We start from the raw sequence: 225308 nt of genomic DNA on the forward strand, positions 1-225308 counted from the left end.
AGTGTTCGCGCCGAGTTGACGGCACCAGGGGCGGGTGGTTCGCTGGCGGTGCTGTCGCAGTTGGGTGTGATGACCGACCGCAACACCGGTAACCTGACATTTAATACCGATACGTTCAACAAGACCATGGCCCAGCCAGGCATGACCGGTCAGGTTCAGCAGTTGTTCACGGGTACCGACGACAAAAATGGTCTGTTGACGCGTATGAGCAAAGCGGTTGATCCGTATCTCAACCCGCCGGCGGACAATAAGTCCGGGACCAGTTTGCTTGATCAGCGCATGGCCATTCTGACCAAAAACACGCGCAGCCTTACCGATCAACAACTGGCGCTGGACTTGCGTGTTGCCAACCTCACCAAGACGCTGACCGCAAAATACAACGCCATGGACTTGCTGGTAGGGCAGATGAAGGCCACCGCGAGCAACATCACGTCGTTCTTCGCCTCGCTGAACGCTCAGCAATCTGCGAAGTAACAGGCAGGAACGACAAAAACCCGGCTACGCTTCATCGGCGTGCGCCGGGTTTTTGTCTTTTGATCTAAAGTTCTGTGACTCGTTGGCGATACACTGGTTATACGAGTCAATGTGGCAAATGAGGTAGAACATGAACCCAATGTTAGCCCTTCGGCAGTACCAGAAAGTCGGCGCGCACGCCCAGACATCCGAGGCGAGTCCGCACCGCCTGGTGCAAATGTTGATGGAAGGTGGCCTGGAGCGGATCGCTCAGGCCAAAGGCGCTATCGAGCGCAAGGATATTGCTGCCAAGTGCACGGCTATCAGTAAGGCCGTTGGCATCATCGGTGGATTGTGTGAAGGCCTGGATCTGGAAAACAGCGCGGATTCGGTGGGTGATCTCAACCAGCTTTACATTTACATGATGAAGCGACTCGCCGAAGCCAACGCCAAGAGTGATCCACGGATACTCGACGAGGTGGCCGACCTGCTGCGCACCGTAAAGGAAGGCTGGGACGGCATTGCTCCGCCAGGCCCCCAGTTTTAAGGAGAGCACCATGAGTCTTGTATTGCAGCGAATCGCCGATACCCGTGAAGCGTTGGTCGGCGCCTTGGCCGAGCGCAACTGGGAAGCCATTGGCGAGCTGGATCTGGCTTGCCGTTCCTGCATGGAAGACGTCATGGCCGAGGCCTCGCTCGATGAAGAGGCTTTGCGCAATAATCTGGAAGAGTTGCTGCATGTCTACAAGCAGCTTCTGGAAGTGGCGATGGGTGAGCGTCAGGCGATAGTCGACGAGATGTCGCAGATCACCCAAGCGCAAAATGCGGCAAAGGTTTACCATCTGTTTGGTTAATTAACCCTCAGTTAATCCAGACATGTGCGCCATAAATTTGACTGTGCACGGTTTTTTGACTTAACTAGTGGCTGTTTTCAGATTTCAGGCGTCTACAGGCACAAGGTGTCCTGCAAGCGTCTCGCTTGCCCCTCATTTTGGGCATTGAGTTGACTAGGGAAGTTGCTATTGCATGTGGCGTGAAACCAAAATTCTGCTGATCGATGACGATAGCGTCCGCCGCCGCGACCTGGCGGTGATCTTGAATTTTCTTGGCGAAGAAAATTTACCCTGCGGAAGCCATGACTGGCAGCAGGCAGTCGGCTCTTTGTCGTCTAGTCGTGAGGTCATTTGCGTACTGATCGGGACGGTCAATGCTCCTGGTGCGCTTTTGGGCTTGCTAAAGACACTCTCAACCTGGGATGAGTTCCTTCCGGTTTTGCTGATGGGCGATAATTCTTCGGTGGACCTGCCCGAAGACCAACGCCGCCGGGTACTTTCGACCCTCGAAATGCCGCCGAGCTACAGCAAGCTGCTGGATTCCCTGCACCGTGCCCAGGTCTATCGCGAAATGTACGATCAGGCCCGCGAGCGCGGCCGCCATCGCGAGCCCAACCTGTTCCGCAGCCTCGTCGGTACCAGCCGTGCGATCCAGCACGTGCGTCAGATGATGCAGCAAGTGGCCGACACCGACGCCAGCGTACTGATCCTCGGCGAGTCCGGGACCGGCAAGGAAGTGGTTGCGCGCAACCTGCATTACCATTCCAAGCGTCGCGACGCGCCATTCGTCCCGGTCAACTGCGGGGCGATCCCGGCCGAGTTGCTGGAAAGCGAACTGTTCGGCCACGAGAAGGGCGCCTTCACCGGCGCGATCACCAGCCGTGCCGGCCGCTTCGAGCTGGCTAACGGCGGTACGCTGTTTCTCGACGAAATCGGCGACATGCCGCTGCCGATGCAGGTCAAGCTGCTGCGCGTGCTGCAGGAGCGCACCTTCGAGCGCGTGGGCAGCAACAAGACCCAGAGCGTCGACGTACGCATCATTGCCGCGACCCACAAGAATCTCGAAAGCATGATCGAGATCGGCACCTTCCGCGAAGACCTCTACTATCGCCTGAACGTGTTCCCGATCGAGATGGCGCCGCTGCGTGAGCGCGTCGAAGACATTCCGCTGCTGATGAATGAACTGATCTCGCGCATGGAGCACGAGAAGCGCGGTTCGATCCGCTTCAACTCCGCCGCGATCATGTCCCTGTGCCGCCACGGCTGGCCGGGCAACGTCCGCGAGTTGGCCAACCTGGTGGAGCGCATGGCGATCATGCATCCGTACGGGGTGATTGGCGTGGTCGAACTGCCGAAAAAATTCCGCTACGTCGACGATGAAGACGAGCAAATGGTCGACAGCCTGCGCAGCGATCTGGAAGAGCGGGTGGCGATCAACGGTCACACGCCGGACTTCACCGCCAACGCCCTGTTGCCGCCGGAAGGTCTCGACCTGAAGGACTACCTCGGTGGTCTGGAGCAGGGTCTGATCCAGCAGGCGTTGGACGACGCCAACGGCATCGTGGCCCGCGCCGCCGAACGCCTGCGCATCCGCCGCACCACGCTGGTGGAGAAGATGCGCAAGTACGGCATGAGCCGTCGTGAAGGTGATGAACAGGCGGATGATTGACGCCTGTTTTTCAACTGCTTCATTTATAAGCGGTTTTTTTTAGGCACGGGTATTGCTACGTCCCTCGCAACGTTCCGTTTAACTGACGGTCAGCCAAGCGAGAGAGCACAATGCCCCAAGCCTCCCAGATGTCTTCTGTTCCCGAGTCCTCGGGGCAACTGCCGTCCGTAGAGCAGGCGAGCCGCCAGGGGCTTGAGCAGGCATTCGCCCTGTTCAACCAGATGTCCAGCCAGTTGACCGACTCCTACAGCATGCTCGAAGCACGGGTCACCGAGCTCAAGGGCGAGCTGGCCGTGGTCAGCGCCCAGCGCATGCAGGAACTGGCGGAAAAAGAACGCCTGGCCAACCGTTTGCAAAACCTCCTCGATCTGTTGCCCGGTGGCGTCATCGTCATCGACGGTCACGGCATTGTGTGCGAGGCCAATCCTGCCGCCATCGAATTGCTCGGCCTGCCGCTGGAAGGCGAACTGTGGCGCCATGTCATTGCCCGCTGCTTCGCGCCCCGTGAAGACGACGGCCACGAAATTTCCTTGAAAAACGGTCGACGCCTGTCGATTGCCACTCGCTCGCTGGATGCCGAGCCGGGGCAGTTGGTGCTGCTCAACGACCTGACTGAAACCCGTCACTTGCAGGATCAGCTGGCGCGCCACGAGCGGCTTTCGTCCCTGGGCCGGATGGTCGCGTCGCTTGCCCATCAGATCCGTACACCGTTGTCCGCTGCCTTGCTGTACGCCAGTCATTTGACCGAGCAGGAGCTGCCGGTCGCGACCCAGCAGCGTTTTGCCGGGCGCCTCAAGGAGCGCCTGCACGAGCTCGAGCATCAGGTACGCGACATGCTGGTGTTCGCCCGCGGCGAGTTGCCACTGACCGATCGCGTCACGCCGAATGCCTTGATGCAGTCGTTGCAGGCCGCGGCGCTGACCCATGTGCAGGATCTGCCAATCCGCTGGCAGTGCGATAGCCATGCCGGCGAGTTGCTGTGCAATCGCGACACGCTGGTCGGGGCGCTGCTCAATCTGATTGAAAACGCTATTCAGGCGAGTGCCGGTGAGGTGCGTCTGAAGGTGCATTGCTATACCCGCGACAACACCCTGCGTCTGTGTGTCAGTGACAGCGGCAGCGGTATTGATGCGGCGGTGCTGGCGCGGCTGGGCGAGCCGTTTTTCACCACCAAGGTTACCGGGACCGGCCTGGGCCTGACCGTGGTCAAGGCCGTGGCCCGTGCGCATCAGGGAGAATTGCGGCTGCGTTCGCGGGTCGGGCGCGGTACGTGCGCGCAGGTCATCCTGCCGTTGTTTTCCGCTGTACAGGGAGCTGAGTGAAGGTCATGGGCATCAAGGTTCTGCTGGTCGAGGATGACCGCTCGTTGCGCGAAGCGCTGGCCGATACGCTGTTGCTGGCCGGTCACGACTATCATGCGGTGGGTTCGGCCGAAGAGGCGCTGAACGCCGTCGAGCGCGAAGCGTTCAGTCTGGTGGTCAGCGACGTCAACATGCCGGGCATGGACGGTCATCAATTGCTCGGTCTGCTGCGTGCGCGGCAACCGCAATTACCGGTGCTGCTGATGACCGCCCATGGCGCGGTCGAGCGCGCGGTCGATGCTATGCGCCAGGGCGCGGCGGATTATCTGGTCAAACCGTTCGAACCCAAGGCTTTGCTGGACCTGGTGGCACGTCACGCGTTGGGCAGCCTTGGCACCAGTGACGCCGAAGGGCCGGTCGCGGTCGAGCCGGCCAGCGCTCAGTTGCTGGATCTGGCGGCGCGGGTCGCTCGCAGCGACTCCACCGTGCTGATTTCCGGCGAGTCCGGCACCGGCAAGGAAGTGCTGGCGCGCTACATCCACCAGCAATCCCATCGCGCCAGTCAGCCGTTCATTGCGATCAACTGTGCGGCGATCCCCGACAACATGCTCGAAGCCACCCTGTTCGGTCACGAAAAAGGCTCGTTCACTGGCGCCATCGCGGCCCAGGCCGGCAAGTTCGAACAGGCGGACGGCGGCACCATTCTGCTCGATGAAATTTCCGAAATGCCTCTGGGCCTGCAAGCCAAGCTGCTGCGGGTGTTGCAGGAGCGGGAAGTGGAGCGGGTCGGCGCACGCAAGCCGATCACCCTCGATATCCGCGTGGTCGCGACCACCAACCGTGATCTGGCCGGTGAAGTGGCGGCGGGGCGGTTCCGAGAAGACCTCTATTATCGTCTGTCGGTATTTCCCCTGGCCTGGCGTCCGTTGCGCGAGCGCACCGCCGATATCCTGCCGCTGGCCGAGCGTCTGTTGGCCAAACACGTCAATAAAATGAAGCATGCGATGGCGAAGTTTTCGCCCGAGGCGCAGGCGTGCCTGATCGGTTATCCGTGGCCGGGTAATGTGCGCGAGCTGGATAACGCGGTCCAGCGGGCCTTGATTCTCCAGCAGGGCGGGTTGATCCAGCCGCAGGATTTCTGTCTTTCCGGGCCTGCGTTGTTCGCCCCATTGCCGGCGGCAGTGCCGGTTGCGCCGGTCATTCGTGAAGTGGAAATCGAGGCGGATTCGGCCGGGGCGCTGGGTGATGACCTGCGTCGCCGCGAGTTCCAGATGATCATCGACACCCTGCGTACCGAGCGCGGTCGGCGCAAGGAGGCGGCCGAAAAACTCGGCATCAGCCCGCGCACCCTGCGTTACAAACTGGCGCAGATGCGCGATGCGGGTATGGATGTCGAAGGCTACCTGTTCGCGACCTGACGGGTGGCGCAAACGTTTGAAACGGCTTTTCTGAAAGCGGTGCCCATGAGCTGGCACCGTTGTTGCTAACACCTGAGTACCCGCCGAGTGAGTGTCAAAAAATTGCGGGCCGCCCAAGAGAGTAGACCATGAGCCAAGGTATTGAATTTAATCGGTTGATGATGGACATGAAGGCCATGCAAATGGACGCCATGTCGAAGCCGAAATCGACTTCCGCTGTCCCGGAAGTGGCAGGCAGCAGCTTTTCCGACATGCTCGGTCAGGCCATCAACAAAGTCAGTGATACCCAGCAGGCGTCGACTCAGTTGGCCAACGCATTTGAAATCGGCAAGAGCGGCGTCGATCTGACGGACGTGATGATTGCCTCGCAGAAAGCCAGCGTGTCGTTCCAGGCCCTGACCCAGGTGCGTAACAAGCTGGTTCAGGCTTATCAAGACATCATGCAGATGCCGGTTTAAGGACGAGATTGAGTCATGGCAGAAGCAGTCGCCGATAACGTTCCGGCCAAGGCCACCCCGATAGACGGCAAACCGCCGCTGTTCGGCCTGTCCTTCCTGGAAAACCTCTCCGAGATGACCGTGCTGCGTCAGGTGGGCCTGTTGGTCGGCCTGGCCGCGAGCGTGGCGATTGGCTTTGCCGTGGTGCTGTGGTCGCAGCAACCGGACTACCGGCCTCTGTACGGCAGCCTTGCCGGCATGGACGCCAAGCAGGTCATGGACACCCTGGCCGCCGCCGACATTCCCTACACCGTCGAACCGAATTCCGGCGCCTTGCTGGTCAAGGCCGATGACCTGTCCCGTGCGCGTCTCAAGCTCGCGGCCGCTGGTGTCACTCCCAGCGACGGCAACATCGGTTTTGAAATCCTCGACAAGGAACAGGGTCTGGGCACCAGCCAGTTCATGGAAGCGACCCGTTATCGTCGCGGCCTCGAAGGCGAGCTGGCCCGCACCATTTCGAGCCTGAACAACGTCAAGGGCGCGCGCGTTCACCTGGCGATTCCGAAAAGCTCGGTGTTCGTGCGTGACGAACGCAAGCCAAGCGCTTCGGTACTGGTCGAACTGTACTCCGGTCGTTCGCTGGAGCCAGGCCAGGTCGTTGCCATCATCAACCTGGTGGCGACCTCCGTTCCCGAGCTGAGCAAATCGCAGATCACCGTCGTCGACCAGAAGGGCAACCTGCTGTCGGATCAGGCGGAAAACTCCGAAATGACCATGGCCGGCAAGCAGTTCGACTACAGCCGCCGCATGGAAAGCATGCTCACCCAGCGCGTGCACAACATTCTGCAACCGGTACTGGGCAACGATCGCTACAAGGCTGAAGTGTCGGCCGACGTTGATTTCAGTGCCGTCGAATCGACCGCCGAGCAGTTCAACCCGGATCAACCGGCCCTGCGCAGCGAACAGTCGGTCAACGAACAACGCACCGCCAGCAATGGCCCGCAAGGTGTGCCGGGTGCCCTGAGCAACCAGCCACCGTCGCCGGCTTCGGCGCCGCAAACCACCGGTGGCGCAGCCGCGCCGGCGAGCATGGTGCAACCTGGCCAGCCACTGGTTGATGCCAACGGTCAGCAGATCATGGACCCGGCCACCGGCCAGCCGATGCTCGCGCCGTACCCGGCGGACAAGCGTCAACAATCCACCAAAAACTTCGAACTCGACCGTTCCATCAGCCACACCAAGCAGCAGCAGGGTCGCCTGAATCGTCTGTCGGTGTCGGTGGTGGTGGACGATCAGGTCAAGATCAACCCGGCCAACGGCGAAACCACCCGTGCACCGTGGAGCGCCGACGAATTGGCGCGCTTCACCCGTCTGGTACAGGACGCCGTCGGTTTCGACGCCAGCCGTGGCGACAGCGTCAGCGTGATCAACATGCCGTTCTCCGCCGAGCGCGGCGAAGTGATCGCCGACATTCCGTTCTACTCCCAGCCATGGTTCTGGGACATCGTCAAACAAGTGCTGGGTGTGTTGTTCATCCTGGTGCTGGTGTTCGGCGTGCTGCGTCCGGTGCTCAACAACATCACCGGTGGCGGCAAAAGCAAGGAGCTGGCCGGTCTGGGCGGCGACATGGAACTCGGTGGCATGGGCGGTCTGGACGGTGAACTGTCCAACGATCGCGTCAGCCTCGGCGGCCCGACCAGCATCCTGCTGCCGAGCCCGAGCGAGGGTTATGACGCTCAGTTGAACGCAATCAAGAGTCTGGTGGCAGAAGACCCGGGTCGTGTGGCCCAGGTCGTGAAAGAGTGGATTAACGCAGATGAGTGATAACCGAGCCGCCGTCGCCAAACTGTCCCGGGTCGATAAAGCCGCGATTCTGCTGCTGTCCCTGGGTTCGACCGATGCCGCACAAGTGCTGCGCCACATGGGCCCCAAAGAGGTTCAGCGAGTCGGTGTGGCCATGGCCCAGATGGGCAACGTTCACCGTGAGCAGGTCGAGCAGGTCATGAGCGAGTTCGTCGACATCGTCGGCGACCAGACCAGCCTGGGTGTCGGCTCCGACGACTACGTGCGCAAAATGCTTACCCAGGCCCTGGGTGAAGACAAGGCCAACGGCCTGATCGACCGCATTCTGCTGGGCGGCAACACCAGTGGCCTCGACAGCCTTAAATGGATGGAGCCGCGCGCTGTTGCCGACGTGATCCGTTACGAGCACCCGCAGATCCAGGCGATCGTGGTCGCGTACCTCGATCCGGATCAGGCCGGTGAAGTGCTGGGCAACTTCGACCACAAGGTGCGTCTGGACATCATCCTGCGCGTCTCGTCGTTGAACACCGTGCAGCCGGCCGCGCTGAAAGAATTGAACCAGATCCTCGAGAAGCAGTTCTCCGGCAACTCGAACGCCTCGCGCACCACCTTGGGTGGCATCAAGCGGGCGGCGGACATCATGAACTTCCTCGACAGCTCGATCGAAGGCCAGCTCATGGATTCGATCCGCGAAGTCGACGAAGACCTGTCCGGTCAGATCGAAGACCTCATGTTCGTGTTCAACAACCTGGCCGATGTCGACGACCGCGGTATCCAGGCGCTGTTGCGCGAAGTCTCTTCCGACGTGCTGGTGCTGGCCCTCAAGGGTTCGGACGAAGGCGTCAAGGAGAAGATTTTCAAGAACATGTCCAAGCGTGCCGCCGAACTGCTGCGCGACGACCTCGAGGCCAAGGGCCCGGTGCGCGTCAGCGACGTGGAGACCGCGCAGAAGGAAATCCTCACCATCGCCCGCCGTATGGCCGAAGCCGGAGAAATCGTGCTCGGTGGCAAGGGCGGCGAGGAAATGATCTAAGCCCATGGACAAGCATGACGACGATGTGACGGACCTGATCCGTGCCCGGGACGTCCGCGGTTTCGATACCTGGGCCTTGCCCAGCTTCGACCCGCCGAAACCCGAGCCCGAGCCGGAACCGGAGCCCGAACCGCCGGAAATGGAAGAAGTGCCGCTGGAAGAAGTCCAGCCACTGACTCTGGAAGAACTCGAAAGCATCCGTCAGGAGGCCTACAACGAGGGCTTCGCCATCGGCGAAAAGGAAGGCTTTCACAGCGCCACCCTCAAGGTGCGCCAGGAAGCCGAAGTGGTCCTGACGGCCAAGGTCGAGAGCCTTGAGCAACTGATGGGCCACCTGTTCGAGCCCATCGCCGAGCAAGACACACAAATCGAAAAGTCGCTGGTCGACCTCGTGCAACACATCGCCCGTCAGGTGATCCAGCGCGAACTGGCCATCGACTCGACGCAGATCGAACACGTCATGCGCGACGCGCTCAAGCTGTTGCCGCTGGGCGTGGGCAACGTGCGGCTGTACGTCAATCCGCAGGATTTCGAACAGGTCAAGGCCCTGCGCGAACGTCATGAGGAAACCTGGCGCATCGTCGAGGACGAAACCCTGCTGCCGGGCGGTTGCAGGGTCGAGACCGACCACAGCCGGATCGACGCCAGCATCGAAACCCGCGTCAGCCAGGTCATGGCCAAGCTGTTCGACCAGTTGCACGAGCAGGCCCTGCACCCGTCCGAACCGGACTTGAGCCTCGACTTGCCGGAAGCGCCAAAACCGGCACCGGTCGCAGAAGAGCCGCTCGCGGACGCCCCCGATGCGCCTTGAACGCACCAGCTTCGCCAAGCGCCTGAGCACCTACGCCGAGGCCACCGAAATTGCCGGTGCGCCGATCCTCGAAGGGCGCCTGCTGCGCATGGTCGGCCTGACGCTCGAAGCCGAAGGCCTGCGCGCTGCCATGGGCACTCGCTGCATGGTGATCAACGACGACACCTATCATCCGTCCCAGGTTGAAGCCGAAGTCATGGGCTTCTCCGGCAGCAAGGTGTTCCTGATGCCGGTCGGCAGCGTGGCCGGTATTGCCCCGGGCGCCCGCGTGGTGCCGCTGGCCGATACCGGTCGCCTGCCGATGGGCATGAGCATGCTCGGTCGCGTGCTGGACGGCGCCGGACGGGCGCTGGACGGCAAGGGCGGCATGAAAGCCGAAGACTGGGTGCCGATGGACGGCCCGACCATCAACCCGCTCAACCGTGACCCGATCAGCGAGCCGCTGGACGTCGGCATCCGTTGCATCAACGGTTTGCTGACGGTCGGTCGCGGTCAGCGTCTGGGCCTGTTCGCCGGTACCGGTGTCGGTAAATCGGTGCTGCTGGGCATGATGACCCGCTTCACCGAGGCCGACATCATCGTCGTCGGCCTGATCGGTGAGCGGGGTCGAGAAGTTAAAGAGTTCATCGAGCACATCCTCGGTGAAGAAGGCCTCAAGCGTTCTGTGGTAGTGGCGTCGCCTGCGGACGATGCGCCCCTGATGCGTCTGCGCGCGGCGATGTACTGCACGCGAATCGCCGAGTATTTCCGCGACAAGGGCAAGAACGTCCTGTTGCTGATGGATTCCCTGACCCGTTTCGCCCAGGCCCAGCGGGAAATCGCCCTGGCCATCGGCGAGCCGCCGGCGACCAAGGGTTATCCGCCGTCGGTATTCGCCAAACTGCCGAAACTGGTGGAGCGCGCCGGTAACGCGGAGAAGGGCGGTGGTTCGATCACTGCCTTTTACACCGTATTGTCCGAGGGCGATGACCAGCAGGACCCGATTGCCGACTCGGCGCGAGGCGTGCTCGACGGGCACATCGTGCTGTCCCGGCGCTTGGCCGAGGAAGGGCACTACCCGGCCATTGATATCGAAGCGTCGATCAGCCGGGTGATGCCGGCAGTCGTGGCGCCGGAACACATGCAGCGCGCGCAATACTTCAAGCAACTGTGGTCGCGCTATCAACAGAGTCGGGACCTGATCAGCGTCGGCGCCTATGTCGCTGGCGGCGATCGTGAGACCGACCTTGCCATCAATCTGCAACCGCAACTGGTCAGATACCTGCGTCAGGGTCTCAACGACAAAATCAGCCTGGGTGAAAGCGAGGCGTACCTCGAAACGATTTTCGCCCCGGCGGCCGGCGGGTAACCGCTCATGGCCCTGAGTCGAGCCGCGCGTCTGGCGCCGGTGGTGGACATGGCCGAGAAGGCCGAAAAAACCGCCGTGCAACGCCTGGGTTACTTTCAGGGTCAGGTGAAAGTGGCCGAGAGCAAACTCGCCGACCTCAACGCCTTTCGTCTGGATTACTCGCAGCAGTGGATCGTGCGCGGCAGCACCGGCGTGACCGGTCAATGGCTGCTGGGCTTTCAGGGCTTTCTGGCGCAACTCGACACCGCCGTCGATCAGCAACGTCAAAGCCTGCAGTGGCACCAGAACAACCTGGACAAGGCTCGCGATGCCTGGCAACAGGCATTCGCCCGGGTCGAAGGTCTGCGCAAACTTGTGCAACGCTACCGCGACGAAGCCCAGCGTGCCGAAGACAAGCGCGAACAGAAGCTGCTGGACGAGTTGTCCCAGCGGTTGCCGCGTCACGAGGCGTTTTGACGGGCAGATCTCGCACAGATCCCGGCGTCATCGCGCCTTGCCCATGTCCCCACCAAGTGCTAAACCTTGTACACGTTCGTCAATGACAAGGAAGCCAGTACATGTCAGTCGTTACAGAAGTCTCTCCCGACAAGAAAAAACTGACGATTTCGGTCAAGGGGCGATTCGATTTCGCCAAGCATCAGGAATTTCGCCAATCCTACGAAAAAGAGCAGCCCGAATCGGTGATTGTCGACCTCAAGGAGGCGACCTATCTCGACAGTTCGGCGCTCGGCATGCTGCTTCTGCTGCGTGATCATGTCGGCGGTGACGATTCGGAAATCCGCGTGGTCAACAGCAGTTCCGACGTGAAGAAAATCCTCGCCATCTCCAACTTCGACAAACTGTTCGACATCAGTTGACGGCCATGCAGCCGCAAGAGCCGCTGACGATCCTGATCGCCGAAGACAGCGCCGCCGACCGGCTGCTGTTGTCGACCATCGTCCGTCGTCAGGGGCATGAAGTGCTGACGGCCACCCATGGCGCAGAGGCGGTCGAGGCGTTTATCCGGCAAAAACCGCATCTGGTGTTGATGGACGCCATGATGCCGGTGATGGACGGATTCGAAGCGGCACGGCAGATCAAGAAGCTGGCGGGTGAAAACCTGGTGCCGATCATCTTCCTCACGTCGCTGACGGAGAGCGAGGCACTGGCTCGTTGCCTTGAAGCTGGCGGTGACGACTTTCTGGCGAAGCCGTACAACCAGGTGATCCTTGCCGCCAAAATCAAGGCGATGGATCGCTTGCGGCGTTTGCAGGCCACGGTTCTTCAGCAGCGCGACCTGATCGCCAGGCACCACGAGTATCTGCTCAACGAGCAGCGGGTCGCCAAGGCCGTGTTCGACAAGGTCGCGCATTCCGGTTGCCTGAGCGCCCCGAACATCCGTTACCTGCAATCGCCCTACGCGCTGTTCAATGGCGATTTGCTGTTGGCGGCCTACACCCCGGCCGGCGACATGCATGTGTTGCTCGGTGACTTCACCGGCCATGGCTTGCCGGCGGCCGTCGGCGCCATGCCGCTGGCCGAGGTGTTCTATGGCATGACCGCCAAGGGTTACGGTCTGGCCGAGACCCTGCGGGAAATGAACGCCAAGCTCAAGCGCATCCTGCCGGTGGATATGTTCTGTTGTGCGACATTGTTGTGCCTGAGTTTTCAGCGGCGCTCGGTGGAAGTCTGGAACGGCGGCATGCCCGACGGTTATCTGCATTGCCTCGCCACGGGGGAGCGCACGCCGCTGGCGGCTCGCCACCTGCCGCTGGGGGTACTCAGCCCGCAGGCCTTCGACGATCGCACCGAAGTTCACTCGATGGCGGCGGGCGATCGCGTGTTCCTGCTTTCGGACGGTGTCATCGATACCTGCGATGCCAACGATCAGTTGTTCGGTGTCGAGCGCTTGCACAAGGTATTCGCCGCCAATCGCCAGCCGGATCGTCTGTTCGGGGAAATCGAGCAGGCGTTACAGGACTTTCGCGGTGAAGCCCGGGACGATGTGAGCATGGTCGAGGTAAGTCTGCTGGAGGCCGAGCAGGTCAATCCATCGGCGCCGGTGTATTCCGACAGTGGCCAGTCCTGCCCGCTTGACTGGTCGGTGAGCTTCGAATTTCGCGGTGCCACACTCAAACGCTTCAATCCGCTGCCTTTTCTGTTGCAGTTGCTGCTGGAAGTGCATGGATTGCGGGCGCAGAGTGGCGCACTGTACAGCGTACTGGCCGAGCTTTATTCCAACGCGCTTGAGCATGGCGTGTTGGGTCTGGATTCGAGCCTCAAGCGCGATGCGTCGGGTTTCGCCCGTTATTATGAGCAGCGCAATGCGCGTCTTGAGGCCTTGCAGGACGGTTACGTGCGCGTGCATTTGCAGGTGCGGCCGCAAGGCGAGGGCGGTTGTCTGGTGGTGCGTGTCGAGGACAGCGGCCGGGGATTCGATGTCGCGCGCGTTATGGAGCGGCCGCTCGACGGTGTCCGTCTGTCGGGACGCGGTGTCAGTCTGATCCGGCAGTTGGCCCGAAATGCGAGCTGGTCAGACGATGGTCGCAGTGCCCGCGTGGAGTTTTTCTGGGAGGCTCTGGCATAATCCGCGCATTCTTGATCAAGGAGTGAACAAGTGGCTGATACACATGTGGACCACGAGGCGCTAAGCGCGCTGCGGGAAGTGATGGAAGACAGCTATCCGGAACTGCTGGATACCTTTCTCGCCGATTCCGAAAATCGCCTGCGGGAGTTGCAGCAGACTGCCGATGCCGATGCATTGTCCTCCGTTGCGCACAGCTTCAAGGGCAGCAGCAGCAACATGGGCGCGACCCGTCTTGCGGTGCTGTGCCAGGAGCTGGAACAGCATGCCAAAGACAAGAGCCCTTCCGAAATCATCAAACTGGTCGCCGACATCCATAGCGAGTTCGCCGATGTGCGGCCCGTTTATGTCGCCGAGCGGCAGCGCTCGCTAACGCACTGATTCTGCCGCCGGGCGGTTTTGCCGGAATTCTGACGAAACTGGCCCGGCACTTGCAGACATCTATCCCAACTGTACCTACGATCCCAGTGCAGCGGAGACCGAGCCATGCCTGCAAGCCCCAATATTCTTCTTCAGACCGCCGCCCAGGCCAAGGCACTAGCTGCCTCGGCCAAATCATCGGCAGTGGCCGCAGAGCCCGGGGACAAGGCCTCAAGTTTCGCTCAGGTGTTCGCCGATCAAGGCCCGAACAAGCCCTCCGTGACCGTCGACAATTCGGCAAAACCTGCTCGTGACAAGGATGCCGACAACAGCGGCAAGAAAGACCTCGGCGAGGATCAGTCTGCCGCCCCGGAACCCGCGGTTGCCGATAGCGGCAAAGCCTTGCCCGCCGACAAACCGGCGACGGCGGCAACGGACGACAAGACCACTACCGATGACGAAGCGACTGAAACCGTGCCGGCCCCCGTGGCTGATACGGCGCCGGTGGACCCGGCGCTGGTAGCGGCGATAGAGCCGGTCGTCACGGCACCGGTGGTGGCCACGCCGGTCGTCGATACCGCCGCAAAACCGCAAGCCGATCAACCTGCCGTGGCGGTATTGCCGGGTATGGTCAAGGATCCGGCGCCGGCCACTGACCCGGCTTTCGATCCCGAGGCGGATCCGCTGGATGCGCTTCCTGCCGTGCGCATGGCCATGGAGCAGAGTGGTCACATTTCTGCCTCCAGCCAGTCTCAGCCCAAAGCCGCCCCGGCCCAGGCGCAGACTGACGGTGAATTGACCTCGGCGCAGAACTTCGCTGCCGGCATGGCCAGCATGCTCGATGTGCAGGCTGACAAGGACAGTACCAGCCAGGGTGGTGAAAAAGCGTTCAGCGGCCTGATCGATGACGGCCTGAAAGATTTGAAGACGGCCACCAGCGATACCCGTGTGGATGATTTCGCCAACCGTCTGGCGGCGCTGACCCAGGCGGCTACGCCGAAGACCGCCAACGCAGTGCCGGTGAACCAGCCGATTGCGATGCATCAGAACGGCTGGACCGAACAGGTAGTCAACCGGGTCATGTACCTGTCGAGCAACAACCTGAAGGCGGCTGACATCCAGTTGCAGCCAGCGGAGCTGGGACGTCTGGATATCCGGGTGAACATGGTGCCGGACCAGCAGACCCAGGTGACCTTCATGAGTGCTCATCCGAGTGTGCGTGAAGCCCTCGACAGCCAGATGCATCGCCTGCGCGACATGTTCAACCAGCAAGGCATGGGGCAGGTCGACGTCAATGTTTCCGACCAGAACCGTGGCTGGCAGGGCCAGGGTCAGGAGCAGGCACAGCAGGGGCAGGGCGGTCGCACCAGTGCTGCCGGCGGTCGCCTGGATTCGTCTGAAGAAGAGCTGACGCCGGCGGCCGTGGCTGAAGCGGCGGCCACCGCCACTCACGTGATCGGCTCCAGCGCCGTCGACTACTACGCCTGATATACGAGGCAAATTACCTGTGGGAGCGAGCTTGCTCGCGAAGGCTTTTTGACGAACAACACCTGTGTTGAATGTTAAACCGCTTTCGCGAGCAAGCTCGCTCCCACAGTTGTTTGCGCTGCCCCTCTCTACCCCTCCGACACTTCTGGCATAACACTTGCTCTTGCCTTGCCGTGCGACTGTGAAAACCCGATTAGTGACGGATTATTGGCATGGCGAAGAGCGAAGCTGCAGCAGTAAAAGACCCCGCAACCAAAGGCAAACTCAAGCTGATCATCATGATCGTGCTGGGGCTGTTGCTGGCGATCGGCACGTCCGTGGGGGCGACCTGGTTCTTCATGCACAGTGCCCAGAGCAAGCCTGAGGCGGCCGCCGAAGCGGCCCCGGTCGGCAAGCAAGCGGCGATTTTCGAGCCGATGGCGCCGGCCTTCGTGGCCAACTACAACCAGAACGGCCGTCAGCGCTACATGCAGGTGAGCATCACCATGCTGGCGCGCAATCAGGCTGATCTGGAAGCGCTCAAAGTGCACATGCCAGTGATCCGCAATAACCTGGTGATGCTCTTCTCCGGTCAGGATTTCGCCACGCTGGCGACCCCGGTCGGTCAAGAGATGTTGCGCCAGAAGGCCACAGCCAGCGTCCAGGAAGTGGCGCAGAAAGAGCTGGGCAAAGTGGTGATCGAACAGTTGCTTTTCACTAATTTCGTACTGCAGTAGGAACACGACATGGCCGTGCAGGATCTGCTGTCCCAGGATGAAATCGACGCGCTGTTGCATGGCGTCGACGATGGTCTGGTACAGACCGATAACGCTGCCGAACCCGGCAGTGTCAAAAGCTACGACCTGACCAGCCAGGATCGCATCGTCCGTGGACGCATGCCGACTCTGGAAATGATCAACGAGCGTTTTGCCCGCTACACCCGCATCAGCATGTTCAACATGCTGCGCCGCTCGGCGGACGTTGCCGTCGGTGGCGTGCAGGTGATGAAGTTCGGCGAATACGTGCACTCGCTGTACGTGCCGACCAGCCTCAACCTGGTCAAGATCAAACCCCTGCGCGGCACCGCGCTGTTCATCCTCGACGCCAAACTGGTGTTCAAACTGGTGGACAACTTCTTCGGCGGCGATGGCCGTCACGCCAAGATCGAAGGGCGTGAATTCACCCCGACCGAATTGCGTGTAGTACGCATGGTGCTGGAGCAGGCGTTCGTCGATTTGAAAGAAGCCTGGCAGGCGATCATGGAAGTCAACTTCGAGTACATCAACTCGGAAGTGAACCCGGCCATGGCCAACATCGTCGGCCCGAGCGAAGCGATCGTGGTCTCCACGTTCCACATCGAACTCGACGGCGGTGGCGGTGATCTGCACGTGACCATGCCGTACTCGATGATCGAGCCGGTGCGCGAAATGCTCGACGCCGGTTTCCAGTCGGACCTCGACGACCAGGACGAGCGCTGGGTCAACGCCCTGCGCCAGGACGTGCTGGATGTCGACGTACCGATCGGTGCCACCGTGGCCCGTCGTCAGCTGAAACTGCGCGACATCCTGCACATGCAGCCGGGTGACGTGATCCCGGTCGAGATGCCGGAAGACATGATCATGCGCGCCAACGGCGTGCCGGCCTTCAAGGTCAAGATGGGCTCGCACAAAGGCAACCTCGCGTTGCAGGTGATCGAGCCGATCGAGCGCCGCTGAAGCGGCGCAACATCCCTTACGCATTTAACTGAATTGTTGCCCGCCGAGGACAAATGATGAACGACGATATGAACGCCCAGGACGACCAGGCACTGGCCGATGAATGGGCTGCCGCCCTGGAGGAAACCGGTGAAGCCGGGCAGGCCGACATCGACGCGCTGCTGGCTGCCGACGCTGGTGTTTCGGGCTCCAACCGCCTGCCGATGGAAGAGTTTGGCAGCGTGCCGAAGAACAACGACCCGGTGACCCTCGATGGTCCGAACCTGGACGTGATCCTCGACATCCCGGTGTCGATCTCGATGGAAGTGGGCAGCACCGACATCAACATCCGCAACCTGCTGCAACTCAACCAGGGTTCGGTGATCGAGCTTGATCGTCTGGCCGGCGAGCCGCTGGACGTACTGGTCAACGGTACCCTGATCGCTCACGGTGAAGTGGTCGTGGTCAACGAAAAGTTCGGCATCCGTCTGACTGACGTGATCAGCCCGAGCGAACGCATCAAGAAGCTGCGCTGAGTGAAAAAGGTTCTGGGTGCTTTGTTCGGTCTGGCACTGGCGTTGCCGTTCAGCGTGCTGGCGGCCGAGCCGGTGGCGACTACGGCAGCGGTTGCTGCGCCGGCCGTCAACAGTGGCGTGGCGGGTCAGCTGACGCAACTGGTGCTGGGGCTGTTGCTGGTGCTGGGGCTGATCTTCTTCCTCGCCTGGCTGTTGCGCCGGGTGCAGCAGGCCGGTCCCGCCGGCAAGGGCCAGGTGATCGAGTTGATCGGTTCCCGTGCGCTCGGGCCGCGTGATCGTCTGATGCTGGTGCAAGTCGGCAACGAGCAGATCCTGCTCGGTCTCAGCCCCGGAACCATCACTGCGTTGCACGTGCTCAAAGAGCCGGTCGAGGTGCCGAGCACCGCCGACAAAGCGACTCCGGAATTTGCCCAGCATCTGTTGAAGATCCTCGGCAAGGATCAGAAGGATAAGAAGTAATGGGTGCGTTGCGCATCGTCTTGACCCTGGCCTTGATGTTGGCCGCGCCGCTGGCATTGGCCGCCGATCCGTTGTCGATCCCGGCGATCACTCTGGGCACCAACGCCGAGGGCGCGCAGGAGTATTCGGTCAGCCTGCAGATCCTGCTGATCATGACGGCGCTGAGCTTTATTCCGGCCGCCGTCATCCTGATGACCAGTTTCACCCGGATCATCATCGTCTTCTCGATCCTGCGTCAGGCCCTTGGCCTGCAGCAGACCCCGTCGAACCAGATTCTCACCGGCATGGCGCTGTTCCTGACGCTGTTCATCATGGCGCCGGTATTCGATCGCGTGAACAACGATGCCTTGCAGCCGTACCTCGCGGAAAAGCTCACGGCCCAGCAAGCGGTGGAAAAGGCTCAGGTGCCGATCAAGGACTTCATGCTCGCCCAGACCCGCTCCAGCGATCTTGAGCTGTTCATGCGCCTGTCCAAGCGCACCGACATCGCGACGCCGGATCAGGCGCCGCTGACGATTCTGGTGCCGGCGTTCGTGACGTCCGAGCTGAAGACCGCATTCCAGATCGGCTTCATGATCTTCATCCCGTTCCTGATCATTGACCTTGTGGTCGCGAGCGTGCTGATGGCGATGGGTATGATGATGCTGTCGCCGCTGATCATTTCCCTGCCGTTCAAAATCATGCTGTTCGTGCTGGTGGATGGCTGGGCGCTGATCATTGGCACCCTGGCCAGCAGTTTCGGAGGTGTATCGCCATGACGCCAGAAGTAGCGGTCGACATCTTTCGCGAGGCCCTGTGGCTGACCACCATGATGGTGGCGATCCTGGTGGTCCCGAGCCTGTTGGTGGGTCTGGTGGTGTCGATGTTCCAGGCCGCCACTCAGATCAACGAACAGACCCTGAGCTTCCTGCCGCGTCTGCTGGTGATGCTGGTGACGCTGATCGTCGCCGGCCCGTGGCTGGTGCAGACGTTCATGGAATACATCACTCAGTTGTACAAAAACATTCCGATGGTCATCGGCTAAGCCATGCAATCGCTGCTTCAGCTGACCGACACCCAGATCAGTACCTGGGTGGCGACGTTCATGCTGCCGCTGTTTCGCGTCGCCTCGATGTTGATGGTGATGCCGGTCTTCGGTACTACGCTGGTGCCCCGGCGTATCCGCCTGTACTTCGCCTTCGCGATCACCGTGGTGATCACGCCCAACCTGCCGCCGATGCCGGCCGTCAGCCCTCTGGACCTCAGCGGTCTGCTGCTGATCGCCGAGCAGATTCTGGTCGGAGCGGTGCTGGGCTTCTCTCTGCAATTGTTCTTTCAGGCTTTCGTGGTGGCGGGGCAGATCGTCGCGATCCAGATGGGCATGGGCTTCGCGTCGATGATCGACCCTACCAACGGCGTGTCGGTGGCGGTGATCGGGCAGTTCTTCACGATGCTGGTGACCTTGCTGTTCCTGTCGATGAACGGGCACCTGGTGGTCTTCGAAGTGCTCACCGAAAGCTTCACCACGCTGCCGGTCGGCGGTGGGTTGATGACCACGCATTATTGGGAACTGGCCGGCAAACTCGGCTGGGTATTGGGCGCCGCGTTGTTGCTGGTGCTGCCGGCGATCACCGCGCTGCTGGTGGTCAACATCGCCTTGGGCGTGATGACCCGCGCCGCACCACAGCTCAACATTTTCTCCATCGGTTTTCCGCTGACTCTGGTGCTCGGCCTGTTCTTCGTCTGGGTCGGTCTGGCGGACATTCTCAATCAGTATCAACCGCTGGCCTCCGAGGCTTTGCAGTTTTTACGCGAACTGGCAAAGGCGCGCTGAGTCATGGCTGAGAGCGAGAGCGGTCAGGACAAAACAGAAGACCCCACGGAGAAACGCAAGAAGGACTCCCGGGAAAAGGGTGAGATTGCGCGCTCCAAGGAGCTCAACACGCTGGCGATCATGCTCGCCGGCTCTGCCGCGCTGCTGATTTTCGGCGGGATGCTGGCGCAGGAATTGATGGAGTTGATGCGCCAGAACTTCACGTTGTCGCGGGAAGTGATCATGGACGAGCGCTCCATGGCGACGTTCCTGATGAGCTCTGGATTGCAGGCGCTGCTGGCGATCCAGCCAATCATGATCACCCTGTTGCTGGCCGCTTTCCTCGGGCCGATCGCGCTGGGTGGCTGGCTGTTCGCCGCCGGTTCGCTGGCGCCCAAGTTCAGCCGGATGAACCCGGCGGCGGGTCTCAAGCGGATGTTTTCGATGAAGTCTGTGATCGAGCTGCTCAAGGCGCTGGCCAAGTTTCTGATCACCTTGGGTGTGGCGCTGGTGGTGCTCAATTCGGATATCGACGACCTGCTGCGCATCGCCCACGAGCCGCTGGACCGGGCGATCATTCACAGCTTGCAGCTGGTGGGCTGGAGTTCTCTGTGGCTGGCGTGCGGGTTGATCATCATCGCGGCCGTCGACGTGCCCGTGCAGATCTGGGAGAGCATCAAGAAGCTCAAGATGACCAAGCAGGAGGTGCGCGACGAGCACAAGGATCAGGAAGGGCGGCCGGAGGTCAAGCAGCGCATTCGTCAGGTCCAGCGCGAGATGTCGCAGCGCCGGATGATGGCGGCGATTCCGGATGCCGACGTGGTCATCACCAACCCGACCCACTACGCCGTGGCGCTCAAGTACGACGCCGAGAAGGGCGGCGCGCCGATGCTGCTGGCCAAGGGCAGCGACTTCCTGGCGCTGAAGATCCGCGAAATCGCGGTGGCCAACAACGTCATGCTGCTCGAATCGCCGGCCCTGGCGCGTTCGATCTATTACTCCACGGAGCTGGAAGAAGAAATCCCCGGCGGCCTGTACCTGGCGGTCGCTCAGGTCCTGGCCTACGTCTACCAGATCCGCCAGCACCGCGCGGGCAAGGGCAAGTTCCCGGAACCGCTCAAGGACGATCTGCCGATCCCGCCGGATCTGCGGCGCGATTCCTGATTCTGATGAAACAAAAAAACCGCCATCCGGTTGAACCTGATGGCGGTTTTTTCATACCCGATGACCTGTGTTGCTTGAGAGGCCGCCTTCGCGGGCAAGTCGAATCGTCGCACCGCCGCTCCCACAGGTTTGGCGTCGCTCGGGAGATACGAGCACGCCACAAATCACTGTGGGAGCGAGCTTGCTCGCGAAGGCGTCAGCCGCCACGGCGCATCACTCAAGCCTTTACGCGCAAGTCTGCGACTGCGGTATTTCCAGATTATCCAGCACCCGATTCACTGCCAGCTCACCGAGCATGATCAGTTGCGCAATTCCCACCAGCGTCCTGCGCTGCGAGGCGGGCATGAGATGGGTGAAGTCATTGACGATGGTTCTGGCTGAAGCCAGGGTTTCGCAGGCATCGGCCAGCAGCTCTTCGTTTTTGAAGTCCGCGGTGACGGCGTACATTCTGCGGTTTTTGCGCGGTGGTGGCGTGGAGCCGGGCGGACAGAGATAGTGATCGAGGGCGCGGTCGGCGGCTTCGTGAAGCTTTCTGGAATCGGGGGATTCGTAGGGCGAGGCGGGGTCGGTTTCGGGTGGATTGGGTGTGGGTTTGATCATGGTGAAGCTCCTGAGTTATGGAGCCACTCTCGCCTGTCGCTAAACAAGTGAAGGTGGCAGCTGTACGCAGGTTAGCGAACCGGTCTCAGGCACCCCGGTAGACCCGAAGGTCTCCCGCATACAGCCGCCATAACGTAATTGCGGACGAAGAGTCCCGCAACGAAGTCATGAACGCTGATGCACTGAGATAGTCCGAGTCGCTAAACCCGATCGCTGATTCGTCAGCGACCGACCCACAATAGAACCCGACCCCACAGCGCACAAGCCGGCGGATTCTGGCGTGGCTGTAGGCAATCACGCAAGGATTCGTAGCCTTCAAGGCGTGTCTGGAGGTGTCTTTTAAACACCAGAGTTTAAAAGGCACTTTTAACGGGTAAAGGGATACGTACCCTTTTTCCCTGTGCCTTTTATCTGAAAAAAATCATTACCTGTCAGATCTGACAGTAGACAACCATTGCCCTCTGGCGCCCTATAAACCCGGCACTCTTGCTGTCATGAACTCGCGTCCCGTGAGTGTGGCGGCTGACGATTCTTTCATTGGAAGTCGGGGATTTATCATGGCGACGCGTATTTACCGAAAGCTGCCGGGCATGGAGCTGGAGTTCGTTTCAGGGAGGCTGGAGAGGGATGTGGCGCAGGGAGCCATCTACTATGAGGTGGTGTTCGATCTGCGGCTGGACTTTGTTAATTTCGTGGTCATGGCCAATCAGTACATCCCGAATTATCTGGACAACCCGATTAATGCGATCCGGCCTGAATTTGGCGGATTGGCCTATCACTACGCCTACAATTATTTCTTTGATGCGGCAGGCAAAATCCGCGATAACCCATCGTTGTTTGCCCTGTTTACCCACTCCAGTTTTTACATGGATCAATGGTCGAGTGGGAGTGGGCCGCTGGAGCGTCGGTATGAAAAACCCGTGTTCGTTGTCACCGACAATCAGTTGCGGGTGACGGCGAGGCAGTACTTTCGCCTGAGTGCCGGTTCGCCCCCGATCGAGATCAGCGATCTGCCGCGCATATTCTTCGAATGGGCCCTGAATCTGATGGAGGGCGATGACCTGTCCTCTGGCACTGCGCCCGAAACCAAAGTGGTGCTCATGCAGGCTGATGAGGACGTGGTCGATGTCGGTGGTGAAAGTGTGTTCAAGGGAACGCACTACCTCGATAACGCAACGCTGTCTTTTGGTCCTATCACTCAGGCCCAAGTTTTGGTTGCCGGCTGACCGGCGAGGTTTCAATCCATCGAATTGCTCTGTCACTGGGGGCAGGCTTGTGCCGGGCTCGGTGCACTTGCCTCCATTCAGGTTCGTCGCCCCTCTATTTCAATCCCCCGCAAAAGTTGGAAGGCTTCTTGCAGTAGCCGCCGTGCGCCTGCTTCGGGCGTCAAAAGTTTGCTTTAAAGGAACGGGGAAAACCGGTGGATCGCTCTCAGTTAATCAACAGTGCTCGCTCGAACATTGCCGACCTCAGTCGGGGCAATCTGGGTGTGCCGCTGTTGCTGCTGGTCATGCTGGCGATGATGATGTTGCCGGTGCCGCCGTTCCTGCTCGACGTGTTCTTCACCTTCAACATTGCCCTGTCGATCGTCGTGCTGCTGGTCTGCGTGTACGCCTTGCGGCCGCTGGATTTCGCGGTGTTCCCGACGATCCTGCTGGTGGCGACGCTGTTGCGGCTGGCGCTGAACGTGGCGTCGACGCGGGTGGTGATGCTCCACGGTCAGGACGGCCACGCCGCCGCCGGTAAGGTGATCCAGGCCTTCGGTGAGGTGGTGATCGGCGGTAACTACGTGGTTGGTATCGTGGTTTTCGCGATCTTGATGATCATCAACTTCGTCGTGGTGACCAAAGGTGCCGGGCGGATTTCCGAGGTGAGCGCGCGTTTCACCCTCGATGCGATGCCCGGCAAGCAAATGGCAATCGACGCCGACCTCAACGCCGGTCTGATCGACCAGGCCCAGGCCAAGGCCCGCCGTCAGGAAGTGGCCCAGGAGGCTGAGTTCTACGGATCGATGGACGGTGCCAGCAAGTTCGTGCGCGGTGACGCCATCGCCGGTTTGCTGATTTTGTTCATCAACCTGATCGGCGGCATGGCCGTCGGTATCTTCCAGCACAACATGACGTTCGCCGACGCCGGCAAGGTTTACGCCTTGCTGACCATCGGTGACGGTTTAGTGGCGCAATTGCCATCACTGTTGTTATCTACAGCTGCAGCGATCATGGTGACCCGTGCTTCCGGTTCGGAAGACATGGGCAAGCAGATCAATCGCCAGATGTTCGCCTCACCGAAAGCGCTGGCGGTGGCGGCCGGTCTGATGGCGGTCATGGGCCTGGTGCCGGGCATGCCGCACTTCTCGTTCCTGAGCATGGCCGCCCTGGCTGCCGGTGGCGCTTACCTGTTCTGGAAGAAACAGAACGTGGCCAAGGTCGTTGCGCTGGAAGAGGTCAAGCGCCAGCAGGAACTGCTGCCGTCGCCGGCCCGCGCCATGGAAACCAAGGAGCTGGGCTGGGACGACGTGACCCCGATCGACATGATCGGCCTGGAAGTCGGCTACCGCCTGATTCCGCTGGTGGACCGCAACCAGGGCGGGCAATTGCTGGCGCGGATCAAGGGCGTGCGCAAAAAGCTCTCGCAGGATCTGGGCTTCCTGATGCCGACCGTGCACATCCGCGACAACCTCGACCTGGCGCCGAGCGCCTATCGCCTGACCCTGATGGGTGTGATCCTGGCCGAGGCCGAGATCTATCCGGATCGCGAACTGGCAATCAACCCGGGGCAGGTCTACGGCTCGCTCAACGGCATTACCGCCAAAGATCCGGCTTTCGGCCTGGAGGCGGTGTGGATCGAAGTCAGCCAGCGTGCCCAGGCGCAATCGCTTGGTTACACCGTGGTCGATGCCAGCACCGTGGTTGCGACCCACTTGAACCAGATTCTGTACAAGCACTCCAGCGAGCTGATCGGCCACGAAGAAGTGCAGCAATTGATGCAATTGCTGGCCAAGAGCTCGCCGAAACTGGCTGAAGAGCTGGTGCCGGGTGTGGTCACGCTGTCGCAACTGCTCAAAGTGTTGCAGGCATTGCTGGCCGAACACGTGCCGGTGCGCGATATTCGCAGCATTGCCGAAGCCATCGCCAACAATGCCGCCAAGAGTCAAGATACCGCCGCTTTGGTGGCCGCTGTGCGGGTCGGCGTATCCCGCGCCATCGTCCAAAGCATTGTAGGGACTGAGTCGGAGCTGCCAGTTATCACGCTGGAGCCAAGGTTGGAACAAATATTGCTCAATAGTCTGCAGAAGGCAGGACAAGGCTCGGAAGAGGGCGTTCTGCTGGAGCCAAGCATGGCCGAGAAGCTGCAGCGTTCGCTGATCGAAGCGGCGCAGCGTCAGGAAATGCAAGGTCAGCCGGTGATCCTGTTGGTAGCAGGCCCGGTTCGCGCGATGCTCTCGCGCTTTGGTCGCCTGGCAGTTCCCGGACTGCATGTGCTGGCCTACCAGGAAATTCCGGACAACAAGCAAGTGACCATCGTTGCGACAGTAGGGCCCAACGGCTGAGGTAGTGGTTTATGCAAGTTAAGCGTTTTTTCGCCGCCGATATGCGTCAGGCCATGAAGCTGGTTCGTGATGAGCTGGGCGCTGATGCCGCCATCATTGGCAACCGCCGCATTGCCGGCGGTGTCGAGCTGACGGCGGCGCTCGATTACAAACTGTCGGCGCTGGCCCCGCGTGTTCCGAACATGGAACTCGAGGACGAGCTGCGCAAGACCCAGTCGCGCATCGTCACCGCCCAGGCCGAACTGAGCCTGCGTGGCGAAGCCGACGGCAACACCAATCGCCAGCTGTTCGCCGGGCTGCCGTTGACGGCCGGGCTGCCGCTGACTGCTGCCGAGCCACTGACCGAACCGACCTACGAAGCGCCGGCCCGTCCGGTACCGGCGCCCGCAGCGGTTTCCGCTGGCGTTGACCCGCGTGCACTGGACTCGATGCGTTTCGAACTCAACAGCCTGCGCGAACTGATGGAAGTGCAACTCGGCACCCTGGCCTGGAACCAGCTGCAAGGCAGCCGTCCGGCCCAGGCCAATCTGTACCGTCGTCTGCAGCGCATTGGTTTGTCTGGCCCGTTGTCCCGCGATCTGCTGTCGATGATCACCGAGATCGACGAGCCTCGTCAGGCCTGGCGCATGCTGCTGGCGCACCTGGCGCGGATGATTGCCGTGCCGGAAGTCGAGCCGCTGGAAGAGGGCGGTGTGATTGCCATGGTCGGTCCTGCCGGCATGGGCAAGACCACCACCCTCGCCAAACTGGCCGCCCGTTATGTGCTCAAGTACGGCGCGCAGAACATCGCGCTGGTGAGCATGGACAGTTTCCGTATCGGCGCGCAGGAGCAGCTCAAGACTCTGGGTCGCATCCTCAACGTGTCGGTGACCCATGTCGATCCGGGCCAGTCCCTGGTGCAGGCGCTGGATCCACTGCTGCGCAAACGCGTGGTGCTGATCGATACCGCCGGCCTGCAAGCCAGCGATCCGGCCCTGCGCATGCAGCTGGAAAGTCTGGCCGGTCGTGGCATTCGGTCGAAAAATTATCTGGTGCTGGCAACCACCAGCCAGAAACAGGTTCTAACCGCCGCTTATCACAGTTACAAGCGTTGCGGGCTTGCCGGGTGCATCCTGACTAAACTGGATGAGACGGCCAGCCTCGGCGAAGTGCTGAGCCTGGCGATCAGTCACGAACTGCCGGTCGCCTACCTGACCGATGGGCCGCGTATTCCGGATGATCTGCATCTGCCGCGCCGTCATCAACTGGTCAGCCGCGCCGTCAGTGTGCAAATGCAGGAAGAACCCAGCGAAGAAGCCATGGCTGACATGTTCGCTGATATCTACCACAGTCCGACCAAGCAGGTTGGCTGAGGTAATGAACCGTTTTTGTACCTACATCGATGGTCTGCCATGCATTGTTCCGGTTGTGAACGCGCAGCCAGTAATGTGGCCTCCGTCTATGCAAGACAAGGTAAAGAAATAACATGGGCAGCATGCATCCCGTACAGGTGATCGCGGTGACCGGCGGCAAAGGTGGCGTCGGCAAGACTAATGTGTCAGTGAACTTGTCCCTGGCCCTGGCAGAGCTTGGCCGTCGGGTCATGCTGCTGGACGCCGACCTGGGGCTGGCGAACGTCGACGTTCTGCTGGGCCTCACACCCAAACGCACCCTGGCCGACGTGATCGAAGGCCGCTGCGAGCTGCGCGACGTGCTGTTGCAAGGCCCCGGCGGGATCCGCATCGTGCCGGCCGCTTCCGGCACCCAGAGCATGGTTCACCTGAGCCCGGCCCAGCATGCCGGCCTGATTCAGGCCTTCAGTGACATCGGCGACAATCTCGACGTACTGGTGATCGACACCGCTGCGGGTATTGGTGACTCGGTAGTCAGTTTTGTTCGCGCAGCCCAGGAAGTTTTGCTGGTGGTCTGCGACGAGCCGACCTCGATCACCGACGCCTACGCGCTGATCAAGCTGCTCAACCGCGATTACGGCATGAACCGCTTCCGCGTCCTGGCCAACATGGCGCAGAGCCCGCAGGAAGGTCGCAATCTGTTCGCCAAGTTGACCAAGGTCACGGATCGCTTCCTCGACGTCGCCCTACAATACGTCGGCGCGGTGCCCTACGACGAAAGCGTGCGCAAGGCGGTGCAGAAGCAGCGTGCGGTCTATGAAGCCTTCCCGCGTTCCAAGTGCGCACTGGCGTTCAAGGCGATCGCACAGAAGGTCGACACCTGGCCGCTGCCCGCCAACCCGCGTGGCCACCTCGAATTTTTCGTCGAGCGCCTCGTGCAGCAAACGGCAGGACCTGTGCTATGACCGCCAGCGGTATGAACCTTTACAAAAAGTCGGCGCGTGACGCGCAGTACGAGCTGATCGAGCGTTACGCGCCACTGGTCAAACGCATCGCCTACCACTTGCTGGCGCGATTGCCGGCCAGTGTGCAGGTCGAAGACCTGATCCAGGCCGGGATGATCGGTCTGCTCGAAGTCTCGACCAAATACGACGCCAGCAAGGGCGCCAGTTTTGAAACGTACGCGGGTATCCGGATCCGTGGTGCGATGCTCGACGAAGTCCGTAAAGGGGACTGGGCTCCGCGCTCGGTTCACCGCAACACCCGTATGGTCAGCGACGCGATTCGCTCGATTGAAGCTAAAACCGGCCGTGACGCTAAAGATCACGAAGTTGCGGCCGAACTCCAATTGAGTCTCGACGATTACTACGGGATTTTGAACGACACCCTGGGCAGCCGGCTGTTCAGTTTCGACGACCTGTTGCAGGACGGCGAACACGAAGGGCTGCACGAGGATGGCGCCAGTGCTCATCTGGAGCCGTCGCGCGATCTGGAAGACGAGCGTTTCCAGGCTGCGCTGGCGGACGCGATTGCCAATTTGCCGGAGCGTGAGCGACTGGTGTTGGCGCTGTACTACGACGAAGAGCTGAACCTCAAGGAGATCGGTGAAGTCCTTGGCGTCAGTGAATCGCGGGTCAGCCAGTTACACAGCCAGTGCGCGGCCCGCTTGCGGGGGCGTTTGGGGGAGTGGCGAGCGCGCTGAAGGCAGTGTGGGGACACTGCGAACGAGGCTGGTGCGGTGGTGAACGGCACCGGTCTTGCTCTGTTGTGCTCCAGACAGTCATCGAGTGTTTTGCCGGATTGATTGAAATGGCGCGTCCAGGTGCTGGACGCGTTTAAGACTGCTTGGAGGTCGAATTGAACAAAGACATGAAAATCCTCATCGTTGATGACTTCTCAACGATGCGGCGGATCATCAAGAACCTGTTGCGTGACCTTGGGTTCACCAACACCGTTGAAGCCGACGATGGCACCACCGCCATTCCGGTGCTCAACAGCGGCAGCATCGACTTTCTGGTGACCGACTGGAACATGCCCGGCATGACCGGTATCGACCTGCTGCGCCACGTGCGCGCCGATGAAAAGCTCAAGCACCTGCCGGTGCTGATGGTGACCGCTGAAGCCAAGCGCGAGCAGATCATCGAAGCGGCCCAGGCCGGCGTGAACGGCTATGTGGTCAAACCTTTCACGGCTCAGGCGTTGAAAGAAAAAATCGAGAAGATTTTCGAACGCATCGGCTGATGAACGCGCGGGGGAGCTATGGAGCATAAAGAATCTTCACAGGGCGACTTCGAGTCGACCCTGAAAAAACACGCGGTCGAACTGGTCGAAAGCCTTGAAAAGGGCAGGTTCGGCGACGCTGTGCAACTGATCCATGAGCTCAATCAGACCCGTGACCGTGGCCTGTACCAGGAAGTGGGCAAGCTCACGCGTGAACTGCACAGTGCGATCGTCAATTTCCAGATCGATCCGCACATGCCGCAGGCCGAGGAAGTGTCGCAAATCACCGACGCCACCGAACGCCTGGGCTACGTGGTCAAACTGACCGAAGCTGCTGCCAACCGCACCATGGATCTGGTGGAAAGCGCGACCCCTGTGGTCAATGGCCTGGCTGACGAGGCCCAGGCCTTGAGCGCCGATTGGGGCCGCTTCATGCGCCGTGAGGTCGGGGCTGAAGAGTTCCGTGAGCTGGCGCGCCGGGTCGACGGTTTTCTGGCACGCAGCAGCGCGGACAACCGCGCGGTGTCGAGCAATCTGAACGACATTCTGCTCGCCCAGGATTACCAGGACCTCACCGGTCAGGTGATCAAGCGCGTGACCCAATTGGTCACCGAAGTCGAAAGCAACCTGCTCAAGCTCGTGCTCATGGCCAGCCAGGTGGACCGCTTTGCGGGCATCGAACATGACCGTGCGGCAATGCTCGCTGAAAAAGATCCACAAAAACATCTCTCGCAGGGTGAAGGTCCGCAGATTCATGCCGATAAACGAGAAGACGTTGTGTCCGGTCAGGACGATGTGGACGATTTGTTATCCAGCCTTGGATTCTAGAGTTTTGGAATTTTAGGTTTTTTGGGTTTTTAGACCTGTAGGAGCACCCCATTAATGAGCTTCGGCGCCGATGAAGAGATCCTTCAGGATTTCCTGGTTGAGGCCGGCGAGATTCTTGAGCAACTGTCCGAACAACTGGTCGAGCTGGAAAGCCGCCCGGATGACGCAGATCTGCTCAACGCAATTTTTCGCGGTTTCCACACTGTAAAAGGGGGCGCCGGCTTCCTTCAGCTCAACGAGCTGGTGGAGTGCTGTCACATCGCCGAAAACGTGTTCGACATCCTGCGCAAGGGTGAGCGTCGCGTAGATGCAGAACTGATGGACGTGGTGCTCGAAGCGCTGGACGCGGTGAACAGCATGTTCAGCGAAGTCCGCGATCGCAGCCCGATTACCGCCGCCACCCCGGAACTGCTGGCTGCCCTGGCGCGTCTGGCCGAACCGCAATCGGCGGATGAAGCCCCGGCTTCGCCTGTGGCCGAGATGATCGAAGAACTGGTCGTCGAAGGCGAATCGGGGGATATCACCGATAACGAATTTGAACAGTTGCTGGACTCGCTGAACGCCGTCAAGGCCGAAGCCGAGGCCCCGGCGGCTGCCGCTGCGCCGGCTTCCGACGAAGCGGCCAGCGATGAAATCACCGACGCCGAGTTCGAGTCGCTGCTCGACCAGTTGCACGGCAAGGGCCAGTTCGCGGCCGACGCCGTGGCACCGGCAGCCGCTGCGCCAGCTGCTCCAGCGGCGGGCGACAGCTCGGACATCACCGACGACGAATTCGAAGCCTTGCTCGATCAGCTGCACGGCAAGGGCAACTTTGCCGTCGATGCGCTGGAATCGGCGATTGCTTCGGTGCCTGCATCGGCTGCTCCGGCAGCGGCGGCGGCCGGTAGCGATCTGATCACCGATCACGAGTTCGAATCGCTGCTCGACGATCTGCATGGCAAAGGCAAGTTCACTGACGTCGCCACCGGTGCCGTCGTGACGGCCGGCAATGCTTCTGCTGTTGCAGCGCCTGCCGCCAAGGCCCCGGCCGCTGCGGCAAAACCTGCTGCAAAAGCGCCTGAACCGAAAGCCGAACCGGCCAAACCGGCTGCCGCCGCAGCACCGGCTCCGGCCCGTGCTCCAGCGACGCCGCCACCGGAAAAACCGGCGAGCGAAGCCGAGACCACCGTCCGTGTGGACACCGCGCGTCTCGACGAAATCATGAACATGGTCGGCGAGCTGGTGCTGGTGCGTAACCGTCTGGTGCGCCTGGGCCTGAACAGCGGCGACGAGTCGATGCAGAAGGCCGTGTCGAACCTCGACGTGGTCACCGCCGACTTGCAGACCGCGGTGATGAAGACCCGGATGCAGCCGATCAAGAAAGTCTTCGGCCGCTTCCCGCGCCTGGTTCGCGACCTGGCACGTCAGCTGAAGAAAGAGATCAACCTGGAACTGGTGGGCGAAGAGACCGACCTCGACAAGAACCTCGTCGAGGCACTGGCCGACCCGCTGGTCCACTTGGTGCGCAACGCGGTCGACCACGGCATCGAGTCGCCGGAAGAACGCGAAGCTTCGGGCAAGGCCCGTGGCGGCAAGGTGATCCTGGCCGCCGAGCAGGAAGGCGACCACATCCTGCTGTCGATCTCCGACGACGGCAAAGGCATGGACCCGAACGTCCTGCGCGCCATCGCCGTGAAACGCGGTGTGATGGACAAGGATGCTGCCGATCGCTTGAGCGACACCGAGTGCTACAACCTGATTTTCGCCCCGGGTTTCTCGACCAAGACCGAGATCTCCGACGTGTCCGGCCGTGGTGTCGGCATGGACGTGGTGAAGACCAAGATTTCCCAGCTCAACGGTTCGATCAACATCTACTCGACCAAGGGCGCCGGCTCGAAAATCGTCATCAAGGTGCCGCTGACCCTGGCGATCATGCCGACCCTGATGGTGATGCTCGGCAACCAGGCGTTCGCGTTCCCGCTGGTGAACGTCAACGAAATCTTCCACCTCGACCTGTCGACCACCAACGTGGTGGATGGCCAGGAAGTGGTGATCGTGCGGGACAAGGCGCTGCCATTGTTCTACCTCAAGCGCTGGCTGGTCAGCTCCGCCGCTCACGAAGAGCAGCGCGAAGGCCATGTGGTGATCCTTTCGGTGGGCACCCAGCGGATCGGCTTCGTCGTCGATCAACTGGTCGGCCAGGAAGAAGTGGTCATCAAGCCATTGGGCAAGATGCTCCAGGGAACTCCGGGCATGTCCGGCGCCACCATCACCGGTGACGGCCGCATTGCACTGATTCTCGATGTTCCGAGCATGCTCAAGCGTTACGCCGCACGGCGTATTTGAATCCGGGGCGGCGGGGCGACAGCGTCCCGCCGCACCTAATGGAGTGTTTATGGCAGTCAAAGTCCTGGTGGTGGACGATTCGGGTTTTTTCCGCCGCCGCGTCTCGGAAATTCTTTCAGCGGATCCGAGCATCCAGGTTGTCGGCACGGCAACCAACGGTAAAGAGGCGATCGATCAGGCCCTGGCCCTCAAGCCGGACGTGATCACCATGGACTACGAGATGCCGATGATGGATGGCATCACGGCCGTGCGGCACATCATGCAGCGCTGCCCGACGCCGGTGTTGATGTTCTCCTCGCTGACGCACGAAGGCGCCCGGGTCACCCTGGATGCGCTGGATGCCGGTGCGGTGGATTTCCTGCCGAAGAATTTCGAAGACATCTCCCGCAATCCGGAGAAGGTCAAGCAACTGCTGTGCGAGAAGGTTCACAGCATCTCGCGCAGCAACCGTCGTTTCAGTGCCTACAGTGCGCCGGCGCCTGCCGCTGCACCTGCACCTGCGCCGACTCCGGCAGCGGCGCCGTCGAGCTTTGGCAGCCACAGTGCACCGGCCCGTCCGGCCCCTGCGCCTGCACCGACTCGCGCGCCAGCGGCCAGCGCTTCGTCGCCGGCCCCGAAACGCAAAAACTACAAGCTCGTGGCGATTGGTACGTCGACCGGCGGCCCGGTCGCGCTGCAACGGGTTCTGACCCAGTTGCCGGCCAGCTTCCCGGCGCCGATCGTGCTGATCCAGCACATGCCGGCGGCCTTCACCAAGGCCTTTGCCGAGCGTCTGGACAAGCTGTGCCGCATCAGCGTCAAGGAAGCCGAGGATGGCGACATCCTGCGTCCGGGCCTGGCGCTGCTGGCACCGGGTGGCAAGCAGATGATGATCGATGGCCGTGGCGCGGTGAAAATCCTGCCGGGCGACGAGCGTCTGAACTACAAGCCGTGCGTGGACATCACCTTCGGTTCTGCAGCCAAATCCTACAGCGACAAAGTTCTGGCGGTCGTACTGACCGGCATGGGCGCCGACGGCCGTGAAGGCGCACGCCTGCTCAAGCAGGGCGGCAGCACGGTCTGGGCTCAGGACGAAGCCAGTTGCGTGATCTACGGCATGCCGATGGCCATCGTCAAAGCTGACCTCGCCGACGCGGTGTACAGCCTGGACGATATCGGCAAGCACATTGTCGAGGCATGCGTCTGATGGATGTTCTAAGCCTTATCGGGATCATCATGGCGTTCGTCGCCATCATCGGCGGCAACTACCTTGAAGGTGGTCACCTCGGCGCGCTGGCCAACGGCCCGGCGGCGCTGATCGTGCTCGGCGGCACCATCGGTGCCGCGCTGCTGCAATCACCGATGAGCGCGTTCAAGCGCGCCATGCAGATTCTGGCCTGGATCTTTTTCCCGCCGCGTGTGGATCTGGCCGGCGGCATCGACCGCGTGGTCAACTGGAGCCTCACCGCCCGCAAGGAAGGTCTGCTGGGTCTGGAAGGCGTGGCGGATGCCGAACCTGACGCCTACTCGCGCAAGGGCCTGCAACTGCTGGTCGACGGCGCCGAGCCGGAAGCGATCCGCAGCATCCTCGAAGTGGATTTCTACACCCAGGAAGCCCGCGACATCGAGGCCGCCAAAGTGTTTGAAAGCATGGGCGGCTACGCGCCGACCATCGGCATCATCGGTGCGGTGATGGGCCTGATCCACGTGATGGGCAACCTGGCCGATCCGTCGCAACTGGGTAACGGGATTGCGGTCGCGTTCGTCGCCACCATCTACGGTGTGGCCAGTGCCAACCTGGTGTTGCTGCCGGTGGCCGCCAAGCTCAAGTCAATTGCGTTGCGGCAGTCGCGTTATCGCGAAATGTTGTTGGAAGGGATCTTGTCGATCGCTGAAGGTGAAAACCCACGCTCCATCGAGTTGAAGCTCCAGGGCTTCATGGATTAAGGGACTGACCTCATGGCACGTCGTCGCCAGCATGAAGAGCACGTAAACCATGAACGCTGGCTGGTTTCCTATGCCGACTTCATCACCTTGCTCTTTGCCTTTTTCGTGGTGATGTACTCCATCTCGTCGATCAACGAAGGCAAGTACAAGATCATCTCCGAAGCGCTGATCGGGGTCTTCACCGACTCCGACCGCGCGCTCAAGCCGATCCCGATCGGTGAAGAACGACCGAAGACCGTGACCCCGGCCAAGCCGCTGGTCAAGGACGCCGAACAGGTCGACGCCGGCATCGCCGGGGCCAGTGATCCGCTGAAAAGCATTGCCGATGACATCAGCGCCGCGTTCGGCGATCTGATCTCCTCGAACCAGATGACCGTGCGCGGCAACGAGCTGTGGGTCGAGATCGAACTCAACTCCAGCCTGTTGTTCGGCAGCGGTGATGCGATGCCGAGCGACATCGCGTTCAACATCATCGACAAGGTCGCAGCGATCCTCAAACCGTTCGACAACCCGATCCACGTCGAAGGCTTCACCGACGATCAACCGATCCGCACCGCGCAGTACCCGACCAACTGGGAACTGTCCTCGGCGCGTTCGGCGAGCATCGTGCGCATGCTGGCGATGCAGGGCGTCAACCCTGGCCGCCTGGCTTCGGTGGGTTACGGCGAATTCCAGCCGGTGGCCAACAATGCCACCGCCGAAGGCCGGGCGAAAAACCGTCGTGTGGTGCTGGTGGTGTCGCGCAATCTTGATGTGCGCCGCAGCCTGACCGGCACCGGAACCGCCCACGCGCAACCGGATGCCGCGTTGAAGCGTGCTGGCACACAAACTGCACCGACCCCGGTCAAGACGCCGGGACGCGAGAGTGCCGTCAATTCTCCGTCGCCCGCATTAATACGCTGAACCATGTCTCGGCCGAGTATCCCGGCCGGGAGGAACGATCTGAATGAGAGTCTGGGCAGTCGCCAATCAAAAGGGTGGTGTTGGTAAAACCACTTCTTCCATCGCTTTAGCCGGTTTGCTGGCAGAGGCGGGCAAGCGCGTGGTCGTGGTCGATCTCGACCCGCACGGCTCGATGACCAGCTATTTCGGTTACGACCCCGACAGCCTGGAACACAGCAATTACGACCTGTTTCTGCACAAGGGCAGTGTGCCGCAAGGCCTGCCGGGCCAGTTGCTGCTGTCGACCAGCGATGAACGCATTTCCCTGTTGCCGTCGAGCACTGCGCTGGCCACCCTCGAGCGCCAGTCGCCGGGGCAGAGTGGCCTGGGTCTGGTGATCGCCAAGAGTCTGGCGCAACTGTGGCAGGACTTCGATTACGCGATCATCGACAGCCCGCCGTTGCTCGGCGTGCTGATGGTCAACGCCCTGGCCGCGAGCCAGCAACTGGTGATCCCGGTGCAGACCGAGCACCTGGCCGTCAAAGGCCTGGAGCGCATGGTCAACACCCTGGCGATGATCAACCGCTCGCGCAAACAGGCACTGCCGTTCAGCATCGTGCCGACCCTGTTCGACCGCCGCACCCAGGCGTCGATGGGCACCTTGCGCGTGCTGCGCGACAAATTCCCCGACGAGATCTGGCAGGGATACATCCCGGTCGATACCCGTCTGCGCGACGCCAGTCGTGCCGGTGTCACTCCTTCGCAGTTCGACGGCAAGAGTCGTGGCGTGCTGGCTTACCGCGCGCTGCTCAAGCATCTGCTGGCGCAGCAACTCGTTCCGCAGGTGGCTTGAGCATGAATCGGCCGATCAAGCTGACGTCGAAGCCGCAACTGGCGCTGCAGTCCTATCTGGACGGCTTGCTGCAGGAAGTGTCGGACGAGGTCGAGCAGGAAATCGCAGCGCCGGTCGAGGTGGTCGAGAACGCTGCGGCGCTCGATGAGTTCCAGGCCGCCGTGCTTGAAGAACAGGCCCGGGATGCGCAAAAAGCCGCCCGGCCGGTCGCCCCGGTTGCAGCGCCTGCCGCTGTGGTGGCGAAGGCGCCTGCGACGTTGATCAAAGAGCCTGAGCCGGTGCGCGTGGTCTCGACGCTGGCACCGCTGCTGCAAACCCGACTTCTGCAAACGCCTCCGGTTCCGGCGGCACCAGAGCCAGAACCTGAAGCGCCTGCGCCAGCTCCGGTCGAACCGACCCTGGTTGCGCCGCTGGTGGAAGTGCATCTGCCTCCAAGCAATACGCCGCCACCGGTGGAAACCGACGGTCGTCCGGCCTGGGCTTCGGAAGCGTTCGAATGCCTGTTGTTCGACGTGGCCGGGCTGACGCTGGCGGTGCCGCTGGTGTGCCTGGGCTCGATCTATTCGCTGGCCGGCCATGAGCTGACGCCGCTGTTCGGTCAGCCGGAATGGTTCCTCGGCATCCTGCCAAGTCAGGCCGGGAATCTGAAGGTGCTGGACACCGCACGCTGGGTCATGCCGGATCGCTACCGCGATGATTTCCGTCAGGGCCTGCAATACGTGATTTCGGTGCAGGGTTACGAGTGGGGCCTGGCAGTGCATCAGGTCAGTCGCTCGTTGCGCCTGGACCCGAATGAAATCAAATGGAGAAGTCACCGGGGTCAGCGGCCATGGCTCGCCGGCACGGTGATTGAACACATGTGCGCCTTGCTCGATGTCTCCGCACTGGCCGAGTTGATCGCCAGCGGTGGGGCAAAGCACATGTCCGGCAGTAAGCCGAACCACAAACCGACATAACGCTTACATAACAGACAGGCGCTGGCCCTTGAAGCCGGCGCACAGAACACACACCGCCAGGCGCGGTTTTTCGAGGGGCTAGGGTATGAACGACAAGGCTACGGCGGCAAAGGGTTCCGAAGATCCGATCCTGCAATGGGTGACCTTCAAGCTGGACAACGAAACCTACGGCATCAACGTGATGCGCGTTCAGGAAGTCCTGCGCTACACCGAGATCGCTCCGGTTCCGGGTGCGCCAAGCTACGTGCTGGGCATCATCAACCTGCGCGGCAACGTGGTGACCGTGATCGATACCCGTCAGCGCTTCGGCCTGATGAGCGGTGAGATCAGCGACAACACCCGTATCGTCATCATCGAGGCCGACAAGCAAGTGGTTGGCATCATGGTCGACAGCGTGGCTGAAGTGGTTTACCTGCGTCAGTCGGAAATCGAGACCGCTCCGAACGTCGGTAACGAAGAGTCGGCCAAGTTCATCCAGGGCGTGTGCAACAAGAACAACGAGTTGCTGATCCTGGTCGAGCTGGACAAGATGATGAGCGAAGAAGAATGGTCGGAACTGGAGAACATCTGATTGATTCTCGAGGTAGCGGTCATTGTCCTGTTCCTGTTCTGGGCAGGCACGCTGGCAATGTTTCTGGCGTACATCAAGGCGCAGCGCGTGATCGCTGCGCAACAGGCCCAGGGCGATGCGCTGCGTGACCAGCGCATCAAGGACCTGGCCAAGCGTGTCGACGATTACCAGAACGGCAACGTGCGCATGGGCGAAGCCCTGCACGAGCTGCGCTCGGTCGTGGGCCCGATCCCGGACAAGCTCGCCCAGCTCGAACAGCGCGATCCTTCCAGCCTGTCATTCGCCCAGGCGGCGAAACTGGTGGGGATGGGCGCGAGCGTCGATGAGCTGACCCAGTCCTGCGGGTTGACCCAGGCTGAGGCGGAGTTGATGCGCAAGCTGCACAAGAACTGATTTTTGCGCTCAAGCTGATGGCCTATTCGCGAGCAAGCTCGCTCCCACATTAGATCGGTGTACGCCGAACCAATGTGGGAGCGAGCTTGCTCGCGAAGGCGTCTTTGAAGTCTCAGTAATCGTCGCCGCGCCCGGTAATGTCTTTCTCGACCATCGGTGCATCCGGGTTGTGTCCCGCCGGGAACTTGCCCTTGAGGTTCCAGGCGAACGCGATGATCTCGGCGATCGTGCGGTACAGCTCTTCAGGGATGCTGTCACCCAGTTCCATCCGCGCCAGCAACTTCACCAGCTCGGCGTTTTCGTAGATCGGCACTTCACAGTCGCGGGCGATCCGCAGGATTTCTTCGGCCAGTGCTTCGTCGCCCTTGGCGGTGAGGGTCGGGGCGTGGTTGCCGTCGTATTTGAGGGCGATGGCCTGGCGTGGAGCGGTGGTGTCATTCATGCGGTTTCGTCGACCCAGCGGTGTTCGAGGCGGGTTTGGATGCCTTGCGGCGGGGTGCCGAGGTGGCAGTCGAGGTCGCCGACGTTCAGCCCGGAATCCAGCAGGCGCTGACGCAGTGCGGTCAGGTTGCTTTCGATCAGGCTCGCGGTGTACGGCCGCTCGGCCCACAACTGGCTGGACAGGCTGCCGCTGATCAACTGTGCCTGAATCTGCATCGGCCCCAGCGGTTCCATGTCGAACGCCAGATCGACGCGCCACAGTTGCTGCTTCGGTTCGCGCTCATCTCGGCGCTGCTCGTTCGCTTCCTGTTTTTCCGGCGCTTCTTCGCGCTGGAACTTGACCTGCAACGGCACGATGTCCTGCATATTGCGCATCGGGATTTCCAGTTGCCAGGTGCTGAGCAGACGGCCGTCGTCGGTGACGCCGGTCTGTTCCAGACTCGACAGTTGATGACTTTGCAGGCGCGACACGGCGGCTGCGGCGAGGCGCAGCAAATGTTCCAGATCGCCTTCGCCTTCCAGACTTTGCAACAACCGGTCGGGCAGCGGGAAACTGCTCGGCACCGGTTTCGCGCTGACCTGACCGAGCATGCCGAGGGCGTTGCGCACGAAGCTAGGCAGCGCCTGGGCCAGGGTGTTGGCGGCGATGATCGCATTCAGATTGGTGTTGCCGGGCAGGCCGGGGGTGAGCTGGGCGATCAGCTTGAGCAGATCGGCTTTCATGTCCGGGGCCAGCGTCGGGTTTTGCCCGGTCAGCAGTTTGGTCTCAAGGAACACGCCGCTGTTGGCCAGCGCCTGGGCCAGACCTTTTGGGGTGCTCAACTGCTGCACGTCCGGCAGGTTGGCGAGCAGTTTGTCCACGGCGGCGCGCAAGTCCTGGGACGTCTGATCGGTGGCGGGGGGCAGGCTCTGGAGCATTTTCAGCAAGCCGTCGAGCGAGCCCTGACGGCTTTGCTGACTGACCAACTGCTGGCTGACCGCCAATTGTTCCTGGCGATTGCTCAGCGGCAGGAACTTCAAGGTCTGCGAGTCCTGCACCAGCGCCGACAGCAAGGTGCCGATGCGCAGCGGTTGCGGGCTGTCGATGCTCAGGGTGCTGCCGCTCAACGCGGTGTTGAGCAGGCTGACCATCGAGCGGAACACCGTCGGTTGCCCCGGCACCTGCGGCAAGGCCTGAGCCGTCAGCACCTTGCCTTGCAGCAGCGTGCCGACCGGCAGTTGCGCGGTGTCGATGCGGGTGAGGGTGGCGACGCTGCTGGCGATGGCCTGTTGCACGGTGATCGCCAGATTGCCCGCCGACGGCTGGGTGATCGCCAGGCTGGTGCCCTGAGGCAGCGGCAGATTGCTGGTCGCTTGCACGGTGGTCTGACGGCCGCTGTCCAGCGTCACCTTGAGCAGCAACTCAAAGGTCTGATCCGCCTGCTTGAGCGACAACACCTCGGCCTTGGCGCTCTGGCCGGCGGCAATCAGCCCGTCGACCGGCGTCAGCAACTTCAGCAGCTCACCCACCTGCGGGCGAATGGTCGCCGGGGTGGTGGGCGGGAGCGGGAGGATGTTCATTTCGCCTGTCATACGCGGACACAACCTGAGGAAAATGCACTCGGGAGAGCAGGGGACGCCATGTATAATGCCGCCCGTCCTTCCGTTCGTTCAAAAAAAACATAGCAATTGTTTGACCCAGCTCTCTGGATTGAGTCGTCATTGCATTTATGCTGCAACTCTTTAACGGCCGCCCCAGAGCCGACTTGAACCGTATAAGGCCCGTGAACCCTTGACCAGCCCTGTCCTGCAAACCGTCGGCCTCGCCTGTGAGCGCGATCTCAGACTGCTCTTCGACAATCTCGAATTGAGACTGGCCAGTGGCGATATGGTGCAGATCAGCGGTCCCAACGGCAGCGGCAAGACCAGCCTGCTGCGTTTGCTGGCCGGCCTGATGCAGCCGACCGACGGTCAGGTGCTGCTCAACGGCAAACCGCTGGGCGAGCAGCGCAGCGAACTGGCGCGCAACCTGCTGTGGATCGGCCATGCCGCCGGGATCAAGGATTTGCTCACGCCGGAAGAAAACCTCGCCTGGCTCTGCGCCCTGCATCAACCCGCCGAACGCGACGCGATCTGGCAGGCGCTGGCGGCGGTTGGATTGCGCGGTTTCGAGGATGTTCCTTGCCACAGTCTGTCCGCCGGCCAGCAGCGCCGCGTGGCGCTGGCGCGGTTGTATCTGGACAGCCCGCCGTTGTGGATTCTCGACGAACCGTTCACCGCGCTGGACAAGCAGGGCGTGGCACAGCTTGAAGAACACCTGGCCCGTCACTGCGAGAATGGCGGCCTGGTGGTGCTCACCACGCACCACACGCTGAGCCGTATGCCGGCCGGTTATCGCGACATCGATCTGGGGAATTGGGCGGTATGAGTGTGTTCGGCCTGCTGGTTGCCCGTGAATCCCGACTGCTGTTCCGCCGCCCGGCGGAGCTGGCCAATCCGCTGATTTTCTTCGCCATCGTCATCGCGCTGTTCCCGCTGGCCGTCGGACCGGAAACTCAAGTATTGCAAAACTTGTCCCCGGGGTTAGTCTGGGTGGCGGCTCTGTTGTCGGTCCTGCTCTCGCTGGACGGGCTTTTCCGCAGTGATTTCGAAGACGGATCCCTTGAACAGTGGGTCCTTTCGCCGCACCCCCTGCCACTTCTGGTATTGGCCAAGGTGCTGGCACACTGGCTTTTTTCCGGGCTGGCACTGGTTTTGCTCTCGCCGTTACTGGCGTTGATGCTCGGGTTGCCGGCTGCGTGTCTGCCGGTATTGCTGCTTTCGTTGCTGCTGGGAACACCGGTGCTGAGCTTGCTCGGCGCGGTGGGCGCGGCGCTGACGGTCGGTCTGAAACGCGGTGGCCTGTTGCTGGCGCTGCTGATTCTGCCGTTGTACATCCCGGTGTTGATCCTGGGCAGTGGCGCCTTGCAGGCGGCGTTGCAGGGCATGCCGGCGATTGGTTATCTGTTGTGGCTTGGTAGCCTGACCGCCCTGGCAATAACCCTGACACCCTTTGCAATAGCTGCTGGCCTGAAGATCAGTGTCGGCGAATAATGAGGTCTGGTTAAAATTTAACCAGCAAAGACCCTGAGACTGCTCACACCGATGAGCGGCACCCGTGATGGAAACAGTATGAACTGGACCTGGTTTCACAAGCTCGGCTCGCCCAAGTGGTTCTACGGCATCAGCAGCAAGTTTCTGCCGTGGTTGAGCATCGCAGCGTTGTTGCTGATCTCCGTTGGCGTCATCTGGGGCCTGGCCTTCGCGCCGCCGGACTATCAGCAAGGCAACAGCTTTCGCATCATCTATATCCACGTACCCGCCGCGATGCTCGCTCAGTCGATCTACGTGATGCTGGCGGTGTGCGGTGTGGTCGGGCTGGTGTGGAAGATGAAACTGGCCGACGTCGCCCTGCAATGTGCCGCACCGATCGGCGCGTGGATGACCGCCGTGGCGCTGGTCACCGGGGCGATCTGGGGCAAGCCGACCTGGGGTTCGTGGTGGGTCTGGGACGCGCGGCTGACGTCGATGCTGATTCTGCTGTTCCTGTACTTCGGCGTGATCGCCCTGGGCAACGCCATCAGCAACCGCGACAGCGCCGCCAAGGCCTGCGCGGTGCTGGCCATCGTCGGCGTGATCAACATTCCGATCATCAAATACTCGGTGGAGTGGTGGAACACCCTGCACCAGGGCGCGACCTTCACCCTCACCGAAAAACCGGCGATGCCCGTCGAGATGTGGCTGCCGTTGCTGCTGACGGTGCTGGGTTTCTACTGTTTCTTCGGCGCCGTGCTGTTGCTGCGCATGCGCCTTGAAGTGCTCAAGCGCGAAGCCCGCGCCAGTTGGGTCAAAGAAGAAGTGCAAAACAGCCTGGAGGCCGCTCGATGAGTTTCGCGTCATTCGGCGACTTCCTCGCCATGGGCCATCACGGCCTGTATGTCTGGTCGGCCTACGGCATCTGTCTGGCGGTACTGATCCTCAACGTGGCGGCGCCGATTGCGGCCCGCAAGCGTTATCTGCAACAAGAGGCGCGTCGTCTGCGCCGGGAGAACGGCAAGTGAATCCGCTGCGTAAAAAGCGTCTGATCATCATCCTGGCAATTCTGGTCGGGGTCGGCGCTGCCGTCGGCCTGGCCCTGAGCGCCCTGCAGCAGAACATCAACCTGTTTTACACCCCGACCCAGATCGCCAACGGCGAGGCGCCGCAGGACACCCGCATCCGCGCCGGCGGCATGGTCGAGAAGGGCTCGCTGCAACGCTCCACGGATTCGCTGGACGTCAAATTCGTGGTCACCGACTTCAACAAGTCCGTGACCATCACCTATCGCGGGATCCTGCCGGACCTGTTCCGTGAAGGGCAGGGCATCGTCGCGCTCGGCAAGCTCAACGCCGATGGCGTGGTGGTCGCCGATGAAGTGCTGGCCAAGCACGACGAAAAATACATGCCGCCGGAAGTGACCAAAGCCCTGAAGGACAGCGGCCAATCCGCGCCAACCCCTGCGAAGGAGGGTTGATCGATGACATCCAGCATTTTCATTCCTGAGTTGGGCCATCTGGCCATGATCCTGGCGCTGTGTTTTGCGCTGGTGCAGGCCGTGGTGCCGTTGCTCGGTGCCTGGCGCGGCGACCGTCTGTGGATGGGCCTCGCCCAGCCGGCGGCGTGGGGGCAGTTTGCATTTTTGCTGTTCGCCTTCGGTTGCCTGACCTACGCCTTCATGACCGACGATTTCTCCGTGGCCTACGTCGCGATGAACTCCAACAGCGCGCTGCCGTGGTACTACAAGTTCAGCGCGGTGTGGGGCGCCCACGAAGGGTCGCTGCTGCTATGGGCGTTGATCCTCGGCGGCTGGACCTTTGCGGTGTCGGTGTTCTCCCGGCAACTGCCGCAAGTCATGCTCGCTCGCGTACTGGCTGTGATGGGCATGATCAGCACCGGTTTCCTGCTGTTCCTGATCCTCACCTCGAACCCGTTTTCGCGGATCCTGCCGCAGATCCCGGCCGACGGTCGTGACCTCAATCCGCTGCTGCAAGACATCGGCCTGATCGTGCATCCGCCGATGCTGTACATGGGTTATGTCGGTTTCTCGGTGGCCTTCGCCTTCGCCATCGCCGCATTGCTCGGCGGTCGTCTCGATGCGGCGTGGGCACGCTGGTCGCGTCCGTGGACGATTGTTGCCTGGGCCTTCCTCGGCATCGGCATCACCCTCGGTTCGTGGTGGGCCTACTACGAACTCGGCTGGGGCGGCTGGTGGTTCTGGGACCCGGTGGAAAACGCCTCGTTCATGCCATGGCTGGTGGGCACGGCGCTGATTCACTCGCTGGCGGTCACGGAAAAACGTGGCGTGTTCAAGAGCTGGACGGTGTTGCTGGCGATTGCCGCGTTCTCCCTCAGCCTGCTCGGTACTTTCCTCGTGCGTTCCGGCGTGTTGACCTCGGTACACGCGTTTGCCTCCGATCCCGAGCGCGGCGTGTTCATCCTGATCTTCCTGCTGTTTGTGGTGGGTGGTTCGCTGACCCTGTTTGCCCTGCGTGCGCCAGTGGTCAAGAGCCAGGTCGGCTTCAACCTGTGGTCGCGGGAAACCCTGCTGCTGGGCAACAACCTGGTGCTGGTGGTGGCCGCGTCGATGATCCTGCTCGGCACGCTGTATCCGCTGATTCTCGATGCGATCAGCGGCGCCAAGCTGTCGGTCGGCCCGCCGTACTTCAACGCGCTGTTCATTCCGTTGATGGCGCTGTTGATGCTGGTAATGGCGGTCGGTGTGATCGTGCGCTGGAAAGACACCCCGGTGAAATGGCTGGTGAGCATGCTGACCCCGGTGCTGCTGGGCAGCGTTGCGCTGGCGGTGGTGGCCGGTGTCGCTTACGGTGATTTCAACTGGGCGGTGATCGCGACGTTCCTGCTCGCGGCCTGGGTGTTGCTGGCCGGTGTGCGCGACATCTTCGACAAGACCCGCCACAAAGGCCTGATCAAAGGCCTGCCGACCCTGACCCGCAGTTACTGGGGCATGCAGATCGCGCACCTCGGCATCGCCGTCTGCGCGCTGGGCGTGGTGTTGTCGAGCCAGAACAGTGCCGAGCGCGACCTGCGTCTGGCACCGGGCGAGTCAATGGACCTGGCCGGTTATCAGTTCGTGTTCGAGGGCGCCAAGCACTTTGAAGGCCCGAACTTCACCTCCGACAAGGGCACCGTCCGGGTGATCCGCAACGGTCAGGAAGTCAGCGTGCTGCACCCGGAAAAACGCTTGTACACCGTGCAGAACTCGGTGATGACCGAGGCCGGGATCGACGCCGGTTTCACCCGCGACCTCTACGTCGCACTGGGCGAACCGCTGGGCGATGGCGCCTGGGCGGTGCGGGTGCATGTGAAGCCGTTCGTACGCTGGATCTGGTTCGGCGGTCTGTTGACCGGTTTCGGTGGGTTGCTGGCGGCGCTGGATCGGCGTTACCGGGTCAAGGTCAAAGCCAAAGTGCGTGAAGCGCTGGGCATGGAAGGAGCCGCTGCATGAGACGTTGGTTGATGCTGGTGCCATTGGCGATTTTCCTGCTGGTGGCCGTATTCCTTTATCGCGGTCTGTACCTGGATCCGGCGGAGTTGCCGTCGGCGATGATCAACAAGCCGTTCCCGGAGTTTTCCCTGCCGGCGGTGCAGGGCGACAGGACCCTGACCCGCGCTGACATTCTCGGCAAACCGGCACTGGTCAACGTCTGGGGTACCTGGTGCATTTCCTGTCGGGTCGAGCACCCGGTGCTGAACAAACTCGCCGAGCGCGGCGTGGTGATCTACGGCATCAACTACAAGGACACCAACGCCGATGCGCTGAAGTGGCTGGCCGAGTTCCACAACCCGTATCAACTCGACATCCGCGACGACGAAGGCTCCCTGGGCCTGAACCTCGGGGTGTACGGCGCGCCGGAAACCTTCTTCATCGACGCCAAGGGCATCATCCGCGACAAGTACGTCGGGGTGATCGACGAGCAGGTCTGGCGGGAAAAACTGGCGGCCAAGTATCAGGCGCTGGTCGATGAGGCCAAGCCATGAAGCGCTTTTTAGCCGCCATGGTGCTGGGCTTGAGCCTGGCAGGCGTGGCCCACGCCGCCATCGACACCTACGAGTTTGCCAAGGAAGGCGATCGCGAGCGTTTCCGCGAGCTGACCAAGGAACTGCGCTGCCCCAAGTGCCAGAACCAGGACATTGCCGACTCCAATGCACCGATTGCTGCCGACCTGCGCAAAGAGATTTTCCGCATGCTCGGCGAGGGCAAGGACAATCAGCAGATCATCGACTTCATGGTCGATCGCTACGGTGATTTCGTCCGCTACAAACCGGCGCTCAATGCCAAGACCGCGCTGCTGTGGTTTGGCCCTGCGGGACTGCTGCTGGGCGGTTTCGTGGTGATTGCCGTGATCGTCCGCCGCCGTCGCGGGCAACGCGCCGAGACGCCGCAATCGCTGTCCCCTGAAGAGCGTCAGCGCCTCGACCAACTGTTGGATAAAAACCAAGAATGATTGATTTCTGGCTTGCCGCAGGGCTGTTGCTTCTGGTCGCCCTGAGTTTTCTGCTGATCCCCGTCCTGCGCGAACGTCGCGCCCAGCGTGAAGAGGATCGAACCGCTCTCAACGTCGCCCTGTATCAGGAACGCGTCGCCGAGCTGCAATCGCAGCAGGCCGAAGGCGTGCTCGATGCTGCGCAAATGGACAGTGGCCGTGCCGAAGCGGCGCGGGAGCTGTTGGCCGATACCGAAGGTGTGGCGCCGGCGCGGGTTTCGCGTTTGGGCAAGCCGTTGCCGCTGCTGGCAGCCGTACTGGTGCCGGTGCTGGGCCTCGGTCTGTACCTGCACTTTGGCGCGAGCGACAAGGTCGAACTGACCCGCGAGTTCGCCCAGGCGCCGCAGTCGATGGAAGAGATGACTCAGCGTCTGGAGCGTGCAGTCGCGGCGCAACCGGATTCGGCTGAAGGCGTGTATTTCCTCGGTCGCACCTACATGGCCCAGGATCGCCCGGCGGACGCGGCGAAGATGTTCGAACGTGCCGTCAATCTCGCCGGTCGCCAGCCGGAACTGCTCGGCCAGTGGGCGCAGGCCCAATACTTTGCCGACAACAAAAAATGGTCGGACAAGGTTCAGGCCCTGACCGACGAAGCTCTGAAAGCCGATCCGAAGGAAGTCACCAGCCTCGGCCTGTTGGGCATCGCCGCGTTCGAAGGCGAGCGCTATCAGGAAGCCATCGACTACTGGAACCGTCTGCTGGCGCAACTGCCGCCGCAGGACAAATCCCGCGAGGCCCTGCAGGGCGGCATCACCCGCGCTACAGAAAAACTGCAGGCCAGCGGCGGCAAGGTTGCCCAGGCGCCAGCGGCGAAAGCGGCGGCGTTGTTGAAAGTGCGTGTGGATCTGGCCAGCGAGCTCAAAGCCAAGGTGCAACCGGGCGACAGCGTGTTCATTTTTGCCCGCGCCACTTCGGGCCCACCGGCACCGCTGGCCGCCAAGCGCCTGACCGTCGCCGATCTGCCGGTGACCGTCGAGCTGGGCGATGCCGACGCGATGATGCCGCAGTTGAAACTGTCGAACTTCCCCGAAGTCCAACTGGTTGCGCGCATCTCCCGTGCCGGTCAGCCGACCGCCGGTGAGTGGGTCGGTCGCAGCGGGCCTCTGGCCAGCAGCACCACCGCGCCGCAGACACTGACCATCGACAGCCCGGACAAATAGCCGGACACAACAGGAACGCACCGCCATGAACGCCATCGCCCGAATCACAGTCCTCACACTGGCCCTGGGCTTGAGCGCATGTGCGGTGCAACGACCGGAGCCGACTACACGGCTGCCGCCGATCCCGCCGTCACAACCCAGCCCGACCCCGTCGACCACCCCGACGCCAAGCAAACCGGGCATCCCGGCCAAACCCGCCAAACCGGTCCCGCGCACCTCCGCCAGCTTCGCCCCGCCACCGGGCGGCAACAGCCACTGGGACCAGAAACTGGGCGTGTACGTGCTGGATGACCAGACCAACACCTTCTACCGACAGCGCACCTACTACCGCTGGAACAACGGCTGGAGCCGCTCGATCAGCCCCAACGGCCCGTGGGAAGAAACCAACATCCACGGCGTACCGGCGGGACTGGGCAAGCAGTTCGGGGAGTAAAGAAAAACGGCGATCTCTGGATCGCCGTTTTGCTGTGTAGGGTCATGAGCTTTCAAAGAATCGCGTGATAGCCGCTCAGTGCCTGGGCCGATTTAATCAGGCCTTGTCGTTGCAGTAGATCAAGAAAGGGTTCGACGTCCATGGCAGGCATTTTCAGCTGCCGACGCTGCTTTTGGGCCGCTGCAACCACTGCTGCCGGATCAAGCCCCAAGAGGTTGTCGACGAACTCGTCCGGATGTTGCGCTTCGATGCCGAAAGGCTCCAGCGCTTTGCAGGGAAAGTCTTTCTGGTTGAACGTCACTATCACGCTTGCGCCGCAGCGGATGGCCGCTGCCAGAACATGACGATCATCGCAGTCGGGCAAGGTGAGTCCGGCGATCAGATCTTCATAGTCATGGACACAGGCGTCGGGTATCGCTTGATCCATCAGGCCGGACGTACGATCCAGCTGTTCCATCGTCAGGTCAGGGCGGTTCTTCAGCAGATTGCGTTTCCATTCGCAGTGAATCTCCTGGGTCCATCGCGCGCGAAATCGTCCTGAGAGGGCAAGCCACATGAGGAAGTCTCTCAAGGGGGCGGGGTACAAGACGCATGCATCGGCTTTTCATTGGCGAGGCAGCGGTAAAAGAGGAATGCCTCACTCGTATCCTGTCCTTAACGCCTGAGCTTGCTCTGCGAGAAGCGCCATTGCCTGCTCGCTGGCGGTGGTGCGCCGGGTCTTATAGTCCATCAGATCGGCAAAACGCACACGTCGGTGCTTGCCTGTTTTGTGGTAGGACAACTCGCCGCTTTCCAGCAGTTTTATGAGGTGTGGACGTGAGACGTTGAGCAGGTCCGCGGCTTCCTGGGTCGTCAATTCGGCATGCACCGGGACGACCTGAACCGCGTTGCCGGCTGCCTGCTCAGCCAGAATGTCGATCAGCAAGCGCAGGGCCGAGGTGGGCAGTTCGACGCGATGAGCCTCGTTCTGTTCGTCGAAAATCTGGATGTGCTGAGTCTCGAAATGGGTCGCGAGGTAAGCCGCCAGGGCACGCTGCCCTTCAATGGCGGCTTTTACTTCGCGTTCTACGGGGAGGCTGATGGAGGGATGAATAACGGTCGACATGGCGAGTCCGGCGTTGGAAATGAGGAATGCCGGAACGTTATTCGAAATAAGCGAAAATCGCAATAAACGAAACGAGTTTGGGTTTTATGGTTTTTTCGTCAACAACCCCTGCACATATTCAACAAACGCCCGCGCCTTGACACTGGCCAGCCTACCCGTCGGAAACACCGCCGACAGGTAGTCAAAACATCCTGCAAAACAACCAACGTTGTGTCACAGGCTTGCGCAGGCTACTAAAGGTATCTCTAGAGTTACTTTAATGGTCGAGGCTATTGCCGACCTCGGCGGCGACCCATCGCAACAACCCGGAGTTTACCGACATGGGTTGGGGCATGCTCGAGCTGGACATCTCGCCGTACATGGGCAAGACCGAAAAGGTCAATGTGACGTTGCCCGGCTATGTCATCCAGCGGATCGACCGCTACGTGCGGGAGCACAACGTCAAAAGCCGCTCCTCGTTCCTGGCGGATGCCGCCATGGAAAAACTGGTCCGGCATTGAGCCTCGAGCACTGTCGGATCAGCGATCCGGCAGTGCTCTTCAGATTCTAGGCCGTTGCCAGAACAGGCTTCTGCGAAGCACTCAAAAACCGCACCAGCGCCAGCAGCGGGAATGCACTGCCAACAATCACGATCCACAACCAGCCGCCATGCTCGTACACCGCACTGGCCACCGACGAGCCGAAGGCGCCGCCGACGAAGATGCTGGTCATGTACAGCGCGTTGAGGCGGCCGCGGCTTTTGGCGTCGAGGGAGTAGACCGCGCGCTGGCCGAGCACCATGTTCATCTGTACGCAGAAGTCGAGCACCACGCCGGTCACGGCCAGGCCGATCACGCTGTAGGCCGGGTGGATGAAGGCGGGCAGGAAGCTCAGGCTGGCGAACAGCATGGCCAGCAGCGAGGCGACGCGGGTGTGGACGGCGTCGGCCAGGCGTCCGCTGATCGGGGCGGCGATGGCACCGATGGCACCGACCAGGGCGAAGATCGCGATCTCACTCTGGGACAGGCCATGGTTGCGCGCCAGTTCCAGCGGCACAGCGGTCCAGAACAGGCTGAAGGTGGCGAACATGCAGGCCTGGTAAAACGCGCGCTGACGCAGCACCGGTTGTTTGCGCAGCAGTGTCCACAATGAACCCAGCAACTGGCCGTAGGAGGCGCTGTGATCCGGCTGACGTTTGGGTACGGTCAGCGCCAGCACCACGCTGATCGCCGCCATCAAGGCAGCTGCGATCATGAACATCGCCCGCCAGCCGAGATGGTCGGCGACCACGCTCGACACTGGGCGCGCCAGCAAAATCCCCAGCAGCAGACCGCCCATGATCCCGCCGACCACCCGGCCCCGGGACTCTTCCGGCGCCAGATGCGCCGCCAATGGAATCAGCACCTGCACCGACACCGAGCTGAACCCCACCAGCAACGAAATCAGCAGGAACACATTCGGTTGATCGGTAAACGCCGCGCCGAGCAGGCTGGCAATCGCCACCACGGTGGTGATGATCATCAGGCGACGGTTTTCCAGCAGGTCCGCCAGCGGCACCAGGAAGAACAGGCCCAGCGCATAGCCGATCTGGGTCAGCGACACGATGAAACTGGCCATGGTGTCGGTCAGGCCGATGTCCGGGGCGATCAGACCGATGATCGGCTGGGCGTAGTAGATGTTGGCAACGATGGCGCCGCAGCAGAAAGCGAACAGCAGCACCATGCCTCGGGTCATTGCGTGAGTTGTGGCGGTCATAGGGTTTCTCGATCCAGCGAAAAGGAATGCGGTGAGGCTAAGGGACGGGCCGAGCCGGCAGTAGAGGCTTCTGATCGATATCAGTTATTCCGTTGCGGAATAGGTGGCGCCGAACAATCCATTGTTCATCGGCGAACCTTGCGTCCGACCGTTGAGTGGCGATGATACATTCACTTACATCTTGTTCGATAGCGTGCTTATGTTGTGACCGGTTTTCAGCGTTCATCAACGGAGGATTGCGATGTTTCGTCAGTTGCTTCGCCACACCACAACGATTGCCCTGATCAGTCTGCTCGGCGCCACTGCCGCGCAGGCCGCCGAAGCGCCCGGCATGCGCATGGGCGTGCGCGGCGAGATCACCGGGGTCAGCCCCGACTCGCTCAAAGTTCACGTCAGCACGGGTGAAAACGTGGTGGTCCAGTTGACCCCGGACACCAAGGTCCGCGCGGTTACCCTGGCCAATATCGAAGACATCAAGCCCGGCAGCTACATCGGCTCGGCGGCCATTCCCCAGGAGGATGGCACGCTCAAGGCGCTGGAGGTTCACGTGTTTCCGCCGGAGCTGGCCGGCAGCGGCGATGGCCATCGGCCGTTCGACCTGGCCAAGGGCAGCAGCATGACCAATGGCAGCGTCGGCGATCTGGTGGTCAGCAACGGCCGGGTGCTGACCGTCAACTACAAGGGCGGCCAGCAGAAGATCCTGGTGCCCGAGGACGTGCCGATCGTCAACCTGACGCCGGGGGATCGCAGCCTGCTCAAGGTCGGGGTGAAGATTGTCACCTTCGTGACCCAGAGCGCGGATGGCACGTTGACCGCGCAATCGATCTCGGCCGGCAAGGATGGCGTGAAGCCGCCCATGTAGCCGGCCACAAAAAAGGCGACCTCTTCAGGTCGCCTTTTTCATGTCAGTTCAAGCCTTACTGGCCCGAGTAGATCTGGTCGAAGATCCCGCCATCGTTGAAGTGGGTCTTCTGCACGGTGCGCCAGTCGCCGAAGGTCTTTTCGACCGACAGGAAGTCGACTTTCGGGAAACGGTCGGTGTACTTGGCCAGTACCGCCGGGTCACGTGGACGCAGGTAGTTGGCGGCGGCGATTTCCTGACCTTCCGGCGACCACAGGAACTTCAGGTATTCCTCGGCAGCAGCGCGGGAGCCTTTCTTCTCGACCACTTTGTCGACCACCGACACCGGTGGCTCGGCTTCGGCGGAGACGCTTGGGTAGATGACTTCGAACTGGTCGCGGCCGAACTCGCGGGCGATCATTTCGGCTTCGTTTTCGAAGGTCACCAGCACGTCGCCGATCTGGTTGGTCATGAATGTGGTGGTCGCGGCGCGGCCACCGGTATCCAGCACTGGCGCCTGTTTGAACAGCTTGCCGACGAAGTCTTTGGCCTTGTTCTCGTCACCGCCGTTTTTCAGCACGTAGCCCCAGGCCGACAGGTAGGTGTAGCGGCCGTTGCCCGAGGTTTTCGGGTTTGGCACGATCACCTGCACGCCGTCCTTGAGCAGGTCCGGCCAGTCTTTCAGGGCTTTCGGGTTGCCCTTGCGCACGATGAACACGGTGGCCGAGGTGAACGGCGCGCTGTTGTTCGGCAGGCGGGTGACCCAGTCCTTCGGCACCAGTTGGCCGTTGTCGGCCAGGGCGTTGATGTCGGTGGCCATGTTCATGGTGATGACGTCAGCCGGCAGGCCATCGATCACCGAACGGGCTTGCTTGCTCGAACCGCCGAAAGACATCTGCACGGTGATGTCTTCCTTGTGCTCGGCTTGCCAGTGTTTCTGGAACGCAGCGTTGTAGTCCTTGTAGAAATCGCGCATCACGTCGTAGGAAACGTTGAGCAGGGTCGGTGCGGCCTGAGCCACGCTGCCGAAGGCAAGACCCGCGGCGAGAAGTGAGGCGCCAAAGAGTTTTTTCACTGCGCATTCCTTGTTCTGTAGGGGTGTTTTTTTACAAAGATGAGGCCATTTGCCAGCGACTATAGCGGGGCGCGCATAGACGCTTAAAGATTAAAAAGTACTTTGCTTATTCCATTTTCTTGAACAGCGCGTTGCCGCAACGAGAGCAGAACGACGCTTCCTGTTCATGGCTGTTTTTCTTGCAAACGGGGCAGTCGTGCTGCTGTTGTCCGCCGCGCATGGCGGTGGCCAGTTCAGCGGTGAAAATCCCCGTCGGCACGGCAATGATCGAGTAACCGGTGATCATCACCAGTGACGAAATCACCTGACCCAGAACGGTCCTCGGCACGATGTCGCCGTAACCCACGGTGGTCAGCGTCACGATAGCCCAATAGATGCCTTTGGGAATGCTGGTGAAGCCGTGCTCCGGGCCTTCGACCACGTACATCAAAGTGCCGAACACGGTGACCAGGGTGCAGACGCTGAGCAGGAACACGAGGATCTTCTGCTTGCTGCCGCGCAGGGCATCGAGCAGGTAATGTGCCTGTTTCAGGTAGGGCCCGAGCTTGAGCACACGGAAGATCCGCAGCATCCGGATCACCCGGATGATCAGCAGGTACTGGGCATCGCTGTAGTACAGCGCGAGGATGCCGGGCACGATCGCCAGCAAGTCCACCAGCCCATAGAAACTGAAGGCGTAGCGCAACGGCTTGGGCGAGCAGTAGAGGCGTAGCAGATACTCGCCGAGGAAGATCACCGTGAAGCCCCATTCGATGTACGCCAGCACATTGGCGTAGTTCTGGTGGACCTCATCGATGCTGTCGAGGATCACGATCACCAGACTGGCGAAGATGATCAGCAGCAGGGTCTTGTCGAAACGGCGGCCGGCCACCGTATCGGTCTGGAAAATGATCACGTACAGGCGATCACGCCACGTGTTGTTGCTGTTCATGCAAATCGCCTTGGCCATCAATCAGCGCAGCCTAGGTTGATTCTCCCCGTTAGCGCAAGGCGTGACATTGATCTCCGGTTGGTGCATCAGGCGAATGCCGGTGCGCAGCAGCCAGCAGGCAAGAATGAACGGCGCCGTGAGGGTCGCCAGACCCAAGGCACTGAACAGCGGCGTCAGCAGCAGCGCCAGGCCGATGCCGAACAACGGCAGCCACGGTTGCTGGCGCTGAGCGCTGAAGGCGAGGGCGGCGAGGACGGCGTTGTAGCCGCCCAGACCCAACAGCGCGACCTGGCTGTCGTGATGCAACAGGCTGGAACCCAGACCTATCGCCGAAGCCAGCAGCGCCCAGGCAAAGGCTCGGCGATCGGCAATCAGCAGACCGGCAGCGATCAAACCACCGGCCAACGGATGGTCGAGGAACATCACCTGACCGAAGCCTTTCAAGGTGGCGCCGAGCAGGTTCACGGTGTTCGGTTCAAGCGCCGGTGCGGCGGACAAGGGCTCGGCGAAACACAGGAACACCCAGCTCAGCAGCACGAACGGCGCAGTGTAGGCGGGCAGGTACTCGGTGAGGCGTGCACGTTTGAGCCACTGCTGCGTGATCATCGCGCTCAGACCACCGGCCGCCAGAATCAGCGGTGGCAGCATCGGCGACCAAGGGAAATACAGGCTCAGCAACAGGCCGACCAGTACGCCGTTGTAGCTGAACAGTCCGGCCTGACGATCCGCCTTGGCGTAGTTGCGCCGTTGCGCGGTGAGCAATCCGGCGACCGCGCCGAGCAGCGCGCCGGCAAACAGAACCGGCGCGGTGAATAAAATGGCCAAAAGGCACAGCAGGCCACACAGCGGATGGCGCTGGAGGAAGATTTGACTGAAGCCGTTGAGCAACGCTTCGGCCCAGTCGGGGCAGTGGGTGTTGAAATGATTGGCAGGCATGGCAGTTCTAAAAAGTCAGTACTGATCGTTCCCACGTCGAGGCGTCGAACCGTCTGCGTGGGAATGCCTCAAAGGACGCTTTGCGTCTGCTCTTGGGACGCTGAGCGTCCCGGGCCGCATTCCCACACGGAGCGTGGGAACGATCTTGGTCAGTGGTTAAATCAATGTTTCGATCCGCAGCGAATTAGTCGACCCCGGCTGCCCGAACGGCACACCCGCGGTGATCAGCAACGTATCGCCACGCTCGGCCATTCCTTGAGCCTGAGCGATTTCCAGCGCCGTCGAGCACACCTCGTCGACCTGACGCAGACGATCATTGACCACCGAGTGAATGCCCCACGCCACGCTCAGCCGGCGGGCGGTCTGCAGGTTCGGCGTCAGGTTGAGAATCGGTGCTTTCGGCCGCTCCCGCGCGGCACGCAGACTCGATGCGCCGGACTCGCTGTAGTTGACCAGCACCGCCACCGGCAGCACGTTACTGATCCGGCGAATCGCGCAGCTGATCGCATCGGACACGGTCGCTTCGGCTTTCGGCCGGCTGACGTCGAGTTGGGTCTGGTAGTCCGGACCGTTCTCGACCTGGCGGATGATCTTGCTCATCATCTGCACGGCTTCCAGCGGGTACTCGCCGGACGCGGTTTCTGCCGACAGCATCACCGCATCGGCGCCTTCGGCCACGGCGTTGGCCACGTCGGTGACTTCGGCGCGGGTCGGGGCCGGAGAGAAGCGCATCGACTCGAGCATCTGCGTCGCCACCACCACCGGTTTGCCGAGCTGGCGGCAGGTGGTGATGATGTTTTTCTGGATCTGCGGCACGCTTTCGGCCGGCACTTCCACGCCCAGGTCGCCGCGGGCAACCATGATCGCGTCGCTCAGCTCGGCGATCTCGCGCAGTTGCTCGACGGCCGACGGCTTCTCGATTTTCGCCATCAGGAATGCCTTGTCGCCGATCAGTTCGCGGGCTTCGATGATGTCTTGCGGACGCTGCACGAACGACAGCGCGACCCAGTCCACACCCAGTTCGAGACCGAAGCTAAGGTCACGGCGATCCTTGGTGGTCAGCGGGCTCAGATCGAGCACCGCTTGCGGCACGTTCACGCCTTTGCGATCCGACAGCTCGCCGCCATTGAGCACGGTGGTGTCGATCGCATCGCTGTATTTGGTCACGACGCGCAGACGCAGTTTGCCGTCGTCGAGCAGCAGATCCATCCCGGCTTCCAGCGCCGCGATGATCTCCGGATGCGGCAGGTTCACCCGGCGTTCGTCGCCCGGTGTTGCGTCCAGATCGAGGCGGAAGGCCTGACCGCGATGCAACTGAACCTTGCCGTCAGCGAACTTGCCGACCCGCAGTTTCGGCCCTTGCAGGTCCATCAGGATGCCGAGCGGGTAGTTGAGCTGGCGCTCGACTTCGCGGATCCACTGATAGCGCTTGGCGTGGTCGGCGTGATCGCCGTGGCTGAAGTTGAGGCGGAAGATGTTGACCCCGGCCTCGACCAGCTCGCGGATGTCTTCGATGCCGTCCACGGCAGGCCCGAGGGTGGCGAGGATTTTGACCTTTTTATCAGGCGTCATGATTTAGAGCTCTCGAGGATCAGGATGGCGCGGAAGTCGTTGACGTTGGTGCGGGTCGGCTCGGTGACGATCAGCGCATCGAGCGCCTCGAAGTAGCCGTAACCGTTGTTGTTATCCAGCTCGTCGCTGGCGCTCAGGCCCAGGGTGGCGGCGCGGGCGTAGCTGTCCGGGGTCATGATCGCGCCGGCGTTGTCTTCCGAACCGTCGATGCCATCGGTGTCACCGGCCAGCGCATAGACGCCGGGCTGGCCCTTGAGGCTGTCGGTGAGGCTGAGGAGGAATTCGGCGTTGCGTCCGCCACGGCCATTGCCGCGCACGGTCACGGTGGTTTCGCCGCCGGAGAGGATCACGCATGGCGCTGCCAGTGGCTGGCCGTGATGAATGATCTGGCGGGCGATGCCGGCGTGGACTTTCGCCACTTCACGGGATTCGCCTTCCAGGTCGCCGAGGATCAGCGTGCTGAAACCGGCCTGACGGCATTTCACTGCTGCGGCATCCAGCGATTGCTGAGGGCGGGCGATCAGCTGGAAGTGACTGCGGGCCAGGCTCGGATCGCCGGGTTTGACGGTTTCCGATTCCGGGCTTTGCAGCCAGGTGCGCACGGAGGCCGGGATCTCGATGCCGTAGCGCTTGATGATCGCCAGCGCTTCTGCACTGGTGCTCGGGTCGGCCACGGTCGGGCCGGAGGCGATGACCGTGGCGAGGTCGCCCGGTACATCGGAAATCGCGTAGGTATAAACAGTTGCCGGCCAGCAAGCCTTGCCCAGGCGTCCGCCCTTGATCGCCGAGAGGTGCTTGCGCACGCAGTTCATCTCGCCGATGGTCGCGCCGGATTTGAGCAGTGCTTTGTTTATCGATTGTTTGTCGGCCAGGGTGATGCCTTCGGCCGGCAGCGCCAGCAGGGCAGAGCCACCACCGGACAACAGGAAAATCACGCGGTCGTCTTCGGTCAGGTTGCTGACCAGTTCCAGCACGCGCTTGGCCACGGCCAGACCGGCAGCGTCCGGCACCGGGTGCGCGGCTTCGACCACTTCGATTTTTTCGCACGGGGCGCCGTGACCGTAGCGGGTCACCACAAGGCCCGAGACTTCACCTTCCCAGCAGCGTTCGACCACTTGCGCCATGGCGGCGGCGGCTTTGCCGGCGCCGATGACGATCACGCGACCTGTGCGATCGGCCGGCAGATGCGCTTCGAGGACCTGGTTCGGATGGGCCGCGTCGATGGCTGTGGCAAACAGCTCGCGCAGCAGTTGTTGCGGATCGACCGACATGGCGGGCTCCCGGAATTCTTGTTATTCGAAAGGGCGATACAGGTCCTGTGGGAGCGAGCTTGCTCGCGAAAGCGGTGGGTCAGTCAATGTCCATGTCGACTGACAGACCCTCTTCGCGAGCAAGCTCGCTCCCACAGGTTTCAAGCGGTGCAGCAGGGGCTTACTTCTTGTCGCGAATCGAGAAGTTGGCCATGTGTTCCAGGCCCTTGATCAGCGCCGAGTGGTCCCAGTTGCTGCCACCGATGGCCGCGCAGGTGCTGAACACTTGCTGGGCGTTGGCGGTGTTCGGCAGGTTGATGTTCAGCTCCTTGGCGCCTTGCAGGGCCAGGTTCAGGTCCTTCTGGTGCAGGCTGATGCGGAAGCCCGGATCGAAGGTGCCTTTGATCATGCGCTCGCCGTGTACTTCGAGGATCTTCGAGGAAGCGAAACCGCCCATCAGCGCTTCACGCACCTTGGCTGGATCGGCACCGTTTTTCGAAGCGAACAGCAGGGCTTCGGCCACGGCCTGAATGTTCAGGGCGACGATGATCTGGTTCGCGACCTTGGCGGTCTGACCGTCGCCATTGCCGCCGACCAGGGTGATGTTCTTGCCCATGGCCTGGAACAGCGGCAGTGCGCGTTCGAAGGCATCGGCGTCGCCACCGACCATGATGCTCAAGGTCGCAGCCTTGGCACCGACTTCACCACCGGACACCGGAGCGTCGAGGTATTGCGCGCCTTTCTCGTTGATCTTCGCAGCGAAAGCCTTGGTGGCGGTCGGCGAAATCGAGCTCATGTCGATCACGACCTTGCCTTTGCCGATGCCGGCAGCGACGCCGTCGGCGCGGAACAGCACGTCATCGACCTGCGGGGTATCCGGCACCATGACGATGATGAATTCGGCTTCCTGGGCCACTTCGCGTGGGTTGGCCAAGGCAACGGCGCCAGCGGCGACCAGGTCGGCAGGGGCGGCGTCGTGGTGCGCCGACAGGAACAGGCTGTGACCGGCTTTCTGCAGGTTCGCCGCCATTGGGTGGCCCATGATGCCGGTGCCGATGAATCCGATTTTAGCCATGAGAAAATCCTCTTTTTATTCTGATGCTGCAATGCAGTCTTAGCGACGCAGCAGATTCAATGTGGGAGCTGGTTTGCCAGCGATGGCGGTGGGTCGGGCAACATTTTTCTTGTGTGTGCCGTCGCCATCGCGGGCAAGCCCGCTCCCACAGGGGTTTGTATTTTTCGTTCAGATTGCGTTATGGGTTTTCAGCCAGCCCAGGCCCGCTTCAGTGTTGGTCAGCGGTTTGTACTCGCAGCCGACCCAGCCCTGATAACCGATGCGATCGAGGTGTTCGAACAGGAAGCGGTAGTTGATCTCGCCGGTGCCCGGCTCGTTGCGGCCCGGGTTGTCGGCCAACTGCACATGGTTGATCTCGGCCAGATGCGATTGCAGGGTGCGGGCCAGATCGCCTTCCATGATTTGCATGTGATAGATGTCGTATTGCAGGAACAGGTTGGCGCTGCCGACCTGCTCGCGAATCGACAGGGCCTGCGCCGTGTTGTTCAGGTAGAAGCCCGGGATGTCGCGGGTGTTGATCGCTTCCATCACCAGTTTGATGCCGACGGCTTGCAGCTTGTCGGCGGCGTACTTGAGGTTGGCGACGAAGGTCTTTTCAACGGTGGCATCGTCCACGCCCTGCGGACGGATACCGGCCAGGCAGTTGACCTGGGTGTTGCCCAGAACCTGTGCGTAAGCGATGGCCAGATCGACCCCGGCGCGGAACTCTTCGACCCGGTCCGGCAGGCACGCGATACCGCGCTCGCCCTTGGCCCAGTCGCCGGCCGGCAGGTTGAACAGCACTTGGGTCAGACCGTTGGCGTCGAGTTTGGCCTTGATTTCGGCGGAGCTGAAATCGTAGGGGAACAGGTACTCGACACCGCTGAAGCCAGCCTTGGCGGCGGCGTCGAAACGGGCAAGGAAATCCTGTTCGGTGAACAGCATGGACAGGTTGGCTGCGAAACGCGGCATGGTGGTCTCCCGTGTAAATAGCAGGTCGTTCGATCCCTGTGGGAGCGAGCTTGCTCGCGAAAGCGGTTTGTCAGTCAACAACTCTGTTGAATGTGAAGCCGCCTTCGCGGGCAAGCCCGCTCCCACAGTGGGAGCGTTCAGCAGTTAATCGAGCAACGAAATCGCAGTAGGCGCATCGTTGCCGACCAGCGCCAGGTCTTCGAATTCGTTGACGGCGTTGATCTCGGTCCCCATGGAGATGTTGGTCACACGCTCCAGAATGATCTCGACGATCACCGGCACCTTGAACTCCTCGATCAGCTCTTCGGCCTTGCGCAGGGCAGGGGCGATGTCAGCCGGTTCGAACACACGCAGTGCCTTGCAGCCCAGGCCTTCGGCGACTGCGACGTGGTCGACACCATAACCGTTGAGTTCCGGCGCGTTCAGGTTATCGAAGGACAGCTGCACGCAGTAGTCCATATCGAACCCGCGCTGGGCCTGACGGATCAACCCCAGGTACGAGTTGTTCACCACGACGTGGATGTACGGCAGTTTGAACTGAGCGCCGACCGCCAGTTCTTCGATCATGAACTGGAAGTCATAGTCCCCCGACAGGGCCACGACTTTCCGGTTCGGATCGGCTTTCACCACGCCCAGCGCTGCCGGAATGGTCCAGCCCAACGGGCCGGCCTGGCCGCAGTTGATCCAGTGACGCGGCTTGTAGACGTGCAGGAACTGCGCGCCGGCAATCTGCGACAGACCAATGGTGCTGACGTAGCAGGTGTCCTTGCCGAACACCTGGTTCATTTCTTCGTAAACGCGCTGCGGCTTGACCGGCACGTTGTCGAAGTGGGTCTTGCGATGCAGGCTGGCTTTGCGCTGCTGGCAGTCTTGCAGCCAGGCACTGCGGTTTTTTCAGCTTGCCGGCGGCTTGCCATTCACGGGCGACTTCGATGAACACGGTCAGCGCGGCAGCGGCGTCGGAAACGATGCCCAGGTCCGGGGTGAACACGCGGCCGATCTGGGTCGGTTCGATGTCGACGTGAATGAACTTGCGGCCTTCGGTGTAAACGTCGACCGAGCCGGTGTGACGGTTGGCCCAGCGGTTGCCGACGCCCAGTACCACGTCGGATTTCAGCATCGTGGCGTTGCCGTAGCGGTGCGAAGTCTGCAGACCGACCATGCCGACCATCAGCGGGTGATCGTCCGGGATGGTGCCCCAGCCCATCAGGGTCGGGATGACCGGAATGCCGGTCAGCTCGGCGAACTCGACCAGCAGTTCGCTGGCGTCGGCGTTGATGATGCCACCACCGGCCACCAGCAATGGACGCTCGGCCTGGTCCAGCATCGCCAGGGCTTTTTCGACCTGCACGCGGGTGGCGCTCGGCTTGGCCAGCGGCAGTGGCTGGTAGGCGTCGATGTCGAATTCGATTTCAGCCATCTGCACGTCGAACGGCAGGTCGATCAGCACCGGGCCCGGACGGCCGGAGCGCATTTCGTAGAAGGCTTTCTGGAAGGCGTAAGGCACCTGGCCCGGCTCCAGAACGGTGGTCGCCCACTTGGTCACCGGCTTGACGATGCTGGTGATGTCGACGGCCTGGAAGTCTTCCTTGTGCATACGGGCGCGGGGTGCTTGCCCGGTGATGCAGAGGATCGGGATCGAGTCCGCGGAGGCGCTGTACAGACCGGTGACCATGTCGGTACCGGCCGGGCCGGAAGTACCGATGCACACGCCGATGTTGCCGGCCTTGGTGCGGGTGTAGCCCTCGGCCATGTGCGAGGCGCCTTCAACGTGGCGAGCGAGGACGTGATCGATGCCACCGACTTTCTGCAGGGCGGAGTACAGCGGGTTGATTGCAGCGCCCGGAATGCCAAAAGCGGTATCAACCCCTTCACGGCGCATCACCAGAACGGCGGCTTCGATTGCTCTCATTTTGCTCATGGTTTTGTGCCTCTTTACGTTTTGTAATTGTATACAAGTGGCTTTGCGCAGAGTGTATTCACGGCGGACGGCGCAGGTCAATCCATTTTCTCAAGCGCCTGTTTCATTCGTCGGAAGCCAGTTCTGCTGTGGCTTTTCGTCGCATGAGGCGCTTTTCGAGAATTATTGTATACAAAAAAATAATTCATTGTGTTCTATTTGTTGCATCGGGCTGCGGCACTGCAAGCGACAAAAGCGCGCAGCCCAACGACTTTCCCAATAACAAAATGAGGACGGCACCATGAGCGCTTTAACCTTGAAAGTCGCAGTCAAGCTGGTCAACGAAGCCATCAGCGCAGGGCGGGCCATCTCCGCTGCGCCGCTGACCATCGCGGTACTGGATACCGGCGGCCATCTGGTCACCCTGCAACGCGAAGACGGCGCCAGCCTGCTGCGCCCGAACATCGCCATCGGCAAAGCCTGGGGCGCCATCGCCCTGGGCAAGGGCTCACGCCTCCTGGCGCTGGACGCGCAACAACGCCCGGCGTTCATCGCCGCGCTCAACAGCATGGGGCAGGGCAGCGTCGTGCCGGCACCGGGTGGTGTGCTGATTCGTGATCAGGCGGGCAACGTGCTGGGTGCGATCGGCATCAGCGGCGATCTGTCGGATATCGATGAGCAGGTGGCAATCAAAGCCGTGGAGGCCCTGGACCTGCGGGCGGATGCGGGGGTGGCTGCTTGATATTTGGCGTTTGATCCAAAGTCATCGCTGGCCAGCTTGCTCCCACACCTTGTGCGTTGAATTCAAATTCTGCGAACGGCACAAAACCCTGTGGGAGCTGGCTTGCCAGCGATGGCAATCTTGCTGACACATCAAGATAAAAGACTGGCCCGGTCAAACGGGTAATGGAGGTCTAGCCTTCTGATGAAATCATCAGCAAGGGGCAATGGATTGCCTGATCTTCCTGCGTCACATCGTCTGCGAACCGGCCGCTATGCCGAGCCGAATCAAATCTATTTACTGACTTCAAACACTCTTGATCGAGAACCGATCTTTGCCGATTTCGCCTTGGGCCGACTGGTTGTTCATCAACTTCGTCGCGCACAGGACAAGGGCATGGCTAAATCGTTGGCGTGGGTTGTCATGCCCGATCATTTTCACTGGCTCGTCGAGCTGGAAAATTGCTCACTCCGCAAACTGATGCGCGAGACCAAATCCCTGATTACGCGAGAGGTTAATCTGCGCAGTGGCAGAAAGGGGCCGCTATGGCAGCAGGGCTACCATGACCGGGCATTGAGGCGGGAAGATGACTTGGTGAAAATGGCGCGGTATATCGTGGCCAACCCCTTGCGGGCTGGACTTGTGGGCAAGATCGGCGACTACCCACTGTGGGACGCTGTTTGGCTTTGACAACTTTGAACCGAGTTGCCTTCATCGCTGGCAAGCCAGCTCCCACAGGTTTTCGTGTTGAATACAAGATTATTGATCGACACAGCTCCCTGTGGGAGCGGGCTTGCTCGCGAAGCAGTCAACACGGTCTATCAGTCCGGCTCGCAGCCCTTGAGTACCAACCGGATGATGGTTTGCGCCGCCGCTTCATAGTCCGCTTCGTCGAGCTTGTCCTTACCGGTGATGGCCGAGATCTGCCAGTCGAAGTCGGCGTAGGTCTGGGTCGCGGCCCAGATGCTGAACATCAGGTGGTTGGGGTCGATCGGGGCGATCTGGCCGCGGTCGATCCAGGTCTGGATGCAGTCGATGTTGTGCTTGGCCTGGCCGTTGAGCTGCTCGACCAGGTCGGCGCTCAGGTGCGGGGCGCCGTGCATGATTTCGCTGGCGAACACCTTGGAGGCGAAGGGCAGGTCGCGGGAGATGCGGATCTTCGAGCGGATGTAGCCGCTGAGCACTTCGCTCGGTACGCCGTCCGGGTTGAACGGGGTCGAAGCCTGCAGGATCGGCACGATGATACTTTCCAGCACCTCGCGATAGAGGTTTTCCTTGGACTTGAAGTAGTAATAGACGTTGGGCTTGGGCAGTCCTGCCTTGGCGGCGATGTCGCTGGTTTTGGTCGCAGCGAAGCCCTTGTCGGCAAACTCTTCACTGGCTGCACGCAGGATCAGTTCTTTGTTGCGCTCGCGGATTGTGCTCATAAACCCGGTGGTTCCTTGCCTGTTCTGGCGGTTGCGCATGGTAGCACCGGCCTCGCGCAGCGCTCAACAATGCCCCGTGTGGCCTGCAGTCGCGGTATGCTGCGCGGCATTATTCACATAAGGAAACAAGATTCATGGCAGGAAGCAGTTTGCTGGTGCTGATCGACGACATCGCCACCGTTCTGGACGACGTTGCGTTGATGACCAAAATGGCTGCCAAGAAGACCGCCGGCGTGCTCGGCGATGACTTGGCGCTCAATGCCCAGCAGGTCTCCGGCGTACGCGCGGAACGGGAAATACCCGTCGTTTGGGCGGTGGCCAAGGGTTCTTTCGTCAACAAACTGATTCTGGTGCCGTCGGCGCTGGCAATCAGTGCGTTCGTGCCGTGGCTGGTGACGCCGCTGTTGATGGTCGGTGGCGCCTACCTGTGTTTCGAAGGTTTCGAAAAACTCGCGCACAAGTTCCTGCACAGCAAGGCCGAAGACGAGGCCGGGCACGCACAGTTGGTTGAGGCCGTGGCTGATCCGGCAACCGATCTGGTGGCGTACGAGAAGGACAAGATCAAGGGCGCGATCCGCACCGACTTCATTCTTTCTGCGGAAATCATCGCCATCACCCTCGGCACCGTGGCCGATGCTTCGCTGACCCAGCAAGTGATCGTGATGTCTGGCATCGCCATCGTCATGACCGTGGGTGTTTACGGTCTGGTGGCCGGTATCGTCAAACTCGATGATCTCGGCCTGTGGCTGACCCAGAAGCCTGGGCAGATGGCCAAAAGTATCGGCAACAGCATCCTGCGTGCGGCGCCGTACATGATGAAAAGCCTGTCGGTGATCGGCACCGCAGCGATGTTCCTGGTCGGTGGCGGCATCCTGACCCACGGCGTACCGGTGGTGCATCACTGGATCGAAAGCGTCGGCGCAGCGGCTGGTGGCGCCGGGTTTGTGGTGCCGATGCTGTTGAACGGCGTGGCGGGGATCATCGCGGGTGCGGTGGTGCTGGCGGGGGTGTCCGTGATCGGAAAAATCTGGAAAGCGCTGAAAAACTAATCAGCAACACATAACAACTGTGGGAGCGAGCTTGCTCGCGAAGGCGGAGGTTCAGTCAAGACCTTGATCGACTGACACTACGCTTTCGCGAGCAAGCTCGCTCCCACAGTGTTTTGTGTGTACCGAAATTACTCGGCGATCTGCAACTTGCGCGACTCGGTGTAGACGTAGCGCACCTTCTCGTACTCGAACGGTGAGTTCAGCTGACCATAGCGGAAGCTGGTCTGGTAGCGCTTGTCGACGGCGCGCAATGCCCAGACTTCCGGATGGTTGGAGCTGACTTCCGAGACATTGAGAAAGTTGATCGCGGACTCGGCGGAGAAGTCCACGGCCAGGCCGGCGGTGTCGCGCAGGTTCGACGGGCCGAGAATCGGCAGCACGAAGTAAGCGCCGCCCGGCACGCCATAGAAGCCCAGGGTCTGGCCGAAGTCTTCGTTCTGGCGCGGCAGGCCCATGGCGGTGGCCGGGTCCCAGAGCCCGGCGATGCCGATGGTGGTGTTGAGCAGCAGGCGCGCGGTGGTTTCCATCGAGCGCTTGCCCTTGAACTGCAACAGGCTGTTGACCAGGTTCGGTACGTCGCCAATGTTGTTGAAGAAGTTGCTCACACCGGTGCGCACGAAGCTCGGGGTGATGTAGCGATAGCCATCGACCACCGGCAGGAACACCCATTGGTCGAAGCGGTAGTTGAAGTGGTAGACGCGGCGGTTCCACTCTTCCAGCGGGTCATAGACGTTCAGCGCACTGAGGGTCGAGCGCTCGAACTCGCGCTGATCCAGCCCCGGATTGAACTTGAGTTTGGACAGCGGCTCCTTGAAGCCGTCGCTGTCGATGACCACCGGTGCATTGGCTTTGCTGTTGTCGGCCTGGGCCATACCTGCACTGAGGAGTGCTGCAATCAGCAGGAGATATTTAGCCACGGAAGAACTCCAGCATGGCGTCGCTGTTGACGCGGTAGTTAAGGTTGCCGCAATGGCCGCCCAGCGGGTAAACGGTCAGGCGATCGCCGAAGGTCCGGCGCAGGAAACCGAGGTCGCCCGGGCCGAGGATCACGTCGTCGGCGTTGTGCATGACGGCGATTTTCGGACTGTCATGCAGGTAATCCTTCAATGCGTACAGGCTCACCTGATCGATCAGTTGCAGCAGGCTGCCGCCGTCGGTGCGGGCGCGCCACATCGGGATCACCTGTTCGGTGAGGTAGCAGTCGAAGTCGCATTGCAGCGCACGCTTGAGGAACGGCGTGAGGCTGGTGCCCTCGGTGATCGGGAATTTTGGCGGAGTGATCAGGCCGCGGCGGTTGATCAGGTCCGAAGTGAACGCGATATCCGCTGCCGAGAAGCGGAACGAAGTGCCGATCAGCATCGCCATCTGCTCGTTGCTCAGGTGCTGCTTGGACTGCTGGAAGTCGTAGAGCAGCGCATCGTTGAGGTCGATGTAGCCTTTTTGCTGGAAGTAGCGGGTCAGTTTGTTCAGCACCAGTTCATAGAAGGTGGTGCTGTTGTTGATGCCCTTGACCTCGGTCTGCACCAGCTTGTCGAGGTTGGTGATCGAGGTGTAGAGGTTGACCGGTGGATTGAGCAGCAGGACTTTCTTGAAGTTGAAGCTGCGACGGGTTTCATCCAGATGGGCGACGAACGCTGCGTCCAGCGCGCCGAGGCTGTAGCCGCTGAGGTAATAGTCGGTGACCGGCAGTTTCGGGTTCTGTGCCCGCACGGCCTGCATCACCCGGTACATGTCTTCGGCGTCTTCCTTGGTCACGCCGGGGGTGGCGAAACGCGAGGCGGCGCTCATGAAGTCGAAGCTGGTTGGCGATGACAGCTGCACCACGTGGTAGCCGGCCTTGTAATAAAGCTTCTTCAGGTATTCGTTGAGTGTGCTGTCATAGCGCGCGCCGGTGCCGGCGATCAGGAAGATCAGCGGTGCGGCCTTGTCCTGGGTGGCGATGCGATAGGTGAGTTTTTTCACCGGCCAGAAATTGTCCGGCAGGATGAATTCGCGCTCGGGGCGCAGGGTGACGCTGCGATCGGTCTGATCGATGTCGTCGTCCAGTGGCAGTTCAGGGCGCAAGTCCGGCGGCGTGGTGGCGATGGTCGCCTCGAACGGATTGGTCAGGGGATAGCCATAGCTGGCGGCGTCGATATCCACCGCCAGCGCGGACGCACTCAGAATAAGGCCGCCAAACAGGGCGGCGAAGCGCAAGGAACGGAGCATGACTAGATCCCTTAGAGGAAGGTGCCGAATGAGGTTCGCAGGCTATGACCACCGGGTTTGCGCCAAAGTGCCATGTCACGGCACCAAACTGACGGAATTCGGAGTAATAGTAGCCGGACGATACACTTTGCAAGGAAGGAATGACCAGTTAAGAGTTGTTAGCCCTTGCGTATGCGCGGAGGCAGATTAAGCTGGCCGCCGATTTCGTCGATTGGAGTGCTCCATGTCCCGCCGCTTGCCCGTGATTCTGCTGCTCGTTCTGTTGCCGTTGTGGCTGGCCGCCAGTTATGGCGCGCGTTATGGCTTCATGGAGGACGCGCAGTGGGTGGGCATCTGCGTGGATGAGGCGAGCCGCTGGGAATGCTCGGTGCGATCGAACCTGGGCCTGATGATTCATTTCCAGATGCTGGGCTGGGCGGCGGTCGCGGCCGCCGTGATCGGTTTTGTCGTGCCGGGACGGGCGGGGTGGTGGCTGGCGGTGCTGGCGCTGGTGTTCGGGTTGCCGGCGCTGGCGCTGTACAACACGACCCTGGCGGTGTTTGCGGTGGTGATTGCCGGGTTGCGACTGGTCCGGGAATCCCGCGACGTCTGACAGTCAGCCATCGCTGGCAAACCAGCTCCCACACATAGATCTATGTAGACACAGAACCTGGGCAGCCAGGAATTCTGTGGGAGCTGGCTTGCCAGCGAAGAGGCCGGTTCAGCCTCTGAAATCAGCCCTTGCGAACCCGCAGGCAGCGCCACAACGCAGCCACCATCATCACACTGACCAGCGCCCAGCCCCACGCCTGCTGATTCTGCAATCCTTCACGGAACAGCTGCGGCGCAATGCCGGCGCCGATGATGAAGGTCAGCAGGGCGATCTCCCGCCGGGCCACGGGCACCGGGCGGCACAGGTAAACCAGCGCCGGCAGGATGAACGCCACGCTCGAAAAGCTGCGGTAGCGCGGATCGAACACCAGTTCCAGCATCATCACGGCGGCGGCGAAACCGGCTGCTGCAACCAGCCAGCCGGCCCGGCGCTCGAAAGCGTTGAACGCCCGTCCACGCCAGCCATTGCGGGCGCTCAAGGTCAGTGCGGCATGGGCCAGCACCAACAGATTCAGAGCCGTCAGCAACCCGACCCACAACCATTCGCTGGCAAATCGCGTGGTCACCCGCGCCAGATCACCCCAGGCACCAATCGAGCAGGCGGCGAGGGCGCCGAGCAGCGGCAGGATCAGCGCCGAACGCGTCGTGTGAACCCGGCCGCCCAGCAGCAATGTGCCGAGGAAAATCAGCCCGCCGACAGCCAGCCACTGCGACCAGTACGGCACGTTCGACACCGGGCCGGCCAGCACGCCTTTGTCCTGACGATCCGCATCGAACAGTCCCCAGTAACCGCCGACCGCGCCTTCGCTGCCGCGCTTCCACGGCTGGTCGAACGCTTCGATCAGGTTGTAACGCCAGCCTTCCTGTTCGGCGAGGGTGACGAAACCACGAATGAACTTGGCCTCGTTGACCCGGCTCGGCAACGCGGTCTCACGCTGGCGACCTTCGCTCGGCCAGCCGGTTTCGCCGATCATCACGTCTTTTGGGGCGAACTTGTTGCCGAACACCTGGCGTACCTCGGCCACATGATGCAGCGCGGCGTCAATGTTCGACGGATCGTCTTCCCAGTACGGCAGCAAGTGAATGGTCAGGAAATCCACCGCCGGCGCGACTTCCGGGTGCTTGAGCCAGAATTCCCAGACATCCGCATAGGTGACTGGCTGCTTGATGTGGCTCTTGACCTTGTTGATCAGCTTCACCAGCTGGGTGGCGGTCACTTCCTTGCGCAGCAGGGCTTCGTTGCCGACGATCACGGCGCTGACCACATCCGGGTTGGCATTGGCCGAAGCGATCAGCAGATCGACTTCTTTCTCGGTGTCCACCGGATTGCTGTTGACCCACGCGCCGATCATCAACTTCAAACCATGTTTGCGCGCCAGATCCGGCAGGGCTTCGAGGCCGGTCATCGAGTAGGTGCGAATGCATTCGAAGCGGGTGGCGAGCAGGGCGAGGTCGGCGTCCATGCGCTCCGGGCGCAGTTTGAACGGCACGTCGAACGGCGACTGGTCTTTATCGAACGGGGTGTAGGAGGCGCATTGCAGCTTGTGGGTCGGGGTGGCGACGTCCGGCAGGATCACCGGTTTGCCGAGGCCGTACCAGAAGCCGCACAGGGCAAACAGCCCGAGCAGGCAGGCAAACAGATAAGGAAGAAAGGGGAAGCGGGAAGTCGCGGACATGGTCAGGCCGAGTGGCTGCAAAGCGACGCATGTTACCTGCATTTATAGAGGGGTAGGTGGGCCGCATGATTTTGACATGCAAAGTTCGGGCGGATTGTCTGGCGCCAAATATCCGGAGGCAGTTAATGGCTTTCTGATGTCGTTTCTCGTTGCCTTGAGGTCGCTGACAGAGCAGGTCTTAACGAGCGTCAGGTTGATGATCGAACTCGTCAGTACCCTTATTGATAATCCGGCTGATGTACTAACGAGTTTGCGGTCAGGCGTGATGGGGGCGCTGTGCACCATAACAATACGTTGACGATGCCCGGCATCCGTCGGGCGCAGCATTTCGGGGAAGTAACGATGAAGATGCGACGACTTTTAGGCGCAGGTGCCGCTCTGGTGCTTGCGATGGGCTCCACACTCGCCAGTGCTGAAACCAAGACCCTGAACATCGGTTACGTTGACGGCTGGTCCGACAGCGTCGCGACCACCCACGTGGCGGCCGAAGTGATCAAGCAGAAACTCGGCTACGACGTGAAACTGCAGGCCGTCGCCACCGGCATCATGTGGCAGGGCGTTGCCACCGGCAAACTCGACGCCATGCTCTCGGCCTGGCTGCCGGTGACCCACGGCGAATACTGGACCAAGAACAAGGATCAGGTCGTCGATTACGGCCCGAACTTCAAGGACGCGAAAATCGGTCTGATCGTGCCGGAGTACGTCAAGGCCAAGACCATCGAAGACCTGAAAACCGACGACTCCTTCAAGAAACGCATCGTCGGCATCGACGCCGGTTCAGGCGTGATGCTCAAGACCGATCAGGCGATCAAGGATTACGACCTGACCGGCTATCAACTCAAGGCCAGTTCCGGCGCCGGCATGATTGCCGAACTGACCCGTGCTGAGAAGAAAAACGAATCCATCGCTGTCACCGGCTGGGTGCCGCACTGGATGTTCGCCAAGTGGAAACTGCGCTTCCTAGACGACCCGAAAGGCGTGTACGGCGCGGCTGAAACCGTGAACAGCATCGGCAGCAAGGAACTGGCGACCAAGGCGCCGGAAGTGGCCAAGTTCCTGAAGAACTTCCAGTGGGCTTCGAAAGACGAAATCGGCGAAGTCATGCTGGCGATTCAGGATGGTGCAAAACCTGACGCAGCGGCCAAGGATTGGGTTGCCAAGCACCCGGAGCGTGTCGCCGACTGGACTAAATAACCCTAAATCACTTTTGTTCACCGCACACCCTGTGGGAGCGGACTTGCCCGCGATAGCGGTCTGTCAGTCGACTAATACATTGGCTGATACGACGCCATCGCTGGCAAGCCAGCTCCCACAGTTTTTTGTGTGTGCTCAAGAATGGCGAAAACGTCATGGCGTTCTACTACTAAGGTCGTCTGGAACCCGGCTCGCAGCCGCATACAGTGGATATGTTCCAAAAATAAAAATCTGTGCTGCGAGGATAAAAACAATGAACGACAGCATTTACCTCTCGATTCAGAACAGCCCGCGCTTCAAGGAGCTGGTCAAGAAAAGAGAAAGGTTCGCCTGGATACTCTCGGCGATCATGCTCGGGCTCTATTCCGGCTTCATCCTTCTGATCGCGTACGGGCCGCAAGTGCTCGGGACGAAAATCAGCCCCGAATCATCCATCACCTGGGGTATCCCGATCGGTGTCGGACTGATTGTCTCGGCCTTCATCCTGACCGGCATTTACGTGCGCCGCGCCAATGGCGAGTTCGACGACCTGAACAACGCGATTCTCAAGGAGGCTCAGCAATGATCCGGCGTCTACTGGCTCTTTTGAGCATCGCAGCGTTCGCTCCAGCCGTCTGGGCCGCTGACGCCCTGACCGGCGAAGTCCACAAACAACCGCTCAACGTTTCCGCGATCGTCATGTTCGTGGCGTTCGTTGGCGCGACCCTGTGCATCACCTACTGGGCGTCCAAGCGCAACAACTCGGCGGCCGACTACTACGCGGCGGGCGGCAAGATCACCGGTTTCCAGAACGGTCTGGCGATTGCCGGTGACTACATGTCGGCGGCATCCTTCCTGGGGATTTCCGCGCTGGTGTTCACCTCCGGTTACGACGGCCTGATCTACTCGATCGGCTTCCTGGTGGGCTGGCCGATCATTCTGTTCCTGATCGCCGAGCGTCTGCGTAACCTGGGTAAATACACCTTTGCCGACGTGGCGTCCTACCGGCTCGGGCAAACCCAGATCCGCACCCTGTCTGCCTGCGGTTCGCTGGTGGTGGTGGCGTTCTACCTGATCGCGCAAATGGTCGGTGCCGGCAAGCTGATCCAGCTGCTGTTCGGTCTCGACTACCACGTTGCGGTGATTCTGGTCGGTATCCTGATGTGCCTCTACGTGCTCTTCGGCGGCATGCTGGCGACCACCTGGGTACAGATCATCAAGGCTGTACTGCTTCTGTCCGGTGCCTCGTTCATGGCGCTGATGGTGATGAAGCACGTCAATTTCGACTTCAACACCCTGTTCTCCGAAGCCATCAAGGTTCACGCCAAGGGCGAGGCGATCATGAGCCCGGGCGGTCTGGTGAAAGATCCGATTTCGGCGTTCTCCCTCGGTCTGGCGCTGATGTTCGGTACCGCCGGCCTGCCGCACATCCTGATGCGCTTCTTCACTGTCAGCGACGCGAAAGAAGCTCGCAAGAGCGTGCTGTACGCGACCGGTTTCATTGGCTACTTCTACATCCTGACCTTCATCATCGGCTTCGGCGCGATCCTGCTGGTCAGCACCAATCCGGCCTTCAAAGATGCAGCGGGCGCTCTGCTCGGCGGCAACAACATGGCGGCGGTGCACCTGGCCAACGCCGTGGGCGGCAGCGTGTTCCTCGGCTTCATCTCGGCGGTGGCGTTCGCGACCATTCTGGCAGTAGTGGCCGGCCTGACCCTGGCGGGTGCTTCGGCGGTGTCTCACGACCTGTACGCCAGCGTGATCAAGAAAGGCAAAGCCAACGAGAAGGATGAGATCCGCGTTTCGAAGATCACCACTATCGCACTGGGCGTTCTGGCCATCGGCCTGGGCATCCTGTTCGAAAGCCAGAACATTGCGTTCATGGTCGGTCTGGCGTTCTCCATCGCGGCGAGCTGCAACTTCCCGGTGCTGCTGCTTTCGATGTACTGGAAGAAGCTGACCACCCGTGGCGCGATGATTGGCGGCTGGCTGGGTCTGGTGAGTGCGGTGGGTCTGATGATTCTTGGCCCGACCATCTGGGTGCAGATTCTGCATCATGAGAAGGCGATCTTCCCTTACGAGTATCCTGCGTTGTTCTCGATGATCATTGCGTTTATCGGCATCTGGTTCTTCTCGGTTACCGATAAGTCAGCGGCGGCAGAGAAAGAGCGTGCGGCATTCTTCCCGCAGTTTGTGCGTTCGCAGACGGGGTTGGGGGCTAGTGGGGCGGTTTCGCACTGAGGCTTTTTGTGTAGGTTGAGTTGGACGGAAACGCCCTGGTTGAGAGATTGGGGCGTTTTTTTGTGGGCTTTTTGATTGAGTACATATCCGTTGCTGCGGTAACGGCTTCTTATGGTTCCGCTCTTACAGCGGGTCACTTTTGGCAAACGCCCCAAAAGTAACCAAAAAGTCTAGGCCCCGGCGTTCGGCACCTCGCTTTGGCTCGGTGTTCCTTCGTTCCGGGATCGATCCGGGGACATCGCCTACGGTTTGCTTCGCTGCACCTCCTCTCGATGTGTTTGGCTTCGCCAAACGGTCGCTGCGCTCCCACCCCGGATCAATCCCTCCACTCAGCCTGCCGATGGGGCCAAAAGATCAAAAGCTTTTCTCGAGCTAGCGCTCATCGTGGTGAGTGGCTCTTGATCTGGTTTTTGCTCTGGCTCTGGTTTTGGCTTTTTTGCCCCTTCGGCAGGCCGAGCGGAGGTGTCCATCAGGGGGTAGGCGCGGAGCGCCGTGCGGCGAAGCCGCATACATCGAGAGGAGGTGCAGCGAAGCAAACCGTAGGCGATGCCCCCTGATGGACACCGTAGCGAGGGAACACTGAGCCTAAGCGAAGTGCCGTACGCCGGGGCAAAAGCCTTTTGGTTCCTTTTTGGCGTTTGAAAAAGGGACTCGCTGTAAGAGCGAAACCGCCAGCGGCAGCACCCGAAGAAGCGGATATGTACGCAATCAACTAAGAACCTAGTCGGCCCGAAGGCCGCTGAGATACCCCAAACAAAAACGGCCCCCATTCTCATGGAGGCCGTTCCCGGTACAACGCTAAGACGCTATCGCAAGAAAGCTCTTATTTGCGGTCTTCCAGCTTGGTGATATCCCGCGACTCATAACCCGTGTAAAGCTGGCGCGGACGGCCAATCTTGTACGGGCTGGAGAGCATTTCCTTCCAGTGCGAGATCCAGCCGACAGTACGTGCCAGGGCGAAGATCACGGTGAACATGCTGGTAGGAATGCCGATCGCCTTGAGGATGATCCCCGAGTAGAAGTCGACGTTCGGGTACAGCGAGCGCTCGATGAAGTACGGATCGGTCAGGGCGATCTCTTCCAGGCGCATGGCCAGTTCGAGTTGCGGATCGTTCTGGATGCCCAGTTCCTTCAACACTTCGTCGCAAGTCTGCTTCATTACAGTCGCGCGAGGGTCGCGGTTCTTGTAGACGCGGTGACCGAAGCCCATCAACTTGAACGGATCGTTCTTGTCCTTGGCCTTGGCGATGAACTTGTCGATGTTCGAAACATCGCCGATTTCATCGAGCATGGTCAGCACGGCTTCGTTCGCACCGCCGTGGGCAGGGCCCCACAGTGCGGCGATGCCGGCGGCGATACAGGCGAACGGGTTGGCACCCGAGGAGCCCGCCAGACGCACGGTGGAGGTCGAAGCGTTCTGCTCGTGGTCGGCGTGGAGGATGAAGATCCGGTCCATGGCCTTGGCGAGTACCGGGCTGATCGGTTTGATCTCGCACGGGGTGTTGAACATCATGTGCAGGAAGTTTTCCGCGTACGACAGGTCGTTGCGCGGGTACATCATGGGTTGGCCCATGGAGTACTTGTAAACCATCGCGGCCAGGGTCGGCATCTTGGCAACCAGGCGGATCGCGGAGATTTCGCGATGCTGCGGGTTATTGATGTCGAGGGAGTCGTGGTAGAAGGCCGAGAGGGCGCCGACTACGCCACACATGACGGCCATCGGGTGGGCGTCACGGCGGAAGCCGTTGAAGAAGGTTTTCAGCTGCTCGTGAACCATGGTGTGATTCTTCACGGTGCCGACGAACTGGGCCTTTTGCTCTGCAGTCGGCAGTTCGCCGTTCAGCAGCAGGTAGCAGGTTTCCAGGTAGTCCGACTTTTCAGCCAGCTGTTCGATCGGGTAGCCGCGGTGCAGCAGGATGCCGTTGTCGCCGTCGATATAGGTGATCTTCGATTCGCAGGAAGCGGTCGACATGAAACCGGGGTCGAAAGTGAAGCGGCCCGTGGCCGTCAGGCCCCGAACATCGATAACATCGGGACCAACGGTGCCGGTTAAAATGGGCAGCTCGACGGGGGCTGCGCCCTCGATGATCAACTGCGCTTTTTTGTCAGCCATGTGGCCTCCTATTTATGCTTGAAATCATCAGACAGACCCCCCACGCAGGGCCCGCACCACTATAGTGAGATAAATTCGAATGTCAATTTGCCTAAAGTCTTGCTCCAGAAGGCTTTAACCGTACTTTTTCCTCGAAATTGCCTGCCATTTACGCCTTTTATACGACTTGTGCAATCCGCTATTGGGGGTAGGCGATTGCGTTGTCATTAGTAGCCTAACTGTCTATACTCGGCGACCGACCGCCAAGGGCTTTTGGGCTTGCTTTCATTGGGGGTCGCATCCCTGGGTGGTGGTTACCTGACCAGTGCACTCCCCAACAACTTTGCCCTGATTGTTAGGGGCTCTTCAGTGTGAAAAAAAAGCCGTGAAAAGCCAACGACCTGTAAACCTAGACCTAAGGACCATCAAACTCCCCATCACCGGCGTTACGTCGTTTCTTCACCGTGTTTCCGGCATCATCCTCTTCCTGGGCCTTGGCATCATGCTTTATGCATTGGGCAAATCCCTGGGTTCCGAGGAAGGTTATGTCGAGGTGAAGGCATGCTTGACCAGCCCGCTGGCCAAGTTCGTAGCATGGGGCCTCCTGTCCGCTCTTCTGTATCACCTGGTTGCCGGTGTGCGCCACTTGATCATGGACATGGGCATCGGTGAGACGCTGGAAGGCGGCCGCCTGGGCTCGAAACTGATCATCGCCGTTTCCGTGGTGCTGATCGTTCTGGCAGGAGTTTGGATATGGTAACCAGCGTTACAAACCTTTCGCGTTCGGGCCTCTATGACTGGATGGCACAACGTGTGTCTGCGGTCGTTCTCGCGGCTTATTTCATCTTCCTGATCGGCTACCTCGTCGCGAACCCGGGCATTGGCTACGACCAATGGCACGGCCTGTTCGCCCACAACGGAATGCGTATCTTCAGTCTGCTGGCACTGGTTGCCCTGGGCGCTCACGCCTGGGTCGGCATGTGGACCATCGCGACCGACTACCTGACGCCAATGGCGCTGGGCAAGTCCGCGACTGCAGTACGTTTCCTTTTCCAGGCAGTATGCGGCGTCGCGATGTTCGCTTACTTCGTCTGGGGTGTGCAGATTCTCTGGGGTATCTGATTCATGGCTAACATTCCAACGATTTCTTTCGACGCCATCATTATTGGTGGCGGCGGTGCCGGCATGCGCGCAGCGCTGCAACTGGCACAGGGCGGTCACAAGACTGCCGTGATCACCAAGGTTTTCCCGACCCGTTCGCACACTGTGTCCGCACAGGGCGGCATCACCTGCGCCATCGCTTCGGCCGACCCGAACGATGACTGGCGCTGGCACATGTACGATACCGTCAAGGGTTCCGATTACATCGGTGACCAGGACGCTATCGAATACATGTGTCAGGAAGGCCCGGCTGCCGTTTTCGAGCTGGACCACATGGGTCTGCCGTTCTCGCGTACCGAGCAAGGCCGTATCTACCAGCGTCCGTTCGGCGGTCAGTCGAAGGATTACGGTAAAGGCGGGCAGGCTGCCCGTACCTGCGCCGCTTCCGACCGTACCGGTCACGCGCTGCTGCACACCCTTTATCAGGGCAACCTGAAAGCCGGTACCACGTTCCTGAACGAGTACTACGCTGTCGACCTGGTGAAAAACCAGGAGGGCGAATTCGTCGGTGTGATCGCAATCTGCATCGAAACCGGCGAAACCACCTACATCCGCGCCAAGGCCACCGTACTGGCTACCGGCGGTGCAGGTCGTATCTACGCGTCCACCACCAACGCCCTGATCAACACCGGTGACGGCGTCGGCATGGCTCTGCGTGCTGGCGTGCCGGTACAAGACATCGAAATGTGGCAGTTCCACCCGACCGGCATCGCCGGCGCCGGTGTACTGGTTACCGAAGGTTGCCGTGGTGAAGGTGGTTACCTGATCAACAAGCACGGCGAGCGTTTCATGGAGCGTTATGCTCCGAACGCCAAAGACCTTGCCGGTCGTGACGTTGTTGCCCGTTCGATGGTTAAGGAAATCATCGCCGGCAACGGTTGCGGTCCGAATGGCGACCACGTAATGCTCAAACTCGACCACCTGGGCGAGGAAGTGCTGCACAGCCGTCTGCCAGGCATCTGCGAACTGTCGAAGACGTTCGCACACGTTGACCCGGTGGTTGCTCCGGTTCCGGTTGTTCCGACTTGCCACTACATGATGGGCGGCGTTGCCACCAACATTCACGGCCAGGCGATCACCCAGGACGCCGAGGGCGTGGATCAGATCATTCCTGGTCTGTTCGCGGTAGGTGAAGTGGCTTGCGTATCGGTTCACGGTGCCAACCGTCTGGGCGGCAACTCGCTGCTCGACCTGGTGGTATTCGGCCGCGCTGCCGGCCTGCACCTGGAAAAGGCGCTGACCGACGGCATCGAATACGACGACGCTACCGAAGCCGACATCGAAGCTGCCCTGGCACGTCTGAATGCCCTGAACAACCGTACCGACGGCGAAGACGTCGCTACCCTGCGTCGCGAGCTGCAAAGCTGCATGCAGAACTACTTCGGTGTATTCCGTACCGGCGAATACATGCAGAAAGGTATTGCCCAGCTGGCTGATCTGCGCAAGCGCATCGCGAATGTGAAGATCAACGACAAGTCGCAGGCGTTCAACACTGCACGTATCGAAGCGCTGGAACTGCAAAACCTGCTGGAAGTGGCTGAAGCTACCGCCATCGCTGCCGAAGTACGTAAAGAGTCCCGCGGCGCTCACGCCCGTGAAGACTTTGAAGATCGTGACGACGAAAACTGGCTGTGCCACACCCTGTACTTCCCGGGTGACAAGCGCGTCACCAAGCGTGCCGTGAACTTCTCGCCGAAGACTGTTCCGACTTTCGAACCTAAAGTCCGGACTTATTAAGGGTGACCGCCATGTTGCAAGTCAGTGTTTATCGTTACAACCCTGATCAGGACGCTGCGCCGTTCATGCAGGAATTCCAGGTTGATACCGGTGGTAAAGACCTGATGGTGCTGGACGTGCTGGCCCTGATCAAAGAGCAGGACGAGGGTTTCTCCTATCGTCGCTCCTGCCGTGAAGGCGTCTGCGGCTCCGACGGCATGAACATTAACGGCAAGAACGGCCTGGCGTGCATCACGCCGCTGTCCGCTGTCGTCAAAGGTAACAAGCTGATCGTTCGTCCGCTGCCAGGTTTGCCGGTTATCCGTGACCTGGTTGTCGATATGAGCATCTTCTACAAGCAATACGAGAAGGTTAAGCCATTCCTGCAGAACGACACGCCGGCTCCGGCCATCGAGCGTCTGCAGTCCCCTGAAGAGCGTGAAAAGCTCGACGGTCTGTACGAGTGCATCCTGTGCGCCTGCTGCTCGACCTCTTGCCCGTCCTTCTGGTGGAACCCGGACAAGTTCCTGGGTCCAGCTGCACTGCTGCAAGCGTACCGCTTCCTGGCAGACAGCCGTGACACCAAGACGTCCGAGCGTCTGGCGTCCCTCGATGACCCGTTCAGCGTCTTCCGCTGCCGGGGCATCATGAACTGCGTCAACGTATGTCCGAAAGGCCTGAACCCGACTAAGGCCATCGGTCACATCCGTAACATGCTGCTTTCGAGCGGCGTGTGATTCAGCTGCTGTAACCGCTGTACCCGTAGAGGGCTTAGGCGCGGGCTTCAACCCGCGCCATGGCTATAACCAGAGCAGCAGCCATAAGCTGCGGCTCTTATTTTGAAGAAATGAGACAAGCAGGGGCATCCGGGCTGGTACCCGGACTATCAGTGTGATCCTAAGTGGCTTGTTTTGGTCGCTGCATTCGGACTTCTGCAAGCTTGCTCGGTGTCGACACCGATGGTGTTCCCCTAACCGAGGGTGACCAAGCATGCAAGAAAGCGTGATGCAGCGCATGTGGAACAGCGCCTACCTTTCAGGTGGAAACGCTGCCTATGTGGAAGAGCTCTACGAGCTCTACCTGCACGACCCTAACGCTGTGCCAGAAGAGTGGCGCACCTACTTTCAGAAGCTGCCTGCCGACGGCAGCTCTGCCACAGATGTTTCGCACTCCACAATTCGCGATCATTTCGTGCTGCTGGCAAAGAACCAGCGCCGCGCCCAACCGGTTTCCGCCGGCAGCGTGAGCAGTGAGCACGAGAAGAAGCAAGTTGAAGTGCTGCGATTGATCCAGGCCTACCGTATGCGTGGCCACCAGGCAGCCCAGCTTGACCCGCTGGGGCTGTGGCAGCGTCCTGCACCTGCAGACCTGTCGATCAATCACTACGGCTTGACCAATGCCGATCTTGATACGACCTTCCGTGCCGGCGACCTGTTCATCGGCAAAGAGGAAGCGAGCCTACGCGAAATTCACGAAGCGTTGCAGCAGACATATTGCCGCACCATCGGCGCTGAATTTACGCACATCACCGATTCCGAGCAGCGCCAGTGGTTCCAGCAGCGTCTGGAAAGCGTGCGTGGCCGTCCGGAATATTCCGCGGACATCAAGAGCCACCTGCTCGAGCGCGTAACTGCCGGTGAAGGCCTGGAAAAATACCTGGGTACCAAATACCCGGGCACCAAGCGTTTCGGTCTGGAAGGCGGCGAAAGCCTGATTCCGATGCTCGACGAACTGATCCAGCGTTCCGGTTCCTACGGCACCAAGGAAGTCGTCATCGGCATGGCTCACCGTGGCCGTCTGAACGTACTGGTCAACACCTTCGGCAAGAACCCGCGCGAGCTGTTCGACGAGTTCGAAGGCAAGAAGAAGGTCGAGCTGGGCTCCGGTGACGTCAAATACCACCAGGGCTTCTCGTCCAACGTAATGACCACCGGCGGTGAAGTTCACCTGGCCATGGCGTTCAACCCGTCCCACCTGGAAATCGTTTCCCCGGTGGTCGAGGGTTCGGTTCGCGCCCGTCAGGACCGTCGCAACGATTCGACCGGTGAGAAGGTTCTGCCGATCTCCATCCACGGTGACGCTGCATTCGCAGGTCAAGGCGTGGTAATGGAAACCTTCCAGATGTCGCAGACCCGCGGTTTCAAAACCGGCGGTACCGTGCACATCGTGATCAACAACCAGGTCGGTTTCACCATCAGCAACCCGCTGGACTCGCGTTCCACCGAGTACGCGACCGACGTTGCGAAAATGATCCAGGCGCCGATCCTCCATGTGAATGGTGATGATCCGGAAGCCGTGTTGTTCGTGACCCAGCTGGCCATCGACTACCGCATGCAGTTCAAGCGTGACGTGGTGATCGACCTGGTCTGCTACCGTCGTCGCGGCCACAACGAGGCCGACGAGCCAAGCGGCACCCAGCCTCTGATGTATCAGCAGATCACCAAGCAGCGCACCACCCGTGAGCTGTACGCTGATCGTCTGACCCAGGGCGGTGTGCTGGACGCCGAGCGTGTTCAGGCGAAAGTCGACGAATACCGCAACGCGCTGGACAACGGTCTGCACGTAGTGAAATCGCTGGTCAAAGAGCCGAACAAAGAGCTGTTCGTGGACTGGCGTCCGTATCTGGGCCACGCCTGGACTGCGCGTCACGACACTCGCTTCGACCTCAAGACCCTGCAGGAACTGTCCGCCAAGCTGCTGGAAATCCCGGAAGGCTTCGTGGTTCAGCGTCAGGTCGCGAAGATCTACGAAGACCGTCAGAAGATGCAAGCCGGCGGCCTGCCGATCAACTGGGGTTACGCCGAAACCATGGCGTACGCGACCCTGGCGTTCGAAGGTCACCCGATCCGCATGACCGGTCAGGACATCGGCCGCGGTACGTTCTCGCACCGTCACGCTGTGCTGCACAACCAGAAAGATGCCGGTACCTACATTCCGCTCAAGCATCTTTATGAAGGTCAGCCACGCTTCGACCTGTACGACTCGTTCCTGTCGGAAGAAGCCGTACTGGCGTTCGAATACGGTTACTCGACCACCACGCCAAACGCGCTGGTGATCTGGGAAGCCCAGTTCGGCGACTTCGCCAACGGTGCGCAGGTTGTTATCGACCAGTTCATCACCAGCGGCGAGCACAAGTGGGGCCGTCTCTGCGGTCTGACCATGCTTTTGCCACACGGCTACGAGGGTCAGGGCCCTGAGCACAGCTCGGCACGTCTTGAGCGTTACCTGCAGTTGTGCGCCGAGCACAACATTCAGGTGTGCATGCCGACCACCCCGGCCCAGATCTACCACTTGCTGCGCCGTCAGGTGATTCGCCCGCTGCGCAAGCCATTGGTCGTTCTGACTCCAAAGTCGCTGCTGCGCCACAAACTGGCCATCTCGACCCTGGAAGATCTGGCCGAAGGTTCGTTCCAGACCGTTATCCCGGAAATCGATGCACTGGACCCGAAAAAGGTCGAGCGCGTTGTTCTGTGCAGCGGCAAGGTCTACTACGACCTGCTGGAAAAACGTCGTGCCGAAGGCCGCGAAGATATCGCCATCGTGCGTATCGAGCAGCTGTACCCGTTCCCTGAGGACGACTTGAAAGAAGTCCTGGCTCCTTACACCAACGTCAAAGCGGCGGTCTGGTGTCAGGAAGAGCCGATGAACCAGGGCGCCTGGTACTGCAGCCAGCACCACCTGCGTCGCAGCATCAGCAACCTCAACAAATCTCTCGTACTCGAGTACGCGGGCCGTGAGGCTTCTGCTGCACCTGCATGTGGTTACGCATCGATGCACGCCGAGCAGCAGGAACAACTGCTGCAAGCCGCGTTTACCGTTTAACGCCTTCGCGCACCTGAAACCGAATTTAAGGAACCACAGATAATGGCTATCGAGATCAAAGCCCCCACTTTCCCGGAATCGGTTGCCGATGGCACCGTTGCCACCTGGCACAAACAACCGGGCGACGCCGTCAAGCGTGACGAACTGATCGTCGACATCGAAACCGACAAAGTCGTACTGGAAGTGCTGGCTACCGCCGACGGCGTGCTGGGCGCAATCGTCAAGGGCGAGGGCGAAACCGTCCTGTCCGACGAAGTCCTGGGCTCCATCGTTGAAGGCGGCGCTGCTGCTGCCGCCCCGGCTGCCGCTGCTGCTCCGGCCGCTGCTGCCGCTGCTCCAGCCGCCGATGGCGAAGACGACCCGATCGCAGCTCCTGCCGCGCGCAAGCTGGCTGAAGAGAACGGCATCAACATCGCTTCCGTTGCCGGCACCGGCAAAGGCGGTCGCGTGACCAAGGAAGACGTGGTTGCAGCCGTCGCTGCCAAGAAAGCCGCTCCGGCTGCCGCGCCTGCCAAGGCTGCTGCTCCGGCCGCCGCCGCTCCTGTGTTCGCCGCTGGCGACCGCATCGAGAAGCGCGTTCCGATGACCCGCGTTCGTGCCACCGTTGCCAAGCGTCTGGTTGAAGCTCAATCGAACATGGCGATGCTGACCACTTTCAACGAAGTCGACATGACCGAAGTCATGGCCCTGCGTTCGAAGTACAAGGACCTGTTCGAGAAGTCCCACAACGGCGTACGCCTGGGCTTCATGTCGTTCTTCGTGAAGGCTGCCACCGAAGCGCTGAAACGCTTCCCGGCGGTCAACGCTTCGATCGACGGCAACGACATCGTTTACCACGGTTATGCCGACATCGGCGTCGCTGTTTCCAGCGACCGTGGCCTGGTGGTTCCGGTTCTGCGTAACGCCGAACACATGAGCCTGGCTGAAATCGAAGGCGGCATCGCCACCTTCGGCAAGAAAGCCCGTGACGGCAAACTGTCGATGGACGAAATGACCGGCGGTACCTTCACCATCACCAACGGTGGTACCTTCGGTTCGATGATGTCGACCCCGATCGTCAACCCGCCGCAGGCAGCGATTCTGGGCATGCACAACATCATCCAGCGCCCGATGGCCATCAACGGTCAGGTCGTGATCCGTCCGATGATGTACCTGGCACTGTCCTACGATCACCGTCTGATCGATGGCAAAGAAGCTGTAACCTTCCTGGTGACCATCAAGAACCTGCTGGAAGATCCGGCTCGTCTGTTGCTGGATATCTGATAGAAGCAGTCACGCGCTGCAAGCTTCAAGCTGCGGGAAAACGCAGCCTGGCTTGCAGCGCGCGGCTTGAAGCTTTTCGCTAAAGAGGATTTTTTGAATGTCGCAGAAATTTGACGTAGTAGTGATCGGTGCGGGCCCTGGCGGCTACGTGGCAGCTATCAAGGCCGCGCAACTCGGCCTGAGCACTGCCTGCATCGAGAAGTACACCGATGCTGAAGGCAAGCAAGCCCTGGGCGGCACCTGCCTGAACGTAGGCTGCATTCCTTCCAAGGCGCTGCTCGACAGCTCCTGGAAATACAAGGAAGCGAAAGAAAGCTTCAACGTCCACGGTATCTCGACCGGCGAAGTCAAAATGGACGTCGCTGCGATGGTTGGCCGCAAGGCTGGCATCGTCAAGAACCTGACCGGCGGTGTTGCCACCCTGTTCAAGGCCAACGGCGTTACTTCGATCCAGGGCCACGGCAAACTGCTGGCCGGCAAGAAAGTCGAAGTCACCAAGCCGGACGGCTCGGTTGAAGTCATCGAAGCCGAAAACGTCATCCTGGCTCCAGGCTCGCGTCCGATCGACATTCCACCGGCTCCGGTCGATCAGAAAGTCATCGTCGATTCGACTGGCGCACTGGAATTCCAGACCGTACCTAAGCGTCTGGGCGTGATCGGCGCTGGCGTGATCGGTCTGGAACTGGGTTCGGTCTGGTCGCGTCTGGGCTCCGAAGTGGTTGTTCTGGAAGCACTGGACACCTTCCTGATGGCAGCGGACACCGCTGTTTCCAAGGAAGCGCTGAAAACCCTGACCAAACAGGGTCTGGACATCAAGCTGGGCGCTCGCGTAACCGGCTCGAAAGTGAACGGCGACGAAGTCGTTGTGAACTACACCGACGCCAACGGCGAGCAGACCATCACTTTCGACAAGCTGATCGTAGCCGTTGGTCGCCGTCCGGTGACCACTGATCTGCTGGCTGCCGACAGTGGCGTGACCCTGGACGAGCGTGGTTTCGTACACGTCGACGATCACTGCGCCACCACCGTACCGGGCGTTTACGCCATCGGTGACGTGGTTCGCGGCATGATGCTGGCTCACAAAGCCTCGGAAGAGGGCATCATGGTTGTCGAGCGCATCAAGGGCCACAAGGCTCAGATGAACTATGACCTGATCCCTTCGGTTATTTATACTCACCCGGAAATCGCATGGGTCGGTAAAACCGAGCAGGCCTTGAAAGCTGAAGGCGTTGAAGTTAACGTCGGCACCTTCCCGTTCGCAGCATCCGGCCGTGCCATGGCCGCCAACGATACCGGTGGTTTCGTCAAGGTCATCGCCGATGCCAAGACTGACCGCGTATTGGGCGTGCACGTGATTGGCCCGAGCGCTGCAGAACTGGTTCAGCAGGGCGCGATCGGTATGGAATTCGGCACCAGCGCTGAAGACCTGGGCATGATGGTTTTCTCCCATCCGACCCTGTCTGAAGCCTTGCACGAAGCAGCTTTGGCAGTGAATGGCGGCGCCATCCACATTGCCAACCGCAAGAAGCGTTGAGGGCTTTGTGAAAGCGTAGCGAGCGACGGAAAGACAAGGCAAAAACAGGCGAGAAAGCGGAGTTGACGTCAGTCAATGAGCATTTCGAGCCTGTTTTTAACGCAGTATTTCCTAGCGCAGCAGCTTTCACATGTCCGAAAGAGACAATAAGAAACCACGGCGGTGTCGGCCCGTCGTGAGCCTTGCGTGCAAGACTCACCGCGGAATGTCCGCTGGACGCAGCCTTGCGTAGCTGCACCGGGTATCCGGAAAGGCTACGCAAGCAGCAGTCACAGGTGGCGCGGCACTCATAAAGAGCGCAGCGCCGAATGCGCAGTACCTAACGAAGACGGTAAAAAGCATGAATCTTCACGAGTATCAGGGTAAGCAGCTGTTCGCTGAATACGGCCTGCCAGTTTCGACTGGTTTCGCAGTAGACACCCCGGAAGCAGCAGCAGAAGCTTGCGACAAAATCGGCGGCAACGAGTGGGTAGTCAAAGCCCAGGTTCACGCCGGTGGTCGCGGTAAAGCGGGCGGCGTCAAGCTGGTTCGCAGCAAAGAAGACGCCAAAGCCTTCGCACAGCAGTGGCTGGGCAAGCGTCTGGTGACTTACCAGACTGACGCCAACGGCCAGCCAGTCACCAAGATCCTGGTTGAATCGTGCACTGATATCGCTAAAGAGCTGTACCTGGGCGCTGTCGTTGACCGTTCGAGCCGTCGCATCGTGTTCATGGCTTCCACCGAAGGTGGCGTGGACATCGAGAAAATCGCTCACGACACTCCAGAAAAAATTCTGAAAGCCACTATCGATCCACTGGTTGGCGCTCAGCCATTCCAGGGTCGCGAGCTGGCATTCCAGCTGGGTCTGGAAGGCAAGCAGGTTGCTCAGTTCGCCAAGATCTTCGTAGGTCTGGCCAAGCTGTTCAAGGATCACGACCTGGCTCTGCTGGAAGTGAACCCGCTGGTGATCAAGGCTGACGGCGATCTGCACTGCCTGGACGCCAAGATCAACATCGACGCCAACGCAATGTACCGTCAGCCTAAGCTGAAGACTTTCCACGATCCGTCGCAGGACGATCCGCGCGAAGCGCACGCTGCCAAGTTCGAACTGAACTACGTAGCGCTGGAAGGCAACATCGGCTGCATGGTGAACGGTGCCGGCCTGGCCATGGGTACCATGGACATCGTCAACCTGCACGGCGGCAAGCCAGCCAACTTCCTCGACGTAGGTGGTGGTGCTACCAAAGAACGCGTAACCGAAGCTTTCAAAATCATTCTGTCCGACAGCAATGTCGCTGCAGTACTGGTTAACATCTTCGGCGGCATCGTTCGTTGCGACATGATTGCCGAAGGCATCATCGGTGCAGTGAAAGAAGTCGGCGTGAAAATCCCGGTTGTTGTTCGTCTTGAAGGCAACAACGCTGAACTGGGCGCTAAAGTACTGGCAGAAAGCGGTTTGAACATCATCGCTGCTACCAGCCTGACCGACGCTGCTCAACAAGTCGTTAAAGCTGCGGAGGGCAAGTAATGAGCGTCCTGATCAATAAAGACACCAAAGTAATCTGCCAGGGCTTCACCGGTGCGCAGGGTACTTTCCACTCCGAACAAGCCATTGCCTACGGCACCAAAATGGTTGGCGGCGTGACTCCAGGCAAAGGTGGCACCACTCACCTGAACCTGCCTGTGTTCAACACCGTGAAAGAAGCTGTAGAAGCCACTGGCGCCACCGCCAGCGTGATCTACGTTCCGGCTCCTTTCTGCAAGGACTCGATCCTGGAAGCAGCATTCGGCGGCATCAAGCTGATCGTCTGCATCACCGAAGGCATTCCTACCCTGGACATGCTGGACGCCAAAGTTAAGTGCGACGAGCTGGGTGTTACCCTGATCGGCCCTAACTGCCCAGGCGTGATCACCCCAGGCGAATGCAAGATCGGCATCATGCCAGGTCACATTCACTTGCCAGGCAAGGTCGGTATCGTTTCCCGTTCCGGCACCCTGACCTACGAAGCTGTGAAGCAGACTACTGACGCCGGTTTCGGTCAGTCGACTTGCGTCGGCATCGGTGGTGACCCGATCCCGGGTTCGAACTTCATCGACATCCTGAAGCTGTTCCAGGAAGACCCGAAGACCGAAGCGATCGTAATGATCGGCGAGATCGGCGGTTCGGCTGAAGAAGAAGCGGCTGCCTACATCAAGGCCAACGTGACCAAGCCGGTTGTTTCCTACATCGCTGGTGTGACTGCTCCTCCGGGCAAGCGCATGGGCCATGCTGGCGCAATCATCTCCGGCGGCAAAGGCACTGCAGACGAGAAATTCGCTGCTCTGCAAGACGCGGGCGTGAAAACCGTGCGTTCGCTGGCAGACATCGGCAAGGCCCTGGCCGAGCTGACTGGCTGGGAAGTGAAGAAGTAAGCTTCGGCTGACTTTTTAGCTACAGCAACAAAGGCCACCTTCGGGTGGCCTTTGTCGTTTCTGGCGTTCGGGTTGACGATGGCAATTTATAAGCACTCACCCAATAACATGCAAAAACGCGACACAGAAACGTCGCGTATCGGATAGTTCGCCCTCTAACAGTGCGTTTGTCAGACAAATTCGTTAGGCTAGCAGCCATTTTTGCGTCTGCCGCCCACAAGGCATGCAACGCGCTAAACGGGTCAGTCTTATACGGATTGACAGCATTTCCCTAACCCCACAGGGAAATCCCCCTCTAAATTCCGATTCAGTAGTGTGGTATTTCCTTAATGAAAGTTTTGAAAGGTCAGGACATCCTGGCACTTGGCTTTATGACATTTGCCCTTTTCGTCGGGGCTGGCAACATCATTTTCCCGCCTATCGTGGGTCTGCAGTCCGGGCCCAACGTCTGGATGGCGGCGCTGGGCTTCCTGATCACGGCGGTCGGTCTGCCGGTGGTTACCGTGGTCGCACTGGCCAAGGTCGGTGGCGCGATGGACGCCCTGAGCAGCCCGATCGGCAAGATCGCTGGCGGCGTGCTGGCAGCGGCTTGCTACCTGGCAGTCGGTCCGTTGTTCGCCACCCCGCGTACCGCGACCGTTTCCTTTGAAGTGGGTCTGGCGCCGCTGACCGGTGAGAGCCCGCTGGCACTGTTCCTCTACAGTTCGGTGTACTTCCTGCTGGTGTTCTTCATTTCGCTCTACCCAGGGCGTCTGCTGGACACCGTCGGTCGCTTCCTCGCGCCGCTGAAGATCATCGCACTGGCCGTGCTCGGCATCGCTGCGTTCGCACTGCCGGCCGGTGACATCGGCGTGGCGACTCCGGAATACGTTGCGGCACCGTTCTCTCAAGGCTTCATCAATGGTTACCTGACCATGGATACCCTGGGCGCACTGGTGTTCGGCATCGTCATCGTCAACGCGATCCGCTCCCGTGGCGTAGAGTCGCCGGCGCTGATTACCCGTTACGCGATCATCGCCGGGCTGATTGCCGGTGTCGGTCTGGCGCTGGTGTATGTCAGCCTGTTCCGTCTGGGTTCCGGCAGCCATGAAGTGGCTGCGGGCGCAACCAACGGCGCCGCGGTGCTGCACGCTTACGTGCAACACACCTTCGGTTCGCTGGGCAGTGGCTTCCTCGCCGTGCTGATTTCCCTGGCGTGCCTGGTGACCGCAGTTGGCCTGACCTGCGCCTGTGCCGAATACTTCAGCCGCGTACTGCCGCTGTCGTACAAGACGCTGGTGATCATCCTGGCGGCGTTCTCGCTGCTGGTGTCCAACCTGGGCCTGACCAAGCTGATCGCGTTCTCGATCCCGGTGCTGACCGCGATCTACCCGCCGTGCATCGTGCTGGTGGCCCTGAGCTTCTGCGCTGCGTTCTGGCATGAGCAGAGCCGCATCATGGGCCCGGTGATGCTGGTTTCGTTCGTGTTCGGCACCATCGATGCGCTGAAAGGCGCCGGTCTGGCGGACTGGATGCCATCGCAACTGGCCCACCTGCCGCTGAGCGAGCAAGGTCTGGCGTGGCTGGTGCCGTGCGTGATGACTCTGGTGGTTGCCGTGGTTTGCGACCGCCTGCTGGGCAAGCGCGCCGAAGCACTCGCCTAAGATTGCCGGGCCGCCACAAGCGGCTCCCGAGCGATTAAACAGAAATGCCCCGTATCAATCGATACGGGGCATTTTTTATGGGCTTCAGGCAGTGTCTTTTTCCGTGAGCCAGCGTCGAAGCAAGCAAAGCTTTTATGTGGGAGCGAGCTTGCTCGTGATGGCTGTGCAACTGTCACATCTATTCAGAATGTGCCGACGCCATCGCGAGCAAGCTCGCTCCCACAAGGTGCCGCGCTCATACTCCACAGGGAATTGCATGTCGTTCATCCAAGCCAACCTGATCCACCTGCTGGCCGCGCTCTGGTTTGTCATCTGCTGGGGCGGTTACACCCGTTATGCCACCTGGAAGGCCCGTGACACAGCGTGCCTGGCCAGTGTGTTGCACCTGTACCGCGAAGACTGGATGCGCCGCATGCTGCTGCGTGACAACCGCATCGCCGACGCCAGTGTGATCGGCAATCTCGAGCGCAACGCCTCGTTCTTCGCTTCCAGCACACTGATTATTCTGGCGGGCATCCTGACCGTGCTCGGCGCTTCCGAGCGCGCGGTGTCGCTGCTGGCGGACATTCCGATGGTGCAACAGGCTTCCCAGGGCATGTCGGAGATCAAGTTGCTGTGTCTGGCGCTGGTGTTTGTGTATGCCTTCTTCACCTTCAGTTGGTGCATGCGCCAGTACAACTTTGCCGCCATTCTCGTTGGCTCGGCCCCGATGATCGGTGAGCGGCAAGTCTCGGAGCAGGAGCGCAAGGCATTTGCATCACGGGCAGCGCGGGTGATTTCGATGGCGGCCAACCAGTTCAACTTCGGCCTGCGTTCCTACTACTTCGGGATGAGCATGTTGGCGTGGTTCGTCAGCCCGTGGCTGTTCATGTTGATGAGCGCCGGCGTGGTGCTGGTGTTGTATCGCCGGGAGTTTCATTCCGACGTGCTCGATGTAATGGTCTATACCCCTACAGAGGCGCCATTGCCCGAAGCGAACAAAGAGGCTGCTTGATGAGTATTCCGTTCTGGTGTGTGTTTATCAGTGCATTGTTGATTTACGTGGCGCGTATGCCGGTCGGCAAGGCCATGAAAGAGCAGGGCGGTTACAACAACCACCTGCCGCGCCAGCAGCAGGCGCAACTCACCGGTTACGGGGCCCGGGCGCTGGCGGCCCATCAGAACAGCATCGAAGCTTTCATCCTGTTTGCCGTTGGTGTGCTGATGGCGCATACCACGCAGACGGCAGGATGGCTGATCGATACATTGGCGATCATCTTCGTGGTCTCGCGGATTCTCTATTTGTGGTTTTACCTAGCGGATATTCCCACGCTGCGCAGTCTGGTCTGGCTGGTCGGCTTAGTGTGTTCATTGTTGCTGATGATTAGTCCGACTTTTAGAACTGTCTTGCTCTAAGACCGCATTGACAAAAAATGACAGGCAAAAGAAAACCCGCACTTGGCGGGTTTTCTTTTTTGCCATCGAGAAGCGTCTTATTGCTTCTTGGCAGCTTCTTCTTGCGCTGCAGCGTTCGATTCGGCCTGAGCTTTGGCAGCTTCGGCGTTTTCTTTCGCTGCGTCGTTCACTTTATCCTGAGCTTTGTTCATGTCTTGCTGAGCTTGTTCAGCATGTTGGTTGGCATCTTGAGCTTTGTCCTCGGATTTTTTATCGCAGGCAGCGAGACCGAGGGAAGCGGTCAACATCAAGGCAATAGCTAAAGTCTTACGCATGGGGTGTTTCTCCTTATGGAAAATAACTACTGGCCTTAAGAGCTCAGGCCCGAGGCTTAAGTTCCTCATTTCTTTCAGATATATAAGTTTGTTTTGCAATGGAACTTTTGCTGTTCTTTCCACTACTGGGAATAGCGACTAACAAGAGTAATTATCAAATGGCCGAAAACCCCGTTTTTGAGCGTGCGACACGGTTTCTCTCGGCCTTGCGCCACTGTCAGGTGCTGGGATTGAAGGTGCACAGCGCAAGTAGCGAAGGCCTGACGGTGGTGCTGCCGTACAGTGCGCAAATTGTCGGTAATCCGCTGACCGGCGTGGTCCACGGCGGGGCGATCACGTCGCTGATGGACACCGCGTGCGGCATGTCGACCCTGTGCGTCCTGCCGGAATTCGAAGTCTGCCCGACCCTCGATCTGCGCATCGACTACATGCACGCCGCCCAGCCGCATAAAGACGTCTATGGCTTTGCCCAATGTTATCGAGTCACCACCGATGTGATCTTTGCTCGAGGCTTCGCCTATCAGGATGATCCCGAGCAACCGATTGCCCATGTCGTTGGCACCTTCATGCGTATGGGCAAGGGGCTTAAAGGCACCAAAGGCTTTGGTGGCGCGATCAAGGGAGAAAGCCATGAGCGATGATTTCAAGCAGCAACTGCAAGAGGCGCACGAGAAGGGTGACTACGCGCCGCTGCTGAAACTGATCCCGTACGCCGGACTCATCGGCGTCGAGTGTTCGCGAGTCGGTGATGACTTGCTGTTCAGGCTGCCGGCCAACAAGGACAACATTGGTAACCCTTTATTGCCGGCGATCCACGGCGGGGTGATTGCCGGTTTCATGGAGTTGTCCGCGGCCCTGCACCTGCTGATTTTCACCGGCGCGCCCGCTGTGCCAAAGATCATCGATTTCTCCCTCGATTACCTGCGGGCCGGGCAGTTTCGCGATACCTGGGCCCGGTGTCAGGTCTGCCGTCAGGGACGGCGGGTGGCCAACGTCGCGGTCACGGCCTGGCAAAGCACCGAGAGCGAGCCGATTGCCACTGCCCGCGCGCACTTCAAAATCGATGAGCCCTTGAAATCCTGAAGCACGCCCCCAACTCACAGAACAACCCGCCGCCGACCAGCAAGGTCGCGGCCAATGCCATCTGATTGGAGTTTGATGACCATGAGTGTGGAAACTCAAAAGGAAACCCTGGGCTTCCAGACCGAGGTGAAGCAACTGCTGCACCTCATGATCCATTCGCTGTATTCCAACAAGGAAATCTTCCTTCGCGAATTGATCTCGAACGCCTCCGACGCCGTCGACAAATTGCGCTTCGAAGCCCTGGCCAAGCCAGAGTTGCTCGAAGGCGGTGCTGAACTGAAAATCCGTGTGAGCTTCGACAAGGACGCCAAGACCGTCACCCTCGAAGACAACGGCATCGGCATGAACCGCGACGATGTGATCACCCACCTGGGGACCATCGCCAAATCCGGCACCGCCGATTTCATGAAAAACCTGTCCGGCGATCAGAAGAAGGATTCGCACCTGATCGGTCAGTTCGGTGTGGGTTTCTACTCCGCATTCATCGTTGCCGATCAGGTTGACGTGTACAGCCGCCGCGCCGGCACCGCCGCCAGCGACGGCGTGCACTGGTCGTCGAAAGGCGAGGGCGAATTCGAAGTCGCCACCATCGACAAACCAGAACGCGGCACCCGCATCGTCCTGCACCTGAAATCCGGTGAAGACGAGTTCGCCGATGGCTGGCGTCTGCGCAACATCATCAAGAAGTACTCCGACCACATCGCGCTGCCGATCGAGCTGCCGAAAGAAGTGGCCGCTGCCGAAGGCGAAGAGAAGCCTGCGCAAGAATGGGAAACCGTCAACCGCGCCAGCGCCCTGTGGACCCGTCCTCGCACTGAAGTGAAGGATGAGGAATACCAGGAGTTCTACAAACACATCGCCCACGACTTCGAAAATCCGCTGTCGTGGAGCCACAACAAGGTCGAAGGCAAACTCGAGTACAGCTCGCTGCTGTACGTGCCGGCCCGCGCACCGTTCGATCTGTACCAGCGTGAAGCGCCAAAAGGCCTGAAACTGTACGTACAGCGCGTGTTCGTGATGGATCAGGCCGAGTCGTTCCTGCCGCTGTACCTGCGCTTCATCAAAGGCGTGGTCGACTCCAACGACCTGTCGCTGAACGTGTCGCGGGAAATCCTGCAGAAAGACCCGATCATCGACTCGATGAAGTCGGCGCTGACCAAGCGCGTGCTGGACATGCTGGAAAAACTGGCGAAGAACGAGCCGGAGCAATACAAGGGCTTCTGGAAAAACTTCGGTCAGGTCATGAAAGAAGGCCCGGCCGAAGATTTCGCCAACAAGGAAAAAATTGCCGGTCTACTGCGTTTTGCATCGACCAATGGCGACGACGGCGAGCAGATCGTCGGTCTGGCCGACTACCTGGCCCGTGCCAAGGAAGGTCAGGACAAGATCTACTACCTCACCGGCGAAACCTACGCGCAGGTCAAGAACAGCCCGCACCTGGAAGTCTTCCGCAAGAAAGGCATCGAAGTGCTGCTGCTGACCGACCGCATCGACGAGTGGCTGATGAGCTACCTGAGCGAGTTCGACGGCAAGAGCTTTGTCGACGTCGCGCGCGGTGACCTGGACCTGGGCAACCTGGACTCGGAAGAGGACAAGAAGGCCGCAGAAGAAGTCGCCAAGTCGAAAGAAGGTCTGGTCGAGCGTCTGAAAACTGCACTGGGCGATTCCGTCGCCGAAGTCCGGGTTTCCCATCGTCTGACCGATTCGCCGGCCATTCTGGCCATCGGCGAGCAGGACCTGGGTCTGCAAATGCGTCAAATCCTCGAGGCCAGCGGGCAGAAGGTGCCGGATTCGAAGCCGATCTTCGAATTCAACCCGAGCCACCCGCTGATCGCGAAGCTTGACAACGAAACCAGCGAAGAGCGTTTTGGCGACCTGTCGCACATCCTCTTCGACCAGGCCGCGCTGGCGGCTGGTGACAGCTTGAAAGACCCGGCCGCTTACGTGAGCCGCCTGAACAAGCTGCTGGTCGAGCTGTCCGCTTGATCAAGCTGTAGAAAAACCCGCTTCGGCGGGTTTTTTCATTCTGGTGTTCAACCAATCAGGAGTCAGAAATGAGCCAAGTCACTGTACGTTCCGTGGTCTATCAGATCGACCGCCAGCCTTATGAAGGTCGCCTGGCGTTCGACGCCGAGCACAAAGGCGCGCGTCCGGGCCTGCTGATGGCGCCGAACTGGATGGGTGTCAGCGCTGGCGCTGAAGAGATCGCCAAATCGGTGGCGGCCAAGGGTTATGTGGTGCTGATCGCTGACGTGTACGGCCAGGCCGTGCGTCCGCAGAATGCCGATCAGGCCGGTGCGGCGATGATGCCGCTGAAGAATGACCGCGCGCAGTTGCGCAAGCGTATGCAGGCCGCGTTCGAACAATTGCAGAAGCAGGGCGAGGCGGCGGTCGATACCTCGAAACTGGCGGTATTCGGTTTCTGCTTCGGCGGCTGCTGTGCGCTGGATCTGGCCCGCACTGGTGCGGCGGTGAAAGCGGCGGTGTCGTTCCACGGCACGCTGGATTCGCCGAACCCGGCAGACGCGAAGAACATCAAAGGCTCGGTCCTGGTGCTGCACGGTGCTTCCGACCCGCTGGTGCCGAAAGAGCAGTTGCCGGCATTCGAAGACGAGATGAACGCGGCCGGCGTGGACTGGCAGTTGCTGAGCTACGGCGGCGCAGTGCACTCGTTCACCGATCCGCATGCCAATGTTCCGGGCAAGATGATGTACGACGCGAAGACCGCAGCGCGGGCGTTCAAGTCCATGCATGACTTGCTGGAAGAAGTGTTCAAGGGCTGACTTGCTTGCCAGGCTCTGACTTTTTCAGTGCCTGGTCTGGCCTCTTCGTCGGATCGTCGCCGGGGGCAAGCCCGCTCCCACAGTGACTGTGATTTGCCAAAGTTTTTCGGCTGGCACATCACCTTGTGGGAGCTGGCTTGCCAGCGAAGACTGCTTCGCAGGCGATACGTGACCTAGGGCAGTTCGATCCGCTCGACTTCCCCCGGCACCGTCGGCCAATCACCAGCCGACCACTTGCGCCGCGCTTCATCGATCGCTGCCGGATCGCTCGCGACAAAATTCCAGTTGATCCTCCGCGGCCCGTCCAGTGGCGCACCGCCGAACAACACTGCGTGACTGTCGCTCTCGGCAAACAGGCTCATCTCTTCCCCGACTGGCAACACCACCAGCGCATGGGGTTCGACCGCTTCGCCATTCAATTGCACATCACCGCTCAACACATAAATTGCCCGCTCCTCATGCTCGGTCGGGATCAGCAGCGTGGTCGCGGTTTGCATATTCAGTTCCGCATACAGCGTAGGAGAAAGCACCGGCACCGGTGATTCCAGGCAAAAGCCTGACCCGGCGATCATGCGGATCTGCACGCCGAGGTTATCGCTGACCGGCAAGGTCGCGGCCGGGTGATGGCTGTAATGCCCGGGACCTTGCTCGTGCTCCTTGGGTGAGGCGAGCCAGATCTGCAGGCCGTGCATCTTGAAGCTCTGTGCCCATAGCGGTTCGGGCGTGCGCTCGACGTGAGCGATCGCCGTGCCGGCCGTCATCCAGCTGACATCGCCGGCGCTGACCACCTGATCCGAGCCCAGGCTGTCCTTGTGCTGGATCTGTCCTTCGAACAAATACGTGAGGGTCGACAGACCGATGTGCGGGTGCTGTCGGATATTCATCCCTTTGCCCGCCGGATAAACCGTCTCGAGCATGTGGTCGAAAAACACGAAAGGCCCGACGCTGCGGCATTTGGCTGACGGCAGCGGGCGCAGAATCGGCTGCCCTTCGACGTCTTCGGCGCGCGGGCGGATGATCAGGGGTTGGGTGTCCATGGTCCATTCCAGGCTTGGCGGGTGATGCGTGGAGCATAACCCGCCGGTGTCATCGGGGTGATTACTGGCTGTCGAAGCCGACTGGCGCGTGGGTTTCGATGGTGACTTCGCTGGTGGTCATCAGCTTGTGGATCGGGCAGCGATCGGCAACGCGCAGCAGTTCTTCGCGCTGGGCATCGGTGAGCACGCCCTTGAGGGTGAGGGTCACGTGCAGGGCGTATTTGCCTTTCTGTTCCTGGCTGTTGTCGCGTTTGACCTCAACGCCGACGCCGGTCAGCGGGATGTCCTTTTTCTTCGCGTACAGCTTCAGGGTCAGAGCCTTGCAGGCGCCGAGGGCGGCGTCGAAGTAATCGTGCGGCTCCGGAGCCGAGCCTTCGCCGCCGGCAGTCGTCGGGACATCGGCGAACAGTTCATGCTCATCGATCTGTACGGTGTGGCGAAAACCTTCGGCGGACACGGTATTGACGGTAACGGTCATGTGAACCTCGCAAGCTGTAGGAAAAGGGATTCGATCAAAAAAGACCTTGCAGGTATAGAGCATTCCCACACAGGCGCGTTCCACTTTCTTGCCGGGTGAACCCTCGTCGCCCGGCGAGGGTCTAGGCTATGCCTGTCTGCCGGAGAATGCTTGTGTCCGTGTTTCGTTTGAGTCTTGCCTGCCTGATGGTTTTTACCGGCGTCGCCAGTGCCCGGGATTACACCTACAGTGATGCGCACCTGCATTACGTGGATTTTTTCCAGGAAACCGCCGGCATGCCGAAATTGCTGACGGCCATGAAGGAAAACTCCATCGAGCACGTGATGATTTCCGGCATTCCCGTGGCGAAGAAATGGCACGAAGACGAGCCCAAGCGCCCGCGTTATTACGCCGGCGATGACGCCGATGCCTATTGGTACAGCGCGACTGACGTGATCGTCGCCGATGCGGTGCAGAAGCTCACGCCGGAGCAGCGCCAGTACTTTCACCCGTTTCTTTCAGGCTTCAACCCCAACGACAAGAACTCTGCCGCGCACATCCAGCGCATGCTCGATCTGTATCCCGGCTTGTGGCAGGGCATCGGCGAAGTCTTCACTCGTCACGATGACCTTACGGCCCTGACCTCCGGCGACACGCCACGTGCCAACAACGAAGCCATGACCCGCATCTATCATCTGGCCGCCGAAAATGATCTGCCGGTGATGCTGCATTCCAACATCACCTCCAAGCGTGAGAAGAATCCGCTGTACCTGAAGGAAATCGAAGAGCCGCTGCGTAATCATCCGCACACGCGGTTCATCTGGGCCCATGCCGGCACCAGTGCTGAAATCCATCGTCATCAGACGCAGCTGGATTTTCTGCTGCCGACCCTGACGCGAATGCTGGAGGCGTACCCGAACCTGTTCATCGATCTGTCGTGGAGCCTGCTGACGCCTTATCTGCTGGACGAAAAGGGTCAGCCGCGAGCTGAGTGGGTGCACTTGGTGGAGCGCTATCCGGATCGCTTCATGCTCGGTTCGGACGTGGTCGGGCGATTCAACAACCTCGGTGAGGAAATCCACGGCTTCAAGCCGTTTCTCGACGCGTTGCCAGAGGCCATCGCGAAAAAAGTCGCGCGGGACAACTTCCTGGCGATCTTGCCGCGAACAGCGCTCAAGTCCGGCAAACCCGCGCTGAATCGTTAATGCGCCAGGTTCGAAGTATTGAGGCCTTTTGATATCACGTTTTGGTCTTACGCAATTTTCCAAAGGGCCGATACCTTCTAGAGCAACCAGCTGCAGGGTTGATGCAGCGCTTTTGGAAGGAACCAGAGCAATGAGTATCCGTAGTCTCAATATTGCGCCCCGGGCCGGGCTGGGTTTTGGCGTGTTGGCGCTGATGGTGTTTGCCCTTGGGGCGTTCGCCCTGCTGCAAATGTCGAACATGCGCGCGCAATCCGACCAGGTCGACAATAACTGGCTGCCCAGCGTGATGGCGGTGGGCGAGATGAGCCAGGACATGCTGCGCCTGCGCGCGCTGACCATGCGCCTGTTGCTCAATCGCGATCCGCAGGCGCTTGAGCAGAATGTGGCCAAGCTCAATGATTTGCGCGGTGTATTGAGTGAAGCCCAGCAGCGTTACGACATCCTGATCGCGCTGCCCGAAGAGCGCGCGCTGTTCGACCGCTTCAAGGTTGCCGAGCATAAATACCTGGAGCTTCAGGCGCAGGTGATGGCGTTATCTGCTCAGGGACGAGTGGAGGAGGCGGCCGTCATTCTCAACGGGCAGATGAGCCCGCTGGCGGATGAAATTGCAGTGACCCTGCGTGAACTCGTCGAGCTGAACAAGCACAACGCCAACCTCGCCACTGAGGCCGCACGGCTGGTGTTCACCAATTCGCGGGTCTGGGTCGGTGTGATGATCGGCATCACCGCGCTGATTACCATCGCCCTGGCGTTGTTGCTGACCCGCAGCATCGTGCTGCCGCTGTCGCAATCGCTCAATGTGGCGCAAGTGGTGGCCGGCGGCGATCTGACAGGCGATATCAGCATTTCCGGCAAGGACGAACCGGCGAGGTTGCTGCACGCGCTCAAGAGCATGCAGCACAACTTGCGTGACACCATCCGCCGGATCTCGGAGTCCTCCAGTCAACTGGCTTCGGCCTCGGAGGAGTTGAGTTGCGTTACCGAAGATGCGACGCGAGGGCTGCACCAGCAGAGTCTGGAAATCGAACAGGCGGCCACGGCGGTCAATCAGATGACTGCTGCCGTGGAAGAGGTGGCGAGCAATGCCGTCGCGACCTCCGAAGCTTCCCGTGAGTCTGATCGCATTGCCCAGCATGGCCGCGAGCAGGTGCAGCAGACCGTGTCGTCCATCGAGCTGCTGGCGGAGGATGTCACCGCCAATGCCACGCAGGTGGAGGATCTGGCGCAGAAGGTCTACAGCATCAGCAAGGTGCTGGATGTGATCCGCTCGATTGCCGAACAGACCAATCTACTGGCGTTGAACGCGGCGATTGAGGCGGCGCGGGCGGGGGATGCCGGGCGGGGTTTTGCGGTGGTGGCGGACGAAGTGCGGGCGTTGGCCCATCGCACTCAGCAGTCGACGCAGGAGATCGAACAGATGATCGGCGGCATCCAGCAAGGTACCGATTCGGCGGTCAGCTCGATGCAACAGAGCAACGTCCGGGCGCGTTCGACCCTGGAGCTGGCGAAAGCCGCTGGCGTGGCACTGGAGGAAATCGCCTCGGCGTTTACCTTGATCAACGAGCGCAACCTGGTGATCGCCAGTGCGTCGGAAGAGCAGGCGGCCGTGGCGCGGGAGGTCGATCGCAATCTGATGAATATCCGTGACCTGGCGATGCAGACGTCTGCCGGGGCCAATCAGACCAGTGCCGCGAGTCAGGAGCTGTCGCGGCTGGCGGTGGACCTGAACAGTATGGTGGCCAAATTCTCGGTCTGATCAGCGTTCGGCAGGCGAAAAAAAGCCCCGCATTTGCGGGGCTTTTTGATGTTGCGTCGGATCAGCTGCCTTTGACCGTCTTGCCGTTGACCGTGCCGTCGAGGAGCATGATGTTGTACTCCTTGCCGTCGGTTTCGACCTGTTGCAGGCGAACCAGCAGGTAATCCCAGTCCTTGGCGAACCACAGGACGGTGATGCGCTTGCTTTGTGTCGGATCGCGGACGCGCTCGACCTTGATCGCATCGATCTGGCCGGCCTTGGTTTCGACTTTTTCCGAACCCAGCACGCGGAAGTCGTAGGTATCGACTTCGCCATCATCGACCACCTGATAGCTCATGCTTTTCTTGCCGGCGGCCACGTCGTGCTGCAGCGCCAGTTGATAGGTGGATTTGTCGACCATGCCGCGATTGAGCGGGATTTTCACCGCGTCGCCGCGGTCGGTGCCGGTCACCAGCTTGTTGGCCCAGTCGAAGTCCAGGTCTGCCTTTTTCGCCTTGCCCAGACCACCGCGTTCGAAGTGGTAGGACTGCGGCAGCAGGGTGTCCTTGTCCAGGGTCAGGGTACTTTCCTCGGACAGGCTGGCAATCATCATGGATGCCTTGAAGCTGAGCTTCCACACGCCGTTGGCTTCCTTGGTCAGGCTGCGCGAGGCGGTGCCGCTCATGGGCAGCTGTTTCCAGTCGGCGGTGTAGCTGGCGGAGAACGGTTGAAGGTCTGCCGCCTGGGCGAAAGGCAGGGCGAGCAGAGCGCAAGCGAAGAGCAGGGCGCGACGCATAAAATCTCCTAGTTTCGAATCAAGTGACCGCTGGCCCCGAGTAACTGGCCATCCAGTAAAGCACCTTGCTCGCCGAGGCTCAGCCGTCCTTCGGCGAACCAGCGTACGGCCATCGGGTAGATCAGGTGTTCCTGAACGTGAACCCGTTGCGCCAGACTTTGCGGCGAATCGTGCAACTCTACCGGTATTACTGCCTGTACGACCAGTGGCCCGCCATCGAGTTCCTCGGTGACGAAGTGCACGGAGCAGCCGTGTTCGGCGTCGCCGGCTTCCAGCGCGCGCTGATGAGTGTGTAACCCTTTGTATTTGGGTAGCAGCGACGGGTGGATGTTGAGCAGGCGACCCTGGTAATGACGGACGAAGTCAGCGCTGAGAATGCGCATGAAGCCGGCCAGTACCACGAGTTTGGGGTTGAATTCGTCGATCAGTTCGATCAGAGCGGTATCGAAGGCCTCGCGGCCCTCGAATCCCTTGTGATCCAGCGAGCGGGTGGCGATACCCGCGTCACTGGCGCGTTGCAGGCCGTAGGCGTCGGCGCGGTTGGAAATCACCGCAGCGATGCGGACCGGGCTGTCGTCGGTCCGCGTGCTGTCGATCAGGGCCTGCAAGTTACTGCCGGTGCCGGACAGCAGCACCACGACATCACAGGTCTGGGACATCAGTGAGCCTTGAGGTTCTTCAGTTCGACCTGGGCCGCGCCTTCGGCAGCGACAGCGATCTGACCGATGACCCAAGGCTGCTCGCCGGCGTCACGCAGGGTGTTCAGAGCGGTTTCGACGTGCTCCTGAGCCACGCAGATCACCATGCCCACGCCGCAGTTCAGCACGCGGTGCATTTCGGTTTCGTCGACGTTGCCTTTCTCTTGCAGCCAGTCGAAGACGGCCGGGCGGTTCCAGCTGGCCACGTCAACCACGGCCTGAGCGCCTTTTGGCAGAACGCGCGGGATGTTGTCCAGCAGACCGCCACCGGTGATGTGGGCCATGGCTTTGACCGCGCCGGTGTCCTTGATCAGCTTGAGCAGCGGCTTCACGTAGATGCGGGTCGGGGCCATCAGCAGTTCGGTCAGCGGCTTGCCGTCGAGCTGAACGGTTTCGATGTCGGCACCGGATACTTCGATGATCTTGCGGATCAGCGAGTAGCCGTTGGAGTGCGGGCCGGACGATGGCAGGGCGATCAGGGCGTCACCGGTGGCGACTTTCGAGCCGTCGATGATTTCGGCTTTTTCCACGACGCCGACGCAGAAACCGGCCAGGTCGTAGTCTTCGCCTTCGTACATGCCAGGCATTTCAGCGGTTTCGCCGCCGACCAGCGAGCAGCCAGCCAGTTCGCAGCCTGCACCGATGCCGGTGACCACGGTCGCGGCTACGTCGACATTCAGTTTGCCGGTGGCGTAGTAGTCGAGGAAGAACAGCGGCTCTGCGCCGCACACCACCAGATCGTTGACGCACATGGCGACCAGATCCTGGCCGATGCTGTCGTGCTTGTTCAGGTTCAGCGCCAGGCGCAGTTTGGTGCCGACGCCGTCAGTACCGGAAACCAGCACCGGCTGTTTGTAACCGGCCGGGATCTCGCAGAGGGCGCCGAAACCGCCCAGGCCGCCCATGACTTCCGGGCGCGCAGTGCGCTTGGCGACGCTCTTGATGCGTTCGACCAATGCTTCACCGGCGTCGATGTCTACACCGGCGTCCTTGTAGCTCAGGGAGGGTTGCTTGCTCATGATCCAGGCCTTTAGGGGAGGGGATTCAGGGGTAACGACCGAGTTCAGCGGGAACGCCGAATCCGACAGGGGCGATAGCCTCACGCGAAGTTCGGGGTGCCCGGCTGTTGCCGGTCTGCGAAGGCGCGCGATTTTATCAGGCTTGAGGGGCAGCGGCCATCCTCACGCCGACGGGCAGGGGCATATCGGCCGAAATTTTTTGCAATTCACGCTGTGGGCGACATCACGGGTGCCTGTATAAGGAACCGTCTATCGTTAGGACTGTGCAAAAACTTACCGCCCGCGTGTGAATGTTTTGCAACGGCCTGTGGTCACAGGCTTGCAGAACGGTACACGCGGCCTGTTCCAGCCGCTCTTGTCGACGGGAATTCTCCATGCGTTTTTGTAAATTGCTGTTAGTGGGTGGCTTGTCTCTGATCAGCCTGGCGAGTCAGGCCGAAAATCTCAAAGGTCTTTATCAGGTGCGCGAACCGGTCACTGGCCAGTCGCCAGAGGAGCGCGATCGCGCGACCCAGGCTGCGCTGGACACTTTGGTGCTGCGCCTGACCGGCGACCCGAAAGCCCCGCAAAACCCGGGGCTGGCGCCGGTTCGCAAGGATCCGCAGCAGATCATCAGTCAGTTCGGTTTCGATGCCGGGCCGCCGGAAGTGCTGAAAGTCGATTTCGATCCGGGAACCACCGAGCAGGCGTTGCGCCGCGCGGGTCTGGCGCTGTGGGGCGCCAATCGGCCCTCGATCCTGAGCTGGTGGCTGAATGATTCGACCGAGGGCTCGAGCCTGGTGGGCGACGGTCAGGCCAGCGCCGCACCATTGCGCCGCGCCGCCCAGCACCGTGGGTTACCGTTGCGCCTGCCGTTGGCGGACTTGAGCGAGCAATTGGTCGCCACGGCGCCGGCGCTCGAAGGTGCTGACCCGGCGCCGCTGCGTAACGCTTCCGAGCGCTACAACGCTGACGCCTTGCTCGCCGTGCATGCCCGTGAAGAAGGCGGGCAATGGCAGGCCAAATGGCAATTGTGGCTGGGCGATAAAAAAGAGGCGGGCAGCGTGCAGGGCGCGGATCAGGCTGCGGTGGCGGATGCGGTGATGCTGGCGGTCACTGAACGTCTGGCGCCACGCTTTGTGGCCAAACCGGGCGCGTCCGGCCAGCAGACCCTGGAAGTGCAGGGCATGAATCTGGAGCACTACGCGGCACTGCTGCGGTTACTCGAACCGTTTGGCGTGCGTCTGCAGAGTGTCGATGCCGATCGTATCCTTTATCGGGTCAATGGCAGTGCTGATCAACTGCGAGCGCAGTTGTCGCTGGCGAAGTTGCAGGAGCTGCCGGCCGAGGCACCGGCTCCGGTGGCTGCGCCGCAACCTGCGGTCGCCGGTGCGGCGCCTGTCGTTGCACCTGCACCAGCACCGGCAGCGCCGTCCTTGCGGTTCCGCTGGTAGGTTTTCTTTCTTATATATAAGCAATGGAGTGTTACATGGGCGATACGCGGCGTTGGTTCTGGCTCGGTGGGGTGCTCCTGCTTTGCGCGTTTGTCTGGTTGCTGCATCCGATCCTCACGCCGTTTCTGGTGGCGCTGTTGCTCGCCTATCTGTTCGATCCGCTCGTCGATCGTCTGGAGCGTCTGGGGCTGTCCCGCACCTGGGGTGTGATCACGGTGTTCGCCTTGTTCACCCTGATCGTCACTGCGCTGTTGCTGGTACTGGTGCCGATGCTCGCCAAGCAATTGCTGCGGCTCTACGAATTGGCGCCGCAAATGCTCGACTGGTTGCAGCACACCGCCGTGCCATGGGCGCAATCGAAGCTGGGGCTGTCGGACGGCTTCTGGAAGTTCGACAAGGTCAAGGCCGCTATCAGCGAGCACATGGGCCAGACCACCGACATCGTCGGTGTGGTACTGAGTCAGGCGACAGCTTCGAGCCTGGCGCTGATCGGCTGGCTGGCGAATCTGGTGCTGATCCCGGTGGTGAGCTTTTACCTGCTGCGCGACTGGGACGTGATGATGGCCAAGATCCGTGGCCTGTTGCCCCGTGATCGCGAAGAGCGCGTGGTGGCACTGGCGGGCGAATGCCATGAAGTGCTGGGCGCGTTTGTGCGCGGGCAGTTGCTGGTGATGCTGGCGCTGGGCGTGATCTATGCGGCCGGCCTGATGATTGTCGGGCTGGAACTTGGCCTGTTGATCGGTCTGATCGCAGGGCTGGCGGCGATTGTGCCGTACATGGGGTTCGTGATCGGCATCGGTGCGGCGTTGATTGCCGGGTTGTTCCAGTTCGGTGGCGATCTGTATCCGATGATCGGGATCGTGGCGGTGTTCATGGTCGGCCAGGCCCTGGAAGGCATGGTGCTGACGCCTTTGCTGGTGGGGGACCGGATCGGTCTGCACCCGGTGGCGGTGATCTTCGCGATTCTGGCCGGTGGCGAGCTGTTCGGCTTCACCGGTGTGCTGCTGGCATTGCCGGTGGCGGCGGTGATCATGGTGCTGGTGCGGCATGTCCACGATCTGTACAAGGATTCCGACATTTATAGCGGGGTGGATGAGCCGGAATTGTAATTGTGAAGCGCGGGCCGCCCGGTGGATCACCGGGTTGGCCCGTCTCATGCAGGTCATGGCGCCAAAGAAACTGTCATAAAACCAGCACGTTAACGCAAACCTTTGATTTTGCTTGGGGTCTGTCGCATTGTGCGCTCCGCTTCACGGGTATAAACTTCGCTCACTTTACACAGAGGCCACTAACGGTTCCTTGGGAACTGTTCAGTCAGCATGAAACCGATTCAGCTGCCCCTAGGTGTGCGTCTGCGTGACGACGCCACCTTCATCAACTACTACCCAGGCGCCAATGCCGCTGCACTCGGCTATGTCGAGCGTCTATGCGAAGCCGACGCCGGCTGGACCGAAAGCCTGATCTATCTGTGGGGCAAGCACGGGGTAGGGCGTACGCATCTGTTGCAGGCCGCGTGCCTGCGCTTCGAACAGATGGGTGAACCGGCGGTGTACCTGCCGCTGGCCGAGTTGATGGATCGCGGCATCGAAATCCTCGACAACCTCGAACAGTACGAACTGGTTTGCCTGGATGACTTGCAGGTGATTGCCGGCAAGGCGGATTGGGAAGAGGCGATGTTTCATCTGTTCAACCGTCTGCGTGACAGCGGTCGCCGCTTGCTGATCGCGGCGTCCACTTCGCCGCGTGAACTGCCGATCAAACTCGCCGACCTGAAATCGCGCCTGACCCTGGCGCTGATCTTTCAGATGCGTCCGCTCTCCGACGAAGACAAATTGCGTGCTTTGCAGTTACGCGCATCCCGTCGCGGTCTGCACCTGACCGATGAAGTCGGGCATTTTATTTTGACTCGCGGTACTCGCAGCATGAGCGCGCTTTTCGATCTGCTGGAGCAGCTCGATCAGGCCTCTTTGCAGGCCCAACGCAAGCTGACCATTCCTTTCCTGAAAGAAACCCTGGGCTGGTAAAACCGGGGCTTTCAGCCGGTTTCGGCATATTTCAGGCGCCAGAAAACCCGCTTTCCTGTGGGTTGCACAGGCTGCGTCTCGATTCAAATAGGCTTAAGCGCTTAGATGTTAACGAGAAACCGAGAAGTCACAAAAAGATCGATTGAATTTGCAAATGAGGCTGATAGCGGGCATAGTCTCGGCTTCTTTACAACTATCAGCCACGGTCGTGCCCATGCTAAAGCGCTTCGCACCCCTCGTGCCTCTCGCACTCGTCACCCTGTTGTTCGGTTGCGCTGCTCATTCACCTGTTAATCAAGAGCAGCAACAACAGGCTAAAAACTCTGCCACCGCCCAGTCTTCCGTTATTTACCAGGAAGAGCTGGACACCGAAAAAGAACTCGCCGACTTCAACGGCAAGAAGCCATACCAGCTTCCGGTTCTGGCCGACAGCATCCTCGAACGCGGTATGTCCCTGATCGGTACCCGTTACCGTTTCGGTGGTACCTCTGAAGCCGGTTTCGATTGCAGCGGTTTCATCGGCTACCTGTTCCGCGAAGAAGCCGGCATGAACCTGCCGCGCTCTACCCGCGAAATGATCAACGTTGATGCGCCGCTGGTTTCGCGCAGCAACCTCGAGCCGGGCGACCTGCTGTTCTTCGCCACCAATGGTCGTCGCGGTCGTGTAAGCCACGCCGGGATCTACCTGGGCGACAACCAGTTCATCCATTCCAGCTCTCGTCGCAGCGGCGGTGTTCGCATCGACAGCCTGGGCGACAGCTACTGGAGCAAGACCTTCATCGAAGCCAAGCGCGCTTTGGCGAACGCTCCGACCGTGGTTACCGCTCGCAAGTAATCGCTCGATTGTCGCCACGCTCGTGGCGACAACGCGGCCCTTCGGAGGCAATAGACCTAAACTTTACAAGGTGAAGTTAAAGTCTTACTTGAAGTTTGCCGCGTAGCCGCTAGAATCCTGATCTATATTGATGGCAAACCGCCTGCGTCCAAACGCAGGCGGTTTTGTTTTCTGTCGAATCGGCAGTCAAAGCCTCAGCCAGATCAGGATGTTCTGCATATGACGATGTCGGCCCGCTTTGCCTTGATGTTCTTCGCAGCGCTGCTCAGCGGCTGCGCCAGCCGCACTCCACCGCCTGCGCCGGTGGTGCGCGCTCCGATCGTGTTCGGATCCTCCCAGACCTTTTCACCCGCTGCCGAAGACGTGCTGTTCCGCGCGCTCGGGCTGGTGGGCACGCCTTATCGTTGGGGTGGCAATACGCCGGATTCGGGCTTCGATTGCAGCGGCCTGATTGGTTTCGTCTACCGCGATGCCGCCGGTATCAGCCTGCCGCGCTCGACCCGCGAGATGATCGTGATGCAGGCGCCGAACGTCGGCAAGGAAGGGTTGCAGACCGGCGACCTGATCTTCTTCGCCACCAATGGCGGCTCACAGGTCAGCCATGCGGGGATCTACGTCGGGGAAGGGCGCTTCGTTCATGCGCCGGCCACCGGTGGTACGGTGAAGCTGGACAGCCTGTCGAAGGCGTATTGGCAGAAAGCCTATCTGAGCGCCAAGCGTGTTCTGCAGCCAGAGCATCTGGCGCACAACCCGTAGCCCGGATACATAAAAACCCGTGGAAGCTGAATGGCTCCCACGGGTTTTTTAATGCCTGCAATACGCTAGCGGGTCGCTGATACTCGCCACACTTTGTTACCCACGTCATCCGCCACCAGCAATCCACCTTGCTGGTCGATCACCACGCCGACCGGGCGACCCAGAGCGTTTTCATCCTTGTCGAGGAATCCGGTCAGCACGTCCACCGGTGTTCCGCTCGGCTTGCCAGCGGCAAACGGTACGAAGATCACCTTGTAGCCGCTATGCGGCTTGCGGTTCCACGAGCCGTGCTGGCCGATGAATGCGCCTTCCTTGAATTGCGCCGGCAGGCGATTCCCTTCAGCGAAGGTCAGGCCCAGTGACGCGGTGTGCGGGCCGACGGCGTAGTCGGGAGCGATGGCCTTGGCCACCATGTCCGGGCGCTGTGGTTCGACGCGCACGTCGATGTGCTGGCCGTAATAGCTGAACGGCCAGCCATAGAAACCACCGTCCTTGACCGAGGTGATGTAGTCCGGCACCAGATCGCTGCCGATTTCGTCGCGCTCGTTCACGGCGGTCCACAGTGCGCCGGTTTGTGGCTCCCAGGCCAGGCCGTTCGGGTTGCGGATGCCCGAGGCGAAGATCCGGTGGTTGCCGGTGGCGCGATCCACTTCCCAGATCGCCGCACGGCCTTCTTCCTGATCCAGGCCGTTTTCGCCGACGTTGCTGTTTGAACCGACGGTGACGTACAGCTTGCTGCCGTCCTTGCTGGCGATGACGTTCTTGGTCCAGTGGTGGTTGAGCGTGCCGCCCGGCAGGTCGACGACCTTGATTGGCTGGCTCTTGATTTCGGTTGCGCCGGGCTCGTAGTTAAAACGCAGCAGGCGATCGGTATCGGCGACGTACAGATCGTTGCCGACCAGGGTCATGCCGAACGGCGAGTTGAGGTTTTGCAGGAAAACCGTGCGGGTTTCGGCCACGCCGTCATGATCGGCATCGCGCAGCAGGGTGATGCGGTTCGGGCTGGGGACGCCAGCACCTGCGCGGCCCATGACTTTCTTCATTACCCAGCCGCGAATGCCCTTGCCGTCGTCGGGTTTGGGCGGGGCGTTGGTTTCCGCTACCAGCACATCGCCGTTGGGCAGCACATACAGCCAGCGAGGGTGATCGAGATTCTCGGCAAACGCTGCTACCTGTGTGCCTGTCGCTGCCGTCGGTTTCGCGCCGGCCGGCCAGCCGATGGCCGGGGCGATGTTCACCGTCGGGATCAGGGTCTTGTTCGGTTCGGGCAATTTGGGTGACGGGCCGGTGCCGTCGGAGACTTGCAGGCTGGAGGATTCACCACAGGCGGCGAGCCCTCCGGCGAGCACGATGACGAAAACGAGCTGGGGCTTGCGCATTGCTGATCTTCCCTATAAATGCATTCTTAATCATAGAGGAGTGCACAAGCCCGATGGTTCAACCCTCAGCCGCGGGCTTCCTTGAACAGCATGGCAATGCCGGGGTGATAGTTGCCGGCTTCGCTGCGCAATTTGCGGTAGGCGTAGGGAAAGTACCAGGCGACGGCGCAGGTGTGTTCCTTTTGCAGGTCATCGACCATGTCCTGCAGCTCTTCCGGACTGGCGCTGTGCTGGGCCTTTTGCGGGGCGACGAACAGGCAGCCGAGTTTCAGGTCGCTGGCGTAGCTGATGCGCTTGGCGTCGCTGGTGATATCCGCCAGGGCCTGCGTCAGATTCAGGCTGGTGACGCGTGGCCAGCGCTGGGTGGCCTGGATGAAGGCGCGATCGTCGGCGCCGGCAATAAACAGGTCGGCGCGGGCGTTGCGCTCGCCTTCTTCGTTCTGCTTGCGGGTGGCAGTGTCGCGCAGGGTGACCAGTTCGGCCATCCATGCGGCGGCGGACAGCAGGCCAAGGTTGGCTTTCTCGTCGTGCCAGTAGGGGGTGTCGCTGTCGCCGCGTACGGCGTTGTAACGGTCGATACAGTCAAACCAGCGTTCCAGCACCGGGCGCAGGAATTCCAGCCGCGGGTTGCTGATGATCATGCCTTGCATGGTGCTCTCCCTTGTTATTGTGATGTGCTCTCTGCAGTCAAAAAGCATGGCTCTTTGATATCACTGCTGACAGTGTGGCACAAGATTGGCGTCAGTTAATTGATCGGCGGCAGTTATTCGCCGTACAAGCCCCTCTTCAATTGACGCTCCACCCCCAACCCTCTAACCTTCGCGGCTTGTTTCAGGTGCTCTGTGGCGCATGTCGACAGAGTGAAACAGGGAAGCCGGTGAGGCGGGTCTTGAAGCGAAGAACCCTCACGATCCCGGCGCTGCCCCCGCAACGGTAAATGAGTAAAAGCTGCGTCTGATGCCACTGCGTAAATGCGGGAAGGCGCGCAGCCAGGCACCAGCCGCTCATGAGCCCGGAGACCGGCCTGATCCATCCAGCGGCATCACGGTGGGCGATGCCAGGCTTGTTGCCGTCTATTCTTGTGCCTGCCCGCCGTTATCCAGCCTCAACGGAGAGCTCCCCCATGACTGATTCCCCCGAGCGCGACGAGCGCCACCTGGCGCGCATGCAGCGCAAAAAAGCCGTGATCGACGAACGCATCGCCAATTCGCCAGACGAATGCGGCCTGGTGCTGGTGCTGACCGGCAACGGCAAAGGCAAGAGCAGCTCGGCATTCGGCATGCTCGCCCGCGCCATGGGTCACGGCATGCAGTGCGGTGTGGTGCAGTTCATCAAGGGCCGCAACAGCACCGGCGAAGAGCTGTTCTTCCGCCGCTTCCCCGAGCAAGTGCGTTTTCATGTGATGGGCGAGGGCTTCACCTGGGAAACCCAGGATCGCCAGCGCGACATAGCCGCCGCCGAAGCGGCCTGGGAAGTCTCCCGCGAGCTGCTGCGCGATCCGTCGATCGGTCTGGTGGTGCTCGATGAACTGAACATCGCCCTCAAGCACGGTTACCTCGATCTGGATCAGGTGCTCAGCGATCTGCAGGCCCGTCCGCCGATGCAGCACGTGATCGTCACCGGTCGCGCCGCCAAGCCGGAAATGATCGAGATGGGCGACACCGTCACCGAGATGGGCATGATCAAGCACGCCTTCCAGGCCGGCATCAAAGCGCAGAAAGGCGTCGAACTTTGAATCAACCACGTCACTGCCCGGCGGTACTGATCGCCGCGCCGGCTTCCGGTCAGGGCAAGACCACCGTCACCGCTGCGCTGGCCCGTTTGCATCGCAATCAGGGGCGCAAGGTTCGCGTGTTCAAGTGCGGCCCGGACTTTCTCGACCCGATGATCCTCGAGCGCGCCAGCGGTGCGCCGGTCTATCAACTGGACATGTGGATGGTCGGCGAGCAGGAAAGTCGACGCCTGTTGTGGGAAGCCGCCGCCGAAGCCGATCTGATCCTGATCGAGGGTGTGATGGGCCTGTTCGACGGCACGCCGTCGAGCGCCGATCTGGCGCGGCATTTCGGCGTACCGGTGCTCGGTGTGATCGACGGCACAGCCATGGCCCAGACCTTCGGCGCACTGGCCCTGGGCCTGGCGCGCTATCAGCCGGACTTGCCGTTTGCCGGCGTGCTGGCCAACCGCGTCGGCACCGTGCGCCATGCGCAATTGCTGGAAGGCAGCCTCACCGAAGGTTTGCGCTGGTATGGCGCGTTGTCCCGGGAAACCGGGATCGAACTGCCAAGCCGCCATCTCGGTCTGGTGCAGGCCAGCGAACTCAATGACCTCGACGTACGCCTCGACGCCGCCGCCGAAGCGCTGGCCGGCACTTGCGAGGTAGCGCTGCCACCGGCCGTGGAATTCGCTGCGCCTGAAATCGTTGAGACCGAAAAACTGCTCGAAGGCGTACGAATTGCCGTCGCCCGGGACGAAGCTTTCGCTTTCACCTACGGCGCCAGTCTCGATCTGCTGCGGGCGATGGGTGCGCAATTGAGTTTCTTCTCGCCGATCCGCGATACGCAATTGCCTGAGGCTGACAGCTTGTACTTGCCCGGCGGCTATCCGGAATTGCACCACGTTGCCCTGTCGCAGAACGCCGACATGCTCAACGCAATTCGAGCGCACCATGCGGCCGGCAAACCGTTGCTCGCCGAATGCGGCGGCATGCTTTATCTGCTCGACTCGCTGACCGATGTCGAAGGCACCCGCGCTGATTTGGTCGGCCTGTTGAGTGGCGACGCCGTGATGCAAAAGCGCCTCGCCGCACTGGCGCTGCAAGAGGTCGACCTGCCGGAAGGCCTGTTGCGCGGCCACACCTATCACCATTCCCTGACCACCACCGAACTGACGCCGATTGCCCGTGGCCACAGCCCCAACGGCGGGCGCGGCGCGGAAGCGGTTTACCGGGAAGGGCGGATGACCGCCTCCTATGTGCACTTCTATTTCCCGTCAAATCCAGAGGCTATCGCAACATTGTTTGCGCCGAACCATGAGGGCCCCATCGCTGGCAAGCCAGCTCCCACAGTGGGCGGGTGTAATGTCTGAAGAAACGCAATCTCCTGTGGGAGCTGGCTTGCCAGCGATGGGGCCATGACCGACAACGCCTTCACTGACGCCGAGCGCGAAGCGGTCTACCGCGCCATCGCCGAACGCCGCGACATGCGTCACTTCAGCGGCGGCACGGTCGAGCCTGAACTGTTACGCCGACTGCTCGAAGCTGCACATCAGGCACCGAGCGTCGGCCTGATGCAGCCTTGGCGCTTCATCCGTATCAGCGACCGCGCCTTGCGTGGCCAGATCCAGAACCTTGTTGAAGAAGAGCGCGTGCGCACCGCCGAAGCCCTCGGCGAGCGCAGCGACGAGTTCATGAAGCTCAAGGTCGAAGGCATCAACGATTGCGCTGAAGTGCTGGTGGCGGCGTTGATGGACGATCGCGAGCGGCATATTTTCGGCCGTCGCACGCTGCCGGAAATGGACATGGCGTCGCTGTCCTGCGCGATCCAGAACCTGTGGCTCGCCGCGCGTGCCGAAGGCCTGGGCATGGGCTGGGTGTCGCTGTTCGAACCGCAGGCGCTGGCCGATCTGCTGAAACTGCCGACCGGGGCCAAGCCGCTGGCGGTTCTTTGTCTGGGGCCGGTCAAGGAATTCTATCCGGCGCCGATGCTGGTACTCGAAGGGTGGGCACAGGCGCGTCCGCTCAATGAGCTGCTGTATGAAAATTATTGGGGAGTGAGTCAATGAGTGTGGCGTTATTGAGTGTCGCCGCGGTTGCGCTGGATGCGCTGCTGGGTGAACCGAAACGCTGGCATCCGCTGGTGGCGTTCGGCAATTTCGCCGGGCGCATCGAGCAACGTTTCAATAGCGCTGGTCGTGGCTGGCGCAGCCATGGCGTCACCGCGTGGGTGATTGCGGTATTGCCGCTGACCCTGCTGGCCACGGCGTTTTCCTGGGCGCCGTATGTGGGCTGGATCGTCGAGATTCTTGCGCTGTATTGCGCCCTCGGCATGCGCAGTCTCGGCGAGCACGTCGAGCCGGTGGCCAAGGCCTTGCGCGCCGATGACCTGGAAGAGGCGCGCAAGCGTGTAGGTTATCTAGTCAGCCGTCAGACCGATGAGCTGGACAGCACCGCCGTCGCCCGCGCCGCCACCGAATCGGTACTGGAAAACGGCAGCGATGCGGTGTTCGCCGCGATTTTCTGGTTTGTCGTGGCCGGTGCGCCGGGGGTGGTGCTCTATCGCCTGAGCAACACGCTCGACGCGATGTGGGGTTACCGCAACGAGCGCTTCGAGCGTTTCGGCTGGGCAGCGGCAAAAATCGACGATGTGCTCAACTACATTCCTGCACGGCTGGTGGCGTTGACCTACGCGCTGCTGGGCAAAACCCGACTCGCGTTGAAATGCTGGCGCACCCAGGCGCCGAAATGGGACAGCCCGAACGCCGGCCCGGTGATGGCTGCTGGCGCGGGTGCCTTGGGCGTAGAGCTGGGCGGCCCGGCGATTTACCACGGTGAGCTGCACGAGCGCCCGCAACTGGGCGAGGGCGTGCCGGCGGATGCCGATTCCATTGATCGCGGCTGGCAATTGGTCCAGCGCGGGGTATGGTTATGGCTGCTGATTCTCTGCGTGGGGGCTGAATTCTATGCTTGAACACGGTGGCCGGTTGCGAAGGGCGGCGCTCGAATACGGCATCGCGGAAGAAGACTGGCTCGACCTGTCCACGGGCCTGGCGCCGTGGCCGTTTCCGGTCCCGGAGATTCCGTTGCGGGCCTGGGCGCGCCTGCCGGAAAACGATGACGGTCTGGAGCAGGCCGCCTGCGATTATTACGGTGCCAGCCAGGTGCTGCCGGTGGCCGGTTCGCAGATGGCCATTCAGTTGCTGCCGCGATTGCGCCGCGCCGGCAAGGTAGGCGTTTTGTCGCCGTGTTACGCCGAACATGCTGAAGCCTGGCGGCGCAGCGGCTATATCGTGCGCGAGGTGCTGGAGCAGGAAGTCGATTTCTTTCTCGACAGTCTCGACGTGCTGGTGGTGGTCAATCCGAACAACCCTACAGGCCTGAACCTGACCCCGGCACGTCTGCTCGACTGGCACGCACGACTGGCCCAGCGTGGCGGCTGGCTGGTGGTCGACGAAGCATTCATGGACAACAAGCCGCAACTGAGTCTCGCCCCGCATGCGCATCAAGTGGGGCTGATCGTGTTGCGTTCGTTCGGCAAGTTTTTCGGTCTGGCCGGTGTGCGGCTGGGGTTCGTGCTGGCCGAGCGCAAGTTGCTCCGGTTGCTCGCCGAACAGGTCGGGCCCTGGGCAGTCAGCGGGCCGACCCGAGTACTCGGCCAGGCTTGCCTGCGAGACACCGAAGGCCACACGCGTCAGCGCATCCGCAGCGACGAGGCCAGCGAACGGCTGGCTGCGCTGCTCGAACGTTCCGGTTTCAAACCGCAGGGCGGCTGCGCACTGTTTCAGTGGCTGATCACCGAACAGGCCGCCGCGTTGCACGAATTCATGGCCCGGCGCGGCATTCTCCTGCGCCTGTTCGCGCACAACAGCAGCCTGCGTTTCGGGCTGCCCGCCGATGCCGCCGACGAAGCGCGCCTTGAGCAAGCCCTGCAAGCATTCGCCAAGCATTGCTCCATGGAAAAACCAGCATGACCACATTAATGGTGCAGGGCACCACTTCCGACGCCGGCAAAAGCACGCTGGTGACGGCGCTGTGCCGCTGGGCGACCCGTCAGGGCGTTGCCGTGGTGCCGTTCAAACCGCAGAACATGGCGCTCAACAGCGCGGTGACTGCTGATGGCGGCGAGATCGGTCGCGCGCAAGCGGTGCAGGCCCAGGCAGCATTTCTTGAACCGCACACCGACATGAATCCGGTGCTGCTCAAACCCAACAGCGACACCGGTGCCCAGGTCATCGTTCATGGCCGTGCGGTCACCAGCATGAACGCCGTCGCCTATCACGACTACAAAGCCATCGCCATGCAGGCCGTGCTCGCCTCCCACGAGCGCTTGAGCGCCGCGTATCCGCTGGTGATGGTCGAAGGCGCGGGGTCGCCGGCCGAGATCAATCTGCGTGCCGGCGACATCGCCAACATGGGCTTCGCCGAAGCGGTGGATTGCCCGGTGCTGCTGATCGCCGACATCAATCGTGGCGGTGTGTTTGCCCATCTGGTGGGCACGCTGGAACTGCTGTCGCCGAGCGAACAGGCACGGGTTAAGGGCTTCATCATCAACCGTTTTCGCGGTGACATCGCCTTGCTGCAACCGGGCCTCGACTGGCTGGAGCAGCGCACCGGCAAACCGGTGGTGGGCGTGCTGCCGTATGTGATGGACCTGCATCTGGAGGCCGAGGACGGCATTGACCAGCGCCAGACCGACAAGGCCGAGCAAGTCCTGAAAGTGGTGGTGCCGGTGCTGCCGCGCATCAGCAACCACACCGATTTCGATCCGCTGCGTCTGCATCCTCAGGTGGATCTGCAATTTATCGGCCCGGGGCAAGCGATTCCACCGGCCGATCTGATCATTCTCCCAGGCTCGAAAAGCGTGCGCAGCGACCTGGCGTATCTGCGCGCCAATGGCTGGGAGACCGCCATCCGCCGTCACCTGCGCTACGGCGGCAAATTGCTGGGGATCTGCGGCGGTCTGCAAATGCTCGGCGAGCAGGTGCACGATCCGCTGGGCCTTGAAGGCGCGCCGGGTTCCAGCGCAGGCCTCGGCCTGCTGGCGTTTGAAACGCAGCTCGAAGCCGAGAAGCAGTTGCGCAATGTGCGCGGGCGTCTGGCGCTGGAAGAGGCCGAAGTCAGCGGCTATGAAATTCATGCCGGCGTGACCACGGGAGCGGCGCTGGAAAATCCTGCCGTGCATCTGGACGACGGTCGTTGCGACGGCGCGCAAAGTCTCGACGGGCAGATTTTCGGCACCTACCTGCACGGCCTGTTCGAATCGCCGGCGGCCAGTACCGCGCTGCTGCACTGGGCCGGTCTGAACGATGTGCAGGAGGTGGATTACCACGGCCTGCGTGAGCGCGATATCGAGCGCTTGGCGGATCTGGTGGAGAAGCACCTGGATACCGATTTGTTGCGTCAACTCTGTGGAATGTGATTTGCCCATGCCGGCCCCATCGCGAGCAAGCTCGCTCCCACATTGAAATGCGTTCCATTGTGGGAGCGAGCTTGCTCGCGAAGACGGTAGCTGTAGCACTGATATTTATAGGATGTATCCATGCTCCAACTGATCCTCGGCGGCGCCCGCTCCGGCAAAAGTCGCCTGGCCGAAAAGCTCGCCACTGACAGCGCGCTGGCGGTGACGTATATCGCTACCAGCCAGCCGCTGGATGGCGAGATGAATGACCGCGTCGCCCATCATCGCGCCCGCCGTCCTGCCGAATGGGCGTTGATCGAAGAGCCGCTGGAACTGGCCCGAGTACTGCGCGAAAACGCCGGCCCCGAGCGTTGCCTGCTGGTGGATTGCCTGACGCTGTGGCTGACCAATCTGCTGATGCTCGACGACGCCGAACGCCTCGCCGCCGAACGCGAAGCCCTGCTCGAATGCCTGGCGTCGCTGCCGGGTGAAATCATTTTTGTCAGCAACGAGACCGGAATGGGTGTCGTGCCGCTGGGCGAATTGACTCGCCGCTACGTCGATGAAGCCGGTTGGCTGCATCAAGCTCTGGCCGAGCGTTGTCAGCGAGTCGTCCTGACGGTCGCCGGCCTGCCCCTGACTCTGAAAGGACCTGCGTTATGACTCAAGCCTGGTGGCTGAACCCGTGCAAACCAGTGGATACGGACGCCGTTGAAAACGCCGCGGCGCGTCAGCAGCAATTGACCAAACCCGCCGGCTCTCTTGGGCAGCTCGAATCGGTGGCGGTGCAACTGGCGGGATTGCAGGGCCAGATCAAGCCGAAGCTGGATCAGGTCTGGATCGCGATTTTTGCCGGCGACCATGGCGTTGTCGCCGAAGGGGTTTCCGCGTTCCCGCAGGAAGTCACCGGGCAGATGCTGCTGAACTTCGTCAGCGGCGGCGCGGCGATCAGCGTGCTGGCGCGGCAACTCGGCGCGCAGCTGGAAGTGGTGGATCTGGGCACTGTGACCCCGTCCTTGAACCTGCCGGGCGTGCGTCACCTGAACATCGGCCCGGGCACGGCGAATTTCGCCAAGGGCGCGGCGATGACTCGGGCTCAGGGCGAACTCGCCTTGCAGGGCGGCCGCGACAGCGTGCTGCGCGCGAAAGCGGCGGGCGCGCAATTGTTCATCGGTGGTGAAATGGGCATTGGCAACACCACGGCCGCCAGTGCGCTGGCGTGTGCCTTGCTGGATTGCCCGGTGGCGCATCTGACCGGTCCCGGTACCGGGCTGAATGCCGAAGGTGTCAGCCACAAGGCGCAGGTGATCGAGCGGGCGCTGGCGCTGCATGCGGCACAACGCGGTGATGCGTTGCAGACCCTGTTCAATCTCGGCGGCTTCGAGATCGCGGCTCTGGTCGGCGCGTATCTGGCCTGTGCTCAGGAAGGTGTGGCGCTGCTGGTGGACGGTTTCATCTGCACGGTCGCGGCGCTGGTGGCGGTACGCCTGAATCCGGCCTGTCGTGAATGGCTGCTGTTCGGTCATCGCGGTGCCGAGCCAGGTCATCGACATGTGCTGGAAACCCTTGGCGCGGAGCCGCTGCTCGAACTGGGCCTGCGTCTGGGCGAGGGCAGTGGCGCGGCGCTGGCGGTGCCGTTGTTGCGTCTGGCCTGCGATCTGCACGGGCAGATGGCGACTTTCGCCGAAGCCGCGGTGGCGGATCGCCCGGCATGACCTTGCGTCTGGACCTGCTGCGCCACGGAGAAACCGAACTCGGCGGCGGCCTGCGCGGCAGCCTCGACGATGCGCTGACCGAAAAAGGCTGGGCGCAGATGCGCGAGGCGGTGAGCGGGCAGGGGCCGTGGGATCGGCTGGTCAGTTCGCCGTTGCAGCGTTGCGCGCGGTTTGCTGAAGAGTTGAGCGCGCAGCGGGATCTGCCGGTATCTCTGGACAAGAATCTGCAGGAACTGCATTTCGGTGCCTGGGAAGGGCAGAGCGCAGCGGCGTTGATGGAAACCGATTCCGAGGCGCTGGGTTTGTTCTGGGCGGATCCTTACGGGTTTACACCGCCGCAGGGTGAGCCGGTCAGTGACTTTTCTGCGCGGGTGCTGACGGCGGTCGCACGCTTGCAGGCGGCGCACGCGGGCGAGCGGGTGTTGCTGGTCAGTCATGGCGGCGTCATGCGGCTGTTGCTGGCACGGGCCCGTGGTTTGCCCCGTGAGCAGTTGCTCAATGTCGAAGTCGGCCACGGCGCGCTGTTTTCGCTGATCGTCGAGGCCGACGGCTCCCTCAAGGAAGTGGGCTGACATGCTGCCTCTGTGGATCGCCCTGCAATTTCTCAGCAGCCTGCCGATTCGTCTGCCAGGCATGCCGGCGCCTGAACAGCTCGGGCGCTCGCTGCTGTTTTATCCGCCGGTGGGCTTGCTGTTCGGCGTGATTCTCTGGGCGCTGAACATTGCGCTGGCCGGCGCGCCATTGCTGTTGCACGCGGCGCTGCTGTTGACGGTGTGGGTGCTGCTCAGCGGCGCGTTGCACCTTGATGGCCTGGCGGACAGCGCCGATGCGTGGCTCGGCGGCTTCGGTGATCGCGAGCGTACGCTGACGATCATGAAGGATCCGCGCAGCGGGCCGATCGCGGTGGTGACGCTGGTACTGGTGCTGTTGCTCAAGTTCGCCGCGTTGCTGGCCTTGATCGAAAAACAGCAGGGCATGGCGTTGATCATCGTGCCGCTGATCGGGCGAGCGGCGCTGCTCGGACTGTTCCTGACCACGACCTATGTGCGGGCCGGCGGGTTAGGGCAGGCGCTGGCCGATCATCTGCCGCGCAAAACGGGTTGGCAGGTGCTGGCGGTGAGTACTGCGGCGTGCGTGGTGATCGCCGGGTTCAACGCTGTCGTGGCGTTGCTGGTGTCGGTCGTCGTGTTCATCTGGCTACGGCATCTGATGGTGCGGCGACTGGGCGGAACCACCGGTGATACGGCCGGTGCATTGCTGGAATTGCTGGAGATGTCAGTGCTGGTCGGGCTGGCCTTGTTTTGATAAGTAACTTTGATCTGTAACTTGATTTAACACAGTCGCGGGTATATACACGCATCATGCTTCCTTCTCAGTGTTTGTGCACCAACCTGCGTCGCGCCGCGCGTGGCGTCAGCAGGCATTACGACGGCGCTCTCGACGGCTTCGGGATCAACGTTGCCCAGTATTCTTTGCTGTGCAACCTGCAGCGGCTGGATCAGCCGAGCATTTCCGAACTGGCCGAGGCCATGGGCCTGGATCGCAGCACCCTCGGGCGCAATCTGCGGGTGCTGGAAGGCGAGGGCCTGGTGGCGCTGGCCGAGGGCGAAGACATGCGCAACCGCATCGTCCGGCTCACCGAGACCGGCGCACAGCGCCTGGCAGCAGCCTTGCCGGCCTGGGAAGCGGCGCAACAGCGGTTGATCGACCGACTGGGTGCCGAGAAGCGTGAAACCTTGCTGCGGCTATTGGATGAACTGGCCTGAGGGTCGGTTTTTTCCGAATCTAAGCGGGTATATACCCGCGACTGGAGAATAACAATGAGTTCGATGTGGCGTACGTGCGGTTGGGTGTTGCTGGGGAGTGCGCTGATTCTGGCGTTGTCATTGGGCGTGCGGCACGGTTTCGGGTTGTTTCTGTCGCCGATGAGCGCCCAGTTCGGCTGGGGGCGTGAAGTGTTCGCCTTTGCCATCGCCCTTCAGAACCTGATCTGGGGCCTGGCGCAGCCGTTTACCGGCGCACTGGCCGACCGCTTCGGCGCGGCAAAAGTGGTGTTGATCGGCGGTGTGCTCTACGCCTTGGGTCTGGTGTTCATGGGGCTGTCGGAGACGGCACTCGGACTGTCCCTGAGCGCCGGTCTGCTGATCGGCATCGGTCTGTCCGGCACCTCGTTCTCGGTCATCCTTGGTGTGGTCGGCCGCGCCGTGCCACCGGAAAAACGCAGCATGGGCATGGGTATTGCCAGCGCTGCCGGTTCTTTCGGCCAGTTCGCCATGCTGCCAGGCACCCTCGGGCTGATCGGCTGGCTCGGCTGGTCGGCGGCATTGTTGGTGCTGGGCCTGCTGGTGGCGCTGATCGTGCCGCTGGTGAGCATGCTCAAGGACAAACCGCTGCCGGTGCTCGGCCATGAACAAACCCTGTCCGAAGCCCTGCGCGAGGCCTGCTCGCATTCCGGGTTCTGGCTGCTGGCGTTTGGTTTTTTCGTCTGCGGATTTCAGGTGGTGTTCATCGGTGTCCACCTGCCGGCGTATCTGGTCGATCAGCACCTGCCGGCCAGCGTCGGCACCACCGTGCTGGCGTTGATTGGTTTGTTCAACATCTTCGGCACTTACACCGCCGGTTGGCTCGGTGGACGCATGTCCAAGCCGCGTCTGCTGACCGGACTCTATCTGCTGCGCGCGGTGGTGATCGTGCTGTTCCTGTGGCTGCCGGTGACGACGACTTCGGCCTATCTGTTCGGCATGGCCATGGGCTTCCTGTGGCTGTCGACGGTGCCGTTGACCAACGGTACGGTGGCGACCTTGTTTGGCGTGCGAAACCTGTCCATGCTCGGCGGTATCGTGTTCCTGTTCCATCAGCTTGGCTCGTTCCTCGGTGGCTGGCTGGGCGGAGTGGTGTATGACCGGACCGGGAGTTATGACTTGATCTGGCAAGTGGCGGTTCTCTTGAGTCTGCTGGCTGCCGCGCTGAACTGGCCGGTGCGCGAGCGTCCGGTCGAGCGCCTGCAACCGCGTGCGAGCGCTGCATGAACCGTTTCTGGCCGCAGATCGTCATCACCGCACTCGGCGCCGCGTTGCTGGCGCTGGTGTGGTGGGGCTGGCATCAGGGCGGGCTGGCGCTGATGCAGTTGGGCATGGGCGCTTGCTAGACCGGCGGGAGGGCGAGTAACGTCGAGGTCTGACGATTGCTCAAGGATGCCCGACATGCTCAAGCGCTGGTGTGCTGTTCCCGCGTTGCTGATGGCGTTGACCGGACTGGCCCAGGCCGCGGACTGTCCGGATCTGTTGCAAGGTTCGTTGCCCAAGTTGCGGGCCAAGGAATCCATCGACCTGTGTCAGCGCTACGCCGACAAACCGCTGGTGGTGATCAACACGGCCAGCTTCTGTGGTTTCGCGCCGCAGTTCGAAGGGCTCGAAGCCCTCAATAAGCGCTACAAGGCCCAAGGCCTGGAAATGCTCGGCGTGCCTTCCAATGACTTCAAGCAGGAGTCCAAGGACAGCGCCGAGACCGCCAAGGTCTGCTACGCCAACTACGGCGTGACGTTCACCATGACCGAGCCGCAGAAAGTGCGGGGTGACGATGCGACTCACTTGTTCCAGGTGCTGGCCAAACAGAGCAGTGCGCCAAAGTGGAATTTCTACAAATACGTCATCGACCGCCAAGGCAAGGTGATCGCCAATTTCTCCAGCCTGACCAAACCGGATGATCCGGAATTTCTGGCAGCCATCGAGAAAGCCATTGCCTCCCAGCCGCTGAAACCCTGATCGACGGCCATCAAAAAGCCCCGCCTCTGTGAAGAGCGCGGGGCTTTTTAATGGGCGAGGCCTCAAATGGTAAAGAGCTCAGCCTCGCCGTACAGCATCAGAAGCGGTAGGTTGCGCCGACACCGAAGCCGTTTGCCGAGTTTTCATACTGCGAGTTGTAGCTCTGGCCACGATCGTTTTCGTTGCGGATGTTGACCTTCTCTTCCTTCAGGTACGAGTAGGCAACGTCGATGGTCAGGTCTTCGGTCGGGCTCCAGCCGGCACCGATGCTGAAGATGGTCCGGTCGCCGGTCGGGATGCGTGGCGAACGGTCGACGTTGTTGGTCGGCGACTGGTCGAAGGTCAGGCCGGTACGCAGTACCCATTCCTTGTTCAGCTGGTAGGACGTACCGATGGCGTAGGCCCAGGTGTCATGCCAGTTCTGTTCTTCGGTGATCTCGCCGAACTGGCCAGCCAGCAGCGGCTGTACACCGGAGTTCTTGACGGTGATTTTTTCCAGCTGGCTCCAGCGGGTCCAGGTGGTACCGGCGTAGACGTTCCAGCGGTCGTTGATCGCCTGAGTGACCGAAAGGTCCACGGATTCAGGCGTGGTGATCTTCAGCGAAGCGTCGTATTTCTGGTTCGCACCCAGGCCGATTGCGCCCAGCACACCGTAGTTGACCTTGGTGTTGCCTTCGAGCTTGTAGTCGACTTTCGAGTGATAGGTCAGACCCAGGCGAGTGGTGTCGGTAGCCTGTACCAGAACGCCGATGTTGTAGCCCAGCGCGGTGTCGTCACCCTTGATCTTGACCTTGCCATCCGGCGCAGCCTGAGTGATCGACAGGTTGGATTCCAGCGCACCGTCGATGCGGTTGATGGTCGGGCCGAAACCGATCGAGACGACGTCGTTGAACTTGTAGCTGACAGTCGGCTGGAAGGTGATGACCTGAACTTCGGATTTGCTGCCGAAGTAACGGCCGGCGAAGCCGTTTTCATAGTCGGTGATCAGGCCGAAGGGTACGTACACACCCAGGCCGAATGCCCAATGCTCATCGATCGGCTTGACGTAATAGCCCATAGGTACGGAGGTGAAGGGCACCATATCGCCTTTGTTGCTGCCGCCGTTCGGGCTGGAGCTGCCATCGCTGATATCGGTTTTTGCGTCGAGGAATGCAACACCGCCAGTGACTTGTTCACGCGTGATGCGCGACATGCCGGCAGGGTTGCCGTAAACAGTGCTTGCGTCGTCGGCAGAAGAAGATCGCCCGGCGTACCCAGTCCCCATCCCGCTGATGCTGTGTTCGTTGATGGCAAAGCCAGCTGCGAAGATCTGGGTGGATGCCACGGTTACGGCAAGGCTAAGGGTGGTTTTGAGCATGACTTTTTTCATTATTAGAACTCCTGGTGATCACCGGGGCGAAAATTACCAACATTTTCGTCCCGGCGCTATAGTCCGTATGCCTTGAGTTAGAGCGGTTTTGTAGGACAATCCGACCAAAATCACCGCCTGTTGGGCGATATTGCGAAACCATTGGGTCAGCAAGCGACCTGATTCAGCGGTGAAACACAGGTTTGCCAGGCGCAAGTGAAATCGCGCAGACGGCCTTGAGGCTGGAAGGTCTGACGCCAGATGCGCGCCATGCCCAACAGGTCGTCCGGCTCGGGGAGGGTGGGGTTCTGTTCTTCGACGAGCAGCCAGGCGATGGCCGTGGCGTAACGCAGGTTGACGGTCAGTTCGAGATGCGGACCGCTGAGAAAAGCATGCTGGCTGGCGAGGCCGCGCACCAGGCTGGCGCGTTCCGGATCCAGCGCCAGGTAATGATCCCAGAGGGCCTGGTGACGCTGCTCGGCAATCCGGTACAGGCCGTGGCCACGGCGGTCATGCAGGGCGGAACCGAGGGCGGACTGGCTGGCGGCAATGCCCAGCAACAGGGATTCGGCAGTTGCGCAGTGGCGTCCCAGGTAGATCAGCGTAGGACGGATCACATAGCGGCACAGTTCGCTGGCAGCGATACCCATAAAACCCTCGGATCTTGTTATCGGGCGGCGAGGCCTGAAGGGGAGCTTGGCAGCTGTGGATCGACTCAGGCTCGCCGGAAGCGGATCACGCCGCTTGAGTTGAAGTGTAGTGTCATATTCAGGACGTAAAGGCCTGTTTTTAAAATATTTCCGGCGAGGGGTTGTAACCGTTATATCGGTTGGTGCTTACGCGAAAAGTGGCAAAAGGGAAACATCGGGCAATAAAAAGCCCCGCATTTTAAGCGGGGCTTTTGCTTTTGCAGCCATTTCGGCCTCTCAGGCAATCAATGCCTGACGGGTGCGATCAATCACGGCCTGCAGCGGTTCGGCGCTGGAGTATTGATCGGGGTACAGACGCTCGCTGTGGCGGGCGATCCCGTGTTCATTGACCACGGTGAAGCTGAAGCAGCCTTTGCGAGCGGCCATGATCAGGCAGTTCATTGGAGCAAAAGCGTTGGTTAGGGTGCGAATGGCATCCTGAGTCTGGATTTGAGTCGACATAGTTATTAGGTGTTCCTACAAATGACACGGATAAGAACCGTGCAACGTTAAAACGTTCCAGTAACGTCAACCACCATTGGTCGAACGAAGAACCCGACTGGAACAAGGCAGCCAGTTCGAGCGCTATAAAAGTTGGCGCGCTTGGGCTGGCAGGTAGGTACTTAGGAGGACAGGCAACACATCGAGGGCAGAGGTTCTGGGCCCGGGGTGAAGATCCTGATCAATTTGCAGGTTGGTTCGGTCAGAGTAAGTGGTCTTCGCGACACCCTTTGCATTCGATTCAAAGGCTGTGCCGTCGCAAGATTTACCTGGAAACCATCGAGGGGTCGGTCCCGCTTTTGTCGGTGGAGGCTTCTGTGAGAGAAGGCTGACCGTGGGGTGTGTTCGACCGGAATTGACTTTCAGCTTGGTACTAACGCCGCGGATACTAACGGAACGATCCGCAGAAGGCAAACCCGTTAATCAAAAAAACTCAGGGGACATTACCCAGATCCAGCTTCTGCCCCGATCTGGCTCACATCATGACCGTCGGTCGCCATAACCTCGCGCTCGCTGAAGCTCGGCGCAGGGGCTTATCCCCAGCCCGAATGCCGAAATGACCCGAAAAGGCGCATCGATATAACTGCGTAACAGGTACTTGTGCACATTAGTTGCGCAGACTGTAACGGCGCTGTCACAACGATCCTGACCCCGATGGCTGCCTGCATCGAAAGTTTAAGTCAATGAAAAACATCGCTTTTTTTAACTGGTGAAAAAATCGTCAGTTTGACTGCGAGCCCCATTCCACAAGGCTTTGCGGCGGTTGGAGGACGGTTGTCCACTGAGTTATCCACAGCTTCTGTGGATTGTCCCGAGCGCTTGCTCTAGCACGGGCGTGCCGGGTTTTTTTCGACTTTACCTGTGCGAAAAAAAGAGTAGAGTGGCGCGCCTTCCGATCTGCCCCACAGTGCTTTATGAAGTTTCGCTCAGCTCCAGAATCTGTTACCTCCCAACCCCCTCGTGTTACCGCTCCCAAGCGATTTTCCGTGCGCGTGGCCGAATGGCTGCTGGACAGCCCGCGTCTGGGCGACAGCCAGAATGCCAAGCACCTCGCCGGCCGCCTGCTCAAGCAACCGGCCCGGGAAGGGGTGGTCGCGGCGCAGAGTCGCCTCGGCCAGTTGATGTGCCGCGAGTGCGGCAATGCCCGGGATCGCCGGATCGGCCAGGACCTGCTGCGTCAGGCCGCCCGCGCCGGTGACCGACGCGCGCAACAGGAACTCGGTCTGATCGAAGACTGAGCTGTCCAAGACCAGACACCTTGGTTAACCTTCAGGCTTTATCGGATCGGCGGGAATCACTATGGCGATGGACTTGACCAGCATTCTGCTGGGGCTGGCTGGCGCGGCCGTGCCGCTGCTGGCACTGGCCTGGCAACTGCAACGTCGGGCCAGTCAGAACCAGTCTGAAGTCGCGTTGCTCGAAGAGCGGCTGGCCATGGCGCAACTGGCCCAGGACGGCCTCACTGCACAGCTCGAAGCCTGCCGCGATGAAATCGCCGACCTCGGCCAGGCCAACGCCTCCAAACAAGCGGATCTTGCGGCCGTGCGCCGCGAAGTCGAGCTGCTGCAGATCGAGCGCGATGACGCCCGTGACGCTGCCCACGCCTGGAACCTGGAGCGCGCCAACAAGGAAGCCGAATTGCGGCGCCTGGATGCCCAAGCGGCTTCGCTGAATGCCGAATTGCGTGAGCAACAGGAAAGCCATCAACAACGCCTGGATGACCTGCAAGGCTCCCGCGACGAGCTGCGCGCCCAGTTCGCCGAACTGGCCGGCAAGATCTTCGATGAGCGCGAACAACGCTTCGCCGAAACCAGCCAGCAGCGCCTCGGCCAGTTGCTTGATCCTTTGAAAGAACGCATCCAGTCGTTCGAAAAACGCGTCGAGGAAAGCTATCAGGCCGAAGCTCGCGAGCGCTTCTCGCTGGCCAAGGAGCTGGAGCGCTTGCAGCAACTGAACCTGCGCCTCAGCGACGAAGCGACCAACCTGACCCGCGCCCTGAAGGGCCAGAAAACCCAGGGCAACTGGGGCGAGCTGATTCTCGAGCGCGTGCTTGAGCATGCCGGGCTGGAGAAGGGGCGCGAGTACCAGACCCAGGTCAATCTCAAGGGCCCGGACGGCGAGCGTTTCCAGCCGGACGTGATCATTTACCTGCCGGGCGACAAGCAGGTGGTGGTCGACTCCAAGGTCAGCCTCACCGCGTATCAGCAATATGTCGCGGCGGACGACGAGGCCATCGGCCAGATCGCCATGAAGCAGCACGTGCTGTCCCTGCGCAGTCACGTCAAAGGCCTGGCCGGCAAGGATTACAAACGTCTGGAAGGCTTGCACAGCCTCGATTTCGTCTTGCTGTTCGTGCCCATCGAAGCGGCGTTTTCCGCTGCATTGCAAGCCGAGCCGACGTTGTTCCAGGAAGCCTTCGACCGCAACATCGTGATCGTCAGCCCGACCACGCTGCTGGCCACTTTGCGAGTCATCGACAGCCTGTGGAAGCAGGAGCGCCAGAGCCAGAACGCCCGGGAAATCGCCGAGCGCGCCGGCTGGCTGTACGACAAGTTCGTGTTGTTCATTCAGGATCTGGACGAAGTCGGCAATCGCTTGCAGCAACTGGACAAGGCCTACAGCGCGGCGCGCAACAAGCTGACGGAAGGGCGCGGAAACCTGGTCAGCCGCAGCGAACAGCTCAAGCTGCTCGGCGCGCGAGCCAGCAAAAGCCTGCCGGCGGATCTGCTGGAACGCGCGATGACCGACGCCGACGGCCTGGTCGAACTGCCTGAATAAGCCGCTCTGCTAGAGCGGTAAATAGCGACTCAACAACGCCCGCAACGCCGCCGGTTTCACCGGTTTGGCCAGGTAATCCAGTCCCGCCGCGTGCACCTGCGCCACCGTTTCCGGATGCCCATCGGCGCTGATCACTACGCCCGGTACCGGCTCGCCCAGCCTTGTGCGCAACCAGGCCATCAGATCGGTGCCGGTTTCGCCGTGATCGAGGTGATAGTCGACCAAGGCCAATTGTGGCCGCACGCCGTCATCGAGCAGCGCCGCACATTCTTCGCGGTTGCGCGCCGTCCACACTTGGCAGCCCCAGCGCGTGAGCAGGCTGTTCATGCCGATCAGAATGCTGTCTTCGTTGTCGATGCACAGTACCTGCGCGCCACTGTGCAATTTGCCATTGATTTCCAGCGCCGCTGGCGGCTGCACGGTCTGCGCTTTGGCCAGCGGCACGCGAACACTGAACACGCTGCCGCGCCCCGGCCATGAGCGCACGCGCAAGGTATGGCCGAGTACGCGGCACAGGCCATCGGCGATCGCCAGGCCCAGGCCCAGACCTTTTTCAGCGCGGGTCTGGTGACTGTCGAGGCGTTTGAATTCCTCGAAGATCACTTGTTGTTTGTCCTCCGGAATTCCCGGCCCGCGATCCCACACTTCCAGACAGATTTCACCTTTTCGCCGACGCACGCCCAGCAGCACCGGGCCTTTTGCGTAGCGGAAAGCGTTGGTCAGGAAATTCTGCAGAATGCGCCGCAGCAGCTTGATGTCGCTGTCGATGCGCAACTGACTTCCGCGTAACCGGAAACTCAAGCCCTGTTCCTGAGCCAGCGCCTTGAATTCCGCGCCGAGAATATCGAACAGCTCATTGACCACGAACGGCTTGCGATCCGGGTTGATCTTGCCGTTTTCCAGGCGCGAGATGTCCAGCAGGTCGCTGATCAGGTCTTCGGCCGAACGCAGCGAACTGTCCAGATGCTGCACCAGTTTCTGCGCTTCGCCGCTCAAGCCGTCGTCTTGATGGGAGAGGGCGGCGGAGAATAGTCGCGCGGCGTTCAACGGTTGCATCAGGTCGTGACTCACCGCTGCGAGGAAGCGGGTTTTCGACTGGTTGGCCGCCTCGGCATTGCCCTTGGCTTCCGTCAGCGCGACGTTGAGTTGCGACAGTTCCTGAGTCCGTTCGCTGACCCGTTGCTCCAGCCCTTCGTTGGCTTCAGTCAGGGCCTGCTCGGCTTCGCGGAACGCGGTGATGTCGGTGAAACTCATGACGAAACCGCCGCCGGGCATCGGATTGCCGATCAGCTCGATCACCCGGCCGTTGGGGAACAGTCGCTCGGAAGTGTGAGCGCGGCCCTGACGCATCCAGTGCAGGCGCCGGGCAACGTGAACTTCCGCTTCACCGGGACCGCACAAACCGCGCTCGGCGTTGTGGCGGATGATGTCGGCAATCGGCCGGCCGACGCTGATCAAGCCGTCCGGATAGTTGAACAGCTCCAGATAGCGCCGGTTCCAGGCCACCAGTTTCAGTGACTGGTCGACCACGCTGATGCCCTGGGTAATGTTTTCGATGGCGCCTTGCAGCAGCGCACGGTTGAACTGCAACACTTCCGACGCTTCGTCGGCGATCCGGACGACGTCCTCCAGCTGCATTTCCCGACCTTCGATCGCGGCTTTTACGACAGCTCGGGTCGAAGAGGCGCCAAGGACACCCGCCAGCAATCGCTCGGTGTGGGCGATCCATTCGCCGTCGGCGTTCTGGTTCGGGTTGAAGCCTTTGCCTTGGCGGTAGGCGAAGCGGATGAAGCTCTGTCGGGCGCGTTCTTCACCGACAAATCGCGCCGCCAGTTGCAGCAAATCGTCGATCTGCACCGCCAGCATCGAGCGTGCACTCGGTCGAGCGCTGATTTCCTGACCGATGAAACGCCCGGCCTGCCAGTGTTCCGACACCCGTGTACGCGACAACACCGAGACCCAGGCGAACAGGGTGAAGTTACCGGCCAGCGACAGCACCACGCCTTGGGTCAGCGGAGTGATCGGCAGGTTCAGCGGGTTGCTGTGAAGCCATGCGAGGCCCGGGAAAGTCTCCAGCGGCACGCCGAGGCTACGGGCGGCAATCGGCAGGATCAAGGTGTAGAACCACAGGAACGTGCCGGCGGCGAGACCGGCGAACACGCCGCGGCGGTTGGCCTGTTTCCAGTACAGCGCACCGAGCATCGCCGGGGCCAGTTGAGTGACCGCGGCGAAAGCGATCTGGCCGATGGTCGCCAGGCTCGCGGTGGAACCGAGCAAGCGGTAGCTGACGTAAGCCAGCAACAGAATCACCACAATGCTGACCCGACGCACCGAGAGCATCCACTGGCGGAACACTTCGAACGGGCGCTCGGCATTGTTGCGGCGCAGCAGCCACGGCAACAGCATGTCGTTGGAGACCATGGTCGACAGCGCCACGCTCGCCACGATCACCATGCCGGTGGCCGCCGACGCACCGCCGATGAACGCCAGCATCGCCAGCGCCGGGTGGGCCTGGGCCAAGGGAAGGCTGATAACGAAAGAGTCGGGGATGACCGAACTGGGCAGCAGCATCTGACCGGCCAGGGCGATCGGGACTACAAACAGCGCGGCCAGTGCGAGGTAGGCCGGAAACACCCATTTCGCCAGACGCAGATCCTGCGGGTCGATGTTTTCGACCACCGTCACGTGGAACTGCCGGGGCAAGCAGATGATCGCCATCATCGCCACGCCGGTCTGCACGACCATCGACGGCCAGTTGATGGTTTCTTTCCAGTATTCCTCAAGTCGCGGGGCGAGCATTGCCTGATTGAACAGGTCGTCGAAACCGTCATACAGGCCGTAGGTGACGAAGGCGCCGACGGCGAGGAAGGCGAACAGCTTGACCAGCGATTCAAAGGCAATCGCCAGCACCATGCCGCGGTGGTGCTCGGTGGCGTCGAGGTTGCGCGTACCGAAGACGATCGTGAACAGCGCCAGCACCAGTGACACGATCAGCGCCGTGTCCTGGGCGCGGGTGCCCATGGCGTCGGCGCCGGCACCGATCAGCAGGTTCACGCCGAGGACGATGCCTTTGAGTTGCAAGGCGATATAAGGCAGAACGCCGACCAGACAGATCAGCGCGACGACCACCGCCAGCGATTGGGATTTACCGTAACGGGCGGCGATGAAGTCGGCGATGGAAGTGATGTTCTCCTGTTTGCTGATCATCACCATTTTCTGCAGTACCCACGGCGCACCGAGAAGCAGCAGGATCGGCCCGAGGTAGATCGGCAGAAATGACCACAGTTGTTCGGCGGCCTGGCCGACCGCGCCGAAGAACGTCCAGCTGGTGCAATAGACCGCCAGCGACAGGCTGTACACCCAGGCACGCACCCGTGGCGGCAGCGGTGTGCTGCGACGGTCGCCGTAGAAGGCGATGGCGAACATGATGGCCATATAGGCCAGGGCGACGGCGGCGATCAGCCCGGTGGACAACGACATGGAACACTCCCGACAGAAAACGACCGGACTCACGTCCGGTCAGACAGTCTCGCACGGGCGCGGCGGTTAGTCAGTGTCGACCAAGGTCGTGGCGCGGCGGGGTGTCGCAGGAACAGAACCGGGCAGTTCCGGGGTCAGTCCGGTTTGAGCGCGATGTCGATCAGACGGTGCAGTTCTTCGACTTCCAGCGGCGCCGCCGAAAACAGAATGCGGAACACCACCGGGGACACCACCAGATTGATCAGCCGGTCCACGCTCGGCGCCGTTTCCTCTGGGTGACGCTTGATGATGGTCTGCAATTGCGCGCCGATGATCGTTACGCAAAAGCCTGGCGTCGCGCTCGCCTGTACGTCGCGCATCATGTTGCGCCCAGGTTCAGAACTCATTTCGTCGAGATATTGTTCGGCCCATGCGCGGATATCGCTGCGCAGGCTGCCGGTTTGCGCCGGCTCGCTGTCGGGGCGCATGCGGGCGAGGGCGACATCGGCCAGCAAGGCGGCCAGATCTCCCCAGCGCCGATAAATCGTCGACGGCGTCACGCCGGCACGCGCCGCAATTTGCGGGACGGTCACCGTCGAGCGCTCCTGTTCTTGCAGAAGCGCGCGGACTGCCGAATGAATCGACTCCTGCACCCGGGCACTGCGACCGCCGGGGCGTAAACCTTCTTTAATAGCCATGCGGCAGACCTTAACACAAAGAATTTGCTTTAAGCGCAAGCCGAGAGCACACTCCGCAAAAGCAAAAAATTAGCTTTTGCGGAGTGTGCCCATGACCAGCCTTGCTTCCCACCGTTCCAGCCTGTGGTTTCTGGCGATTACCTTACTGAGTTTTCTCGCCGCTTCCACTGCGCCGACGCCGTTGTATCACCTGTATCAGGATCAGCTGCATTTTTCGGCGGCGGTACTGACCCTGATTTTCGGCGTCTACGCCCTCAGTCTGCTGGCCGCGTTGTTGACGGTCGGTTCGCTGTCGGATCACCTGGGACGCAAACCGGTGATCTTCACCGCCGTGACGCTCAACGCGCTGGCGATGCTGCTGTTTATCTACGCCGACAGCGTGGGCTGGCTGATCGGCGCGCGAGTGCTGCAAGGTTTCGCCACCGGCATGGCCACCGCCGTGTTGAGCGCGACGCTGCTGGACACCGACCGTCAGCAGGGTCCGCTGATCAACAGCGTTGCGCCGTTGCTGGGCATGGCTTTGGGCGGGATGGGCTGCGGCTTGCTGGCCGAGTTCGCCCCGGCGCCTTTGCAGTTGACCTATTGGTTGTTGCTCGCGCTGTTTGTGTTGCAGGGCATTTATGTCTGGCGCCTGCCGGAAAGCGTTTCGCCGCAGGCCGGGGCATGGGCCTCGTTGCGGCCGACCCTGCATGTGCCGGTGCAGGCGCGTTCGACGCTTTGGCGAGTCTTGCCGCTGAACACCGCGACCTGGGCGCTCGGCGGTTTTTATGCCTCGCTGGCCCCATCGCTGGTGCGCACGGCCACCGGTTCCACCTCCAACCTGATCGGCGGCGCGACCGTTGCTGCGCTGACCGTGACCGGTGCGTTGATGATCTTCACGTTGCGCAATCGTCCGGCCTCCCGGGCGCTTCAACTCGGGGCGAGCCTGCTGCCGGCCGGTATCGTGCTGATTTTGCTGGGCGTACACAGCGCCAGTCTGTCGCTGTTCTTCTTTGGCACGCTGGTGGCCGGTTGTGGCTTTGGCTCTGGTTTTCTCGGTGCAGTGCGCAGTCTGGTGCCGCTGGCATTGCCTCATGAACGTGCCGGACTGATGTCGGCGTTTTATGTGCTGAGTTACCTGGCGTTCTGCCTGCCGGCGTTGCTGGCCGGGCACTTCACCCATAGCGTGGGCCTGCTGGCCACCACCGATGTATATGGTGCGGTGCTGATTGTGCTGGCGGTCGGTGCGCTGCTGATGAGTTTCCGGGCGCAAGCGGCCAAGACCTGCAGCACTCCATAACACCTCTGGATTCGGTTAGCCTTGGCCAGCCCCTTCTTTTCACGGATCGACGCATGAAGATTATCCGCAGCAAGACCTTCACCGCCGAGCGCGCCTGGGGCGCGCTCGACATCGCCAACATGAACGGCATCACCACGCGTCTGCACTGGACCGACCAGCCGTACAAATGGCACGTCAATGACGGTGAAGAGGTGTTTGTGGTACTCGACGGCAAAGTGCTCATGCACTATCGCGAAGAAGGTGAGGAGAAGCAGGCCTTGCTCGACGTTGGCGACATCTTCTACGCGTCCATCGGTACCGAACACGTCGCTCATCCTCAAGGCGCGGCGCGGATTCTGGTGATCGAAACCGAAGGCAGTGTCTGACCTCATATCTACAAAACAGATAACAGTTAGAGATATTACCCGTTATATAGATATTCGATTCGGTTCTACCATGAACTCAACCTCACCTGAGGACAGGAGTTCATGATGATTTGCCCTAACAGCGCCAAACCTGGCATCAAGCCATTCAGCCAGCTTCAACACCCGCGTGAAGTGATCCGCCAATTCACCCCGAACTGGTTCGCCGCGACCATGGGCACCGGCGTGCTGGCGTTGGCGCTGGCGCAATTGCCGGTGTCCATTCCCGGCCTGCACGCCGTGGCCGAAGGTCTGTGGCTGTTCAACATTCTGTTGTTCGTGCTGTTTACCGCTGCCTACGCGGCACGCTGGATTCTGTTCTTCGACGAGGCGCGGCGGATCTTCGGCCATTCCACGGTTTCGATGTTCTTCGGCACCATCCCGATGGGACTGGCGACCATCATCAACGGCGTTCTGCTGTTCGGTCTGCCGCGCTGGGGCGAGGGCGTCATTCATCTCGCCGAAGTGCTGTGGTGGCTGGACGTGGCGATGTCGCTGGCCTGCGGCGTGCTGATTCCCTACATGATGTTCACCCGTCAGGAACACAGCATTGATCAGATGACCGCTGTCTGGCTGCTGCCGGTAGTGGCGGCGGAAGTGGCGGCGGCCAGCGGTGGACTGCTGGCACCGCATCTCGCCGATGCGCACTCGCAACTGGTGGTGTTGGTGACCAGCTACGTACTCTGGGCATTTTCTCTGCCGGTGGCGTTCAGCATTCTGACCATCCTGTTGTTGCGAATGGCCTTGCACAAGCTGCCCCACGAAAACATGGCGGCCTCGAGTTGGCTCGCCCTTGGGCCGATCGGCACCGGCGCCTTGGGCATGTTGCTGCTGGGCGGCGATGCCCCGGCGATCTTTGCGGCCAATGGTCTGCCGGGCGTCGGTGAAATCGCTTCGGGCCTGGGGGTGGTCGCCGGGATCACCTTGTGGGGCTTCGGTTTGTGGTGGATGTTGATGGCGCTGCTGATCACCGTGCGATACCTGCGTGACGGCATCCCGTTCAACCTTGGCTGGTGGGGATTTACCTTCCCGCTGGGCGTTTATTCGCTGGCGACTCTGAAACTGGGCAGCACGTTGCACCTGACGTTCTTCAGTGTGGCCGGTTGTGTACTGGTGACGTTGCTGGCGGTGATGTGGCTGATCGTCGGTAAACGCACGCTGCAAGGTGCGTGGCGCGGCGAGCTGTTTGTTTCACCGTGCATTGCAGGTTTGAAGAAATAACCTGCGAAGATTAGGTAATGTGTGGCCCGGATCGCGGTTCGAGATTCTTATAAGCGTAGCCAGGCCACTCGCTACCTTCTCTTTCCAAAAACAACAGGGTCACACGGAAGATGAGTCACCCCTCACAGTTCAACCTGCTGCGCACCCGGCGCTTCCTGCCGTTCTTCATCACCCAGTCGCTGGGCGCGTTCAACGACAACGTGTTCAAGCAGTCGCTGATCCTCGCCATTCTCTACCGGCTGACCATCGAAGGTGACCGCTCGATCTGGGTCAACCTGTGTGCGCTGCTGTTTATCCTGCCGTTCTTTCTGTTTTCGGCGCTTGCCGGACAGTTCGGGGAAAAATTCGCCAAGGACGCGTTGATCCGTCTGATAAAACTGGCAGAAATCGCCATCATGGCCGTGGGATCCGTCGGCTTCCTGTTCGATCACTTGTCATTGATGCTGGTGGCGCTGTTCGCCATGGGCACGCACTCGGCACTGTTCGGGCCGGTGAAATATTCGATCCTGCCCCAGGCATTGCGCGACGACGAACTGGTCGGCGGCAACGGGCTGGTGGAAATGGGCACGTTCCTGGCGATCCTGGCCGGGACTATCGGCGCCGGGGTGATGATGTCGTCGGCCAATTACGCGCCGGTGGTGTCCGCCGCAATTGTCGGCATCGCCGTGCTGGGTTATCTGGCCAGTCGCAGCATTCCTCGCGCTGCGGCGGCGACCCCGGAAATGCGCTTGAACTGGAACATCTTCAGTCAATCCTGGGCGACCTTGAAACTGGGCCTCGGGCAGACGCCAGCAGTGTCGCGCTCGATTGTCGGCAACTCGTGGTTCTGGTTCGTCGGGGCGATTTATCTGACGCAGATTCCGGCCTATGCCAAGGAGTGGATGCACGGTGACGAAACCGTGGTCACCCTGATCCTTACCGTGTTTTCGGTCGGTATCGCACTGGGTTCGATGCTGTGCGAGAAGCTATCCGGGCGCAAAGTCGAGATCGGTCTGGTGCCGTTCGGTTCGTTTGGCCTGACGGTTTTCGGGCTGTTGCTGTGGTGGCACTCCGGCGGAATTCCGGAGAGCGCCGTTGGCCACAGCTGGACTGAAGTGCTCGGCTTCGGTCACGCCTGGGCCGTATTGGTCGATATTCTCGGCCTCGGCATCTTTGGCGGTTTCTACATCGTGCCGCTGTACGCGCTGATTCAGTCGCGTACCGCCGAGAACGAGCGGGCGCGGGTGATTGCCGCCAACAACATTCTCAACGCGCTGTTCATGGTGATTTCGGCCATCGTATCCATCGTGTTGCTGAGCGTGGTCAAGCTGTCGATTCCGCAGCTGTTCCTGGTGGTGTCGCTGCTGAACATCGGCGTCAACGCCTACATCTTCAAGATCGTCCCCGAGTTCAGTATGCGTTTCATGATCTGGCTGCTCAGCCATTCCATGTACCGCGTCGAGCATCGCAACCTTGAAGCGATTCCCGATGAAGGCGCGGCCTTGCTCGTGTGCAATCACGTTTCGTTTGTCGATGCGTTGCTGATTGGCGGCGCGGTGCGTCGGCCGATTCGCTTTGTCATGTACTACAAGATCTACAACCTGCCAGTGCTGAACTTTATCTTCCGCACGGCGGGGACCATTCCTATCGCCGGACGTCAGGAAGACATTCAGATTTACGAAAAGGCCTTCACCCGGATTGCCCAGTATCTGAAGGACGGTGAGCTTGTCTGCATCTTCCCGGAAGGCAGGTTGACCGCCGATGGCGAGATCAACGAGTTCAAGGGCGGGCTGACGCGGATTCTCGAAGAGACACCGGTGCCAGTGATTCCGCTGGCGTTGCAGGGGTTGTGGGGGAGTTTCTTCAGTCGCGATCCGAACAAGGGACTGTTCCGGCGCTTGTGGTCACGGGTGACGCTGGTGGCGGGTTCGCCGGTTGCCGTTGAAGCAGCGCAACCGGTTGAATTGCAGGCGTTGGTCGGGGAGTTGCGCGGGTCAGTCAGATAATCATTGGCTGTGCTGGCCTCATCGCGGGCAAGCCCGGCTCCCACAGGATCTTCAGAGAGCACAGATTTTGTGCACACCCGAAAACCTGTGGGAGCGAGCTTGCTCGCGATGGCAGTAGTGGCTCAAGCGCTGACCTTGAGCCCGATCAACCCGGTGACGATCAACGCCACGCTGGCCAGCCGAATCAACGCCATCGACTCGCCAAACAGAATGATCCCGGCAATCACCGTGCCCACGGCACCGACGCCAGTCCAGATCGCATAAGCCGTGCCCAGCGGCAATTCCTTCATCGCCAGACCCAGCAAGCCCAAGCTGACTGCCATGGCGGCAACGGTGAGAACGGTCGGAAGCGGACGGGTGAAGCCATCGGTGTATTTGAGGCCGACGGCCCAGCCGACTTCGAACAGGCCGGCGAAAAACAGAATGATCCAGGACATGAAAGACCTCCATCGATTGACGGGGCCGTCCCCAGATTGAAAACTCGATTGAGCCGCAGGGTCGTCCCCGCGTGGCGCACATACTACCTAAAATTGTGCGCCGCGCCTTGATCCGGGATCAGTCGGCCGCTTTTTGCGCCAGCGCCTCACGGTCTTCTTTTTCGCTCATCCGTCGGAAGTACGTCGAAAGCAGCGCCCCGGAAATGTTGTGCCACACACTGAACAGAGCGCTCGGCACTGCCGCCAGCGGTGAGAAGTGCGCACTGGCCAGCGCAGCACCCAATCCCGAGTTCTGCATGCCGACTTCCAGCGCCAGGGATTTGCGCTGAGGCAGTGGCAGACCAAACAGGCGTCCGGTGAAATAACCCAGCAAATAGCCGAAGCTGTTGTGCAGCATCACCACAGCCATGATCAGCAGGCCGGATTCGGCGATTTTCGCCTGGCTGGCGGCGACCACGGCGGCGACGATGATCACGATGCTGACCACCGACACCAGCGGCAACACTTCCACCGCGTGGCGCACCTTGTCACCAAGCACCCGTTGCGCGACCACGCCGAGGATGATCGGCAGCAGGACCACTTGCAGGATCGACCAGAACAATTCCATGAACGAAACCGGCAACCACGCCGAAGCCAACAGCCAGATCAGCGCCGGGGTCAGCAGTGGGGCGAGGAGGGTGGTAACGGCGGCGATGGCCACCGACAGCGCCAGGTCGCCACGGGCCAGCCAGGTCATGACGTTCGATGAGGTGCCGCTCGGGCAGCAACCGACCAGAATCACCCCGACGGCGATTTCCGGCGGCAGGTGAAAAACCTGGCAAAGCAACCATGCCATCCCCGGCATGATCACGAAATGCGCAACTACGCCCAGCGCCACACGCCACGGATGGCGGGCGACGGCGGCGAAGTCGTCGAGTTTCAGAGTCAGGCCCATGCCGAACATCACCAGCCCGAGCAGCGGCACGATCGCGCCTTTGAGGCCGAGGAACCAGGCCGGTTGCAGGAACGCGATCACCGCGAAAATCAGGACCCAGTAAGCGAAGGTGTTGCCGACAAAACGACTCAGTGCAGCCAGTGCGCGCATGGCCTGTTCCTTATTATTAATGACAACACAAAACATTGTGGGAGCTGGCTTGCCAGCGATGACGGCATGTCAGACGCGATTTGAGCTATCTGTAACACCGCTATCGCTGGCAAGCCAGCTCCCACACTTGACTCGGTTTCTTCAGTTGAAACCGCTTTATGCTTAGATCCCTTGCGGAGTCTCTTCGCCGCCCAGTGCTTCAACCAGCGCCGGGAGGAAGTCGCCGAACGTCAGCATCATCAGGGTGAAGCTGGCGTCCAGTTGACCGAGGGCTTCGTCGCCACCGTCCTGTTCCGCCTGATCCTGCAACAGGTCTTCGAATTTCAGACGTTTGACGGTCATCTTGTCGTCGAGCATGAACGACAGTTTGTCCTGCCAGGCCAGCGACAGTTGAGTCACCACTTTGCCGGTGCTCAGGTGCAGCTGGATTTCTTCGCTGGTCAGGTCCTGACGCTTGCAACGCACGATGCCGCCGTCTTCGTGGGTGTCGCGCAATTCGCACTCGTCCAGAACGAAGAAGTCCGGAGCGGCTTGCTGGGTGGTGACCCATTCGGTCATCACGGCGGTCGGCGCGGTTTTCACGGTCAGCGGGCGAACCGGCAGGGTACCGATCACTTCACGCAGGGTGGAGAGGAGGTCTTCGGCGCGTTTCGGGCTGGCCGAGTTGACCAGGATCAGACCCTGTTTCGGCGCGATAGCGGCGAAGGTTGACGAGCGGCGGATAAAGGCGCGCGGCAGGAACGCCTGGATGATTTCATCCTTGATCTGATCGCGTTCCTTCTTATAGACCTTGCGCATCTGCTCGGCTTCGATCTCTTCGACCTTTTCCTTGACTGCATCGCGCACGACGCTGCCCGGCAGGATGCGTTCTTCTTTACGGGCGGAGATCAGCAGGAAGTCACCGCTGACGTGCACCAGTGGAGCATCTTCGCCCTTGCCGAACGGCGCGACGAAACCGTAGGTGGTCAACTCCTGGCTTGCACATGGACGCGCCAGTTTGGTGGCCAGTGCAGTTTCCAGCGCCTCGGCATCGACAGGCAGGTCTTGGGTCAGGCGATAGATAAGCAGGTTTTTGAACCACATGGGGTGAGTCTCTCCTTTATACAAAGGGGGGCATTATTGTCTTCGCCGGGTCATAGGCCAACCCTTCTCTAAGCCTTTGGAAGGGCTAAGAAAATTAATTAAAAAAGTGCTTGCCAGAGGTTGGGTCGCTCCGTAGAATGCGCGCCACACCGAAGCGAAGGGTGATTAGCTCAGCTGGGAGAGCGTCTGCCTTACAAGCAGAATGTCGGCGGTTCGATCCCGTCATCACCCACCATTCGTTTCAAGTGTTTAGCGCAGCGGTAGTTCAGTCGGTTAGAATACCGGCCTGTCACGCCGGGGGTCGCGGGTTCGAGTCCCGTCCGCTGCGCCATATTCGGTAACCTGGAACACTGAACGCCAGGTCACCACGGAAAAACCCGCCAAGGCGGGTTTTTTTCTGCCTCGAGTTGTACCTGCGGGATGTGTCGTTTCACCGGTTTTCGGATTTATTTGAAAAAAACTTCAATTAAATCAACACATTACGAAAATCTGTGGCATAATGCGCCCCGTAACGAAGCGAAGGGTGATTAGCTCAGCTGGGAGAGCGTCTGCCTTACAAGCAGAATGTCGGCGGTTCGATCCCGTCATCACCCACCATTCGTTTCAAGCGTTTCGCGCAGCGGTAGTTCAGTCGGTTAGAATACCGGCCTGTCACGCCGGGGGTCGCGGGTTCGAGTCCCGTCCGCTGCGCCATATTCGGTAATCTGGAACACTGAACGCCAGATCACCACAGAAAGCCCGCCTTGTGCGGGCTTTTTGCTGTCCGGGATTTGGCTTTTGCCGGGCCAGAACATGCGAAAGCGACCTTTGACGGTCGCTTTTTTCGTTTCTGGCGCTGCTATTGCGCCGAGTTGCGGCTGTGGCGGTAATCGCTGACCGCTTCATACACCGCTTTGCGCAACCGGTTGATCCCGCCAATCGGGCGATGGGCATCGATGCCGAACCAGGGATTGAACGACAGGTTGTCGCATTGCAGGTTCAGCGCCGGGGTGTCGAAGTCCTGCGGGAGCAGGGTGATCCTGGCCACTGTCTGGAATGGGCTGTCCTGTTCGCGCCATTCGATGCTGGTGTCTTCGATCGGCATGTACTTGTTCGCGTCCTGCCGCTGGATCTGCAACACGAAACACGCCGGTATCCGGTCTGTCGACAGTTGTTGATTCAATGCATTGCGCAGGAAGTTCGGCAGATCCTGGTTCTGTTTCGGCAAGGTATAAGCAGGGCAGCGCTCCGGATCCGGCATCACCCGGAACTTGGCATTGGCCTCGCCGAACTTGTAGGGCGATACCGAGAAATATGTCGTGCGGGTCGGGCTTTCCGGCGGTGGCGAAAGGGTTGCCAGCGCAATGAACAGATGCCGGATCTGCCAACTGCGCGGATCCCACCCCGGAAAAAACGCCATGATCTTCTTGCCGTCAGCCTGCGCCGCCACATTCTGACGGTACTCGGCGACATCGCTGACAAAGAAGTTCGGATGGCTGAACATCACGAAATCCTGCTCGTGCAGCCCCTGACGGTCACCCAGCAACTGCTTGCCCGGCACATCGAGCAATTTGAGCGCCATGCCCCGGGCATCGCGGATGCTGTCGAATTGCGGATAGGCGTTGCCGTTGGACAGACGCATCGTCGCTTTCCACAGCTTGCCCGGTTCGCTGAAGACGCCCTGGCGCAATTCCTGAGCCAGATCCGGCAACACCTGCACGTCGGCCTTCACGCAGCCGTGGGCTTTGGCATGGGCATCGCGCAGGTAGCGGGTGCTTTCGCGGTGCTGATCGACGATGCGCACGGCGGTCTGAATCACATCCTGGGTCATGGCGGCTTCGCCGTCCGGAATCTGCTCGAGCGCCGACACCGGGCCACGGTACTGCCAGGCGAACCACGCGGTGGTCAGGGCCCAGCCAATCAGGCCGATCACCAGCAGGATCAACAAGGTTTTGCCCAGTAACCGTCCCAGCCAGAGCCAGAAACGCGCCAGCATCGAAGGTCTTTTGAAGGAATTGAAGATCATGGCAGTTGCGCCTCCAGCGGGCCGCCCAGCACTTTCAGGTATTCGAGCAGCGCCCAGCGTTCTTCTGGCTGCAGCAGTCGGCCGATCACCCCGTTGCCGCGCTCGCCGGCGCGGAATTCGTGGCCGCTGTTGTGATTGCCGGTGATGCGGGTGTCGAACAGGAAGCCGTTGGTGAAGGCTTCGGTGCGGTAGCCCAGATGGCGCGGGTCGTATTCGAAGGTGCCTTTATAGAACGTGGTGGCGCGCTCATCCTGAGGCGACAGCAACTGATAAAGGCTCGGCACCGAGCCGTTGTGCAGGAACGGGGCCGTGGCCCATACGCCGGCGAGCGGACGCGCCTTGTAGGCGACTTTTTCGCGAACGCCGATCGGTAGACCGAAGCCATCGAGTTGTGGTTTCTCGGCGGCGGTGATGCCCGCTTCGCGATAGGCACGGTTTTCCACGAAGGCGGTGACGTAAGCCAGCCCCTTGGCCACTGACAGCTGGCTGAGGTCCAGCGGTTCCTTGGGTTTGGGGTGCAACTTCACGTCCATTTGTTCGAGTTCCGCCGGGTTCCATTGCAGGGCGGTTAGGTCGAAACGGTGATTGGCAATGTTGTTGGCGGCATTCGGGTCGGTGCCGATCACGTCCACCGGGAGCATGTGCAGATGTTGCACCCAGCGCTCGCCTTCCTGGGTCTGACGCGGAACATGGCATCCGGCGCAGTTCTCGGCGAACAAGGCTCGCCCCCTGGCTGCCAAGGGTTTGTCGACGACGCCTAGCACTTCTTCAGGCCATGCCGGCGGCCGCAGCTTTTGCAGGGTTTCTTCGATCTTGTGCAGATCACGCACACGTACGCTGGAGGCATAGCGCTCATCTCCCTGTAGCGGCTGGCCGTTGGCGTCGAAGAAATTCAGAGTGGCGCCGACACCCAGCGCCTCGCCGATGTTGCGCGCCATCGGTTGTTGCGCCGAACCGTTCCACTGCACCCAGTCGAACGTCCACATGTCCCACAGCTGCGGGTAATCCACCGGGGCGTTGGCTACGCGGTAATTGCTCGGGGAGATCGCATCGCCGAAGGTCGCGTTGGCAATGCGACCGAAGGCATCGGTGCGGCCCGGGCCTTCTTCGGTGGGGTAGAGGCCGCGATGGGTGTCGTTCCAGGCCACTTTGATAAAGGTATTCAGTGAGCCTTTGAAGTCTTTGCGCAGTTGTTCGTGGCGTGCGTCGTAGTCGTTGCCCAGCACGTGGCGGGCGAAGCGCTCGAATTTCCATGGGTTGTAGTAGGTCGAGGTGAGGCTTGCGACCAATGCCTGTCCGAAACTGCCGCCGCGCAATGTCGGAACGCTGGAGGGCAACACATGCTGAGCCGAACCGCCGTCGATGCGTATCGCCTGGCCATTGAAGTGCAATTCACCGGTATGGCAGGCCGCACAAGTGATGTCGAGATATTGCTCGGAACTGCCGGGATTCTGATGCCGGGCGAAACCCACCGGCAGATTCCCCGGATTGTCCGGGGTGGCTTTTTGCTGCGGATCGATCAGAAAGCCGAAGCGCGCGAGGTATTCCGGGGAGGCAAAGCGTTGCTGCGAGAACGGCAGCTCCAGCGCCTCAAACCATTCGTAACGAAGGCCTTTGACCTGCGTCCCCTGCGGGGTGAAGTAGTAGGTCTGACGCTCTTGCTCAGTCCACTGGTTCAGGTAATGCACCTGTTTTGCAGGGGCGGGGAAGGGCAACCTCGGATTGGCCACATAGTAAAGAACCACCGCCAGAACCAGTCCCAGCAGCACCACGATCAGCGTCAACACACGGTATAAGAAGCGCAAGATGAACATCCTTGTCGAGTTGTTGCGCTGTTATGCCTGAGCCGAGTCCTGTGCGGCAAGTGGCCATTACGCCAAGTGTTGTGGGATGTGGCATCAAATATCGTCAGAGCAAGATGACAGAAGCTTCATCGTGGCTTTCGCCAAATGCTTTTTAATCCCTGAACTTATCGGAAGATTCCTGCTCTCATGCCGGTAGCCATTGGTCGTGGCGGCCTGATAAGCTCGCGGCTTTACTCGATTGCCCTTTCGGCGCATGAACAAGGAAATAGCATGAAACAGCATCGGTTGGCGGCGGCGGTTGCCCTGGTTAGCCTGGTACTCGCGGGTTGTGATTCGCAGACCAGCGTAGAGCTGAAAACCCCGGCGCAAAAAGCTTCCTACGGTATCGGCCTGAACATGGGCAAGAGCCTTGCTCAGGAAGGCATGGATGATCTGGACTCCAAAGCGGTAGCCCAGGGCATCGAAGATGCCGTCGGCAAGAAAGAACAGAAGCTGAAAGATGAAGAACTGGTCGAAGCTTTCGCCGCGCTGCAAAAGCGTGCCGAAGAGCGTATGGCCAAGATGAGCGAAGAGTCGGCAGCCGCCGGCAAGAAATTCCTCGAAGAAAACGGCAAGAAGGCTGGCGTGACCACCACCGCTTCCGGTCTGCAGTACGAAGTGGTCAAGAAAGCCGACGGCCCACAACCTAAGCCTACCGATGTCGTGACCGTTCACTACACCGGCAAGCTGACCAACGGCACCGTCTTCGACAGCTCCGTCGAGCGCGGCAGCCCGATCGATCTGCCGGTCAGCGGTGTGATCCCGGGTTGGGTCGAAGGCCTGCAACTGATGCACGTTGGTGAGAAGTACAAGCTGTACATCCCTAGCGATCTGGCTTACGGCGCACAATCGCCAAGCCCGGCAATCCCGGCCAACTCGGTTCTGGTTTTCGACCTGGAACTGCTGGCCATCAAGGATCCAGCCAAAGAAGACGCCGCCGCCAAGTAATCTGCGCCGGTTTCAACAACAACGCCTCGCTTATGCGGGGCGTTGTTGCATCTGGACGATGGTCGGCGTAAACAGACCGAACCGATGTCGGTCATGGTAGTCCTAGACTTTAAGGTTGCCCGCGCTAGACGCCCGGGGCCGCCAAGTCAATGAAATATTGGGATTTTTTATGTGAGTAAAAAACGCCCGATCTGAGCGCAGCCCTTATGAAACGGGGCTCTCAGCGCTGAAATGCAGCTCTGTTCACAAGGTTATCCACAATTTGTGTGGATAACATTTCAACGGGAGAAATAAATGAAAGCGCCGTGGAATTTCGCCCGATTCCTGCCTTTGGCCGGACGCTTGCTGGCTCGTGGCCGCTTGCCGACCTTGTTGTTCGCCGTGGCCAGCAAAGGCGCCGCCCAAGGCAATCGCCTCGGCAAACTGAAGGACGATTTGCGTCTGTTGCAGGCATTGTGTCTGGCGTACTGGCGCGGCGAGTACCGCGCGATCAGCGCCAAGGCGATCGTTTCAGTGGTGGCCGGTCTGATGTACTTCCTCAGCCCGGTGGATGCGATCCCGGATTTCATTCCCATGTTCGGCATGCTCGATGACATTGCTGTCCTCGCCTGGCTGATGAAAACCCTCGACGATGAACTGAACGCCTTCCGTCTGTGGCGTCAGCGCCAGGCGCCGGAAAAGCTCAGAGTGGTCGAGCGTTTGCCCGATACGCCCGAGCAACTTCAGCTTCAGGGGCCGAAAAAGTCCTGAATCGCGACAGCCTCTTATACAGATAGATACCCCCCACGACCTTGGCCGCTGTTAGGATTACACTTCTAGGGAAAAGTGCCGACTCGCTAAGTGTTGTTGTCCTACGGGGTAGTCATGGATATTCAGATAATTGCACGCGATGGCGAGCCCGAATATGCGGTTCTGCCATGGGCTCAGTATCAGGCTCTACTGAAAGCAGCAGGCATTAACGAAGCACCGTCGCAACCGGCTCCAGCGCCGCTTGCGGCAACCCCGGACCCGATTCTTCCCGGTCTGGATCAGTTACGCAGTTTGCGCGAAGGGAAGGGCATCGCCATCGAGGCGCTGGCCCGCACGGTAGGCATCAGCCCGTCTTACCTGGCCATGATCGAAAGTGGCGAGCGTCTGCCCGACGCCGCGATTCGTCGCAGCCTGGCCTGGGAGTTGACGGTGCCAGGGTGGAGGGAACAATCGTGAGCGTACGCATCAGTCGTCAACATTGGGACGGATTGCTGGGGGAACTGGACCAGGCGCGCAGGCAGCGCCATCTTTTGACTTATCGAGCCTTGCTTGAGCGCCTGCAATTGCCCACGCCGGCGATGCAGACATTGACCGCTGCACTGGAGCACCTTGCCGCGCTGGACGCTAAAGCCGAACAACCGTTGCGCAGCTCGTTGGTGATCAGCCAGGGTGCCAGTCGCCTGCCACGTACCGGTTTCTTTGAATGTGTCGAGCGTCTGGGGCGTTTTTCCGGGCCGTCCGACGGCGTTGCCGCCGCTTCCTGGCATGCCTCGGAAGTGGTGCGGGTCTTTGAGTACGAGTATCCGGAATCGGCGGAGGCCTGAGTGTTTTTACGACTCAAGGCGCGGGCAAGTTACTGGCTGGCCCGTAGGCTGTTTCACTGGTCGTGGTTCGTCCGTCAGCCCCGCGGCTGGCGCTGGCTCGAAGGTCAGTTTGCGCGCATGGCCAATCTGGGCGATGTCGGCGCGCAAAGCTTTTACGGGCACATCCTGACGTTTCGCGGGGTTGGACTGGGCGCACGTGAGGAAGGTGTGCGGTTGCTGCGACTGGCGGCGCTGGCCGGGGATGGCAAGGCGGCGTATCAAGTCGGTGTCATCAGTCTTGCAGGTACGCCGAGCAAAGCGCCCGATCCTTCGGAAGCCGCTCGCTGGTGGACCATGGCCGCGAAGGCCGGGCATCCGTTGGCCGAGCTCAAGTTGAAAGAGCTGGCCGGCCGAGACGCTTCTCGATAAGCAAATCATCTGTTCCGTGAACGGGGCGTGAGGGCAACCTCCCGCCCCGTTTTTGCGTCTACTGTTCGAGAAAGATCAGTTACAGACTTCTCCTACATCCTCCGCCTACTCGCCTGACTTCTTTTCTGTTTGATCCCCCGCAAAGTCCCTCGCCTGATTTTTGCGCAAGGGAACGCACATGTTCGACCCGGTTTTTCGTTTCGCCATGCGCATGGGAATGCGCTGATGGATGTCGTCAATCGCATCGAGCAAGAACTCGACAGCTTTCCCCGCACCCTCGATCTCTATCGCAAACAGCTGCAGCACTGGCTCAGTCGCTCGGCAGATGGCGTCAGTCATGCGGCCGATCTGCCTTCGCTGATGGGGATGGAGCGGATCATCCGTTTTGGCGAACACAGGACGGCGGTTGCGATTGACGACGGCCATTTTTCTTCTGCGGTCGTGCAATGCCCGGAATCCGGGCCGATGGAGATCGAGAGCAAGTTCGAGTCGGCCTACGACATTCCGTTGGGCGACATCGTTGTCGATGTGATGGCGGTGGAGGGCGGTGCAGTCACGTCCGTCACCCTTGATGCTCAGGGCAAGGGAGTGTTCACCGGTGAGGCGGGCAAGTTTTATCGGGTGGTGGTGCACAGCGAGGCCAGCGAGCAGCAGGTTGATGCGCTTTTCGAATCCTACGATGGCCTGACTCGGCAGCTGGATGGCTGGCTGCGCAGCGAGTGGCAGGGCTTCAAGCCGCAGTGGTCACAGTCGGTGGCCACTGCGGCCGGGAACGGCATGCTGGCCGGGAGCTGGGCGGCGATCGAGGGGGTGTGGGACAGCATTGGGTTGCTGTCGGAGATTCTCCAGGATCCCGCAAAGTTTGCCGAGCGGTTGGGCAGTGGCGCCGCACAGCTGATCGCGCTGGCAGAAACAGCGCCTGAAATGATGGAGAAGCTTCAGTTACTGGTCAGTGACGAGGCGGCGCTGTGCCTGTTGCTGCGAACTGCCAGCCTCTGGCTGGAGATGCTGCCACCCAATGAAATTGCCGGGAAAACTGCCGAAGCGGTATCGATGTTGGTGGTGCAGTTGCTGATCGATGTGTTGATCGGCGTTGTGCTGACCTTCGTTGGCGCCGGGGCGGGGATCGCGTATCTGGCCTTGCGCCTGGCGGATCGTGGCGCTCAGTTGCTTTCGGCGGTGACGCGTCTGGTGAAGGCGATGTTCGGCATCGTCAGCACCTTCATCGGCTACGTGAACAAGTACAAGTCCGTCGCCGCTCGGGGTATCGCCGCCGGGGTGAAAAAGGGTCGCATGCAATTGCGCTGGGATGCACGGCGTAATGCTTCTTTGAAAAAAGACGAGCACCACGACGACACGCCGGATCAGGCGAAAAATCCCAACGGTGACAGCGCTGATTGTGCGCCGCTGACTTGCACCAATGGCTGTCCGGTGTCGATGGTCACTGGCGAGGAATTGCTGACGCTGACTGACGGCGTGCTTGATGGACTGCTGCCGTTCGAGTTCAGCCGGTTGTACCGCACCAGTGCGGCCGAGATCGATGTCGGGTTGGGGTTCGGCTGGAGTCATTCGCTGGCGCATCGGTTGGAGATTGATGGCGCTGCGGTGGTCTGGGTGGATCACGAGAACCGGCGCACGCGGTTTCCGTTGCCGAGCGTTGAGCGGCCGGCGATTCACAACAGTTTGTCGCGGGCGGCGATCTTTCTGGGGGATGAACCGGAGGAGTTGATTGTTGCGCTGGCGGGGGACGCGGCGCGCTTTTATCACTTTCGGGCCGGGCGTCTGACTGCGGTTAGCGATGCCTACGGTAACCGGTTGCGTATTACGCGGGATCTTCTGGATCGCGTTGAGCGCCTCGACAACGGCGCTGGGCGTTCCTTGTTGCTGCGCTATGAGCGGGCGCATCTGGTCGCGGTCGATTATCAGGTCTGGCGCGATGCGGCCTGGCGTAGCGAGCAGACGCTGGTCAGTTACCGCTTCGATGCTCGCCATCGATTGATCGAAGCCTCGAACGCGGTCGGCGAGTGCGAGCGTTACGACTACGACGACCAGCACGTCATCCTGCAACGGCAACTGAGCGGTGGCGCGAGTTTCTTCTGGGAATGGGAGCGTTCCGGCAAGGCGGCGCGATGCGTGCGGCACTGGGCGTCGTTTTCGCAGATGGATACGCGTTACGTCTGGGATGACGCCGGTCGTGTCACCGTGCATTACGTCGATGGGACTGAAGAGACTTACGTCCACGACGACACCGCGCGGCTGGTGCGTCAGGTCGCCGCTGACGGGGGCGAACAGCTCAAGGCCTACGATTCGGCGGGCCGGCTGGTCGCCGAGCAGGATGCGCTGGGCGCGGTTACCGAGTACCGCTATGACGACGTCGGGCGGCTGATCGCGCTGATTCCGCCGGACGATGCGCCGACGTCCTACGAGTACCGCAACGGTTTCCTGCACAGCCGCTCACGCGGTGATGCGGTGTGGACGTACCGGCGTAATGCGCAGGGGGATATCACCGAAGCGGTCGATCCGGCCGGTCATGTCACCCATTACCACTACGACGCGCAGGGTCGGTTGCTGTCGATCCGTTATCCGGACTCCGGTCGCCATGTGTTCGTGTGGAACGACCTCGGGCAACTGGTCGAGGAAAGTCTGCCGGACGGTGGAGTTCGGAAGTTTTCCTACGACGCTTTGGGGCGGCGGATTACTGCTCAGGACGAGCATGGCGCGGTCACCCACCACGCGTGGGACGCCGTTGGCCGGCTGATCCAGACCACCTCGCCTACCGGGGCGACACGGGCGTTCAGCTACAGCGCCTACGGCCAGATCACCGCCGAACGCGATGAACTGGGGCGCATCACCCGTTACGAGTATGACGACGACCTGCATCGGGTCAGTCGCCGGATCAATCCCGACGGCACGCGGCTGCAGTACCGCTACGACCATGCGCAGCTGCTGCTCACGGAAATCGAGAACGAGTCCGGCGAAAAATACCGGCTGGACTACACGCCCACCGGATTGATCCGGCAGGAAACCGGCTTCGATGGTCGGCGCACGGCGTATGCCTACGACCGCAACGGGCATCTGCTGGAAAAGACCGAATTCGGCGACGACGGCTCGACGCTGGTCACCGGCTATCAACGTGATGCTGCTGGGCGTCTGCTGCTCAAGACCCTGCCGGACGGGGTCGAGGTCAGCTACCGCTATGACCGTCTCGGTCGACTGGTCGGCGTGGATGACGGCCAGGATCACCCGCTGGCCTTCGAATACGACCTGCAGGACCGTCTGGTGCGCGAGCATCAGGGCTGGGGTACCTTGCGCTACACCTACGATGCCTGCGGCCAGCTCACCCGTCTGCGCCTGCCAGACAACAGCAAGCTCGACTACCACTACGCCAAGGGCGGCGCACTGACCGCGATCGACCTCAACGGCGCCTCGCTGACCCGTCATGTCTACCAGAACGGCCGCGAACAGCAGCGCCAGCAAGGCCTGCTGCTCAGTGAATACACCTACGACGAACAGGGCCGCTTACGCGCCCACGCCGTAGGCCATCAACGCAGTGCGCTGTACCGCCGCGACTTTGCCTACAGCGCCAACGGCAACCTCGAACACATCGCCGACACCCGCCACGGCCAGCGCAGCTACCAGTACGACACCCTCGACCGGCTGATCCGCGTACGCCACACCCGCGACGATGTACCGGAAAACTTCGCCCACGACCCGGCCGGCAACCTGCTGATGCAGGACCGTCCGGGCCCGACCCACATCAAGGGCAATCGCCTGTTGATGCAGGGCGACCGTCACTACGATTACGACGCCTTCGGCAACCTGATCCGCGAACGCCGCGGCCGCGCGCAGCAGCTGGTCACCGAATACCGCTACGACAGCCAGCACCGCCTGATCGGCCTGACCCGTCCCGACGGCACCAGCGCCACCTACCAGTACGACGCCTTCGGCCGGCGCATCCGCAAGACCGTCGACGGCCAGACCACCGAATTCTTCTGGCAAGGCGACCACCTGATCGCCGAAAGCAGTAAAGAACAGCACCGCAGCTTCATCTACGAACCCGGCACCTTCCGCCCGCTGGCGATGCTCGACGGCAAAGGCCCGAAACGCGCCTGCCCGTTCTACTACCAGCTCGACCACCTCGGCACCCCGCAGGAGTTGACCGACTACAGCGGCGACATCGTCTGGTCAGCCAAATACAGCGCCTACGGCAAGGTCACCTCGCTAGAGCTGGCGACCGACGACTACCTGAACCAGCCGCTGCGCTTTCAGGGACAGTACTTCGATGACGAAAGCGGGCTGCATTACAACCGGCACCGGTATTACGACCCGGACGTGGGACGGTATCTGACGCCGGATCCGGTGAAGCTGGCGGGTGGGCTGAACCAATACCGGTACGTGCCGAATCCGACGGGGTGGGTGGATCCGTTGGGGTTGACGTCCAATTGTCCGCCGCCGAATAAGCCGGGATGTCCGGTGCCGGATGGGGTGGGTGGATCAGTTGTTGATGAAGGCGAGCCAGCGCTGCCGAAGATGACTGCGCAGGAGCGGCGGGCGAGAATCGATGAGTTGGCAGAAAACATTGCATTAAAAGAGTTGAAATATATGGAAAGCGCTAACAAAAAATCTCATTTTTTACAAAAGCATGGCGCCCAAACTACTCTTGCTTCGCAGCAAGAGCGTTTGCAATATGCTAAAAACCCTACTACGGGTAAGGTTGAGATGAAACTAAATAAAAAAACTAAGCTTATGGAGCCAAGCATTCCGCGAGCTGCAACTAGATTTATAAGTCATAGAGATCAATTGAATGCAATTAATCGTGCTAAATTAATTTTCCGACGGACTGGGAGTATATCGCTTTCATCTCTCCCAGTGGAAATGGGAAGAAAGGTTGGAGAGGGGTATAGAGGGAAGAAAGTGGAATATATAGAACCAACAAGAACTGTCGTTATACTCGATGCTCATGGTGAGGCGATAACGGCTTATGTGGATTGATATAAAATGAAACGTAATCCAAAGCTTTCAATTTTACCTGGATTTCTATTTGTCTTCGATATTGACTATCCTCACGAAGGGGCCGTTGAAGAGCTAATATGTCTGGCTGATGTAAATAATTCTTCTGATTTGATTAGAGTTTTTGATGCTGTTCTGAAACCGGAATTTGTTGGGTACTCTGAATCGGATAGGTGTTGGATAATTGATACGATTTCCTATTGTTTGGAAAGGGGAGAAACATTTGTTGAGGTTTTGGAAAAGAGAAGTTTTTTATTTTCTGACGAGATAGTCGATGGGCGTGGATTTATGCGCGTATTGCTAGAATGTCTTTCTTTATATCAGGCTGAGATAGGTAAAGTTAAAGATCTATAGGGTTACGTTTTATGCTTGAGATTTTTATGTGTTTTGGGTGTTGGGTTGGTTGGTTGTTCTAATTGGTTTTTTATAATGATGGTAAAAATTGTGGTGGCTGAGTTATCTAGCCAAAGCCTGTTCGCCACGTTTTTGATAGATATGAAGTGATGTTGAAAGACCCATATATTAATGAAGAGTTTGAGCCGGGCTTAATGTGGTTTATAGGCGTTTTCGACGTTTATGATCGGGAGGAAACTCGAGGTGCGGAACTCGAGGTTTACAATCCTAATGATTCTGCTGATAGAGAGTTTCTTATCAGGAAGTATTGTCTTAATCTGCCATACCTTTCCTATAGGCATAAGCTAGTGCTCGTTGAACGTTTGGAGTTGCTGCTCTTGGAGCAAAATTATGACTTTCAAGAACTATTCGAGATCGACGAGTGTGAAGCTGCAAGTTGGCCGCGGGGAGAGTGGTACTCTCTAGAAGATCCGCGTGGCTTCTTCCAAGATCTTTATAAACTTGCGAAGGAAGCTTGGGGGGAAGACCTTGCGAAAGCCGCTGGTGAGGATCGGTCCACATGGTAATTATCGAGCTTTTACATCAGCGATGACCTGAAACGAGCGCCTCGTTAAAAGGTTGCGCGCGTATGCTGTCGATAACATGCACGCTATACCCCGGAACATTCTTCGCATGATGCTTCGCCTGCGAAGCCATCTCTGCCAACTGGCTCGCATCCAGTTGCGCACACGCTTCAGGATGCAAATGCACCACGCCAATGGACAATGACAGCAACGGAAACTCCTGACGAATACCCTGACGATTCGGCGCAACAAAACATCCAGCCTCCAAATGTTCCGGGCGGTAGAAACGGCGGCATTGGCTCTGGAAATCATCAAGCAATTGGTTCAGCCGTTTGCGCCAATCCTCCGGGCCGAGCACCAGCAGGAAATCGTCACCACCGATGTGACCAACGAAATCGCGGGACGGGTCGACGCGTTCGTTGAGGCATTGCGCCAGACACAGCAACACCTCATCCCCGCGCCCATATCCATAGATATCGTTAAAGGGTTTGAAGCTGTCGATGTCGACATAACAAATGACCGACTCGCGCCCCTGCTGCAGCAACCGCGTCAAACATTGCTGAATCGGCACATTCCCCGGCAGCAAGGTCAGCGGATTGGCGTATCGGGCCTGCTGGATTTTCAGTTCGGTAATCAGCTTGAGTACGTCAATCACCCGGCCCAGGCCCAGGTAGCTGCCGTTGAGGGTGATGATGAAATCTTCTTCGATGCGTTGCCGGGCGCGACTGGTGATCAGGCGGCTGACCTGTTGTAGCGACTGGCTCATTTCCACGGCGAGGAAGTCGTCGTTCATCAGGCGGCTGATCGGTTTGCGGGCGAAGAGGTCGGTGGCGAACGGTTTGAGCAGTGCATCGGATAACGAGTGACGGTGGACAATGCCGCATGGCTGGCCTTGTTCGTCGAGTACCGCCAGTGAGTTCAGGTTGGCCTGGCGGCGGAAGGCTTCCAGTACGGTGGCGGTCGGTGTGTCGCGATTCACGGCCGGTTGATCATTAAGCAGGGCGCTGAGGTCGCTGCCTTCATCGTTCAATGCAACGGCGCTGCTGTCGTGCTTGGGCATCAAGGCTCGGGCGTCGCGTGGCGGGTGTTCCTGAGGGCGCCCGAGCAAATAGCCCTGTACCAGATCGACACCCATCTCGGTCAGCACTGCCAGTTCTTCGGGTAGCTCGATGCCCTCGGCAATCACTTGGGCCCGAGAGGCTTTGGCGATTTGCAGGATCGATCCGACGAACTCGCGCTTCAGCGCGTCCTGATGAATGCCGTCGATGAAGTGCCGGTCGATCTTCACGTAATCCGGTCGCAGTTCCGACCACAGGCGCAGGCTCGAATAACCCGCACCAAGGTCGTCGAGGGCAATTGAAAAACCCATCGCTCGGTAGTGATGCAGCGCAGTCTGCAGCAACTGGAAATCATCGATCGGCGTCTGTTCGGTAAGTTCGATCACCACTTGGCTCGGTGGAATACCGAAATCCTGAAGCAGTTGCAGGGTACGCCCCGGTTGATGCGCAGCTTCGAGCAGGGACTCTGGAGAGACGTTGAGAAACAGCTTGCCCGGCAATTGCTGTTCGTTGAAACGACGACAGGCGCTTTGCCGGCAGGCGATTTCCAGTTCGCTCAAGCGCCCGGCCTGGCGGGCCACGGCGAACAGGGCAATGGGGGAGTGTAGCGGGCTGTTGGACGGACCGCGGGTCAGGGCTTCGTAGCCGAGAATGCGCCGTTCGGAGAGGCAAATGATCGGCTGGAACAGGCTGTGTAAACCGCTTTGAGTCAGGATCGAGCTCAAGGCACTCAGCTGTTCGGTCGTGGTCATGGCAATCTCTGGCGATAAAAAAAGGACTGGGAGCGTTCTCGATGAAGAAAACCGCTCCCAGTCCTTTATTGCACGACAGAATGATGACTGTTTGATGACGATCCGGGGATCATCAGCATTAAATTGCCATCACCTTACTTCTTTGCGACCTGGTTGCTCAGCTTCAGGTAATCCAGCAGCACGCGCCCGGTCTCGCTCAGGTAGGCGTCGTCTTCCGGTTTGACCTTGTCCGGCTCGGCGGCTGCCAGGGCGTCGTCGTCTTCTTTCTTCAGCTCTTTGAGCGGTTCTTCGCCTTTGGCCTTGCGACGGATGTTCTCCATCGCCAGTTGCTTGGCGTCGATGTCGGCGTGCTGGGCACGGCGTTCGGCTTCATTGAGGCTGACGGTTTTTTCTTCCAGCAGCTTCTGCGCCAGGGCCAGCTTGTCGCGGATGAACACGAACTCCGCGTCCTTGGCGGAACGGCTGTCATGTTCGGATTTCAGCTGCGCCAGGTACGGCTTGAACGGATCGCTGGCCGGTTTGATCGCCGCGCGGATGGTGTCCCACGGCATTGCTTCCGGCAGGGCGCTTTCGCCGATTTCCTTGGTGTCGATGATCGACGGGTAATCGATGTCCGGCAGTACGCCCTGATGCTGGGTGCTCTGACCGGAAACCCGGTAGAACTTGGCCAGGGTCAGTTTCAGTTCGCCATGGTTCAGCGGCTGGATGGTCTGCACGGTGCCTTTGCCGAAGGTCTGGCCACCGATGATCAGCGCACGGTGGTAGTCCTGCATGGCGCCGGCGAAGATCTCCGAAGCCGAGGCGGACAGGCGGTTGACCAGCAACGCCATCGGGCCTTTGTAGAACGCACCCGGGTTTTCATCTTCCAGTACATCGACCCGGCCATCGGCGTTACGCACGAGCACTGTAGGGCCCTTGTCGATGAACAGGCTGGTCAGCTCGGTGGCTTCCTGCAGGGAACCGCCGCCGTTGTTGCGCAGGTCGATGACCACGCCGTCGACTTTCTCTTTCTGCAGTTCGGTCAGCAGCTTCTTGACGTCGCGAGTGGTGCTCTTGTAGTCCGGATCGCCGGCACGGAAGGCCTTGAAGTCGAGATAGAACGCCGGAATCTCGATCACGCCAAGCTTGTAGTCCTTGCCGTCCTGTTTCAGGTTCAGCACGGACTTCTTCACGGCCTGGTCTTCGAGCTTCACCGCTTCACGGGTGATCGGCACGATCTTGCTGGTCTGGTCGTTCGGCGCATTGCTGGCCGGGATGACTTCCAGACGCACCACGGTGCCTTTCGGACCACGGATCAGCTTGACCACTTCGTCCAGACGCCAGCCGACCACGTCAACCATCTCTTTGTTGCCCTGGGCAACGCCGATGATCTTGTCAGCCGGAGCAACCTGTTTGGTCTTGTCGGCCGGGCCTGCCGGCACCAGACGCACGACTTTCACCTGGTCGTTGTCGCTCTGCAACACGGCGCCGATGCCCTCGAGGGACAGGCTCATGTTGATGTCGAAGTTCTCCGCGTTATCCGGCGACAGATAGTTGGTGTGCGGATCGTAAGACATGGCGAAGGTGTTGATGTACGCCTGGAAGATGTCTTCGGCGCGGGTCTGGTCCAGACGCGCCAGTTGATTCTTGTAGCGCTTGGTCAGGGTTTCCTGAATCTGTTTCGGCTCTTTGCCGGCGATCTTCTGCCGCAGCACTTCGTCCTTGACGCGTTTGCGCCACAGATCATCGAGTTCGGCGGTGGACTTGAGCCACGGAGCGTCCTTGCGATCGATCAGCAAGGTTTCCTTGGTGGTGAAGTCCATCTTGTCGACGCCTTTGTTCAGCTCGGCAAGGGCGAAGTCCAGACGCGCCTTCACGCGATCCAGATAGCGCTTGTAGATGGTGAACCCGGCGTTGAGGTCGCCGCTCTTGAGGAAGTCGTCGAACTGGGTCTTCCACTTGTCGAACTCGGCGATGTCGCTGGCCATGAAATAGCTGCGCGACGGGTCGAGCAGCTTGATGTAGCTGTCGTAGATGATCACCGAGCGCGCATCGTCGAGCGGCGGCTTGCTGTAGTGGTGACGCTTGAGCAACTCGACGACGTTCAGACTGGCGATCACTTCGTCGCGATCAGGCTGCAACTTGTCCCAGCTGTTGGCTGCGAATGTGCTGCCCGACACCGGCAACAGACCGATACCGATGAAAAGAGCGAGGGCGGTGCTGGGGAGCAGATGCTTCATGCTGATTCGACGCGGGGACAATTGATAACGCATATTAGGCCGTCTTTGAAGTCGCCGGTACCTCTACGCTCTGTACGATAACTGCTGTTCAGCGTTCGTTCAGACCCCAGGGCCGGTCGCATAATGCAAAAAGCCCGGCGCTACAGCTTCGGGCTCAGTCCAGACTCACTATGGAGGCACTGTGAAGGCATTGCAAGGCGTTGAAGGTCAAGTGGCATGGGTTGATGAACCAAGTCCTACATGTGATGTAGGACAAGTTCGCATCCAGGTGGCGGCAGCTGGCCTCAATCGGGCGGATTTATTACAGAAGGCCGGACTTTATCCGCCCCCTCCGGGTGCCAGCCAGGTGCTGGGTCTTGAGTGTTCCGGGGTGATCAGCGAGGTCGGCGCAGGTTCGTCCTGGCAGGTCGGTGACCGGGTATGCGCCTTGCTGGCCGGGGGCGGGATGGCGCAAGAGGTGGTCGTCGACGGACGGCATGTACTGCCGGTTCCGGAAGGCGTATCGCTGATCGAAGCAGCGGCGTTGCCAGAGGTGTATGCGACCGTCTGGCTGAATGTGTTTCAACTTGCGGCGCTCAAACCGGGTGAGAAAATTCTTCTGCACGCCGGCGCCAGCGGTATCGGCTCAGCCGCCATTCAACTGTGCAAGGCCTTCGGCAATCCGTGCTGGGTCAGCGTCGGCTCGGCGGAGCGGCTGGCCTACTGCGAATCGCTGGGTGCTCAGGGTGGGGTAGTTCGTACCGACGATCTGGAAAGCCTGCGGGATTTCGGGCCGTTCGACGTGATACTGGATCCGGTGGGCGGCAACTATTCGGCGTTGAACCTCAAGCTGATGGCTCTGGACGGGCGCTGGGTGCTGATTGGTTTGATGGGCGGCCGTGAGGCAAAACTGGATCTGGCCCAGGTATTGGCCAAGCGCGTGCAACTGCTGGGTTCGACCCTGCGCAGCCGTGACGATCAGTTCAAGGCTGATCTGTTCAGCGATCTGAGCCAGCACGTGTGGCCGTTGTTTTCCGAGGGGCGCTTAAAGCCGCAACTGGCCAAGGCGTTCCCGATCAAGGATGCCGAGGCAGCGTTCGCCGAACTGGCGAGCAATACGGTGGCGGGGAAGCTGGTGCTGGTGATCGACGAAAGCCTGAGCTGATCATCGACGTTTGTGGGAGCAGGCATGCTCCCACAAGACAATCGCTTACTTCCAGAGGTGGATCGGCCAGCCGGATTTCTCGGCCTCCGCAAGCAGTACCGGATCCGGGTTGACAACATGGGGGTAATCCACTTTCAGCAGCAGCGGCAGATCATTGCGTGAGTCGGAATAGAAACTCGCGCCCTCGAGGTTTTCCTCTTCGGCATCCAGCCATTCCAGCAGGCGGGTGATTTTGCCTTCGCGGTAGGTCAGGGTGCCCACGGTGTGGCCGCTGTATACGCCGTGCGCCACTTCCAGTTCGATTGCCAGGACCTCGTCGATGCCCAGTCGCTCGGCGATGGGTTTGACCAGGTGCGTGCCTGAGGCCGAGATCACCAGGATTCGGTCGCCGGCCTTGCGGTGGGCGGCGATGGTCTTGGTGGCGTCGCTGAAGATGATCGGCTCGATAAAGTCTTCCACCCACGGCACGACCAGATGCTCGACTTCCTCCGGGGTACGCCCGATCATCGGTTCAAGGCTGAAGTCCATGTAGTCTTCCATGCGCAACTTGCCATGGCTGTAGGCGTCCATCAGCTCGTTGTTCCTGCGCATGAACGACTCGGGATCGACCCAGCCCAGGCGCCCCATCTGCTCGCACCAGAGGGTGGCGCAGTCGCCGTGGATCAAGGTGTCGTCAAGATCAAAAATTGCCAGGGCCATCAGTTCAGTTCCCTCTTGGGTGTCAGCAAAGTCATCAGGCTACCTCACACAGGGCGGTGGGATCGATGGAAAGTGACAGGCGTTGACCGTCGGGGTGCAGATCCGCCGCCGAACGGTTGAGCACATCCACCACCAGTTCCACGCCCCGGGCTTCGACGCGGTAGCGGATCACGTTGCCCAGCAGGCTGTGGCTGCGGATTTGCGCATCGGGTTCGCCGCTGAGGCTCAGTTCGATGGCCTCCGGGCGAATCGCGATGCGGTGGTTGATAGGCCGCTGCAACAGCTTCGACGCGCTCTCGGCATCCAGCAGGTTGTAGTTGCCGATGAAGCCGGCGGCGAACACGTCGACCGGCGCGGTGTAGAGGGTTTCGGCATCGCCGCTTTGTACGATCTTTCCCTGATTCATCAGGAAAATCCGGTCAGACATGGTCAGGGCTTCTTCCTGATCGTGTGTGACGAAGATCGTGGTCAGGCCCAGTTCGCGCTGGATCTGACGGATCTGTTCGCGCAGGTGTTTGCGAATCCGCGCATCGAGGGCCGACAGCGGTTCATCCAGCAGCAACAGGCGCGGACGGGTCACCAGCGAGCGAGCGAGGGCGACCCGCTGACATTGACCGCCGGACAATTGATGCGGATAGCGACTGGCGAAGTCGTTGAGTTCAACCAGTTTCAGTACCTCGGCAACCCGCTTGTGGCTGTCGTCGGCGTTGACCTTCTGCATGCGCAAACCAAACGCGACGTTCTGTTCGACGGTCATGTTGGGGAACAGCGCGTAGCTCTGAAACACCATGCCGATCCCGCGTTTCTGCGGGGTGAGCGGCACGATGTCGACGCCATCGAGCAGAATCTTGCCGCCATCCACCGGCGTCAGACCGGCAATGCAACGCAGCAGGGTGGATTTGCCGCAACCGGACGGGCCGAGCAGGGTGACGAATTCACCCTTCTGGATTTCGCAGTTGATGTCGCTGAACACCGTGGTGCCCGCGTAGTTTTTCTGAAGGTGTTGGACGCTGACATAGCTCATTCGCTTTTGTCCTTGTTCAAGATGTTGGCGACCCAGGTCAGGACCAGCACGAAAAAGAAGTAGGAAATCACCAGCGCACTGGTGAAGTGACCGCTGCTGTTGCGCATGTTGTTCAGATAAACCTGCAGGGTCTCGTAGCGGGTGCCGACCAGAATGTTGGCGAACACGAACTCACCGAACAGGAACGAGAACGACAACAGCAACGCGACCATCAGGCCCTTGCGCAGGTTCGGCAGCACCACCAGGAAGGCCGCCTGAAAGGTGCTGGCGCCGAGCAGTTGGGCGGCGTCCATCAGGTCGCGCAGGTTGATCGCTTGCAGGTTGTTGGTGATCGCCCGGTACATGAACGGCAGCGCCACGGTGAAGTAGCAACCGATCAGGATCCACGGCGTGCCGACCATCGCGAACGGCCCGGAACCGTAGAGCTGCAACAGGCCCACCGACGAAACCACCGGCGGCACCGCGAAGGGCAGCAGGATCAGGATGTTCATCAGCGCATCGAGTTTCGGGAAGTGGTAATGCACCACGAACAGCAGCGGCAGGATCAGCACCACCGACAGGATCAGCGCGCCGACGCACACCAGCAGCGACTGGCCGAAGGCGTGCAGGAAGCGCGGATCGCTCCACAACTGGATGTACCACTTGAAGGTGAAACCGCTGGGCAGGATGGTGGCCGACCAACTGCTGGCGATCGAGTAAATCAGCGTGCCCACCAGTGGCAGCAGCAAAATGGCGAACAACAGATAGACCACGACGCGGTGGTAGACGCCGGCCGGGCCGGATTCAGCGCGAGACATGGTAGCTCCTCTTCAACAGCAGTTGATGCACGACGGTCACCAGGGTCATCAGTGCCACCAGCACCACGGCCAGGGCGCTGGCCAGGTTCGGATCGAGGGAAATGTCACCGGAGACCATCGCCGCAATCCGGATCGGCAGCACGTTGAAGTTGCCGGTGGTCAGCGCGTAAACCGTGGCGTACGCGCCGAGGGCGTTGGCCAGCAGGATCACGAAGGTGCCGAGCAGGGCCGGGGTCAGCACCGGCAGGCCGATGTGGCGCCAGAACTGCCAGCCGTCAGCGCCGAGCAGTGCGGCGGATTCGCGCCAGTCCTCGCGCAAGGCGTCGAACGCCGGATACAGCAGCAAGACGCCGAGGGGAATCTGGAAGTAGGTGTAAAGGATGATCAACCCGGTTTTCGAGTACAGGTTGAAGTCCTCGATGATCCCGGCCTGCTTCAACATGATGGTGATGCTGCCGTTGAAGCCGAGCAGGATGATGAATGCAAACGCCAGGGGGACGCCGGCGAAGTTGCTGGTCATGTTGGCGAAGGCGTTGACGAAATTGCGCAGTTTCGAATCGACCCGGCGCAGGGAATACGCACCCAGCACCGCGATGATGATGCCGAACACACTCGACCAGAAACTGATTTCGAGGCTGTACTGGATTGCCTGCAGATAGAACTTCGAACTGAAGATCTTGCTGAAGTTGGCGAAGCCCCAACCGAATTCTTCCGATTGCAGGCTGTTGATCATTACCCAGATCAGCGGGGCGATTTCGAACACGATAAAGAACAGCGCGAAAGGCACCAGGCACAGGGCGGCCAGCCATTTGCCGCGAGTCATTGAGTTCACTTGAGCAACTCCCGGCACACAGGTTTGTCGTGGGGCACGCCGAGCAGTTCGCAAACGGTGCCGCAGATGTCGGTCTGCTCAGGTGTGGCGTCGGCGTTCAGGCTGAAGGCGTCGCCGAGCACGAACAGTGGCACCTGGCGTTCTTCCGGCAGCAGGCCATTATGCGAGCGGTCGTTGTTCATGCCGTGGTCGGCGGTCACCAGCACCTGGCAGCCGGCATCGAGCCAGCCTTGCAGGTAGTCGGCGAGGATGATGTCGGCGCTGCGGGCACTGTTGCGGTATTGCGGGGTGTCGAGGCCGTGCTTGTGGCCGGCGTCGTCGATGTTCATCGGGTGGATCAGCAGAAAATCCGGGGCGTGGCGCAGGCGCAGGTTTTCCGCGTCGGCGAACAGGTGCGAGTCCGGGTAGTGATCGTTCCAGTAGAAATGGCCGTGCTGGATCGGCAGCGTCGGGTCATCGGTATGCCGATCCCGTGCCGCCACGAATGGCGAGCGGTTGTAGAGCTCGCTGACCCAATGGTACGCCGCGGCGGCGGTTTTCAGACCGGCATCACGGGCGTAGTGATAGATGCTGCGCTGGTTGGACAGGCGCGAGACGTTGTTGTGGACGATGCCGCTGTCGATGGGCGGCACGCCCGTGAGGATGCATTCGTAAAGCGGTCGGGACAGGGCCGGCAGCTCGCACTCCAACTGGTAGAGCGCGGCGCGTCCTGCGCCGACGTAAGCCTGCAGATGCCCCATGGCGTGACGCGCAACCTCGTAGTTGAGGCCGTCGAGCACGACAAGGATGACGGTGTGCTTCATAGGGGCAAAAACTCCGCGAAACAGAAAATTTCAGATTCAGTCGGGAGCCCTTGTGGGAGCGAGCTTGCTCGCGAAGGCGTCGTGTCAGCCAACATCAGTGTTGAATGAAGGACCGCATTCGCGAGCAAGCTCGCTCCCACAGGGAACTCCAGCAATCCCGGAAGCGGGACTTACGGGCTTACTTCATCTCGACGATGACTTCTTCGTTCCACTTCTGCGGCAGGGCCTTGGAGGTTTTTTCCCACGCATCGGCGTCCTTGATCGGTGTGACTTTCTTGTACTGCTCGTTCGGCAGCAGTTTGGCTTTCACGTCTTCCGGAAGGGTCAGGTGCTCGGCGCGGATCGGGCGAGCGTTGCCACGGGCGAGGTTGGTCTGGCCGGCGTCGCTGAAGATGTATTCGCGGGTCAGCTTGGCGGCGTTCGGGTTTTTCGCGTATTTGTTGATGATGGTGGTGTAGCCGGAAATCACCGAGCCGTCGGACGGGATCAGCACCACGTAGTCATCCGGGTTGGCCATCTTGGCCTTGTAGCTCAGGCCGTTGAAGTCCCAGACCACGCCGACTTCGATCTCGCCTTTTTCCATGGTGGCGATGGTCGGGTTGGCCATCGACAGGCGACCCTGCTTGGCGATGTCTGCGAACAGCAGCAGGGCAGGCTGGATGTTTTTCTCGTCGCCGCCGTTGGCCAGTGCTGCGGCGAGTACGCCGTTGGCCGCCTGGGCCGCAGTGCTCACGTCACCGATGGAAACCTTGTATTTGCCGCCCTTGAGGTCAGCCCATTTGGTCGGTATTTCGGAGCCGTGCAGCAGCTTCTTGTTGACGATGAAAGCGATGGTACCGGTGTAGGCCAGTGCCCAGTTGCCGTCCTTGTCCTTGGCCCATGCAGGCACTTGATCCCAGGTGGTCGGCTTGTACGGTTGCACCACGCCTTGCTTGACCGCGATCGGACCGAAAGCGGCGCCAACGTCGCCGATGTCGGCGGTGGCGTTGTCTTTTTCAGCGGCGAACTTGGCGATTTCCTGGGCCGAGCTCATGTCGGTATCGATGTGTTTGAGGCCGTAGTTCTTGGCCAGGTCTTCCCAGGTGCCTTTCCAGTTGGCCCAGTCATCGGGCATGCCGACGCTGTTGACGGCGCCTTCCGCTTTCGCAGCGGCTTCCAGGGTTTTCAGATCATCAGCCGCCATGGCGGCGGTGCACATGGCAATGGTCGAGCCTAACAGTGTTGCCAGGAAAAGCTGTTTCATTCCGAAGCTCCTTGGTCGTGTTCAACGCTGCGATTGCGGTTTGTGTTGGTCTAGGTCAGCAATACCTGAGCCAATGTAGGGGGGCTGGATGACACTTTGATGTCGGCGGATACCCGACCCGCCATTTATTTCTCCGGTATCGACGGCTGCCCGCTAAGCGTAGACCACCCGCAAAGTCCCGGTGGGCAAGGGACTTGGCCGATGTATTGCAAGTTGTCAGGGCGACCGTTCGGTAGTTTTGTCATCTCTCGGTCATCTGCACTGCCTAGGCTTGCAACACAACCAAACGGCGCAATAGCTGTGCGGTTTTGCCCCGAAACAGTGCTGGTCTAGTCCAGATAGGTAACGTTGATGCGCGATGAGGCAACAAAAGCGGTGACAGCGATTGGCCAGATCCTTCAGGAGCAACTCGACCATGGGTTGCTGGCGGCAGGGAGCAAGTTGCCGGCCGAGCGCAAGCTCAGCGAGTTGTTCGGCACGACGCGGATTACGGTACGGGAAGCCTTGTTGCAACTGGAGGCGCAAGGGCAGATTTATCGCGAGGAGCGGCGAGGCTGGTTCGTGTCGCCACCGCGCCTGGCCTACAACCTGATGCAGCGCAGCCACTTTCACGCGATGGTCAGTGCGCAGGGGCGGGTGCCGTCGACTGAGGTGATTTCGGCGCGCTTGCAGCCGGCTTCAGCGGCGGTCTGTGCGTGGTTGCAGTTGCCGGCGTTGTCGAGCGTGATTCAGATTTGCCGGTCGCGGCGGATCGATGGGCGGCTGGTGTTGTATGTGGAGCATTATCTGAATCCGCAGTTTTTTCCGGGGATTCTGGGGTTTGATTTGAATCAGTCGATTACCGAGCTTTATGCGCGGCATTACGATTTGCACTATGGGCGGGTGCGGTTCGAGATTGTGCCTACGTCGTTGTCGGTGGATGCGGCGGCGGCTTTACGGGTTTCGGTGGGGAGTCCGGGGTTGAGGATTGCTCGGGTCAATTATGATCAGGCTGGGCGGTTGATTGATTGTGATCTGGAATTTTGGCGGCATGATGCGATTCACGTTGGGGTTGATGTTGTTTGACCTTGACCTTGACCTTGACCTTGGCGGCCTCTGGGCCGACCAGGTTTTGGGTTGTTTTGGGTGAATATCCGTTTCTTCGGGTGTTGCGGCTGGCGGTTCCGCTCTTACAGCGGCTCACTTTTGCAGACGCCCAAAAGTAAGCAAAACGCTTGGCCCCTGCGTTCGGCACCTCGCTGAGGCTCGGCGTTCCTTCGCTCCGGGATTCATCCGGGGGCATCGCCTACGGTTTGCTTCGCTGCACCTCCTCTCGATGCATGCGGCTTCGCCGCACGGTCGCTGCGCTCCCACCCCCGGATGAATCCCTCCACTCAGCCTCCCGATGGGGCCGGCACGTCAAAAGCGGTACTCGAGCTAACGCTCATTGTTTTGAGTGGTGGGAGGACATATGTGTTGCTTTTGCTCTCTGTGGGAGCTGGCTTGCCAGCGATGAGGGCCTTGAGGTCGGTCCGATTCTCCGGATCTATTCTTGAGTTTGGCCACCACCACCTGCGGTAATCACCTGCACATTCATCCTCGGCGTTGCCAGGTCCAATCCGGCCTCATCCAGATGTCGTTTCAACGACAAATTGAACGCCCGTGAAACCTCCCACTGTTTGATCGGTGCGGTTTTGAACCTTGCACGCAATATCGCGTTGCCGGATTCAAAGCTTTCCACGCCCTGAAATTCCAGTGGCGACCAGATGTTGCGGCGTTGCAGTGGGTCGGTGCGCATTTTCTGGCCGACGTCGCGCATCAGTTTGATGGCTTCGTCGATGCTCATGTTGAACGGCACGGCCACGCGGAAGATCGCGTAGCCGAATTCCCGGGAGTAGTTTTTGATGCTTTTGATTTCGCTGAACGGGATGGTGTGGACAATGCCGTCGATGTCCCGCAGGCGGACGGTGCGGATGGTCAGGCCTTCGACGGTGCCCAGGTGGCCGCCGACGTCGACGTAGTCGTCGATGGCCAGGGAGTCTTCGATGATGATGAACAGGCCGGTGATCAGGTCGGCCACCAGCGACTGGGCGCCGAAGCCGATGGCCAGGCCGATCACGCCGGCACCGGCCAGCAGGGGCGTGACGTTCATGCCCATGTTCGCCAGGGCGACGATCAGGGCGATGATGAAGATCGCCACGAACAGCACGTTGCGGATCAGCGGCATCATGGTCTGCGCGCGAGCGTTGGCCAGGCCTTTGCGTGAACGGGTGAGGGCGTGGTGGACGGCGGTGTCGCTGAGGATCCAGATCAGCCAGGCGAAGATCAATGTACCGATCAGACTGAACAGTTTGACGCTGACGTCGTGGCCTTCGCCTTCGGTGAAGCCGATCAGCGACATGCCCCAGACCCGCAGGCCGAGTTCGATGAAGGCCAGCCACACCAGCAAATGGGCAAGGGTGTAGAAGAAGCTTTTCAGGCGCTCGGAATACAACGCATGGCGTTTCGGCCCGCGTTGGGGTTTGAGGGCGTGGCGGCGGACGAGGCCGTTGATCACCATGCACAACACCAGCAGCACGGTGCAGATCAGCGACTGGCGCAGGGCGGTGCTGGTGTCGCCGGCGGAGACGAAGGTGGCGAACAGCGAAATACCCACCAGCACCAGCGCCGGGACGTACCAGAAGGTGCCGAGGATTTCGATGGTGTCGCTGAGGGCGCGGCGCGTCAGGCGGCGGGACAGTGGCTGGTTGCGGATCAGGTGGGCGATCGGCCGGCGGAAGCGCAGGATGAACAGTCCGGTCGACAGCGCCGCGAGGACATTGGCGACCGTAGCGGCGGTGTGAGCCAGATGCACGCCGAGGCCGGCCACCAGTCGTGGATCGCTCAGGGCTTCACCGAATGCGGCGAAGCTGCCGATCAGCCACAGCGGCCGGAAGGCCTGATGACGCAGGATATACAGCGCGCGATGGCGGTGCGGGCCGTCGAGTACGGAAAAGGCGATGACGCAGATGGCCGAGAAACACGTGCCGACCACCAGCGCATAAGCCAGCACCATCGCCAGGCTTTTGCCCAGGGACGATGGCAGCGCGTAACTCATGTACACCGTGATGACCAGGGCGATCATCCACGGCCCGAGCTTGCGCAGGGCGAAGCGCAGCATGTCGAGGGCTCGGGGATGTTGCGGCAGTTCTTCGGTCAGGCCAAAGCGCATGCGCACCCGGTGGCCGAGCCAGATCAGCGCGGCGGCGAGCAGGCTCCAGACTGCGAGGATCACGGCGAAGGCGAAGATGATCGGCAGCCATTCGCTGGCCGGCAGCATCAGGCCTTTGAGCTCGTCCTGGGCCATGTCGAATTCGGCTGACCAGCGGTTGAGCGGGCTGTCGGCGCCGGTGAACTGTTTTTCGAAAGTGGCGAGGGTGCCGCCGATCAGTCCCAGCACGCCTTCTTCCGGGCTGGCCTGGGCTTTTTTCGTGGCGTCGCGGAGTTTTTTCAGATCGGTCAGCAACTGGGCGCGTTGCTTGTCGTTTTCCAGCGACTTGATGACTTCGTCCAGCGACTGGCCGAGCGGCTCCTGAGCCTCTGGCTGAGCCTTGCCGGAGCCCGTTAGCAGTCCCGGCAGGCCGGCGGCGTCGGCAGGTGCCGGCGACATCAGGGTCATCAGGCAGACGAGGAACAGGCAGGGCAGGGCAAAAAGACGAGCGAACACTAGGCGGTCAACCTCGCAAGGGGCGGATCGGGCGAGTGTACGAGCCCGCCCGATTCAATGCGAGCCGGGCGCGGATTTATTCGTTGAGTTTGGCGAGGATCTTGTAGACCACCGTGGCCAGGATCATCAGCATGCCGATCCACATGGCGAACACCCCGGCGTTCTTGTCACGGAAGTTGAAGCCGATGGCCAGCAGAATCATTCCGCACAGGATGGGAATGAGCATGGAGTGAAACGCAGACATCGAGATCATGGCGACAGCCTTGTCGAAAGGGATTATTCAAGTCTAGGTGGGTTTTCGATGGACGGTGCTGATGTGTATCAGAAATGAGCCGGTTCTGCAGGCCGGGGGATCGCAGCGCGGAGCTGCGATCCCCGTGGTTTCTACGGCAGTTCGCGGCTGGCGTAGAACGCGCTAAGCACTTTGACCAGGTGGGCCAGGTCATGGCTGCCGCACAGTTCGCGGATCGAGTGCATGGCGAAGGTCGGCAGGCCGATGTCGACCGTGCGCACGCCCAGGTGGCTGGCGGTGATCGGGCCGATGGTCGAACCGCAGCCCATGTCGCTGCGCACCACAAAGCTTTGCACCGGCACTTCTTCGGCCATGCACAGATGGCGGAAGAAACCGGCGGTTTCGCTGTTGGTGGCGTAGCGCTGGTTGCTGTTGACCTTGATCACCGGGCCTGCGTTGAGTTTCGGGCCGTGGTTGGCGTCGTGTTTCTCGGCGTAGTTGGGGTGTACGCCGTGGGCGTTGTCGGCCGAGACCAGCAGGGACTTCTGGATGGTGCGTACGAACTCGTCACCTTCCGGCAGCAGACGGCGCAGGGTCTGTTCCAGCATCGGGCCGTCGGCGCCGCACGCCGAGCAGGAGCCAACTTCTTCGTGGTCGTTGCACACCAGCACGCAGGTTTCTTCGGTGTCGGCGGTCAGCAAGGCTTGCAGACCGGCGTAGCACGACAGCAGGTTGTCCAGGCGCGCACCGGCGATGAAATCACCGTGCAGACCGATGACGGCGGCACTCTGGGTGTCGTAGAAACTCAGCTCGTAATCGAGCACCACGTCGGCGTTGAGGCCATGTTCGCGGGCCAGTTGATCGGTGAGTACCGCGCGAAAGTCCACGCGTTCGTCACCGGCGAACTGCGCGAGAATCGGCGGCAGTTCGGTCTGGGCGTTGATGGCCCAGCCCTGGTTGGCTTCACGGTTGAGGTGAATGGCCAGGTTGGGAATGATCGCGATCGGGGCCTTGAAGTCGATCAGCTGGCTTTCGACCTTGCCGTCGCGGCGGAAGGTGACGCGGCCGGCCAGCGACAGGTCGCGGTCGAACCATGGCGCCAGCAGTGCGCCGCCGTAAACTTCGACACCCAATTGCCAGAAGCCCTGGCGTTGCAGTTCAGGTTGCGGCTTGACCCGCAGGCACGGGCTATCGGTGTGGGCGCCGACCAGACGGATGCCGTCGTGCAGCGGCGAGTTGCGGCCCATCTTGATCGCGACAATCGAGGAATCGTTACGGGTGACGTAGTAACGGCCATTGGCTTCGGTGTGCCAGGTTTCGCGCTCGTCGAGGCGCACATAACCGGCGGCCTCCAGGCGTTGAACAAGGCTGGCGGTGGCGTGGAACGGGGTAGGGGAGGCCTTGAGGAAGTCGATCAGGCCTTGGTTCAACTCTTCGCGCATAAGAAGCTCCAGACAGCAATGGGCGGGAGTTTAACGCATCGGCCTGATGCTTGGGACATGACATGTGCCGCTCGCGTCAACGAGCAGCGGCCACGCGTTTTTTCAGGTAGTTCATGATCACTTTTTCGTCTTCGGGCTTTTCCGGGCGAGGCAACTGTCTAGGCCAGCGACTCTGTTCCAGAAGCTTCTTCTGACGGCTCTCGTCCCAGCGCAGGATTTCCCGCGAGGCGCATTCCCACCATTCATGACGACAGGCGCTGTAGTAAGGGTGATCCGGCGCGGCGCTGCCGTACAACAGATCCCGGCCGACCTTGCGCATGGCGCCGCTCTGGTTGCGCAGCTTCCATTTGATCTTCAGTCGCTGCCAGGCGGACGGAAAGGGTTTGACCCGAGGCACGTCAGCGCACAGGTCCACCAGTCGCTGGCTGAATTTCTCGCCGTGCTGGGAGAAGAAAAACGCCTGCATCGCGTGGAAGAAGCGCTTTTCCGCAAAGTAGTGGTAGACGTGTTTGCGGGCTTCCACTACCGGTCGCTCGCGCATCGCATAGGACAGGGCAATCTGCTCGATGGTATGAATCTCGAACCCGCCGGCCGTCCACTCGTCAATCAGGCGGATCGACTCTTCGAACAGCGCAGAGTCGCGGTCGGTGACACCACACAGGCCGCTGTTGTAGAGCTTGAAGCCGTTCTGCGGGGAAACACCGTGGACGCTGAGGTCGCGAGCGAGCTTCAGGTAGTCCGGGCGTTCGAAGACGTCTTTCCAGTCGTATTCGAAGCGGTCCATCACCGACTGATTCACATCGATGTGTTTGAACAGGCTGTTCGGGTCGCTGGTGAACAGGGTGTCCGTGTCGACGAACAGGGTTTTCTCGGCCAGTTGCATGCCGGCGGCAATCGCACAGGCCTTGCGCCGATGGTGGTAGCCGTTCTGTCCCTGCCAGCGGGTCAGGGTCGCTTCGTCGAGCAGCACGGTGTCGACCGGCCAGCCTTCGTAGTCTTGCGGCCGGTCAGTGAGAATCCTGATCGCCGGACGTTTGCCGTTTTTAGCCTGGGACAGGACGGTCAGGATGCTGAACTTGGCTTCGCGCCGGTAGACATCCTGATTGCCGTAGATCAGGTAAAGCAGCTGATGTCGGGCTTTCTTGACCGGTGTTACCAGAGTATCGATACAACTCATCCGAAGCAGAATCCTTTAAAACGGTGCCGGGCATTCGAAGCGCAGACGCTCCCCGGACTGTGGATGGGTGAAGCTGAGCATGCTCGCGTGCAGGCACAGGCGCGGCCAGGCCGCCAGGGCTTGCTCGTGGGCGTAGAGGCCGTCACCGAGCAACGGGTGACCGATCGACAGCATGTGCACCCGCAGCTGGTGCGAACGCCCGGTGATCGGCGTGAGCTCGACGCGGCACCAGTCGCCGCAGCGTTCCAGCACGCGCCAGAAGGTCAGGGCATGCTTGCCGTGTTCGTGATCGACCACATGGCGTGGTTTGGTCGGAGGGTCGTAGCGCAACGGCAGATCGATGCTGCCGCTGTCCAGTTCCGGCTGACCCCAACAGAGCGCAGTGTAGGCTTTCTCTGTTTCACGATCGTGAAACTGGCGCGACAGTTCGCGGTGGGTGTCGGCGTCGCGGGCCAGCAGAATGATCCCCGACGTTTCCCAGTCCAGGCGATGGACGATGCGCGCTTCCGGGTAGCCGTTTTCCTGCAGGCGGGTGATCAGGCAGTCCTTGTTGTCATCGGCCCGGCCGGGGACGGAGAGCAACAGGGTCGGTTTGTTCACCACCAGAACGGCGGCGTCCTGATGAATGATTTGGACGTTGGACAACGGCATTAAAACAGCCTCGTAACAAATGCCAACGGCGGCTCAGGGCCCCTCCGGTATCGGAAGGGCCCTGAGCCGCCGTCGTTCCTGCCGGATCGACTCAGCGGTCTGGCAGGGTGATGTTGAGTTCCAGAATCGAGCAGCTGCCCTGGCTCTCCAGTGCCACGTGAACGTCATCGTTGCCGATGTTGACGTACTTGCGGATCACTTCTACCAATTCCTTCTGCAAGGATGGCAGGTAGTCAGGGGTGCTGCGCTGGCCGCGTTCATGCGCCACGATGATCTGTAGACGCTCTTTCGCGACCGAGGCGGTACTTGGCTTTTTGTTGGCACGAAAGAAGTCAAAAAGGTTCATTACCTACCTCCAAACAGACGCTCGAAGAATCCCTTCTTCTCGACGTTCAGGAACCGGTGTTCTTTTTCCTTGCCCAGCAGGCGATCAACGGTATCGCTGTAGGCCTGGCCGGCGTCGCTCTGATCATCGAGGATCACAGGCACGCCCTGGTTGGAGGCCTTGAGCACGGCCTGGGATTCCGGGATGACGCCCAGCAGGCGTACGGCGAGGATTTCCTTGACGTCTTCGACGCCCAGCATCTCGCCTTTTTCGACGCGCTCCGGGTGGTAGCGGGTGATCAGCAGGTGTTCCTGGATCGGCTCTTCGCCGCGTTCGGCGCGACGGGACTTGCTGGCCAGCAGGCCAAGCATGCGGTCGGAGTCACGTACCGAGGACACTTCAGGGTTGGTCACGACGATCGCTTCGTCAGCGAAGTACATGGCAAGGTGGGCGCCTTTCTCGATGCCCGCCGGGGAGTCGCAGACCACGAACTCGAATTGTTCCTTGAGCTCCATCAGGACTTTTTCCACGCCTTCGACGGTCAGCGCGTCTTTGTCGCGGGTCTGGCTGGCGGCCAGCACATAGAGGTTTTCCAGGCGCTTGTCTTTGATCAGTGCCTGTTGCAGGTTGGCTTCGCCGTTCACCACGTTGACGAAGTCATACACCACGCGGCGCTCGCAACCCATGATCAGGTCGAGGTTACGCAAGCCCACGTCGAAGTCGACGATCACTGTTTTGTGGCCGCGCAGAGCGAGGCCGGTACCGATAGCGGCGCTGGTGGTGGTCTTACCCACACCACCCTTGCCGGATGTAACCACGAGAATCTTGGCCAAGGTGTTTCACCCCTAAGGAAGAAGGACTGTTCAGCCCCTGAAAAACATCTCTTGAAAACTACTGCAGTCGGACAGCCTTGGCTGGAATTCGGCTTTTGGCCTTTTTCCTACTTCGTTTGAGCCGTTTTCGCTACGTTTTAGAGATGCTTGGAAAATGCGGCAGTATCCGTTAAAGCCGAATGATGTTCAACACGTCGCCCGACAGGCTGACCTGTACGCCCGAACCCCACATCGGATCGCGACGCAGGTCCTCGGAAACCTTGTAATGGCCTGCGATGGAGATCAGTTCAGCGCTCAGTTGCTGACAGAAAATCCGCGCCTTGGTGTCGCCCTTGACCCCGGCCAGCGCACGACCGCGCATCGGGCCGTATACATGGATGTTGCCATCGGCGAGAAGTTCCGCCCCCGGGCTGACCGAGGAAACCACCACCAGATCGCCACCTTGCGCATATATCTGTTGGCCACCACGTACTGGCGTGGTGATGACGCGCGTCGGCTTGACGGTTGGTTCAGTTGGCTTTTCCGGCTTCTTTGCCACAACAGGTTCAGCGCTTTCCAGCGGTCGCTCGCGAGCGCCGGACGGCGGCAGCACCGGGATGTCGATGGCGATGGCGGCGGCGATGTCTTCGATGCGGCTGGCACGGATCGCCAGGGTGCGCAGGCCGTGCTGACGGCACACGCGCATCAGGCCCGGCAGGTCGACGGCACCTTCGCCTGGCGGCAGTTTGTCCAGCGCCAGAACCAGCGGCGCGTTGCTGAAGAAATTCGGTGCCTGGGCGACTTTGGCGGCCAATTGCCGATCGAGGCTGTCCAGGTCGTTGCGGGACAGCTCCAGCACTGTAATGGCGAGCATGCTGCCCTTCAGCTGGAACACGGGATCTTGGTCTTTCGGTTCGGTTTGGCTCATGTCGGCATACAACGGCTTGTCACTAAAAGTGCCGAGACTTATAACGAGAACGCCCGCAGGCCGCAAGCCGGGTCGAACGATGTAGAATGCGCGGCCACTGTATTTACGGAAGCTTTAATGGATCGCCCGCGTTTTCGAAAAGCATTTCTTGCCCCACGCTTCTGGCCGCTCTGGTGCGGCCTCGGGCTGTTGTGGCTGATCGTGCAGCTGCCGTATCCGGCCTTGCTGGCCATCGGTCGTTTTCTTGGTGCCCTGATGTATCGCTTCGCCGGCGACCGGCGGCGCATCGCCAAGCGCAATCTGGAACTGTGTTTCCCGGAAAAATCCGCCGCCGAACGCAAGCGCCTGCTCAAGGAAAACTTCGCCTCCACCGGCATCGCCTTCTTTGAAATGGCCATGAGCTGGTGGTGGTCGCGTCAGCGCCTGGCGAAACTGGCCCACGTCGAAGGCCTTGAGCATCTGCAGAAGGCCCAACGCGAAGGCAAGGGCGTGATTCTGATGGCGGTGCATTTCACCACCCTGGAAATCGGCGCGGCATTGCTCGGCCAGCAACACACCATCGACGGCATGTACCGCGAGCACAAGAATCCGTTGTTCGATTTCGTCCAGCGGCAGGGCCGCGAGCGGCACAACCTCGATTCGCTTGCGGTGGAACGTGACGACGTGCGCGGGATGCTCAAGTTGCTGCGCGCAGGCCGGGCGATCTGGTACGCGCCGGATCAGGACTACGGCGCCAAGCAAAGTATCTTCGTGCCGCTGTTCGGCATTCAGGCCGCGACGGTCACCGCCACCAGCAAGTTCGCCCGTCTGGGCAAGGCGCTGGTGGTGCCGTTCACCCAGGAACGTCTGGCGGACGGCAGCGGTTATCGTCTGGTGATTCATCCGCCGCTGGACGGTTTTCCGGGCGAGACCGAAGAAGAAGATTGCATCCGCATCAATCAGTGGGTCGAAGGCGTGTTGCGTGAGTGCCCCGAGCAATACCTGTGGGCACACCGGCGCTTCAAGAGCCGGCCACCGGGCGAGCCGAAGCTGTATGCCAAACGCGGTTGATTGACCCATCCCCATAAGCACCACGGAGCGTTGCGATGAGCCCAGCTGAACCGGTCACAGGTTTGATTCTTTCCGGCGGCGGGGCTCGGGCGGCGTATCAGGTGGGGGTGCTGGCGGCGATTGCCGAATTGCTGCCGTTGGGGGCGGACAATCCCTTTCCGGTGATCGTCGGCACCTCGGCCGGAGCGATCAACGCGGTCAGCCTGGCCAGCGGCGCCACGGACTTTCGCGCCGCCATCGAACGTCTGACGCTATTCTGGCAAGGCTTTCGCAGCCATCGCGTGTTGCGCAGCGACTGGCCGGGAGTGATCCGTCAGGCCAGTCGTTTCGTCAGCCACAGTCTGTTGGGCATGGGTCGGCAAATGCCGGTGGCGCTGCTCAACAGTTCGCCGCTGCGTCATCTGCTCAACGAAAAACTGCACATGCCCGGCATCGCCGAGTCCATCGCGCGCAAGCAACTGCACGCGGTGGCGGTGACGGCGTTCGGCTACGAGTCCGGGCAGGCAGTGACCTTCTATCAGGGCGGCGGCACCATCGATTCCTGGCTGCGTCACCGGCGCATCGGTGTGCCGACGCAGTTGTCGGTGGAGCACTTGCTGGCCAGCTCGGCAATCCCGCTGTTGTTCGCGCCGGTGAAGATCGGCGATGAATATTTCGGCGACGGGGCGGTGCGGCAATCGGCACCGATCAGTCCGGCGCTGCATCTGGGCGCGAGCCGGGTGCTGGTGGTGGGCGTGAGTGGCAACCCGCGCGGATTCGACCCGGCACAACCGCTGGAACGCACCTACACCGGGCAGCAGCCGACCCTGGCGCAGATCGGCGGGCACATGCTCAACAGCACCTTCATTGACAGCCTGGAAAGCGACATCGAGCTGCTTCAGCGTCTCAATCAGTTCAGCCATCTGATGCCCGAAGGCACGCCGACCCGCGCGCTGGGTGTGGCGCCGGTAGAAGTGCTGGTGATTTCACCGAGTCAGCCGATCGATGAAATCGCGGCGCGGCATCGTCAGGAATTGCCGGCGGCGTTGCGGTTGTTTTTGCGTGGGCCGGGTGCGACCAAGACGAGCGGGGCAGGGGTATTGAGTTATTTGCTGTTCGAGGCGGGGTATTGCAGCGAATTGATCGACCTTGGGCGGCGCGATGCCCTGGCCAAGCGCGATGAGCTGTGCCGGTTTCTCGGCATCAGCGAGGCGGTGGTTCCGGCCTGAAATTTGGGGTGCAGCAATCGCTGGCAAGCCAGCTCCCACAGGTCCTTTGGCGTACACAACAGCTGTGAACGACGCATGACCCTGTGGGAGCGAGCTTGCTCGCGATGGCGTCCGTTAGGACGCCGCACTATCAGAAGTGGAACTTCACCAGGAAGCTGGTCACGTTCTGATTGGTGGTGAAGGCCTTGGTGTCGTCGATACCGTATTTGTCTTTCCAGTAGTCGTATTCAACACCGACGTACAACTGCTTCTCGCCGAAATTCAGCGCCTTGCCCAGGTCGTATTTGACCTGCGGGTTGAAGTGCAGGTTGGCGTGGTATTCGCCTTTGTTGTTGACGTCGTTGTCGACCACCCAGTCCATGTAGCCGTCGATCAGGATGTTCGAGTCGCCCACCGGAATGGTGTAGGACCACACTGGTGTGATCTGCCAGACGTTGTCACCCGGACGCGAGCCTTCGGTGTGACGCTGGTAGAAGTTCAGCTGGAAGTAGTCGAAGCCCGGAATGGCCAGGTCGAAGCCCGGGCCGATCAGGTAGGACTCGGTGTCACCCTCGCCGAACTCGTAGGTCATCGCCAGCAGGACGTCCTTGATCGGACCGAACTCGATCTTCTGGTCGAGGACCTTGCCCAGCGAGATGCGTGGCTGGAACTCGCCGTAGTAGGTGTTCGGACCGTTGTTGAAGTCCTTGTCACCGTTGTAGAAGATCTTGTCGAGGAAGAAGAAGTTGTCCCCGTACTTCCACGCATCGGCGTGTTCGAAGGTCACGGTCTGCTGGATGGCCGGGTTGACCTTGAAGTCTTTGCCGTAGAGATAGGTCAGGCTGTTGTTCTGCCATTGCAGCAGGCCGTCGGCCATGGCCTGCCCCCCTGCCAGCAGCGATCCCGCAAGCATCAGGCTGGTGCACATACGTTTCATTCGGTTGCTCCCAAAGTAGGTGTTCCACGTTTATTTTTTTGAGTCGGCGCTCTGGTGTGGCGCCTTTTTTCGTTGCTGCAAAAGTCATCCATCCGGTCAGCTTTCATGCTGTTAGCAAGAGCTGAGCCAAGGCTTTTCGAAAAGCAAAAAAACGCCCGTCGGCTGCTGAAAAACAGTCGATCGAGCGTGTTTTCGGGATGCCTCGGTACTGACCGCGGCCGGGATAAGTTGGCTTTTCGGTCAGGAATTAAATTCGGGCTTTTTTTTAGACCGAATTCAGGAGGCCGCGGAGAATACTGACTCAACGGCCAGGCCTCAAGTGCCCCGCAACAGAGCACCGACGACAGGTAGGGGGCACGGTTGCGGGTCATCTTAGAAGTGCACCTTCACCAGCAGGCTGGCGGTGTTCTGGTTGGTATCGAAACTGTGGGTGTTTTCGACGCCGTATTTGTTTTTCCAGTAGCTGTATTCGGTGCCGACGTACACCTGCTTTTCACCCCAGCCGAGGGCTTTGCCCAGGTCGTATTTGATCTGCGGGTTGATGTGCAGGTTGGCGTGATAGGTGCCGCGTGAGTTCTGGTCGTTGTCGACCACCCAGTCCAGATAGCCGTCGATCAGCAGGTCGGAGTTGCCCACGGGAATGCTGTAGGACCAGCCGGGGGTGATCTGCCAGACGCCGTCGCCGGGGCGCGGGCCTTCGGTCTGGCGGCGATAGAAATTCAGGGTGAAATAGTTGAAGCCCGGCACCTTGAGGTCGAAGCCGGGGCCGATCAGATAGGCCTCGCTGTCGCCTTCGCCGTACTCGTAGGTCATGGCCAGCAGCACGTCCCTGATCGGGCCGAACTCCAGTTTCCTGTCGAAGATCTTGCCGAACGACAGGCGCGGGCTGAATTCGCCGTAGAACGCGTGGGGCCCTTTGTTGCGGTCTTCCTGGCCGTTGTAGAAGATCTTGTCGACGAACAGGAAGTTGTCGCCGTACTTCCACTTGTCGGCGTGCTCGAACGTCACCGTCTGCTGGATCGACGGGTTGATCGCGAAATTCTTGCCGTACAGGTAGCTCAGGCTGTTGGTCTGCCACAGCAATAAATCGCCGGCCATGGCTTGCGATGCGGCCAGCAGGCCGCCGCTCAACAACACGTTGGTTTGAGTCCGGATCATCTGTTGCTCCCTCTTGTTTTTATTGTTTGAGGCAGGGCGTCGCTGACCCCTGTGGGAGCGAGCTTGCTCGCGAAAGCGGTGGGGCATTCAACATTGATGGTGACTGACCCGGCCTCTTCGCGAGCAAGCTCGCTCCCACAGGGTTACTTCGTTAGTGCGGGTGTGCGTGACAGTCGTTGATCGCGGCGCGTTCGGCACCGCCGAGAATGTTGAACAACAGGTTCAGCGTCAGCGCGCTGAGGGTGGCCATGGCGATCCCGCTGTGGGTGATCGGGCTCATCCACAGCGGCAGGTGGGCGAAGAACTCCGGACGCACCACCGGGATCAGGCCCATGCCGATGCTCACGGCTACCAGCAATTGATTGCGACGGTCGCCGATGTCAGCTTCCTGCAGGATCTTGATGCCGGTCGCCGCCACCATGCCGAACATCGCAATCGCCGCGCCACCGAGCACTGCCGGCGGAATCGACGCCACCAGGAACGCCGCTTTCGGCAGCAGGCTCAGGACGATCAGCAGGCCGCCGGCAACGATGGTCACCGAACGGCAGCGCACGCCGGTCATCTGCACCAGGCCGATGTTCTGCGCGAAGGAGGAGTGGGTGAAGGTGTTGAAGAACCCGGCAACGAACGACGCGCCGGCATCACACAGCAGGCCGCGACGCAGCATGCGCGGGCAGACTTCCTGACCGGTGATCTTGCCCAGTGCGAGGAACATCCCGGTGGACTCGACAAAGATGATCACCACCACCAGACACATCGACAGGATTGGTGCCAGTTCGAACTTCGGCATGCCGAAATGCAGCGGGGTGACGAACTGAACCCACGGCGCGTTGGCCATGCCGCTCAGGTCGACCATGCCGATGGCGCCGCAGAGCACGTAGCCCAGGCACATGCCGATCAGCACGGAAATGTTGACCCAGAAACCGCGCATGAAGCGGTGGATCAACAGAATGGTGGCCAGCACCAGTGCGGCGATGGCCAGGTAAATCGGTGAACCGAATTGAGCGGCGCCAGCGCCGCCGCCGGCCCAGTTCACGGCCACGGGGAACAGCGACAAACCGATTGAGGTGATGACCGTGCCGGTCACCAGAGGAGGGAAGAAGCGTACGACCTTGGACATGAACGGCGCGATGATCATGCCGAAGAACCCGGCGGCGATGGTGGCGCCGAAGATTCCCTGCAGACCGATGCCGGGCATGCCGGCCATGGCGACCATGCTGCCGACGGCGGCGAAACTGGCGCCCATCATCACCGGCATGCGAATGCCCATCGGGCCTATCCCTAAGGATTGCACGATGGTGGCGATGCCGGCGACCAGCAGGTCGGCGTTGATCAGGAAGGCGATTTCTTCACGACTCAGGCCAGCGGCCTGTCCAATGATCAGCGGTACCGCGATGGCGCCGCCGTACATCAGCAGTACATGTTGCAAACCGACCAGGATCAGTTGCAAAAGGGGCAAACGCTGAATGGCGGGTGCGTCGGGGATGCGCGCTTTGGACAGCTCGGACATGCAACACCTCGGATCTTTTTTATTCTTGTGATTAACAGCTGCCGGGTTGCTCACAGCTGTTTCTTTGCATCAGGTAAACCGCGTTGCGGCTAATCGCTGGCAAGCCAGCTCCCACACAGGCAGTGCAAAACCCTGTGGGAGCTGGCTTGCCAGCGATGCTTTTACTGCTTAGTTGGTCTGGGCTCCCTGCGCGATCCATGCACCGATCAGGTCACGTTCCTGCTGGGTCATCTGTGTGATGTTGCCCAGTGGCATGATCTGCGTGGTGATGGCTTGCGCCTGGATCCGTGCCGCGTTCTGGCGGATCTGCTCGGGGGTGTCGAACATCACACCGGCCGGTGCAGCGCTGAACAGCGGGCTGGTCGGTTTGGCCGAGTGGCAGACCGCGCAGCGTTCCTGGATCACGTTGTGCACCTTGTCGAACGCAGGGCCGGCGCTGGACGCCTGAGCGGGAGCTGCGGCCGGTGCAGCAGGGGCGGCTGGTTGTGCCGCTTCAGCCGGTTTCGCGCCACCACCCAGAGCCGTTTCCGGCAGCGGCTGGTACTCGATTTTCGCAGGCGCCTTGGCCACGTCCGGACCGGTCGACATCGGCGCAGGACCGGTGACGTACGCCAGACTGATCATGCCCACCGCTGCAACCGGCAGAGTCCAGGCAAACTTGTGGCTGTCGTGACGGGTGTTGAAGTAGTGACGCACCAACACCGCCAACACTGCGATCCCGGCCAGGATCAGCCAGTTGTACTGGCTGCCGTAAGTGCTCGGGAAGTGGTTGCTGATCATGATGAACAGCACCGGCAGGGTGAAGTAGTTGTTGTGACGCGAACGCAGCAGGCCTTTGGCTGGCAGCGCCGGATCCGGCGTGCGGTTCTCGGCAATCGCGGCAACCAGTGCGCGCTGCGCCGGCATGATGATGCGGAACACGTTGCCGACCATGATGGTGCCGATGATCGCGCCGACGTGCAGGTATGCACCACGACCGCTGAACACCTTGCTGAAGCCATACGCCGCGCCGATGATCAGCACGAACAGGATGAAGCCGAGCAGGGCAGGTTTCTTGCCGAGTGGCGAATCACAGAGGAAGTCGTAGATGAACCAGCCGGCGATCAGCGAGCCGATGCCGATGGCCACGCCTTCAGGGCCGGTCAGGCCGCTGCCGGGTGCCACGAGGTAAAGCACGGGGTTGGAGTAGAACACCACGCACAGCAGCGCGATCCCCGACATCCAGGTGAAATAGGCTTCCCATTTGAACCAGTGCAGGTTCTCCGGCATCGATGGAGGGGCCAGTTTGTATTTTTCCAGGTGATAAATACCGCCGCCGTGGATCGCCCACAGATCACCGGCAAGACCGGTTTTCGGATTGACGCGGTTGAGGTTGTTCTCCAGCCAGACGAAGTAGAACGACGCGCCGATCCAGGCCACGCCAGTGATCATGTGAACCCAGCGCACGCTCAGGTTCAGCCATTCCAACAGATGTGCTTCCACAGTCTTTACCTCTCGCCTGTCACTCTTGTTGTCGAGTGATCAGACCTTCTCTTATTGGTGGGGGGCGAGGATCAAACGCTCATCCTCTTTGAAAAAATGCTCATCGCAGTTATTGCCTGTGCCACTGCGATCAACCACCAGGAAGTCATCCCGCTTTTCGATCGTCAGCACCGGGTGGTGCCAGACGCCGCGATGGTAATTGATGCCCTGCCTGCCGTTGGTGACGAAGGCGCGGACCAAGCCTGATACAGGTACATCGCCAAGTGGCGCGACCACGATCAGAAAGGGGTTGCCGAGCAGCGGAATGAAAGCCTGGCTGCCCAGCGGATGGCGTTCCAGCATGCTGACGGTCAGCGGCATGTCCTGCGCGTCGGCGCGGAAGATGCTGATGATCGCGTTGTCCTCAGGCGTCGCGGTTTCGACCGTCGCCAGTTTGTGGAAGCGCATGGTCGAACCGTTGTTGATCATGAAGTGATCGCTGCCGTCGGTTTCGATCACGTCACCGAAAGGGGCGAAGGCTTCTTTGGTCAGCGGTTCAATCGTCAGTGTGCGCATGCTGTTCTTTTCCGAATTCTGTGTTGTTGGTTCTATCGTCATCGCTGGCAAGCCAGCTCCCACAGGTTTTGTGTACACCACAGTCTCCTGTGGGAGCGGGCTTGCCCGCGATTGGGTTCAGCGCTTATTTAGCGACCTTGCCCAGTACGCGCAGGCGGCTCACACCACCATCCGGGAACACGTTCAGACGGATGTGGGTGATCGGGCCCAGTGCCTTGATCTGCTCGACGAAGGTGTGTTCGGCGTGCATTTCCAGCTTCTGGCTTGGCAGCAGTTCGCGCCAGAACAGCGACTGGGTTTCGATCTGGCTGTCGGTGCCGCCCTTGACGAACGCGCCCTGGATCGAGCAGGTGTCCGGGTAGTTGCCCTTGAAGTGCAGGGTGTCGACGATGATTTTTTCGATCTCGCCCGGGTGGCCCAGCGCGACGATCACCCAGTCATTGCCCGGGGTACGACGACGTGCGGTTTCCCAGCCGTCGCCCATGTTGATGCCACGGCCCGGGTTGAGGATGTTGCTCATGCGGCCGAAGTGTTCGTCGGAGCAGGCGAGGGCGCGGCCACCGTTGAGGGCTGCAGCCAGGTCGACTTGCTCGTTGTCGCCAACAGCCGACCAGTCGCGGAACGGAATGCCGTACACGCGCAGACGGGCCACGCCGCCATCCGGGTAGATGTTGAAGCGCAGGTGGCTGAACGCCTTGTCGTTGCTGATTTCGTGGTAGTGGTGGCTGTTGCCTTGCAGCTCGACGGCCGACAGCACTTCGGTCCACTGGGTGTTTTCGTCCGGCTCGCCCGACGCCAGGAAGCACGCTTCCAGCGAGGCCGATGGCGGGAAGTTGCCGGTGAAGAATGAAGTGTCGATGTCCACGCCTTTGATCGAACCCGGTACGCCCAGGCGGATCACCGCGCTGTCGTAGCCTTCGAAGCGCTTGCGACGGGATTCCCAGCCGTCCATCCACTTGCCGTTGTCATCGAACACGCCCTCCTTCCACACGGCCGGGGTCGGCTGAAACAGACGATTGGCGTCTGCGAACCAGTCATCGGTGACCGAGATGATTTTGGTGCCCAGACGGGCATCGGCCAGGTTGACGAACTTCTCGAAAGGTACGGCGTAAGCTTTCATTCTTCTTGTCTGCCTTTAAATAAGTGGCTTGGGATGCTTGCAAGGCCCTGGGCGTTCTCCGCGTCTGACACGCTCGGGCCAGGCTTGCTAGAGAGTCAGTAATCGGAACAGGGCGATCTTGTTGATCTCCGCCAGCGCGCATTTGAACTCGGTGTCGACCGGGTTGTGAATGCGCGTTTCGAACGCCGCGAGGATCTGATGCCGGTTGCTGCCTTTTACCGCCATGATGAAGGGAAACTTGAACTTGGCTTTGTAGGCGTCGTTCAGCTCGGTGAAGCGCTGGAACTCTTCGGCCGTGCATTGGTGAATACCGGCGCCAGCCTGTTCATTGGTGCTGGCTTCGGTCAACTCGCCCTGGACGGCGGCTTTGCCGGCCAGGTCCGGGTGAGCGTTGATCAGTGCCAGCTGACTGGCGTGATCGGCGCTCAACAGGATGTCGCTCATGCGCTGGTGCAGGGTTTCGATCTGGTCGATCGACGCGTCCTGGCCCAGGTCGAAGGCCTTCTCGGCCACCCATGGCGAATGTTCGTAGATGTCGGCGAAGGCTTTGACGAAGGCGTCGCGGCTCAGGGTCGACGGTTTCAGGGTTTGAAAGGTGCTCATTTGGCAGCCCCCTGGTACGGGTGGGTTTCGTGCCAGTGACGCGCGATGTCGACGCGGCGGCTGAACCACACCTGTTCATGACTTTTAGCGTATTCGATAAAGCGCTTGAGCGAAGCCAGGCGACCCGGACGGCCAATCAAACGGCAATGCAGGCCGATCGACAGCATCTTCGGTGCTTCGGCGCCTTCGGCATAAAGCACGTCGAATGCATCTTTGAGGTATTCGAAGAAATCGTCGCCCTTGTTGAAACCCTGGACCTGGGTGAAGCGCATGTCGTTGGTGTCCAGGGTATACGGGATCACCAGGTGCGGCTTGCCGGTCGGGTTGTTCGGTTCCCAGTAGGGCAGGTCGTCGTCGTAGGTGTCGCAGTCGTAGAGGAAGCCGCCTTCTTCCATCACCAGGCGACGGGTGTTCGGGCCGGTGCGGCCGGTGTACCAGCCCAATGGGCGCTCGCCAGTGAGTTCGGTGAGGATGCGGATCGCTTCGAGCATGTGCTCGCGTTCCTGCGCCTCATCCATGTACTGGTAGTCGATCCAGCGGTAGCCGTGGCTGCAGATCTCGTGGCCGGCCTCGACCATCGCGCGGATCACGTCCGGGTGACGCTGGGCGGCCATGGCCACAGCGAAGATGGTCAGCGGAATATCGAATTCCTTGAACAGTTTCAGGATCCGCCAGACACCGGCACGGCTGCCATACTCGTAAAGCGATTCCATGCTCATGTTGCGCGCGCCTTGCAGAGGCTGGGCCGCGACCATTTCCGAGAGGAAGGCTTCCGATTCTTTGTCGCCGTGCAGAATGTTGCGCTCGCCGCCTTCTTCGTAATTGAGTACGAACGACAGGGCGATCCGGGCGTTGCCCGGCCAGTGTGGGTGAGGAGGGTTACTGCCGTAACCGATCAGGTCGCGTGGGTAGTCAGCGCTCACTGCAGTCTTCCTTCTTATTCGTTGACAGATTGTGTGGCGCCCTGAAGTTTGGATGGCAGGCTGGCGTCACAGCGATGGGCTGATTGTATACAACTTTATTCTCAATTTGTAAGCCTGAATTTTCGCATTTTTCACCGGCTGTCATCTTTTGCTGTTAATGGCGTGAACCTGCAAGAAACCTGCCTGACCAGTCAGCTAATGGATTGGGGGTTCAATGGATGCGAGGTTAAGCGGCAAATCACCGGGAAATCGAAGGATGGCGGGGATAACAGGAAAAATGTCGTTTTTATTGTGTACAATTTTTTTGAAAAGTGTCTTAATCAATCGCTCGCCGCAGCTTTTCGTGCTCCGAAACGGTGCGGTCTCCTTTTCAACTGACTTCGGGAGGCGCGAAGTCTGACTGCTCCACGCAGGCAGGCGCGCAGAATCAATGGGACGTTTGACAACACACGTTTTGGACGCTGCACACGGTTGCCCGGGCAGCTCGATCAAGGTCGAGCTGTACCGCGTTGAAGGTTCGCATCTGGAATTGGTCGCCAGTGCACTCACCAACAGCGATGGCCGGGTCGATGCGCCGCTGCTGCAAGGCGATGACTACCGTACCGGTGTCTATCAGGTTCAGTTCCACGCTGGCGATTACTATCGCGCCCGTGGCGTCCAGTTGCCGGAGCCGGCATTCCTGGACGTGGTCGTGCTGCGGTTCGGCATTTCTGCCGAACAGGATCACTACCACGTACCGTTGCTGATCTCGCCTTACAGTTATTCCACGTATCGGGGCAGCTGACCCCCAAGCAGCTGCCCCTACCGGGAAGCGACTGCGCATATAGCTTCTTTGGTCTTTCGCCCGCTCACACTGCGGGCTTTTTTTCGTCTCGCGAATGGTGTTACGGATTACAGGCTGGCAAGTGTTTCCAGTCTCGACTCGTCATCCCTGACAATGAAAACGGTATCTGTTTGCGAAGCAAGGACCTGAGACCCACCCTTGAGCCAGACCAGTTTTTTTTCAGCGTGCGCCTGGAGGATTTCCTGCAGTGCCGCGTACCCGATCTGGGTATTCAGCCGGGCGTCGGTCGCATTCGGATCGGTATTCAGAGGTTGATGAATTTTTCTGCCTTTGACGCGATACAGGCTGATGAAAAAGACGAAGGGATGATTCCTGCGACGGAACACCAGGGCTGGAAAGGCATTCGTTGAAGTCGGCGGAAAAACATCATAGCCCTGTCGGTTCAGGATTGCGGTCATCATCCACTTGAGCTCGGTACCTGACTGCGTTGTCTTGAAATCGTCCCATTCCTGCCTGGTCAAATTGAAGTCCAGCCGCTTTAGAGGGCCTTCCGGGGACGAGGTCGGTAAATCCAGAGTCCGGGCGAATCCCGGCCCCATACTGGCCGTTGGCAATATCGGGAGCATCAGCAATGGATCAGCCAACGGCGGTCGAGGTGCGCTGTTGCCACTTTTCCAGTCATTGAATGTTTGCCGCAGGCGGGTCAGGCCGACGCCTGTTGCCAGGTCTCCATCGTTGGCCAAACCGAATTGGCGCCTCGCCACTTTGGCCACTGAGATTTCCGACAATTGCGGAAAATAGTTGGCGATGTATTGCTTCAGCGGGTGTTGAAAGGGAAGGTTCGGATCGACCTCCCATTGATTGGCTGGCGGAACGCGGATCGCGCCCCTGGGTTGCTGCATCAAGTCTGTGCCGAGGATGCGCTCCATGTAGTCGAAATCGTATATCCAATGTTCCGGATTCTTGATGTAAACGATCGGGTGATCGGGATCGCTACCGCGTGGCACAAGCAGAAACCGGATGCCATCGACTTCAAGGCTGGAGGAGGATGCATGTTGGGGTGGCGCTTCCCATTTTTTCCAGGGATCGGACCAATCATCACCCGTCGAGGTGGAGGAACGTTTGGGCGCGACGACTTCTTCAGGATCCTCATCCGGGGTTCGCAGACGCTTGACGGTCAATCTGGAATCGTTGTCACCGGCGCTCTCGGCTGTTGGCTTCACGCGCCAGGTGAGGGTGCCTTCCAAACGTTCGACACGTGGGCCGGAAGGCCTGAAGTCACTGTTCAACCTGGCCCGGTAATGATTTTCCGAGTCGATGCCCAGCAGCACGGTTCCTCCTTCCTGAAGATCCACGAAGTGTCTTTGCGTTCCGAGTTCGCGAATGCCGGAAAGCGCATTCGGCGCCGGCAGCCTGGCTAACTGATTGGGCGGGAGGAAGAAGTGCTCGATCGGCGCATGGACGGTGACCGGGGTGATATGTGTTTCGAGCGGAAGGTCGGCAATCTCCAGAGACGCGGACCGGGAGGAGGATGATTGAACAGGTGTGTCGGGGTGGTCGACAGGTGCCCGCTCTGTGCCATGGGAGGTAATGTTCAGCGGCAGTCGGTGCAGTGTTGGAGGCCCGACGTCGGGAAGGGTGAAGGTTGTGTCGGGTGAGGGGTTGTTGGCACCGGGTTTCAGGGGGCGTTTGGGGCTCATGGATTATTTCACTCGCAAGGTCGATTCACGTTGATCTGGCCAGAAGAGGTCGGATGTTCGGTGAATCAACGCTGCGATGTGCGGTACATATATCTATTCGTGAGGCGAAATGTTGCCGTTTGTCACTCGCGCTCGATGGTCTCAGTGACTGCTCAGCAGCGAGGCTGCACCTGCACCGCCAAACAGACCGGCGCTGATGCGGTTGAACCAGCTCTGGCCCTTGCCGCTGCGCAGGTAGCGTGCCGCGCCATGGGCGCCGAGGCCGTAGGTCAACTTGCACAGCAGATCGAGCACCGTCCAGGTCGCGATCATCACCAGCAACTGCGGCAGGAAAGGCTGCTCGGCGCTGAGGAACTGCGGCAGGAAAGCCGCGAAGAACAGGATGTCTTTCGGATTGCTGGCGCCCAGTACAAAGGCGCGCCCGAACAGCGCGCGGAAACGCGGAACCGGCGCGGCGTCCGGCACTGTGGCGCCCACCGCCGGCTGGCGCGATTGCTGCCAGCTCTGCCAGGCGAGGTAGAACAGGTAGATTGCGCCGACGATTTTCAGGGCGCTGAACAGTTTCTCGGACGCCAGCAGCAGGGCGCCCAGCCCCAGCGCCGAGGCACTGAGCAGGCAGATCGAGGCGAACACGCCGCCAAGAAACGCCGGGTACGATCGACGCAGACCGTAATTCAGACTGTTGCTGATCATCAGCAACGACAGCGGCCCCGGAATCAGGATCACCACCAGCGCAGCGCCGCTGAACAGCAGCCAGGTTTCCAGACTCATCACTTGCTCCTTTTTATCGTTATCAAGAATGTGCAAAAGCCCCACCCGTTGGGGTGAGGCTGTTTTGTTGCTTGAACCGCGTAGCGCTTACAGGAAGATGAACTTGGCGATGAAGATCGCGCAGAGCACCCACAGGCTGACGGAGATCTCTTTGTATTTACCGGTGCCGGCCTTCAGCGCGACATAGGTAATGAAGCCCAGCGCGATACCGTCGGCGACCGAGAAGGTCAGCGGCATCATGATCGCGGTGACGATCGCCGGAATGCTGTCGGTCGCTTCGTCCCATTCGATGTGCGCCATGCCGCCCATCATCAGCATCGCTACGTAAATCAGCGCGCCGGCGGTGGCGTAAGCGGGAATCATGCCGGCCAGCGGTGCAAAGAACATCGCGGCTATAAATAGCACACCCACGGTGACTGCGGTAAGACCAGTCCGACCACCAGCCGCTACACCGGCGGCACTTTCCACGTAGCTGGTGACCGGCGGAACGCCAACCACTGCGCCGAAAACGCTGGAGGCGGAGTCGGCTTTCATGGCGCGCGACAGGTTTTCGATACGGCCGTCAGCGTTCACCAGGTTGGCGCGCTGTGCGACGCCCATCAGGGTACCGGCGGTGTCGAACATGTGCACAAAAAGGAAGGCGAGGACCACGCTGATCATGCTGACGTTGAACACGCCGGCGACATTCATGGCCATGAAGGTCGGCGCCAGGCTCGGCGGGGTGGACATGATCCCTTCATAGTGCACGATGCCCAGGCCCCAGCCGGCCAGGGTCACGGTGATGATGCTGATGAGGATCGCGCCGAACACTTTGTGGTAGCTGAGGATCGCGATCATCAGAAAGCAGATGGCGGCTAGCAGTGGACCGGGTTCACGCAACGAACCGAGCTTGATCAGGGTAGCCGGGCTATCGACGACGATGCCGGCGGTTTTCAGGCCGATCAGCCCAAGGAACAGACCCACACCGGCGCCCATCGCGTAGCGCAGGCTGACCGGAATGCTGTTGAGCAGCCATTCGCGGATCCGCGAGAAGGTCAGGATCATGAACAGCACGCCCGAGACGAACACCGCACCGAGGGCGGTTTCCCAGTTGTAGCCCATGGTGCCGACCACGGTGTAGGTGAAGAACGCGTTGAGGCCCATGCCCGGCGCCAGGCCTACCGGCCAGTTGGCGTAGAGGCCCATCAGCAGGCAGCCCAGCGCGGCGGCGATACAGGTGGCGACGAAGGCTGCACCGTGATCGATCCCGGCATCGGCCATGATGTTCGGGTTGACGAAAATGATGTAGGCCATGGTGATGAAGGTTGTCAGACCGGCAATCAGCTCGGTCTTCACCGTGGTGCCATGCAAGCTGAGTTTGAAGATGCGCTCCAGCAGGCCATTGCGTAAAGGCGGCGAGAGTTCCAGCGTCGATGCTTCGGATTTGCGGCTTTCCACAGCGAGTACTCCTCAAGAGTTTTATTGTTATTTCCAGGACCGGACCCATGAGGGGTGGCAGCAGTCCTTTGAGGCATACGCGAATTTGTTGACCATGCGGTCAGGAACTCGCACGCTGTGGATTATGCTTTTGTGTACAAATAAAGCAAATATTGTTTTTGGTTTTGTAGACGAAAAGATTGGCGATCGAGCTATATCACTCGTTCGAGCGGTTGGTTCCCAGCGCCAGATTTACCGCCAGCCAGCCGTTTACCGCCGTCTCGCCCGCTTCGGCAAACACGCGCTCGAGCAATTTCACCTGTTCGCGGCGCAGCGCCTGTTCAAATTTCGCGCCTTCGACGGTCAGTTCCAGCAGGCGTTTTCGCTTGTCCGTCTCGGACGCCACGCTGTCCACCAGATGCATTTCCTGCAATTGCCGCAACGGCATGTTCAGCGCTTGCTTGCTGACGCCGAGCAGTGCGAGCAATTCCTTGACGCTCAGGTTCGGGTAGCGGGCGATGAAAAACACGATGCGTTGATGCACGCGGGACAAGCCGCGACGCTCGAGCATTTCATCGGCCTTGGCAGTGAACGCCTGGTAACCAAAGAAAAAGGCTTCCATGGCTTGTTGTTGGCTGGCGCAGTTTTTAAGGTCAAGCATATTGACGTTTCCGGGCAGGTTGTCGTAATTTCAGTCAATAAGTTTGACTCATTTTTTCCATGCCTCGCTAGCGGTGACTTCCATGGCTTTTTCCGAACGTGTCTCACGCCTCAAAAGTTCTCTGATCCGTGAAATCCTTGCTGCGGCCCAGCGTCCGGAAGTGATGTCCTTCGCTGGCGGTTTGCCGGCTGAAGCGATGCTGCCGAAGGTCGAGTGGGCCGACATGCCGCTGTCTCTCGGCCAGTACGGCATGAGTGAAGGCGAGCCGGCACTGCGTGAAGCGCTGGCGGCAGAGGCGAGGGCACTGGGGTTGCCGTGTGAGGCGAGTCAGGTGCTGGTGGTCAGCGGCTCCCAGCAAACCCTCGACCTGGCGGCGAAGCTGTACATCGACAAGGGCACCGAAATCCTGCTCGAAGCGCCGACCTATCTGGCGGCGCTGCAGATTTTTCAGCTGTTTGGCGCTGATTGCCTGACTGTACCGCTGGAGGCTGACGGTCCGAACCTCGCGCAATTGCGCCAGCGTCTGGAACAGCACCGCCCGGCGTTCATCTATTTGATTCCGACCTTCCAGAACCCGTCCGCCGTGCGCTACAGCGAAGCCAAGCGCGCAGCTGTCGCGGCACTACTCGACGAATTTGGCGTGACCCTGATCGAAGATGAGCCTTATCGCGAGCTGACCTTCGACGGCGGCAGCGCCCAGCCGATTGCCGGACGCCTGAAAAAATCCAGCTGGATCTACACCGGCACCGTGTCGAAAACCCTGCTGCCGGGCCTGCGTGTCGGCTACCTGATCGCCAGCCCGGATCTGTTCCCGCACTTGCTCAAACTCAAGCAGTCAGCGGATCTGCATACCAACCGCATCGGTCAGTGGCAGGCATTGCAGTGGATCGGCAGTGAGAAATATCAGCAGCACTTGAGTGAATTGCGCGGCTTCTACCGTCAGCGCCGCGATGCCTTTCAAGCGGCACTGGAAACCCATTTCGCCGATCTGGCGGACTGGAACATGCCGCAGGGCGGGCTGTTTTTCTGGCTGACCCTGAAGCAACCGCTGGACACGCGCACGTTGCTGAACACTGCGCTGGCCAATGATGTGGCGTTCATGCCGGGTGAACCATTCTTCCCCGAGCCGGATCGCAATCCCGGCCACCTGCGCCTGAACTTCAGTCACATTGATCCTTCACGACTGGACGAAGGGCTCAAGCGTCTGGCGGCGGTGGTGCGCCAGGCCCAGGCTGCGCAGGCAGCATAAAAAAACCGGCCATCAGGCCGGTTTTTTTTGATTCAGATTGCGGCGAACCGCTTGTTCAGATATTCGATGATCGTGATGGACTCATACATCCAGGTGGTCTGGCCGTTTTCTTCGATGCGCAGGCACGGCACTTTGATCTTGCCGCCCTGTTCCAGTAGGATCTGACGATCCTGCTCGTTGTTTTTCGCATCCTTCAGGGCCACCGGAACGTTCAGGCGGCGCAGGCTGCGGCGGGTCTTCACGCAGAACGGGCAGGCGTGGAACTGATACAGGGTCAGGTCTTTGGCGGCGGCGTCAACCTGAGCCTGGGCAGCGGCGGGGCGCTGTTTCTTGCCCGGGCGGGTGAGGAAATCAACGAAGATGATCAGTTGGCCGAGGCCGACACGAAGCGCTTTGACGAACACGTTACAAGCCTCACAGGGACATTGAAGAAGGCGCGCAGCTTACCCGATTTTTCACGGACGAAAAAAAACCGGCGATCAACGCCGGTTTTTTTCTGTCACGCATTACTTGATCAGGCTGAGAAACTCGCTGCGGGTCGCCGCGTTTTCACGGAACTCACCGAGCATCACCGAGGTGATCATCGACGAATTCTGTTTCTCCACACCGCGCATCATCATGCACATGTGCTTGGCCTCGATCACCACCGCCACGCCCAGCGCGCCGGTGACCTGCTGGACCGCATCGGCGATCTGGCGGCTGAGGTTTTCCTGGATCTGCAGGCGGCGGGCATACATGTCGACGATCCGCGCAACCTTCGACAGGCCCAGCACTTTGCCGCTCGGGATGTACGCGACGTGGGCCTTGCCGATGAACGGCAGCAGGTGGTGTTCGCACAACGAGTACAACTCGATGTCCTTGACCAGCACCATTTCGCTGTTGTCGGAGCTGAACAGGGCACCGTTGGTGACCTCTTCGAGCGTCTGTTCATAACCGCGGCAGAGGTACTGCATGGCTTTGGCGGCACGCTTTGGCGTGTCGAGCAGGCCCTCGCGGGAGACGTCCTCGCCCAGTTGGCCGAGAATCGCGGTGTAATTCTGTTCCAGGGACATGAAACTACCTGTGGGGATTTTCGCAAAGGGCAAGGGTACGGTGGCGGACACGACCCTGCAAGTTCGGTGTGACGGGATTATTCGTCGCGGCCTTCCATCATGGTGCGTTTGAGCATCACATACACGGCGCCGGCGCCGCCATGTTTCGCCTGGCACGAGCAGAAACCGAGCACCTGCGCATGCTGGCGCAGCCAGGTGTTGACGTGGCTTTTGATCATCGGCCGCTTGCCGTCCAGACGCACGGCCTTGCCGTGGGTGACGCGCACGCAGCGGATTTCGAATTTGGTCGCTTCGGCGAGAAACGCCCAAAGGGTTTCCCGGGCCTTTTCCACACTCATGCCGTGCAGGTCGAGGCTGCCTTCGAACGGAATCTGCCCGATCTTGAGCTTGCGCATCTGGCTTTCCTGCACCCCGTCGCGGGCCCACATCAGCTCGTCTTCGGGGCCGACGTCGATCACGAACTGATCGGACAGGCCGTCAACGGTAGTCGTGTCGCTGCGCACGGTGGCGGACTGGCGCAGCCTGGCGATCTGTGCGCGGTCTGCCTTGGGTTTGCCGGTGTCGGCGCGGTCGTGCTTGATCGGCTTGACGCCTTGGATCGCACTTTTGAACAGGGAAAAATCGTCGTCTTGCATGTCAGCCTCCGCGAAGGGCGGCCAGTTTACCCAAACAGACACAAAACGGCCCGGCAAAAAGCCAGGCCGTCGATCAATCGTGTTTTTTCATCAGGTGCGGGGACATGTTCAATTCCCGCGATTGCCGTGCGCGACGCCGGCAACGACGCCACAGGGCCACGCCGAAATACAGGAACAGCAGGCCGACTGCCAGAATGATCGCCGAGCCGAGCGGTGTTGCATTCAGATCGCCGAGCGCCGGCGGGCGCCCCAGCAGGCTGGCGGCCCCGGCCATCGCCAGCAGCACGCCGAACGTGGCCAGAATGGCCGCGATCGCCGCGCCGAATCGAAATCGCCAGTTGCTTTGGCCTTTGGGCCGCAAGCGGCGTGCGTCAAATCCATCGGATAACTTCATTCCGACCTTCCTCAATGGGTATCGGCCCTTCGACCGGGAGTTGACCGGGTTGTTCCTGAGGCTAGGGTAATTGAAGCAAATGCGAGGTTTTTGCAGATGAGCGGCGGGCTGAGCCGCTCATTTACGGTCGATCAGATCAGATCCTGGGTCAGCGCGAGGGTGGCGAAGTTGTCGGCCATGATCGCCATTTCCGCTTCCTGCACCTGTTCGGCGCTGAGCACGCGGCCCTTGAACGGCAGATCGCGGGTGGCGCAGGCATCTTCGACCAGAGTGCAACGGAAACCCAGGTTCTTCGCCGCGCGCACGGTGGTGCTGACGCTGGAGTGGCTCATGAAACCGCAGACGATCAAGTCCAGCGAGCCGATGGTTTGCAGACGATCGTAGAGTTCGGTGCCGTGAAAGGCGCTCGGCAGCAACTTGCCGATGATGGTTTCATCACCCTGGGGTTCCAGGCCGGGGATGAACTCGCCGCGTTCGCCCTGGGGGTCGAACAGACCACCGACGGTGCCGAGGTGACGCACGTGCACGATCGGCCGGCCGGCTGCGCGGGCGGCGGCAACCAGTTGTTTGATGTTCGCGACAGCCGCGTCCATGCCGCTCAGGGCCAGCGGGCCGCTAAGATACTCTTTCTGGGCATCGATGATGACCACGGTGGCATGGCTCAACGTGGCCGCTGCGTAACCGCGACCGCTGAGTTGAAACATCGTTTTTGGAACGGACATTCTGGGGCTCCTTCGGGTGGGGCTTTTGCGACATTGTCCTCTGGCTGAGCGGTTCTGTGAATCGCTACCATCGTAGGCACCGTCGTTGCTGGCCTGCAGCGTTGTCAAGTTACACGATCTGTTCAATAGTCGAGTGGAAAATCGGAAGCGTCCTACCGTCGCCCCGGAATCTTTCCTGCGTCGTCGCGGCGCGTTTTGGCTGCTAGAATCGCCAGTCGTTTTTTCTGGAGTTCTGCCCCGTGATCACTTCCCGACTTCGTACCCTGCGCGACCACATCCGTTGGGCCGTCAGCCGCTTCCATGGGGAGGATCTGTTTTTCGGCCATGGCACCGACAATGCCTGGGACGAAGCCCGGCAGTTGGTGCTCGGTGCCTTGCACCTGCCTTGGGAAATCGCTGATAGCTATCTGGATTGCGCGCTGGAAGACGATGAACTGGTCAATCTTCAGCGCCTGCTCAAGCGCCGCATCGAAGAACGCATTCCGACCGCTTACCTGCTGGGCGAAGCGTGGTTCTGCGGTATGTCCTTCATTGTCGATGAGCGCGTGCTGATTCCGCGTTCACCGATTGGCGAGTTGATCGAAAACCGTTTTGCACCGTGGATCGGCGACGAGCCGGCGCGGATTCTTGACCTGTGCACCGGCTCCGGTTGCATCGGCATCGCGTGCGCCTATGAGTTCCAGAACGCCGAAGTAGTGCTGGCGGACCTGTCGTTCGAAGCGCTGGAAGTGGCGAACCAGAACATCGAACGCCATGGCGTCGATGAGCGTGTGTTCACTGTGCAGGGCGATGGTTTTGACGGTCTGCCGGGCCAACGTTTCGACCTGATCGTGTCGAACCCGCCCTACGTCGATGCGGAAGATTTCGCCGACATGCCGGACGAATACCAGCACGAGCCGGAACTGGGCCTGGCCTGCGGCGATGACGGTTTGAACCTGGTGCGCCGGATGCTCGCCGAAGCAGCAGATCACCTGACCCAGAAGGGTTTGCTGATTGTCGAGGTGGGCAACAGCCAGGTCCACGTCGAGGCGTTGTACCCGGAAGTCGATTTCGCCTGGCTGGAGTTCGAGCGCGGCGGGCATGGCGTGTTCATGCTGACCGCCGAACAGTGCCGCGCCCATCAGGCACTGTTCGCTTCCCGCGTCTGACCCTTAAAAGCATCGCGGGCAAGCCACGCTCCCACAGGTTTTGTGTTGTTCCAAAGGTTGCGGCACACACAGAATCTGTGGGAGAGGGCTTGCCCGCGATGGGGACGCCTCGGTCTGAAGTCTTTAGCGGTGCGTGGCAATCCAGATCAGCAACCCGGCCTGAAACACCGCAAACGCCACCAGACACGTAATGGTGAAGCGCAAGCCCGCGTCTTCACGTTTGAACTTGCTGACCTTGTCTTCCTGTTTCTTCAGCTTCACTTCCTGTTCGGCCAGATTCTGCTCGGCCTGCTGCAGCATTTGCGCGGCTTCAAGAATTTCGACGATCTGCAGCTTTTCGCTGTTCCAGTCGCCCAGCAAGTCGCCGACCTGGACTTCCTTGACGCTGCCCTTCAAATGCTGGGCGTCGGCGTAAACCACATCAAAGCCATGCACCCGCAGAAAGTGATCGCGGCGCAGGCGAGTGTCTTCATTCAGCGCGTCCTTGTTGTTCAAGTCCATGCCGTCGACGGTGTAGGTGGGCCAACGCTTTTTCGCCCAGTTGATGCCTTGGGCGGCCATGAAGCGGCCGATACCACGGTTCATCGGTTCGATCTGCAAACCGCTGTCCGGGCCGAAATGCACGCGTTTGGTCGTGTGGTCGACCCACACGTCCAGGTGATTCTGTTCTTTACGCACGCGCTGGGCAGGCAGCTTGATTGCCATGCGCATCAGGCTGTGCTCTTTGCCGTTGCGTTCGGCGTAACCGAATTCGACGAAGCGCAGCGGCCGTCCGCCGGTATTGCGGTCGGTCTGCAACGGCGCCAGGCGGAGCATCTTGTGGTGCTCGACGTGGACATCCGCCCATGGCAGCTCGACCGCTGGCGGTGCGTCTTTTTCAGCGGTGGTGTCGGGTGAAGTCTGGGTATCAGTCATAACGGCGAGATCCTGTCCAAGCTGCTTGCCGCCAGCCAGTACGCTGGCGACAAAGGCTTATCGGCCGTTTTCTGCAAGACTGGAGGGTAAAAGAGCTTAACGGGTGCGAAGTCCGTCAATAAATTCAAGGACGCGTGTCCCCAGTTCCGCCGCCAGTGGCAAATTCGGGTCCTTGTAGGAGGCCAGTTGCCGCTTCACGTCGTTGGGCACGATGCGCAACACATGGTTCATGCCTTCGATCAGCGCCAGTTGCGCATCCGGTTTGGCGGCCTTGAGTAACTTCGCATCATCGACCTGAACCTGAATGTCGTTGCTGCCTTGGACGATCAGTGCCGGCATTTTCAGCTGGGCGAAAGCCGCCGCCGGATCCTGACGGAACAGCGAAATCAGGTACGGCTGCACGCTCGGACGGAAAATCACCTGCAGCGGCGCCGGCACATTGTCGTCGGTGCGCCCGGCCTTGAGGCTGTCGAGCAGTTCGTTGCTGCGCAGCATCAGCGGAGGAGGGAGGCTGCGGGCCAGTTGCCGACGCAGCACCTGATCGATCGGTCGGGCTGTGCCGGAAAGCGAGATGACCGCAGCCGCGTCGACCTTTGGCGCCGCCAGGCTGGCAATCAGCGCGCCCTCGCTGTGACCGAGCAGGATCAACGGGCCGAAGCGCGGATCGGCTTTCAGCTTCTGACCCCAGGCCACGGCGTCCGCCACATAGGCTTCCACCGACAGGTTTCGCTCGTCCGGAGTTGCCGCCAGGCTGGCAGCCACACCGCGCTTGTCGAAACGCACACTGGCGACGTTGTGTTTTGCCAGCACCCAGGCCAGTCGCTTGAGGCTGTCATTGCGCCCGCCGTCGGGGTTGTTTCCGTCACGATCGGTAGGACCCGAGCCGGAAAGAATGAGGACAACCGGCACGGGGCTGTCGGATTTTGGCAGCAACAGCGAGCCGAAAAGTTCGCCGTTGTCGGTGGTCAACGTGACCGGACGTTGCAGGACAGTTGCCTGGACGAAGCCGGTAAACAGGGAAAGGCTCAAGATCAAAACTCGCAGCATCATCACGCCATCATTTGCCAAGGTGCCGGTTGGACTCACCCACACCGCTAAGGTTCGAGGATGAACTACTCGGTTAGCCTGCGTATACTGGCGCGCATCACGAATTTGGGTTCGATTTCACGGAGCGTCCTGCATGTCCGGCAATACCTACGGCAAGCTGTTCACTGTCACCACCGCGGGCGAAAGCCATGGTCCGGCGTTGGTCGCCATTGTCGACGGCTGCCCGCCGGGCCTGGAGATTTCTCTTGAAGACCTGCAACGCGATCTCGACCGTCGCAAGCCGGGCACCAGCCGCCACACCACCCAGCGCCAGGAAGCCGACGAAGTCGAAATCCTCTCCGGCGTGTTCGAGGGGCGCACCACCGGCTGCTCCATCGGTCTGCTGATCCGCAACACCGACCAGAAGTCCAAGGACTACTCGGCGATCAAGGACCTGTTCCGCCCGGCCCATGCCGACTACACCTACCACCACAAATACGGCGAGCGCGATTATCGCGGCGGCGGTCGCAGCTCCGCGCGGGAAACCGCCATGCGCGTCGCGGCCGGTGCCATCGCCAAGAAGTACCTGGCCAGCCAGGGCATCGTCATTCGCGGCTACATGAGCCAGCTCGGCCCGATCGAAATCCCGTTCAAGACCTGGGAATCGGTCGAGCAGAACGCCTTCTTCAGCCCGGACCCGGACAAAGTGCCGGAGCTGGAAGCCTACATGGACCAGCTGCGCCGCGATCAGGATTCGGTCGGGGCCAAGATCACCGTGGTTGCCGAAGGTGTGATGCCGGGCCTGGGCGAGCCGATCTTCGATCGTCTCGACGCCGAACTGGCCCACGCGCTGATGAGCATCAACGCGGTCAAAGGCGTGGAAATCGGCGCCGGTTTCGCCTGCGTCGCCCAGCGCGGCACCGAGCACCGTGACGAGCTGACCCCGGAAGGTTTCCTCAGCAACAACGCCGGCGGCATCCTCGGCGGAATCTCTTCGGGTCAGCCGATCGTCGCGCACCTGGCGTTGAAGCCAACCTCGAGCATCACCACCCCGGGCCGTTCGATCGACATCGATGGCAACCCGGTCGAAGTGATCACCAAGGGCCGTCACGATCCATGCGTCGGCATCCGCGCCACACCGATTGCCGAGGCGATGATGGCCATCGTGCTGATGGATCACCTGCTGCGTCACCGTGGCCAGAACGCCGATGTGCGCGTGAGCACCCCGGTGCTGGGTCAGCTTTGATGGGTGATCTCAAAGCCGCCGCGGTCTGACCGTGGCGGCGCTCCCGTACTGGCGGCTGTCCAGTTTCTATCTGTTCTATTTCGCCTTGCTCGGTTCGACGGCGCCGTTTCTGGCGCTGTACTTCGATCACCTCGGATTCAGTGCCGCGCGCATCGGCGAGCTGGTGGCGATTCCGATGCTGATGCGCTGCGTGGCGCCAAACATCTGGGGCTGGCTCGGCGACTACACCGGCAGACGCCTGGCCATCGTGCGCTTCGGCGCGGTGTGTACGCTGCTGACGTTCTCGCTGATTTTCGTCAGCAAGACCTACGCCTGGCTGGCGATGGTCATGGCGTTGCATGCGTTCTTCTGGCACGCGGTGCTGCCGCAGTTCGAAGTCATCACCCTCGCGCATTTGCAGGGCCAGACTTCCCGTTACAGTCAGATTCGCCTGTGGGGCTCGATCGGTTTCATCATCACCGTGGTTGCCCTCGGTCGCCTGTTCGAATGGCTCAGCCTCGACATCTACCCGGCGGCGCTGGTGTTGATCATGGCCGGCATTGTCCTCAGCAGTCTGTGGGTGCCGAACGCGCAGCCGCCTCAGGGCAACCGGCCGACGGGCGAAGGCTTTCTCAAGCAGTTGCGCAATCCCGGGGTGCTGGCGTTCTACGGTTGCGTGGCGCTGATGCAGATGAGCCACGGGCCGTATTACACGTTTTTGACTCTGCACCTTGAGCGACTGGGCTACAGCCGTGGCGTGATCGGCATGCTCTGGGCGGTCGGTGTGGTGGCGGAAGTGCTGATGTTCATGGCCATGAGCCGGATCCTCGCGCGTTTTTCCCTGCGGCGGGTGCTGATGGCGAGTTTTCTGCTGGCGGCGCTGCGCTGGTTGCTGCTAGGTTCGTTCGCCGAGTTCCTGTGGGTCCTGTTGTTTGCCCAGGTGCTGCACGCGGCGACGTTCGGCAGCTTTCATGCAGCTGCCATCGCGTTCGTGCAACGTAGCTTCGGCGCGCGCCAGCAAGGGCAGGGCCAGGCGTTGTATGCCGCGCTGGCCGGCACGGGCGGTGCGCTCGGCGCGCTGTATTCCGGCTACAGCTGGAATGCCCTCGGCGCGACATTGACCTTTAGTATTGCCAGTCTCGCAGCGCTCGCCGCTGCCGTTATCATTGCCATTCGAATGCAAGAGGACAGGCCATGAGCCTTACCCGTGAACAGCTTGCCCAGCAAATTGTCGACGCCGGGCGTTTTCTTTATGGTCGCGGCTGGTCGCCGGCCACCAGCAGCAATTACTCGACGCGCCTGTCGCCGAGCGAAGCGCTGCTGACCGTGTCCGGTAAGCACAAGGGCCAGTTGGGTCTGGACGACGTGCTCGCCACCGACCTGTCCGGCAACAGCCTGGAGCCGGGCAAAAAACCGTCCGCCGAAACCCTGCTGCACACTCAGCTCTATAGCTGGCGACCGGAGATCGGCGCGGTGTTGCACACCCACTCGGTGAACGCCACGGTGCTGTCGCGCCTGACGCCACAAGACTTCATCGAGTTCGAAGACTACGAACTGCAAAAAGCCTTCAGTGGCATTTCGACCCACGAATCCCGGGTGCGGGTGCCGATCTTCGACAACGATCAGGACATTGCGCGCCTCGCCGCCAAGGTGCAGCCTTGGCTCGACGCCCATCCCGATTGCGTCGGTTATCTGATTCGCGGCCACGGCCTCTACACCTGGGGCGCGCAGATGAGCGACGCGTTGCGCCAGATCGAAGCCTTTGAATTCCTGTTTGAATGCGAGTTGAAGACCCGCAGCGTCATGAACCGCCAAGGCTGACTTCACCAGAACCAGCCCATTTGCCTGATGAATGCAGTGCCCGACCGGTCTGAAAGAACCGGACGGCAAGGCCGATACCGAGGAATTGCCCCATGAGCAGCCTGTCCGTCTATCACGTTTCCAGCCCCGAGATTCCGAACAAGGTGCTGACCCATTTCGAAGACATCGCCTCGACCCTGGCCGAGCAGGGCGTGCGCTTCGACCGCTGGCAAGCCGCCGCGAAGATCCAGCCCGGCGCCAGCCAGGAAGAAGTGATCGGTGCCTATAAAGAGCAGATCGACAAACTGATGACCGAGCGCGGCTACATCACTGTCGACGTGATCAGCCTCAACAGCGATCACCCGCAAAAAGCCGAATTTCGCGCCAAGTTCCTCGAAGAACATCGCCATGGCGAAGACGAGGTGCGCTTCTTCGTCGCCGGTCGTGGCCTGTTTACCCTGCACATCGACGATTACGTCTACGCCGTGCTGTGCGAAAAGAACGACCTGATTTCGGTGCCGGCCGGCACCAAGCATTGGTTCGACATGGGCGAGAACCCGCACTTTGTCGCGATCCGCCTGTTCAACAACCCTGAAGGCTGGGTCGCCAACTTCACCGGCGAAGACATCGCCGGCCGCTTCCCGCGTCTGGAGGACTGAGGCGATGTCGATCAAGGTCATTCTCACTGACATCGAAGGCACCACCAGCGCGGTGAGTTTTGTGTTCGACGTGCTGTTTCCGTATGCCGCCAAACACCTGCCGGACTTCGTTCGCCAGAACGCCCGGCGCGCCGATGTTGCCGAGCAACTGGACGCCGTGCGCCGCGACAGCAGCGAACCGCAGGCTGACGTTGAACGGGTCGTGGAAATTCTGCTGGCCTGGATCGCCGAAGACCGTAAAGCCACGCCGCTGAAAGCGTTGCAGGGCATGGTCTGGGAGCAGGGTTATCAGGCCGGGCAGTTGAAGGGGCATGTCTACCCGGATGCTGTTGAAGCGCTCAAGCGCTGGCATCAGGACGGTTATCAACTGTTCGTTTATTCGTCCGGTTCGATCCAGGCGCAGAAGCTGATTTTCGGCTGCTCCGAAGCAGGGGATCTGACGCCGCTGTTCAGCGGCTATTTCGATACCACGTCGGGCCCCAAGCGCGAGGCGCAGTCGTACAGCAATATCCAGCAGGCCATCGGTGTCGAACCGCAGGAAATCCTGTTCCTGTCCGACATCGTCCAGGAACTTGACGCCGCTCAGGCCGCTGGCCTGCAAACCTGCGGCCTGGCCCGAGAGGGCGGGGAGCTGGAAGGGCATGTGACCGTCGACAGCTTCACCGGGATCGAACCGGAAGCGTTCTGAGTTCGCACGATCGACGCACAAAAAAACAGGCCGTGAAGCGAACGCTCCACGGCCTGTCTGTTTATACGGTGTTCGAATTACATCGAGTGATAGGTCGGCAGGGCAAAACGCTGCTGACTTTGCAGCATGCCGATCTGCGGCAGCTCGCTGGCTTGTTCCGCGAGGTCACGACGAATCGCGCTGATCGCCCACGACAGTTGGTCGCCGGCATGCAATTGCTGATAGGTCAGCGCACGTTTGAACACTTTGCCGTCGGCACTCTTCAGCGTCAGCAGGATCCCGCCATCGGGACGTGGCGCAGTGGTGACGTTGAAGTTGGAGAACAGGGAGGTAAATTTTTCTTGGATCAGGCTCATGTCTTTCAGCTCCGTATGCACTTGAATGGCAAGCATGCGTAGGGAGTTGCAGCGATTGTGCCAGTATTTATTTTATTAAAAATCTTTATAAATCAATAAGTTAAAAAAATGATTCGTTTCGGTTGTCGTGCAATCTGCATGAATGGCCATCGTGCATCCTGCATTTTGCGGGATCGCTGTCGATCCGATGGAACCATTCCGGAGAGCCGCAATCCCGCTTTGCCTTGTAGCGCTGGCGGATACAAAACATTGCAAAAACCGCGTGTACAGCCCGCGAAGCCCTGACGTATTTTCGGCCTCGACCCTCGCTTGAGAAGCGCCGGTTGCCTCACCCGATTGCCCGACAATAAAAATCCGGCCTGCACGTCAAGGTCGAACGGGAGCTGCCATGCGCCACGCGCCGAGCGACACGATTACCTGGGGCATGATGCTCCGCAAACTGCCGATGATTGCCAAAGCCATCCCTCGGGTGGTGAAAGGCATGAAGGTGGCCAACGTCAAGGATCCGACCCAAACCTGTGGCCTGGGCTGGACATTCGAGCAAGCGACCCTGCGCAACCCCGAGGGCCCCGCGCTGCTGTCGGGTGAGGTGGTGCTGAGTTATTCACAGGTCAACCAGTGGGCCAACCGCATCGCCCACTACCTGATCGGCCAGGGCATAAGCAAGGGCGATGTGGTGGCGGTGTTCATCGAGAACCGCCCGGAACTGCTGGTGACGATTCTGGCGCTGGCCAAAGTCGGCGCCGTCAGCGCGCTGCTCAATACCTCGCAGACCCGCGATACGCTGATCCACAGCATCAATCTGGTGACGCCGGCGGCGATTGTCGTCGGTGAGGAATTGCTGCCGGCGTTTGCGGCGGTACGCGAGCAAGTGTCGATCCCGGCAGCGCGGGCCTGGTTCGTCGCCGATCAGGATACCTTCAGCCATCCGGGCATTGCGCCTGAGGGCTATATCAATCTGATCAGCGCCAGTGCCGATGCCTCGGGCGATAACCCGGCCAGCAGCCGGCAGATTTTCTTCGACGACCCCTGTTTCTACATCTATACCTCCGGCACCACCGGTTTGCCAAAAGCCGGCGTGTTCAAGCACGGACGCTGGATGCGCAGCTCGGCGAGCTTCGGCATGATCGCCCTCGACATGCGCCCGGACGACATCGTCTATTGCACCTTGCCGCTGTACCACGCCACCGGGCTCTGTGTGTGCTGGGGTTCGGCGGTCAATGGCGCGTCGGGTTTCGCGATTCGCCGCAAGTTCAGCGCCCGGCAGTTCTGGAGCGATGTGCGTCGCTACCGCGCAACCACTATCGGTTATGTCGGCGAGTTGTGCCGGTATCTGGTGGATCAACCGCTCTGCGCCGACGACAGCCGTCACGACGTGCGCAAGATGATCGGCAACGGTTTGCGGCCCGGCGCGTGGGCCGAGTTCAAGACCCGCTTCGGCGTGGATCACATCTGCGAGCTGTACGCGGCCAGCGACGGCAATATCGGCTTCACCAACATCCTCAATTTCGACAACACCATCGGTTTCTCGCTGATGGCCTGGGAGCTGGTCGCCTACGATCAGGACAGCGGCGAGCCGATTCGTGGCGCTGACGGATTCATGCGCAAGGTCGGCCGGGGCGAGCGGGGCCTGTTGCTGGCGCGGATCGACGACAAGGCGCCGCTGGACGGCTACACCGATCCACAGAAAACCGCCAAGGTTGTCTTGCAGGACGTATTCGCCAAGGGCGACCGCTTCTTCAACACTGGCGATCTGCTGCGCAATATCGGTTTCGGTCATGCACAGTTTGTCGATCGCCTCGGCGACACCTACCGCTGGAAGGGCGAGAACGTCTCGACCACCGAGGTCGAGAACCTGCTGCTGCAGCATCCGCATATCTCCGAAGCCGTGGCCTATGGCGTGGAAATCCCAAACACCAATGGCCGCGCCGGGATGGCGGCGATCACCCCGGCGGAGTCCCTAGCGACCCTGGATTTCGCCGAACTGCTGGCTTTCGCCCGCCAGCGTATGCCGGCCTATGCGGTGCCGTTGTTCCTGCGGGTCAAAGTGAAAATGGAAACCACCGGCACCTTCAAATACCAGAAGACACGCCTGAAAAACGAAGGCTTCGACCCCGGCCAGACGGGGGATGATCCGATTTATGCCTGGCTGCCGGGGACCGAAACCTACGTGCAGGTCACTGATGGAATCCTCGCGGAGATCCGGGCAGGCGAGTACCGCTATTGAGATTGGCTATGAGCCTGCTTGGAAAAAAGGGGATGACAGCTATCGCTGCGCTCGGGAAACTGTCGGCTTTCCGATTGACCGAAAGTGGAGTTTCCCCATGTCCGACCAAAGCCGCCAGATGACCCCCGAAGAAGCTGCCGAATTCACCGAGCAGGTATTCAACAAGGCGCGCGAGGGCGATGCGGTGATGCTGGATCGCCTGATCACGGCCGGTCTGCCGGTGAACCTGACCAACAGCAAGGGCGACACCCTGCTGATGCTCGCCAGCTACTACGGTCACGTGGACGCGGTGCACGTGCTGCTCAAGCACAAGGCCGACCCGGAACAACGCAACGGCAATGGCCAGAGCCCGATTGCCGGCGCGGCGTTCAAGGGTGACCTGGCCGTGGTCAAGGCATTGGTCGAAGGCGGGGCACAGATTGAAGGTGCGTCTTTCGACGGCCGCACGGCGCTGATGATGGCGGCGATGTTCAACCGCGTTGAAATCGTCGACTACCTGATCGACCAGGGCGCCGATCCGAAAGCCAAGGACGCCAACGGCATCACAGCGCTGGACGCAGCCCGCACCATGGGCGCTGTTGACACCACCGCGCAGCTGGAAAAACTGCTGGGCTGAAGCCGCTGGCCGGAACCCGCTCTGTGGCGAAGGCGAGAATGCGCTATCCTTCGCGCCCTCAAAATTCTCTTCGCCACAGGATCCGCCCCATGAAAGCCGCACTCGCCGAACTCATCAGCAAAATCAGCTCCGGCTGCATGGGCGAAGACGAGATCCTGAAGGTCGCTGATGAAGCGGCACAGGCCTACGCCGATGCCGACGCTTTTCTGACCGCCAACCCGGACATCAACTACGACGACACTTTCCCGATTCCGCTGGGCGAGTGGGTCGTGGTCGGCAGCCTGCCGGAGACCGTGCTGTTCCAGGCTGACACCTACGCCGACCTGTTCGCGCAGATCGTTGCCTCGTTCGGCCCGGGTGTCGAGTTCAACCTCAAACCCAAGCAACTGGCCAAGACCGAGGCGCTGACCGCGCTCAATCGCATCCAGGTACAGATGAGCAGCCTGAACAAGGAAAACGGCGGCTACACCCTGATGAACTTCAGCCAGTTGCTCGACGACGAGCTGCAAGTGGTGCTGGTCTACGGCAACGACGTGCCACGCGTACTTGAACTGTGCGCTGAAGTCGGCATTGCCGCCGCGCCGTCGCTCGAAGCCCTGAAGGTCGCCGTTCACGTCTGAGTGCAATAAAAGGGAACCCTGCGCGCGACCGTCTATCCTAAAAGTGCCTGCCATTATTCTGGAGCGACACCATGGGTTCCACGTTCAACGGCCTGATCGGCCTGATCATTCTTGCGCTCGACATCTGGGCGATCATCAACGTGCTGAAAAGCGGCGCCGAGACCGGGATGAAAATCCTCTGGGTGCTGCTGATCATCCTCCTGCCGGTGCTGGGCCTGATCATCTGGGCGATTGCCGGGCCGCGAGGCAATGTGCGGATCTAGTTGTTGCGACTGTGAGCAGGCTCTTCCCTGTGGGAGCGAGCTTGCTCGCGAAGGCGATTTCTCATTCAGCAAATGTGTTGAGTCAGCTGGCCTCTTCGCGAGCAAGCTCGCTCCCACATTGGTCTTTCTGAGGCTTAAGAATGTCGTCTGTCAGCGGAAGGTTCGACCTGTCATCTTCGGCAACGTAGAATGCGCGCCTTTCCCGGGCAATCGAACCTGACGATTGGCGCCCGCGCATTCATCGGAGCACTTCACCATGACCGTCACCAAGACCAGCGAATACCTGGAAACCCTCTACGAAGGCTACGGCCAGCGTTTTCGCATGGAAAAACTGCTGCACGAAGTGCGCACCGAACACCAGCACCTGGTGATTTTCCAGAACCCGCGCATGGGCCGGGTGATGGCGCTGGACGGCGTGATCCAGACCACAGAAGCCGATGAGTTCATCTACCACGAAATGCTCACCCATGTGCCGATCCTTGCCCACGGCACCGCCAAGCGCGTGCTGATCATCGGCGGCGGCGACGGCGGCATGCTGCGCGAAGTGACCAAACACGCCAGCGTCGAACACATCACCATGGTCGAGATCGACGGCACCGTGGTCGACATGTGCAAGGAGTTCCTGCCGAACCACTCCAAGGGCGCCTACGACGACCCACGCCTGAACCTGGTGATCGACGACGGCATGCGCTTCGTCGCGACCACCACTGAAAAGTTCGACGTGATCATTTCCGACTCCACCGACCCGATCGGCCCGGGCGAAGTGCTGTTCTCGGAAAACTTCTACCAGGCCTGCCACCGCTGCCTGAACGAGGGCGGCATCCTCGTGACCCAGAACGGCACGCCGTTCATGCAGATCGAAGAAGTGAAAACCACCGCCGGCCGCCTGCGCAGCCTGTTCCCGGACTGGCACTTCTATCAGGCGGCCGTGCCGACCTACATCGGCGGTTCGATGACCTTCGCCTGGGGCTCGACCAACCCGGCCTACCGCAAGCTGAGTCGCGAAGTGCTGCAACAGCGCTTCATCGGCAGCGGCATCGTCACCCGTTACTACAACCCGGAAATCCACATCGGCGCCTTCGCCTTGCCGCAATACGTGCTGCAAGCGGTGAACAAGCCAAGCAACGATTGATCTTTGTGGGAGCGAGCTTGCTCGCGATCAGCGGTCGGTCAGTCAATGAAGATGTTGGCTGACAGTCCGCCATCGCGAGCAAGTTCGCTCCCACATGTGTTTTTTTTCATCTTCGGTCGATTAAACCTTTTGAACGATCAATCCTGACAAAAGTCGAGATAGATGTAAGCCCACTTGCGGGTTTGTTCGAGGAGGCTCCAATGCAAAAGTGGAAAGTCACTTTCGTGGATGATCACGGTGAAATTGTCGATGAAGTCTTCGAGCGTGCGGAATGCCCCAGCGACGATGAGGCCGCTCGACTGATCAAGGAAAGACTCCTTCCTGTCGCCGCCGCACTGGATCTCAATGATCTGGAAGGGCGAACCTGCGATGCAGGCGCCAAAAGCCTGAAAACCCAGAACAGCATCGAAATCCGCAGCATCACCCCAGTCTGAAACTTCCTGTTCTTCATGTACCAGGCCTTGGCAGCGGCTCTATCTTGGGGCTACTCTGCAAGCGAGATCAGCGAACGGATCGCTAAGGTCTGGTCTTGTCAGCTACATGCTTGTTTCCCGTCGGCAACGCGGTTGCCGTAAGCACCAGGGCCCTGTGGGCCAGTGCAGGGAATACGGAAAGTCTATCCATCTATGCGAGGGGGACGATTCATGAGCACAGCCTATCAAGAAGACATCAGCAGCAGCGTGCTGCGCCGCATGAAAGAAGGCGGTTTCGATTTTTCCCGATTCCATCCCATCGAGTTCTACGCCATTTTCCCGGACGAGGAGCGGGCGCGCAGGGCGGCAGGCAAATTTCGCGGTGAATCCATCAATGCCCAGGTCAGTGCGCGCGACGACGGCGCCTGGTCTCTGGAATTGAGCAAGGTGATGTACGCAACCTACGACGACATTGGCGATTTCGAGCAGGGCTTTTCGGCGGTGGTCGAGCCCTTGGGCGGCATCATCGAAGGCTGGGGCGTGAAACAGGAGATCCGCAACCGGCACCGTTTGAACTGATCACTCTCGCAACATGTCGAGCTACGGCTGACCTTCGGGTCGGCCGTTGTCGTTTCTGCCGCCCCGAAAGCGCATGGCAAAACCCTGAAACAAGAAACCGGCACAAAAAAAAGCCACCTGAAAAGGTGGCTGAAAGGGAAGACCGGAAGGAGAGGAAACCGGTCAGGGTTACGGCCGGGAGGGCTGCCAGGGCAAGCCGGATCAGTGGGCTGCGAGCTTCGTCAGCGACGTTTTTGCAGCGGATGCGCGGATTATCCGCAGCCGCCGGCGGGCAGTGAAATCAACTCTGACTATGCTGGTGATAGGCGACGGGACTGCGTCGCAATGAAGCGGGGGCGATCAGGTTGGGGCATTTGCCGCACAGGAATGGTGCGGTGCGTGTGGCGTGAATATCCAACCGATTGAAATCAAAGCGTTTATGCCGATGGCACGGGCCTTGCGAAGGTCTGTATGTCCGGGGTGACAAGGAGTACGGCATGATCCGCACCTATTTTGATGAAATGTACGATGCCGGCGGCCAGATCCGCCCGCATTACCGGGAGTTTGCCCGCTGGCTGGCCGAAACGCCTGACGAACTGCTGGCCCAGCGGCGACGCGAGGCCGATCTGCTGTTCCATCGTGCCGGGATCACTTTCACGCTCTACGGGGACGAGCAAGGGACAGAACGCCTGATTCCCTTCGACACCATTCCGCGCAGCATTCCCGCCAGCGAGTGGCGGATCGTCGAGCGTGGCTGCATCCAGCGGGTCAAGGCGTTGAACATGTTCCTCGCCGACCTTTACCACGAGCAACGCATCATCAAGGCCGGGATCATTCCCGCCGAGCAGGTGCTGGCCAACGAGCAGTATCAGTTGGCGATGCAGGGGCTGGATTTGCACCGCGATATCTATTCGCACATCTCCGGCGTCGATCTGGTGCGCGACGGCGACGGCACGTATTACGTGCTTGAAGACAACCTGCGCACGCCGAGCGGCGTGAGCTACATGCTCGAAGACCGCAAGATGATGATGCGCCTGTTCCCCGAGCTGTTCGCGGCCCAGCGCATCGCGCCTATCGACCATTACCCGAACCTGCTGCTCGACACCCTGAAGAGCTCAAGCCCGATCGACGATCCGAGTGTCGTGGTGCTGACACCGGGACGGTTCAACAGCGCGTTTTTCGAGCATGCGTTTCTCGCCCGGGAAATGGGCGTGGAGCTGGTGGAGGGCGCGGACCTGTTCGTGCGCGACGACAAAGTCTTCATGCGCACCACCGACGGCCCGAAAGCGGTGGACGTGATCTACCGCCGGCTCGACGACGCGTTCCTCGACCCGCTGGCGTTCCGCCCGGATTCGATGCTTGGCGTACCGGGACTGCTGTCGTCGTATCGCTCCGGCAACGTAGTGCTGGCCAATGCCATCGGCACCGGCGTGGCGGACGACAAATCGGTTTATCCATTCGTCACCGAGATGATCCGTTTCTACCTCGATGAAGAGCCGATCCTGAAGAACGTGCCGACCTGGCAATGCCGAAACCCGTCTGAACTTTCCCATGTACTGGCCAATCTTCCGGATCTGGTGGTCAAGGAAACCCAGGGCTCCGGCGGTTACGGAATGCTTGTGGGGCCGGCGGCGACGACCGCGGAAATCGATGCGTTCCGCGAGCGGATCAAGGCCAAGCCCCACGCGTACATCGCGCAACCGACGCTGTCGCTGTCGACCTGTCCGACCTTTGTCGAAAACGGCATTGCGCCGCGCCATATCGACCTGCGCCCGTTCGTATTGTCCGGCCGCGAAACCCGGGTCGTGCCCGGCGGTTTGACCCGTGTCGCCTTGCGTGAAGGCTCTCTGGTGGTGAACTCATCCCAGGGCGGCGGAACCAAGGACACCTGGGTGGTCGAGGATTGAAGGAAGCCTGCCATGTTAAGTAGAACTGCCTCGGATCTGTACTGGATGTCGCGTTACCTGGAGCGGGCGGAAAACCTCGCACGGATGCTCGATGTCAGCTATTCGCTGTCGCTGATGCCGCAGGACGGCCGTGGCGACGGTCTGCACGAACTGGCGATGCCGCTGCTGATCACCGGCACGCTGGACGATTACCTGGAACGTCACGGCGAGCTGCATGCCGAGCGCTTGCTGCATTTCTTCGCTCTGGATGCGGCGAACCCGGCGAGCATCTACAGCTGCCTCGGTGCGGCGCGGGCCAGCGCCCATGCGGTGCGCGGGCGAATCACCGCTGACATGTGGGAGAACATCAACGCGACCTGGCTGGAGATCCGCGGGATCGCCAATCAGGGCCTCAGTCGCTATGGCATGAGCCGCTTCTGCGAGTGGATCAAGGAGCGTTCGCACCTGTTTCGGGGCGCGTCCTACGGCACCATCATGCGCAATGACGCGTTCCGCTTCATTCGCCTGGGTACGTTCATCGAGCGGGCCGACAACACCTTGCGGCTGCTCGACGCCCGCTATGAAATGGCCGGCGATCAGGCCGAAGCGGTCAGCGATGGCACCGCCCACGCCTATTACCAGTGGAGCGCCTTGTTGCGGGCCTTGTCATCGTTCGAGGCCTACACCGAGATCTATCGCGATGCGCCCGGCGCCCGGCATGTCGCTGAATTGCTGCTGTTGCGTGCTGATGTGCCGCGCTCGTTGCGGGCTTGCACCGAAGAGATCGATCAGATTCTGGCGCAGTTGCCGGGGGCCAACGGTCGTCCTGCGCAACGACTGGCGGCGGAAATGGACGCGCGTCTGCGCTACACCGGCATTCAAGAAATTCTCGAGGAAGGGCTGCACGCCTGGCTCACCGAATTCATCCCGCTGGTGCGCCAGTTGGGCAACGCCATTCACAGTTCCTACCTGGAGGCCGCATGAGACTTTCCATCAGCCACGAGACCACCTATCACTACGAAGATCAGGTGCGCGCGAGCATCCAGTACCTGCGCCTGACACCCCACGACAGCGAGCGTCAGCATGTGCTGAGCTGGCAGCTCGACCTGCCGCGCCCGGTGCGCGCCCAGCTCGATCCGTTCGGCAACATCCTGCATGTGCTGACCATGGACGAGCCTCACGAAGCGATCATCATCGGCGCCCGGGGGCAGGTCGATATCGACGAGTTGCGCGAGGCAGAGCACGAGAGTCAGTCGGCGCTGCCGTTCCTGCGGTTCACCCGGCTCACCGAGGCTGACGAGGCGCTGCGGGCGTTTGCCGAGAAATCCTGCAAACAGCGGCGTGATCGCAACGCATTGATCGACCTTATGCACGGTTTGAACCAGCACATGACCTACAAGCCAGGCGCCACTGAAGTCGACACCAGCGCCGCCGAGGCGTTTGCAGGGCGCGCGGGTGTTTGCCAGGACCACGCCCACGCGTTTCTGGCCTGCGCGCGCAGCCTCGGGGTGCCGTCGCGATATGTGTCGGGCTATCTGTACAGCGAGGATTGCGAGCATCTGGCCAGTCACGCCTGGGCCGAAGCCTGGATCGATGACGCCTGGTACAGCTTTGACGTGACCAATGAACTGGCGCGGCCGGAGCGGCACCTGAAACTGGCAGTGGGGCTGGATTACCTGGACGCCTGCCCGGTGCGAGGCATGCGCCGGGGCGGCGGCTCAGAGCAGATGCACGCGAAAGTGCTGGTGTCGCCGACACCAGCGCCAATCATCTCGGTGCAGCAGCAGTAAGATCCGGGATACCGCATCGGTGGCAAGTCGAGTCGTCGCACCGCCGCTCCCACAGAAATGCCGCTGATTCAAATCCAGCGCATAACCTGTGGGAGCTGCGGTGCGACGACTCGACTTGCCCGCGAAGAGGCCAGTGAGAGCACTGCAAGACTCAAGTGATCAAGGCTTAACCTTGCGCCCGGCCATGTGCTGCAAATACCCGATCAGTTTCTGCAGATCCGCATCCGGCAACACTTCGGCGGAAAACCCCGGCATCTTGGCCTGCGGCCACTGACGCAGACTCTGCGGATCGCGGATATAGCGCTTGAGGAAGTCCGCGCCGAAGTACTCGGTCGGGTTGTACGGAATATTCAGGTCCGGCCCGAACTGCGCATCGCCCGCGCCATTCAGGCGATGGCAGGCCAGACAGTTCTTCTGGAACAGGGCAAATCCCTGATTCACCGGGTCATCGGCCTTCAGCGCAGGATCCGGCAGCAGGGCAGGGAAGCGCTCGGCCACCGGCGCCATGCGCTTGATGCTGGCGACCTCGAACGGCCATTGTTCCGGGCTGATATTGCCGGCTTGCGGATCCGTCCACACCAGATAGAACGGCCCGGCGCTGTGCTTGCCTTCCGACAGCGGCGGCCAGGGCTGCGCCGGATCCTCGATGGCCAGCCACGCGCGTGAACCTTTGCTGTTCAGCAGCGGCGCTGCGGACAGCTCTGCGGCAAAACCGTCCAGCGCCACGGCTTGCAGGTGATCCTCCGGTTTGATACCGGTGAGCAGCGCGGCAATCGGCACGGCGCGATAAGTCATGTCCTTCTTGTAGGACACATCGTTCTTGATCGTGAGGGTTTGCACCTGAGGATGCTTGAGCAATTCCTCGGTCTGCCAGGTGCGGCTGTTCGTGCCCAGCTCCAGATTCAGCTGTGCGGCAGACAGGGGCATGCTCAGCAGCATGGCCCCGAACAGAATGAGCGTTTTCAAGTGATCGCCGTCCGTGTCGTGGAAGTGCGCAAAGGTTGGCACAGCCACGCTGGCCCGGGTAGCGGGCCAGTCACATTTCAAGTGGCGATAAACAATACCTGCCGCTTGAATCAGCCGATGACCTTGGTCAGGTTCGGGAGAATCAACAACAGCGTCGTGGCGAAAAGAATGAGCCCTGCTTGCCGTACTTTCGGTTTTTTGAACATGGCTTGACCGCCTTTTTTGTTATTTCCTGATGCCTGCCTGCATATCCATGACGGCAAGCGCTGCACTTCCTGTAGCGAACGCCTGTCTCGGCAAAACCCGACGACAACGACGTACATCTTCACCTTAGGGCCCGCGTCACGCTTCGCTTAGATCCATTTCGTATGTATTTGCTACCTGTCGCGATTAAAAAGGCATGAGGCCCATTGCCAGCTTCTTTGCCGCCCGTTTGCTAGACAGCTCGCGCACCTGAACCGGTTAATCAAGCCACGGATGACCGTCCGTCTGAGCGTGCGCGTCAACGTCATTGAGCGCTGTGGTCATTGAATCCATGGCCTGCGAAGACAACAGTGACAGCACGAATTTCACTCACCGCACAGGTTCGAGGACGTCATGACCCAAGCTTTGATTTTTGACGCGTTACGCACGCCCCGTGGCAAGGGCAAGGCCGACGGTTCGCTGCACAGCGTCAAACCGGTGAATCTGGTGGCCGGGCTGTTGACTGCTTTGCAGGCACGCACGGCCCTTGACACCAGCCAGGTCGATGACGTGGTGCTCGGTTGCGTCACGCCAATTGGCGATCAGGGCTCGGACATCGCCAAGACCGCCGTGCAGGTGGCCGATTGGGACGTCAGCGTCGCGGGCGTGCAGATCAACCGCTTCTGCGCCTCGGGGCTGGAAGCGGTGAACCTGGGGGCGATGAAAGTGCGCTCCGGGTTCGAAGACCTGGTGGTGGTCGGCGGCGTCGAGTCCATGTCTCGCGTGCCGATGGGTAGCGACGGCGGCGCCTGGGCGCTGGACCCGCAAACCAATTTGCACAGCCACTTCACGCCACAAGGCGTTGGCGCCGACCTGATCGCTACCCTTGAAGGTTTCAGCCGTCAGGACGTCGATGCCTACGCGCTGCACTCGCAGCAGAAAGCTGCACGTGCCCGGGACGACGGTTCGTTCAACAAGTCGTTGGTGCCAGTGCAGGATCAGAACGGCATCATCCTGCTCGATCACGATGAATTCATTCGCGCCGAGTCGACCCTTGAAGGTTTGGGCAAGCTCAAGCCGAGTTTCGAGATGATCGGTCAGATGGGATTCGACGCCACGGCGCTGCGGGTCTACAGCCATGTCGAGCGGATCAACCATGTGCACACGCCGGGCAACAGCTCGGGGATCGTTGACGGCGCGGCGCTGATGCTGATCGGTTCCGAGGCCAAGGGCCGTGCGTTGGGCCTGCAACCCCGGGCGCGGATTGTCGCCACGGCGGTCACCAGCACCGACCCGACCATCATGCTCACCGGCCCGGCGCCGGCCACTCGCAAGGCACTGGCCAAGGCCGGACTGCGGGTGGAGGACATCGACCTGTTCGAGGTCAACGAGGCGTTCGCCTCGGTGGTGCTCAAATTCATCAAGGACATGGCCGTCGACCCGGACAAGGTCAACGTCAATGGCGGCTCGATCGCCATGGGCCACCCGCTGGGCGCCACCGGTTGCGCGATCCTCGGCACCTTGCTCGATGAACTGGAAGCCCGACGCCTGCGCTACGGCCTCGCGACGCTGTGCGTCGGCGGCGGCATGGGCATCGCCACCATCATCGAACGCCTCTGACCCCAAGGAACCCTGTCATGACCCAAGCCATTCGTTACGAAAAAGGCCAGGACGGCATCGTGCTCCTGACCATCGACATGCCGGGCCAGAGCGCCAACACCATGAACGCGGTGTACCGCGAGGCCATGGCCGAAAGCGTCGCCCGTTTGCAGGCGGAAAAAGATGACATCGCCGGGGTAATCATCACCTCGGCCAAGAAAACCTTCTTCGCCGGCGGCGACCTGAATGAACTGATCAAGGTCGGCAAGCCTGAAGCCAAGGCTTTCTACGACATGGTGCTGACCCTGAAGGGCCAGTTGCGCACCCTGGAAACCCTCGGCAAACCGGTGGTCGCGGCAATCAACGGCGCGGCGCTCGGCGGCGGTTGGGAAATCTGCCTGGCCTGCCACCATCGCGTGGCCCTGGACGATGCGTCGGTGCAACTCGGTTTACCGGAAGTGACCCTCGGCCTGTTGCCGGGCGGTGGTGGCGTGGTGCGGATGGTGCGCATGCTTGGCATCGAAAAAGCTTTGCCGTATTTGCTTGAAGGCAAGAAAGTCCGTCCGCAGCAGGCGTTGCAGGTGGGACTGGTCGATGAGTTGGCGGCAGATCGCGATGAACTGCTGGCGAAGGCCAGGGCCTGGATCCTGGCCAACCCTGCGGCCGTGCAGCGTTGGGATGTGAAGGGTTATCAGATTCCCGGCGGCACGCCGTCGAACCCGAAAGTTGCGCAGATGCTGGCGATTGCGCCGTCGATCCTGCGCACCAAGACCCAGGGCACGTTGCCGGCGCCGGAGAAGATTCTGTGTGCGGCTGTGGAAGGCGCGCAGGTGGATTTCGACACGGCGCACCTGATCGAAACCCGCTACTTCACCGAACTGACTACCGGCCAGATCTCGAAAAACCTGATCGGCACGTTCTGGTTCCAACTCAATGAAATCAATGCCGGCGGTTCGCGGCCACAGGGTTTTGCGCCTTATGTGACGAAACGCGTGGGCGTACTCGGCGCGGGCATGATGGGCGCCGGGATCGCCTATGTCAGTGCGTCAGCCGGGATTGAGGTGGTGCTCAAGGACATCAACCTTGAGGTTGCCGAAAGGGGCAAAGCGCATTCCGCCTCGTTGCTGGACAAGAAAGTCGCTCGCGGGCAGCTGACTGCGCAGCAGCGTGAAGCGGTGCTGGCGCGTATCCAGACCACTGAAAGCGATGCCGATCTGGCAGGTTGCGATCTGATCATCGAGGCGGTGTTCGAAGATCGTCAACTCAAGGCCAAGGTCTCGGCGGCGGCGCAACAGGTGGTCGGTGCGGATGCGGTGATTGCTTCCAATACTTCTACCTTGCCAATCACTGGCTTGGCGACCGCAGTACCGGATCAAAGCAAGTTCATCGGCCTGCACTTCTTCAGCCCGGTGGAAAAGATGCCGCTGGTGGAAATCATCAAGGGCGCGCAAACCAGCGACGAAACCCTCGCACGCGGGTTCGATTTCGTACTGCAGATCAAGAAAACCCCGATTGTGGTCAACGACAGTCGTGGTTTCTTCACTTCGCGGGTGTTCGGCACCTTCACCAATGAAGGCATTGCCATGCTGGGTGAGGGCGTCAGTGCGCCGATGATCGAGACCGAAGCCCGCAAGGCCGGTATGCCTGTCGGGCCTCTTGCGATCTCCGACGAAGTTTCCCTCAGCCTGATGAGCCATATCCGTCAGCAAACGGCCAAAGACCTTCAAGCAGAAGGGAAACCGCTGATTGAGCACCCGGCGTTCGCCGTGATTGACTTGCTGCTCAACGAATACAAGCGGCCAGGCAAGGCAGCGGGAGGCGGTTTTTATGAATACCCGGCGGGTGGGCAGAAGCATCTGTGGCCTGAGCTGAAAACCCGTTTCGAGAAAGCCGATGGGCAGATTTCGCCGAAAGATGTGCGTGACCGGTTGCTGTTCGTGCAGGCCATCGAAACCGTGCGTTGTGTGGAGGAGGGCGTGCTGACATCGACGGCGGATGCCAACGTCGGCTCGATCTTCGGCATCGGCTTCGCGGCATGGACGGGCGGCGCGTTGCAGTTCATCAACCAATATGGCGTGAAGGACTTTGTCGCCCGGGCGCAGTATCTGGCGGAACAGTACGGTGAGCGTTTTGCACCGCCTGCGCTGCTGCTGGAAAAAGCCGCGAAAGGCGAGTTGTTCTAACGGGGCGGGGACGCATTTCGGGGCTTGCCTTGCCGGGTGGTTTCAAGGCAGGCTCTGGGGTGTGCATTATTCCCATCACGTGTCAGGTATTTTTTATGTCGCTACGCATCTGCATTCTGGAAACCGACATCCTGCGTCCGGAACTGGTCGATGAATATCAGGGTTACGGGCAGATGTTCCAGCGCCTGTTCTCGCAACAGCCGATCGCCGCCGAGTTCACGGTGTACAACGTGATGCAGGGCGATTATCCGAGTGATGACCTGACTTTTGACGCCTACCTGGTCACCGGCAGCAAGGCCGACTCGTTCGGTACCGACCCGTGGATCCAGACCCTCAAGCAATACCTGCTGAACCGCTATGAGCGCGGCGACAAACTGCTCGGCGTGTGCTTCGGCCATCAGTTGCTGGCGCTGCTGCTGGGCGGCAAGAGCGAACGCGCCACGCAAGGCTGGGGTGTCGGCATCCACAACTACAAACTGGCGGCCAAGGCGCCGTGGATGAGCCCGGTGCGTGAAGAGCTGACGCTGTTGATCAGCCACCAGGATCAGGTGACGGCGCTGCCGGAGAACGCCACGGTGATTGCTTCCAGCGATTTCTGCCCGTTTGCCGCGTACCACATCAACGATCAGGTGCTGTGCTTCCAGGGTCATCCGGAATTCATTCACGACTATTCGCGAGCGCTGCTGGATCTGCGTCAGGAAGCGCTGGGCGAGCAGGTGTACAGCAAGGGCGTGGCCAGCCTGGAACATCAGCACCATGGCACCACCGTTGCGGAATGGATGATGCGCTTCGTGGCGCACAAGCCGACCGCTGCTTGAAAGTAGACGCCCCCGTGTTTTGCACGGGGGCGTTTTTCTTATAGCCAGCCCGATTTCTTGAAGCTCGCCCACAGGCTCACACAGCCGACCGTGATAAAGCCCAGCACGCCGAAATAGCCGTAGTGCCAGCTCAGCTCCGGCATGTTCTGGAAGTTCATCCCGTAAATCCCCGCCACTGCCGTCGGGAACGCCAGGATCGCCGCCCATGCAGCGAATTTGCGTTGCACCACACTCTGGCGTGACGCCTCCAGCAGCACGCCGATTTCGATGGTCTGGCTGGCGATGTCAGCCAGGGTGGTCAGATCCTCCATCTGCCGGGTCACGTGGATCTGCACGTCGCGAAAGTACGGCCGCATGTTCTTGTCGATGAAGGGAAAGCTCAGCTTCTGCAGTTCCTCGCCGATTTCCACCATCGGCGCGGCGTAACGGCGCAGGCGCAGGACATCCCGGCGCAAGCCATGGAGTTTCTGGATGTCGTGTTCATTCAGCGCACTGCACAGCACGTTGCGTTCCAGCTCATCGATTTCGGCGTGGATCGCTTCGCCCACTGGCTGATAGTTTTCAATCACGAAATCCAGCAGCGCATACAGTACGAAATCTTCCCCGTGCTCCAGCAGCAGGGGCCGTGCCTCACAACGTTGGCGGACGTGGGCGTAGGACGCCGAGTGACCGTTGCGGGCGGTGATGATGTAGCCCTTGCCGGCGAAGATATGGGTTTCGATGAACTGCAGAATCCCGTGTTCGCGCACCGGCGAGTAGGTGACGATGAACAGCGCGTCGCCAAAGGTTTCCAGCTTCGGTCGGCTGTGTTTTTCCAGGGCGTCTTCGATGGCCAGCTCGTGCAGGTTGAACTGGCGTTGCAGGTTGGACAGTTCCTGGGCGTTCGGCTCTTCAAGGCCGATCCAGACGAAGTGCCCAGTCTTGGCAGCCCAGGCCGCGCCTTCGTCGAGGGAAATATTGGTGACTTTCTTACCGGCGCTGTAAACCGCAGCAGCAACAACTCGACCCATGGTGGTGGTTCACTTCTTCTTGGCAGATGGCAGGGGAGACATGGCTTCAGCTTAGCCGTGTCGCTGCTTGAGAGTCAGTGAAATCTGCACAGTTCACCGGGCAAAAGAAAACCCGCACAGGGCGGGCTTCTTTTTCACGCGGCTTGCAGCTGCCGATCCATTGCCTCGATGCATTCGCGCATCTGCTCGCGGCACTGAGTGATGAGCATGGGCATGTCGTCCATGGTCAGGCCGGCGGTAGGAATTGCCGGTAGCGAGCGTATGAGAATTTTCCCGCTGCGCCAGCGATTCAGGCGCATGTGCTTGATGTAGCTGCTGACACACACCGGAACGATCGGCACCCCGGCGGCAATGGCCATCTGGAATGCGCCTTTCTTGAAAGGCAGCAGTTCCTCACCCTGGTTGCGGGTGCCTTCCGGGAACACCCAGATCGAGGTGTCTTTGTGTTGCAAGGTATCGGTGGTCGTCAGCATCGACTGACGTGCTTTCTGGGCATTCCCACGATCGATCAACACATTGCCCGCCAGCCAGAACAGTTGCCCGAACAGCGGCACCCACTTCAGGCTCTTTTTGCCGATGCACACAGTACGACGCGGCACCACGTTGCCGAACACGAACAGGTCATAGTTGGACTGATGATTGGCGATGATCACGCAGCTGTCGGGCTTGTTCATCAACGGGCCGACATCGGCCTTCACCCGCAGACGCAAAATGCACATCGCTGGCAGTGCATAGAGACGGGCACACAGGCGGCTGTTGTCCGGATTGAACGGGCGGCACAGCCCGAGGATCACACCGAGGATTCCCGCGAGAATAAAGTGCAGGCCCATCAATAACATACGAAACACAAACAGCATTTTCAGGCCCATCGGGACAAAAGGTGGCGCAGTGTACGGATGTGCACTGTTTTCGGCAATTGCCGCTATAGAGTCCGGAGATGGGCGATGTTTAAGCGCATGTTTCCGACTTGTTGGTCAGAGGCGTCCTAGAGCTGCTGCGGAGTTTTCAACGGGGCGTGCAAGAAAAAGCCCGACACGACGGTCGGGCTTTTCTGAAACGGTGCGAGCCGGGTATCAGCCCAGATGCTCCTGATCCTGGATGATCGCGTTGTCCAGGGTTTCCAGCAGCGCCTTGCGCACTTTCAGCTTGGTGTTCTTGTGCGCGGTCATGTTGATCTTCTTCAACTGACGCGCAGCGGCGAGGGCGGCACCTTGCAGTTCTTCGGCCGCGACCACCTTGTCGAGGAAGCCGGCATCCACTGCGCTTTGCGGATCAAACATCTCGCCGTTGATCACCGAGCGATGGAAGGCCGAACGACGCAGACGATCACGGGCCAGCTCGATGCCGGCGTGGTGCATGGTCATGCCGATCTGCACTTCGTTCAGACCAATGCTGAACGGACCGTCGACACCGATCCGGTAATCGGCAGACAACAGAATGAATGCGCCCTTGGCCACGGCATGCCCCGGGCAAGCCACGATCACCGGGAACGGGTGCGACAGCAGGCGACGGGCCAGTGTCGAACCGGCGGTCACCAGCGACACGGCTTCTTTAGGGCCAGCGGTCATCACTTTCAGGTCATAGCCGCCAGAGAGAATGCCCGGCTGACCGGTGATGATCACAATGGCACGATCCGCCACCGCCTGATCCAGCGCCGCGTTGAAGGCCGCGATCACGTCCGGGGAAATGGCGTTGACCTTGCCGTTGCTCAGGGTCAGGGTCGCGATACCGTCTTCGAGGTGGTAGGCAATCAGATCGCTCATGGCGCAATTCCTTATAAGAAAGATGGGCAGACGTTACCCACCGTCGTCGGTCAGGTAAAGCACTGTGACTGACCCGCCAGTCACCGTTTACCGGCCGATGCGCTGCAACACGCCCCGCGCCTGACGCCTGCACACCTATATAGAAGGGCTGCGCCCACCCGAGATTGGCCGGATTGCCATGGCCCCTAAAAGGTGGAAGCGGCTTTTTCTCTTAACCGCATGAAAATTCTGAAAAAAAAGTTTGCCATCAGAAAAGCTTTCGACTACATTAGCGCGCCTCGACAGACAGAACATGTTTGAAGAGATACGGTGAAGTGTCCGAGTGGCTTAAGGAGCACGCCTGGAAAGTGTGTATACAGGAAACTGTATCGAGAGTTCGAATCTCTCCTTCACCGCCAAATTCGATGTAAACAAAACCCCTGGTTTCGAAAGAAGCCAGGGGTTTTGTGCATTCTGGTGTCCGGATTTTTTTGGTCACAGAGATCGGTTCGGCTTCTTTTTGTCAGGGCATTACAATCGCGGTTTTATCCGGCATGTAAAAGGACGACCTCCATGATCATTTCCACTACCCAATCCATCGAAGGCCGGCAGATTACCGCGTATCTGGACATCGTCAGTGCCGAGTCGGTGCAGGGCGTGAATGTGATTCGCGATATGTTCGCGGGCATGCGGGACTTTTTCGGCGGGCGTTCGCAGACACTGGAGCGGGCGTTGAAGGAGGCACGTGTTCAGGCGACTGACGAGATCAAGGAGCGCGCGCGAGCCCTGCAGGCGGATGCGGTGGTCGGGGTGGATTTCGAGATCAGCATGCCGGCAGGGAAGGGTGGCATGGTTGTGGTGTTTGCGACCGGCACGGCGGTCAAGTTGCGCTGAGCATTGGTTTCCGATTGTGAGCCCATTCAACGGAATGGGCTCGTTGCTGACAATCAGCCTTGTGGTTTGAGCTGGACAGTCCCTTTCGAATCGTAGGTCAGCGGCGTATCGATCGCGACGAGAGGCGGAGTATCGCCTGGTTGAACTGGCTGAACCGGGTCCGGATGGTAGATGACGCCAGGCTGCAACGGACTGGGTCCGGTTGGCTGCTTGATGACGATTTCACCTGAAGCGATCTTTTCCTTGAGTTTCTCCGCCCCGGCTTTGCCGGCGGCGATCTGTTCGTCCGTGAGTTTTACAACAGGCAGTGTCGGGAGTCCTTTGATTTCCATGTTCTCTCCTTGAGATTCATTGCGTAGGAAGAAGGGCAGCGGCCGGTCGGCGGGAATCTTGAGCGGGGTGAGACCAACGGCTCCTCATCGTGTTTAATTTCCGTAGGCCATTCGTCGGGCTTCGGGCGATCTGAATCACAAGTCCAGGAATGACCGGCTAGTCTCAAAAGCCTTGGAGGTCGATATTTTTTCAGGCAAAAGGGTTTGCCGGTGTCGGCCCGCATTTGAAAAGGGGTGAAGAGATGACTGATCCGTACATCGAAGACGACGGGGCTGAGTTTCCATTCAACAATTGCGTGCGCTGTGGCCAGACGGAGTATCAGGCAGGGTTCGGCGAGGATCCGGTGCAGACCGGCAAGATCAAGTCGGCAGCACCCAAAGGGCCTAAGGCAAAATTTCTGCCCAAGGTGACGACACGTTCCAGAAAGTAATCCGGATGCCATACCGCCCCGCCATTGAGCGGGGTTTTTTATTTCTGCTTTTGTTGAGACGCGTCCTACAAAAATTGCGGATTCGTCTGGGTTCTTTCACAAACTTTTCACACCCGTCTACGTAGGGTGAAGCCATCCGTTAGAAAGCAAGTCTCCAGCCCGTCTCCCCAGCGGGCTTTTTTTTGCCTGTCATAAAACCTTTTCCGTATTCGCTGTCCAATCGGCGCCAAGTGCGCTGCAACGCTGGACATTGCCGCGACAACAGCATTCAATCTGCGCCTTTTTTTATCCCTTCTGTTGAGGTTTTCGTCATGCGTTTAACTCTGCCTGCTCTGGTTCTGGGGCTTCTGGTTGCTCAAGGTGCAATGGCTGGCGACGGTACCGCCGCACTGGGTGGCGGTCTGGGCGGTGCGCTGGGTAACGTGGTTGGCCAGAAAATGGGCGGCAGCAACGGTGCGGCCATTGGCGCTGGCCTGGCCGGCGCGGCTGGCGGTGCGTTGGCAGCGAAGAAGGGGGCCCGCACAAAGGCGGCCATTGGCGGTGGTGTCGGTGCGGCGGGTGGTTCGATCATCGGCAACAGCCTGGGTGGCAAGAACGGCGCGACTATCGGTGCCGGCCTGGGCGGCGCTGCTGGCGGCGCAGTGGGCAGCAACCTGTCCAAGGGGCACAAGCGTCACTGATTGCCAAAGCGTGACTGAAAAGGCCCGGCTTTATGCCGGGCCTTTTCGTTGCTGAACGTTTTTCCCGGATGCGCCTCCAATACGACATAGCCCCCTCCGCGGGCGTACCGTCCCGACTCGGGACCTGTGAGGTCTGTATGCGATTGACATTATCCGCATTGGTTTTGGGATTGTTCGTGGCCCAAGGCGCCATGGCTGCCGGTGACGGCACGGCCGCCGTGGGTGGTGGATTGGGCGGCGCGCTGGGCAATGTGGTCGGCGGCCAACTCGGCGGCAGCACCGGCGCGGCGGTGGGTGCTGGTGTTGGCGGTGCGGCCGGTAGTGCCGTCGGCGCGAACAAACGCAATCGCACGGAAGCCGCCATTGGCGGTGGCCTCGGCGCCGCAGGCGGGTCCGTGGTCGGCAACAGCCTCGGTGGCTCCACTGGTTCGACTATCGGCGCAGGATTGGGCGGCGCGGCGGGTGGCGCGGTCGGCAACAACCTGGGTGACGATGGCGGCAAGTCGCACTCCGGGGGCGGCCACAAGCACAAGAACAAACACAAGAATCGTCATCGTTGAGTGACCGGTTCTACGGAAACCCGGCTTGATGCCGGGTTTTTTGTGCCTGCGCGTCATACGCAGGAACGAATGGCGACCATACTTTTCGAACGTCCTATACGAATGCGATTGACGAGGTGCGCCATGACTCCCGAAACCGAAGGCAAAGAAGAAAAAGGCCCGAGCGGATTGCCGTTTATCAATGATCCGGGGAATGAAGATCCGGGGTCGTTGATGGATGATGCGACGGTTCCGCTTTTGGAGGGTGAGGAGGAGCTTGAATATGAGGATTTTGATGATGATGAGTGATCGGACACTTGTTTCGTTAAATATTTGAAATACTATTGAGAGCGCTAAGGAATTGAGCAGTGGTGTAACCCCACCATTCGCTATCGAGCAAACGAAACATCAATCCTGTCCGCGTTAATTTTGACGAACTGCCCATTAAGATGTGGGTATTCGTAGTGGATGTCCTGATCCATAAAATCAACAAGCGACCGGAAAACCTCGCCATCCAGGTAGCCGAAAACCTCACAGGGGAATCCACTACCGAGCATCTTGATCTGCATTTTTTCGCATTGTGTAGCTGATACAGCGTCCTCATCAGGCAACACCATTTCGAACTCGGCTTCGTAAATTTTTCCGACTTCAATTTTCGAAGGGCTGTTTATTGCGAAACACCTGACCTCAACGCCCTCAATAACCAGCAGAATAGCGTCTTCTACAAACTGGTCTATTCCAACGACCAATACTTTGTGTGTCTTAGTTATGAGCATGCCTCACTGTTTTGTCTTGGAAGACTATCGTGGCGGTTGAGTAATTGTTTTCGATATTTAAGATAAAAAGTTTTATTTATCCAGTTGGCTGCTGGGCGCATTTCGAAATGGGGGGTAAGGGCCTGGTCAGCAGGCTGTTTCTCCGCGGTGGCGTCTAATCTATATCTCTCAGGTCAGTCAATACATAAAGATTGCTTATAGCTGACATTTTTTTGATCTTATTTAAATTTATATATTCTTTGAATTCTTTTTCAACAATTTCTTCGTCGCAATATTTTTTATGTTTGGATGGTCTATCGCAAGCAAAGTTGTATAGGCGCCAAATATCAAATCCATTGATTTCGCCGTTAGGGCCATAGTCAAAATTTACGGTTTCTTTTGGTAAGTGGATGAAGCACCCGATTCCATGTAATTCATACTTGACGCCTCCAGTAACTTTTCCGCATCGCTTTATTGCTTTGGTGTGCCAAAACCTTCGAATGTCTCGAACGCCAAAGTATTCCTCTAGTAGTCTTGTTCCACTGTCTACTTTGGTGAGGAAGTCGATTATCAATTCTTTAAGTGTATTCTCGTCTCTGATCATTCTCTTCTGCAGTTCTCAGCTTTCTAGTTGTTGGTGATGCAATGGTGGCTTTAGTCGAATTTAAGGTTTGAAAGTTTTTCTCTATGGCTTTGCTGTAATCCAGTTGAAATAGAAGTCGCGTTGGTCTTTTGGGCTGTTTGTCAGGTTTTTATCTTCGTAATCAAATATGAATACGACGTCATCTAACGAGGGCGTTTTCCCGATGGTGAGCTCATAGGCTTTCAGCCCAAGTGACATCTGTGATGACATACTTGATGGGTGGACATTGATCTTTGAACCTTTGCAAAGGAACTGAATATTTGAATTGTCCTCTCTTAGTAGGCCGAAACATTTGTAAAAATCACTGCTTTTGTAGGTTTTTTCTTTATCGTTGGGTAGTTTTAGTGTGATGCTGATCTCTTCGTCGTTACAAGCCAGATCGATATTTTGTTTTGCACTATTTATTACGGCTGATATCGTGATTTTTGTGTTCATTTATCTATTTTTCTATGGGGGTTTGGTATGGAGTAGCCGAATTCTCGACCGTCATCAATTATCAGTGTTGCACCTAGGACATCTTCATTTTTTATATGGCCTTGTATTGCGATTTCTCCCTCCTTATCGAATTTGTATGTGGCCCCAAGCTCCTTTTTAAGATCTAGGCCAGGTAGCTTTTTTAGTGTGTAAAGGTAACCGATTTTTGTGAAGTATCTAGTGGCAAATGCTTTTCCTACGTCTCTGGAAGGTGATGTACTTATGAAGTTGCTTGGTGGGAAGTCGCTATCAATAGAGTGTAATAGTAGATCGTTACTGTCTCCTTTACTGGTAAAACCGTTCAGGAAAACATCTTCAGGATCCCTACGGTCTCCTCGATACAAATACTCCTGTTTTTTCTGGGGGGCGGGAAGTTCAGGTTCCTGCTCATTGTGTTTTGATTGTTCTGTCGGATCCTTTTTAGGTGACTGTGGTTGTTTGCACTTGTCTGTGCCGGGGCATTCGCTCAACCCCAACGGATCCACCCACCCCGTCGGATTCGGCACGTACCGGTACTGATTCAGCCCCCCAGCCAGCTTCACCGGATCCGACGTCAGGTACCGCCCCACCTCCGGGTCGTAATACCGGTGCCGGTTGTAATGCAGCCCGCTTTCGTCATCGAAGTACTGTCCCTGAAACCGCAGTGGCTGGTTCAGGTAGTCCTCAGTCGCCAACTCCAGCGAGGTGACCTTGCCGTAGGCGCTGTATTTGGCGGACCAGACGATGTCGCCGCTGTAATCGGTCAACTCTTGCGGGGTGCCGAGGTGGTCGAGTTGGTAGTAGAACGGGCAGGCGCGTTTCGGGCCTTTGCCGTCGAGCATGGCCAGTGGGCGGAAGGTGCCGGGTTCGTAGATGAAGCTGCGGTGCTGTTCCTGGCTGCTTTCGGCGATCAGGTGGTCGCCTTGCCAGAAGAATTCGGTGCTTTGGCCGTCGACGGTTTTGCGGATGCGCCGGCCGAAGGCGTCGTATTGGTAGGTGGCGGTGGTGCCGTCGGGGCGGGTCAGGCCGATCAGGCGGTGCTGGCTGTCGTAGCGGTATTCGGTGACGAGGGTTTGCGTGCGGCCGCGGCGTTCGCGGATCAGGTTGCCGAAGGCGTCGTAGTCGTAGTGGCGGTCGCCCTGCATCAGCAGGCGGTTGCCTTTGATCTGTGTCGGGCCGGGGCGGTCCTGCATCAGCAGGTTGCCGGCCGGGTCGTGGGCGAAATTTTCCGGCAGGTCGTCGCGGGTGTGGCGTACGCGGATCAGCCGGTCGAGGGCGTCGTACGTGTAGCTGCGCTGGCCGTGGCGGGTGTCGGCGATGTGTTCGAGGTTGCCGTTGGCGCTGTAGGCAAAGTCGCGGCGGTACAGCGCACTGCGTTGATGGCCTACGGCGTGGGCGCGTAAGCGGCCCTGTTCGTCGTAGGAGTATTCGCTGAGCAGCAGGCCTTGCTGGCGTTGCTGTTCGCGGCCGTTCTGGTAGACGTGGCGGGTGAGCAAGGCGCCGTTGAGGTCGATCGCGGTCAGCGCGCCGCCCTTGGCGTAGTGGTAGTCGAGCTTGCTGTTGTCTGGCAGGCGCAGGCGGGTCAGTTGGCCACAGGCGTCGTAGGTGTAACGCAGGGTGCCCCAGCCCTGGTGCTCGCGCACCAGCCGGTCCTGCAGGTCGTATTCGAACGCCAGCGGGTGATCCTGACCGTCATCCACGCCGACCAGCCGACCGAGGCGGTCATAGCGGTAGCTGACTTCGGTCCCGTCCGGCAGGGTTTTGAGCAGCAGACGCCCAGCAGCATCACGTTGGTAGCCGGTGACCAGCGTCGAGCCGTCATCGCCGAACTCGGTCTTTTCCAGCAGGTGGCCGTTGCGGTCGTAGGCGTACGCGGTGCGCCGGCCATCGAAGCCGGTTTCCTGTCGGATCAGTCCGGTGGGCGTGTAGTCCAGCCGATACTTTTCGCCGGACTCGTTCTCGATTTCCGTGAGCAGCAGCTGCGCATGGTCGTAGCGGTATTGCAGTCGCGTGCCGTCGGGGTTGATCCGCCGACTGACCAAATGCAGGTCGTCGTCATACTCGTAGCGGGTGATGCGCCCCAGTTCATCGCGCTCGGCGGTGATCTGGCCGTAGGCGCTGTAGGACCAGGCGCGAGTGGCGCCGGTCGGCGAGGTGGTCTGGATCCGCCGGCCAACGGCGTCCCACGCCTGACGGGTGACCGCACCGTGCTCGTCCTGAGCAGTAATCCTCCGTCCCAAAGCGTCGTAGGAAAACTTCCGAACCCCACCGTCGGGCAAGCTTTCCTCGACCAGTTGTCCGAGGTCGTTCCACACGAACACGTGCCGGCCACTGTCCGGATAACGGATCGACAGCAACCGCCCCTGCGCGTCGTAGTGGTAATGGGTGACATGGCCGTCCGGATCGACCGCCTCGGTGATATCACCCTGGGCATTGCGCCGATAGGTCCACACCGCATCGCCACGCGAACGGCTGTGCAGGAAACCGTTGCGGTACTCGTAGGACGTCGGTGCATCGTCCGGCGGAATCAGCGCGATCAGCCGTCCGACATCGTCGTAGCGGTATTCGGTGACCGCCCCCAGCGCATCCTGCTCAGCGACCAGCCGACCCGCCGAGTCATAGGCCTTGAGCTGTTCGCCACCGTCCGCCGACACCTGACGCACCAGTCGCGCCGTATCGTCGTGGACATAAACCTCTTCGCGACCGTCGACGTACTGCACCCGAACAGAGCTGGCGTCGTCCCAGGCATAACGCGTATCCATCTGCGAAAACGACGCCCAGTGCCGCACACAGCGCGCCGCCTTGCCAGCGCGCTCCCACTCCCAGAAGAAGCTCGCGCCGCCGGCCAGTTGCCGTTGCAGGATGACGTGCTGATCGTCGTAGTCGTAACGCTCGCTCTCGCCGACGGCGTTGGTGGCTTCGATCAGTCGGTGACGGGCGTCATACAAATAGCGAACGAGGGTCTGTTCGGTCTGCCAGGCAGACTCCCGAAAAACCTGATAATCGACCGCGACCAGATGCGCCCGCTCATAGCGCAGCAACAAGGAACGGCCAGCCCCGTTATCCAGGCGCTGAACCCGGTCGGAAAAATCCCGATGCACCGTCAGACGATTGCCATAAGCATCGCTAACAGCAGTCAGACGCCCAGCCCGAAAGTGATAAAACCGCGCCGCGTCCCCCGCCAGCGCAACAATCAGCTCCTCCGGCTCATCCCCGAGAAAGATCGCCGCCCGCGACAAGCTGTTGTGAATTGCCGGCCGCTCGACACTCGGCAGCGGAAACCGCGTGCGCCGGTTCTCATGGTCAACCCAGACCACCGCAGTGCCATCAACCTCCAGCCGATGCGCCAGCGAATGGCTCCAGCCAAACCCCAACCCGACATCGATTTCCGCCGCACTGGTGCGATACAACCGGCTGAACTCGAACGGCAACAGCCCGTCGAGCACACCGTCAGTCAGCGTCAGCAACTCTTCGCCGGTGACCATCGACACCGGACAGCCGTTGGTGCAGGTCAGCGGCGCACAATCGGCACTGTCACCGTTGGGGTTCTTCGCCTGATCCGAAGCCTCATCGCGAGGCTCATGCCGCTCCATTCGCGTCATGCCATGGGACTTGTCGCGGGCAATGGCGGCCGGATTCGCCACCGTCACCTGCGCATCCGCCGTGCGAATCTCCAGCGGGACAGCCGGTGTCGGCCTCAACGGCGCCGGACCTGCATTGACTACCAGCGGTTTCAAAGCGCCCGCATGCCGGGTCAGATCGGGCGCCGAGGTCAACTCCGCCAACCGCAACGCCGAAGCCGCCAGCCATTCCCGCGCACGCGGCGACTTGATCTTGCCCAATACCTTGGTGCTCAACCGCAGCGGCACGCCCATGCCACCCGACACACACATCAGCAAAAAACTGACCAGCAATTCGGCCCGAACCTCAGCCACCACCTCGGCCAGATACTGCGGCGGCAACATCTTCAGCCAACTGGTAAAGGCCGCCAGATAAATGAACAGCAACGGTTCGTCGCTGAGCATCAGCAAGCCATTGGCGATGGCCCCGGACGATGCCGCGAGCAAGGCATCCAGTTCCGCGCTGGACAGGTACTGCAGAAGCTTTTCGCTGTTTGCCTGCAAGTCGGCGAGCAGGGCAAACAGTTGCTTCACGTCATCCCAGACACCATTCAGCGCGGATTCGAAACCATGCCAGTCAGCCCGTTGCAACTGCCCGTATCGCTCGCTGAAACCGGCGCTGGAAAACGCCGTCCACTGCGGTTGAAACCCTTTCCATTCCTCACGTAACCAGTCTTCGAGGCCATCGATGAGGCCCTGATACGAGGCGTACAACGTCTGGATATGCGTGGTGGAAACATCGGGAAAGAAGGTGATGCGATAACGCTGGCCCCGGTCGCAGTCGTCGACCTTGAGAATGCCGCTGGGGCCGATGGTGTAACGCAGTGGATCGCCGAAACCGAGAACACCGTCGATATCGGAAATGACCGGTTCAAGGATCACCGGCGTATCGCCGATCGGCACAAACCGCGCGGCTTCGAACATGTGCACCAGCGTCAGGGAGCCGCTGGCGGAACACATGGCGACAGAGGAACTGATGGGTTTGCGGCTGGCGACCGGTGCGCTGAGCCGGACATCGTTGCCGACCTGGAACACTTGCTCGACACCCAGCGCAGTGCCCGTCCAGAACTGCTCGGCCCAGATGTCATAGCTGTTGAGGCAAAGGCGAAACTCCTTAAACAGCTTTTCGACGTCAGGCTGATCAGGGTTCAGCGCAGCGACCACCAGCAAACCAATGCTGTTGTTCAGTTTCAGGAGTTGGTCAGATGGAAGCATTCGCAGTCACTCGCGCGCATCAGGGGAATGGCGCGAAACTTTGCGGGGGATCAAACAGGAAAGAAGTCAGCCGAGTAGGCGATGTCTGTAGGGCGATTCTCTAAATGTGCGGGAGGGCGTTCGGCGGACAACCGACATTGCCCGTTGCTCAACCTTGGCCGGGCTCGTTATGCTGCTGAACCCTTTAATCAGATCCGAGCAGCGGCGCTACCCACGCCGCCCGGGATGTTTTTGATAACGGATCCGATGATGAATGCACCGCTGAAGGCGTTCGGCCCGATCAAGGCCGTGATTTTCGATATGGACGGTTTGCTGCTGGACACCGAGGGCATCTACACCGAGGTCACCTCGCTGATTGCCGAGCGATACGGGCGTACCTTCGACTGGAGCATCAAGCAGAACATCATCGGCCGTGGCGCCGGCGATCTGGCCCGTTATGTGGTCGAGGCGCTGGACCTGCCGATCACCGCCGAAGAGTTTCTGGTGATCCGCGAGCCGCTGATGCGCGAGCGTTTTCCCACCGCGCAAGCGATGCCCGGCGCCGAGGAGCTGATCCGTCACCTCAAGGCGCACAACATTCCGATTGCTGTCGGCACCAGTTCGTCGCGTCAGTCGTTCGGTCAGAAAACAACGTTGCACCGCGACTGGTTCGCGTTGTTCGACTTCATTGTCACCGCTGACGATCCGGAAGTCGGCGCGGCTAAACCCGCGCCGGACATTTTCCTGACGGCAGCTCGCCGCCTCGGTGTGGCGCCGGAAGATTGCCTGGTGTTCGAAGATTCGCCGTTTGGTGTGACAGCCGCGAAAGCAGCCGGCATGACTGCCATCGCGATTCCCGATGCCGCCATGGCCGACGAAAAATACGCACACGCCGACGGGATTCTTCGTACGTTGAAAGCGTTCACCCCTAGTGCATGCGGATTGCCGGCGCTGGACTGGGCCTGATCAAACCGCCGATATAAAAACGCCGCCCCTCTGTTAACGGAGGGGCGGCGTTTTTCGTTATCGACAATCCGATAAATCAGGCGCCAAAACCACCATCGATGGTCAGGCTGGCACCAGTGATGTAACCGGCCTCGGGGCTTGCCAGGTAGGCCACGAAACTGGCGATTTCCTCGGCTTTGCCGTAACGACCCACCGCCATCAGCGGGATCAGGCTGTCGGCGAACTCGCCATGAGCCGGATTCATGTCGGTATCGACCGGGCCGGGTTGCACGTTGTTGATGGTGATGCCGCGTGGGCCGAGGTCGCGGGCCAGGCCTTTGGTCAGGCCCACCAGTGCGGACTTGCTCATCGCATACACGCCGCCACCGGCGAAGGGCATGCGGTCGGCGTTGGTGCTGCCGATGTTGATGATGCGCGAGCCTTCGCTCATGTGTTTGGCGGCTTCCTGGCTGGCGATGAACACGCTGCGCACGTTGATTGCCAGGGTCTGGTCGAAGTCTTCCAGTTTGAAGTCTTCCAGCGGCGCGACGGCCAGCACGCCGGCGTTGTTGACCAGGATGTCGAGGCGGCCAAAGGTTTCGACAGTCGCGCTTACGGCGTGGCGGATGGCGCCGGCATCGGCGCTGTCGGCCTTGATCGCCAGAGCTTTGCCGCCGGTAGCGGTGATGCTGTTTTGCAGTTCTTCAGCCTTGGCGGCGGAGCTGACGTAGGTAAAGGCAACCGCGGCGCCTTCAGCGGCCAGGCGTTTGACGATGGCGGCACCGATGCCGCGAGAGCCGCCTTGAAT

221 protein-coding genes, 5 tRNA genes, 3 pseudogenes and 1 riboswitch (2 of these 230 only partly in view) are annotated in these 225308 nt (G+C 60.4%); of the genes and pseudogenes, 145 read left to right on the top strand and 84 right to left on the bottom strand.

Going from position 1 to position 225308, the window contains the following annotated elements; genetic code table 11:
- The 24 genes from fliD to flhB form a co-directional block, all read left to right on the top strand.
- Positions 1-474 carry the final stretch of a flagellar filament capping protein FliD gene (gene fliD / locus IHQ43_RS08045; protein ID WP_192563990.1) on the top strand. Its footprint begins 987 nt before the window's first position, so 474 of the gene's 1461 nt are visible here — the last part of the coding sequence; its start codon lies beyond the left edge, outside the window; it ends in the stop codon at positions 472-474.
- A gap of 130 nt (positions 475-604) precedes the next feature.
- Positions 605-1000: a flagellar export chaperone FliS gene (gene fliS, locus IHQ43_RS08050; RefSeq protein WP_192563991.1), complete on the top strand. Its 396-nt coding sequence runs from the start codon at positions 605-607 to the stop codon at positions 998-1000.
- Positions 1001-1010: 10 nt separating this feature from the next.
- Positions 1011-1307, top strand: coding sequence for a flagellar protein FliT (fliT, locus tag IHQ43_RS08055; RefSeq protein ID WP_192563992.1), 297 nt, complete (start codon positions 1011-1013; stop codon positions 1305-1307).
- A 172-nt stretch (positions 1308-1479) separates the two neighbouring features.
- Complete coding sequence (locus IHQ43_RS08060; protein WP_192563993.1) at positions 1480-2955, top strand: sigma-54 dependent transcriptional regulator; 1476 nt, start codon at positions 1480-1482, stop codon at positions 2953-2955.
- 110 nt (positions 2956-3065) lie between these two features.
- Complete coding sequence (locus IHQ43_RS08065; protein ID WP_425220294.1) at positions 3066-4277, top strand: sensor histidine kinase; 1212 nt, start codon at positions 3066-3068, stop codon at positions 4275-4277.
- A gap of 5 nt (positions 4278-4282) precedes the next feature.
- Positions 4283-5674 (top strand): sigma-54-dependent transcriptional regulator, encoded by a 1392-nt coding sequence (locus IHQ43_RS08070; RefSeq protein ID WP_192563994.1) that lies wholly within the window; start codon positions 4283-4285, stop codon positions 5672-5674.
- 128 nt (positions 5675-5802) lie between these two features.
- Positions 5803-6132: a flagellar hook-basal body complex protein FliE gene (gene fliE / locus IHQ43_RS08075; RefSeq protein ID WP_192563995.1), complete on the top strand. Its 330-nt coding sequence runs from the start codon at positions 5803-5805 to the stop codon at positions 6130-6132.
- Positions 6133-6147: 15 nt separating this feature from the next.
- Positions 6148-7935, top strand: coding sequence for a flagellar basal-body MS-ring/collar protein FliF (gene fliF, locus IHQ43_RS08080; protein ID WP_192563996.1), 1788 nt, complete (start codon positions 6148-6150; stop codon positions 7933-7935).
- Positions 7928-8947 carry a flagellar motor switch protein FliG gene (fliG, locus tag IHQ43_RS08085; RefSeq protein ID WP_007958288.1) on the top strand — a complete coding sequence of 340 codons (1020 nt, stop codon included), beginning with the start codon at positions 7928-7930 and terminating at the stop codon, positions 8945-8947. The genes fliF and fliG overlap by 8 nt, the downstream gene beginning before the upstream one ends.
- A gap of 4 nt (positions 8948-8951) precedes the next feature.
- Positions 8952-9758 (top strand): flagellar assembly protein FliH, encoded by an 807-nt coding sequence (gene fliH, locus IHQ43_RS08090; protein ID WP_192563997.1) that lies wholly within the window; start codon positions 8952-8954, stop codon positions 9756-9758.
- A complete protein-coding gene (gene fliI, locus IHQ43_RS08095) occupies positions 9748-11106 on the top strand; it encodes a flagellar protein export ATPase FliI (protein WP_192563998.1) in 1359 nt (452 codons plus the stop codon). Before fliH ends, fliI begins: the two co-directional genes overlap by 11 nt.
- 6 nt (positions 11107-11112) lie before the next feature.
- The gene (gene fliJ / locus IHQ43_RS08100; RefSeq protein WP_011333052.1) at positions 11113-11562 is read left to right on the top strand and encodes a flagellar export protein FliJ; all 450 of its coding nucleotides are present in this window, start codon (positions 11113-11115) and stop codon (positions 11560-11562) included.
- Between the two features lie 101 nt (positions 11563-11663).
- A complete protein-coding gene (locus IHQ43_RS08105; protein ID WP_007951938.1) occupies positions 11664-11963 on the top strand; it encodes an STAS domain-containing protein in 300 nt (99 codons plus the stop codon).
- 5 nt (positions 11964-11968) lie between these two features.
- Entirely contained in the window at positions 11969-13672 is a 1704-nt protein-coding gene (locus IHQ43_RS08110; RefSeq protein ID WP_192563999.1) for an ATP-binding SpoIIE family protein phosphatase, read from the top strand.
- Between the two features lie 30 nt (positions 13673-13702).
- A complete protein-coding gene (locus tag IHQ43_RS08115; RefSeq protein WP_007951942.1) occupies positions 13703-14050 on the top strand; it encodes an Hpt domain-containing protein in 348 nt (115 codons plus the stop codon).
- Positions 14051-14155: 105 nt separating this feature from the next.
- On the top strand, positions 14156-15517 hold the full coding sequence (locus IHQ43_RS08120) for a flagellar hook-length control protein FliK (RefSeq protein ID WP_192564000.1): 1362 nt from the start codon (positions 14156-14158) through the stop codon (positions 15515-15517).
- A 212-nt stretch (positions 15518-15729) separates the two neighbouring features.
- On the top strand, positions 15730-16233 hold the full coding sequence (gene fliL, locus IHQ43_RS08125) for a flagellar basal body-associated protein FliL (RefSeq protein ID WP_192564001.1): 504 nt from the start codon (positions 15730-15732) through the stop codon (positions 16231-16233).
- Between the two features lie 9 nt (positions 16234-16242).
- Complete coding sequence (gene fliM, locus IHQ43_RS08130; RefSeq protein ID WP_003222890.1) at positions 16243-17211, top strand: flagellar motor switch protein FliM; 969 nt, start codon at positions 16243-16245, stop codon at positions 17209-17211.
- A 56-nt stretch (positions 17212-17267) separates the two neighbouring features.
- On the top strand, positions 17268-17726 hold the full coding sequence (fliN, locus tag IHQ43_RS08135) for a flagellar motor switch protein FliN (protein WP_192564002.1): 459 nt from the start codon (positions 17268-17270) through the stop codon (positions 17724-17726).
- Positions 17727-18185, top strand: coding sequence for a flagellar biosynthetic protein FliO (gene fliO / locus IHQ43_RS08140; RefSeq protein ID WP_192564003.1), 459 nt, complete (start codon positions 17727-17729; stop codon positions 18183-18185).
- Positions 18185-18943, top strand: coding sequence for a flagellar type III secretion system pore protein FliP (fliP, locus tag IHQ43_RS08145; protein WP_192564004.1), 759 nt, complete (start codon positions 18185-18187; stop codon positions 18941-18943). Before fliO ends, fliP begins: the two co-directional genes overlap by 1 nt.
- The gene (gene fliQ, locus IHQ43_RS08150; RefSeq protein ID WP_179692254.1) at positions 18940-19209 is read left to right on the top strand and encodes a flagellar biosynthesis protein FliQ; all 270 of its coding nucleotides are present in this window, start codon (positions 18940-18942) and stop codon (positions 19207-19209) included. The genes fliP and fliQ overlap by 4 nt, the downstream gene beginning before the upstream one ends.
- A 3-nt stretch (positions 19210-19212) precedes the next feature.
- Positions 19213-19998 (top strand): flagellar biosynthetic protein FliR, encoded by a 786-nt coding sequence (fliR, locus tag IHQ43_RS08155; protein WP_192564005.1) that lies wholly within the window; start codon positions 19213-19215, stop codon positions 19996-19998.
- A 3-nt stretch (positions 19999-20001) separates the two neighbouring features.
- Entirely contained in the window at positions 20002-21141 is a 1140-nt protein-coding gene (flhB, locus tag IHQ43_RS08160) for a flagellar biosynthesis protein FlhB (RefSeq protein WP_192564006.1), read from the top strand.
- A gap of 225 nt (positions 21142-21366) precedes the next feature.
- On the opposite strand, the gene IHQ43_RS08165 is transcribed toward flhB, so the two are convergent.
- Positions 21367-21741, bottom strand: coding sequence for a DUF6124 family protein (locus tag IHQ43_RS08165; RefSeq protein WP_192564007.1), 375 nt, complete (start codon positions 21739-21741; stop codon positions 21367-21369).
- Positions 21742-22298: 557 nt separating this feature from the next.
- On the opposite strand from IHQ43_RS08165, the gene IHQ43_RS08170 reads away from it, so the two are divergent.
- The 15 genes from IHQ43_RS08170 (at position 22299) to IHQ43_RS08240 (ending at position 37576) form a co-directional block, all read left to right on the top strand.
- Positions 22299-22967, top strand: a complete 669-nt coding sequence (locus IHQ43_RS08170) for a hypothetical protein (RefSeq protein WP_192564008.1) — start codon at positions 22299-22301, stop codon at positions 22965-22967.
- Between the two features lie 194 nt (positions 22968-23161).
- Positions 23162-25291, top strand: coding sequence for a flagellar biosynthesis protein FlhA (flhA, locus tag IHQ43_RS08175; protein ID WP_007951956.1), 2130 nt, complete (start codon positions 23162-23164; stop codon positions 25289-25291).
- Positions 25292-25302: 11 nt separating this feature from the next.
- Positions 25303-26643, top strand: coding sequence for a flagellar biosynthesis GTPase FlhF (flhF, locus tag IHQ43_RS08180; RefSeq protein ID WP_192564009.1), 1341 nt, complete (start codon positions 25303-25305; stop codon positions 26641-26643).
- 113 nt (positions 26644-26756) lie between these two features.
- On the top strand, positions 26757-27587 hold the full coding sequence (fleN, locus tag IHQ43_RS08185; protein ID WP_003222917.1) for a flagellar synthesis regulator FleN: 831 nt from the start codon (positions 26757-26759) through the stop codon (positions 27585-27587).
- A complete protein-coding gene (gene fliA / locus IHQ43_RS08190) occupies positions 27584-28324 on the top strand; it encodes an RNA polymerase sigma factor FliA (RefSeq protein WP_007951959.1) in 741 nt (246 codons plus the stop codon). The genes fleN and fliA overlap by 4 nt, the downstream gene beginning before the upstream one ends.
- Before the next feature lie 167 nt (positions 28325-28491).
- Positions 28492-28863 (top strand): chemotaxis response regulator CheY, encoded by a 372-nt coding sequence (locus IHQ43_RS08195; RefSeq protein WP_003183998.1) that lies wholly within the window; start codon positions 28492-28494, stop codon positions 28861-28863.
- An 18-nt stretch (positions 28864-28881) separates the two neighbouring features.
- Positions 28882-29670, top strand: a complete 789-nt coding sequence (locus tag IHQ43_RS08200) for a protein phosphatase CheZ (RefSeq protein ID WP_007951961.1) — start codon at positions 28882-28884, stop codon at positions 29668-29670.
- A gap of 54 nt (positions 29671-29724) precedes the next feature.
- The gene (locus IHQ43_RS08205; RefSeq protein ID WP_192564010.1) at positions 29725-31995 is read left to right on the top strand and encodes a chemotaxis protein CheA; all 2271 of its coding nucleotides are present in this window, start codon (positions 29725-29727) and stop codon (positions 31993-31995) included.
- A 49-nt stretch (positions 31996-32044) separates the two neighbouring features.
- The gene (locus IHQ43_RS08210) at positions 32045-33181 is read left to right on the top strand and encodes a protein-glutamate methylesterase/protein-glutamine glutaminase (protein WP_085605808.1); all 1137 of its coding nucleotides are present in this window, start codon (positions 32045-32047) and stop codon (positions 33179-33181) included.
- Positions 33181-33921 (top strand): flagellar motor protein, encoded by a 741-nt coding sequence (locus IHQ43_RS08215; RefSeq protein WP_085683348.1) that lies wholly within the window; start codon positions 33181-33183, stop codon positions 33919-33921. The genes IHQ43_RS08210 and IHQ43_RS08215 overlap by 1 nt, the downstream gene beginning before the upstream one ends.
- Positions 33922-33933: 12 nt before the next feature.
- Entirely contained in the window at positions 33934-34824 is an 891-nt protein-coding gene (gene motD, locus IHQ43_RS08220) for a flagellar motor protein MotD (RefSeq protein WP_011333075.1), read from the top strand.
- A 43-nt stretch (positions 34825-34867) separates the two neighbouring features.
- The gene (locus IHQ43_RS08225) at positions 34868-35656 is read left to right on the top strand and encodes a ParA family protein (RefSeq protein ID WP_007959220.1); all 789 of its coding nucleotides are present in this window, start codon (positions 34868-34870) and stop codon (positions 35654-35656) included.
- Between the two features lie 2 nt (positions 35657-35658).
- A complete protein-coding gene (locus IHQ43_RS08230) occupies positions 35659-36612 on the top strand; it encodes a CheW domain-containing protein (RefSeq protein WP_192564011.1) in 954 nt (317 codons plus the stop codon).
- An 85-nt stretch (positions 36613-36697) separates the two neighbouring features.
- On the top strand, positions 36698-37183 hold the full coding sequence (locus IHQ43_RS08235) for a chemotaxis protein CheW (RefSeq protein WP_007959223.1): 486 nt from the start codon (positions 36698-36700) through the stop codon (positions 37181-37183).
- A complete protein-coding gene (locus IHQ43_RS08240; RefSeq protein WP_085605812.1) occupies positions 37184-37576 on the top strand; it encodes a DUF2802 domain-containing protein in 393 nt (130 codons plus the stop codon).
- 112 nt (positions 37577-37688) lie between these two features.
- Here IHQ43_RS08240 and IHQ43_RS08245 read toward each other — a convergent pair whose 3' ends face one another.
- Positions 37689-38018: an EscU/YscU/HrcU family type III secretion system export apparatus switch protein gene (locus tag IHQ43_RS08245; protein WP_192564012.1), complete on the bottom strand. Its 330-nt coding sequence runs from the start codon at positions 38016-38018 to the stop codon at positions 37689-37691.
- A complete protein-coding gene (gene fliK, locus IHQ43_RS08250) occupies positions 38015-39589 on the bottom strand; it encodes a flagellar hook-length control protein FliK (RefSeq protein ID WP_192564013.1) in 1575 nt (524 codons plus the stop codon). Before fliK ends, IHQ43_RS08245 begins: the two co-directional genes overlap by 4 nt.
- Positions 39590-39788: 199 nt before the next feature.
- Between fliK and ccmA the strand changes: the two genes are divergently transcribed.
- The 10 genes from ccmA to IHQ43_RS08300 all read left to right on the top strand — a co-directional run bounded on the left by ccmA (position 39789) and on the right by IHQ43_RS08300 (position 47172).
- Positions 39789-40424, top strand: a complete 636-nt coding sequence (ccmA, locus tag IHQ43_RS08255) for a cytochrome c biogenesis heme-transporting ATPase CcmA (protein ID WP_192564014.1) — start codon at positions 39789-39791, stop codon at positions 40422-40424.
- On the top strand, positions 40421-41089 hold the full coding sequence (gene ccmB, locus IHQ43_RS08260; protein ID WP_007959235.1) for a heme exporter protein CcmB: 669 nt from the start codon (positions 40421-40423) through the stop codon (positions 41087-41089). The genes ccmA and ccmB overlap by 4 nt, the downstream gene beginning before the upstream one ends.
- Before the next feature lie 78 nt (positions 41090-41167).
- Positions 41168-41923: a heme ABC transporter permease gene (locus IHQ43_RS08265; protein ID WP_115077018.1), complete on the top strand. Its 756-nt coding sequence runs from the start codon at positions 41168-41170 to the stop codon at positions 41921-41923.
- Complete coding sequence (ccmD, locus tag IHQ43_RS08270; RefSeq protein ID WP_011333085.1) at positions 41920-42096, top strand: heme exporter protein CcmD; 177 nt, start codon at positions 41920-41922, stop codon at positions 42094-42096. The genes IHQ43_RS08265 and ccmD overlap by 4 nt, the downstream gene beginning before the upstream one ends.
- A complete protein-coding gene (gene ccmE / locus IHQ43_RS08275) occupies positions 42093-42548 on the top strand; it encodes a cytochrome c maturation protein CcmE (protein WP_011333086.1) in 456 nt (151 codons plus the stop codon). Before ccmD ends, ccmE begins: the two co-directional genes overlap by 4 nt.
- A gap of 3 nt (positions 42549-42551) precedes the next feature.
- Complete coding sequence (locus IHQ43_RS08280; RefSeq protein WP_011333087.1) at positions 42552-44540, top strand: heme lyase CcmF/NrfE family subunit; 1989 nt, start codon at positions 42552-42554, stop codon at positions 44538-44540.
- Positions 44537-45073 carry a DsbE family thiol:disulfide interchange protein gene (locus IHQ43_RS08285; RefSeq protein WP_192564015.1) on the top strand — a complete coding sequence of 179 codons (537 nt, stop codon included), beginning with the start codon at positions 44537-44539 and terminating at the stop codon, positions 45071-45073. Before IHQ43_RS08280 ends, IHQ43_RS08285 begins: the two co-directional genes overlap by 4 nt.
- Positions 45070-45540 carry a cytochrome c-type biogenesis protein gene (locus IHQ43_RS08290; RefSeq protein WP_011333089.1) on the top strand — a complete coding sequence of 157 codons (471 nt, stop codon included), beginning with the start codon at positions 45070-45072 and terminating at the stop codon, positions 45538-45540. Before IHQ43_RS08285 ends, IHQ43_RS08290 begins: the two co-directional genes overlap by 4 nt.
- Positions 45537-46739, top strand: coding sequence for a c-type cytochrome biogenesis protein CcmI (gene ccmI, locus IHQ43_RS08295; protein ID WP_007959249.1), 1203 nt, complete (start codon positions 45537-45539; stop codon positions 46737-46739). The genes IHQ43_RS08290 and ccmI overlap by 4 nt, the downstream gene beginning before the upstream one ends.
- 25 nt (positions 46740-46764) lie before the next feature.
- Entirely contained in the window at positions 46765-47172 is a 408-nt protein-coding gene (locus tag IHQ43_RS08300; RefSeq protein WP_085605822.1) for a hypothetical protein, read from the top strand.
- A 52-nt stretch (positions 47173-47224) separates the two neighbouring features.
- Here IHQ43_RS08300 and IHQ43_RS08305 read toward each other — a convergent pair whose 3' ends face one another.
- From IHQ43_RS08305 to IHQ43_RS29475, 3 genes and pseudogenes are all read right to left on the bottom strand, one after another.
- Positions 47225-47728, bottom strand: coding sequence for a PIN domain-containing protein (locus tag IHQ43_RS08305; RefSeq protein WP_192564016.1), 504 nt, complete (start codon positions 47726-47728; stop codon positions 47225-47227).
- Between the two features lie 81 nt (positions 47729-47809).
- Positions 47810-48277 (bottom strand): helix-turn-helix domain-containing protein, encoded by a 468-nt coding sequence (locus IHQ43_RS08310; RefSeq protein ID WP_192564017.1) that lies wholly within the window; start codon positions 48275-48277, stop codon positions 47810-47812.
- 84 nt (positions 48278-48361) lie between these two features.
- A pseudogene (locus tag IHQ43_RS29475) lies at positions 48362-48454 on the bottom strand (LysR family transcriptional regulator); the annotation flags it as partial.
- 95 nt (positions 48455-48549) lie between these two features.
- On the opposite strand from IHQ43_RS29475, the pseudogene IHQ43_RS08315 reads away from it, so the two are divergent.
- Positions 48550-48777: pseudogene (locus IHQ43_RS08315) on the top strand (type II toxin-antitoxin system HicB family antitoxin); the annotation flags it as partial.
- Between the two features lie 46 nt (positions 48778-48823).
- Here the strand turns inward: IHQ43_RS08315 and IHQ43_RS08320 are convergent.
- On the bottom strand, positions 48824-50011 hold the full coding sequence (locus IHQ43_RS08320; RefSeq protein WP_192564018.1) for an MFS transporter: 1188 nt from the start codon (positions 50009-50011) through the stop codon (positions 48824-48826).
- A 241-nt stretch (positions 50012-50252) separates the two neighbouring features.
- On the opposite strand from IHQ43_RS08320, the gene IHQ43_RS08325 reads away from it, so the two are divergent.
- On the top strand, positions 50253-50873 hold the full coding sequence (locus IHQ43_RS08325; RefSeq protein ID WP_192564019.1) for a DUF5666 domain-containing protein: 621 nt from the start codon (positions 50253-50255) through the stop codon (positions 50871-50873).
- Positions 50874-50928: 55 nt separating this feature from the next.
- Here IHQ43_RS08325 and IHQ43_RS08330 read toward each other — a convergent pair whose 3' ends face one another.
- The 8 genes and pseudogenes from IHQ43_RS08330 to gcl form a co-directional block, all read right to left on the bottom strand.
- A complete protein-coding gene (locus IHQ43_RS08330) occupies positions 50929-51927 on the bottom strand; it encodes a sulfate ABC transporter substrate-binding protein (RefSeq protein WP_127797317.1) in 999 nt (332 codons plus the stop codon).
- A 106-nt stretch (positions 51928-52033) separates the two neighbouring features.
- Positions 52034-52858, bottom strand: coding sequence for an ion transporter (locus tag IHQ43_RS08335; protein WP_192564020.1), 825 nt, complete (start codon positions 52856-52858; stop codon positions 52034-52036).
- A gap of 21 nt (positions 52859-52879) precedes the next feature.
- Positions 52880-53794 (bottom strand): urea transporter, encoded by a 915-nt coding sequence (locus tag IHQ43_RS08340; RefSeq protein WP_192564021.1) that lies wholly within the window; start codon positions 53792-53794, stop codon positions 52880-52882.
- Between the two features lie 156 nt (positions 53795-53950).
- Positions 53951-55366 carry a pyruvate kinase gene (gene pyk, locus IHQ43_RS08345; protein ID WP_085710519.1) on the bottom strand — a complete coding sequence of 472 codons (1416 nt, stop codon included), beginning with the start codon at positions 55364-55366 and terminating at the stop codon, positions 53951-53953.
- Positions 55363-56637 (bottom strand): glycerate kinase type-2 family protein, encoded by a 1275-nt coding sequence (locus IHQ43_RS08350; RefSeq protein ID WP_192564022.1) that lies wholly within the window; start codon positions 56635-56637, stop codon positions 55363-55365. The genes pyk and IHQ43_RS08350 overlap by 4 nt, the downstream gene beginning before the upstream one ends.
- A 160-nt stretch (positions 56638-56797) precedes the next feature.
- On the bottom strand, positions 56798-57691 hold the full coding sequence (locus IHQ43_RS08355) for a 2-hydroxy-3-oxopropionate reductase (protein WP_064594449.1): 894 nt from the start codon (positions 57689-57691) through the stop codon (positions 56798-56800).
- Between the two features lie 168 nt (positions 57692-57859).
- Complete coding sequence (gene hyi / locus IHQ43_RS08360; protein WP_192564023.1) at positions 57860-58642, bottom strand: hydroxypyruvate isomerase; 783 nt, start codon at positions 58640-58642, stop codon at positions 57860-57862.
- Positions 58643-58786: 144 nt separating this feature from the next.
- Positions 58787-60563 (bottom strand): annotated as a pseudogene (gcl, locus tag IHQ43_RS08365) (glyoxylate carboligase).
- Positions 60564-60843: 280 nt separating this feature from the next.
- Between gcl and IHQ43_RS08370 the strand changes: the two are divergent.
- Together IHQ43_RS08370 and IHQ43_RS08375 are read left to right on the top strand one after the other, a co-directional pair.
- Complete coding sequence (locus IHQ43_RS08370; RefSeq protein ID WP_007959289.1) at positions 60844-61284, top strand: GlcG/HbpS family heme-binding protein; 441 nt, start codon at positions 60844-60846, stop codon at positions 61282-61284.
- 210 nt (positions 61285-61494) lie between these two features.
- Positions 61495-61953, top strand: a complete 459-nt coding sequence (locus IHQ43_RS08375; RefSeq protein ID WP_192564963.1) for an REP-associated tyrosine transposase — start codon at positions 61495-61497, stop codon at positions 61951-61953.
- Positions 61954-62084: 131 nt separating this feature from the next.
- Here the strand turns inward: IHQ43_RS08375 and IHQ43_RS08380 are convergent, their stop codons facing one another.
- Positions 62085-62690, bottom strand: coding sequence for a TetR/AcrR family transcriptional regulator (locus tag IHQ43_RS08380; RefSeq protein ID WP_064378648.1), 606 nt, complete (start codon positions 62688-62690; stop codon positions 62085-62087).
- A 134-nt stretch (positions 62691-62824) separates the two neighbouring features.
- Between IHQ43_RS08380 and IHQ43_RS08385 the strand changes: the two genes are divergently transcribed.
- Positions 62825-63739, top strand: a complete 915-nt coding sequence (locus IHQ43_RS08385) for a DUF808 domain-containing protein (RefSeq protein WP_192564024.1) — start codon at positions 62825-62827, stop codon at positions 63737-63739.
- 128 nt (positions 63740-63867) lie between these two features.
- On the opposite strand, the gene IHQ43_RS08390 is transcribed toward IHQ43_RS08385, so the two are convergent.
- Complete coding sequence (locus IHQ43_RS08390) at positions 63868-64656, bottom strand: MlaA family lipoprotein (protein WP_192564025.1); 789 nt, start codon at positions 64654-64656, stop codon at positions 63868-63870.
- Positions 64649-65947: a serine/threonine protein kinase gene (locus IHQ43_RS08395; protein ID WP_115077035.1), complete on the bottom strand. Its 1299-nt coding sequence runs from the start codon at positions 65945-65947 to the stop codon at positions 64649-64651. Before IHQ43_RS08395 ends, IHQ43_RS08390 begins: the two co-directional genes overlap by 8 nt.
- A 223-nt stretch (positions 65948-66170) precedes the next feature.
- Between IHQ43_RS08395 and IHQ43_RS08400 the strand changes: the two genes are divergently transcribed.
- Positions 66171-66539, top strand: coding sequence for a hypothetical protein (locus tag IHQ43_RS08400; protein WP_192564026.1), 369 nt, complete (start codon positions 66171-66173; stop codon positions 66537-66539).
- Between the two features lie 121 nt (positions 66540-66660).
- Here the strand turns inward: IHQ43_RS08400 and IHQ43_RS08405 are convergent, their stop codons facing one another.
- Positions 66661-68256: a glycoside hydrolase family 17 protein gene (locus IHQ43_RS08405; protein WP_192564027.1), complete on the bottom strand. Its 1596-nt coding sequence runs from the start codon at positions 68254-68256 to the stop codon at positions 66661-66663.
- Positions 68257-68556: 300 nt separating this feature from the next.
- Here IHQ43_RS08405 and IHQ43_RS08410 point away from each other — a divergent pair, with 300 nt between their 5' ends.
- The 3 genes from IHQ43_RS08410 to IHQ43_RS08420 all read left to right on the top strand — a co-directional run bounded on the left by IHQ43_RS08410 (position 68557) and on the right by IHQ43_RS08420 (position 71628).
- The gene (locus tag IHQ43_RS08410; RefSeq protein WP_007959306.1) at positions 68557-69408 is read left to right on the top strand and encodes a glycine betaine ABC transporter substrate-binding protein; all 852 of its coding nucleotides are present in this window, start codon (positions 68557-68559) and stop codon (positions 69406-69408) included.
- A 253-nt stretch (positions 69409-69661) separates the two neighbouring features.
- Positions 69662-69973 (top strand): DUF485 domain-containing protein, encoded by a 312-nt coding sequence (locus IHQ43_RS08415; protein ID WP_011333111.1) that lies wholly within the window; start codon positions 69662-69664, stop codon positions 69971-69973.
- Positions 69970-71628, top strand: a complete 1659-nt coding sequence (locus IHQ43_RS08420; protein ID WP_192564028.1) for a cation acetate symporter — start codon at positions 69970-69972, stop codon at positions 71626-71628. Before IHQ43_RS08415 ends, IHQ43_RS08420 begins: the two co-directional genes overlap by 4 nt.
- Before the next feature lie 823 nt (positions 71629-72451).
- Here IHQ43_RS08420 and gltA read toward each other — a convergent pair.
- Positions 72452-73741 carry a citrate synthase gene (gltA, locus tag IHQ43_RS08425; RefSeq protein ID WP_007959044.1) on the bottom strand — a complete coding sequence of 430 codons (1290 nt, stop codon included), beginning with the start codon at positions 73739-73741 and terminating at the stop codon, positions 72452-72454.
- 364 nt (positions 73742-74105) lie between these two features.
- Between gltA and sdhC the strand changes: the two genes are divergently transcribed.
- From sdhC to IHQ43_RS08485, 12 genes are all read left to right on the top strand, one after another.
- Positions 74106-74480 (top strand): succinate dehydrogenase, cytochrome b556 subunit, encoded by a 375-nt coding sequence (sdhC, locus tag IHQ43_RS08430; protein WP_011333113.1) that lies wholly within the window; start codon positions 74106-74108, stop codon positions 74478-74480.
- The gene (sdhD, locus tag IHQ43_RS08435; RefSeq protein WP_007959040.1) at positions 74474-74842 is read left to right on the top strand and encodes a succinate dehydrogenase, hydrophobic membrane anchor protein; all 369 of its coding nucleotides are present in this window, start codon (positions 74474-74476) and stop codon (positions 74840-74842) included. The genes sdhC and sdhD overlap by 7 nt, the downstream gene beginning before the upstream one ends.
- 3 nt (positions 74843-74845) lie before the next feature.
- Positions 74846-76618: a succinate dehydrogenase flavoprotein subunit gene (gene sdhA, locus IHQ43_RS08440; protein WP_007959037.1), complete on the top strand. Its 1773-nt coding sequence runs from the start codon at positions 74846-74848 to the stop codon at positions 76616-76618.
- An 11-nt stretch (positions 76619-76629) separates the two neighbouring features.
- Entirely contained in the window at positions 76630-77334 is a 705-nt protein-coding gene (locus IHQ43_RS08445) for a succinate dehydrogenase iron-sulfur subunit (RefSeq protein WP_007959035.1), read from the top strand.
- Between the two features lie 253 nt (positions 77335-77587).
- Positions 77588-80419, top strand: coding sequence for a 2-oxoglutarate dehydrogenase E1 component (locus tag IHQ43_RS08450; protein WP_192564029.1), 2832 nt, complete (start codon positions 77588-77590; stop codon positions 80417-80419).
- Positions 80420-80461: 42 nt separating this feature from the next.
- A complete protein-coding gene (odhB, locus tag IHQ43_RS08455) occupies positions 80462-81682 on the top strand; it encodes a 2-oxoglutarate dehydrogenase complex dihydrolipoyllysine-residue succinyltransferase (protein ID WP_007959031.1) in 1221 nt (406 codons plus the stop codon).
- Positions 81683-81779: 97 nt separating this feature from the next.
- Entirely contained in the window at positions 81780-83216 is a 1437-nt protein-coding gene (gene lpdA / locus IHQ43_RS08460) for a dihydrolipoyl dehydrogenase (protein WP_093224724.1), read from the top strand.
- Positions 83217-83556: 340 nt separating this feature from the next.
- Positions 83557-84723, top strand: coding sequence for an ADP-forming succinate--CoA ligase subunit beta (sucC, locus tag IHQ43_RS08465; RefSeq protein WP_007959029.1), 1167 nt, complete (start codon positions 83557-83559; stop codon positions 84721-84723).
- Positions 84723-85607, top strand: coding sequence for a succinate--CoA ligase subunit alpha (gene sucD, locus IHQ43_RS08470; RefSeq protein ID WP_011333119.1), 885 nt, complete (start codon positions 84723-84725; stop codon positions 85605-85607). The genes sucC and sucD overlap by 1 nt, the downstream gene beginning before the upstream one ends.
- 329 nt (positions 85608-85936) lie before the next feature.
- The gene (gene brnQ / locus IHQ43_RS08475) at positions 85937-87250 is read left to right on the top strand and encodes a branched-chain amino acid transport system II carrier protein (protein WP_007959023.1); all 1314 of its coding nucleotides are present in this window, start codon (positions 85937-85939) and stop codon (positions 87248-87250) included.
- Between the two features lie 256 nt (positions 87251-87506).
- Entirely contained in the window at positions 87507-88244 is a 738-nt protein-coding gene (locus IHQ43_RS08480; protein WP_085608854.1) for a DUF599 domain-containing protein, read from the top strand.
- Entirely contained in the window at positions 88244-88645 is a 402-nt protein-coding gene (locus IHQ43_RS08485; protein WP_192564030.1) for an MAPEG family protein, read from the top strand. Before IHQ43_RS08480 ends, IHQ43_RS08485 begins: the two co-directional genes overlap by 1 nt.
- A 77-nt stretch (positions 88646-88722) precedes the next feature.
- Here IHQ43_RS08485 and IHQ43_RS08490 read toward each other — a convergent pair whose 3' ends face one another.
- A complete protein-coding gene (locus tag IHQ43_RS08490; protein WP_007959016.1) occupies positions 88723-88959 on the bottom strand; it encodes a hypothetical protein in 237 nt (78 codons plus the stop codon).
- Positions 88960-89117: 158 nt separating this feature from the next.
- Here IHQ43_RS08490 and IHQ43_RS08495 point away from each other — a divergent pair, with 158 nt between their 5' ends.
- From IHQ43_RS08495 to IHQ43_RS08510, 4 genes are all read left to right on the top strand, one after another.
- Positions 89118-89600 carry a PaaI family thioesterase gene (locus tag IHQ43_RS08495; protein WP_192564031.1) on the top strand — a complete coding sequence of 161 codons (483 nt, stop codon included), beginning with the start codon at positions 89118-89120 and terminating at the stop codon, positions 89598-89600.
- A complete protein-coding gene (locus IHQ43_RS08500; protein ID WP_192564032.1) occupies positions 89590-90042 on the top strand; it encodes a PaaI family thioesterase in 453 nt (150 codons plus the stop codon). The genes IHQ43_RS08495 and IHQ43_RS08500 overlap by 11 nt, the downstream gene beginning before the upstream one ends.
- An 81-nt stretch (positions 90043-90123) precedes the next feature.
- A complete protein-coding gene (gene htpG, locus IHQ43_RS08505) occupies positions 90124-92028 on the top strand; it encodes a molecular chaperone HtpG (protein ID WP_192564033.1) in 1905 nt (634 codons plus the stop codon).
- A 68-nt stretch (positions 92029-92096) separates the two neighbouring features.
- Positions 92097-92825 carry a dienelactone hydrolase family protein gene (locus IHQ43_RS08510; RefSeq protein WP_192564034.1) on the top strand — a complete coding sequence of 243 codons (729 nt, stop codon included), beginning with the start codon at positions 92097-92099 and terminating at the stop codon, positions 92823-92825.
- A 173-nt stretch (positions 92826-92998) separates the two neighbouring features.
- On the opposite strand, the gene IHQ43_RS08515 is transcribed toward IHQ43_RS08510, so the two are convergent.
- Both IHQ43_RS08515 and IHQ43_RS08520 read right to left on the bottom strand, forming a co-directional pair.
- Positions 92999-93862 carry a pirin family protein gene (locus IHQ43_RS08515; RefSeq protein WP_192564035.1) on the bottom strand — a complete coding sequence of 288 codons (864 nt, stop codon included), beginning with the start codon at positions 93860-93862 and terminating at the stop codon, positions 92999-93001.
- A 61-nt stretch (positions 93863-93923) separates the two neighbouring features.
- On the bottom strand, positions 93924-94340 hold the full coding sequence (locus IHQ43_RS08520; protein WP_007959010.1) for an OsmC family protein: 417 nt from the start codon (positions 94338-94340) through the stop codon (positions 93924-93926).
- 128 nt (positions 94341-94468) lie between these two features.
- On the opposite strand from IHQ43_RS08520, the gene IHQ43_RS08525 reads away from it, so the two are divergent.
- Positions 94469-95524, top strand: a complete 1056-nt coding sequence (locus IHQ43_RS08525; RefSeq protein ID WP_192564036.1) for an amidohydrolase family protein — start codon at positions 94469-94471, stop codon at positions 95522-95524.
- Positions 95525-95654: 130 nt separating this feature from the next.
- Positions 95655-97280 carry a methyl-accepting chemotaxis protein gene (locus IHQ43_RS08530; RefSeq protein ID WP_192564037.1) on the top strand — a complete coding sequence of 542 codons (1626 nt, stop codon included), beginning with the start codon at positions 95655-95657 and terminating at the stop codon, positions 97278-97280.
- Between the two features lie 61 nt (positions 97281-97341).
- On the opposite strand, the gene IHQ43_RS08535 is transcribed toward IHQ43_RS08530, so the two are convergent.
- From IHQ43_RS08535 to purM, 3 genes are read right to left on the bottom strand one after another with little or no spacing between them, the layout of a single operon-like run.
- Positions 97342-98055 (bottom strand): DUF3108 domain-containing protein, encoded by a 714-nt coding sequence (locus IHQ43_RS08535; protein ID WP_085699349.1) that lies wholly within the window; start codon positions 98053-98055, stop codon positions 97342-97344.
- Between the two features lie 8 nt (positions 98056-98063).
- Positions 98064-98714 carry a phosphoribosylglycinamide formyltransferase gene (purN, locus tag IHQ43_RS08540; RefSeq protein ID WP_192564038.1) on the bottom strand — a complete coding sequence of 217 codons (651 nt, stop codon included), beginning with the start codon at positions 98712-98714 and terminating at the stop codon, positions 98064-98066.
- Positions 98714-99772 carry a phosphoribosylformylglycinamidine cyclo-ligase gene (gene purM, locus IHQ43_RS08545; protein WP_192564039.1) on the bottom strand — a complete coding sequence of 353 codons (1059 nt, stop codon included), beginning with the start codon at positions 99770-99772 and terminating at the stop codon, positions 98714-98716. The genes purN and purM overlap by 1 nt, the downstream gene beginning before the upstream one ends.
- A 374-nt stretch (positions 99773-100146) precedes the next feature.
- Here purM and IHQ43_RS08550 point away from each other — a divergent pair, with 374 nt between their 5' ends.
- From IHQ43_RS08550 to IHQ43_RS08570, 5 genes are all read left to right on the top strand, one after another.
- Positions 100147-101205: a DUF2066 domain-containing protein gene (locus tag IHQ43_RS08550; protein ID WP_192564040.1), complete on the top strand. Its 1059-nt coding sequence runs from the start codon at positions 100147-100149 to the stop codon at positions 101203-101205.
- 35 nt (positions 101206-101240) lie between these two features.
- On the top strand, positions 101241-102314 hold the full coding sequence (locus tag IHQ43_RS08555; RefSeq protein WP_192564041.1) for an AI-2E family transporter: 1074 nt from the start codon (positions 101241-101243) through the stop codon (positions 102312-102314).
- 210 nt (positions 102315-102524) lie between these two features.
- Positions 102525-103229 carry a DnaA regulatory inactivator Hda gene (hda, locus tag IHQ43_RS08560; RefSeq protein WP_007950396.1) on the top strand — a complete coding sequence of 235 codons (705 nt, stop codon included), beginning with the start codon at positions 102525-102527 and terminating at the stop codon, positions 103227-103229.
- A 214-nt stretch (positions 103230-103443) separates the two neighbouring features.
- Positions 103444-104064, top strand: a complete 621-nt coding sequence (locus IHQ43_RS08565) for a C40 family peptidase (protein WP_007950397.1) — start codon at positions 103444-103446, stop codon at positions 104062-104064.
- Positions 104065-104283: 219 nt separating this feature from the next.
- On the top strand, positions 104284-104820 hold the full coding sequence (locus IHQ43_RS08570) for a C40 family peptidase (protein ID WP_102718423.1): 537 nt from the start codon (positions 104284-104286) through the stop codon (positions 104818-104820).
- A 65-nt stretch (positions 104821-104885) separates the two neighbouring features.
- Here the strand turns inward: IHQ43_RS08570 and IHQ43_RS08575 are convergent, their stop codons facing one another.
- Both IHQ43_RS08575 and IHQ43_RS08580 read right to left on the bottom strand, forming a co-directional pair.
- On the bottom strand, positions 104886-106199 hold the full coding sequence (locus IHQ43_RS08575; RefSeq protein ID WP_192564042.1) for a PQQ-dependent sugar dehydrogenase: 1314 nt from the start codon (positions 106197-106199) through the stop codon (positions 104886-104888).
- A 65-nt stretch (positions 106200-106264) separates the two neighbouring features.
- A complete protein-coding gene (locus IHQ43_RS08580) occupies positions 106265-106849 on the bottom strand; it encodes a hypothetical protein (protein WP_192564043.1) in 585 nt (194 codons plus the stop codon).
- Between the two features lie 166 nt (positions 106850-107015).
- Positions 107016-107241: riboswitch (cobalamin riboswitch) on the top strand.
- A gap of 81 nt (positions 107242-107322) precedes the next feature.
- Between IHQ43_RS08580 and cobO the strand changes: the two genes are divergently transcribed.
- The 14 genes from cobO (at position 107323) to IHQ43_RS08645 (ending at position 118790) form a co-directional block, all read left to right on the top strand.
- Complete coding sequence (gene cobO / locus IHQ43_RS08585; RefSeq protein ID WP_007950401.1) at positions 107323-107934, top strand: cob(I)yrinic acid a,c-diamide adenosyltransferase; 612 nt, start codon at positions 107323-107325, stop codon at positions 107932-107934.
- Complete coding sequence (locus IHQ43_RS08590) at positions 107931-109283, top strand: cobyrinic acid a,c-diamide synthase CobB (protein ID WP_192564044.1); 1353 nt, start codon at positions 107931-107933, stop codon at positions 109281-109283. The genes cobO and IHQ43_RS08590 overlap by 4 nt, the downstream gene beginning before the upstream one ends.
- 45 nt (positions 109284-109328) lie before the next feature.
- The gene (gene bluB / locus IHQ43_RS08595; RefSeq protein ID WP_192564045.1) at positions 109329-109979 is read left to right on the top strand and encodes a 5,6-dimethylbenzimidazole synthase; all 651 of its coding nucleotides are present in this window, start codon (positions 109329-109331) and stop codon (positions 109977-109979) included.
- A complete protein-coding gene (cbiB, locus tag IHQ43_RS08600) occupies positions 109976-110884 on the top strand; it encodes an adenosylcobinamide-phosphate synthase CbiB (RefSeq protein WP_192564046.1) in 909 nt (302 codons plus the stop codon). Before bluB ends, cbiB begins: the two co-directional genes overlap by 4 nt.
- On the top strand, positions 110877-111884 hold the full coding sequence (cobD, locus tag IHQ43_RS08605; protein WP_192564047.1) for a threonine-phosphate decarboxylase CobD: 1008 nt from the start codon (positions 110877-110879) through the stop codon (positions 111882-111884). The genes cbiB and cobD overlap by 8 nt, the downstream gene beginning before the upstream one ends.
- A complete protein-coding gene (locus tag IHQ43_RS08610) occupies positions 111881-113332 on the top strand; it encodes a cobyric acid synthase (protein ID WP_192564048.1) in 1452 nt (483 codons plus the stop codon). The genes cobD and IHQ43_RS08610 overlap by 4 nt, the downstream gene beginning before the upstream one ends.
- 120 nt (positions 113333-113452) lie before the next feature.
- On the top strand, positions 113453-113974 hold the full coding sequence (cobU, locus tag IHQ43_RS08615) for a bifunctional adenosylcobinamide kinase/adenosylcobinamide-phosphate guanylyltransferase (protein ID WP_192564049.1): 522 nt from the start codon (positions 113453-113455) through the stop codon (positions 113972-113974).
- Positions 113971-115026, top strand: a complete 1056-nt coding sequence (cobT, locus tag IHQ43_RS08620) for a nicotinate-nucleotide--dimethylbenzimidazole phosphoribosyltransferase (protein ID WP_192564050.1) — start codon at positions 113971-113973, stop codon at positions 115024-115026. Before cobU ends, cobT begins: the two co-directional genes overlap by 4 nt.
- The gene (cobC, locus tag IHQ43_RS08625; protein WP_192564051.1) at positions 115023-115598 is read left to right on the top strand and encodes an alpha-ribazole phosphatase family protein; all 576 of its coding nucleotides are present in this window, start codon (positions 115023-115025) and stop codon (positions 115596-115598) included. The genes cobT and cobC overlap by 4 nt, the downstream gene beginning before the upstream one ends.
- 1 nt (position 115599) lies before the next feature.
- Positions 115600-116331 carry an adenosylcobinamide-GDP ribazoletransferase gene (locus IHQ43_RS08630; protein ID WP_192564052.1) on the top strand — a complete coding sequence of 244 codons (732 nt, stop codon included), beginning with the start codon at positions 115600-115602 and terminating at the stop codon, positions 116329-116331.
- Positions 116332-116387: 56 nt separating this feature from the next.
- Positions 116388-116792, top strand: coding sequence for a MarR family winged helix-turn-helix transcriptional regulator (locus IHQ43_RS08635; RefSeq protein WP_007950413.1), 405 nt, complete (start codon positions 116388-116390; stop codon positions 116790-116792).
- Between the two features lie 54 nt (positions 116793-116846).
- Positions 116847-118055 (top strand): MFS transporter, encoded by a 1209-nt coding sequence (locus IHQ43_RS08640; protein ID WP_007950414.1) that lies wholly within the window; start codon positions 116847-116849, stop codon positions 118053-118055.
- Positions 118052-118174 (top strand): hypothetical protein, encoded by a 123-nt coding sequence (locus IHQ43_RS29695; protein WP_262194153.1) that lies wholly within the window; start codon positions 118052-118054, stop codon positions 118172-118174. Before IHQ43_RS08640 ends, IHQ43_RS29695 begins: the two co-directional genes overlap by 4 nt.
- 55 nt (positions 118175-118229) lie before the next feature.
- A complete protein-coding gene (locus IHQ43_RS08645; protein ID WP_192564053.1) occupies positions 118230-118790 on the top strand; it encodes a glutathione peroxidase in 561 nt (186 codons plus the stop codon).
- Positions 118791-118887: 97 nt separating this feature from the next.
- On the opposite strand, the gene IHQ43_RS08650 is transcribed toward IHQ43_RS08645, so the two are convergent.
- The 3 genes from IHQ43_RS08650 to IHQ43_RS08660 form a co-directional block, all read right to left on the bottom strand.
- Positions 118888-120159: an OmpP1/FadL family transporter gene (locus IHQ43_RS08650; protein WP_007950417.1), complete on the bottom strand. Its 1272-nt coding sequence runs from the start codon at positions 120157-120159 to the stop codon at positions 118888-118890.
- Positions 120160-120305: 146 nt separating this feature from the next.
- A complete protein-coding gene (locus IHQ43_RS08655) occupies positions 120306-120788 on the bottom strand; it encodes a hypothetical protein (protein ID WP_192564054.1) in 483 nt (160 codons plus the stop codon).
- Between the two features lie 276 nt (positions 120789-121064).
- Positions 121065-121289, bottom strand: a complete 225-nt coding sequence (locus tag IHQ43_RS08660; RefSeq protein WP_007950419.1) for a hypothetical protein — start codon at positions 121287-121289, stop codon at positions 121065-121067.
- A gap of 953 nt (positions 121290-122242) precedes the next feature.
- Here IHQ43_RS08660 and IHQ43_RS08665 point away from each other — a divergent pair.
- Both IHQ43_RS08665 and IHQ43_RS08670 read left to right on the top strand, forming a co-directional pair.
- Positions 122243-122566 carry an SEL1-like repeat protein gene (locus IHQ43_RS08665; protein WP_081493545.1) on the top strand — a complete coding sequence of 108 codons (324 nt, stop codon included), beginning with the start codon at positions 122243-122245 and terminating at the stop codon, positions 122564-122566.
- Positions 122567-122741: 175 nt separating this feature from the next.
- A complete protein-coding gene (locus tag IHQ43_RS08670) occupies positions 122742-124106 on the top strand; it encodes a DNA recombination protein RmuC (RefSeq protein ID WP_170929427.1) in 1365 nt (454 codons plus the stop codon).
- Positions 124107-124115: 9 nt separating this feature from the next.
- Here the strand turns inward: IHQ43_RS08670 and IHQ43_RS08675 are convergent, their stop codons facing one another.
- Both IHQ43_RS08675 and IHQ43_RS08680 read right to left on the bottom strand, forming a co-directional pair.
- Entirely contained in the window at positions 124116-127586 is a 3471-nt protein-coding gene (locus IHQ43_RS08675; protein ID WP_192564055.1) for a hybrid sensor histidine kinase/response regulator, read from the bottom strand.
- Positions 127587-127720: 134 nt separating this feature from the next.
- The gene (locus tag IHQ43_RS08680) at positions 127721-128263 is read right to left on the bottom strand and encodes a TetR/AcrR family transcriptional regulator (RefSeq protein ID WP_192564056.1); all 543 of its coding nucleotides are present in this window, start codon (positions 128261-128263) and stop codon (positions 127721-127723) included.
- A gap of 91 nt (positions 128264-128354) precedes the next feature.
- Between IHQ43_RS08680 and IHQ43_RS08685 the strand changes: the two genes are divergently transcribed.
- The 4 genes from IHQ43_RS08685 to IHQ43_RS08700 all read left to right on the top strand — a co-directional run bounded on the left by IHQ43_RS08685 (position 128355) and on the right by IHQ43_RS08700 (position 133149).
- Positions 128355-129542, top strand: coding sequence for an MFS transporter (locus tag IHQ43_RS08685; protein ID WP_192564057.1), 1188 nt, complete (start codon positions 128355-128357; stop codon positions 129540-129542).
- Positions 129543-129595: 53 nt separating this feature from the next.
- Positions 129596-129907, top strand: a complete 312-nt coding sequence (locus tag IHQ43_RS08690; protein ID WP_192564058.1) for a cupin domain-containing protein — start codon at positions 129596-129598, stop codon at positions 129905-129907.
- 105 nt (positions 129908-130012) lie between these two features.
- Positions 130013-131164, top strand: coding sequence for a TDT family transporter (locus tag IHQ43_RS08695; protein WP_192564059.1), 1152 nt, complete (start codon positions 130013-130015; stop codon positions 131162-131164).
- Between the two features lie 110 nt (positions 131165-131274).
- Positions 131275-133149, top strand: a complete 1875-nt coding sequence (locus IHQ43_RS08700) for an MFS transporter (RefSeq protein ID WP_192564060.1) — start codon at positions 131275-131277, stop codon at positions 133147-133149.
- Between the two features lie 122 nt (positions 133150-133271).
- Here the strand turns inward: IHQ43_RS08700 and sugE are convergent, their stop codons facing one another.
- The 3 genes from sugE to rdgC all read right to left on the bottom strand — a co-directional run bounded on the left by sugE (position 133272) and on the right by rdgC (position 135753).
- Entirely contained in the window at positions 133272-133586 is a 315-nt protein-coding gene (gene sugE, locus IHQ43_RS08705) for a quaternary ammonium compound efflux SMR transporter SugE (protein WP_039769847.1), read from the bottom strand.
- Between the two features lie 118 nt (positions 133587-133704).
- Complete coding sequence (locus IHQ43_RS08710; protein ID WP_192564061.1) at positions 133705-134670, bottom strand: bile acid:sodium symporter family protein; 966 nt, start codon at positions 134668-134670, stop codon at positions 133705-133707.
- Positions 134671-134832: 162 nt separating this feature from the next.
- Positions 134833-135753, bottom strand: a complete 921-nt coding sequence (gene rdgC / locus IHQ43_RS08715) for a recombination-associated protein RdgC (RefSeq protein WP_007950430.1) — start codon at positions 135751-135753, stop codon at positions 134833-134835.
- Between the two features lie 159 nt (positions 135754-135912).
- Between rdgC and IHQ43_RS08720 the strand changes: the two genes are divergently transcribed.
- From IHQ43_RS08720 to IHQ43_RS08735, 4 genes are all read left to right on the top strand, one after another.
- Positions 135913-135988, top strand: a tRNA-Val gene (locus tag IHQ43_RS08720).
- A 19-nt stretch (positions 135989-136007) separates the two neighbouring features.
- A tRNA-Asp gene (locus tag IHQ43_RS08725) sits at positions 136008-136084 on the top strand.
- 190 nt (positions 136085-136274) lie between these two features.
- Positions 136275-136350 (top strand) — tRNA-Val (locus IHQ43_RS08730).
- 19 nt (positions 136351-136369) lie between these two features.
- Positions 136370-136446 (top strand) — tRNA-Asp (locus IHQ43_RS08735).
- Between the two features lie 145 nt (positions 136447-136591).
- Here the strand turns inward: IHQ43_RS08735 and IHQ43_RS08740 are convergent.
- Together IHQ43_RS08740 and IHQ43_RS08745 are read right to left on the bottom strand one after the other, a co-directional pair.
- Entirely contained in the window at positions 136592-137728 is a 1137-nt protein-coding gene (locus IHQ43_RS08740) for a catalase family protein (RefSeq protein WP_192564964.1), read from the bottom strand.
- A 26-nt stretch (positions 137729-137754) separates the two neighbouring features.
- A complete protein-coding gene (locus IHQ43_RS08745) occupies positions 137755-139572 on the bottom strand; it encodes a di-heme-cytochrome C peroxidase (protein WP_425220295.1) in 1818 nt (605 codons plus the stop codon).
- 261 nt (positions 139573-139833) lie between these two features.
- Here IHQ43_RS08745 and bamJ point away from each other — a divergent pair, with 261 nt between their 5' ends.
- From bamJ to IHQ43_RS08785, 8 genes are all read left to right on the top strand, one after another.
- Positions 139834-140550: a BamJ family beta-barrel-assembly machinery protein gene (gene bamJ / locus IHQ43_RS08750; protein WP_007950433.1), complete on the top strand. Its 717-nt coding sequence runs from the start codon at positions 139834-139836 to the stop codon at positions 140548-140550.
- Between the two features lie 294 nt (positions 140551-140844).
- Positions 140845-141300: a YkvA family protein gene (locus IHQ43_RS08755; RefSeq protein WP_007950434.1), complete on the top strand. Its 456-nt coding sequence runs from the start codon at positions 140845-140847 to the stop codon at positions 141298-141300.
- A 114-nt stretch (positions 141301-141414) separates the two neighbouring features.
- Positions 141415-141756, top strand: coding sequence for a helix-turn-helix domain-containing protein (locus IHQ43_RS08760; RefSeq protein ID WP_007950435.1), 342 nt, complete (start codon positions 141415-141417; stop codon positions 141754-141756).
- A complete protein-coding gene (locus IHQ43_RS08765) occupies positions 141753-142124 on the top strand; it encodes a hypothetical protein (RefSeq protein WP_003223109.1) in 372 nt (123 codons plus the stop codon). Before IHQ43_RS08760 ends, IHQ43_RS08765 begins: the two co-directional genes overlap by 4 nt.
- Entirely contained in the window at positions 142125-142532 is a 408-nt protein-coding gene (locus IHQ43_RS08770; protein ID WP_064378694.1) for an SEL1-like repeat protein, read from the top strand. It begins immediately after the preceding gene.
- Positions 142533-142757: 225 nt separating this feature from the next.
- Positions 142758-147524, top strand: a complete 4767-nt coding sequence (locus tag IHQ43_RS08775; RefSeq protein WP_192564063.1) for an RHS repeat-associated core domain-containing protein — start codon at positions 142758-142760, stop codon at positions 147522-147524.
- Positions 147525-147530: 6 nt separating this feature from the next.
- On the top strand, positions 147531-147896 hold the full coding sequence (locus IHQ43_RS08780; protein WP_192564064.1) for a hypothetical protein: 366 nt from the start codon (positions 147531-147533) through the stop codon (positions 147894-147896).
- Positions 147897-148045: 149 nt separating this feature from the next.
- Positions 148046-148462, top strand: a complete 417-nt coding sequence (locus IHQ43_RS08785) for a hypothetical protein (protein ID WP_192564065.1) — start codon at positions 148046-148048, stop codon at positions 148460-148462.
- A 16-nt stretch (positions 148463-148478) separates the two neighbouring features.
- Here the strand turns inward: IHQ43_RS08785 and IHQ43_RS08790 are convergent, their stop codons facing one another.
- A complete protein-coding gene (locus IHQ43_RS08790) occupies positions 148479-150269 on the bottom strand; it encodes a bifunctional diguanylate cyclase/phosphodiesterase (protein ID WP_192564066.1) in 1791 nt (596 codons plus the stop codon).
- Positions 150270-150403: 134 nt separating this feature from the next.
- A complete protein-coding gene (locus IHQ43_RS08795) occupies positions 150404-152488 on the bottom strand; it encodes a carboxy terminal-processing peptidase (protein WP_192564067.1) in 2085 nt (694 codons plus the stop codon).
- Between the two features lie 181 nt (positions 152489-152669).
- Between IHQ43_RS08795 and IHQ43_RS08800 the strand changes: the two genes are divergently transcribed.
- Positions 152670-153632, top strand: coding sequence for a zinc-binding dehydrogenase (locus IHQ43_RS08800; RefSeq protein WP_192564068.1), 963 nt, complete (start codon positions 152670-152672; stop codon positions 153630-153632).
- A gap of 45 nt (positions 153633-153677) precedes the next feature.
- Here the strand turns inward: IHQ43_RS08800 and IHQ43_RS08805 are convergent, their stop codons facing one another.
- The 6 genes from IHQ43_RS08805 to IHQ43_RS08830 all read right to left on the bottom strand — a co-directional run bounded on the left by IHQ43_RS08805 (position 153678) and on the right by IHQ43_RS08830 (position 159030).
- Complete coding sequence (locus IHQ43_RS08805) at positions 153678-154331, bottom strand: HAD family hydrolase (protein ID WP_192564069.1); 654 nt, start codon at positions 154329-154331, stop codon at positions 153678-153680.
- A 34-nt stretch (positions 154332-154365) separates the two neighbouring features.
- Entirely contained in the window at positions 154366-155355 is a 990-nt protein-coding gene (locus IHQ43_RS08810) for an ABC transporter ATP-binding protein (RefSeq protein WP_011333173.1), read from the bottom strand.
- A complete protein-coding gene (locus tag IHQ43_RS08815; protein ID WP_007960203.1) occupies positions 155352-156152 on the bottom strand; it encodes an ABC transporter permease in 801 nt (266 codons plus the stop codon). Before IHQ43_RS08815 ends, IHQ43_RS08810 begins: the two co-directional genes overlap by 4 nt.
- On the bottom strand, positions 156139-156975 hold the full coding sequence (locus IHQ43_RS08820) for an ABC transporter permease (RefSeq protein ID WP_162130491.1): 837 nt from the start codon (positions 156973-156975) through the stop codon (positions 156139-156141). Before IHQ43_RS08820 ends, IHQ43_RS08815 begins: the two co-directional genes overlap by 14 nt.
- Positions 156976-156980: 5 nt before the next feature.
- Positions 156981-157787, bottom strand: coding sequence for an alkaline phosphatase family protein (locus IHQ43_RS08825; protein WP_192564070.1), 807 nt, complete (start codon positions 157785-157787; stop codon positions 156981-156983).
- Between the two features lie 178 nt (positions 157788-157965).
- The gene (locus IHQ43_RS08830) at positions 157966-159030 is read right to left on the bottom strand and encodes an ABC transporter substrate-binding protein (RefSeq protein WP_192564071.1); all 1065 of its coding nucleotides are present in this window, start codon (positions 159028-159030) and stop codon (positions 157966-157968) included.
- A gap of 351 nt (positions 159031-159381) precedes the next feature.
- Between IHQ43_RS08830 and IHQ43_RS08835 the strand changes: the two genes are divergently transcribed.
- A complete protein-coding gene (locus IHQ43_RS08835; protein WP_192564072.1) occupies positions 159382-160095 on the top strand; it encodes a UTRA domain-containing protein in 714 nt (237 codons plus the stop codon).
- A 460-nt stretch (positions 160096-160555) separates the two neighbouring features.
- Here the strand turns inward: IHQ43_RS08835 and IHQ43_RS08840 are convergent, their stop codons facing one another.
- The 8 genes from IHQ43_RS08840 to minC all read right to left on the bottom strand — a co-directional run bounded on the left by IHQ43_RS08840 (position 160556) and on the right by minC (position 168282).
- A complete protein-coding gene (locus IHQ43_RS08840) occupies positions 160556-162715 on the bottom strand; it encodes a mechanosensitive ion channel family protein (protein WP_192564073.1) in 2160 nt (719 codons plus the stop codon).
- Positions 162716-162791: 76 nt separating this feature from the next.
- Positions 162792-162968 (bottom strand): hypothetical protein, encoded by a 177-nt coding sequence (locus IHQ43_RS08845; RefSeq protein WP_007960078.1) that lies wholly within the window; start codon positions 162966-162968, stop codon positions 162792-162794.
- Positions 162969-163099: 131 nt separating this feature from the next.
- Positions 163100-164389, bottom strand: coding sequence for a M18 family aminopeptidase (locus tag IHQ43_RS08850; RefSeq protein ID WP_007960074.1), 1290 nt, complete (start codon positions 164387-164389; stop codon positions 163100-163102).
- Between the two features lie 76 nt (positions 164390-164465).
- On the bottom strand, positions 164466-165566 hold the full coding sequence (locus IHQ43_RS08855; protein ID WP_192564074.1) for a hypothetical protein: 1101 nt from the start codon (positions 165564-165566) through the stop codon (positions 164466-164468).
- Between the two features lie 15 nt (positions 165567-165581).
- Complete coding sequence (locus IHQ43_RS08860) at positions 165582-166217, bottom strand: RluA family pseudouridine synthase (protein WP_039769876.1); 636 nt, start codon at positions 166215-166217, stop codon at positions 165582-165584.
- 91 nt (positions 166218-166308) lie between these two features.
- Positions 166309-166563, bottom strand: a complete 255-nt coding sequence (minE, locus tag IHQ43_RS08865; RefSeq protein WP_007960071.1) for a cell division topological specificity factor MinE — start codon at positions 166561-166563, stop codon at positions 166309-166311.
- Positions 166563-167375, bottom strand: coding sequence for a septum site-determining protein MinD (gene minD, locus IHQ43_RS08870; protein ID WP_007960065.1), 813 nt, complete (start codon positions 167373-167375; stop codon positions 166563-166565). The genes minE and minD overlap by 1 nt, the downstream gene beginning before the upstream one ends.
- A gap of 169 nt (positions 167376-167544) precedes the next feature.
- The gene (minC, locus tag IHQ43_RS08875; protein WP_192564075.1) at positions 167545-168282 is read right to left on the bottom strand and encodes a septum site-determining protein MinC; all 738 of its coding nucleotides are present in this window, start codon (positions 168280-168282) and stop codon (positions 167545-167547) included.
- A 117-nt stretch (positions 168283-168399) separates the two neighbouring features.
- Here minC and IHQ43_RS08880 point away from each other — a divergent pair, with 117 nt between their 5' ends.
- Together IHQ43_RS08880 and IHQ43_RS08885 are read left to right on the top strand one after the other, a co-directional pair.
- Positions 168400-169332: a lipid A biosynthesis lauroyl acyltransferase gene (locus IHQ43_RS08880; RefSeq protein ID WP_192564076.1), complete on the top strand. Its 933-nt coding sequence runs from the start codon at positions 168400-168402 to the stop codon at positions 169330-169332.
- Between the two features lie 35 nt (positions 169333-169367).
- Complete coding sequence (locus IHQ43_RS08885; protein WP_192564077.1) at positions 169368-170540, top strand: patatin-like phospholipase family protein; 1173 nt, start codon at positions 169368-169370, stop codon at positions 170538-170540.
- 130 nt (positions 170541-170670) lie between these two features.
- On the opposite strand, the gene IHQ43_RS08890 is transcribed toward IHQ43_RS08885, so the two are convergent.
- From IHQ43_RS08890 to puuE, 8 genes are all read right to left on the bottom strand, one after another.
- Entirely contained in the window at positions 170671-171456 is a 786-nt protein-coding gene (locus tag IHQ43_RS08890) for an outer membrane protein OmpK (protein WP_102718282.1), read from the bottom strand.
- Between the two features lie 372 nt (positions 171457-171828).
- Positions 171829-172614: an outer membrane protein OmpK gene (locus tag IHQ43_RS08895; protein ID WP_192564078.1), complete on the bottom strand. Its 786-nt coding sequence runs from the start codon at positions 172612-172614 to the stop codon at positions 171829-171831.
- Between the two features lie 151 nt (positions 172615-172765).
- Positions 172766-174124, bottom strand: a complete 1359-nt coding sequence (locus IHQ43_RS08900) for a nucleobase:cation symporter-2 family protein (protein ID WP_085608811.1) — start codon at positions 174122-174124, stop codon at positions 172766-172768.
- A 168-nt stretch (positions 174125-174292) separates the two neighbouring features.
- Positions 174293-175606, bottom strand: a complete 1314-nt coding sequence (locus IHQ43_RS08905) for a urate hydroxylase PuuD (RefSeq protein ID WP_192564079.1) — start codon at positions 175604-175606, stop codon at positions 174293-174295.
- 51 nt (positions 175607-175657) lie between these two features.
- Positions 175658-176161 (bottom strand): ureidoglycolate lyase, encoded by a 504-nt coding sequence (locus tag IHQ43_RS08910; protein WP_027613342.1) that lies wholly within the window; start codon positions 176159-176161, stop codon positions 175658-175660.
- A 124-nt stretch (positions 176162-176285) separates the two neighbouring features.
- A complete protein-coding gene (alc, locus tag IHQ43_RS08915; RefSeq protein WP_007960036.1) occupies positions 176286-177281 on the bottom strand; it encodes an allantoicase in 996 nt (331 codons plus the stop codon).
- A gap of 87 nt (positions 177282-177368) precedes the next feature.
- On the bottom strand, positions 177369-177884 hold the full coding sequence (gene uraD / locus IHQ43_RS08920; RefSeq protein WP_007960034.1) for a 2-oxo-4-hydroxy-4-carboxy-5-ureidoimidazoline decarboxylase: 516 nt from the start codon (positions 177882-177884) through the stop codon (positions 177369-177371).
- Complete coding sequence (gene puuE / locus IHQ43_RS08925) at positions 177881-178807, bottom strand: allantoinase PuuE (protein ID WP_192564080.1); 927 nt, start codon at positions 178805-178807, stop codon at positions 177881-177883. The genes uraD and puuE overlap by 4 nt, the downstream gene beginning before the upstream one ends.
- A gap of 430 nt (positions 178808-179237) precedes the next feature.
- Between puuE and uraH the strand changes: the two genes are divergently transcribed.
- Positions 179238-179591 (top strand): hydroxyisourate hydrolase, encoded by a 354-nt coding sequence (gene uraH, locus IHQ43_RS08930; RefSeq protein WP_011333195.1) that lies wholly within the window; start codon positions 179238-179240, stop codon positions 179589-179591.
- Positions 179592-179698: 107 nt separating this feature from the next.
- Here the strand turns inward: uraH and IHQ43_RS08935 are convergent, their stop codons facing one another.
- The 4 genes from IHQ43_RS08935 to IHQ43_RS08950 all read right to left on the bottom strand — a co-directional run bounded on the left by IHQ43_RS08935 (position 179699) and on the right by IHQ43_RS08950 (position 184139).
- The gene (locus tag IHQ43_RS08935) at positions 179699-181291 is read right to left on the bottom strand and encodes a hypothetical protein (RefSeq protein WP_192564081.1); all 1593 of its coding nucleotides are present in this window, start codon (positions 181289-181291) and stop codon (positions 179699-179701) included.
- A 141-nt stretch (positions 181292-181432) separates the two neighbouring features.
- A complete protein-coding gene (locus IHQ43_RS08940) occupies positions 181433-182062 on the bottom strand; it encodes a LysE family translocator (RefSeq protein WP_192564082.1) in 630 nt (209 codons plus the stop codon).
- Between the two features lie 87 nt (positions 182063-182149).
- Positions 182150-183499 carry an NCS2 family permease gene (locus IHQ43_RS08945; protein WP_192564083.1) on the bottom strand — a complete coding sequence of 450 codons (1350 nt, stop codon included), beginning with the start codon at positions 183497-183499 and terminating at the stop codon, positions 182150-182152.
- Positions 183500-183695: 196 nt separating this feature from the next.
- A complete protein-coding gene (locus IHQ43_RS08950; RefSeq protein ID WP_192564084.1) occupies positions 183696-184139 on the bottom strand; it encodes a MarR family winged helix-turn-helix transcriptional regulator in 444 nt (147 codons plus the stop codon).
- 82 nt (positions 184140-184221) lie between these two features.
- On the opposite strand from IHQ43_RS08950, the gene IHQ43_RS08955 reads away from it, so the two are divergent.
- Positions 184222-185388 carry an aminotransferase-like domain-containing protein gene (locus tag IHQ43_RS08955; protein ID WP_192564085.1) on the top strand — a complete coding sequence of 389 codons (1167 nt, stop codon included), beginning with the start codon at positions 184222-184224 and terminating at the stop codon, positions 185386-185388.
- 32 nt (positions 185389-185420) lie between these two features.
- Here the strand turns inward: IHQ43_RS08955 and IHQ43_RS08960 are convergent, their stop codons facing one another.
- The 5 genes from IHQ43_RS08960 to IHQ43_RS08980 form a co-directional block, all read right to left on the bottom strand.
- Complete coding sequence (locus IHQ43_RS08960) at positions 185421-185792, bottom strand: glutathione S-transferase N-terminal domain-containing protein (protein ID WP_192564086.1); 372 nt, start codon at positions 185790-185792, stop codon at positions 185421-185423.
- A gap of 102 nt (positions 185793-185894) precedes the next feature.
- The gene (gene folE, locus IHQ43_RS08965; RefSeq protein ID WP_003204506.1) at positions 185895-186440 is read right to left on the bottom strand and encodes a GTP cyclohydrolase I FolE; all 546 of its coding nucleotides are present in this window, start codon (positions 186438-186440) and stop codon (positions 185895-185897) included.
- 77 nt (positions 186441-186517) lie between these two features.
- The gene (locus IHQ43_RS08970) at positions 186518-187075 is read right to left on the bottom strand and encodes a Smr/MutS family protein (RefSeq protein ID WP_192564087.1); all 558 of its coding nucleotides are present in this window, start codon (positions 187073-187075) and stop codon (positions 186518-186520) included.
- A gap of 73 nt (positions 187076-187148) precedes the next feature.
- Positions 187149-187469, bottom strand: a complete 321-nt coding sequence (locus tag IHQ43_RS08975; protein WP_007960009.1) for a hypothetical protein — start codon at positions 187467-187469, stop codon at positions 187149-187151.
- A 131-nt stretch (positions 187470-187600) separates the two neighbouring features.
- Positions 187601-188191: a cysteine hydrolase family protein gene (locus tag IHQ43_RS08980; protein WP_011333204.1), complete on the bottom strand. Its 591-nt coding sequence runs from the start codon at positions 188189-188191 to the stop codon at positions 187601-187603.
- 239 nt (positions 188192-188430) lie between these two features.
- Here IHQ43_RS08980 and prmB point away from each other — a divergent pair, with 239 nt between their 5' ends.
- The gene (gene prmB / locus IHQ43_RS08985; protein ID WP_192564088.1) at positions 188431-189339 is read left to right on the top strand and encodes a 50S ribosomal protein L3 N(5)-glutamine methyltransferase; all 909 of its coding nucleotides are present in this window, start codon (positions 188431-188433) and stop codon (positions 189337-189339) included.
- Positions 189340-189462: 123 nt separating this feature from the next.
- Here the strand turns inward: prmB and IHQ43_RS08990 are convergent, their stop codons facing one another.
- Both IHQ43_RS08990 and IHQ43_RS08995 read right to left on the bottom strand, forming a co-directional pair.
- A complete protein-coding gene (locus IHQ43_RS08990) occupies positions 189463-190254 on the bottom strand; it encodes a hypothetical protein (protein ID WP_007960006.1) in 792 nt (263 codons plus the stop codon).
- Between the two features lie 96 nt (positions 190255-190350).
- On the bottom strand, positions 190351-191304 hold the full coding sequence (locus IHQ43_RS08995; protein WP_102688278.1) for an alpha/beta hydrolase: 954 nt from the start codon (positions 191302-191304) through the stop codon (positions 190351-190353).
- 130 nt (positions 191305-191434) lie between these two features.
- On the opposite strand from IHQ43_RS08995, the gene aroC reads away from it, so the two are divergent.
- From aroC to mtnC, 5 genes are all read left to right on the top strand, one after another.
- Positions 191435-192526 carry a chorismate synthase gene (gene aroC / locus IHQ43_RS09000; protein ID WP_102718276.1) on the top strand — a complete coding sequence of 364 codons (1092 nt, stop codon included), beginning with the start codon at positions 191435-191437 and terminating at the stop codon, positions 192524-192526.
- Between the two features lie 31 nt (positions 192527-192557).
- On the top strand, positions 192558-193703 hold the full coding sequence (locus IHQ43_RS09005; RefSeq protein ID WP_011333208.1) for an MFS transporter: 1146 nt from the start codon (positions 192558-192560) through the stop codon (positions 193701-193703).
- Positions 193700-194326 (top strand): methylthioribulose 1-phosphate dehydratase, encoded by a 627-nt coding sequence (locus tag IHQ43_RS09010; protein WP_007959997.1) that lies wholly within the window; start codon positions 193700-193702, stop codon positions 194324-194326. Before IHQ43_RS09005 ends, IHQ43_RS09010 begins: the two co-directional genes overlap by 4 nt.
- A gap of 92 nt (positions 194327-194418) precedes the next feature.
- Entirely contained in the window at positions 194419-194964 is a 546-nt protein-coding gene (locus tag IHQ43_RS09015; RefSeq protein ID WP_007959995.1) for a 1,2-dihydroxy-3-keto-5-methylthiopentene dioxygenase, read from the top strand.
- A gap of 4 nt (positions 194965-194968) precedes the next feature.
- Positions 194969-195652 carry an acireductone synthase gene (gene mtnC, locus IHQ43_RS09020; RefSeq protein ID WP_192564089.1) on the top strand — a complete coding sequence of 228 codons (684 nt, stop codon included), beginning with the start codon at positions 194969-194971 and terminating at the stop codon, positions 195650-195652.
- A 77-nt stretch (positions 195653-195729) separates the two neighbouring features.
- On the opposite strand, the gene IHQ43_RS09025 is transcribed toward mtnC, so the two are convergent.
- Positions 195730-196008 carry a DUF3509 domain-containing protein gene (locus IHQ43_RS09025; protein ID WP_007959992.1) on the bottom strand — a complete coding sequence of 93 codons (279 nt, stop codon included), beginning with the start codon at positions 196006-196008 and terminating at the stop codon, positions 195730-195732.
- A gap of 388 nt (positions 196009-196396) precedes the next feature.
- Here IHQ43_RS09025 and IHQ43_RS09030 point away from each other — a divergent pair, with 388 nt between their 5' ends.
- From IHQ43_RS09030 to IHQ43_RS09075, 10 genes are all read left to right on the top strand, one after another.
- Positions 196397-198235: a long-chain-acyl-CoA synthetase gene (locus IHQ43_RS09030; RefSeq protein WP_192564090.1), complete on the top strand. Its 1839-nt coding sequence runs from the start codon at positions 196397-196399 to the stop codon at positions 198233-198235.
- 97 nt (positions 198236-198332) lie between these two features.
- Positions 198333-198851 (top strand): ankyrin repeat domain-containing protein, encoded by a 519-nt coding sequence (locus IHQ43_RS09035; protein WP_192564091.1) that lies wholly within the window; start codon positions 198333-198335, stop codon positions 198849-198851.
- Between the two features lie 89 nt (positions 198852-198940).
- Positions 198941-199471, top strand: a complete 531-nt coding sequence (locus IHQ43_RS09040) for a hypothetical protein (RefSeq protein WP_064378725.1) — start codon at positions 198941-198943, stop codon at positions 199469-199471.
- Between the two features lie 71 nt (positions 199472-199542).
- Positions 199543-199734: a PLDc N-terminal domain-containing protein gene (locus tag IHQ43_RS09045; RefSeq protein ID WP_003223221.1), complete on the top strand. Its 192-nt coding sequence runs from the start codon at positions 199543-199545 to the stop codon at positions 199732-199734.
- A gap of 256 nt (positions 199735-199990) precedes the next feature.
- Positions 199991-200866 carry a polyamine aminopropyltransferase gene (gene speE, locus IHQ43_RS09050; protein WP_007959983.1) on the top strand — a complete coding sequence of 292 codons (876 nt, stop codon included), beginning with the start codon at positions 199991-199993 and terminating at the stop codon, positions 200864-200866.
- Between the two features lie 200 nt (positions 200867-201066).
- Positions 201067-201300: a hypothetical protein gene (locus IHQ43_RS09055; RefSeq protein ID WP_192564092.1), complete on the top strand. Its 234-nt coding sequence runs from the start codon at positions 201067-201069 to the stop codon at positions 201298-201300.
- A gap of 210 nt (positions 201301-201510) precedes the next feature.
- Complete coding sequence (locus tag IHQ43_RS09060) at positions 201511-201858, top strand: ribonuclease E inhibitor RraB (RefSeq protein ID WP_007959978.1); 348 nt, start codon at positions 201511-201513, stop codon at positions 201856-201858.
- 476 nt (positions 201859-202334) lie between these two features.
- Positions 202335-203744, top strand: coding sequence for a circularly permuted type 2 ATP-grasp protein (locus IHQ43_RS09065; RefSeq protein WP_039769936.1), 1410 nt, complete (start codon positions 202335-202337; stop codon positions 203742-203744).
- Between the two features lie 12 nt (positions 203745-203756).
- Positions 203757-204707: an alpha-E domain-containing protein gene (locus tag IHQ43_RS09070; protein WP_007959974.1), complete on the top strand. Its 951-nt coding sequence runs from the start codon at positions 203757-203759 to the stop codon at positions 204705-204707.
- Positions 204704-205513: a transglutaminase family protein gene (locus IHQ43_RS09075; RefSeq protein WP_007959971.1), complete on the top strand. Its 810-nt coding sequence runs from the start codon at positions 204704-204706 to the stop codon at positions 205511-205513. The genes IHQ43_RS09070 and IHQ43_RS09075 overlap by 4 nt, the downstream gene beginning before the upstream one ends.
- A gap of 159 nt (positions 205514-205672) precedes the next feature.
- Here the strand turns inward: IHQ43_RS09075 and IHQ43_RS09080 are convergent, their stop codons facing one another.
- Complete coding sequence (locus tag IHQ43_RS09080; protein WP_192564965.1) at positions 205673-206452, bottom strand: c-type cytochrome; 780 nt, start codon at positions 206450-206452, stop codon at positions 205673-205675.
- 624 nt (positions 206453-207076) lie between these two features.
- Between IHQ43_RS09080 and IHQ43_RS09085 the strand changes: the two genes are divergently transcribed.
- From IHQ43_RS09085 to IHQ43_RS09095, 3 genes are all read left to right on the top strand, one after another.
- Positions 207077-208282, top strand: a complete 1206-nt coding sequence (locus IHQ43_RS09085; RefSeq protein ID WP_192564093.1) for an acetyl-CoA C-acetyltransferase — start codon at positions 207077-207079, stop codon at positions 208280-208282.
- 17 nt (positions 208283-208299) lie between these two features.
- Positions 208300-210444 (top strand): 3-hydroxyacyl-CoA dehydrogenase NAD-binding domain-containing protein, encoded by a 2145-nt coding sequence (locus IHQ43_RS09090; protein WP_192564094.1) that lies wholly within the window; start codon positions 208300-208302, stop codon positions 210442-210444.
- A 95-nt stretch (positions 210445-210539) separates the two neighbouring features.
- Positions 210540-211262, top strand: coding sequence for an amidotransferase (locus IHQ43_RS09095; protein ID WP_085608794.1), 723 nt, complete (start codon positions 210540-210542; stop codon positions 211260-211262).
- A 38-nt stretch (positions 211263-211300) separates the two neighbouring features.
- Here the strand turns inward: IHQ43_RS09095 and IHQ43_RS09100 are convergent, their stop codons facing one another.
- The 3 genes from IHQ43_RS09100 to IHQ43_RS09110 all read right to left on the bottom strand — a co-directional run bounded on the left by IHQ43_RS09100 (position 211301) and on the right by IHQ43_RS09110 (position 214035).
- Positions 211301-212272 (bottom strand): magnesium and cobalt transport protein CorA, encoded by a 972-nt coding sequence (locus tag IHQ43_RS09100; RefSeq protein ID WP_192564095.1) that lies wholly within the window; start codon positions 212270-212272, stop codon positions 211301-211303.
- A 134-nt stretch (positions 212273-212406) separates the two neighbouring features.
- A complete protein-coding gene (locus IHQ43_RS09105; RefSeq protein WP_192564096.1) occupies positions 212407-213129 on the bottom strand; it encodes a 1-acylglycerol-3-phosphate O-acyltransferase in 723 nt (240 codons plus the stop codon).
- A 216-nt stretch (positions 213130-213345) separates the two neighbouring features.
- Positions 213346-214035, bottom strand: a complete 690-nt coding sequence (locus tag IHQ43_RS09110) for a crotonase/enoyl-CoA hydratase family protein (protein WP_011333225.1) — start codon at positions 214033-214035, stop codon at positions 213346-213348.
- A 308-nt stretch (positions 214036-214343) separates the two neighbouring features.
- Between IHQ43_RS09110 and IHQ43_RS09115 the strand changes: the two genes are divergently transcribed.
- Positions 214344-214433 (top strand) — tRNA-Ser (locus IHQ43_RS09115).
- A gap of 154 nt (positions 214434-214587) precedes the next feature.
- On the top strand, positions 214588-214908 hold the full coding sequence (locus tag IHQ43_RS09120; protein WP_064594651.1) for a YbjQ family protein: 321 nt from the start codon (positions 214588-214590) through the stop codon (positions 214906-214908).
- Positions 214909-214961: 53 nt separating this feature from the next.
- On the opposite strand, the gene IHQ43_RS09125 is transcribed toward IHQ43_RS09120, so the two are convergent.
- Positions 214962-215240 (bottom strand): hypothetical protein, encoded by a 279-nt coding sequence (locus IHQ43_RS09125; RefSeq protein WP_192564097.1) that lies wholly within the window; start codon positions 215238-215240, stop codon positions 214962-214964.
- Between the two features lie 242 nt (positions 215241-215482).
- Between IHQ43_RS09125 and IHQ43_RS09130 the strand changes: the two genes are divergently transcribed.
- The 4 genes from IHQ43_RS09130 to IHQ43_RS09145 all read left to right on the top strand — a co-directional run bounded on the left by IHQ43_RS09130 (position 215483) and on the right by IHQ43_RS09145 (position 217199).
- Complete coding sequence (locus IHQ43_RS09130) at positions 215483-215671, top strand: hypothetical protein (RefSeq protein ID WP_007952174.1); 189 nt, start codon at positions 215483-215485, stop codon at positions 215669-215671.
- Positions 215672-215982: 311 nt separating this feature from the next.
- Complete coding sequence (locus tag IHQ43_RS09135) at positions 215983-216351, top strand: hypothetical protein (RefSeq protein ID WP_011333227.1); 369 nt, start codon at positions 215983-215985, stop codon at positions 216349-216351.
- A 137-nt stretch (positions 216352-216488) separates the two neighbouring features.
- Complete coding sequence (locus IHQ43_RS09140) at positions 216489-216911, top strand: glycine zipper domain-containing protein (protein ID WP_007952177.1); 423 nt, start codon at positions 216489-216491, stop codon at positions 216909-216911.
- A 123-nt stretch (positions 216912-217034) separates the two neighbouring features.
- Complete coding sequence (locus IHQ43_RS09145; RefSeq protein ID WP_007952178.1) at positions 217035-217199, top strand: hypothetical protein; 165 nt, start codon at positions 217035-217037, stop codon at positions 217197-217199.
- Between the two features lie 80 nt (positions 217200-217279).
- Here IHQ43_RS09145 and IHQ43_RS09150 read toward each other — a convergent pair whose 3' ends face one another.
- The 4 genes from IHQ43_RS09150 to IHQ43_RS29725 form a co-directional block, all read right to left on the bottom strand.
- Positions 217280-217666: a hypothetical protein gene (locus IHQ43_RS09150; RefSeq protein WP_244142249.1), complete on the bottom strand. Its 387-nt coding sequence runs from the start codon at positions 217664-217666 to the stop codon at positions 217280-217282.
- Positions 217667-217820: 154 nt separating this feature from the next.
- Positions 217821-218249, bottom strand: coding sequence for a DUF6896 domain-containing protein (locus IHQ43_RS09155; protein ID WP_192564098.1), 429 nt, complete (start codon positions 218247-218249; stop codon positions 217821-217823).
- A gap of 81 nt (positions 218250-218330) precedes the next feature.
- A complete protein-coding gene (locus tag IHQ43_RS09160) occupies positions 218331-218723 on the bottom strand; it encodes a hypothetical protein (RefSeq protein WP_192564099.1) in 393 nt (130 codons plus the stop codon).
- A complete protein-coding gene (locus tag IHQ43_RS29725; RefSeq protein ID WP_192564100.1) occupies positions 218720-223576 on the bottom strand; it encodes an RHS repeat-associated core domain-containing protein in 4857 nt (1618 codons plus the stop codon). Before IHQ43_RS29725 ends, IHQ43_RS09160 begins: the two co-directional genes overlap by 4 nt.
- A gap of 249 nt (positions 223577-223825) precedes the next feature.
- Here IHQ43_RS29725 and IHQ43_RS09170 point away from each other — a divergent pair, with 249 nt between their 5' ends.
- A complete protein-coding gene (locus IHQ43_RS09170) occupies positions 223826-224521 on the top strand; it encodes an HAD-IA family hydrolase (protein WP_007960113.1) in 696 nt (231 codons plus the stop codon).
- Between the two features lie 76 nt (positions 224522-224597).
- On the opposite strand, the gene IHQ43_RS09175 is transcribed toward IHQ43_RS09170, so the two are convergent.
- A protein-coding gene (locus IHQ43_RS09175; protein ID WP_192564101.1) for a 3-oxoacyl-ACP reductase family protein crosses the window boundary here: on the bottom strand, positions 224598-225308 show its 3' portion. Its footprint extends 36 nt past the window's final position; 711 of the gene's 747 nt are visible here — the last part of the coding sequence; its start codon lies off the right edge, out of view; the stop codon is at positions 224598-224600.

The organism is Pseudomonas gozinkensis, assembly GCF_014863585.1.
Lineage (GTDB): Bacteria > Pseudomonadota > Gammaproteobacteria > Pseudomonadales > Pseudomonadaceae > Aquipseudomonas > Aquipseudomonas gozinkensis.

Excerpts from the sequence above, each read along its gene's own strand:
- fliS (WP_192563991.1), top strand. The coding sequence starts at position 605 with ATGAACCCAATGTTAGCCCTTCGGCAGTACCAGAAAGTCGGCGCGCAC.
- fliT (WP_192563992.1), top strand. The coding sequence starts at position 1,011 with ATGAGTCTTGTATTGCAGCGAATCGCCGATACCCGTGAAGCGTTGGTC.
- IHQ43_RS08060 (WP_192563993.1), top strand. The coding sequence starts at position 1,480 with ATGTGGCGTGAAACCAAAATTCTGCTGATCGATGACGATAGCGTCCGC.
- IHQ43_RS08065 (WP_425220294.1), top strand. The coding sequence starts at position 3,066 with ATGCCCCAAGCCTCCCAGATGTCTTCTGTTCCCGAGTCCTCGGGGCAA.
- IHQ43_RS08070 (WP_192563994.1), top strand. The coding sequence starts at position 4,283 with ATGGGCATCAAGGTTCTGCTGGTCGAGGATGACCGCTCGTTGCGCGAA.
- fliE (WP_192563995.1), top strand. The coding sequence starts at position 5,803 with ATGAGCCAAGGTATTGAATTTAATCGGTTGATGATGGACATGAAGGCC.
- fliF (WP_192563996.1), top strand. The coding sequence starts at position 6,148 with ATGGCAGAAGCAGTCGCCGATAACGTTCCGGCCAAGGCCACCCCGATA.
- fliG (WP_007958288.1), top strand. The coding sequence starts at position 7,928 with ATGAGTGATAACCGAGCCGCCGTCGCCAAACTGTCCCGGGTCGATAAA.
- fliH (WP_192563997.1), top strand. The coding sequence starts at position 8,952 with ATGGACAAGCATGACGACGATGTGACGGACCTGATCCGTGCCCGGGAC.
- fliI (WP_192563998.1), top strand. The coding sequence starts at position 9,748 with ATGCGCCTTGAACGCACCAGCTTCGCCAAGCGCCTGAGCACCTACGCC.
- fliJ (WP_011333052.1), top strand. The coding sequence starts at position 11,113 with ATGGCCCTGAGTCGAGCCGCGCGTCTGGCGCCGGTGGTGGACATGGCC.
- IHQ43_RS08105 (WP_007951938.1), top strand. The coding sequence starts at position 11,664 with ATGTCAGTCGTTACAGAAGTCTCTCCCGACAAGAAAAAACTGACGATT.
- IHQ43_RS08110 (WP_192563999.1), top strand. The coding sequence starts at position 11,969 with ATGCAGCCGCAAGAGCCGCTGACGATCCTGATCGCCGAAGACAGCGCC.
- IHQ43_RS08120 (WP_192564000.1), top strand. The coding sequence starts at position 14,156 with ATGCCTGCAAGCCCCAATATTCTTCTTCAGACCGCCGCCCAGGCCAAG.
- fliL (WP_192564001.1), top strand. The coding sequence starts at position 15,730 with ATGGCGAAGAGCGAAGCTGCAGCAGTAAAAGACCCCGCAACCAAAGGC.
- fliM (WP_003222890.1), top strand. The coding sequence starts at position 16,243 with ATGGCCGTGCAGGATCTGCTGTCCCAGGATGAAATCGACGCGCTGTTG.
- fliN (WP_192564002.1), top strand. The coding sequence starts at position 17,268 with ATGAACGACGATATGAACGCCCAGGACGACCAGGCACTGGCCGATGAA.
- fliP (WP_192564004.1), top strand. The coding sequence starts at position 18,185 with ATGGGTGCGTTGCGCATCGTCTTGACCCTGGCCTTGATGTTGGCCGCG.
- fliQ (WP_179692254.1), top strand. The coding sequence starts at position 18,940 with ATGACGCCAGAAGTAGCGGTCGACATCTTTCGCGAGGCCCTGTGGCTG.
- fliR (WP_192564005.1), top strand. The coding sequence starts at position 19,213 with ATGCAATCGCTGCTTCAGCTGACCGACACCCAGATCAGTACCTGGGTG.
- flhB (WP_192564006.1), top strand. The coding sequence starts at position 20,002 with ATGGCTGAGAGCGAGAGCGGTCAGGACAAAACAGAAGACCCCACGGAG.
- IHQ43_RS08165 (WP_192564007.1), bottom strand. The coding sequence starts at position 21,741 with ATGATCAAACCCACACCCAATCCACCCGAAACCGACCCCGCCTCGCCC.
- IHQ43_RS08170 (WP_192564008.1), top strand. The coding sequence starts at position 22,299 with ATGGCGACGCGTATTTACCGAAAGCTGCCGGGCATGGAGCTGGAGTTC.
- flhF (WP_192564009.1), top strand. The coding sequence starts at position 25,303 with ATGCAAGTTAAGCGTTTTTTCGCCGCCGATATGCGTCAGGCCATGAAG.
- fleN (WP_003222917.1), top strand. The coding sequence starts at position 26,757 with ATGGGCAGCATGCATCCCGTACAGGTGATCGCGGTGACCGGCGGCAAA.
- fliA (WP_007951959.1), top strand. The coding sequence starts at position 27,584 with ATGACCGCCAGCGGTATGAACCTTTACAAAAAGTCGGCGCGTGACGCG.
- IHQ43_RS08195 (WP_003183998.1), top strand. The coding sequence starts at position 28,492 with ATGAAAATCCTCATCGTTGATGACTTCTCAACGATGCGGCGGATCATC.
- IHQ43_RS08200 (WP_007951961.1), top strand. The coding sequence starts at position 28,882 with ATGGAGCATAAAGAATCTTCACAGGGCGACTTCGAGTCGACCCTGAAA.
- IHQ43_RS08205 (WP_192564010.1), top strand. The coding sequence starts at position 29,725 with ATGAGCTTCGGCGCCGATGAAGAGATCCTTCAGGATTTCCTGGTTGAG.
- IHQ43_RS08210 (WP_085605808.1), top strand. The coding sequence starts at position 32,045 with ATGGCAGTCAAAGTCCTGGTGGTGGACGATTCGGGTTTTTTCCGCCGC.
- IHQ43_RS08215 (WP_085683348.1), top strand. The coding sequence starts at position 33,181 with ATGGATGTTCTAAGCCTTATCGGGATCATCATGGCGTTCGTCGCCATC.
- motD (WP_011333075.1), top strand. The coding sequence starts at position 33,934 with ATGGCACGTCGTCGCCAGCATGAAGAGCACGTAAACCATGAACGCTGG.
- IHQ43_RS08225 (WP_007959220.1), top strand. The coding sequence starts at position 34,868 with ATGAGAGTCTGGGCAGTCGCCAATCAAAAGGGTGGTGTTGGTAAAACC.
- IHQ43_RS08230 (WP_192564011.1), top strand. The coding sequence starts at position 35,659 with ATGAATCGGCCGATCAAGCTGACGTCGAAGCCGCAACTGGCGCTGCAG.
- IHQ43_RS08235 (WP_007959223.1), top strand. The coding sequence starts at position 36,698 with ATGAACGACAAGGCTACGGCGGCAAAGGGTTCCGAAGATCCGATCCTG.
- IHQ43_RS08245 (WP_192564012.1), bottom strand. The coding sequence starts at position 38,018 with ATGAATGACACCACCGCTCCACGCCAGGCCATCGCCCTCAAATACGAC.
- fliK (WP_192564013.1), bottom strand. The coding sequence starts at position 39,589 with ATGACAGGCGAAATGAACATCCTCCCGCTCCCGCCCACCACCCCGGCG.
- ccmB (WP_007959235.1), top strand. The coding sequence starts at position 40,421 with ATGAGTGTGTTCGGCCTGCTGGTTGCCCGTGAATCCCGACTGCTGTTC.
- IHQ43_RS08265 (WP_115077018.1), top strand. The coding sequence starts at position 41,168 with ATGAACTGGACCTGGTTTCACAAGCTCGGCTCGCCCAAGTGGTTCTAC.
- ccmD (WP_011333085.1), top strand. The coding sequence starts at position 41,920 with ATGAGTTTCGCGTCATTCGGCGACTTCCTCGCCATGGGCCATCACGGC.
- IHQ43_RS08280 (WP_011333087.1), top strand. The coding sequence starts at position 42,552 with ATGACATCCAGCATTTTCATTCCTGAGTTGGGCCATCTGGCCATGATC.
- IHQ43_RS08285 (WP_192564015.1), top strand. The coding sequence starts at position 44,537 with ATGAGACGTTGGTTGATGCTGGTGCCATTGGCGATTTTCCTGCTGGTG.
- IHQ43_RS08290 (WP_011333089.1), top strand. The coding sequence starts at position 45,070 with ATGAAGCGCTTTTTAGCCGCCATGGTGCTGGGCTTGAGCCTGGCAGGC.
- ccmI (WP_007959249.1), top strand. The coding sequence starts at position 45,537 with ATGATTGATTTCTGGCTTGCCGCAGGGCTGTTGCTTCTGGTCGCCCTG.
- IHQ43_RS08300 (WP_085605822.1), top strand. The coding sequence starts at position 46,765 with ATGAACGCCATCGCCCGAATCACAGTCCTCACACTGGCCCTGGGCTTG.
- IHQ43_RS08305 (WP_192564016.1), bottom strand. The coding sequence starts at position 47,728 with ATGTGGCTTGCCCTCTCAGGACGATTTCGCGCGCGATGGACCCAGGAG.
- IHQ43_RS08310 (WP_192564017.1), bottom strand. The coding sequence starts at position 48,277 with ATGTCGACCGTTATTCATCCCTCCATCAGCCTCCCCGTAGAACGCGAA.
- IHQ43_RS08320 (WP_192564018.1), bottom strand. The coding sequence starts at position 50,011 with ATGACCGCCACAACTCACGCAATGACCCGAGGCATGGTGCTGCTGTTC.
- IHQ43_RS08325 (WP_192564019.1), top strand. The coding sequence starts at position 50,253 with ATGTTTCGTCAGTTGCTTCGCCACACCACAACGATTGCCCTGATCAGT.
- IHQ43_RS08335 (WP_192564020.1), bottom strand. The coding sequence starts at position 52,858 with ATGAACAGCAACAACACGTGGCGTGATCGCCTGTACGTGATCATTTTC.
- IHQ43_RS08340 (WP_192564021.1), bottom strand. The coding sequence starts at position 53,794 with ATGCCTGCCAATCATTTCAACACCCACTGCCCCGACTGGGCCGAAGCG.
- pyk (WP_085710519.1), bottom strand. The coding sequence starts at position 55,366 with ATGACGCCTGATAAAAAGGTCAAAATCCTCGCCACCCTCGGGCCTGCC.
- IHQ43_RS08350 (WP_192564022.1), bottom strand. The coding sequence starts at position 56,637 with ATGTCGGTCGATCCGCAACAACTGCTGCGCGAGCTGTTTGCCACAGCC.
- IHQ43_RS08355 (WP_064594449.1), bottom strand. The coding sequence starts at position 57,691 with ATGGCTAAAATCGGATTCATCGGCACCGGCATCATGGGCCACCCAATG.
- hyi (WP_192564023.1), bottom strand. The coding sequence starts at position 58,642 with ATGCCGCGTTTCGCAGCCAACCTGTCCATGCTGTTCACCGAACAGGAT.
- IHQ43_RS08370 (WP_007959289.1), top strand. The coding sequence starts at position 60,844 with ATGAGCGCTTTAACCTTGAAAGTCGCAGTCAAGCTGGTCAACGAAGCC.
- IHQ43_RS08380 (WP_064378648.1), bottom strand. The coding sequence starts at position 62,690 with ATGAGCACAATCCGCGAGCGCAACAAAGAACTGATCCTGCGTGCAGCC.
- IHQ43_RS08385 (WP_192564024.1), top strand. The coding sequence starts at position 62,825 with ATGGCAGGAAGCAGTTTGCTGGTGCTGATCGACGACATCGCCACCGTT.
- IHQ43_RS08395 (WP_115077035.1), bottom strand. The coding sequence starts at position 65,947 with ATGCTCCGTTCCTTGCGCTTCGCCGCCCTGTTTGGCGGCCTTATTCTG.
- IHQ43_RS08400 (WP_192564026.1), top strand. The coding sequence starts at position 66,171 with ATGTCCCGCCGCTTGCCCGTGATTCTGCTGCTCGTTCTGTTGCCGTTG.
- IHQ43_RS08405 (WP_192564027.1), bottom strand. The coding sequence starts at position 68,256 with ATGCAGGTAACATGCGTCGCTTTGCAGCCACTCGGCCTGACCATGTCC.
- IHQ43_RS08410 (WP_007959306.1), top strand. The coding sequence starts at position 68,557 with ATGAAGATGCGACGACTTTTAGGCGCAGGTGCCGCTCTGGTGCTTGCG.
- IHQ43_RS08415 (WP_011333111.1), top strand. The coding sequence starts at position 69,662 with ATGAACGACAGCATTTACCTCTCGATTCAGAACAGCCCGCGCTTCAAG.
- IHQ43_RS08420 (WP_192564028.1), top strand. The coding sequence starts at position 69,970 with ATGATCCGGCGTCTACTGGCTCTTTTGAGCATCGCAGCGTTCGCTCCA.
- gltA (WP_007959044.1), bottom strand. The coding sequence starts at position 73,741 with ATGGCTGACAAAAAAGCGCAGTTGATCATCGAGGGCGCAGCCCCCGTC.
- sdhD (WP_007959040.1), top strand. The coding sequence starts at position 74,474 with ATGGTAACCAGCGTTACAAACCTTTCGCGTTCGGGCCTCTATGACTGG.
- sdhA (WP_007959037.1), top strand. The coding sequence starts at position 74,846 with ATGGCTAACATTCCAACGATTTCTTTCGACGCCATCATTATTGGTGGC.
- IHQ43_RS08445 (WP_007959035.1), top strand. The coding sequence starts at position 76,630 with ATGTTGCAAGTCAGTGTTTATCGTTACAACCCTGATCAGGACGCTGCG.
- IHQ43_RS08450 (WP_192564029.1), top strand. The coding sequence starts at position 77,588 with ATGCAAGAAAGCGTGATGCAGCGCATGTGGAACAGCGCCTACCTTTCA.
- odhB (WP_007959031.1), top strand. The coding sequence starts at position 80,462 with ATGGCTATCGAGATCAAAGCCCCCACTTTCCCGGAATCGGTTGCCGAT.
- lpdA (WP_093224724.1), top strand. The coding sequence starts at position 81,780 with ATGTCGCAGAAATTTGACGTAGTAGTGATCGGTGCGGGCCCTGGCGGC.
- sucC (WP_007959029.1), top strand. The coding sequence starts at position 83,557 with ATGAATCTTCACGAGTATCAGGGTAAGCAGCTGTTCGCTGAATACGGC.
- sucD (WP_011333119.1), top strand. The coding sequence starts at position 84,723 with ATGAGCGTCCTGATCAATAAAGACACCAAAGTAATCTGCCAGGGCTTC.
- brnQ (WP_007959023.1), top strand. The coding sequence starts at position 85,937 with ATGAAAGTTTTGAAAGGTCAGGACATCCTGGCACTTGGCTTTATGACA.
- IHQ43_RS08480 (WP_085608854.1), top strand. The coding sequence starts at position 87,507 with ATGTCGTTCATCCAAGCCAACCTGATCCACCTGCTGGCCGCGCTCTGG.
- IHQ43_RS08485 (WP_192564030.1), top strand. The coding sequence starts at position 88,244 with ATGAGTATTCCGTTCTGGTGTGTGTTTATCAGTGCATTGTTGATTTAC.
- IHQ43_RS08490 (WP_007959016.1), bottom strand. The coding sequence starts at position 88,959 with ATGCGTAAGACTTTAGCTATTGCCTTGATGTTGACCGCTTCCCTCGGT.
- IHQ43_RS08495 (WP_192564031.1), top strand. The coding sequence starts at position 89,118 with ATGGCCGAAAACCCCGTTTTTGAGCGTGCGACACGGTTTCTCTCGGCC.
- IHQ43_RS08500 (WP_192564032.1), top strand. The coding sequence starts at position 89,590 with ATGAGCGATGATTTCAAGCAGCAACTGCAAGAGGCGCACGAGAAGGGT.
- htpG (WP_192564033.1), top strand. The coding sequence starts at position 90,124 with ATGAGTGTGGAAACTCAAAAGGAAACCCTGGGCTTCCAGACCGAGGTG.
- IHQ43_RS08510 (WP_192564034.1), top strand. The coding sequence starts at position 92,097 with ATGAGCCAAGTCACTGTACGTTCCGTGGTCTATCAGATCGACCGCCAG.
- IHQ43_RS08515 (WP_192564035.1), bottom strand. The coding sequence starts at position 93,862 with ATGGACACCCAACCCCTGATCATCCGCCCGCGCGCCGAAGACGTCGAA.
- IHQ43_RS08520 (WP_007959010.1), bottom strand. The coding sequence starts at position 94,340 with ATGACCGTTACCGTCAATACCGTGTCCGCCGAAGGTTTTCGCCACACC.
- IHQ43_RS08525 (WP_192564036.1), top strand. The coding sequence starts at position 94,469 with ATGCCTGTCTGCCGGAGAATGCTTGTGTCCGTGTTTCGTTTGAGTCTT.
- IHQ43_RS08530 (WP_192564037.1), top strand. The coding sequence starts at position 95,655 with ATGAGTATCCGTAGTCTCAATATTGCGCCCCGGGCCGGGCTGGGTTTT.
- IHQ43_RS08535 (WP_085699349.1), bottom strand. The coding sequence starts at position 98,055 with ATGCGTCGCGCCCTGCTCTTCGCTTGCGCTCTGCTCGCCCTGCCTTTC.
- purN (WP_192564038.1), bottom strand. The coding sequence starts at position 98,714 with ATGTCCCAGACCTGTGATGTCGTGGTGCTGCTGTCCGGCACCGGCAGT.
- purM (WP_192564039.1), bottom strand. The coding sequence starts at position 99,772 with ATGAGCAAGCAACCCTCCCTGAGCTACAAGGACGCCGGTGTAGACATC.
- IHQ43_RS08550 (WP_192564040.1), top strand. The coding sequence starts at position 100,147 with ATGCGTTTTTGTAAATTGCTGTTAGTGGGTGGCTTGTCTCTGATCAGC.
- IHQ43_RS08555 (WP_192564041.1), top strand. The coding sequence starts at position 101,241 with ATGGGCGATACGCGGCGTTGGTTCTGGCTCGGTGGGGTGCTCCTGCTT.
- hda (WP_007950396.1), top strand. The coding sequence starts at position 102,525 with ATGAAACCGATTCAGCTGCCCCTAGGTGTGCGTCTGCGTGACGACGCC.
- IHQ43_RS08565 (WP_007950397.1), top strand. The coding sequence starts at position 103,444 with ATGCTAAAGCGCTTCGCACCCCTCGTGCCTCTCGCACTCGTCACCCTG.
- IHQ43_RS08570 (WP_102718423.1), top strand. The coding sequence starts at position 104,284 with ATGACGATGTCGGCCCGCTTTGCCTTGATGTTCTTCGCAGCGCTGCTC.
- IHQ43_RS08575 (WP_192564042.1), bottom strand. The coding sequence starts at position 106,199 with ATGCGCAAGCCCCAGCTCGTTTTCGTCATCGTGCTCGCCGGAGGGCTC.
- IHQ43_RS08580 (WP_192564043.1), bottom strand. The coding sequence starts at position 106,849 with ATGCAAGGCATGATCATCAGCAACCCGCGGCTGGAATTCCTGCGCCCG.
- cobO (WP_007950401.1), top strand. The coding sequence starts at position 107,323 with ATGACTGATTCCCCCGAGCGCGACGAGCGCCACCTGGCGCGCATGCAG.
- bluB (WP_192564045.1), top strand. The coding sequence starts at position 109,329 with ATGACCGACAACGCCTTCACTGACGCCGAGCGCGAAGCGGTCTACCGC.
- cbiB (WP_192564046.1), top strand. The coding sequence starts at position 109,976 with ATGAGTGTGGCGTTATTGAGTGTCGCCGCGGTTGCGCTGGATGCGCTG.
- cobD (WP_192564047.1), top strand. The coding sequence starts at position 110,877 with ATGCTTGAACACGGTGGCCGGTTGCGAAGGGCGGCGCTCGAATACGGC.
- IHQ43_RS08610 (WP_192564048.1), top strand. The coding sequence starts at position 111,881 with ATGACCACATTAATGGTGCAGGGCACCACTTCCGACGCCGGCAAAAGC.
- cobU (WP_192564049.1), top strand. The coding sequence starts at position 113,453 with ATGCTCCAACTGATCCTCGGCGGCGCCCGCTCCGGCAAAAGTCGCCTG.
- cobT (WP_192564050.1), top strand. The coding sequence starts at position 113,971 with ATGACTCAAGCCTGGTGGCTGAACCCGTGCAAACCAGTGGATACGGAC.
- cobC (WP_192564051.1), top strand. The coding sequence starts at position 115,023 with ATGACCTTGCGTCTGGACCTGCTGCGCCACGGAGAAACCGAACTCGGC.
- IHQ43_RS08630 (WP_192564052.1), top strand. The coding sequence starts at position 115,600 with ATGCTGCCTCTGTGGATCGCCCTGCAATTTCTCAGCAGCCTGCCGATT.
- IHQ43_RS08635 (WP_007950413.1), top strand. The coding sequence starts at position 116,388 with ATGCTTCCTTCTCAGTGTTTGTGCACCAACCTGCGTCGCGCCGCGCGT.
- IHQ43_RS08640 (WP_007950414.1), top strand. The coding sequence starts at position 116,847 with ATGAGTTCGATGTGGCGTACGTGCGGTTGGGTGTTGCTGGGGAGTGCG.
- IHQ43_RS29695 (WP_262194153.1), top strand. The coding sequence starts at position 118,052 with ATGAACCGTTTCTGGCCGCAGATCGTCATCACCGCACTCGGCGCCGCG.
- IHQ43_RS08645 (WP_192564053.1), top strand. The coding sequence starts at position 118,230 with ATGCTCAAGCGCTGGTGTGCTGTTCCCGCGTTGCTGATGGCGTTGACC.
- IHQ43_RS08650 (WP_007950417.1), bottom strand. The coding sequence starts at position 120,159 with ATGAAAAAAGTCATGCTCAAAACCACCCTTAGCCTTGCCGTAACCGTG.
- IHQ43_RS08655 (WP_192564054.1), bottom strand. The coding sequence starts at position 120,788 with ATGGGTATCGCTGCCAGCGAACTGTGCCGCTATGTGATCCGTCCTACG.
- IHQ43_RS08660 (WP_007950419.1), bottom strand. The coding sequence starts at position 121,289 with ATGTCGACTCAAATCCAGACTCAGGATGCCATTCGCACCCTAACCAAC.
- IHQ43_RS08665 (WP_081493545.1), top strand. The coding sequence starts at position 122,243 with ATGAAGTTTCGCTCAGCTCCAGAATCTGTTACCTCCCAACCCCCTCGT.
- IHQ43_RS08675 (WP_192564055.1), bottom strand. The coding sequence starts at position 127,586 with ATGTCGTTGTCCACCGGGCTGATCGCCGCCGTCGCCCTGGCCTATATG.
- IHQ43_RS08680 (WP_192564056.1), bottom strand. The coding sequence starts at position 128,263 with ATGGCTATTAAAGAAGGTTTACGCCCCGGCGGTCGCAGTGCCCGGGTG.
- IHQ43_RS08685 (WP_192564057.1), top strand. The coding sequence starts at position 128,355 with ATGACCAGCCTTGCTTCCCACCGTTCCAGCCTGTGGTTTCTGGCGATT.
- IHQ43_RS08690 (WP_192564058.1), top strand. The coding sequence starts at position 129,596 with ATGAAGATTATCCGCAGCAAGACCTTCACCGCCGAGCGCGCCTGGGGC.
- IHQ43_RS08695 (WP_192564059.1), top strand. The coding sequence starts at position 130,013 with ATGATTTGCCCTAACAGCGCCAAACCTGGCATCAAGCCATTCAGCCAG.
- IHQ43_RS08700 (WP_192564060.1), top strand. The coding sequence starts at position 131,275 with ATGAGTCACCCCTCACAGTTCAACCTGCTGCGCACCCGGCGCTTCCTG.
- sugE (WP_039769847.1), bottom strand. The coding sequence starts at position 133,586 with ATGTCCTGGATCATTCTGTTTTTCGCCGGCCTGTTCGAAGTCGGCTGG.
- IHQ43_RS08710 (WP_192564061.1), bottom strand. The coding sequence starts at position 134,670 with ATGCGCGCACTGGCTGCACTGAGTCGTTTTGTCGGCAACACCTTCGCT.
- rdgC (WP_007950430.1), bottom strand. The coding sequence starts at position 135,753 with ATGTGGTTCAAAAACCTGCTTATCTATCGCCTGACCCAAGACCTGCCT.
- IHQ43_RS08740 (WP_192564964.1), bottom strand. The coding sequence starts at position 137,728 with ATGCTGGCGCGTTTCTGGCTCTGGCTGGGACGGTTACTGGGCAAAACC.
- IHQ43_RS08745 (WP_425220295.1), bottom strand. The coding sequence starts at position 139,572 with ATGTTCATCTTGCGCTTCTTATACCGTGTGTTGACGCTGATCGTGGTG.
- bamJ (WP_007950433.1), top strand. The coding sequence starts at position 139,834 with ATGAAACAGCATCGGTTGGCGGCGGCGGTTGCCCTGGTTAGCCTGGTA.
- IHQ43_RS08755 (WP_007950434.1), top strand. The coding sequence starts at position 140,845 with ATGAAAGCGCCGTGGAATTTCGCCCGATTCCTGCCTTTGGCCGGACGC.
- IHQ43_RS08760 (WP_007950435.1), top strand. The coding sequence starts at position 141,415 with ATGGATATTCAGATAATTGCACGCGATGGCGAGCCCGAATATGCGGTT.
- IHQ43_RS08775 (WP_192564063.1), top strand. The coding sequence starts at position 142,758 with ATGGATGTCGTCAATCGCATCGAGCAAGAACTCGACAGCTTTCCCCGC.
- IHQ43_RS08780 (WP_192564064.1), top strand. The coding sequence starts at position 147,531 with ATGAAACGTAATCCAAAGCTTTCAATTTTACCTGGATTTCTATTTGTC.
- IHQ43_RS08785 (WP_192564065.1), top strand. The coding sequence starts at position 148,046 with ATGTTGAAAGACCCATATATTAATGAAGAGTTTGAGCCGGGCTTAATG.
- IHQ43_RS08790 (WP_192564066.1), bottom strand. The coding sequence starts at position 150,269 with ATGACCACGACCGAACAGCTGAGTGCCTTGAGCTCGATCCTGACTCAA.
- IHQ43_RS08795 (WP_192564067.1), bottom strand. The coding sequence starts at position 152,488 with ATGAAGCATCTGCTCCCCAGCACCGCCCTCGCTCTTTTCATCGGTATC.
- IHQ43_RS08805 (WP_192564069.1), bottom strand. The coding sequence starts at position 154,331 with ATGGCCCTGGCAATTTTTGATCTTGACGACACCTTGATCCACGGCGAC.
- IHQ43_RS08810 (WP_011333173.1), bottom strand. The coding sequence starts at position 155,355 with ATGAGCTATGTCAGCGTCCAACACCTTCAGAAAAACTACGCGGGCACC.
- IHQ43_RS08815 (WP_007960203.1), bottom strand. The coding sequence starts at position 156,152 with ATGTCTCGCGCTGAATCCGGCCCGGCCGGCGTCTACCACCGCGTCGTG.
- IHQ43_RS08820 (WP_162130491.1), bottom strand. The coding sequence starts at position 156,975 with ATGACTCGCGGCAAATGGCTGGCCGCCCTGTGCCTGGTGCCTTTCGCG.
- IHQ43_RS08825 (WP_192564070.1), bottom strand. The coding sequence starts at position 157,787 with ATGAAGCACACCGTCATCCTTGTCGTGCTCGACGGCCTCAACTACGAG.
- IHQ43_RS08830 (WP_192564071.1), bottom strand. The coding sequence starts at position 159,030 with ATGAAACAGCTTTTCCTGGCAACACTGTTAGGCTCGACCATTGCCATG.
- IHQ43_RS08835 (WP_192564072.1), top strand. The coding sequence starts at position 159,382 with ATGCGCGATGAGGCAACAAAAGCGGTGACAGCGATTGGCCAGATCCTT.
- IHQ43_RS08845 (WP_007960078.1), bottom strand. The coding sequence starts at position 162,968 with ATGATCTCGATGTCTGCGTTTCACTCCATGCTCATTCCCATCCTGTGC.
- IHQ43_RS08850 (WP_007960074.1), bottom strand. The coding sequence starts at position 164,389 with ATGCGCGAAGAGTTGAACCAAGGCCTGATCGACTTCCTCAAGGCCTCC.
- IHQ43_RS08855 (WP_192564074.1), bottom strand. The coding sequence starts at position 165,566 with ATGAGTTGTATCGATACTCTGGTAACACCGGTCAAGAAAGCCCGACAT.
- IHQ43_RS08860 (WP_039769876.1), bottom strand. The coding sequence starts at position 166,217 with ATGCCGTTGTCCAACGTCCAAATCATTCATCAGGACGCCGCCGTTCTG.
- minE (WP_007960071.1), bottom strand. The coding sequence starts at position 166,563 with ATGAACCTTTTTGACTTCTTTCGTGCCAACAAAAAGCCAAGTACCGCC.
- minC (WP_192564075.1), bottom strand. The coding sequence starts at position 168,282 with ATGAGCCAAACCGAACCGAAAGACCAAGATCCCGTGTTCCAGCTGAAG.
- IHQ43_RS08880 (WP_192564076.1), top strand. The coding sequence starts at position 168,400 with ATGGATCGCCCGCGTTTTCGAAAAGCATTTCTTGCCCCACGCTTCTGG.
- IHQ43_RS08885 (WP_192564077.1), top strand. The coding sequence starts at position 169,368 with ATGAGCCCAGCTGAACCGGTCACAGGTTTGATTCTTTCCGGCGGCGGG.
- IHQ43_RS08890 (WP_102718282.1), bottom strand. The coding sequence starts at position 171,456 with ATGAAACGTATGTGCACCAGCCTGATGCTTGCGGGATCGCTGCTGGCA.
- IHQ43_RS08895 (WP_192564078.1), bottom strand. The coding sequence starts at position 172,614 with ATGATCCGGACTCAAACCAACGTGTTGTTGAGCGGCGGCCTGCTGGCC.
- IHQ43_RS08900 (WP_085608811.1), bottom strand. The coding sequence starts at position 174,124 with ATGTCCGAGCTGTCCAAAGCGCGCATCCCCGACGCACCCGCCATTCAG.
- IHQ43_RS08910 (WP_027613342.1), bottom strand. The coding sequence starts at position 176,161 with ATGCGCACACTGACGATTGAACCGCTGACCAAAGAAGCCTTCGCCCCT.
- alc (WP_007960036.1), bottom strand. The coding sequence starts at position 177,281 with ATGAAAGCTTACGCCGTACCTTTCGAGAAGTTCGTCAACCTGGCCGAT.
- uraD (WP_007960034.1), bottom strand. The coding sequence starts at position 177,884 with ATGAGCACCTTTCAAACCCTGAAACCGTCGACCCTGAGCCGCGACGCC.
- uraH (WP_011333195.1), top strand. The coding sequence starts at position 179,238 with ATGGGACGTTTGACAACACACGTTTTGGACGCTGCACACGGTTGCCCG.
- IHQ43_RS08935 (WP_192564081.1), bottom strand. The coding sequence starts at position 181,291 with ATGAGCCCCAAACGCCCCCTGAAACCCGGTGCCAACAACCCCTCACCC.
- IHQ43_RS08940 (WP_192564082.1), bottom strand. The coding sequence starts at position 182,062 with ATGAGTCTGGAAACCTGGCTGCTGTTCAGCGGCGCTGCGCTGGTGGTG.
- IHQ43_RS08950 (WP_192564084.1), bottom strand. The coding sequence starts at position 184,139 with ATGCTTGACCTTAAAAACTGCGCCAGCCAACAACAAGCCATGGAAGCC.
- IHQ43_RS08955 (WP_192564085.1), top strand. The coding sequence starts at position 184,222 with ATGGCTTTTTCCGAACGTGTCTCACGCCTCAAAAGTTCTCTGATCCGT.
- folE (WP_003204506.1), bottom strand. The coding sequence starts at position 186,440 with ATGTCCCTGGAACAGAATTACACCGCGATTCTCGGCCAACTGGGCGAG.
- IHQ43_RS08970 (WP_192564087.1), bottom strand. The coding sequence starts at position 187,075 with ATGCAAGACGACGATTTTTCCCTGTTCAAAAGTGCGATCCAAGGCGTC.
- IHQ43_RS08975 (WP_007960009.1), bottom strand. The coding sequence starts at position 187,469 with ATGAAGTTATCCGATGGATTTGACGCACGCCGCTTGCGGCCCAAAGGC.
- IHQ43_RS08980 (WP_011333204.1), bottom strand. The coding sequence starts at position 188,191 with ATGTCCGTTCCAAAAACGATGTTTCAACTCAGCGGTCGCGGTTACGCA.
- IHQ43_RS08990 (WP_007960006.1), bottom strand. The coding sequence starts at position 190,254 with ATGACTGATACCCAGACTTCACCCGACACCACCGCTGAAAAAGACGCA.
- IHQ43_RS08995 (WP_102688278.1), bottom strand. The coding sequence starts at position 191,304 with ATGATGCTGCGAGTTTTGATCTTGAGCCTTTCCCTGTTTACCGGCTTC.
- aroC (WP_102718276.1), top strand. The coding sequence starts at position 191,435 with ATGTCCGGCAATACCTACGGCAAGCTGTTCACTGTCACCACCGCGGGC.
- IHQ43_RS09010 (WP_007959997.1), top strand. The coding sequence starts at position 193,700 with ATGAGCCTTACCCGTGAACAGCTTGCCCAGCAAATTGTCGACGCCGGG.
- IHQ43_RS09015 (WP_007959995.1), top strand. The coding sequence starts at position 194,419 with ATGAGCAGCCTGTCCGTCTATCACGTTTCCAGCCCCGAGATTCCGAAC.
- mtnC (WP_192564089.1), top strand. The coding sequence starts at position 194,969 with ATGTCGATCAAGGTCATTCTCACTGACATCGAAGGCACCACCAGCGCG.
- IHQ43_RS09025 (WP_007959992.1), bottom strand. The coding sequence starts at position 196,008 with ATGAGCCTGATCCAAGAAAAATTTACCTCCCTGTTCTCCAACTTCAAC.
- IHQ43_RS09030 (WP_192564090.1), top strand. The coding sequence starts at position 196,397 with ATGCGCCACGCGCCGAGCGACACGATTACCTGGGGCATGATGCTCCGC.
- IHQ43_RS09035 (WP_192564091.1), top strand. The coding sequence starts at position 198,333 with ATGTCCGACCAAAGCCGCCAGATGACCCCCGAAGAAGCTGCCGAATTC.
- IHQ43_RS09040 (WP_064378725.1), top strand. The coding sequence starts at position 198,941 with ATGAAAGCCGCACTCGCCGAACTCATCAGCAAAATCAGCTCCGGCTGC.
- IHQ43_RS09045 (WP_003223221.1), top strand. The coding sequence starts at position 199,543 with ATGGGTTCCACGTTCAACGGCCTGATCGGCCTGATCATTCTTGCGCTC.
- speE (WP_007959983.1), top strand. The coding sequence starts at position 199,991 with ATGACCGTCACCAAGACCAGCGAATACCTGGAAACCCTCTACGAAGGC.
- IHQ43_RS09055 (WP_192564092.1), top strand. The coding sequence starts at position 201,067 with ATGCAAAAGTGGAAAGTCACTTTCGTGGATGATCACGGTGAAATTGTC.
- IHQ43_RS09060 (WP_007959978.1), top strand. The coding sequence starts at position 201,511 with ATGAGCACAGCCTATCAAGAAGACATCAGCAGCAGCGTGCTGCGCCGC.
- IHQ43_RS09065 (WP_039769936.1), top strand. The coding sequence starts at position 202,335 with ATGATCCGCACCTATTTTGATGAAATGTACGATGCCGGCGGCCAGATC.
- IHQ43_RS09070 (WP_007959974.1), top strand. The coding sequence starts at position 203,757 with ATGTTAAGTAGAACTGCCTCGGATCTGTACTGGATGTCGCGTTACCTG.
- IHQ43_RS09075 (WP_007959971.1), top strand. The coding sequence starts at position 204,704 with ATGAGACTTTCCATCAGCCACGAGACCACCTATCACTACGAAGATCAG.
- IHQ43_RS09080 (WP_192564965.1), bottom strand. The coding sequence starts at position 206,452 with ATGCTGCTGAGCATGCCCCTGTCTGCCGCACAGCTGAATCTGGAGCTG.
- IHQ43_RS09085 (WP_192564093.1), top strand. The coding sequence starts at position 207,077 with ATGACCCAAGCTTTGATTTTTGACGCGTTACGCACGCCCCGTGGCAAG.
- IHQ43_RS09090 (WP_192564094.1), top strand. The coding sequence starts at position 208,300 with ATGACCCAAGCCATTCGTTACGAAAAAGGCCAGGACGGCATCGTGCTC.
- IHQ43_RS09095 (WP_085608794.1), top strand. The coding sequence starts at position 210,540 with ATGTCGCTACGCATCTGCATTCTGGAAACCGACATCCTGCGTCCGGAA.
- IHQ43_RS09100 (WP_192564095.1), bottom strand. The coding sequence starts at position 212,272 with ATGGGTCGAGTTGTTGCTGCTGCGGTTTACAGCGCCGGTAAGAAAGTC.
- IHQ43_RS09105 (WP_192564096.1), bottom strand. The coding sequence starts at position 213,129 with ATGCTGTTTGTGTTTCGTATGTTATTGATGGGCCTGCACTTTATTCTC.
- IHQ43_RS09110 (WP_011333225.1), bottom strand. The coding sequence starts at position 214,035 with ATGAGCGATCTGATTGCCTACCACCTCGAAGACGGTATCGCGACCCTG.
- IHQ43_RS09120 (WP_064594651.1), top strand. The coding sequence starts at position 214,588 with ATGATCATTTCCACTACCCAATCCATCGAAGGCCGGCAGATTACCGCG.
- IHQ43_RS09125 (WP_192564097.1), bottom strand. The coding sequence starts at position 215,240 with ATGGAAATCAAAGGACTCCCGACACTGCCTGTTGTAAAACTCACGGAC.
- IHQ43_RS09130 (WP_007952174.1), top strand. The coding sequence starts at position 215,483 with ATGACTGATCCGTACATCGAAGACGACGGGGCTGAGTTTCCATTCAAC.
- IHQ43_RS09135 (WP_011333227.1), top strand. The coding sequence starts at position 215,983 with ATGCGTTTAACTCTGCCTGCTCTGGTTCTGGGGCTTCTGGTTGCTCAA.
- IHQ43_RS09140 (WP_007952177.1), top strand. The coding sequence starts at position 216,489 with ATGCGATTGACATTATCCGCATTGGTTTTGGGATTGTTCGTGGCCCAA.
- IHQ43_RS09145 (WP_007952178.1), top strand. The coding sequence starts at position 217,035 with ATGACTCCCGAAACCGAAGGCAAAGAAGAAAAAGGCCCGAGCGGATTG.
- IHQ43_RS09150 (WP_244142249.1), bottom strand. The coding sequence starts at position 217,666 with ATGCTCATAACTAAGACACACAAAGTATTGGTCGTTGGAATAGACCAG.
- IHQ43_RS09155 (WP_192564098.1), bottom strand. The coding sequence starts at position 218,249 with ATGATCAGAGACGAGAATACACTTAAAGAATTGATAATCGACTTCCTC.
- IHQ43_RS09160 (WP_192564099.1), bottom strand. The coding sequence starts at position 218,723 with ATGAACACAAAAATCACGATATCAGCCGTAATAAATAGTGCAAAACAA.
- IHQ43_RS29725 (WP_192564100.1), bottom strand. The coding sequence starts at position 223,576 with ATGCTTCCATCTGACCAACTCCTGAAACTGAACAACAGCATTGGTTTG.
- IHQ43_RS09170 (WP_007960113.1), top strand. The coding sequence starts at position 223,826 with ATGAATGCACCGCTGAAGGCGTTCGGCCCGATCAAGGCCGTGATTTTC.